Source organism: Methylocystis sp. MJC1 (assembly GCF_026427715.1).
Classification (GTDB): domain Bacteria; phylum Pseudomonadota; class Alphaproteobacteria; order Rhizobiales; family Beijerinckiaceae; genus Methylocystis.
Map to the genome: position 1 here is coordinate 113,839 of NZ_CP107559.1, position 230,686 is coordinate 344,524.

The 230,686-nt window shown below is 60.1% G+C and carries 179 protein-coding genes and 44 pseudogenes (2 of these 223 running past the window's edge); 118 read left to right on the forward strand and 105 right to left on the reverse strand.

Annotation, left to right across the window (positions count from 1 at the left end; all coding sequences use genetic code 11):
* The 17 genes and pseudogenes from rfbG to OGR47_RS19465 form a co-directional block, all read left to right on the forward strand.
* Positions 1 to 676: the 3' portion of a CDP-glucose 4,6-dehydratase gene (gene rfbG / locus OGR47_RS19385; protein WP_165056094.1), read on the forward strand. 440 nt of this gene lie to the left of the window's left edge; the window shows 676 of its 1,116 coding nt (coding positions 441-1,116); its start codon lies off the left edge, out of view; it ends in the stop codon at positions 674 to 676.
* Positions 673 to 1,932 (forward strand): class I SAM-dependent methyltransferase, encoded by a 1,260-nt coding sequence (locus OGR47_RS19390; protein WP_165056093.1) that lies wholly within the window; start codon positions 673 to 675, stop codon positions 1,930 to 1,932. The genes rfbG and OGR47_RS19390 overlap by 4 nt, the downstream gene beginning before the upstream one ends.
* Before the next feature lie 11 nt (positions 1,933 to 1,943).
* Positions 1,944 to 2,516 (forward strand): dTDP-4-dehydrorhamnose 3,5-epimerase, encoded by a 573-nt coding sequence (rfbC, locus tag OGR47_RS19395; protein ID WP_165056091.1) that lies wholly within the window; start codon positions 1,944 to 1,946, stop codon positions 2,514 to 2,516.
* The gene (locus OGR47_RS19400) at positions 2,513 to 3,424 is read left to right on the forward strand and encodes an NAD-dependent epimerase/dehydratase family protein (RefSeq protein ID WP_165056089.1); all 912 of its coding nucleotides are present in this window, start codon (positions 2,513 to 2,515) and stop codon (positions 3,422 to 3,424) included. Before rfbC ends, OGR47_RS19400 begins: the two co-directional genes overlap by 4 nt.
* A 669-nt stretch (positions 3,425 to 4,093) precedes the next feature.
* Positions 4,094 to 6,877 (forward strand): glycosyltransferase family 2 protein, encoded by a 2,784-nt coding sequence (locus tag OGR47_RS19405; protein ID WP_165056087.1) that lies wholly within the window; start codon positions 4,094 to 4,096, stop codon positions 6,875 to 6,877.
* 62 nt (positions 6,878 to 6,939) lie between these two features.
* Positions 6,940 to 7,062, forward strand: a pseudogene (locus OGR47_RS19410) (IS3 family transposase); the annotation flags it as partial.
* A 114-nt stretch (positions 7,063 to 7,176) separates the two neighbouring features.
* Positions 7,177 to 7,548 carry an IS66-like element accessory protein TnpA gene (tnpA, locus tag OGR47_RS19415; RefSeq protein WP_165056339.1) on the forward strand — a complete coding sequence of 124 codons (372 nt, stop codon included), beginning with the start codon at positions 7,177 to 7,179 and terminating at the stop codon, positions 7,546 to 7,548.
* On the forward strand, positions 7,545 to 7,892 hold the full coding sequence (gene tnpB / locus OGR47_RS19420) for an IS66 family insertion sequence element accessory protein TnpB (RefSeq protein ID WP_165056340.1): 348 nt from the start codon (positions 7,545 to 7,547) through the stop codon (positions 7,890 to 7,892). The genes tnpA (OGR47_RS19415) and tnpB (OGR47_RS19420) overlap by 4 nt, the downstream gene beginning before the upstream one ends.
* A 70-nt stretch (positions 7,893 to 7,962) precedes the next feature.
* On the forward strand, positions 7,963 to 9,573 hold the full coding sequence (gene tnpC / locus OGR47_RS19425; protein ID WP_165056342.1) for an IS66 family transposase: 1,611 nt from the start codon (positions 7,963 to 7,965) through the stop codon (positions 9,571 to 9,573).
* Positions 9,574 to 9,575: 2 nt separating this feature from the next.
* On the forward strand, positions 9,576 to 9,809 hold the full coding sequence (locus OGR47_RS19430; RefSeq protein ID WP_165056343.1) for a hypothetical protein: 234 nt from the start codon (positions 9,576 to 9,578) through the stop codon (positions 9,807 to 9,809).
* Positions 9,810 to 9,853: 44 nt separating this feature from the next.
* Positions 9,854 to 10,069 (forward strand): annotated as a pseudogene (locus OGR47_RS19435) (DDE-type integrase/transposase/recombinase); the annotation flags it as partial.
* Positions 10,070 to 10,180: 111 nt separating this feature from the next.
* Entirely contained in the window at positions 10,181 to 10,552 is a 372-nt protein-coding gene (gene tnpA, locus OGR47_RS19440; protein ID WP_165056339.1) for an IS66-like element accessory protein TnpA, read from the forward strand.
* Complete coding sequence (gene tnpB, locus OGR47_RS19445) at positions 10,549 to 10,896, forward strand: IS66 family insertion sequence element accessory protein TnpB (RefSeq protein WP_165056340.1); 348 nt, start codon at positions 10,549 to 10,551, stop codon at positions 10,894 to 10,896. Before tnpA (OGR47_RS19440) ends, tnpB (OGR47_RS19445) begins: the two co-directional genes overlap by 4 nt.
* Positions 10,897 to 10,966: 70 nt before the next feature.
* Positions 10,967 to 12,577 carry an IS66 family transposase gene (gene tnpC, locus OGR47_RS19450; RefSeq protein WP_165056342.1) on the forward strand — a complete coding sequence of 537 codons (1,611 nt, stop codon included), beginning with the start codon at positions 10,967 to 10,969 and terminating at the stop codon, positions 12,575 to 12,577.
* A 2-nt stretch (positions 12,578 to 12,579) separates the two neighbouring features.
* Entirely contained in the window at positions 12,580 to 12,813 is a 234-nt protein-coding gene (locus OGR47_RS19455) for a hypothetical protein (protein WP_165056343.1), read from the forward strand.
* Between the two features lie 61 nt (positions 12,814 to 12,874).
* A pseudogene (locus OGR47_RS19460) lies at positions 12,875 to 13,018 on the forward strand (integrase core domain-containing protein); the annotation flags it as partial.
* A 263-nt stretch (positions 13,019 to 13,281) separates the two neighbouring features.
* The gene (locus OGR47_RS19465) at positions 13,282 to 14,067 is read left to right on the forward strand and encodes an ABC transporter permease (protein ID WP_165056372.1); all 786 of its coding nucleotides are present in this window, start codon (positions 13,282 to 13,284) and stop codon (positions 14,065 to 14,067) included.
* A gap of 104 nt (positions 14,068 to 14,171) precedes the next feature.
* Here OGR47_RS19465 and OGR47_RS19470 read toward each other — a convergent pair.
* Positions 14,172 to 14,474 (reverse strand): annotated as a pseudogene (locus OGR47_RS19470) (integrase core domain-containing protein); the annotation flags it as partial.
* A 97-nt stretch (positions 14,475 to 14,571) separates the two neighbouring features.
* On the opposite strand from OGR47_RS19470, the gene OGR47_RS19475 reads away from it, so the two are divergent.
* From OGR47_RS19475 to tnpC (OGR47_RS19490), 4 genes are all read left to right on the forward strand, one after another.
* Positions 14,572 to 15,681, forward strand: a complete 1,110-nt coding sequence (locus OGR47_RS19475; RefSeq protein WP_216697971.1) for an IS110 family transposase — start codon at positions 14,572 to 14,574, stop codon at positions 15,679 to 15,681.
* Between the two features lie 359 nt (positions 15,682 to 16,040).
* On the forward strand, positions 16,041 to 16,466 hold the full coding sequence (gene tnpA, locus OGR47_RS19480) for an IS66-like element accessory protein TnpA (RefSeq protein ID WP_371824408.1): 426 nt from the start codon (positions 16,041 to 16,043) through the stop codon (positions 16,464 to 16,466).
* A complete protein-coding gene (gene tnpB / locus OGR47_RS19485; RefSeq protein ID WP_165056354.1) occupies positions 16,463 to 16,819 on the forward strand; it encodes an IS66 family insertion sequence element accessory protein TnpB in 357 nt (118 codons plus the stop codon). Before tnpA (OGR47_RS19480) ends, tnpB (OGR47_RS19485) begins: the two co-directional genes overlap by 4 nt.
* 69 nt (positions 16,820 to 16,888) lie before the next feature.
* Positions 16,889 to 18,424, forward strand: a complete 1,536-nt coding sequence (gene tnpC, locus OGR47_RS19490) for an IS66 family transposase (protein ID WP_216697972.1) — start codon at positions 16,889 to 16,891, stop codon at positions 18,422 to 18,424.
* Between the two features lie 319 nt (positions 18,425 to 18,743).
* Here the strand turns inward: tnpC (OGR47_RS19490) and OGR47_RS19495 are convergent, their stop codons facing one another.
* Together OGR47_RS19495 and OGR47_RS19500 are read right to left on the reverse strand one after the other, a co-directional pair.
* Entirely contained in the window at positions 18,744 to 19,772 is a 1,029-nt protein-coding gene (locus tag OGR47_RS19495; RefSeq protein ID WP_165056368.1) for an IS110 family transposase, read from the reverse strand.
* A 79-nt stretch (positions 19,773 to 19,851) separates the two neighbouring features.
* Positions 19,852 to 20,457 (reverse strand): annotated as a pseudogene (locus tag OGR47_RS19500) (DDE-type integrase/transposase/recombinase); the annotation flags it as partial.
* 66 nt (positions 20,458 to 20,523) lie between these two features.
* Here OGR47_RS19500 and OGR47_RS19505 point away from each other — a divergent pair.
* Positions 20,524 to 21,576 carry an IS110 family transposase gene (locus OGR47_RS19505; RefSeq protein WP_165055838.1) on the forward strand — a complete coding sequence of 351 codons (1,053 nt, stop codon included), beginning with the start codon at positions 20,524 to 20,526 and terminating at the stop codon, positions 21,574 to 21,576.
* A gap of 236 nt (positions 21,577 to 21,812) precedes the next feature.
* Here the strand turns inward: OGR47_RS19505 and OGR47_RS19510 are convergent.
* Positions 21,813 to 22,076, reverse strand: a pseudogene (locus tag OGR47_RS19510) (transposase); the annotation flags it as partial.
* Between the two features lie 250 nt (positions 22,077 to 22,326).
* Between OGR47_RS19510 and OGR47_RS19515 the strand changes: the two are divergent.
* The 9 genes and pseudogenes from OGR47_RS19515 to OGR47_RS19550 all read left to right on the forward strand — a co-directional run.
* Positions 22,327 to 23,151 (forward strand): annotated as a pseudogene (locus OGR47_RS19515) (ISAzo13 family transposase); the annotation flags it as partial.
* A 290-nt stretch (positions 23,152 to 23,441) separates the two neighbouring features.
* A pseudogene (locus OGR47_RS19520) lies at positions 23,442 to 23,645 on the forward strand (transposase domain-containing protein); the annotation flags it as partial.
* A 323-nt stretch (positions 23,646 to 23,968) separates the two neighbouring features.
* Positions 23,969 to 25,552, forward strand: coding sequence for a cytochrome B6 (locus tag OGR47_RS19525; protein ID WP_371824449.1), 1,584 nt, complete (start codon positions 23,969 to 23,971; stop codon positions 25,550 to 25,552).
* Between the two features lie 555 nt (positions 25,553 to 26,107).
* Entirely contained in the window at positions 26,108 to 26,194 is an 87-nt protein-coding gene (gene kdpF, locus OGR47_RS21970) for a K(+)-transporting ATPase subunit F (RefSeq protein ID WP_202072455.1), read from the forward strand.
* 33 nt (positions 26,195 to 26,227) lie between these two features.
* The gene (gene kdpA, locus OGR47_RS19530; RefSeq protein ID WP_165055835.1) at positions 26,228 to 27,937 is read left to right on the forward strand and encodes a potassium-transporting ATPase subunit KdpA; all 1,710 of its coding nucleotides are present in this window, start codon (positions 26,228 to 26,230) and stop codon (positions 27,935 to 27,937) included.
* A 13-nt stretch (positions 27,938 to 27,950) separates the two neighbouring features.
* Positions 27,951 to 30,059: a potassium-transporting ATPase subunit KdpB gene (gene kdpB, locus OGR47_RS19535; protein WP_165055834.1), complete on the forward strand. Its 2,109-nt coding sequence runs from the start codon at positions 27,951 to 27,953 to the stop codon at positions 30,057 to 30,059.
* 10 nt (positions 30,060 to 30,069) lie between these two features.
* Positions 30,070 to 30,669: a potassium-transporting ATPase subunit KdpC gene (gene kdpC, locus OGR47_RS19540; RefSeq protein ID WP_165055833.1), complete on the forward strand. Its 600-nt coding sequence runs from the start codon at positions 30,070 to 30,072 to the stop codon at positions 30,667 to 30,669.
* Positions 30,670 to 30,696: 27 nt separating this feature from the next.
* Positions 30,697 to 33,396: a sensor histidine kinase gene (locus OGR47_RS19545; RefSeq protein WP_165055831.1), complete on the forward strand. Its 2,700-nt coding sequence runs from the start codon at positions 30,697 to 30,699 to the stop codon at positions 33,394 to 33,396.
* Entirely contained in the window at positions 33,393 to 34,082 is a 690-nt protein-coding gene (locus tag OGR47_RS19550) for a response regulator (RefSeq protein ID WP_165055830.1), read from the forward strand. The genes OGR47_RS19545 and OGR47_RS19550 overlap by 4 nt, the downstream gene beginning before the upstream one ends.
* 70 nt (positions 34,083 to 34,152) lie before the next feature.
* On the opposite strand, the gene OGR47_RS19555 is transcribed toward OGR47_RS19550, so the two are convergent.
* From OGR47_RS19555 to OGR47_RS19600, 10 genes are all read right to left on the reverse strand, one after another.
* Positions 34,153 to 36,831 (reverse strand): nitrate reductase, encoded by a 2,679-nt coding sequence (locus tag OGR47_RS19555; RefSeq protein WP_246729870.1) that lies wholly within the window; start codon positions 36,829 to 36,831, stop codon positions 34,153 to 34,155.
* A 17-nt stretch (positions 36,832 to 36,848) separates the two neighbouring features.
* Positions 36,849 to 38,438, reverse strand: coding sequence for a sulfite reductase subunit alpha (locus OGR47_RS19560; RefSeq protein ID WP_165055826.1), 1,590 nt, complete (start codon positions 38,436 to 38,438; stop codon positions 36,849 to 36,851).
* Positions 38,435 to 40,186 carry a NirA family protein gene (locus OGR47_RS19565; protein ID WP_165055824.1) on the reverse strand — a complete coding sequence of 584 codons (1,752 nt, stop codon included), beginning with the start codon at positions 40,184 to 40,186 and terminating at the stop codon, positions 38,435 to 38,437. Before OGR47_RS19565 ends, OGR47_RS19560 begins: the two co-directional genes overlap by 4 nt.
* Before the next feature lies 1 nt (position 40,187).
* A complete protein-coding gene (locus OGR47_RS19570) occupies positions 40,188 to 41,402 on the reverse strand; it encodes an NAD(P)/FAD-dependent oxidoreductase (RefSeq protein WP_165055822.1) in 1,215 nt (404 codons plus the stop codon).
* 12 nt (positions 41,403 to 41,414) lie between these two features.
* Positions 41,415 to 42,209 (reverse strand): ABC transporter ATP-binding protein, encoded by a 795-nt coding sequence (locus OGR47_RS19575; protein ID WP_165055820.1) that lies wholly within the window; start codon positions 42,207 to 42,209, stop codon positions 41,415 to 41,417.
* 11 nt (positions 42,210 to 42,220) lie between these two features.
* Complete coding sequence (ntrB, locus tag OGR47_RS19580; protein ID WP_371824450.1) at positions 42,221 to 43,111, reverse strand: nitrate ABC transporter permease; 891 nt, start codon at positions 43,109 to 43,111, stop codon at positions 42,221 to 42,223.
* A gap of 15 nt (positions 43,112 to 43,126) precedes the next feature.
* The gene (locus tag OGR47_RS19585) at positions 43,127 to 44,440 is read right to left on the reverse strand and encodes a CmpA/NrtA family ABC transporter substrate-binding protein (protein ID WP_165055818.1); all 1,314 of its coding nucleotides are present in this window, start codon (positions 44,438 to 44,440) and stop codon (positions 43,127 to 43,129) included.
* Positions 44,441 to 44,742: 302 nt separating this feature from the next.
* Entirely contained in the window at positions 44,743 to 45,888 is a 1,146-nt protein-coding gene (locus OGR47_RS19590) for a CmpA/NrtA family ABC transporter substrate-binding protein (RefSeq protein ID WP_165055816.1), read from the reverse strand.
* Positions 45,885 to 46,457, reverse strand: a complete 573-nt coding sequence (locus OGR47_RS19595) for an ANTAR domain-containing response regulator (RefSeq protein ID WP_206527504.1) — start codon at positions 46,455 to 46,457, stop codon at positions 45,885 to 45,887. The genes OGR47_RS19590 and OGR47_RS19595 overlap by 4 nt, the downstream gene beginning before the upstream one ends.
* Positions 46,458 to 46,785: 328 nt before the next feature.
* Complete coding sequence (locus OGR47_RS19600) at positions 46,786 to 47,727, reverse strand: alpha-amylase (protein WP_246729867.1); 942 nt, start codon at positions 47,725 to 47,727, stop codon at positions 46,786 to 46,788.
* A gap of 536 nt (positions 47,728 to 48,263) precedes the next feature.
* On the opposite strand from OGR47_RS19600, the pseudogene OGR47_RS21975 reads away from it, so the two are divergent.
* Positions 48,264 to 48,383: pseudogene (locus OGR47_RS21975) on the forward strand (carbonic anhydrase); the annotation flags it as partial.
* A 23-nt stretch (positions 48,384 to 48,406) separates the two neighbouring features.
* Here OGR47_RS21975 and OGR47_RS19605 read toward each other — a convergent pair.
* The 3 genes from OGR47_RS19605 to OGR47_RS19615 form a co-directional block, all read right to left on the reverse strand.
* Entirely contained in the window at positions 48,407 to 49,255 is an 849-nt protein-coding gene (locus tag OGR47_RS19605; RefSeq protein ID WP_165055812.1) for a hypothetical protein, read from the reverse strand.
* Between the two features lie 248 nt (positions 49,256 to 49,503).
* Positions 49,504 to 51,021 (reverse strand): aldehyde dehydrogenase family protein, encoded by a 1,518-nt coding sequence (locus OGR47_RS19610; RefSeq protein WP_165055810.1) that lies wholly within the window; start codon positions 51,019 to 51,021, stop codon positions 49,504 to 49,506.
* A 209-nt stretch (positions 51,022 to 51,230) separates the two neighbouring features.
* On the reverse strand, positions 51,231 to 52,199 hold the full coding sequence (locus OGR47_RS19615) for a helix-turn-helix domain-containing protein (RefSeq protein WP_165055808.1): 969 nt from the start codon (positions 52,197 to 52,199) through the stop codon (positions 51,231 to 51,233).
* Between the two features lie 341 nt (positions 52,200 to 52,540).
* On the opposite strand from OGR47_RS19615, the gene OGR47_RS19620 reads away from it, so the two are divergent.
* Complete coding sequence (locus tag OGR47_RS19620; RefSeq protein WP_165055806.1) at positions 52,541 to 54,436, forward strand: methanol/ethanol family PQQ-dependent dehydrogenase; 1,896 nt, start codon at positions 52,541 to 52,543, stop codon at positions 54,434 to 54,436.
* Between the two features lie 231 nt (positions 54,437 to 54,667).
* Here the strand turns inward: OGR47_RS19620 and OGR47_RS19625 are convergent, their stop codons facing one another.
* Positions 54,668 to 54,949, reverse strand: a complete 282-nt coding sequence (locus tag OGR47_RS19625) for a TonB-dependent receptor (RefSeq protein WP_306792347.1) — start codon at positions 54,947 to 54,949, stop codon at positions 54,668 to 54,670.
* Positions 54,950 to 55,258: 309 nt separating this feature from the next.
* Here OGR47_RS19625 and OGR47_RS19630 point away from each other — a divergent pair, with 309 nt between their 5' ends.
* A complete protein-coding gene (locus tag OGR47_RS19630; protein ID WP_165055804.1) occupies positions 55,259 to 56,311 on the forward strand; it encodes an LLM class flavin-dependent oxidoreductase in 1,053 nt (350 codons plus the stop codon).
* Here OGR47_RS19630 and OGR47_RS19635 read toward each other — a convergent pair.
* The 4 genes from OGR47_RS19635 to OGR47_RS19650 all read right to left on the reverse strand — a co-directional run bounded on the left by OGR47_RS19635 (position 56,283) and on the right by OGR47_RS19650 (position 61,220).
* Positions 56,283 to 57,059, reverse strand: a complete 777-nt coding sequence (locus tag OGR47_RS19635) for an ABC transporter ATP-binding protein (RefSeq protein WP_165055802.1) — start codon at positions 57,057 to 57,059, stop codon at positions 56,283 to 56,285. The two genes, OGR47_RS19630 and OGR47_RS19635, sit on opposite strands and share 29 nt — an antisense overlap.
* Entirely contained in the window at positions 57,056 to 58,030 is a 975-nt protein-coding gene (locus tag OGR47_RS19640; RefSeq protein ID WP_267270102.1) for a FecCD family ABC transporter permease, read from the reverse strand. Before OGR47_RS19640 ends, OGR47_RS19635 begins: the two co-directional genes overlap by 4 nt.
* 34 nt (positions 58,031 to 58,064) lie before the next feature.
* The gene (locus tag OGR47_RS19645) at positions 58,065 to 58,940 is read right to left on the reverse strand and encodes an ABC transporter substrate-binding protein (RefSeq protein ID WP_267270103.1); all 876 of its coding nucleotides are present in this window, start codon (positions 58,938 to 58,940) and stop codon (positions 58,065 to 58,067) included.
* 150 nt (positions 58,941 to 59,090) lie between these two features.
* Positions 59,091 to 61,220: a TonB-dependent receptor gene (locus tag OGR47_RS19650; protein ID WP_165055796.1), complete on the reverse strand. Its 2,130-nt coding sequence runs from the start codon at positions 61,218 to 61,220 to the stop codon at positions 59,091 to 59,093.
* A 493-nt stretch (positions 61,221 to 61,713) separates the two neighbouring features.
* Here OGR47_RS19650 and OGR47_RS19655 point away from each other — a divergent pair, with 493 nt between their 5' ends.
* The gene (locus tag OGR47_RS19655; RefSeq protein WP_165056370.1) at positions 61,714 to 62,823 is read left to right on the forward strand and encodes an IS110 family transposase; all 1,110 of its coding nucleotides are present in this window, start codon (positions 61,714 to 61,716) and stop codon (positions 62,821 to 62,823) included.
* A 564-nt stretch (positions 62,824 to 63,387) separates the two neighbouring features.
* On the opposite strand, the gene OGR47_RS19660 is transcribed toward OGR47_RS19655, so the two are convergent.
* The 4 genes from OGR47_RS19660 to OGR47_RS19675 all read right to left on the reverse strand — a co-directional run bounded on the left by OGR47_RS19660 (position 63,388) and on the right by OGR47_RS19675 (position 66,691).
* A complete protein-coding gene (locus OGR47_RS19660; RefSeq protein ID WP_165050749.1) occupies positions 63,388 to 64,089 on the reverse strand; it encodes a spermidine synthase in 702 nt (233 codons plus the stop codon).
* A 10-nt stretch (positions 64,090 to 64,099) separates the two neighbouring features.
* Positions 64,100 to 64,750: a DUF938 domain-containing protein gene (locus tag OGR47_RS19665; protein ID WP_165050747.1), complete on the reverse strand. Its 651-nt coding sequence runs from the start codon at positions 64,748 to 64,750 to the stop codon at positions 64,100 to 64,102.
* 4 nt (positions 64,751 to 64,754) lie between these two features.
* Positions 64,755 to 65,228: a YaiI/YqxD family protein gene (locus OGR47_RS19670; RefSeq protein ID WP_165050796.1), complete on the reverse strand. Its 474-nt coding sequence runs from the start codon at positions 65,226 to 65,228 to the stop codon at positions 64,755 to 64,757.
* Between the two features lie 365 nt (positions 65,229 to 65,593).
* Entirely contained in the window at positions 65,594 to 66,691 is a 1,098-nt protein-coding gene (locus OGR47_RS19675) for a tellurite resistance/C4-dicarboxylate transporter family protein (RefSeq protein ID WP_165050745.1), read from the reverse strand.
* Positions 66,692 to 67,040: 349 nt separating this feature from the next.
* Between OGR47_RS19675 and OGR47_RS19680 the strand changes: the two genes are divergently transcribed.
* From OGR47_RS19680 to OGR47_RS19690, 3 genes are all read left to right on the forward strand, one after another.
* Positions 67,041 to 67,472: an Rrf2 family transcriptional regulator gene (locus OGR47_RS19680; protein ID WP_165050743.1), complete on the forward strand. Its 432-nt coding sequence runs from the start codon at positions 67,041 to 67,043 to the stop codon at positions 67,470 to 67,472.
* Positions 67,473 to 67,582: 110 nt separating this feature from the next.
* Positions 67,583 to 69,247, forward strand: coding sequence for a hydroxylamine reductase (gene hcp / locus OGR47_RS19685; protein WP_165050741.1), 1,665 nt, complete (start codon positions 67,583 to 67,585; stop codon positions 69,245 to 69,247).
* A gap of 55 nt (positions 69,248 to 69,302) precedes the next feature.
* Positions 69,303 to 70,331 carry a 2Fe-2S iron-sulfur cluster-binding protein gene (locus OGR47_RS19690; protein ID WP_165050739.1) on the forward strand — a complete coding sequence of 343 codons (1,029 nt, stop codon included), beginning with the start codon at positions 69,303 to 69,305 and terminating at the stop codon, positions 70,329 to 70,331.
* 45 nt (positions 70,332 to 70,376) lie between these two features.
* Here the strand turns inward: OGR47_RS19690 and OGR47_RS19695 are convergent, their stop codons facing one another.
* From OGR47_RS19695 to OGR47_RS19705, 3 genes are all read right to left on the reverse strand, one after another.
* The gene (locus tag OGR47_RS19695; RefSeq protein ID WP_165050737.1) at positions 70,377 to 72,092 is read right to left on the reverse strand and encodes an MEDS domain-containing protein; all 1,716 of its coding nucleotides are present in this window, start codon (positions 72,090 to 72,092) and stop codon (positions 70,377 to 70,379) included.
* Between the two features lie 310 nt (positions 72,093 to 72,402).
* Positions 72,403 to 73,689, reverse strand: coding sequence for a cystathionine gamma-synthase family protein (locus OGR47_RS19700; RefSeq protein WP_165050735.1), 1,287 nt, complete (start codon positions 73,687 to 73,689; stop codon positions 72,403 to 72,405).
* Between the two features lie 228 nt (positions 73,690 to 73,917).
* Complete coding sequence (locus OGR47_RS19705) at positions 73,918 to 74,169, reverse strand: NfeD family protein (RefSeq protein ID WP_165050733.1); 252 nt, start codon at positions 74,167 to 74,169, stop codon at positions 73,918 to 73,920.
* Between the two features lie 424 nt (positions 74,170 to 74,593).
* Between OGR47_RS19705 and OGR47_RS19710 the strand changes: the two genes are divergently transcribed.
* The 8 genes from OGR47_RS19710 (at position 74,594) to OGR47_RS19745 (ending at position 85,987) form a co-directional block, all read left to right on the forward strand.
* A complete protein-coding gene (locus OGR47_RS19710) occupies positions 74,594 to 77,746 on the forward strand; it encodes an efflux RND transporter permease subunit (protein WP_165050731.1) in 3,153 nt (1,050 codons plus the stop codon).
* On the forward strand, positions 77,733 to 78,719 hold the full coding sequence (locus OGR47_RS19715; protein WP_165050728.1) for an efflux RND transporter periplasmic adaptor subunit: 987 nt from the start codon (positions 77,733 to 77,735) through the stop codon (positions 78,717 to 78,719). The genes OGR47_RS19710 and OGR47_RS19715 overlap by 14 nt, the downstream gene beginning before the upstream one ends.
* Positions 78,720 to 78,722: 3 nt before the next feature.
* Positions 78,723 to 80,243 (forward strand): TolC family protein, encoded by a 1,521-nt coding sequence (locus OGR47_RS19720; protein WP_267270099.1) that lies wholly within the window; start codon positions 78,723 to 78,725, stop codon positions 80,241 to 80,243.
* Positions 80,244 to 80,418: 175 nt separating this feature from the next.
* The gene (locus OGR47_RS19725) at positions 80,419 to 81,246 is read left to right on the forward strand and encodes a chromate resistance protein ChrB domain-containing protein (RefSeq protein ID WP_165050793.1); all 828 of its coding nucleotides are present in this window, start codon (positions 80,419 to 80,421) and stop codon (positions 81,244 to 81,246) included.
* The gene (gene chrA, locus OGR47_RS19730; RefSeq protein ID WP_165050724.1) at positions 81,243 to 82,616 is read left to right on the forward strand and encodes a chromate efflux transporter; all 1,374 of its coding nucleotides are present in this window, start codon (positions 81,243 to 81,245) and stop codon (positions 82,614 to 82,616) included. The genes OGR47_RS19725 and chrA overlap by 4 nt, the downstream gene beginning before the upstream one ends.
* A 24-nt stretch (positions 82,617 to 82,640) precedes the next feature.
* Complete coding sequence (locus OGR47_RS19735; RefSeq protein ID WP_165050722.1) at positions 82,641 to 83,528, forward strand: DUF1259 domain-containing protein; 888 nt, start codon at positions 82,641 to 82,643, stop codon at positions 83,526 to 83,528.
* Positions 83,529 to 83,551: 23 nt separating this feature from the next.
* Complete coding sequence (locus tag OGR47_RS19740) at positions 83,552 to 84,778, forward strand: IucA/IucC family protein (protein WP_165050719.1); 1,227 nt, start codon at positions 83,552 to 83,554, stop codon at positions 84,776 to 84,778.
* 15 nt (positions 84,779 to 84,793) lie between these two features.
* Positions 84,794 to 85,987, forward strand: a complete 1,194-nt coding sequence (locus OGR47_RS19745; RefSeq protein ID WP_165050717.1) for an MFS transporter — start codon at positions 84,794 to 84,796, stop codon at positions 85,985 to 85,987.
* A gap of 554 nt (positions 85,988 to 86,541) precedes the next feature.
* Here the strand turns inward: OGR47_RS19745 and OGR47_RS19750 are convergent.
* The 3 genes from OGR47_RS19750 to OGR47_RS21825 form a co-directional block, all read right to left on the reverse strand.
* Entirely contained in the window at positions 86,542 to 87,552 is a 1,011-nt protein-coding gene (locus OGR47_RS19750) for a sensor histidine kinase (RefSeq protein WP_306792328.1), read from the reverse strand.
* Positions 87,553 to 87,901: 349 nt separating this feature from the next.
* The gene (locus tag OGR47_RS19755) at positions 87,902 to 88,594 is read right to left on the reverse strand and encodes a response regulator transcription factor (RefSeq protein ID WP_165050713.1); all 693 of its coding nucleotides are present in this window, start codon (positions 88,592 to 88,594) and stop codon (positions 87,902 to 87,904) included.
* A 187-nt stretch (positions 88,595 to 88,781) separates the two neighbouring features.
* Positions 88,782 to 88,988 (reverse strand): hypothetical protein, encoded by a 207-nt coding sequence (locus tag OGR47_RS21825; protein ID WP_306792327.1) that lies wholly within the window; start codon positions 88,986 to 88,988, stop codon positions 88,782 to 88,784.
* Positions 88,989 to 89,075: 87 nt separating this feature from the next.
* Between OGR47_RS21825 and OGR47_RS21830 the strand changes: the two genes are divergently transcribed.
* Together OGR47_RS21830 and OGR47_RS19765 are read left to right on the forward strand one after the other, a co-directional pair.
* Positions 89,076 to 89,366 (forward strand): hypothetical protein, encoded by a 291-nt coding sequence (locus OGR47_RS21830; RefSeq protein ID WP_306792326.1) that lies wholly within the window; start codon positions 89,076 to 89,078, stop codon positions 89,364 to 89,366.
* A gap of 135 nt (positions 89,367 to 89,501) precedes the next feature.
* Complete coding sequence (locus OGR47_RS19765; protein WP_165050708.1) at positions 89,502 to 90,035, forward strand: c-type cytochrome; 534 nt, start codon at positions 89,502 to 89,504, stop codon at positions 90,033 to 90,035.
* A 35-nt stretch (positions 90,036 to 90,070) separates the two neighbouring features.
* Here the strand turns inward: OGR47_RS19765 and OGR47_RS19770 are convergent, their stop codons facing one another.
* Together OGR47_RS19770 and OGR47_RS19775 are read right to left on the reverse strand one after the other, a co-directional pair.
* Positions 90,071 to 90,529: a hypothetical protein gene (locus OGR47_RS19770; RefSeq protein WP_246729633.1), complete on the reverse strand. Its 459-nt coding sequence runs from the start codon at positions 90,527 to 90,529 to the stop codon at positions 90,071 to 90,073.
* A 58-nt stretch (positions 90,530 to 90,587) separates the two neighbouring features.
* Entirely contained in the window at positions 90,588 to 92,390 is a 1,803-nt protein-coding gene (locus OGR47_RS19775) for a family 1 glycosylhydrolase (protein WP_246729632.1), read from the reverse strand.
* 338 nt (positions 92,391 to 92,728) lie between these two features.
* Between OGR47_RS19775 and OGR47_RS19780 the strand changes: the two genes are divergently transcribed.
* Positions 92,729 to 93,247: a CAP domain-containing protein gene (locus OGR47_RS19780; RefSeq protein WP_165050704.1), complete on the forward strand. Its 519-nt coding sequence runs from the start codon at positions 92,729 to 92,731 to the stop codon at positions 93,245 to 93,247.
* A gap of 207 nt (positions 93,248 to 93,454) precedes the next feature.
* Positions 93,455 to 95,650: an ethanolamine ammonia-lyase gene (eutB, locus tag OGR47_RS19785; RefSeq protein WP_165050702.1), complete on the forward strand. Its 2,196-nt coding sequence runs from the start codon at positions 93,455 to 93,457 to the stop codon at positions 95,648 to 95,650.
* 13 nt (positions 95,651 to 95,663) lie between these two features.
* On the opposite strand, the gene OGR47_RS19790 is transcribed toward eutB, so the two are convergent.
* Both OGR47_RS19790 and OGR47_RS19795 read right to left on the reverse strand, forming a co-directional pair.
* Positions 95,664 to 97,940: a tetratricopeptide repeat protein gene (locus OGR47_RS19790; RefSeq protein WP_165050700.1), complete on the reverse strand. Its 2,277-nt coding sequence runs from the start codon at positions 97,938 to 97,940 to the stop codon at positions 95,664 to 95,666.
* Positions 97,941 to 98,045: 105 nt separating this feature from the next.
* Positions 98,046 to 100,538: an arylsulfatase gene (locus OGR47_RS19795; protein WP_165050788.1), complete on the reverse strand. Its 2,493-nt coding sequence runs from the start codon at positions 100,536 to 100,538 to the stop codon at positions 98,046 to 98,048.
* 609 nt (positions 100,539 to 101,147) lie between these two features.
* Between OGR47_RS19795 and OGR47_RS19800 the strand changes: the two genes are divergently transcribed.
* A complete protein-coding gene (locus OGR47_RS19800; protein WP_165050698.1) occupies positions 101,148 to 101,507 on the forward strand; it encodes a (2Fe-2S) ferredoxin domain-containing protein in 360 nt (119 codons plus the stop codon).
* 53 nt (positions 101,508 to 101,560) lie between these two features.
* Here the strand turns inward: OGR47_RS19800 and OGR47_RS19805 are convergent, their stop codons facing one another.
* Together OGR47_RS19805 and OGR47_RS19810 are read right to left on the reverse strand one after the other, a co-directional pair.
* The gene (locus OGR47_RS19805; protein ID WP_165050696.1) at positions 101,561 to 102,766 is read right to left on the reverse strand and encodes an aminotransferase class V-fold PLP-dependent enzyme; all 1,206 of its coding nucleotides are present in this window, start codon (positions 102,764 to 102,766) and stop codon (positions 101,561 to 101,563) included.
* The gene (locus OGR47_RS19810; protein ID WP_165050694.1) at positions 102,766 to 103,617 is read right to left on the reverse strand and encodes a tryptophan 2,3-dioxygenase; all 852 of its coding nucleotides are present in this window, start codon (positions 103,615 to 103,617) and stop codon (positions 102,766 to 102,768) included. Before OGR47_RS19810 ends, OGR47_RS19805 begins: the two co-directional genes overlap by 1 nt.
* A 248-nt stretch (positions 103,618 to 103,865) precedes the next feature.
* On the opposite strand from OGR47_RS19810, the gene OGR47_RS19815 reads away from it, so the two are divergent.
* Positions 103,866 to 104,684 (forward strand): FkbM family methyltransferase, encoded by an 819-nt coding sequence (locus tag OGR47_RS19815; protein ID WP_165050692.1) that lies wholly within the window; start codon positions 103,866 to 103,868, stop codon positions 104,682 to 104,684.
* Positions 104,685 to 104,777: 93 nt separating this feature from the next.
* Here the strand turns inward: OGR47_RS19815 and OGR47_RS19820 are convergent, their stop codons facing one another.
* Both OGR47_RS19820 and OGR47_RS19825 read right to left on the reverse strand, forming a co-directional pair.
* Complete coding sequence (locus tag OGR47_RS19820) at positions 104,778 to 105,599, reverse strand: phosphosulfolactate synthase (protein WP_165050690.1); 822 nt, start codon at positions 105,597 to 105,599, stop codon at positions 104,778 to 104,780.
* Positions 105,600 to 105,622: 23 nt separating this feature from the next.
* Positions 105,623 to 106,987: an MmgE/PrpD family protein gene (locus tag OGR47_RS19825; protein ID WP_165050687.1), complete on the reverse strand. Its 1,365-nt coding sequence runs from the start codon at positions 106,985 to 106,987 to the stop codon at positions 105,623 to 105,625.
* 237 nt (positions 106,988 to 107,224) lie between these two features.
* Here OGR47_RS19825 and OGR47_RS19830 point away from each other — a divergent pair, with 237 nt between their 5' ends.
* Positions 107,225 to 109,063, forward strand: coding sequence for an alpha/beta fold hydrolase (locus OGR47_RS19830; RefSeq protein WP_165050786.1), 1,839 nt, complete (start codon positions 107,225 to 107,227; stop codon positions 109,061 to 109,063).
* Between the two features lie 81 nt (positions 109,064 to 109,144).
* On the opposite strand, the gene OGR47_RS19835 is transcribed toward OGR47_RS19830, so the two are convergent.
* Positions 109,145 to 110,521: an NAD-dependent succinate-semialdehyde dehydrogenase gene (locus OGR47_RS19835; RefSeq protein WP_165050685.1), complete on the reverse strand. Its 1,377-nt coding sequence runs from the start codon at positions 110,519 to 110,521 to the stop codon at positions 109,145 to 109,147.
* A gap of 86 nt (positions 110,522 to 110,607) precedes the next feature.
* Positions 110,608 to 112,035, reverse strand: a complete 1,428-nt coding sequence (locus OGR47_RS19840) for an alpha-L-arabinofuranosidase (RefSeq protein ID WP_165050683.1) — start codon at positions 112,033 to 112,035, stop codon at positions 110,608 to 110,610.
* 308 nt (positions 112,036 to 112,343) lie between these two features.
* On the opposite strand from OGR47_RS19840, the gene OGR47_RS19845 reads away from it, so the two are divergent.
* Together OGR47_RS19845 and OGR47_RS19850 are read left to right on the forward strand one after the other, a co-directional pair.
* On the forward strand, positions 112,344 to 113,306 hold the full coding sequence (locus tag OGR47_RS19845; RefSeq protein WP_165050681.1) for a slipin family protein: 963 nt from the start codon (positions 112,344 to 112,346) through the stop codon (positions 113,304 to 113,306).
* An 8-nt stretch (positions 113,307 to 113,314) separates the two neighbouring features.
* Positions 113,315 to 113,698, forward strand: coding sequence for a hypothetical protein (locus OGR47_RS19850; protein WP_165050679.1), 384 nt, complete (start codon positions 113,315 to 113,317; stop codon positions 113,696 to 113,698).
* A gap of 612 nt (positions 113,699 to 114,310) precedes the next feature.
* Here OGR47_RS19850 and OGR47_RS19855 read toward each other — a convergent pair.
* From OGR47_RS19855 to OGR47_RS19865, 3 genes are all read right to left on the reverse strand, one after another.
* Positions 114,311 to 115,792, reverse strand: coding sequence for a methyl-accepting chemotaxis protein (locus OGR47_RS19855; RefSeq protein ID WP_246729630.1), 1,482 nt, complete (start codon positions 115,790 to 115,792; stop codon positions 114,311 to 114,313).
* Between the two features lie 49 nt (positions 115,793 to 115,841).
* Positions 115,842 to 116,363 (reverse strand): PAS domain-containing protein, encoded by a 522-nt coding sequence (locus OGR47_RS19860; RefSeq protein ID WP_165050674.1) that lies wholly within the window; start codon positions 116,361 to 116,363, stop codon positions 115,842 to 115,844.
* A gap of 598 nt (positions 116,364 to 116,961) precedes the next feature.
* On the reverse strand, positions 116,962 to 117,444 hold the full coding sequence (locus OGR47_RS19865; RefSeq protein WP_165050672.1) for a hypothetical protein: 483 nt from the start codon (positions 117,442 to 117,444) through the stop codon (positions 116,962 to 116,964).
* 14 nt (positions 117,445 to 117,458) lie between these two features.
* Here OGR47_RS19865 and OGR47_RS19870 point away from each other — a divergent pair, with 14 nt between their 5' ends.
* Both OGR47_RS19870 and OGR47_RS19875 read left to right on the forward strand, forming a co-directional pair.
* The gene (locus tag OGR47_RS19870) at positions 117,459 to 119,063 is read left to right on the forward strand and encodes a hypothetical protein (RefSeq protein WP_165050670.1); all 1,605 of its coding nucleotides are present in this window, start codon (positions 117,459 to 117,461) and stop codon (positions 119,061 to 119,063) included.
* A 79-nt stretch (positions 119,064 to 119,142) separates the two neighbouring features.
* Positions 119,143 to 122,685, forward strand: a complete 3,543-nt coding sequence (locus tag OGR47_RS19875; RefSeq protein ID WP_165050668.1) for a hypothetical protein — start codon at positions 119,143 to 119,145, stop codon at positions 122,683 to 122,685.
* A 31-nt stretch (positions 122,686 to 122,716) separates the two neighbouring features.
* Here the strand turns inward: OGR47_RS19875 and OGR47_RS19880 are convergent, their stop codons facing one another.
* Both OGR47_RS19880 and OGR47_RS19885 read right to left on the reverse strand, forming a co-directional pair.
* Positions 122,717 to 123,508 carry a S8 family serine peptidase gene (locus OGR47_RS19880; protein ID WP_165050666.1) on the reverse strand — a complete coding sequence of 264 codons (792 nt, stop codon included), beginning with the start codon at positions 123,506 to 123,508 and terminating at the stop codon, positions 122,717 to 122,719.
* Positions 123,509 to 123,541: 33 nt separating this feature from the next.
* Positions 123,542 to 125,275 carry an adenylate/guanylate cyclase domain-containing protein gene (locus OGR47_RS19885; protein WP_165050663.1) on the reverse strand — a complete coding sequence of 578 codons (1,734 nt, stop codon included), beginning with the start codon at positions 125,273 to 125,275 and terminating at the stop codon, positions 123,542 to 123,544.
* A 110-nt stretch (positions 125,276 to 125,385) separates the two neighbouring features.
* On the opposite strand from OGR47_RS19885, the gene OGR47_RS19890 reads away from it, so the two are divergent.
* Together OGR47_RS19890 and OGR47_RS19895 are read left to right on the forward strand one after the other, a co-directional pair.
* Entirely contained in the window at positions 125,386 to 126,012 is a 627-nt protein-coding gene (locus OGR47_RS19890) for a Crp/Fnr family transcriptional regulator (RefSeq protein ID WP_246729629.1), read from the forward strand.
* Between the two features lie 623 nt (positions 126,013 to 126,635).
* Positions 126,636 to 128,222: a B12-binding domain-containing radical SAM protein gene (locus OGR47_RS19895; RefSeq protein WP_165050658.1), complete on the forward strand. Its 1,587-nt coding sequence runs from the start codon at positions 126,636 to 126,638 to the stop codon at positions 128,220 to 128,222.
* A gap of 279 nt (positions 128,223 to 128,501) precedes the next feature.
* Here the strand turns inward: OGR47_RS19895 and OGR47_RS19900 are convergent, their stop codons facing one another.
* The 4 genes from OGR47_RS19900 to OGR47_RS19915 all read right to left on the reverse strand — a co-directional run bounded on the left by OGR47_RS19900 (position 128,502) and on the right by OGR47_RS19915 (position 132,272).
* On the reverse strand, positions 128,502 to 129,155 hold the full coding sequence (locus OGR47_RS19900; protein ID WP_246729628.1) for a c-type cytochrome: 654 nt from the start codon (positions 129,153 to 129,155) through the stop codon (positions 128,502 to 128,504).
* Positions 129,156 to 129,198: 43 nt separating this feature from the next.
* Positions 129,199 to 129,813 (reverse strand): c-type cytochrome, encoded by a 615-nt coding sequence (locus OGR47_RS19905; RefSeq protein WP_246729627.1) that lies wholly within the window; start codon positions 129,811 to 129,813, stop codon positions 129,199 to 129,201.
* A gap of 32 nt (positions 129,814 to 129,845) precedes the next feature.
* Positions 129,846 to 130,481, reverse strand: coding sequence for a c-type cytochrome (locus OGR47_RS19910; protein ID WP_165050656.1), 636 nt, complete (start codon positions 130,479 to 130,481; stop codon positions 129,846 to 129,848).
* A 132-nt stretch (positions 130,482 to 130,613) separates the two neighbouring features.
* A complete protein-coding gene (locus OGR47_RS19915) occupies positions 130,614 to 132,272 on the reverse strand; it encodes a hypothetical protein (RefSeq protein ID WP_165050654.1) in 1,659 nt (552 codons plus the stop codon).
* Positions 132,273 to 132,566: 294 nt separating this feature from the next.
* On the opposite strand from OGR47_RS19915, the pseudogene OGR47_RS19920 reads away from it, so the two are divergent.
* The 3 genes and pseudogenes from OGR47_RS19920 to OGR47_RS19930 all read left to right on the forward strand — a co-directional run.
* Positions 132,567 to 132,665: pseudogene (locus OGR47_RS19920) on the forward strand (transposase family protein); the annotation flags it as partial.
* Between the two features lie 192 nt (positions 132,666 to 132,857).
* On the forward strand, positions 132,858 to 133,016 hold the full coding sequence (locus OGR47_RS19925; protein ID WP_246729636.1) for a hypothetical protein: 159 nt from the start codon (positions 132,858 to 132,860) through the stop codon (positions 133,014 to 133,016).
* Between the two features lie 124 nt (positions 133,017 to 133,140).
* The gene (locus OGR47_RS19930) at positions 133,141 to 135,507 is read left to right on the forward strand and encodes an autotransporter outer membrane beta-barrel domain-containing protein (protein ID WP_165050652.1); all 2,367 of its coding nucleotides are present in this window, start codon (positions 133,141 to 133,143) and stop codon (positions 135,505 to 135,507) included.
* A gap of 314 nt (positions 135,508 to 135,821) precedes the next feature.
* On the opposite strand, the gene tnpC (OGR47_RS19935) is transcribed toward OGR47_RS19930, so the two are convergent.
* The 4 genes from tnpC (OGR47_RS19935) to OGR47_RS19950 all read right to left on the reverse strand — a co-directional run bounded on the left by tnpC (OGR47_RS19935) (position 135,822) and on the right by OGR47_RS19950 (position 139,835).
* Positions 135,822 to 137,441: an IS66 family transposase gene (tnpC, locus tag OGR47_RS19935; RefSeq protein ID WP_165050649.1), complete on the reverse strand. Its 1,620-nt coding sequence runs from the start codon at positions 137,439 to 137,441 to the stop codon at positions 135,822 to 135,824.
* Between the two features lie 81 nt (positions 137,442 to 137,522).
* Positions 137,523 to 137,867: an IS66 family insertion sequence element accessory protein TnpB gene (gene tnpB / locus OGR47_RS19940; protein WP_165050647.1), complete on the reverse strand. Its 345-nt coding sequence runs from the start codon at positions 137,865 to 137,867 to the stop codon at positions 137,523 to 137,525.
* Between the two features lie 193 nt (positions 137,868 to 138,060).
* Positions 138,061 to 138,669 carry an extensin family protein gene (locus tag OGR47_RS19945; RefSeq protein WP_165050645.1) on the reverse strand — a complete coding sequence of 203 codons (609 nt, stop codon included), beginning with the start codon at positions 138,667 to 138,669 and terminating at the stop codon, positions 138,061 to 138,063.
* Between the two features lie 329 nt (positions 138,670 to 138,998).
* Positions 138,999 to 139,835 carry a L,D-transpeptidase gene (locus OGR47_RS19950; RefSeq protein ID WP_165050643.1) on the reverse strand — a complete coding sequence of 279 codons (837 nt, stop codon included), beginning with the start codon at positions 139,833 to 139,835 and terminating at the stop codon, positions 138,999 to 139,001.
* 727 nt (positions 139,836 to 140,562) lie between these two features.
* Here OGR47_RS19950 and OGR47_RS19955 point away from each other — a divergent pair.
* Together OGR47_RS19955 and OGR47_RS19960 are read left to right on the forward strand one after the other, a co-directional pair.
* Complete coding sequence (locus OGR47_RS19955) at positions 140,563 to 141,693, forward strand: CapA family protein (protein ID WP_165050639.1); 1,131 nt, start codon at positions 140,563 to 140,565, stop codon at positions 141,691 to 141,693.
* A 177-nt stretch (positions 141,694 to 141,870) separates the two neighbouring features.
* Positions 141,871 to 142,107, forward strand: coding sequence for an addiction module toxin, HicA family (locus OGR47_RS19960; protein WP_165050636.1), 237 nt, complete (start codon positions 141,871 to 141,873; stop codon positions 142,105 to 142,107).
* 483 nt (positions 142,108 to 142,590) lie between these two features.
* On the opposite strand, the gene OGR47_RS19965 is transcribed toward OGR47_RS19960, so the two are convergent.
* Positions 142,591 to 143,235 (reverse strand): nitroreductase family protein, encoded by a 645-nt coding sequence (locus tag OGR47_RS19965; protein WP_165050634.1) that lies wholly within the window; start codon positions 143,233 to 143,235, stop codon positions 142,591 to 142,593.
* A gap of 276 nt (positions 143,236 to 143,511) precedes the next feature.
* On the opposite strand from OGR47_RS19965, the gene OGR47_RS19970 reads away from it, so the two are divergent.
* Positions 143,512 to 144,096 carry an alpha/beta fold hydrolase gene (locus tag OGR47_RS19970; protein ID WP_253948133.1) on the forward strand — a complete coding sequence of 195 codons (585 nt, stop codon included), beginning with the start codon at positions 143,512 to 143,514 and terminating at the stop codon, positions 144,094 to 144,096.
* 510 nt (positions 144,097 to 144,606) lie between these two features.
* Here the strand turns inward: OGR47_RS19970 and OGR47_RS19975 are convergent.
* Positions 144,607 to 145,590, reverse strand: a complete 984-nt coding sequence (locus tag OGR47_RS19975; protein ID WP_206527417.1) for a histidine decarboxylase, pyruvoyl type — start codon at positions 145,588 to 145,590, stop codon at positions 144,607 to 144,609.
* Positions 145,591 to 146,556: 966 nt separating this feature from the next.
* On the opposite strand from OGR47_RS19975, the gene polX reads away from it, so the two are divergent.
* Positions 146,557 to 148,281 carry a DNA polymerase/3'-5' exonuclease PolX gene (polX, locus tag OGR47_RS19980; RefSeq protein WP_165050628.1) on the forward strand — a complete coding sequence of 575 codons (1,725 nt, stop codon included), beginning with the start codon at positions 146,557 to 146,559 and terminating at the stop codon, positions 148,279 to 148,281.
* Positions 148,282 to 148,379: 98 nt separating this feature from the next.
* Here the strand turns inward: polX and OGR47_RS19985 are convergent.
* Positions 148,380 to 148,604, reverse strand: a pseudogene (locus OGR47_RS19985) (transposase domain-containing protein); the annotation flags it as partial.
* A 196-nt stretch (positions 148,605 to 148,800) separates the two neighbouring features.
* Here OGR47_RS19985 and OGR47_RS19990 point away from each other — a divergent pair.
* Complete coding sequence (locus OGR47_RS19990; protein WP_165050626.1) at positions 148,801 to 150,426, forward strand: ISL3 family transposase; 1,626 nt, start codon at positions 148,801 to 148,803, stop codon at positions 150,424 to 150,426.
* An 850-nt stretch (positions 150,427 to 151,276) separates the two neighbouring features.
* Here OGR47_RS19990 and lysM read toward each other — a convergent pair.
* On the reverse strand, positions 151,277 to 151,717 hold the full coding sequence (gene lysM, locus OGR47_RS19995; RefSeq protein ID WP_216697942.1) for a peptidoglycan-binding protein LysM: 441 nt from the start codon (positions 151,715 to 151,717) through the stop codon (positions 151,277 to 151,279).
* Between the two features lie 198 nt (positions 151,718 to 151,915).
* On the opposite strand from lysM, the gene OGR47_RS20000 reads away from it, so the two are divergent.
* On the forward strand, positions 151,916 to 152,956 hold the full coding sequence (locus tag OGR47_RS20000; RefSeq protein ID WP_165056376.1) for an IS110 family transposase: 1,041 nt from the start codon (positions 151,916 to 151,918) through the stop codon (positions 152,954 to 152,956).
* Positions 152,957 to 153,218: 262 nt separating this feature from the next.
* On the opposite strand, the gene OGR47_RS20005 is transcribed toward OGR47_RS20000, so the two are convergent.
* On the reverse strand, positions 153,219 to 154,031 hold the full coding sequence (locus OGR47_RS20005) for an IS5 family transposase (protein ID WP_216697943.1): 813 nt from the start codon (positions 154,029 to 154,031) through the stop codon (positions 153,219 to 153,221).
* Between the two features lie 498 nt (positions 154,032 to 154,529).
* On the opposite strand from OGR47_RS20005, the gene OGR47_RS20010 reads away from it, so the two are divergent.
* Positions 154,530 to 156,323 (forward strand): ABC transporter ATP-binding protein/permease, encoded by a 1,794-nt coding sequence (locus tag OGR47_RS20010; protein WP_256445934.1) that lies wholly within the window; start codon positions 154,530 to 154,532, stop codon positions 156,321 to 156,323.
* A 226-nt stretch (positions 156,324 to 156,549) separates the two neighbouring features.
* Here OGR47_RS20010 and OGR47_RS20015 read toward each other — a convergent pair whose 3' ends face one another.
* Complete coding sequence (locus tag OGR47_RS20015) at positions 156,550 to 156,741, reverse strand: CsbD family protein (protein WP_165056307.1); 192 nt, start codon at positions 156,739 to 156,741, stop codon at positions 156,550 to 156,552.
* A 219-nt stretch (positions 156,742 to 156,960) separates the two neighbouring features.
* On the opposite strand from OGR47_RS20015, the gene OGR47_RS20020 reads away from it, so the two are divergent.
* On the forward strand, positions 156,961 to 158,028 hold the full coding sequence (locus OGR47_RS20020; RefSeq protein ID WP_165056308.1) for an AI-2E family transporter: 1,068 nt from the start codon (positions 156,961 to 156,963) through the stop codon (positions 158,026 to 158,028).
* 328 nt (positions 158,029 to 158,356) lie between these two features.
* On the opposite strand, the gene OGR47_RS20025 is transcribed toward OGR47_RS20020, so the two are convergent.
* The gene (locus OGR47_RS20025; RefSeq protein ID WP_216697944.1) at positions 158,357 to 159,595 is read right to left on the reverse strand and encodes an IS701 family transposase; all 1,239 of its coding nucleotides are present in this window, start codon (positions 159,593 to 159,595) and stop codon (positions 158,357 to 158,359) included.
* A gap of 143 nt (positions 159,596 to 159,738) precedes the next feature.
* On the opposite strand from OGR47_RS20025, the pseudogene OGR47_RS20030 reads away from it, so the two are divergent.
* The 6 genes and pseudogenes from OGR47_RS20030 to OGR47_RS20055 all read left to right on the forward strand — a co-directional run.
* Positions 159,739 to 160,097 (forward strand): annotated as a pseudogene (locus tag OGR47_RS20030) (IS5 family transposase); the annotation flags it as partial.
* Positions 160,098 to 160,202: 105 nt separating this feature from the next.
* Positions 160,203 to 161,312, forward strand: a complete 1,110-nt coding sequence (locus OGR47_RS20035; RefSeq protein ID WP_216697945.1) for an IS110 family transposase — start codon at positions 160,203 to 160,205, stop codon at positions 161,310 to 161,312.
* A 359-nt stretch (positions 161,313 to 161,671) separates the two neighbouring features.
* Positions 161,672 to 162,097: an IS66-like element accessory protein TnpA gene (gene tnpA / locus OGR47_RS20040; RefSeq protein ID WP_371824408.1), complete on the forward strand. Its 426-nt coding sequence runs from the start codon at positions 161,672 to 161,674 to the stop codon at positions 162,095 to 162,097.
* The gene (gene tnpB / locus OGR47_RS20045) at positions 162,094 to 162,450 is read left to right on the forward strand and encodes an IS66 family insertion sequence element accessory protein TnpB (protein WP_165056354.1); all 357 of its coding nucleotides are present in this window, start codon (positions 162,094 to 162,096) and stop codon (positions 162,448 to 162,450) included. Before tnpA (OGR47_RS20040) ends, tnpB (OGR47_RS20045) begins: the two co-directional genes overlap by 4 nt.
* 69 nt (positions 162,451 to 162,519) lie before the next feature.
* Positions 162,520 to 164,055 (forward strand): IS66 family transposase, encoded by a 1,536-nt coding sequence (gene tnpC / locus OGR47_RS20050; RefSeq protein WP_216697946.1) that lies wholly within the window; start codon positions 162,520 to 162,522, stop codon positions 164,053 to 164,055.
* Positions 164,056 to 164,058: 3 nt separating this feature from the next.
* A pseudogene (locus tag OGR47_RS20055) lies at positions 164,059 to 164,316 on the forward strand (transposase); the annotation flags it as partial.
* Here the strand turns inward: OGR47_RS20055 and OGR47_RS20060 are convergent.
* From OGR47_RS20060 to OGR47_RS20080, 5 genes and pseudogenes are all read right to left on the reverse strand, one after another.
* A pseudogene (locus OGR47_RS20060) lies at positions 164,307 to 164,542 on the reverse strand (IS6 family transposase); the annotation flags it as partial. The pseudogenes OGR47_RS20055 and OGR47_RS20060 overlap by 10 nt on opposite strands.
* A 204-nt stretch (positions 164,543 to 164,746) precedes the next feature.
* Positions 164,747 to 165,079, reverse strand: coding sequence for a hypothetical protein (locus OGR47_RS20065; protein WP_165056323.1), 333 nt, complete (start codon positions 165,077 to 165,079; stop codon positions 164,747 to 164,749).
* Positions 165,080 to 165,295: 216 nt separating this feature from the next.
* A complete protein-coding gene (locus tag OGR47_RS20070; protein ID WP_165056321.1) occupies positions 165,296 to 165,490 on the reverse strand; it encodes a CsbD family protein in 195 nt (64 codons plus the stop codon).
* Positions 165,491 to 165,705: 215 nt separating this feature from the next.
* Positions 165,706 to 165,855: a lmo0937 family membrane protein gene (locus tag OGR47_RS20075; protein ID WP_165056320.1), complete on the reverse strand. Its 150-nt coding sequence runs from the start codon at positions 165,853 to 165,855 to the stop codon at positions 165,706 to 165,708.
* Between the two features lie 169 nt (positions 165,856 to 166,024).
* A complete protein-coding gene (locus tag OGR47_RS20080) occupies positions 166,025 to 166,174 on the reverse strand; it encodes a CsbD family protein (RefSeq protein ID WP_165056314.1) in 150 nt (49 codons plus the stop codon).
* Positions 166,175 to 166,374: 200 nt separating this feature from the next.
* Between OGR47_RS20080 and OGR47_RS20085 the strand changes: the two are divergent.
* Positions 166,375 to 166,662: pseudogene (locus tag OGR47_RS20085) on the forward strand (transposase); the annotation flags it as partial.
* Positions 166,663 to 166,698: 36 nt separating this feature from the next.
* Here OGR47_RS20085 and OGR47_RS21980 read toward each other — a convergent pair.
* Positions 166,699 to 166,947 (reverse strand): annotated as a pseudogene (locus tag OGR47_RS21980) (transposase); the annotation flags it as partial.
* Positions 166,948 to 167,089: 142 nt separating this feature from the next.
* Between OGR47_RS21980 and OGR47_RS20095 the strand changes: the two are divergent.
* The 3 genes and pseudogenes from OGR47_RS20095 (at position 167,090) to OGR47_RS20105 (ending at position 168,784) form a co-directional block, all read left to right on the forward strand.
* Positions 167,090 to 167,254 (forward strand): DUF3309 family protein, encoded by a 165-nt coding sequence (locus OGR47_RS20095; RefSeq protein ID WP_165056316.1) that lies wholly within the window; start codon positions 167,090 to 167,092, stop codon positions 167,252 to 167,254.
* 81 nt (positions 167,255 to 167,335) lie between these two features.
* Positions 167,336 to 167,599 (forward strand): annotated as a pseudogene (locus OGR47_RS20100) (VIT1/CCC1 transporter family protein); the annotation flags it as partial.
* 144 nt (positions 167,600 to 167,743) lie between these two features.
* Positions 167,744 to 168,784 carry an IS110 family transposase gene (locus tag OGR47_RS20105; protein WP_165056376.1) on the forward strand — a complete coding sequence of 347 codons (1,041 nt, stop codon included), beginning with the start codon at positions 167,744 to 167,746 and terminating at the stop codon, positions 168,782 to 168,784.
* Between the two features lie 262 nt (positions 168,785 to 169,046).
* Here OGR47_RS20105 and OGR47_RS20110 read toward each other — a convergent pair.
* Positions 169,047 to 169,857: pseudogene (locus OGR47_RS20110) on the reverse strand (IS5 family transposase).
* A 245-nt stretch (positions 169,858 to 170,102) separates the two neighbouring features.
* Positions 170,103 to 170,483, reverse strand: a complete 381-nt coding sequence (locus OGR47_RS20115; protein ID WP_216697949.1) for a hypothetical protein — start codon at positions 170,481 to 170,483, stop codon at positions 170,103 to 170,105.
* Positions 170,484 to 170,644: 161 nt separating this feature from the next.
* Between OGR47_RS20115 and OGR47_RS20120 the strand changes: the two are divergent.
* The 5 genes and pseudogenes from OGR47_RS20120 to OGR47_RS20140 form a co-directional block, all read left to right on the forward strand.
* Positions 170,645 to 171,091, forward strand: a pseudogene (locus OGR47_RS20120) (IS6 family transposase); the annotation flags it as partial.
* Positions 171,092 to 171,164: 73 nt separating this feature from the next.
* The gene (gene tnpA, locus OGR47_RS20125) at positions 171,165 to 171,590 is read left to right on the forward strand and encodes an IS66-like element accessory protein TnpA (RefSeq protein ID WP_371824408.1); all 426 of its coding nucleotides are present in this window, start codon (positions 171,165 to 171,167) and stop codon (positions 171,588 to 171,590) included.
* The gene (gene tnpB, locus OGR47_RS20130) at positions 171,587 to 171,943 is read left to right on the forward strand and encodes an IS66 family insertion sequence element accessory protein TnpB (RefSeq protein ID WP_165056354.1); all 357 of its coding nucleotides are present in this window, start codon (positions 171,587 to 171,589) and stop codon (positions 171,941 to 171,943) included. Before tnpA (OGR47_RS20125) ends, tnpB (OGR47_RS20130) begins: the two co-directional genes overlap by 4 nt.
* Positions 171,944 to 172,012: 69 nt before the next feature.
* The gene (tnpC, locus tag OGR47_RS20135; protein WP_216697946.1) at positions 172,013 to 173,548 is read left to right on the forward strand and encodes an IS66 family transposase; all 1,536 of its coding nucleotides are present in this window, start codon (positions 172,013 to 172,015) and stop codon (positions 173,546 to 173,548) included.
* A gap of 14 nt (positions 173,549 to 173,562) precedes the next feature.
* Positions 173,563 to 173,814: pseudogene (locus OGR47_RS20140) on the forward strand (DDE-type integrase/transposase/recombinase); the annotation flags it as partial.
* A 127-nt stretch (positions 173,815 to 173,941) separates the two neighbouring features.
* On the opposite strand, the gene OGR47_RS20145 reads toward OGR47_RS20140, so the two are convergent.
* The 4 genes and pseudogenes from OGR47_RS20145 to OGR47_RS20160 all read right to left on the reverse strand — a co-directional run bounded on the left by OGR47_RS20145 (position 173,942) and on the right by OGR47_RS20160 (position 177,590).
* On the reverse strand, positions 173,942 to 174,412 hold the full coding sequence (locus tag OGR47_RS20145) for a sensor histidine kinase (protein ID WP_165056243.1): 471 nt from the start codon (positions 174,410 to 174,412) through the stop codon (positions 173,942 to 173,944).
* 677 nt (positions 174,413 to 175,089) lie between these two features.
* Positions 175,090 to 175,291 (reverse strand): annotated as a pseudogene (locus OGR47_RS20150) (transposase); the annotation flags it as partial.
* 188 nt (positions 175,292 to 175,479) lie between these two features.
* Positions 175,480 to 176,082, reverse strand: a pseudogene (locus OGR47_RS20155) (IS6 family transposase).
* A gap of 800 nt (positions 176,083 to 176,882) precedes the next feature.
* Positions 176,883 to 177,590: an IS6 family transposase gene (locus OGR47_RS20160; RefSeq protein WP_165056241.1), complete on the reverse strand. Its 708-nt coding sequence runs from the start codon at positions 177,588 to 177,590 to the stop codon at positions 176,883 to 176,885.
* 234 nt (positions 177,591 to 177,824) lie between these two features.
* Between OGR47_RS20160 and rpoH the strand changes: the two genes are divergently transcribed.
* Positions 177,825 to 178,787, forward strand: a complete 963-nt coding sequence (gene rpoH, locus OGR47_RS20165; RefSeq protein WP_165056247.1) for an RNA polymerase sigma factor RpoH — start codon at positions 177,825 to 177,827, stop codon at positions 178,785 to 178,787.
* Between the two features lie 86 nt (positions 178,788 to 178,873).
* Positions 178,874 to 179,633 (forward strand): annotated as a pseudogene (locus tag OGR47_RS20170) (IS6 family transposase).
* A gap of 46 nt (positions 179,634 to 179,679) precedes the next feature.
* On the opposite strand, the pseudogene OGR47_RS20175 reads toward OGR47_RS20170, so the two are convergent.
* Positions 179,680 to 179,978, reverse strand: a pseudogene (locus OGR47_RS20175) (transposase); the annotation flags it as partial.
* Positions 179,979 to 180,054: 76 nt separating this feature from the next.
* On the opposite strand from OGR47_RS20175, the pseudogene OGR47_RS20180 reads away from it, so the two are divergent.
* Positions 180,055 to 181,092, forward strand: a pseudogene (locus OGR47_RS20180) (IS110 family transposase).
* 210 nt (positions 181,093 to 181,302) lie between these two features.
* Here OGR47_RS20180 and OGR47_RS20185 read toward each other — a convergent pair.
* A pseudogene (locus tag OGR47_RS20185) lies at positions 181,303 to 181,465 on the reverse strand (IS200/IS605 family transposase); the annotation flags it as partial.
* 166 nt (positions 181,466 to 181,631) lie between these two features.
* On the opposite strand from OGR47_RS20185, the gene OGR47_RS20190 reads away from it, so the two are divergent.
* Positions 181,632 to 181,823: a CsbD family protein gene (locus tag OGR47_RS20190; RefSeq protein ID WP_165056237.1), complete on the forward strand. Its 192-nt coding sequence runs from the start codon at positions 181,632 to 181,634 to the stop codon at positions 181,821 to 181,823.
* A gap of 60 nt (positions 181,824 to 181,883) precedes the next feature.
* Here OGR47_RS20190 and OGR47_RS20195 read toward each other — a convergent pair whose 3' ends face one another.
* Positions 181,884 to 182,015, reverse strand: coding sequence for a DUF3096 domain-containing protein (locus tag OGR47_RS20195; RefSeq protein ID WP_165056245.1), 132 nt, complete (start codon positions 182,013 to 182,015; stop codon positions 181,884 to 181,886).
* Between the two features lie 466 nt (positions 182,016 to 182,481).
* On the opposite strand from OGR47_RS20195, the pseudogene OGR47_RS20200 reads away from it, so the two are divergent.
* Both OGR47_RS20200 and istB (OGR47_RS20205) read left to right on the forward strand, forming a co-directional pair.
* Positions 182,482 to 183,661 (forward strand): annotated as a pseudogene (locus OGR47_RS20200) (Mu transposase domain-containing protein).
* Positions 183,662 to 183,672: 11 nt separating this feature from the next.
* Entirely contained in the window at positions 183,673 to 184,419 is a 747-nt protein-coding gene (gene istB / locus OGR47_RS20205; RefSeq protein WP_216697951.1) for an IS21-like element helper ATPase IstB, read from the forward strand.
* Positions 184,420 to 185,348: 929 nt separating this feature from the next.
* Here istB (OGR47_RS20205) and OGR47_RS20210 read toward each other — a convergent pair.
* The 3 pseudogenes from OGR47_RS20210 to OGR47_RS20220 all read right to left on the reverse strand — a co-directional run.
* Positions 185,349 to 185,486: pseudogene (locus OGR47_RS20210) on the reverse strand (VIT1/CCC1 transporter family protein); the annotation flags it as partial.
* 41 nt (positions 185,487 to 185,527) lie between these two features.
* Positions 185,528 to 185,953, reverse strand: a pseudogene (locus OGR47_RS20215) (transposase); the annotation flags it as partial.
* Positions 185,936 to 186,088: pseudogene (locus OGR47_RS20220) on the reverse strand (transposase); the annotation flags it as partial. The pseudogenes OGR47_RS20220 and OGR47_RS20215, both read right to left, overlap by 18 nt.
* Positions 186,089 to 186,541: 453 nt before the next feature.
* Between OGR47_RS20220 and OGR47_RS20225 the strand changes: the two are divergent.
* From OGR47_RS20225 to OGR47_RS20240, 4 genes and pseudogenes are all read left to right on the forward strand, one after another.
* Positions 186,542 to 187,222, forward strand: a complete 681-nt coding sequence (locus tag OGR47_RS20225; RefSeq protein ID WP_246729908.1) for an ATP-binding cassette domain-containing protein — start codon at positions 186,542 to 186,544, stop codon at positions 187,220 to 187,222.
* A 17-nt stretch (positions 187,223 to 187,239) separates the two neighbouring features.
* The gene (locus OGR47_RS20230; RefSeq protein WP_165056275.1) at positions 187,240 to 187,971 is read left to right on the forward strand and encodes a S1 family peptidase; all 732 of its coding nucleotides are present in this window, start codon (positions 187,240 to 187,242) and stop codon (positions 187,969 to 187,971) included.
* Between the two features lie 191 nt (positions 187,972 to 188,162).
* Positions 188,163 to 188,264, forward strand: a pseudogene (locus OGR47_RS20235) (IS6 family transposase); the annotation flags it as partial.
* 71 nt (positions 188,265 to 188,335) lie between these two features.
* A pseudogene (locus OGR47_RS20240) lies at positions 188,336 to 188,434 on the forward strand (IS5/IS1182 family transposase); the annotation flags it as partial.
* Between the two features lie 341 nt (positions 188,435 to 188,775).
* Here OGR47_RS20240 and OGR47_RS20245 read toward each other — a convergent pair.
* Both OGR47_RS20245 and OGR47_RS20250 read right to left on the reverse strand, forming a co-directional pair.
* Positions 188,776 to 188,988, reverse strand: coding sequence for a hypothetical protein (locus OGR47_RS20245; RefSeq protein ID WP_206527526.1), 213 nt, complete (start codon positions 188,986 to 188,988; stop codon positions 188,776 to 188,778).
* A gap of 128 nt (positions 188,989 to 189,116) precedes the next feature.
* Positions 189,117 to 189,456: pseudogene (locus tag OGR47_RS20250) on the reverse strand (transposase); the annotation flags it as partial.
* 513 nt (positions 189,457 to 189,969) lie between these two features.
* On the opposite strand from OGR47_RS20250, the gene OGR47_RS20260 reads away from it, so the two are divergent.
* Positions 189,970 to 190,449 carry a cupin domain-containing protein gene (locus OGR47_RS20260; protein WP_165056273.1) on the forward strand — a complete coding sequence of 160 codons (480 nt, stop codon included), beginning with the start codon at positions 189,970 to 189,972 and terminating at the stop codon, positions 190,447 to 190,449.
* A gap of 29 nt (positions 190,450 to 190,478) precedes the next feature.
* Here OGR47_RS20260 and OGR47_RS20265 read toward each other — a convergent pair.
* A pseudogene (locus tag OGR47_RS20265) lies at positions 190,479 to 191,447 on the reverse strand (IS5 family transposase).
* 628 nt (positions 191,448 to 192,075) lie between these two features.
* Positions 192,076 to 192,222, reverse strand: a pseudogene (locus OGR47_RS20270) (DDE-type integrase/transposase/recombinase); the annotation flags it as partial.
* A gap of 235 nt (positions 192,223 to 192,457) precedes the next feature.
* On the opposite strand from OGR47_RS20270, the gene OGR47_RS20275 reads away from it, so the two are divergent.
* The 3 genes and pseudogenes from OGR47_RS20275 (at position 192,458) to OGR47_RS20290 (ending at position 195,085) form a co-directional block, all read left to right on the forward strand.
* Positions 192,458 to 193,135, forward strand: coding sequence for an IS6 family transposase (locus OGR47_RS20275; RefSeq protein ID WP_216697952.1), 678 nt, complete (start codon positions 192,458 to 192,460; stop codon positions 193,133 to 193,135).
* Positions 193,136 to 193,197: 62 nt separating this feature from the next.
* Positions 193,198 to 194,502 (forward strand): annotated as a pseudogene (gene tnpC / locus OGR47_RS20280) (IS66 family transposase); the annotation flags it as partial.
* Positions 194,503 to 194,905: 403 nt separating this feature from the next.
* Entirely contained in the window at positions 194,906 to 195,085 is a 180-nt protein-coding gene (locus tag OGR47_RS20290; RefSeq protein ID WP_246729886.1) for a hypothetical protein, read from the forward strand.
* Positions 195,086 to 195,235: 150 nt separating this feature from the next.
* Here OGR47_RS20290 and OGR47_RS20295 read toward each other — a convergent pair whose 3' ends face one another.
* Both OGR47_RS20295 and OGR47_RS20300 read right to left on the reverse strand, forming a co-directional pair.
* Complete coding sequence (locus OGR47_RS20295) at positions 195,236 to 195,532, reverse strand: hypothetical protein (protein ID WP_267270100.1); 297 nt, start codon at positions 195,530 to 195,532, stop codon at positions 195,236 to 195,238.
* Positions 195,533 to 195,764: 232 nt separating this feature from the next.
* Positions 195,765 to 196,391: a class I SAM-dependent DNA methyltransferase gene (locus OGR47_RS20300; protein ID WP_165055972.1), complete on the reverse strand. Its 627-nt coding sequence runs from the start codon at positions 196,389 to 196,391 to the stop codon at positions 195,765 to 195,767.
* A gap of 193 nt (positions 196,392 to 196,584) precedes the next feature.
* Between OGR47_RS20300 and OGR47_RS20305 the strand changes: the two genes are divergently transcribed.
* Positions 196,585 to 197,283 (forward strand): recombinase family protein, encoded by a 699-nt coding sequence (locus OGR47_RS20305; protein ID WP_165055971.1) that lies wholly within the window; start codon positions 196,585 to 196,587, stop codon positions 197,281 to 197,283.
* Positions 197,284 to 197,436: 153 nt separating this feature from the next.
* Here OGR47_RS20305 and OGR47_RS20310 read toward each other — a convergent pair whose 3' ends face one another.
* Positions 197,437 to 198,486, reverse strand: a complete 1,050-nt coding sequence (locus OGR47_RS20310; protein ID WP_253948136.1) for a sensor histidine kinase — start codon at positions 198,484 to 198,486, stop codon at positions 197,437 to 197,439.
* A gap of 203 nt (positions 198,487 to 198,689) precedes the next feature.
* Between OGR47_RS20310 and OGR47_RS20315 the strand changes: the two genes are divergently transcribed.
* From OGR47_RS20315 to OGR47_RS20335, 5 genes and pseudogenes are all read left to right on the forward strand, one after another.
* The gene (locus tag OGR47_RS20315; protein ID WP_165055970.1) at positions 198,690 to 199,061 is read left to right on the forward strand and encodes a hypothetical protein; all 372 of its coding nucleotides are present in this window, start codon (positions 198,690 to 198,692) and stop codon (positions 199,059 to 199,061) included.
* A gap of 227 nt (positions 199,062 to 199,288) precedes the next feature.
* Entirely contained in the window at positions 199,289 to 199,960 is a 672-nt protein-coding gene (locus OGR47_RS20320; protein ID WP_165055969.1) for an IS6 family transposase, read from the forward strand.
* A 340-nt stretch (positions 199,961 to 200,300) separates the two neighbouring features.
* Positions 200,301 to 201,506 (forward strand): NAD-dependent formate dehydrogenase, encoded by a 1,206-nt coding sequence (locus OGR47_RS20325; protein WP_165055968.1) that lies wholly within the window; start codon positions 200,301 to 200,303, stop codon positions 201,504 to 201,506.
* A 281-nt stretch (positions 201,507 to 201,787) separates the two neighbouring features.
* Positions 201,788 to 202,894 carry a Rieske 2Fe-2S domain-containing protein gene (locus tag OGR47_RS20330; protein WP_165055967.1) on the forward strand — a complete coding sequence of 369 codons (1,107 nt, stop codon included), beginning with the start codon at positions 201,788 to 201,790 and terminating at the stop codon, positions 202,892 to 202,894.
* Between the two features lie 564 nt (positions 202,895 to 203,458).
* Positions 203,459 to 204,130: pseudogene (locus tag OGR47_RS20335) on the forward strand (IS6 family transposase).
* 303 nt (positions 204,131 to 204,433) lie between these two features.
* Here the strand turns inward: OGR47_RS20335 and OGR47_RS20340 are convergent.
* The 3 genes from OGR47_RS20340 to OGR47_RS20350 form a co-directional block, all read right to left on the reverse strand.
* Entirely contained in the window at positions 204,434 to 204,979 is a 546-nt protein-coding gene (locus OGR47_RS20340) for a c-type cytochrome (protein ID WP_206527513.1), read from the reverse strand.
* 217 nt (positions 204,980 to 205,196) lie between these two features.
* A complete protein-coding gene (locus OGR47_RS20345) occupies positions 205,197 to 206,324 on the reverse strand; it encodes a metallophosphoesterase family protein (protein WP_165055966.1) in 1,128 nt (375 codons plus the stop codon).
* Between the two features lie 11 nt (positions 206,325 to 206,335).
* Positions 206,336 to 207,508, reverse strand: coding sequence for a cytochrome-c peroxidase (locus tag OGR47_RS20350; protein ID WP_206527512.1), 1,173 nt, complete (start codon positions 207,506 to 207,508; stop codon positions 206,336 to 206,338).
* A gap of 369 nt (positions 207,509 to 207,877) precedes the next feature.
* On the opposite strand from OGR47_RS20350, the gene OGR47_RS20355 reads away from it, so the two are divergent.
* Together OGR47_RS20355 and OGR47_RS20360 are read left to right on the forward strand one after the other, a co-directional pair.
* Positions 207,878 to 208,150 carry a cupin domain-containing protein gene (locus tag OGR47_RS20355; RefSeq protein ID WP_371824451.1) on the forward strand — a complete coding sequence of 91 codons (273 nt, stop codon included), beginning with the start codon at positions 207,878 to 207,880 and terminating at the stop codon, positions 208,148 to 208,150.
* Between the two features lie 478 nt (positions 208,151 to 208,628).
* A pseudogene (locus OGR47_RS20360) lies at positions 208,629 to 208,776 on the forward strand (IS6 family transposase); the annotation flags it as partial.
* A gap of 41 nt (positions 208,777 to 208,817) precedes the next feature.
* Here OGR47_RS20360 and OGR47_RS20365 read toward each other — a convergent pair.
* The 5 genes and pseudogenes from OGR47_RS20365 to OGR47_RS20385 form a co-directional block, all read right to left on the reverse strand.
* Complete coding sequence (locus OGR47_RS20365; RefSeq protein ID WP_256367653.1) at positions 208,818 to 210,278, reverse strand: Tn3 family transposase; 1,461 nt, start codon at positions 210,276 to 210,278, stop codon at positions 208,818 to 208,820.
* Positions 210,279 to 210,281: 3 nt separating this feature from the next.
* Positions 210,282 to 211,793, reverse strand: a complete 1,512-nt coding sequence (locus OGR47_RS20370; protein ID WP_253948138.1) for a DUF4158 domain-containing protein — start codon at positions 211,791 to 211,793, stop codon at positions 210,282 to 210,284.
* 168 nt (positions 211,794 to 211,961) lie between these two features.
* Positions 211,962 to 212,105 (reverse strand): annotated as a pseudogene (locus OGR47_RS20375) (IS6 family transposase); the annotation flags it as partial.
* A 312-nt stretch (positions 212,106 to 212,417) separates the two neighbouring features.
* A complete protein-coding gene (locus tag OGR47_RS20380; protein WP_165055963.1) occupies positions 212,418 to 212,870 on the reverse strand; it encodes a type II toxin-antitoxin system MqsA family antitoxin in 453 nt (150 codons plus the stop codon).
* A complete protein-coding gene (locus tag OGR47_RS20385) occupies positions 212,863 to 213,072 on the reverse strand; it encodes a type II toxin-antitoxin system MqsR family toxin (protein WP_246729882.1) in 210 nt (69 codons plus the stop codon). The genes OGR47_RS20380 and OGR47_RS20385 overlap by 8 nt, the downstream gene beginning before the upstream one ends.
* 399 nt (positions 213,073 to 213,471) lie before the next feature.
* Here OGR47_RS20385 and OGR47_RS20390 point away from each other — a divergent pair.
* Positions 213,472 to 213,555, forward strand: a pseudogene (locus OGR47_RS20390) (IS6 family transposase); the annotation flags it as partial.
* A gap of 288 nt (positions 213,556 to 213,843) precedes the next feature.
* Here the strand turns inward: OGR47_RS20390 and OGR47_RS20395 are convergent.
* On the reverse strand, positions 213,844 to 214,893 hold the full coding sequence (locus OGR47_RS20395; protein WP_165055962.1) for an IS110 family transposase: 1,050 nt from the start codon (positions 214,891 to 214,893) through the stop codon (positions 213,844 to 213,846).
* 105 nt (positions 214,894 to 214,998) lie between these two features.
* On the opposite strand from OGR47_RS20395, the pseudogene OGR47_RS20400 reads away from it, so the two are divergent.
* Positions 214,999 to 215,662 (forward strand): annotated as a pseudogene (locus OGR47_RS20400) (IS6 family transposase); the annotation flags it as partial.
* A gap of 68 nt (positions 215,663 to 215,730) precedes the next feature.
* Here the strand turns inward: OGR47_RS20400 and OGR47_RS20405 are convergent.
* Entirely contained in the window at positions 215,731 to 216,627 is an 897-nt protein-coding gene (locus OGR47_RS20405; RefSeq protein ID WP_165055961.1) for a LysR family transcriptional regulator, read from the reverse strand.
* Between the two features lie 123 nt (positions 216,628 to 216,750).
* Between OGR47_RS20405 and OGR47_RS20410 the strand changes: the two genes are divergently transcribed.
* The 5 genes from OGR47_RS20410 to OGR47_RS20430 all read left to right on the forward strand — a co-directional run bounded on the left by OGR47_RS20410 (position 216,751) and on the right by OGR47_RS20430 (position 219,892).
* Positions 216,751 to 217,383 carry a glutathione S-transferase family protein gene (locus tag OGR47_RS20410; RefSeq protein WP_165055960.1) on the forward strand — a complete coding sequence of 211 codons (633 nt, stop codon included), beginning with the start codon at positions 216,751 to 216,753 and terminating at the stop codon, positions 217,381 to 217,383.
* A gap of 6 nt (positions 217,384 to 217,389) precedes the next feature.
* Positions 217,390 to 217,578, forward strand: coding sequence for a hypothetical protein (locus OGR47_RS20415; RefSeq protein WP_165055959.1), 189 nt, complete (start codon positions 217,390 to 217,392; stop codon positions 217,576 to 217,578).
* Positions 217,579 to 217,657: 79 nt separating this feature from the next.
* Positions 217,658 to 218,020 (forward strand): pyridoxamine 5'-phosphate oxidase family protein, encoded by a 363-nt coding sequence (locus tag OGR47_RS20420; RefSeq protein ID WP_165055958.1) that lies wholly within the window; start codon positions 217,658 to 217,660, stop codon positions 218,018 to 218,020.
* A gap of 111 nt (positions 218,021 to 218,131) precedes the next feature.
* Positions 218,132 to 218,935 carry a haloacid dehalogenase type II gene (locus OGR47_RS20425; RefSeq protein ID WP_206527509.1) on the forward strand — a complete coding sequence of 268 codons (804 nt, stop codon included), beginning with the start codon at positions 218,132 to 218,134 and terminating at the stop codon, positions 218,933 to 218,935.
* A gap of 333 nt (positions 218,936 to 219,268) precedes the next feature.
* Entirely contained in the window at positions 219,269 to 219,892 is a 624-nt protein-coding gene (locus tag OGR47_RS20430) for an IS6 family transposase (protein WP_216697953.1), read from the forward strand.
* 104 nt (positions 219,893 to 219,996) lie between these two features.
* Here OGR47_RS20430 and OGR47_RS20435 read toward each other — a convergent pair.
* The 4 genes and pseudogenes from OGR47_RS20435 to OGR47_RS20450 form a co-directional block, all read right to left on the reverse strand.
* Positions 219,997 to 220,236 (reverse strand): annotated as a pseudogene (locus OGR47_RS20435) (DUF1348 family protein); the annotation flags it as partial.
* Between the two features lie 149 nt (positions 220,237 to 220,385).
* Positions 220,386 to 221,132: an IS21-like element helper ATPase IstB gene (gene istB, locus OGR47_RS20440; protein WP_216697954.1), complete on the reverse strand. Its 747-nt coding sequence runs from the start codon at positions 221,130 to 221,132 to the stop codon at positions 220,386 to 220,388.
* Positions 221,133 to 221,143: 11 nt separating this feature from the next.
* Entirely contained in the window at positions 221,144 to 222,670 is a 1,527-nt protein-coding gene (istA, locus tag OGR47_RS20445; protein ID WP_371824446.1) for an IS21 family transposase, read from the reverse strand.
* Between the two features lie 212 nt (positions 222,671 to 222,882).
* Positions 222,883 to 223,167 (reverse strand): annotated as a pseudogene (locus OGR47_RS20450) (DUF1348 family protein); the annotation flags it as partial.
* Between the two features lie 26 nt (positions 223,168 to 223,193).
* Between OGR47_RS20450 and OGR47_RS20455 the strand changes: the two are divergent.
* On the forward strand, positions 223,194 to 223,934 hold the full coding sequence (locus OGR47_RS20455; RefSeq protein ID WP_165056324.1) for an IS6 family transposase: 741 nt from the start codon (positions 223,194 to 223,196) through the stop codon (positions 223,932 to 223,934).
* A gap of 540 nt (positions 223,935 to 224,474) precedes the next feature.
* Here the strand turns inward: OGR47_RS20455 and OGR47_RS20460 are convergent.
* Positions 224,475 to 225,182, reverse strand: coding sequence for an IS6 family transposase (locus OGR47_RS20460; RefSeq protein ID WP_165056326.1), 708 nt, complete (start codon positions 225,180 to 225,182; stop codon positions 224,475 to 224,477).
* 72 nt (positions 225,183 to 225,254) lie between these two features.
* Here OGR47_RS20460 and OGR47_RS20465 point away from each other — a divergent pair.
* Positions 225,255 to 225,827, forward strand: a pseudogene (locus OGR47_RS20465) (transposase); the annotation flags it as partial.
* A gap of 67 nt (positions 225,828 to 225,894) precedes the next feature.
* Here the strand turns inward: OGR47_RS20465 and OGR47_RS20470 are convergent.
* Positions 225,895 to 226,098, reverse strand: coding sequence for a hypothetical protein (locus tag OGR47_RS20470; protein WP_165056327.1), 204 nt, complete (start codon positions 226,096 to 226,098; stop codon positions 225,895 to 225,897).
* 190 nt (positions 226,099 to 226,288) lie between these two features.
* On the opposite strand from OGR47_RS20470, the gene OGR47_RS20475 reads away from it, so the two are divergent.
* Positions 226,289 to 227,329, forward strand: a complete 1,041-nt coding sequence (locus OGR47_RS20475) for an IS110 family transposase (RefSeq protein WP_216697957.1) — start codon at positions 226,289 to 226,291, stop codon at positions 227,327 to 227,329.
* A 262-nt stretch (positions 227,330 to 227,591) separates the two neighbouring features.
* On the opposite strand, the gene OGR47_RS20480 is transcribed toward OGR47_RS20475, so the two are convergent.
* Positions 227,592 to 228,404: an IS5 family transposase gene (locus OGR47_RS20480; protein ID WP_216697958.1), complete on the reverse strand. Its 813-nt coding sequence runs from the start codon at positions 228,402 to 228,404 to the stop codon at positions 227,592 to 227,594.
* Positions 228,405 to 228,574: 170 nt separating this feature from the next.
* On the opposite strand from OGR47_RS20480, the gene OGR47_RS20485 reads away from it, so the two are divergent.
* A complete protein-coding gene (locus OGR47_RS20485; protein ID WP_165056227.1) occupies positions 228,575 to 229,921 on the forward strand; it encodes an IS1380 family transposase in 1,347 nt (448 codons plus the stop codon).
* Between the two features lie 157 nt (positions 229,922 to 230,078).
* On the opposite strand, the gene OGR47_RS20490 is transcribed toward OGR47_RS20485, so the two are convergent.
* Positions 230,079 to 230,686: the 3' portion of a complex I NDUFA9 subunit family protein gene (locus OGR47_RS20490; protein WP_165056229.1), read on the reverse strand. The gene runs 394 nt beyond the window's last position; the window shows 608 of its 1,002 coding nt (coding positions 395-1,002); its start codon lies beyond the right edge, outside the window; it ends in the stop codon at positions 230,079 to 230,081.

A 230,686-nucleotide genomic window follows, 5' to 3' on the forward strand; every position in this document is an offset into this window, starting at 1 on the left:
GTGGGCCTATCGCGAGAACGATCGTCTCGGCGGCCTCGATCCCTATAGCGCGAGCAAGGGCGCGGCGGAGATCGTCGCACGCTCCTTCATGGAGGTGCTGCGCGGGCCGGGCGGCGGCTACCGCCTGGCGACGGCGCGCGGCGGCAATGTCGTCGGCGGCGGCGACTGGTCCGAAAACCGCATCGTTCCGGATATTGTCCGCGCCCTGCGCGCCGGCGAGCCGCTCGTGCTACGCCATCCAGAGGCGACCCGCCCCTGGCAGCATGTGCTCGAACTTTGTGCAGGCTATTTGACCCTCGGCGCGCATCTACTGGTCGGAAACGCCGCGCGCGGCCTGCCGCCGGCTCATTTCAAGGGCTCTTTCAACTTCGGGCCCGACCGGACCAATGAAATGCCTGTGCGCCGCCTCGTCGACGCGGCGCTTTCGGTCTGGGGAAGGCCGGATCACCCGGTTCAACTCGGCGAGTCGAAACTGCATGAATCAACCTATCTGCGGGTAGATTCCTCGAAATCCCAGGCCGAATTGGAGTGGAGGCCGGCGCTCGGCTTCGACGACACAATGACCTGGACCATGAAGTGGTATCGGCGCTATGTGGAAAATCCTTCCTGCGCGTCGGGCCTCGTCGACGAACAAATCGACGCCTATGCAGATCTTTATGGAAGGAAGCACATTTGACCTCCAATACGCATCGTCACACGGCGACTAAGAAATGCCGTCATTGCGGCGCGGCTTTGACGACCATTTTCGCCGATCTCGGGGCGACACCCGTTTCGAACGATTATCTGAGGGAGGCGGACCGCGATGGCCCTGAAAGCTATTATCCGCTTCGCGCATTCGTCTGCGATTCCTGCCGCCTCGTGCAGCTTGAGGATTTTCGGCGCGCCAATGAGCTGTTCCGCGAGGATTACGCTTATTTTTCCTCCGTTTCGACCAGCTGGTTGGCGCACGCCAGCCGCTACGCTGACGCAATGTCGGAGCGCTTCGGCCTTTCCAGCGCCAGCACGGTCGTCGAAGTCGCGAGCAATGACGGATACCTGCTGCAATATTTCCACGCGAAGAAGATCAATGTCCTCGGCATCGAGCCCTGCCGCTCCGTCGCGGAATTCGCCATCCGCGATAAATCGATCCCGACCCGCATCGAGTTTTTCGGCGAAAAGACCGGCAAACGCCTCGCCGCTGAAGGCTTTGCCGCGGATCTGACGGCCGCCAATAATGTCTTGGCGCATGTGCCCGACATTAATGACTTCGTTTCCGGCTTTCGGGAAATTTTGAAACCCGAGGGCGTTTCCACCTTCGAGTTTCCGCATCTACTTAATCTCATCGAGCTCAATCAGTTCGACACGATCTACCACGAGCATTTCTCGTACCTCTCTCTGCTCGCGGCGGATAGGTTCTTTGCTGCGAACGGCCTGCGCGTTTTCGACGTCGAGGCAATCCCGACCCACGGCGGCTCGCTGCGCCTGTTCGTCTGCCGGAAGGACGCATCGTGGAAGCGGACGGAGCGCGTTGAAGAACTTCTGCACCTTGAGCGCACGGCGGGCCTTGACGGCGACGCCGCTTATCTCGCCTTCGCCGAGAAAGTGCGCGAGACGAAGCGCGCGTTGCTGGAGCTCCTGATCGGCCTGAAGCGCCAGGGCAAGACCATCGCCGCCTATGGCGCGCCGGCGAAGGGCAATACCCTGCTCAATTATTGCGGGGTTGGGTCGGATTTCCTCGAGTTCACCGTCGACCGCTCGCCGCAAAAGCAGGGCATGTATCTTCCCGGCACGCGCTTGCCGATCAAGGCGCCGGAGGCCATCGACGCTCTCAAGCCCGATTACATTCTGATCTTGCCTTGGAACATTAAGGACGAGATCGTGAAGCAGATGGCGCATGCGCGCGAATGGGGCTGCAAGTTCATCGTCCCCATTCCGCGCGCGCAAATCTTCTGAAGGTTTGCCTCATGGAGTTCATCGACAGCGCTTTGCCCGGCTGCCGCCTGATCCGGATGACGCCGGCGGGCGACGCGCGCGGCTATTTCGTGCGCACCTTTTGCGCCAGGGAATTTTCCGAGCAAGGGCTAAATCCCGAGCTCGCCCAGGCGAGCTATTCCTTCAACGCCCGGCGCGGCACCGTGCGTGGCCTGCATTTTCAGGCGGCACCGCAGATGGAGGACAAGCTCGTGCGCTGCGTGCGCGGCGCGATTTTTGACGTCATGGTCGATATTCGACCCGGCTCTTCCACTTTCGGGCGCTGGGTTGGTTATGAGCTTACTGAGTACAATCATATGCAGCTTCATTCCGTACGCGGCTTCGCGCATGGATTTCAGACGCTCACGGATGATTGCGTGGTCGCCTATCACATTGCGCAATTCTACGATCCGCAAAAGGCCGCAGGCGTGCGCTGGGACGATCCCGACATTGGCATCGACTGGCCCTTGCCGCCGACCGATCAATCGCCGCGCGATCTGCAGCTGCCGAGACTGGCCGACGTCGACCGCGGCGCGCTGTCGCCTTTCGCCCCCGCCGCGTCATGACGGCGCGACTGCTCGTCACCGGTGGCGGCGGCTTCATCGGACGCCATTGTCTCGCCCCCGCACTCGCTGCCGGCTTTGAGGTTTGGGCGACAACGTCAACGCACAGCGCTCCCGCGTCGCGACCCGAAGCCGCAAATTTGCATTGGCGCTCCCTCGATCTGCTGTGTCCTGGCGCCCTTGAGGCTTTGATTTGCGAGATTAAGCCGACCCATGTGCTACACATGGCCTGGGAGACCACCCATGGAAGCTATTGGACGAGCCCCGCCAATCTCGATTGGCTCGCCCTCGGCACGCGGCTCTTTAAAAGCTTTGCAGAAGAGGGTGGAAAACGGCTCGTCTGCGCCGGCACTTGCGCCGAATATGACTGGAGCTCGGGCTATATGGTCGAGGGGGTGACGCCGGAGCGTCCCGCAACCTTTTACGGCCGCATCAAGCTGGCACATCATCAGGCGATGACCGCGACCGCGGATCTCCTCGGTTTCAGCGCCGCGACGGGACGAATTTTTTTCGCCTATGGCCCTTATGAGAACCCGAGCCGAATAATTCCTTACGCCTGCGCCCAGCTCGCGCGGGGCGAGCCGGCGGAGTTCGGGACCGGCCGATTCTACCGCGACTTCATGCATGTCGAAGACGTCGCCGCGGGCTTTGTCGCGCTGCTAAAAAGCGACGTTATGGGTGCCTGCAACATCGGGTCGGCGACGCCGGAAACCCTCGCCAACATTGTGACGACAATCGGCACCATCGCAGGACTTCCGGAGTTCATCCGACTCGGCGCGCGACCGGACCGCCCCGGTGATCCGCCAATGCTGGTCGGCGACAACGCAAAGCTTCGTTCAACGGGTTGGGCCCCGCGATGGAACCTGGGCGATGGACTGGCGCAGTCGTTTGAATGGTTCCGATCGCAATAGGAATTTTACTGTTTGCTTCGCCTCAATGTGTATGGGATTTCTCATTCGGGAGCGTCTTTCGAAGCGTAAATACCACCCCCTTGCCAGCAGCCTTGATCTCTGGTCCATAAGGGAGATGTATCGTCGCTCTGATTTGGAGCGGCTTTCGAAAGAGGAGCTGGACAGAACGACGAATGGCAGAGGGCGTGCGGAGGTCGCGCAGTGAGTCCCGCGTTCCAGGTTTCGGGCACCACCTTAACCGGGTCTGATAGGTTTCGGTTTCAAATTGAAATCGAAACCGAGAGCGGCGCGCGCGATCGCTCAGAGCGTCTTGTTAAACGCGCCGCATCGAGGATTCTTGCACCCGTCTGGCCCCCGATGACCGTGATTGACGGCTTCGTTGAGGCATCGCTATGAAAAAATTGCATCGCTACGTAGCGACCCGCGCGTGGGTGCGGGAGGTGTATGCAGGTGCGTTAAAAATGCGGGGTCGAGATCAGGAAGCTCCAAACCTTTATCGCGATTTCCAATGCGATAGGATCGCCGGTCCCTGTTCGGTCGTGTCGATAAGAGGTTTCATGGCCGCACGGACGCATTAATGTCTCTCTAAATCAGGCGGCCCGTGAAAAAAAATGGAGCTGTGCGCGAGAATCTGAGTCAGCAGCGATTTCGCGAAGCGAGGATGCAAGATTGGAATTGATTTTCCAGGTTAAAATCAATCGGTTCGATCAAGAGTTCTACGGTGCCTACTACGAGGACCTTAGTGGTTTTTCGTCTGGTCAGTTGCGGGAGCATTACCGTAGACATGGGGCCGCCGAAGGGCGCTTCAAGAATTTCGACGAAGCGCTGCAAGCCCTCGAGCGCCAGCATGGGCCTCTTCCAAAAGATTTCTCGGCGGCAGAATATCGGCGCCTCAACCCGGAATTGCCTCACATAGAATGGTGGCTGAAGCTCCATTACCTGCGACTCGGCCGTGGCGAGGGACGGCGATATCGATCCACAGATAAGAACACCTCAATCGAAGATCTTTTTAGCTCTTTCGCCAAGGTCACGAAAACAGTAAATATTCGCGAGTCAGGCGGAGTTTTGCAATTTACCACCGATGACCCCCAGATACATTTCCAGTTCCTCCCCGAGGTAGCCAGGAACTTCGTCATTTTAGATCTTTCGATCAAAATCTGCCCGATCGATTCCGAGCCAGGCGACCCCCGGGTTTATTTCGACTATGGAGATGGGTTTACGGAGCAAAATTCAGTCAACCTCGCTCAGGCTCGGAAAGATGTCTGGTTGGTGCACATTCCGCTCCCCGCACTCGCGGTCGGCCTTAGGCTTGATCCCGCATCGGCGCGCCGATCGATTCGGCTTGTCGAAGCGTCGATATCGTCGACGCCCATACAAAAGGCGCTTATATCCTTATATCAGACCGGCGACTCTTATCTCTCAAAGGAAGTTCAGCGAATTGTAGAGCAGGTTGGCTTCAGGTTGCATTCTGAGCGAGTCGCCCAGCGAGAACGTGCAAATTCGCATTCGCCTGACTTGCAGCGCCGCGCCTATGCTATGGCTGCGGAGAGGGCAATGCACGCGTTGAACAGGAACCTCACCGCGAGGCAAATGCAGTATCGACGGTGGATCGAGCAATATGACACGCTTTCAGAGAAAGACTTTGCCGACATGCGGGAGCAGGCTGATAGCTTTCCGATCAAGCCCCTCTTTTCGATCATTTTGCCAACCTATAACTCGAATATTAAGTTGCTGGAGGAGGCGATTAACAGTCTGCTAACGCAGACCTACCAAAACTTCGAAGTTTGCATCGCTGATGATTGCTCGACCAAGGATGAGGTTCGCGACTTCATTACAAAGACCGGGGATAAGCACGAGCGAATTCGCTATGTTTTTCGCGACGAGAACGGCCACATCTCCGAATGCTCGAACTCAGCAATCCGAATTGCCCGCGGTGACTATCTAGTTCTCGTTGATCACGACGACGTGATCCCCGCTCATGCGCTGTGGATGGTTGCTTACTACATAAATCTTTATCCAAATGCTAAAATTCTATACTCAGACGAGGACAAGCTTGAGGAAGATGGCAGCAGGTGCGATCCCTACTTCAAGGGCAATTTCGACTACTTCCTCATGTACGTTCACAACCTGGTTAACCATCTTGGCGTTTACGCAGCACATTTGGTGCGTCAGGTCGGGGGTTTTCGGAAGGGTTACGAAGGAAGCCAGGATTATGACCTCGTCCTACGCTGTGCGGAAGCATGCGAACCCGAGGACATCATTCATATTCCCTATGTGCTGTATCACTGGCGCAAAGCCCTCGGCTCCACTGCCACCTCGGCGGATCATAAGGAATATGCAATCCTCACTGCGCGTAAGGCGGTTAACGATCACTTCGCGCGGAAGGGTCTCCCTTACTTGTCTGTTGAGGGGAAGTTTCCATGGCATTCATCAATCCAAATCTCGCCCAATCTGTCGGAGCGATCGCGAAAGGTCGCCGTCATTATACCCGCTCGAGATTGCGTTAGTAATCTAGTAGCTTGCTTAAAATCAGTTGATCTAGCGAGATCCAAGCCTCACGAAATTCTTATCGTCAACAACTCCCGGGAACCAGGGGATCTCAGCTTTCTTCGGAGTTATGTCTCGCGTAACAACCGTGCCAGACTCATTGATTGCCCGGGCGAGTTTAATTTCTCAGCTATCAACAATTGTGCGGCGGAAATGGTCGAGAGCGACATTATTTGCTTCTTAAACAACGACACAGAGGTTCTTGCGGAGGATTGGCTAGAACGGGCAACAGCACATTTCGAAATTCCTGACGTCGGCGCGGTCGGGGCAAAGCTTCTGTACCCCGACCAGACAATCCAGCATTTCGGATTTTATCTCGGGAGCGACCTGCCCGAGATCGCCTGGCATCCACATAGGGGGCTAGCCGGAGACTCGCCCGGACTTTTCGGAAAGGCGTCGCTCATTCAACAGTTTTCAGCCACAACTGCAGCATGTCTTTTCGTACGTCGAAATGTGCTCGAAGAGATCGGCGGCTTCGATGAAACACTTAGGGAGTCATACAACGACGTTGATCTATGTATAAGGATCAGAGAGGCAGGTTATCGAATTATCGTGGACCCCGCGGTGCTGCTCCTTCGCAAAGAAGCGGTGATGTGTGGGCACGACGTTTCTCCCGAGAAAGCGGAGCGGCTTGAGCGCGAGGCGGCCATGATGAGAGAGAAATGGGGTGCGCAGCTCGACTGCGATCCATTTTACAACCCAAATCTCTCGCTGAGCGCCGATTTCACGCCAGCGTTCCCGCCAAGAATTACCTATCCGTGGAAGCTTCCCTCAAAATGGGGCAGGGAAAGGCAAGAATCGGGTTTGAAAAGTTTGAGATCATTCCTTAACGTGGATCGCTTGGCGAAAATCTTGAACCGCCTTTCTTTTTCGGTAACTGCTTCCCGCTGGTTACGCTGGAAATAGCGGCACCTCGTCGCCGCAAGATGGTCGTCCACCGGCAGGAGCGCTTCAAGCCGAAGCAGCCGAACGAAGTCTGGAGCCTGGACTTCATCCACGATCAGCTCAGCAATGGCGACAAGTTCCGGGCGCTGACGGTGGTCGACGTGTTCAGCCGCGAGGCTTTGGCGATCGAAGTCGGGCAGCGCCTTCGCGGTATCCCTCCGGCGGCGGCCGCCTGGCGTTGATTGCGGTTTTTGAGATAGCTGCCTGACGGGTGGCGCGATGATCGTGTCCACTTCTATTACAAGCGGACACTATCGCCGATGTCGCGCAACGATGACGATCCGCCGGCTCTCCGGCGCCGACGCCGATCCTGGTCTCTCGAAGAGAAGCGCCGGATCGTCGAGGAGAGCCTTGAGGACGGAGCTTCGATCGCCGAGGTTGCGCGACGGCACGACCTCAACACCAACCAGCTCTTCACCTGGCGCCGGCAGTTCGGCGTCGATCTGGCTGCGCCGCAGGACCTCGCGCCGATCCTGCCCGTGACGATCACGCCGGACACAGTGGGGGAGCATTCCGCTCCGGGGCCGACCGGCCAGATGGAGATCGTCCTCGCCGAGGGTGACCGGATCCTCGTGTGGTCCGATGTCGAGGCAGCCGCGCTGTCGCGGGTCGTGAAGGCGCTGCGGCGATGATCCCGTTGCCGGCGGGCTGCCGCGTCTGGATCGCCACCGGCCACACCGACATGCGACGCGGCATGCAGGGCCTCGCCCTTCAGGTGCAGGAGCAGTTGAAGCGCGACCCGCACGCCGGCGATCTCTACATTTTCCGCGGGCGCAGGGGCGACCTCGCAAAAATTCTCTGGCATGATGGCGTCGGACTGTCGCTGTATGCAAAACGCCTCGATCGCGGAAAGTTCATATGGCCCTCGGCGACGGCGGGCGCGGTGTCGATCTCGGCGGCGCAGATGGCCTATATGCTCGAAGGGATAGATTGGCGAAATCCGCAAATGACCTTTCGGCCGCAAAGCGCGGGGTGAATCGCAAAAAATCCAGGGCGGAGGCATTTTGGGGCGCCACAAATCGCAAGATATGTGATTCACTTCGCCTATGGACGCTGCTGCCCAGGCCCTTCTCGACGAAAATGCTGCGCTGAAAGCAGAGTTGGCCGTCGCACGGGCGAAGGCGTCGGAAGACACGGCGCTGATCGCCGCGCAAAAGCTTCAGATCGCCAAGTTGCAGCGGCAGATCTACGGGCAAAAGTCGGAGCGCGCTGCGCGGCTGATCGATCAGTTGTCGCTCGAGCTCGAAGAGCTGGAAGCGAGCGCGACGGAAGATGAGCTCGCGGCGGAGCAGGCGGTCACGAAAACCACGCTGGTCGCGGGCTTCACGCGCAAACGGTCCGAGCGCCACACATTCCCGGAACATCTACCGCGCGAGCGCGTCGTAATCGAGGCGCCGACGAGCTGCGCTTGCTGCGGCGGATCGCGGCTGCGGAAGCTCGGCGAAGACGTGACGCAGACGCTGGAGACGACGCCGCGTCAGTGGAAAGTGATCGAGACCGTGCGAGAGAAATTCTCCTGTCGGGACTGCGAGAAGATCACACAGGCGCCGGCGCCGTTCCATGCCGTTCCGCGCGGCTGGGCGGGGCCAAGCCTTCTGGCGATGATCGCCTTCGAGAAGTTCGGCCAACATCAGCCGCTGAACCGTCAGGCGGAGCGCTATGCGTTGGAAGGCGCGCCGATCTCCTTGTCGACCATGGCCGACGCCGTCGGCTCCATCTGTGCGGCGCTGGATCCGCTGCGGCGTCTCATCGAGGCGCATGTCCTGGCCGCCGAGCGCCTACACGGCGACGACACCACGGTTCCCGTGCTGGCGAAGGGCAAAACCGACACGGGTCGGTGCTGGGTTTATGTCCGCGACGACGCGCCCTTCGGCGGCGCCGGGCCGCCGGCGGCCATCTTTTATTACTCACGCGACCGCAAAGGCGAACATCCGCAGGCGCATCTGGCGGGATATGCTGGCATCCTGCAGGCCGACGCCTATGACGGCTACAACAGGCTCTACCTAGCGGACCGCAAGCCGGGCCCGATCCGCGAGGCGGCGTGCTGGGTCCATGCGCGACGCCCCTTCTTCGCCATGGCTGATCTGGATGAGAACGCGCGACGCAAGGCTGCTGGCAAGAAGGAAATCCCTTTGTCGCCCATCGCGATCGAGGTGGTGCGTCGCATCGACGCGCTGTTCGAAATCGAGCGGTCCATCAATGGAAAGAGCGCGGAAGAACGCCTGTCGGTCCGCCAGATGCTGAGCCGTCCATTGGTCGATGATCTGCGGATCTATATGCGCGAGCAGGCGGCCAGGCTCTCGCGCGGGCACGACCTGGTCAAGGCTATCAGTTACATGCTCAAGCGCTGGGCCGCGTTCACGCTTTTCCTTGAAGACGGACGCGTGTGCTTGTCCAACAACGCTGCAGAACGAGGGCTAAGAGGCATCGCGCTGGGAAGAAAATCGTGGCTGTTCTGCGGGTCCGATCGCGGAGGGCAGCGCGCTGCGGCCATGTATAGTCTCATTGTCACGGCCAAAATGAATGGCGTCGATCCGCAGGCATGGCTCGCAGACGTTTTGTCCTGTATCGCCGCCCATCCCGCACATCGGCTTGAAGAGTTGCTGCCCTGGAACTGGGCGATACAAGGTCCGGTAATCTCCGCTCGTGCAGCTTGATCATGCACGTCAACAAAGTCTCTCACGTCACGACAATCAATCGGGTCGCCTCGGACCTCGGCGAAAACGAGGATTGGCTGTTCGACGTCGCCGCCGAGATGGAGCCCGAGGACGGGCTCATATGGGTGTCGGGGATCGGCGACGACGCCGTGATGGCCTTCACCGACTTCGGCGTCGAGAATTTAATCGAACTAATCAAAATGCATAAAAACGATCCGACGCTCCTCAGGCGCTGAAACAGCCCGACTGCATCGCCTGCGGCCTACGCCGGATGGCTACCCTTCGCGGCGAACACGTCGTCGATGTCCTGAACCGCCTCGTCCGGCGACGCGGCGCGCCGAAATATCTTTTTGCCGACAACGGCGCGGAGTTCACCGGGCATCTCGTAGATCTATGGGCCTATCACCATGGAACCCGGATCGACTTTTCTCGACCCGGGAAACCGACCGACAACGCGTTCATCGAGACACTCAACGGATCGCTGCGTGACGAATGTCGTATCCCTCCGGCGGCGGCCGCCTGGCGTTGATTGCGGTTTTTGAGATAGCTGCCTGACGGGTGGCGCGATGATCGTGTCCACTTCTATTACAAGCGGACACTATCGCCGATGTCGCGCAACGATGACGATCCGCCGGCTCTCCGGCGCCGACGCCGATCCTGGTCTCTCGAAGAGAAGCGCCGGATCGTCGAGGAGAGCCTTGAGGACGGAGCTTCGATCGCCGAGGTTGCGCGACGGCACGACCTCAACACCAACCAGCTCTTCACCTGGCGCCGGCAGTTCGGCGTCGATCTGGCTGCGCCGCAGGACCTCGCGCCGATCCTGCCCGTGACGATCACGCCGGACACAGTGGGGGAGCATTCCGCTCCGGGGCCGACCGGCCAGATGGAGATCGTCCTCGCCGAGGGTGACCGGATCCTCGTGTGGTCCGATGTCGAGGCAGCCGCGCTGTCGCGGGTCGTGAAGGCGCTGCGGCGATGATCCCGTTGCCGGCGGGCTGCCGCGTCTGGATCGCCACCGGCCACACCGACATGCGACGCGGCATGCAGGGCCTCGCCCTTCAGGTGCAGGAGCAGTTGAAGCGCGACCCGCACGCCGGCGATCTCTACATTTTCCGCGGGCGCAGGGGCGACCTCGCAAAAATTCTCTGGCATGATGGCGTCGGACTGTCGCTGTATGCAAAACGCCTCGATCGCGGAAAGTTCATATGGCCCTCGGCGACGGCGGGCGCGGTGTCGATCTCGGCGGCGCAGATGGCCTATATGCTCGAAGGGATAGATTGGCGAAATCCGCAAATGACCTTTCGGCCGCAAAGCGCGGGGTGAATCGCAAAAAATCCAGGGCGGAGGCATTTTGGGGCGCCACAAATCGCAAGATATGTGATTCACTTCGCCTATGGACGCTGCTGCCCAGGCCCTTCTCGACGAAAATGCTGCGCTGAAAGCAGAGTTGGCCGTCGCACGGGCGAAGGCGTCGGAAGACACGGCGCTGATCGCCGCGCAAAAGCTTCAGATCGCCAAGTTGCAGCGGCAGATCTACGGGCAAAAGTCGGAGCGCGCTGCGCGGCTGATCGATCAGTTGTCGCTCGAGCTCGAAGAGCTGGAAGCGAGCGCGACGGAAGATGAGCTCGCGGCGGAGCAGGCGGTCACGAAAACCACGCTGGTCGCGGGCTTCACGCGCAAACGGTCCGAGCGCCACACATTCCCGGAACATCTACCGCGCGAGCGCGTCGTAATCGAGGCGCCGACGAGCTGCGCTTGCTGCGGCGGATCGCGGCTGCGGAAGCTCGGCGAAGACGTGACGCAGACGCTGGAGACGACGCCGCGTCAGTGGAAAGTGATCGAGACCGTGCGAGAGAAATTCTCCTGTCGGGACTGCGAGAAGATCACACAGGCGCCGGCGCCGTTCCATGCCGTTCCGCGCGGCTGGGCGGGGCCAAGCCTTCTGGCGATGATCGCCTTCGAGAAGTTCGGCCAACATCAGCCGCTGAACCGTCAGGCGGAGCGCTATGCGTTGGAAGGCGCGCCGATCTCCTTGTCGACCATGGCCGACGCCGTCGGCTCCATCTGTGCGGCGCTGGATCCGCTGCGGCGTCTCATCGAGGCGCATGTCCTGGCCGCCGAGCGCCTACACGGCGACGACACCACGGTTCCCGTGCTGGCGAAGGGCAAAACCGACACGGGTCGGTGCTGGGTTTATGTCCGCGACGACGCGCCCTTCGGCGGCGCCGGGCCGCCGGCGGCCATCTTTTATTACTCACGCGACCGCAAAGGCGAACATCCGCAGGCGCATCTGGCGGGATATGCTGGCATCCTGCAGGCCGACGCCTATGACGGCTACAACAGGCTCTACCTAGCGGACCGCAAGCCGGGCCCGATCCGCGAGGCGGCGTGCTGGGTCCATGCGCGACGCCCCTTCTTCGCCATGGCTGATCTGGATGAGAACGCGCGACGCAAGGCTGCTGGCAAGAAGGAAATCCCTTTGTCGCCCATCGCGATCGAGGTGGTGCGTCGCATCGACGCGCTGTTCGAAATCGAGCGGTCCATCAATGGAAAGAGCGCGGAAGAACGCCTGTCGGTCCGCCAGATGCTGAGCCGTCCATTGGTCGATGATCTGCGGATCTATATGCGCGAGCAGGCGGCCAGGCTCTCGCGCGGGCACGACCTGGTCAAGGCTATCAGTTACATGCTCAAGCGCTGGGCCGCGTTCACGCTTTTCCTTGAAGACGGACGCGTGTGCTTGTCCAACAACGCTGCAGAACGAGGGCTAAGAGGCATCGCGCTGGGAAGAAAATCGTGGCTGTTCTGCGGGTCCGATCGCGGAGGGCAGCGCGCTGCGGCCATGTATAGTCTCATTGTCACGGCCAAAATGAATGGCGTCGATCCGCAGGCATGGCTCGCAGACGTTTTGTCCTGTATCGCCGCCCATCCCGCACATCGGCTTGAAGAGTTGCTGCCCTGGAACTGGGCGATACAAGGTCCGGTAATCTCCGCTCGTGCAGCTTGATCATGCACGTCAACAAAGTCTCTCACGTCACGACAATCAATCGGGTCGCCTCGGACCTCGGCGAAAACGAGGATTGGCTGTTCGACGTCGCCGCCGAGATGGAGCCCGAGGACGGGCTCATATGGGTGTCGGGGATCGGCGACGACGCCGTGATGGCCTTCACCGACTTCGGCGTCGAGAATTTAATCGAACTAATCAAAATGCATAAAAACGATCCGACGCTCCTCAGGCGCTGAAACAGCCCGACTGCATCGCCTGCGGCCTACGCCGGATGGCTACCGAATGTCTGAACATTACATTCATTGGTTCCAGACGCTAGCCGAGGCGCGATGTCTCATCGAAGCATGGAGGATCGACTACAACGAGAGCCGGCGTCACATGGCCCTTGGTAATATCCCGCCGAGCGAATACGCTTTGCGGGCAGTCAGTTCGACAGCATGATAGGTTCAAACGCCGTCGGAAGCTAACTCTGGTCCTGGACCACCGTTCACAAGCGCTTCAGCAATGGGCCGGACTCTAATCCAAGCTGGAGGAGTTTTTCAGGGGCAGGTCAGTTAGACTAAAGAACAGAGACATTGAATAGCCCTGAAAATCAGGCCATAGGTACTCGCGCGACAGGGGCGCCTGGTCCCAGCGCATGTTCTCTGTTCCGCCACTATTCAGCTATAGTGCAACCCTTATCAGACGTTCTGCAAGAGGGGCTCGTGTCAGCGCATCTTCTACCCAAGTTAAGTGAATTTGGCCGAATTATCTCGGTGATCCTACTGATGGATATGAGAACGCGTTTCGGCGCCAGCTTTTTTGGCTATCTTATTGCTATCGGTTGGCCGCTGAGCCATCTCGTCATCATCTCGGGCGCTTATCTCCTGAGGAACTATGTCGCGCCTGTCGGCGAGAGCCCGGCTGTTTTCGTCGCAACGGGAGTCGTGCCATACATCCTCTGTCTTTATCCTGGCAGAATGCTTGGTATGGCCGTAATTCAGGGTCGCTCGCTGCTGAACATGCCGATCCTCAAGCCTGGGCATCTGATCGCCGCGAGATGGATATTGGAGGTACTCAACGCTTTCATTGTCTTGGGTTTGTATTTGTTGCTTATGTATTCGCTCGATATCGATTTTCTCCCGGCAGACTACTTTGTCGCCGCCCAAGCAGTTCTTGCTGCTGTTTATCTTGGCGTAGGAATTGGAGCGCTTAATACTGTCGCTTGCGCGGTATTCGGACACTTTTTCCTTCTAGCCTTTACTATGGTGACAGTTCTTCTATATATTGCTTCCGGTGTGTACGTGCCGTCTTACACATTTAGTGAAGAGATGCGTGAGTATTACTCCTATAATCCGCTTTTCCAGATCGTGGAATGGCTACGCTCGGCGTATTACACGAGCTATGATCCCGCTATGGTCGATAAATTCTACGTAATCGAAGTCGCTTCAATCTCTCTTGCTCTTGGCCTACTAGGGGAGCGTTTTTTTCGCGGAAAATTTCTCTCCTGATGTCGCTCTTGAGGAGGGAGGCTTGTTCGAGCTCCGGGGTCAAAGGGATGCCAGCTTCGATGCTCGCTGCAGCGTTCGATAGCCCGTGACCTGCCCCTGAACTTTCATCCAGCAATAATTAGAGTCGGAGCGTTTGATACGCCCGAGGGCGCGGATGTAGCAACAGGCGATCGGCGGAGCTGGTCGGGGTTGCGCAGCCGATCGCCTGTTGCGGTGAGATTGGCCGCATAGTCCGCTGGCGTCGCGTAGCCGAGCGAAGAATGCGGGCGTCGATGATTATAGTCGCTTACCCATTCGCCGATCTTCGCCCGCGCGTGGTCGAGGCCGAAAAACAGCGTCTCATTCAGAAGCTCATCGCGCATGCGCCCGTTGAAGCTCTCGCAAAAGCCGTTCTGCATCGTAAGACCGTATGTCCGCTTTTGCGACTGAGGTGGCTCGCCCTACGCTGTGCGAGCGAGGGTTGCTCGGCGATCCGAGCCGATCCTCAGCGCAGGAGGGCGAGCCATGGAGCAGTCTACAGAGATTTTCGTCGGGATCGACGTTTCGAAGGCGCGTAACGCGGTTGCAGTCGCTTCCGGCGGGCGAAGCGGCGAGGTGCGTTTTGTCGGGGAAGTGGATTCGTCTGTCGAAAGCATGCGCCGCCTCATCAAGCGCATTACGGCCAAACATGCGGATGCGCATTTTTGCTATGAAGCCGGGCCGACCGGTTATGGCCTGAACCGGCTCATCGTTTCGATGGGGTTCCCTTGTTCCGTGGTCGCGCCTTCTCTCATTCCGCGCAAGGCGGGCGATCGGGTCAAGACCAACCGTCGCGATGCGGTTGCGCTCGCCAGGTTGCTTCGGGCTGGTGAACTGACAGCCGTGTGGGTTCCGGACGAAAGTCATGAAGCGATGCGCGATCTCGTGCGCGCAAGAGCCGCGGCGGTCGAAACGCTGTGTGTGCATCGTCAGCAGGTGAGCGCATTTATGCTCCGGCACAGTCGGATTTTTCCGCGCAAGACCGCTTGGGGCGCTCGTCATCTTCGCTGGCTTCAAGAACAGAAATTTGATCATCCGGCCCATCAGATCGCGTTGCAGGAGATGGTCGAAGCCGTGAGAATCTCTAAGGAGCGCGTGGAGCGTCTCGAGGCGGCGATCGAAGAGTTCCTACCCGAATGGTCGCTGGCGCCTGTGGTCCAGGCGCTCCAGACCCTACGAGGGATCGATCTGATCGTAGCCGTTACCTGCGCCACGGAGCTTGGCGATCTGAGTCGCTTCGAAAATCCGCGTCAGCTCATGGGCTATCTCGGTCTGACGCCGAGTGAGCGCTCGACGGGCGACACAGTTCGGCGTGGCGGCATCACCAAGGCCGGCAATGGTCGCGTGCGGCATCTGCTGATCGAAAGCGCCTGGACCTACCGCCATCCACCACGGATCGGAAAATTGAAGCTCTACAAACTCGAAGCCGCGCCGCCGCGCGTAAGAGAGATAGCGTGGAAAGCGCAGACCCGCCTAACAGCACGATATCGCGCGCTCAGTGCACGCGGCAAAAGAACGACCGTCGTCTGCGCCGCAATTGCGCGGGAGCTTGTTGGTTTCATGTGGTGCGTTGCAAAGGAGGCGCAAACCGCCTGAGACGCAACACAGGCAATTGATTATCCGCTCGCGCATGGGCGGGGACTGGATCTCGGCGAGGGGAATACCCGTCACACGCTTTGTGGCCGGCAACAGCCGACGCCCGCTGTAAGATAGGGACAGCCCCAGACGCATTTTCGGGAATGCGGTAACCAACCCGCGCATAAGAGCTTGATCACCGACGTCTTTCAGATCCAGTCCCTACCCCTGCGCGACAACCGTCCTTCCACGCCGCTTCCCGTGGCGTGAAGTCGCTCGTCAAATTTGTTGACAGCGGACATAAGAGCGCTGTTGCGGTCCCACCTTCCAACCGATGCTGAAAGCAGCGAGTCTGATCTCCTGATTTGGAGATAAGGCTTGTGTCCAGACTTGACCCTACGCTTGAGCCTAATGGCGGAGCGGTGCGCCGGATCGAAGTGATCACGGGCGGCGGCGAACGTCGTCGACGATGGTCGGTTGCGGAGAAGGCGCAAGCCGTCGAAGAGTCGCTTGCGCCTGGCGCGGTGGTTTCAGTTGTCGCGCGACGGCATGGGCTGGCGCCGCAGCAATTGTTTTCGTGGCGACGAAAGGCGCGACGGCAAGCGGAACTCGATGCTGTTTCATTTGCGCCGGTTGTTGTCGAGCGACGAGAGGAAGCGCCCGTCGCTCTGGGGTCGGAGAGCAGACCGGTTGCTCGCCCGCACGTGATTGAGCTCGCAATTGACGGTGCAAGCGTCTGGATCTGGCGTGACGCGCCCATGGGCATGGTCACGGCGATTATCGACGCCTTGAAGGCGAGTTCATGATCGGGCCGACAGGCGCGATCCGCGTCATGGTGGCGACGAAGCCCGTCGACTTCCGAAAGGGCGCCGAGGGCTTGGCTGCGCTGGTCCGAGAGACGATGCAGGCAGATCCTTTTGACGGCGCTGTTTATGTGTTCCGCGCGAAAAGGGCTGATCGCATCAAACTGGTGTTCTGGGACGGCACGGGCGTCTGTCTCTTTGCCAAGCGGCTGGAAGATGGCGAGTTCCGCTGGCCGAAGATCGAAGACGGGGTGATGCGGTTGTCCGCGGCGCAGTTTTCGGCGCTGCTGGAGGGGCTCGACTTTCGCCGCGTGCGCGCGGCGAAAGAGACGGCGGCGCCGACCTTGCCGGGATAAGCCGCGACACAGTGAATCAGGGCATCGAAGAACGTCGAAAGGCGGCGGAAAATATGGTCTTCTGCGACTATGGCGCAGGCGATCGAGACGCTTCCCGACGATCCAAACGAACTGAAGGCGATGCTGCTTGCCGAGCGGGCGCGCAACGAGCGTCTCGTTCAGATCATCAAGGAGATGCAGCGCCATCGCTTTGGACGGCGCGCCGAGACCCTTCCCGAAGACCAGATGCTGCTCGCGCTCGAAGAGGTCGAGCAGACGGAAGCGGGCGCCGCGGCGGAGGGGGAAGCCAAGTCCGCCGCCGAACGTGAAAAGGCGGCCAGAAAGCGCCGCACGAACCGTGGCGCGCTACCTGCCCATCTCCCGCGCATCGAAACCATCATCGACATCGAGGATAAAGCCTGTCCTTGCTGCAAGGGCGCGCTCCACCAGATCGGCGAAGATGTCTCTGAGCGGCTCGACGTCGTGCCAGCGCAGTTCCGCGTGCTGGTGACGCGTCGACCCAAATACGCTTGTCGCGCCTGCGAGGGCGCGGTCGTGCAGGCGCCGGCCCCGGCGCGGCTGATCGAAGGCGGCTTGCCGACGGAGGTGACAGTCGCACATGTGCTCGTTTCCAAATACGCCGATCATCTTCCGCTTTATCGCCAAGCACAGATCTACGCCCGGCAGGGGATCGCCCTCGACCGTTCGACGCTCGCCGACTGGGTTGGTCGCGCCGCCTGGCATTTGCGGCCCGTGCACGAGCGGCTTCTGGAACACATCAGATCGTCGACGAAAATCTTCGCTGACGAGACAAGGGCGCCGGTGCTCGACCCCGGGCGCGGGCGTACCAAGACTGGCCAACTTTGGGCTTATGCGCGTGACGACCGGCCATGGGGCGGCGCCGATCCGCCAATCGCAGTCTATGTCTATGCGCAAAACCGAAAGTCCGAGCAGCCGCTCACGCATCTTGCTGGCTTCACGGGCGTCGTGCAGGTCGACGGTTACGCCGGCTATCGCGCGCTGACGCAGAAGAACAGCGTGTCGCTCGCCTTCTGCTGGTCTCACGTCCGCCGGCGCTTCTACGAACTCGCCGCAGCAGGTCCCGCGCCGATCGCCAGCGAGGCTCTGGCGCGCATCGGCGAACTCTACGCCATCGAGAGCGACATCCGCGGCCAAAGCGCCGGCAAACGTCGGGACGCGCGGCAGGAGAAATCCCGCCCCATCCTCGACGCGCTCGAGCCATGGCTGCGTGAAAAACTCGCGCTGATCAGCCAGAAGACCAAGCTCGCCGAGGCGATCCGCTACGCGCTCTCGCGCTGGGACGGCCTGACACGCTTCATCGACGACGGGCGCATCGAGATCGACTCCAATGTCGTCGAACGTGCAATCCGTCCCATCGCCCTCAATCGGAAAAACGCTCTCTTCGCGGGTTCGGACGGAGGCGGCGAAAACTGGGCGATCGTCGCCTCGCTCATCGAGACCTCCAAGCTCAATGGCGTCGATCCGCTGGCCTACATCGCTGACGCTCTTTCTAAGATCGTCAACGGCCATCTCGCAAGTAAGCTCGACGAACTGATGCCTTGGGCCTATGCACAATCCGCCGTGGCCTTCAAAGAGGTGGCCTGAAAACAGCGGTTACTCTGCATCGGCTTGCCCGGCGCGATGTAACGCCATGTATGGATGCCCCCGTTCGTGCAAGAAGTTTTTGAGCGGTTCGACCACGTGATCGGGTGCGGTCATGTATCAGGCCTTCATATGCGGCCCAATACGTGACCGCTAGCCGGTATGGAGATATGTGGGCCTGGCGCAAATCATTCGAACGAGTCTTGAGCTCTATGGCGTTAATTGCGTTTCCGGGCCCGGATCTGACCGATCATTTGACCTTACCGTTCGTCGACCTCCTCACACGCCCGACGTTTCCCAAGTCACGGAGTCTGATTGTCGATCAGGACACCGCAACCGCAGGAACTCGGAAATCTTCTCCCTTCGCCAGCATGGCCCAGACCGAGCGCGCCATATTGTTGGCGAGCGCAATCGCCACCAGCATCTTTGGTTTGCGCGACAGCATGCGCTGCAGCCAGCTTCCCTCCGGCGCACCCTTCCGCAAGGCGGAGCGAACGACGGCCATCGCGCCGATGATCAGCAGGCGGCGAATATCGCGCTGGTCCATCTTTGAGATTTTCCCGAGAACCTGTTTGCCCCCGGTCGAATGTTGCCGGGGGACAAGCCCAAGCCAGGCGGCGAAATCGCGCCCTCGGTTGAAGACATCCATTGGCGGCGCGAAAGTCTCTATCGCTAGGGCCGTGATTGGGCCGACGCCAGGCATAGTTTGCAGACGCCGTGTCGTTTCTCCGTATGCGGCTTCGTGAACCGTCACCTTCTCAAGGTCGGAGATCTTTTTCGACAGCCCTTCGATCTGATCAAGGAAGGCACGCGCCAGTTCCACGACGAGCAATGGAAACGGTGTTGTTTGATCCTCGACCGCCGCTTCAAGAACTTTAACGTTCGCCGTCCCCTGAGCGGCGACGACGCCGTGCTCCGACAAATGACCGCGGAGCGCGTTAATCAGCTGCGTACGCTGCCGGATCAAAAGATCCCGCGTCCGAAAAAGCATGGCGCGGGCCTGCTGTTCCTCGGTCTTGATCGCGACAAAACGCATCGTCGGTCGACTTGCAGCCTCAGCGATAGCTTCCGCGTCGGCCGCATCGTTCTTTTGGCGCTTGACGAAAGGTTTGACGTAGGCGGGTGGGATCAATCGAACCTCGTGCCCGAGGTCGCGGATGGCTCGCCCCCAATGGTGGGCGCTTCCGCAGGCCTCCATGGCGACGATGCAGCGTGGCTGCTCGGCAAAGAAGGCGAGAACTTTTTCTCGGGAAAGCTTCTTGCGGAAACCCACGCCACCATCGGCGAGGGCGCCATGCGCCTGGAAGGACCGTTTTGCAAGATCAAGACCGATGATGCTAACCTTTTCCATAGATGCTCTCTCCGTTCGTTGCGAAAACATCACCACCTTGGCACATCGATGCCGTCAGGAGGGGGCATCCACTCCATCATTCGATCCCGCCTTCGCTTGCCCAGGACAGGATGGCGTTCGAGGTGAACTCCGTCCCGTCGTCGGAAACGATCATGCCCGGCTTGTCGCGTCGCCGGATCAGCGCGGACAGCTCACGGGCGACGCGCTTTCCCGAGATCGACGTATCGGGGATCGCCGCCAGACATTCGCGCGTGACGTCGTCGACGATGTTGAGGATGCGAAAGCGCCGGCCACAGGCGAACTGGTCATGCACGAAGTCCAGAGACCAACGCGCATTCGGCTTCGCCTCGACGAGGATCGGCGCCCGCGTCCCAACGGCGCGGCGTCGGGAGCGGCGCTTGCGCACCGTGAGCCCTTCCTCACGATAGAGCCGGTAGATGCGGTTCTTGCCGGACCGCTCGCCTTGCTGACGCAGCAGGACGAACAGCCGCCGGTAGCCGAAGCGGCGGCGAGAGTTGGCGAGTTCTCGAAGCCTTTCGCGCAGAGCCGTATCGGCCTGACGCTTCGGGGCATAGCGGACCGTCGTGCGGTCGACGGCGACGATGCAGCAGGCCCGACGCTCCGACAGGCCCATCACGGCCCGAAGATGCGCGACGGCTTCGCGCCTGACGGCGGGCCCTACCATTAATGGGATGGTCCGTCCCGTCCTCCCGCCTCATACTGAGGCATTCGGGACGGAGAAGGTTTCCCCATGACATTGCGCAACAAACCCCGCGATGCTGAGGTCTACGGCGTCGACATCGGCAAAACCGTTTTCCACGTTGTCGGCCTCGATGCGGCCGGCAAGCCGATCCAGAAGGCAAGCTTTCGGCGCGACACGCTGCTGAAGTTCTTTGAGGCAGCCAAGCCTGCGCTCGTCGACATGGAGGCCTGTGCCGGCTCGCAATGGCTTGCTCGAAAAATCCTGGCCTTGGGCCACAAGGTTCGGATTGTTCCGGCGCAGTTCGTGAAGCCCTATGTCAAATCAAATAAAAGCGACATCATCGACGCAGCCGCCATCGCAGAAGCCGTCACACGACCAACGATGCGGTTTGTGGAGGTGAAGTCCGTTGCGCAGGCCGATTTGCAAGCGCTTCATCGCATTCGCGATCAGATGATGACCGCACGAACCCGACTGATCAATCAGATGCGCGCCTTCTGTCTCGAATGCGGCGTCGCGATGCATCAGGGCGCCGGCAAGTTCAAAGCAGACTTTCCGCGCATCATCGCTGACGAGGGCAATGATATCAGTGCGGCGATGCGACGCCTCCTTCTGGATCTTTTCGAGGATTTGAAACGCCTGGAGTTGCGAATCGGCCAAGTGACTAAGGAAATCGAAGCGATCGCCGCAGTCGACGACCGAGCTCGGCGTCTGATGACCGTGCCCGGCATCGGCGCGCTCGCTGCAACCGCCATTGTCGCTACAGCGGGTGACGGACAACAGTTCAAAAAAGCACGCGACATGGCCGCTTGGCTCGGCCTTGTGCCGCGGCAATTTTCGACGGGCGGCAAGACCACGCTGCTCGGTATCAGCAAGCGTGGCAACCAGTACGTGCGCGGGTTACTCGTCCACGGGTCGCGATCATGTCTATTGCATCTCGACCGCTCACGTGATCGTCTCGGCGCGTGGCTCGATGCCCTGCAACGACGGATGCACAACAACAAGGTCGTCGTCGCCCTCGCGGCGAAAATCGCCCGCATTGTCTGGGTCATCCTGACCCGTCCAGGCGCGTTGTACGAACGCCATCAACCCATTCCGGCTTAAATCGCCGGAGTTCAGACTGCGAGGTTCGGGATAGTGATGACGAAACAGTTGATCGGCGTGTCGTAAACCCTGTGCAAAAAAAACGGGCTTCTTGCCCGAACCATTATTTGGGAACGATACGTGCGGATCTCATCATGGCCTGGCCGCAACAGCGATCCACTCGCGAGAGGCCGGATACATTTAAGCAGACTGCATCGTCAGAACGAACGCGACCCTTGCACGGACGGGGCGGACCATACATTTTTTCCCAGAAGCTCCCGGAGCGCCGCCGCTTCCAGCATCTGATCCGCCAGCAGCTTCTTCAGCTTTGCATTCTCCTCCTCCAGCGCCTTCAGACGCTTCGCTTCCGAAACGTCCATGCCGCCGAATTTGGCCTTCCAATTGTAGAGCGTCGCTTCCGAAACCGCGTATTTGCGCGCCAGATCCGCGACCTTCGCGCCCGCTTCCTGCTCCCGCAAAATCCCGATGATCTGCTCTTCCGTGAACCGCTTCTTCTTCATCTCGTCCGTCCTGCAATGGGCCGGACTCTAATCCAAGCTGGAGGAGTTTTTCAGGGGCAGGTCACCCGCCCAGCGAAGCGGTGCGCTACCTCGCGGGAAACGTAACGGTGGCGGACGTCTGGAAATTTAATGCGCCGATACGGGCGGAGCCGGAGGTAGTAAGGGCTCGTCCGAGAATAACTGAACCGAGGGCGCTTCTGGATGCGGTCTGGCGATTCCTCGGCGAATCGGAATCGTTTAGCCTTCTGGCGTGATCGACGAATCGGCCATTCGCTCGCGCTTCGAGGCGCTCGCTCCACTCCTGGACGAGCGGGCGCTTCGGCGCTTTGCTGCGGCCGAGGCGCAAGCGGCGGGACGTGGCGGAATCGCCGCGGTGTCGCGGATCACCGGGGTCGCGCGCAGCACGATCGGGCGCGGGGTCAACGAGCTGCGCGCCGGCGAGCCGTGCGACGCGTCTCGCGTTCGGCGTCCGGGCGGCGGACGCAAGCCGCTGGTCGAGACGGATCCCACTCTGCGTGACGATCTGCGTTCCCTCGTCGAGCCGGACGCACGCGGTGATCCGCAATCGCCGCTGCTTTGGACCTGCAAGAGCCTGCGCACGCTCAGCGAGGCCTTGCGCGATATGGGGCACAGGATCGGCCGCACGCGGGTCGGCGAGCTGCTGCACGAGCTCGGCTTCAGCCTGCAGGCCAATCGCAAGACGCGCGAAGGCTCGGATCATCCGGATCGGGACGCGCAGTTCCGCTACATCAATGATCGCGTCAAGGAAGCGCTGGCCGCAAACGAGCCGGCGATCTCGGTCGACACCAAGAAGAAGGAGCTCGTCGGCGACTTCAAGAATCAAGGGCGCGAATGGCGCAAGAAGGGCGCGCCCGAAGAGGTGCGCGTGCACGACTTCGTCATTCCCGAACTCGGACGCGCGGTTCCTTATGGCGTCTACGACATCGCCGACGACGCCGGATGGGTGAGCCTCGGCGTCGATCACGACACCGGCGCCTTCGCGGTCAATGCCATCAGAAGCTGGTGGCTGGAAATGGGCCGCGCGCGCTATCCAAACGCCAGGCGCCTTCTGATCATCACTCCGGCAGTTTGCGGGCTTGACCGCACCTAATAACAGCCGCCTCAACTCGACAAGAGCGGCCATGTCGACGCGCGGCGCGCCGACGGTCATCCCGGCACAGATCGCGGGATCAAGCATCCAACTGGCCATCGAGATAACGACGCCGGCTGGCCCCAAGACTTTAAGAAACTGGCCGGTCGCTCTCTGCTCCACTCGGCGGACAGAGACTTTGCAGCCAAAATATGGATGCCATTTGTAATAAAGTTCCGCCTCCTGCCCGACATGGGCAGAATGAACTGGGGATGGCCATTACGCGCAAGAACTCACTATTCGCCGGGCCCGCTAGCGGCGGGCGGACGTCGGCGACGATCGCCTCGCTGCTCGCAACCGCCCGCCTCAATGACGTTGATCCAAACGCTTGGCTCACTCAGACTCTCGAGCGCATTGCCGCCGGCTGGCCAAACAAACAAATCGACGCACTGCTGCCCTGGAACTTCTCACAAAACTGACGGGGCGCGGAGGACGCTTACGGAAAGCCCCGCACGCTCGGCCAGCTCTGTCGTCGCTTCGGTCCAATGCGAGCGCGTCGAATGAGCTGCCAAGCATCACAACCGCGTCGTGGCTGTAGCGGGAATTGGAACGGTCGCCGGCTTGGCCACAGTTGTTTCGCTTCGACGATTTACGGGGCGCTCCCTGCGCATTTTCGACAAAGTCGTTAACGTGACAACGCTCTCGAAGGGTCGCGCACCCCATTGCAGCTGAAATCCGGAACCATGCGTACAGGTGGAGCGTTCCCCTGGAGAATCGCGAGTTTTCGTCACGGGAGCCTTCGATGTCACTCGATTGGAGAAGGAAATACGGGAAAACCGTGGCGGGGATCATTCCTGCTGTCGCGCTCAGCGCTCTGGCCGGAAGCGTGGCGCTACTTACCTCCGCTGAGGACGCGAGATCGCAATCGCCCGCTGACGCGGCGCGCGCAGATGCTATCGCAGTGGCGCAGACTCCCAAGGAAGCTCCAATGGAGCGGCCGGAACAGAAGAAAACGGCCCACGACCTTTCCGATGTCTTCAACCCGAGCAATGCGTCGCCCTCGTCGGAGGCTTTGGTCAATCAACAAGATCGCGGACAGATGCTTGGTTTCGATTTCTACCGCGACCCGCTTGGAGCGATGAAGCCGGGAACGACATTCGAGGACGTTTACAAGGCCGGCGTCGCCAATAAGCCGAAGGCCATGGCGACCCAACGCAAGCTCCTCGAAAGCCGGTACAACCTCGAACCGAACCTCGATCCGGTTGTCAAAATGTCGCGCGGCAAGCCACTAGCCGTCGGCCCTGCCGCGAAATTGCCAGCGGGAATGAAATGGGAATCTCTGGCCGAGTTGGGCCCGGCCGAGATTCGCGAGCGGGACATCTTCCCTTACAAAGCGCTGCCCCATGTCGCGCAAGGGGGTGGGTTAGGCGGCCAGGTTTTCCCCGAGATGCAGATCAAAATGTTTCCGCGGTTAGAGAGGTATGACGTCGAATTCGACCTCCCTGAGGCCTTTCTGCCCGAGTTTCCGCCGGCGATGTTTCTGCAGAACCGGCCCGAACTGGGCGACGTCTCCCGAGGCGAAGTCGTCTCGATCAACAACTATTACCGCTTATTCAAAGACATCTTGACGCCCGTGCAGCTCGATGGCTTGCGTTTGCTGTTAACGCCATTCCCTCAAGAAGAATTCAACCCGACCGACGATCGCAAGACGGCCCAACCCAGCTTGGGGGTGACGTGCCTCGATTGCCATGTGAATGGTCACACGAGCGGTCAATTCCACATCAATCCAGACACTAGGCCGGAGCCGCGGCGTCTGCGGCTGGACACTGTCAGTTTGCGCGGCTTGTTCAATCAGCAAATTCACGGATCGAAACGGAGCTTACGTTCGGTCGAGGACTTCACCGAGTTTGAGCAGCGAACCGCTTACTTCAATGGCGATGAGATACACGCCATCAAGAAGGGCATGAATATTTTGGACCGAATTCACGTTTCGCATATGGCCCAGATGCAGAACATGTTTGATTTTCCGCCGGCGCCGAAACTAACCGTCGCGGGCAGGCTCGACCCGGCTAAGGCGACGGCCAGCGAAATCGCCGGCGAGAAATTGTTCTTTGGCAAAGCGCAATGTTCTACCTGCCATCCCGCGCCGTCTTATCTGGATAACCAGATGCACGACCTCCATCTCGAGCGATTCCTGAAGAACGAGGCAGGAGATGGACCGATTAAAGCGTTCACGTTGCGAGGCATCAAAGACAGCCCGCCTTATTTCCACGATGGCCGGCTTTTGACGCTGGAAGACACTGTGGAGTTCTTCAACCTCGTCCTCGAACTCCGACTCACTTCCGAGGAGAAGCGCAATTTGGTTGACTTCATGCGGCAATTGTAGGCTCGACGCAGCAACCATGCTCACGTGCTCCCGTTGACTTCCTCCTGACGGCCAAGCTCCCCCGATGGCGCGGGGGCGGGGATTGCTGCGGAGCAACCCAACGCATCGTGTCTCGAAGCAGATCGAAAGCGACTGCCATCTGAAAAAGAACAGGCCAAAAGTCAGCGGATTCACTGATCTTTGGCGGTAGCGCCTTGCTTCTCTGTCGTTGAGACCTTCTCCCGAAAAATCCTAATGGCTTCCTTATGTCTTTTGCCGCCACCCTCCATCGTGTCTGATCGGTCCCCTCGGCGACAAGCTCGAACGGACCGATGATGCAGGCCATGGAGTTGTGTCATGCCGGAGCCAATCTTCGCGTTAGGCCTCTTCGCCTTTGTATTCACCGTAGGAAACAATCTCGTCCACGAGATCAAATCGCGGCGGAATAGAAAGACCCCGCGCGGTTGAGGAGGCGACGAATGCTCGACTTTGTCTATGTCGCCCTGGGCGTCGTTCTTTTTGTTGTCGCCGCCGCCTATGCGCGCGCGTGCGGCCGTCTTTAGAAGGAGCGGCGGCATGTCGGAACCAGCCATCGGCTTGATCGTGGCCGTTCTTCTCGGTGTCTATCTCGCCTACACGCTTCTGCGTCCCGAAAAATTTTGATGAGGGAGGCCCGGCTCCGTCCGGGTGTTCGCCATGACCGCAATTGGACTGGCGCAGATCGCCATCGTCCTTGTCGCCGTGATTGCCGCGGCCTTGCCGCTCGGCGCCTATATCGCCCGCGTCATGGGCGGGGAGCACACGGCGCTCACGCTCGCGCTCGCGCCGATCGAGCGCGGCTTCTATAAATTATCCGGCGTCGATCCTGCGCGCGAGCAAAATTGGCTTGCCTATGCGATGGCGATGCTCGCCTTCAGCATCGTCGGTTTGCTGTCGCTCTATGCATTGCAGCGGCTGCAAGGCATTTTGCCCCTTAATCCGCAAGGCTTCGCCGGCGTGCCCGCCGACCTCGCCTTCAATACCTCGGTCAGCTTCGTCACCAATACGAACTGGCAGAATTACGCCGGCGAGACGACCATGAGCCATCTGACTCAGATGCTCGGCCTCACCGTTCATAATTTCGTCTCCGCCGCGACAGGACTTGCGATGGCCTTTGCGCTGGTGCGCGGCTTCGCGCGCAGCGAATCTTCGACGCTCGGCAATTTCTGGGTCGATCTGACGCGCGCGACGCTTTACGTGCTGCTGCCCATGTCGATCGTCCTGGCGCTCGCTTTTGTCGCGCTCGGCGTTCCGCAGACGATTGCGGCCTCCACCCAAGCGACGACGCTCGAAGGCATTGATCAGGTGATCGCGCTCGGGCCTGTCGCCAGCCAGGAGGCGATCAAGGAGCTCGGCACGAATGGCGGCGGCTTCTTCAACGCCAACTCCGCGCATCCCTTCGAAAACCCCAACGCGCTTTCCAATATGCTGGAGATATGGGCGCTTCTCGTTATTCCCTTCGCGTCGGTCGTCGCCTTTGGGCGCGCGGTTCTCGACGCCCGCCAGGGGCGCGCCGTCGCGACGGCGATGGGGATCGTGCTGCTCTTTGGCGCGCTTTTCGTGTATTGGGCGGAAGCGGCGGGCAATCCGCTTCTGACGGACATCGGCGTCGATCCTTCGCCCGGCAATATGGAAGGCAAGGAAGTCCGCCTCGGCGTCGCAACCACCGCCCTTTTCGCCGCCGCGACGACCGGAACAAGCTGCGGCGCGGTCAACGCCATGCACGACTCTTTTACCCCTCTCGGCGGTCTGCTGCCCATGTTCAACATGCTGATGGGCAGCATTGCGCCGGGCGGGGTCGGGGCGGGGCTTTACGGTTTCCTCATGCTGGCGGTCATCGCCGTCTTCGTGGCCGGTCTGATGGTCGGGCGCACGCCGGAATATCTCGGCAAGAAGATCGAAACGCGCGAGATGAAGCTCGCCATGCTTGCGGTGCTGATCTACCCGCTGACCGTTCTGGGCTTCACCGCCGCGTCCGTCATGCTCCAGGCAGGCCTCGCCAGCATGAACAACGCCGGGCCGCACGGATTGTCCGAGGTTCTCTACGCCTTCGCCTCGGCGAACGACAACAATGGCTCCGCCTTCGCGGGTCTCTCAGGCAACACGCTTTGGTATAACACCACGCTCGGCGTGGCGATGTTCGTCGGCCGCTTCCTCTTCGTCATTCCGCTGCTCGCGATGGCGGGCTCCTTTGCGGCGAAGAAGAAGGCTGCGGCCTCGGTCGGCACATTCCCGACACACGGCCCGCTGTTCATCGGCCTGCTGCTCGGCGTGATCGTCATCCTCTACCTGCTGCAATATTTCCCGGCGCTGGCGCTCGGCCCGATCGTCGAGCACTTGCTCATGACCGCCGGCAAAACCTTCTGATTGGAGCACGCTCATGTCCTCGAAAGTCGCCGCTCCCGGCTTGTTCGACGCCGCGATCATCAAACGCGCCAGCATCGACGCCTTCAAGAAGCTCGATCCACGCCTGCTGGCGCGCAATCCGGTTATCTTCGTCACGGAAATGGTTTCCGCGCTGGTCACGGGCTTTTTTGTGCGAGACCTCATCGCCCAAAATGGCCAGGCCTTCTTCTCGGGCCAGATCGCAGCCTGGCTCTGGTTTACCGTGCTGTTCGCCAATTTTGCCGAGGCGGTGGCGGAAGGGCGCGGCAAGGCGCAGGCCGACGCGCTGCGCAAGACCCGTAGCGACACGCAGGCCAAGCGACTCATAGACCCCTACGGCGAAGCCGGCATGAAAGAGGTCTATCAGGGCGTCTCGGCGCTCGAGCTGCGCGTCGGCGATGTCGTGCTCGTCGAGCCGGGCGATCTCATTCCCGGCGACGGCGAGGTGATCGAAGGCGTCGCCTCTGTCAACGAGTCCGCCATCACCGGCGAGTCTGCTCCGGTCATCCGCGAGGCCGGCGGCGACCGTTCCGCCGTCACGGGCGGCACGACTGTCTTGTCCGATTGGATCAAGGTCAAAATCACCGCCGCGCCCGGCTCGACTTTCATCGACCGCATGATCGCGCTCGTCGAGGGCGCGCAGCGACAGAAGACGCCCAACGAGCTGGCCCTCTCCATTCTGCTGTCCGGCCTGACGATCGTCTTTCTCATCGTCTGCGTGACGCTGTGGCCGCTTGCAGTCTATTCGGGCGCTTATCTCTCCATCACCGTGCTCATTGCGCTGCTCGTCTGCCTGATTCCGACGACGATCGGCGGGCTGCTGTCGGCGATCGGCATCGCCGGCATGGACCGGCTCATCCGTTTCAATGTCGTCGCCACCTCGGGACGCGCGGTGGAAGCGGCGGGCGACGTCGATACGCTGTTGCTCGACAAGACCGGCACGATCACTTTCGGCAACCGCATGGCCGACGAATTCGTGCCGGTTGGCGGCGTCTCGGAGCATAGGCTTGCCGAAGCGGTGCTGCTGGCGTCGCTCGCCGACGAGACGCCGGAGGGCCGTTCGATCGTCGCGCTGGCGACGAGCCGTTACGGTCTCGAGGCCCCGACGCTCGGCGCCGAGGCGACGATCGTTCCCTTTTCGGCGCATACGCGCATTTCGGGCGTCGATCTTCCTGGCCGGTCGCTGCGCAAGGGCGCCGTCGACGCGGTGCTCGCCCAGGCGACGCCTGCGGTCTCCGAGTGGAACGGGGTCGGGACGACAACGCTTTCTCCCGGCGTGGTTGATCGCTCGCGTGTCGAATTCGATCAGGCGGTCGAGCGCATTTCGCGCGCTGGCGGAACGCCGCTGGCGGTGTCGGAGAACGGCCGGCTGCTCGGCGTCGTGCATCTGAAAGACATCATCAAGCCCGACATAAAAGCGCGTTTTGCAGCCCTGCGCGCCATGGGGATCAAGACGGTCATGGTGACCGGCGACAATCCCATCACCGCGGCGGCGATCGCGGGGGAGGCGGGCGTTGACGACTTCATCGCCCAGGCGAAACCCGAGGACAAGCTTGCCTATATCCGAAGGGAGCAGCAGGGCGGGCGCCTCATCGCCATGTGCGGCGACGGCACGAATGACGCGCCGGCGCTGGCGCAGGCGGATGTCGGCGTCGCCATGCAGACCGGCACGCAGGCCGCGCGCGAGGCCGGCAATATGGTGGACCTCGACAGCGATCCGACGAAGCTTATCGAGATCGTGCAGATCGGCAAGCAGCTTCTGATGACGCGCGGCTCGCTGACGACCTTCTCCATCGCCAATGACGTCGCGAAATATTTCGCGATCATTCCGGCGCTTTTCGTCGCCGCCTATCCCCAGCTCGAGACGCTCAATGTCATGAAGCTGGCGTCACCCCAATCCGCGATCCTTTCGGCAGTCATCTTCAACGCGCTCATCATCATCGCGCTCATCCCGCTCGCTTTGACGGGCGTCGAATATCGCCCTGTCGGCGCCGCCGCGCTGCTGCGTCGCAATCTGCTGATTTACGGACTTGGCGGGATCATCGTCCCCTTCGTGGGGATCAAGGCGATCGACCTCGTCGTCTCTCTTCTTCATCTCGCTTGAGGAGGCAAGAATGCTTTCCCAACTTCGCCCCGCAATTGTCATGATGGCGCTGTTTACCGCCCTCACAGGCGTCCTCTATCCGCTCGCCATCACTGGCGTCTCTCAGCTCGTCCTCGCCGAGCGGGCCAATGGCAGCATGATTGAGCGCGACGGCGTGATCGTGGGATCGTCGCTCATCGGCCAGAACTTCACGTCCGAGCGCTATTTCCACGGGCGCCCCTCGGCGACCGTCGGCTATGATCCCTCCGACGCCAGCAAGACCGTGGACGCGCCTTACAATGCCGCGAACTCTTCCGGCTCCAATCTCGGGCCGACATCGAAGAAGCTCGTCGACCGCGTCAATGCGGCAATCGAGTCTGAATTTGGGGCGGGACGTATCGATGTCGTCGCAGCGGACACTGTGACGACCTCGGGGTCGGGCCTCGATCCCCATATCTCGCCGCAATTCGCGCTGGCTCAGATACCCGCCCTCGCCAAGGCGCGTGGGCTCGGCGAAGATCGGATGCGCCTCCTCGTGGAAGAGCATACCGAAGGGCGGCTCATGGGCGTGATCGGCGAACCGCGCGTTAACGTCCTCCTGCTCAACATTGCCCTCGACGCGCTAAAATAGACGGAGAGCAGGCGGAGCTAAGAAGCCTTGTCGCGGGACGAGTTCGATCGCCGCCCTGACCCCGACGCTCTCCTCGCCTTGAGCGAGAAGGAGGGGCAGGGCAAGCTGCGCGTCTTCCTTGGCGCGGCGCCGGGCGTTGGCAAAACCTACGCCATGCTCTTGCGCGCCCGCGCGGCAAAGGCCGACGGTCTGGATATTGTGGTCGGCCTTGTCGAAACGCATGGCCGCGCCGAGACGCAAGCGCTGCTGGAGGGGCTCGACGTCCTGCCGCGTCGGCGCAGCGAGTATAAAGGGCGCGCGATCGATGAATTCGACATCGACGCCGCCCTCGCGCGCAAGCCCCAGCTCATCGTCGTCGACGAGCTCGCCCATACCAACGCCCCCAGTAGCCGGCATCCGAAACGATGGCAGGACGTCGAGGAGTTGCTTCAGGCGGGAATCGACGTCTGGACAGCGATGAATGTCCAGCACCTCGAGAGTCTTGCCGATGTTGTCACACGCATCACAAGCGTGGCCGTTCGGGAGACGGTGCCCGACCGTCTGTTGCAGGACGCCAACGACGTCATTCTGGTCGACATCACGCCGGACGAGCTTCTCCAACGCCTGAAAGAGGGGAAGGTCTATGTTCCCGAGACAGCCAGGCGGGCGACGCAGAACTTCTTTACGCCGCGAAATCTGACCGCTCTGCGCGAGCTTGCCCTTAGGCGAACGGCCGAGCGCGTCGACGATCAGATGGTCGATTTTCTGCGCCAGGGCGCGATCGAAGGGCCCTGGGCGACGTCGGAGCGCCTTCTGGTTTGCGTCGGACACGACAGGACGTCGCTCGCCGTCGTGCGCGCCGGCGCACGCCTCGCCACTGGCCTCAACGCCCCGTGGATCGCGCTTTATGTCCAAGTTGCAGGCCAGGAGGAGCGGTCCGCTGAGACCGTGCGGAATATCGACGCCGCTCTACGGTTGGCCGAGCGGCTCGGAGCGCAGGTCGAACGCCTATCCGGCGACGATCTCGCGGCGGAAGTTCTCAAATACGCGCGCCGCGAGAACATCACTCAGATTGTTCTCGGCCGCTCGCGCGCCGGGCGCCTGACGCGACTCCTGGGACGATCTTTCACCGAGGAAATTGTCCGGCGATCGAAAGACATTGCTGTCCATGTGGTGGTGGACGATATCGGAACGACCGCGCCTCGGCCCCGTCGATGGCGATTGGCGACTATTTCTGAGGCAGGGGTTTCGGTGCTGGGGGCTATTGGCGCAGTCTCGCTCACCGTCGCTTTTGGCTATTTGCTCGATTACTGGCTACATCCGCCCAATCTGTCCGTCGTCTTCCTTCTGCCTGTCGTCCTGTGCGCCGCCCAATTCGGGCTCATTTCCGCGATCGCGGCCGCCATCCTATCGTTTCTCGCCTGCGACTTCTTTTTCATCGAACCGCGATATGTGTTCACCATTTCCGAGCCTCAGGAATTTTTGGCTTTGGTCGTCTCCCTGGTCGTTGCGGTGATCACCGGCACGCTGGCGAGCAAGATGCGCGACCAGGCCCAGAAGATGAGGCGACGGGCTCAGGGGGCGCAGGCGCTCTTCGAATATTCCCGCAAACTCTCCGCCGCCAAGGACCTCGACGAAGTCCTCTGGGCCGCCACGATGCAAATCCAGAAGGCCCTGAACGCGCCATGCGTCGTCATGATGATGCCCAACGACGGCGCACTGCGGCTCGGCGCCGCCTGGCCGCCTTTGGACCAGCTCGACGCCGGCGAAGCCGCCGCGGCGCGCTGGGCGCTCGAAAAGGGAGAAGCCGCCGGGTGGCGGACAGGAACGCTCCCAAGCGTCCGGTTCCAATTCCGCCCGCTTGCGACGGCGCGCGGCGTGCTGGCCGTTTGCGGCGTCGAGCCCCGACATCCGAGCGAACCCTTTTCCGCCGAGGAGGAAAGCGCCCTGACATCGTTGATCGAGCAGTCATGCGTCGCGATCGACCGGTCGATGCTGGTCGGCGAGTCGATCCGGGCGGCGGCGCTGGAGGAGAATGAAAAGCTGCGCACGACGCTGCTCGCCTCTCTCTCTCACGATTTGCGCACGCCCCTCACCTCCATCACCGGGGCGGTGACTAGCCTGCGACAGTTGGGCGAAAAACTGCCGGAGGCCGATCGCGACGATCTCTTGTTGTCGATCGAAGAAGAAGCAGGGCGGCTCAACCGCTTCATCGCCAATCTGCTGGATATGTCCCGCATCGAATCGGGCGCGCTCTCGCCGCGTCGCGATCTTGTCGACGCCGCGGATGTCATCCGGCGAGTGGTCGAAAGATGCAAAAAATCGTTTCCAACCCAGAAAATCGGGATCAGCGTCGCCTCCGATCTCCCGCCGATCCGCGGCGACGCCAATCTGCTCGAACAGGTTCTGTTCAACCTCGTCGACAACGCGCATAAATATGGCGGAGAGACCGGCGCGATCATTCATGCGCGTCGTGAAAACGAAGATGTCGTCGTCACGGTGACGGACGAGGGGCCTGGCGTGAAGCCCGCCGATTTGGAGCGCATTTTCGAGAAATTCTATCGAAGCGGCCGCGTCGATGGGCGCAAAGCGGGCACGGGTCTCGGCCTGTCGATATGTCGCGGTTTGGTGAGCGCAATGGGAGGGACCATTGTCGCTCAGAGCCCTGCGATCCGGCGAAAAGGAACGCGGATCGTTATGCGTTTCCCGGCGGCGTTACAGCCCGAACGGCAGGAAATCGTCGCATGAACAAGCTGCGCGTCCTCATTGTGGATGACGAGCCGCAGATCAGGCGGGTCTTGAGACCCTCCCTGATCGCGAGCGGCTACGAGGTGCGGGAAGCGGCGAACGGCGATGAAGCGCTGTCGCAAGTTTCCGAAAGCATGCCGGACCTTGTGATTCTGGACCTCGGCCTTCCGGACATGGACGGCAAGGAGGCGCTACGCAAGCTGCGGCTCATGACGACGAAAACGCCTGTCATTATTCTTTCGGCCCGCGAGCGGGAATCCGAAAAGATCGCGGCGCTCGATCTCGGCGCGAATGATTATGTCGAAAAGCCTTTCGCCATGGGCGAGCTCCTTGCGCGCATGCGCGCGGCGCTCCGCCTTGCGCGTGGCGTGGACGCGGAACCAGCGATCGTTACCGCTGGCGCCTTATGGGTGGATATTCCCAAGCGGCTCGTGGCCAAGAACGGGCAAACCTTGCGTCTAACACCAAAGGAATTCGACCTTTTGACGATTCTCGCACGTAACGCCGGGCGGCCGCTCACGCATCGGGAGATACTCCGCGCCGTGTGGGGGGCGTCGCATCAGGACGATGTGCAATATCTCCGCGTCTTCGTCGGCCAACTACGGGCCAAAATAGAGGACGATCCCGCGACGCCTCGGATTGTTCTTACCGAGACGGGGATAGGCTATCGCTTCATCGCTGATTAGCGAGGGTGGTCCGAATGTTCCAGTTCGGTGGCGCTACTGCACGAGCCGGCTCTGGGGCGCTCCGAGTTCTTCATTTCCGCGCCGAGGCGATCAACCGCGCGATTTCTGGCAAGCAGGAGCCGCAATTCGTGCCAGCGCCGAGCTTTGAGCCGATCTCGCCTGTGGTCCGGCATCCGTCCTTGGCCGCGGAGTCGATGCGCGCTGCGCCGACTCCAAAGCACGCACAAACGATCGGACCTTCCAAATCCTCGCCGACACGCGACGAGAGAAGTGCGAGTCGTTGGCGTCCCTCAACTCTTTCGTGAGCGAATATATCGATCGCCGCATCCCAGCAAGGCGATTCCGTTCCCGCATGAAGCACAAAAATTGGCTTGTTTTCCACAAAGGCGGCCGCACGAAAAAGCCCGCGCGCGGGATCGGCGCATTCGACAACGTCATGCGTAGCTTCGCGATGCAGGAGCGGAAGCCATTCATGCGCCCGTAGATCGCTAGCCAAACGATAGGCAAAACCGCCGTCGATCGTAATCCGGCTCCACCAGAAATCTTCTGGCAACGCAATTGTCCGTCGGACGAGGAGGAAGCCTTCGGCGGCGAAATTATGAGGGGTGACGTCGGCGGGCGTCGCCTTCATTTCGGGCTGGCCGGAAACGGGATCGGCGAAGGGCGCGACGAGGGCCCCGATGCGCGCCCGCGCGGCGGTCTCGTTGGTCCAGTGAATGGGCGCGAAGATGCTCCCCTCCGGCTGGCGATCCGTCACGACGACGCGAAGCGCGCAGGCGCCATACGCAGTTGAGACGCGCGCGAATCCTCCATCCGCGAGGCCACAGATCGCCGCGTCTTGCGGGTTGATCTCGACGAAGGGCTCCGATAGATGGCGGGCAAGACGCGGGCTTGCGCCCGTGCGGGTCATCGTATGCCACTGGTCGCGAATGCGGCCCGTATTCAGACGCAACGGATAATCTCGTGAAATCGCGGTCGCGAGTGCCGGCGGCGCCGGCGCGACGAAGGCGGCGCGCCCATTTTCTCGAAAGAACCCGCCCTCCGCGAAGAGGCGCTTGGTTCCTACCGCTGCGCCAGCGCGAAAAGGCCAATGTGTGGGCTCCAGCGCGTCATAGGCTTCATCGCTCAGCGTCGCCAGCCCGCCGATATCGAAATCGCGCTTTCCGTCATTCTCGAAGGCTGAAAGCGCCGCATGTTCTCGGAAAACCTCGGCGGCGGACCGGAAGTCGAAACCCGAAAAACCCATTGTTTTGGCGAAATCGCAGAACACGCGCCAATCCGCCCGCGCTTCTCCCGGCGCCGGGAGAAAGGCGCGTTGGCGGGAAATGCGGCGTTCGGAGTTGGTAACTGTGCCGTTCTTTTCGCCCCAGGCCTGCGCAGGCAGAAGAATATGCGCGCCGCTATTGATGGTGTCGTTGGACAGCACATTGTCGGAGACGACGAAAAGTTCGAGCCTCTCCATCGCGGCGCGCGCCGCATCCGCATCCGGCATGGAGGCGGCTGGATTGGTGCCCACCACCCAAAGCGCTTTGATCTCTCCCTTGGCGATGGCGTCGAACATGTCGACCGCCTTGAGCCCCTCATGCTCCGCCATGCGCGGCGCGTTCCAGAAGCGGCGCACACGGTCGATGTTTTTGGGCTCGAAACCCATATGCGCCGCGAGGCTGTTTGCGAGGCCGCCGACCTCGCGCCCGCCCATGGCGTTTGGCTGACCGGTGAGCGAAAAAGGCCCGGCCCCGATTTTTCCGATGCGACCGGTTGCAAGATGGCAATTGAGGATCGCATTGACCTTGTCCGAGCCCTGCGCGGATTGGTTTACGCCTTGTGAAAAGAGGGTGACGGTCCGCTCCATGCACGCGAACATGTCGAAAAAACAAGTGACATCGCTTTCGCCGAGGCCGGTGATCGCCGCCGTTTCCGCCGCGGTCGCCGTGAGGCGGAAGGCGTTGGCGAGAGCCGTGTCAAAACCCTCGGTGTATTTTTCGATGTAATCGCAGTCGATCGCGCCAGCGCGGGCGAGATGTGCGAGCAAGCCGGAAAAGAGAGCCTGATCCGACCCTGGCGATATTTGCAGGAAGAGATCGGCGTTCTCCGCGGTCGCCGTGCGACGCGTGTCGATGACGACCAGTCGCGCGCCGCGCTCCTCTTTGTTGCGCATGATGCGCCGGAAGACGATGGGGTGGCACCAGGCGGCGTTGGAGCCGACAAGAACAATGAGATCTGCTTCGTCCAGATCCTCGTAACAACCCGGCACTGTATCGGTTCCGAAGGCGCGCTTGTGACCTGCGACGGTCGAGGCCATACAGAGACGCGAATTGGTGTCCACGTTGGCCGAGCCAAGGAAGCCCTTCATCAGCTTGTTGGCGACGTAATAATCTTCGGTCAGCAATTGCCCCGAGAGATAGAACGCGACCGCGTCCGGGCCGTGACGCTCGATAACGCGCGTAAAACCCCGAGCGGCTTCTGTCAGCGCGTCGTCCCACGAGATGCGCGCGAAACCACGTTCCCTGCGACGCATCGGATAAAGCAATCGTCCGTCGAGGGCCAATGTCTCGCCCAAAGCCGACCCTTTGGAGCAGAGCCTTCCGAAATTCGCCGGATGCGCCGGGTCGCCCGAAATAGTCGCACCTGCGCCATCTTGCGCGGCCAGCACGCCGCAGCCGACGCCGCAATACGGACAGGTCGTGCGCGTCGCAGTGGGCGCGGCGCGACTGGTTTCCAACGCACAGCAGGCGGTGGACGACGGCATCGTCTCGGCGTCGAGCATCAATAAACGTCCTGCTGGTAGCGCCCGGATTTCTTCAGCCCGTTCACGAAGGCGATGGCTTCGTCGACGCTGCGCGCGCCGAACTCCGACACGACGTCGACGAGCGCGCGCTCCACATCCTTCGCCATGCGCTGGGCGTCCCCACAGACGTAAAAATGCGCGCCCTCGGCGAGCCAGGCCCACAATTCGCGGCCCGACTGGCGCATGCGATCCTGCACGTAGAATTTTTCCTGCCCGTCTCGCGACCATGCGAGCGAGAGGCGCGTGAGGAGGCCGGCCGCTTTCATGGTTTCGAATTCGTCGGCGTAGAAGAAATCACAGGCCGCGCGCTGGTGACCGAAGAAGAGCCAGTTCTTCCCCTTCGCGCCTTTGGCCGCGCGCTCCTGCAGGAAGGCGCGGAAGGGCGCAACGCCTGTGCCCGGGCCCACCATGACGATGGGCGTTTCCGGATCATCGGGCAGGCTGAAGCCATGCGCCGGTTGCACATAGGCCATCAAGGTCTCACCCGGCGCGATCCGTTCTGCGAGGAAAGTCGACGCGACGCCGAGACGCTTGCGCTTGCCGACGACATAGCGAACCGCGTCGACGGTCAGCGACAGCCGACGCGGCGTCGCGTTGGGAGAGGACGAGATGGAATAGAGCCGGGGTTGCAGAGGCTCGAGCGCTTCGACGAAAGCTTCCGGATGCGGGCGTGCGCTCGGGAATTTTTGAAGGACGGCGAGCGCGTCGAGCGTGGCGGCGTCGCCATCCGGGTCGTCGCCATGCGCCAGAAGCCGCGCCTTCTCGCGTTGCGCGCCGCCGGTGACGAAGGAAATGAGCTCGAAAAGCGTATCTGGCGCCGGCGAGAGCGAGACGTCGCACTGCAGGACTTCTCGCAAGGTCTTGCCGCGCACAGGCGTAAGATGGGAGGCTCCGAGCATGGCGATGATCTGATCGACGAGGCCAAGTTCGTTCTTCGCGAAGACGCCAAAACTGTCGCCGGCCTTGTAATCGAGCGCGCTTTCGCGGAGATCGAATTCGACGTGCCAGGTTTCTTTTGCGGATCCCTCCCCGTTGAGGCGACGGCGCGAAAGAAATGTCGCTGGCGCCGGATTATCGCGGGAGCGGCCCGCCGCCAATGACGTTATCGCAGGCTCGCTCGGGCGCGGAGTTGTGCGCTTGGACGGCTCCTCCAGCTCGGCCGCAAGCGATTTCAGCATGCGCGCCGTCTCCTTGCCGCCTGGCGCGCAAAGATTGAGCCTTGCTTCCTTGCGAGCGACGAGCGCGTCGGCGTAACTCGCGCAATTATACCCGCATTGTCCGCAATCCTGCTGCGCCATGGCGGCCATCATGCGCCGGCGCAGCGGACGTCCTTCGGCGAGCGCCATGCGGTCGTCGAGGGCGAGGGTCTGGTCATGCCAGGGAGCTTCGCCGTCATCCTCGACCGGGGCCGGCATGACGGCGGCGTTGGCCTGCGGCGAGAGCGGCGTCACAAGCGCATTGTCTGGCGCAACGAGGGCCACAAAGAAGCCGTTCAGCCAGGCGCGCTGTTCGGGCGAGAAGGGCGCGCTTTCGGGGATGAGACTCTGTGGCGGAGCGATGTGGTTCATTTTGAAATCTCCGCATCGGACAGACGGCGGATTGTCTCCGTGTCCAGGCGCCGCGCGAAAGCGACGAATGTCTCCGCGTCATTCAGGCGAGCGCCGCGATAGGCGCGCAAAATTGCGGCGACCGTCTTCGGCGCGTCCTCGGCCTTCACGTTGAGGAAAAGCTCGCGCGCTATGCCCGCCGCTTCTCCAAAGCCGCCGCCCGCAAGAATGTGATACCCAGCGACCGCGTCGCCTTCGTCATTGACCGGAACGCGCGCGCCGATAAGGCCGATGTCGCCGATGTAATGCTGCGCGCAGGAATGATGACAGCCGGTGAGATGGATGTTGATCGGCGTGTCGATCGGCGCAGTCGCGTCACAATGATCCGCGATCGCCGCCGCGTCCTGTTTGGTGTCCGCGGCGGCGAAACGACAGCCGAAACTTCCGGTGCAGGCGACAAGGCCCGCGCGAATGGGCGAGGCCTGCGTAGATAATCCCAAGGCCTCTATCGCTTCGACGGCGCGCGCCACATCGTCATTCTTGACGCCGGTGACGAGCACGTTCTGCCAGACGGTAAGCCGCAAGCAGCCGTCGCCGAAAGAGCGAGCGATATCGGCGAGGCCGCGGGTCTGCGCGGGCGTCAAGCGGCCGAGCGGCAAGGCGACGCCGATCCAGTTAAGTCCCGTCTGTTTCTGCTTATGCACGCCGATATGCGCCTGACGATCCTGGCGCGGCCGCGCAGCTATCGCGTCTATCGGCGCGCGCGTAAGGGAGCGGCCCAATTTCTCCTCGACCACTGCCAGAAACTTATCGACACCCCAGGCGTCGAGCACATATTTGAGTCGTGCTTTGGCGCGGTTCGTGCGGTCGCCATGCTCGATGAAGACACGCAGGATTTTATCCGCGACTCCGACAGCCTCCTCAGGCCGGACAATCACGCCAGTGTCGCGTGCAAAGTCCTTGTGGCCGGTAATGCCGCCGAGCGTCAGGCGAAAGTAGACGCCCGGCGCGATCCCATGCCCGTCGAGGATTTCTACCGCCTGAAAGCCGATATCGTTCGTGTCCTCCAGCGCGCCGATGAGTCCCGCGCCGTCAAAGGCGATGTTGAATTTACGCGGCAAACCGTAAAGCGAACGGTCATTCAGGATATGATGATGCATGGCGCGCGCATAGGGGCGCGTATCGATCAGCTCCTGAGGGTCGACTCCCGCCGTTGGCGTGCCGGTTATGTTGCGAACATTATCCGCGCCAGAGCCCTTGCTCCAGAGCCCGAGATCCTGAACGGCTTCCACGATCGTGGCGGCGTTCCGAGGTTCGATTTGTCGAATCTGGAGATTGGCGCGAGTCGTTACATGCAGATAGCCCCCGCCCATCGCTTCCGCGAGGTCGGCGAGGCCGGCGAACTGCCAATGGGTCAGCGCGCCATTCGGAATGCGAAGGCGCAGCATGTATGCGGACTGCGCCGGCGCGACATAGAAGAGGCCATAGTAGCGCCAGCGAAAATTCTCCGCGGGCTTGGGCGGCGCGTTCTCGTTCGCCTGTTCGACCAGACGCGGATAGGCGTCGAAAGGATGCTCCTCTCGCTTCCATTTTTCCTGATCGGTCAGCTTGCCGCCGACCGCGACGGCGTGGTCCTGCGCTTCTAAATGCGCCGCGTCCGGCCCCATGGGTTTCGGCGTTGCCGTCGCGGCGCGGCCCCCGTGCGCAAAAAGGCCGGCGGCGAAGCCTTCGAGATAGCGTTTCTGATCGAGTGTGAAATCAGCCGACATCTCAGGCCGCCTCTCTCAATTGCGGCGCCTCGAACACGAGCTCGTCGCGTATTGTGGCGATGTTGTTCCCGGTGCGGATGAGGTCGAGATAGGCGCTCGCGCTGCTCGTGTCGCCGATGAGAACCGCCCCCTTGAGGCAATCGCCCTCGATCACGAGCTTGCGATAGACGCCGAGGCGCGGATCCTTGCAGACGATCTCGCAAAGGCCCTCGCCGGCGATGAAATCGCCGGCCGAGAAAACACGCACGCCAGAGACTTTCAGATTGGTCGCGACGAGGCTGCCGTGATAAACGGCGTCCGCTCCCGCAAGGCGGGCGGCAAGAACCCGCGCGTGCTCATAAGCCGGCTCGACGAGCCCGTAGCACTGGCCACGATGCTCTACGCATTCGCCGATGGCAAAAACATTTGCATCGCTGGTCGCAAGACCGTCGTCAACAACGACGCCGCGATTGACCGCAAGGCCGCCTGCTTTCGCAAGCTCGACATTGGGGCGGACGCCGACCGCGAAAACGACGGCGTCGGCGGGGAGGGAGCGGCCGTCCTCGAACTCCACGCGTTCAACGCAGCCATCGCCTCGGATATGCGAGGCGTTGGCCCGCAACATGACCCGGACACCCTTCTCTTCGACCATGCGATGCAGGATGGCCGCGCCGGCCTGATCGAGCTGACGTTCCATCAGCCGGTCCATCACATGGGCGAGCGTCACGCGCGCGCCGCGCTTCACGAGGCCATAGGCCGCCTCGAGACCGAGCAGGCCGCCGCCGATCACCAGAACGCTGGCTCCCTTGGCGCCGAGTCGCGCCAGCGCCTCCACATCCTGCATGTCTCTGAAGGTATGGACGCCTGGCAGGTCCGCGCCCTCGATCGGAAGGCGCATGGCGCGCGATCCCGTCGCGAGGACGAGCTTGGAATAGGCGATGCGCTCTCCATCTTCGAGGACAAGAACGCGCGAGGCCGTGTCTAGCCGCACCGCTTTTTGTCCGGTCGTAATTTCGACGCCATTTGCGCGCCACCACTCACGCGGCTTCAGCACGATGTCGTCAAGTCTAACTTCGCCGGTCAGCGCCGAGGAAAGAAGCACGCGATTATAAGCCAGGCGCGGCTCTTCGCCTATGACGTGGATTGCATAGCGACCGGGAGCCGCCGCGATCAGTTCGTCGACGAGGCGGGTCGCCGCCATGCCGGCGCCGACAATGACGAGCGTTTCCTTTTCCATCGGCGCCGCTCCTTACGCTGCTTCGACATAGCGATGACGCTCGTATAGGAATTGCAGAACCCGCTGACGGCATTCCAGATAGATTGGATCCGTCGCCAGCGTGATGCGGTCGCGCGGGCGTCGCAGGGGGACGTCGAGAATCTCACCAATCGTCGCCTGGGGACCATTCGTCATCATCACGATGCGATCGGAAAGCAGCACGGCCTCGTCGACATCATGGGTGATCATCATGACCGTATTGCCGAAGCGCTCCTGCAGCTTCATGACCTGATCCTGAAGATGCGCGCGCGTGAGCGCGTCGAGCGCGCCGAAGGGCTCGTCGAGCAGAAGAACCTTCGGCTGCATGGCGAGCGCCCGCGCAATGCCGATGCGCTGCTTCATGCCGCCAGAAATTTCGCTGGGACGCTTGTCTTTCGCATGGGTCATCTGGACGAGCTCCAGATTATGCATCGTCCATTCGTGACGCTTTGCGCGTGTCGCCGTTTTGCCGAATACCTTGTCGACGGCGAGGCGAACATTTTCGTATGCCGAGAGCCAGGGCAGCAGGGAATGGTTCTGGAAAACGACCGCGCGGTCGGGACCGGGCGAATTTACCTCTCGGTCTTCCAGCAATACGCCCCCGCTCGTCGAGCTGGTGAGGCCGGAGACGATATTGAGAAGCGTGGACTTGCCGCAGCCCGAATGGCCGATGATCGAGACGAATTGCCCTTTCTCTACTTTCAGGCAAACATTGTCGAGCACCTTGGTCACGTTCGCGCCCCGCGTAAAAACCTTGACGACGTTTTCGATGCTGAGATAGCTGCTCATTTCTTCTCTCCTCAATTTGCCTGCGCGCCACGGGTCGCGAGATTTCCGATGAAGGCGACAAAGCGGTCGAGGATGAAGCCGGTGAGGCCGATATAAATCAGCGCGACGAAAATGTCGGGAAGGCGCGACGAGTTCCACGCGTCCCAGATGAAGAAGCCGACGCCGACGCCGCCCGTGAGCATTTCAGCCGCGACGATTGCGAGCCAGGATAGGCCGACGCCGATACGAAGACCCGTGAAAATGTAAGGCGCAGCGGAGGGGATCATGATTTTCCAGAAGAACTCGATGTGATTAAGCTGCAGGACGGCCGCGACGTTTCGATAATCCTGCGGGATGTTACGGATGCCAACCGCTGTGTTGATGATGATCGGCCATATCGACGTGATGAAGATCACGAATATTGCGGAGGGTTGGGAGTCGCGGAAAGCTGCGAGCGAAATAGGCAGCCAGGCGAGCGGCGGCACGGTGCGCAGCACCTGGAAGATCGGATCAAGGCCACGGGTCGCCCATTGCGACTGTCCGACAAAGGCCCCGAGCAGAATGCCGGCGACGCTCGCGAGACCAAAGCCGACGCCGACGCGTTTCAATGAGATGAGCACGCGCCAGCCGAGGCCTATATCCTGAGAGCCGGCTTCGTAGAACGGATGCATGATCAGCTCTTTCGCCTCGCTCCAGATGCGTAGGGGCGAAGGGAGGGCTGACATCGGGCTCATGCAGAGGAGTTGCCAGACGAATAGTAGGAGCGCGAGAGTGACGAGCGGCGGAATCGTGGCGGCGAAGAAGGTCTGGATGTTCGCCTTGTATTTGATCAGCAGCGGGATGGGCCGACGGCGATATGCCTCTTCGATCTCTTCGTCGTAGAAGGCAGCCGAGCGGTCGTTGTTGGCGAGCGGCATGGTCATGTCTTTATCGCTCCCTTAAACTGCGGCGCGCTTGATGGACTGGCTCTTGAGATAGTCGAGCGGCTTGTCTGGGTCGAAGACCTTGCCGTCGAAGAAGGTCTCCTTGCCGCGCGAGGTCGAGGTCGGGATGTCTTTCGCAGAAACGCCCGCAATTTTTGCGGCCTCGCGCCAGAGATCCTCGCGGTTCACCTTGTCGACGACGGCCTTAATGTCCGTCTTGGCGTCGAGCTTGTTCCAGCGGATGTCTTCGGTGACGAACCAGGCGTCGTGGCTCTTGAATGGGTAAGAGGCGTTGTCACGCCAGAACTTCATACCGAACTTCGTACCCTTTGCGCTGCGCCCATTGCCGTAATTAATATCGCCCTTCAATCGGCCGATAATGTCGGTCGCTGGGACGTTGAACCACTGACGGCGTCCAACGATTTCCGCCAGCTCCGCCTTGTTTTCGGGTTTATCACACCATTGCTGCGCTTCGATCACAGCGGCGACGAGCGCCTTCGCCGCCTTCGGATTTTTGTCGACCCATTCGGCGCGCATGCCGAGGGATTTTTCAGGATGCTTGAACCAAAGTTCGCCGGTCGTGCAGGCTGTGTAGCCGACGCCTTGATTAACGAGCTGCTCGTTCCATGGCTCGCCGACACAGAAGGCGTCCATATTCCCGACTTTCATATTCGCGACCATTTGCGGCGGGGGGACCACGATGGTCGAAACATCCTTGTCGGGGTCGATGCCTGATGCGGCGAGCCAGTAGCGCATCCACAGATCATGCGTTCCACCGGGAAAGGTGACGGCGACTTTGATCTCCTTGCCTTCGGCCTTCTTCTTGGCGAAGACGGCCTTCAGCGCATCGGCTTTCACCCCGGCCTTGAAATCCTTGTATTCGTTGGAAACGGAAATTCCTTGACAATCAAGATTGAGGCGGGCGAGGATGTACATTGGCGTCGGCGCATTGTTTTGCGTCACCTTGCCGGTTGAGATCAGATAAGGCATCGGCGTGAGAATGTGTGCGCCGTCTATGCCGTTGTTGGCGCCGCCCAGCACCGTATTGTCCCGCGAGGCGCCCCAGGAAGCCTGCTTGACGACCTCGACGTCGGGCATGCCGTATTTGGCGAAAAGCCCCTTTTCTTTTGCGATAATCAGCGGCGCTGAATCGGTCAGCGCAATATAGCCGAGGATTGCCTTCGTCGTTTCGGGCCCCGCACCCTCCGCAAAGACGCCACTCGGCAAGTCGACGGCGGAGGCGACAAGCGAGGCGGCGGCGCCTTTCAAAATGCTCCGGCGATCGAGACGCATCGGTGCGGGATTGGAATTGCCGGGCGTGTTCGACATCGCGTTCCTCTTTCATCCATCTTGCGGCTTGCGCCGAAGACAAAAAAAAGCCGCTGTCCGAGACGGTCCGTTAGCGGACGGTTCGGAACAGCGGCGTTGCTGCATGGGTCCTGCGCTGGACCCCGCGCCGGGAGTGGCGCTTCGGCTTATCTTTGCAAGCGGGGCGCCATCTCCTGTTGCGCATTGAAAGCCCAGGAAAACAGGCGTTCTGAGAGGCTTGGCGGCTTTTCTCCCTCTCTGGCGCGCAGCGCGCTTAGGCGGCGGGGCGCCTAGTCTTTAGGCCGCACGCTCGAAAATTGACGTCAAGGCGCCGAGCGGATCGCGAAAGAATTGAGATAACCTTCGATGTTTCCCGCATCGCAGACAGGTCCCGAAAAGGCGACGATGGGCGCTGCTTCGACAGGGGCCAGCCTTGTTGCAGCGTTGAAGAAAGCGGGAGTGAAGACGCCTTGCGCGGTACGTAGCGCTTCTTCGGATCTATCCGCTTGTCCCCATCGCCGCATTTGTGCGTAAAGCCAAGCGGCCTGAGAGGCGTCCGGGCGCCCCGACTCATAATCACCGAAGATAAGGTAATTGGTGGTCTCGGCGTTTCCGAGCAAACGCCCATCGAGCGCCCGGCGCAAGGAGTCGATGTCGGAGCCGACGCGGTCGGGTCGCGCAAGGAGCGCGGCGACTTCCTCGCGGTTCGCTCGCGCGCGAATGTAGTCGCCTGCTTTCAGACACGCGCGGATGAGCGCCTCGACGAGTTGCGGCTCGCTGTCTGCAACCTGTCGACGAAACGCCAATGTTTTTTCCGGCGCCGGATGAAAGATCGCGGGGCCCGGATGCAGGATGACGCCGATGCCCATTCCTTCCGCGACCGCGTTCCAAGGCGCGCCGACGCAGAACCCATCGACATGCCCCTTGGCCAAATTCTCGACCATGTAAGGCGGCGGCAGAACGACGAGTTGCACGTCGCTGTCGGGATCGACGCCGCCTTCCGCCATCCAGTAGCGTAGCTGGTAATTATGCGTCGAGAAGGGAAAGGTCATGCCGAAAGTGAGCGGCTCGGCGTTGCGCTTTTGCCGGGATGCTACGACCGCCTTCAAAGCACGCGCGCTGATCAATGGATCGCCAAGATCGCCGTCCGCCGCGGCGACAAGGCTTGCATGAAGGTCTGGCGAGATAGTGATGGCGTTGCCGTTCATGGCGAGATTCATTGCCGCTATGACAGGCGCGCGCACATGGCTCAAGCCCAAGGTTGATGCGATGGCCATTGGCGCCAAGAGATGCGCGGCGTCGTAATGGCCGATCGCGAGCCTGTCACGAACATTCGACCAAGAAACCTCGCGCACAAGTTCGATATCGAGCCCTTCAGCCGCGGCGAAGCCCTTGTCGACGGCGACGAAGAGACTGGCGGCGTCGGCGAGCGGAATGAAGCCGACCTTGATTTTGCGATCCGCGTTCATTTCAGTAGCTCCGAAGCCGTAATGATGGACTGCGCGATTTCGGAAATTTTTTTGCTCTCGCGCATAGCCGCGCCACGCAATAACTTGTAGGCCTCGTCTTCCGAGAGTTTCTTCGCCTTCATCAGAATGCCTTTCGCGCGATCGATCGTCTTGCGTTCTTCAAGATCCGAGCGCGCGCGCTCCAACTCGTTCTGTAACTTGGCGAAGGCGTTGAAGCGCGACACGCAAAGGTCGAGGATCGATTTGATCCGCTCTTTCTTCAGCCCGTCGACGATATAAGCGGAAACGCCGGCGTCGACAGACGCTTGAATGGAGGCCGCGTCGGATTGATCCACAAACATGGCGACGGGCCGACGGACGGCGCGGCTCACCTGAAACATCTGTTCAAGTTCGTCGCGAGAGGGATTCTCGAGGTCGATGAGAATGACGTCGGGGTCGATCGCATAGACCCGCTTCAGCAGGTGGTGGCGCTCGGCGATGTGTTCGACCTCGATGAAGCCGGCTTCGCGTAATCCTTCCTTGAGGATGGCGGCGCGGATGGGACTCTCGTCGATGATGACAATTTTCACGGGCGGGGCGGGGGTAGTGACGGCGGCTCTAAGCTTCGGCTTCACTGACGCTATAGAGATGTCCATCGGTTGCTCAATTGTGCAATGCATCCAACAGCGCGTCAACGATTTTGACAACTGCTACATTGCCTAGCGTAACCCCGACGAGGATGCATGGAGTCTCCTGATAGCGTCGCACTCGGGCGAGCCTTGCTGAAAGCCAGGGGCGTTGATCATCAGCCGACCTACACAGCGATAGGCGTTGCGCCAAAGCGGCGCCGAGCACTGTTGATCGACACCGCGAACGTCCCTGGTTGAAAATCTTGGATTGCGGCGCGCTGGAAGGGCGCTAGATTTTCACTTTGAGCTGCATGCTTGCCTGCCAGTTCTTCATGATCTGCGGCCCATTGAGGTTTTGATAAACGGGCAAACCCGCTTCCACGCCGAGCGACCAGTTTTCATAGCCAACGAATCTCCCGCTAACGGTCGCTCCGCCGAAAAGCTCGACACGCTGTCCGCCATAAAAGAGCGGATTGCTCGGCACAGCCGCTCCGCGAATCTCCGGATCCCAGCCGCGGATCGGCCCTTGCAGCGAAGCGCTGGCGCGGAAAGTCGTGGTGAGTCCTGGTATCCAAGTGTACCCGCCCCAGCCGCTCAACTCATGGAGATCGCCCCAAAGATAGCCTTGCGGATTGGGACCGAGGGGAAAACGCCCACGATAAGACGCCCCCCAAGACCATGGGCCGAGATACCCCGCATAGACCACGCCCGGCATGATGTCGAATGTGCCTGTCCCGAGCTGCATGCCATAGAAGCCGCGAATGTTCTGCACCGTCCGGTTCGGCAGAATAAAGTCGTTGAAGGTGGCGGTGTTGCTGCCGGTCGGAAAGGAGAAGCCGAGAGAGATTTGGACGCGATTGATGTCGTCCTGATAGACGCGATAGACGCCGGATAAGGCGAAGTCGGAGAGGCTCGCTGTCGTCGGGTAGTTTCTCGCAAGCGGGAGGATCCCACTTGCCCCCTTGAATACGATGGTATCGAGGCTCTTTTCGGCCATGCCGGCGTTGAGCACGACGTTGAAGTCCCTTGTCACACCGTAACTAAGGCCGAGGATTTGCGTCCGGAAAGCGATGTTCTGCGGAACGATGCGTACGGTCTGAGTCGGGTTGAGGAAGAATGGCACCGTTGAGACGATGTATTCATTCGAAACCGTTCGGGTCCCCATTTTAATGCCCGAGAGGTTTCCAATGGTGGGGGTGATCGAGACGACCAGCTTGCCGGCAGCCGGCATGTCGACGCCGAAAACGCCTATCGGCCCGGGTGGCGGCGCTGGAGGGGCCGCCGGCGCCGCGGGCGCTGGGGCGGGAGTGGCGAGCTTTTTCTCAAGGTCCGAAGCTTGCGCGCCGAGCGCAACAAGAGAGAGCGTTGCGCCTGCTATAGAGCGTCGCGCGCAAAGGCGTACATGGGAGAAATGGCGTCCCTTCTTCATCGTCAGCCTGCCGGTTCGTCGTGCGCCCAAGCATTCTGCGAAGGCGTCGAGCACAAAAAAAAGCCGCTGGCCGATAAGCCGTCGCCAATTGGCGACCGTGCTATCGGAACAGCGGCGTTGCTGATTGTGACCCGCCTTTGGGTCCATCCACGTGTGTGGCTGGGACGAAGCTGGCAAATATTAAGCCAAGCAGCTGCTTGTATTTAATTACGCAAATAAATCAGCGAGGTACAAAGTTTGACCCTGGCAGCTTACGCGCTGCCTCGCTGGGCGCGGTATCGTCGTTGTGGCGAAAAAGCGTGCAGCCTGCCGCCAATTTGCCTGCTGGTATGTTTCCCAAGCGGCGTGATTTCGTCGCCGAAGGCCAGGCGCACGTAAGCGGGCAAAATCCTTACGCTGAAATTCTAAGCTGCGCGGATTCGCGCATCGCTCCAGAATACGCCTTCGACGCGTTGCGACCCCTTCGACAATCTCGCGAGTCTCACGGTCGCACCCCTCGCCGCTCTTTCCAGCGTGACGCGAGCTGTTGCCAGCGCGGGGACTCGATCTTGGCGCGGCGAGAAAGTGGCTTGCGGGCGTCGCTGGCGCGCGTCGAGGGCTCCGGCGCAGGAAGAGGCGCGTGCGTTTCTGTGTTACTCTCCGGCTCGTCGACAAGGCTCGCGATTATCTCTTCGATGGTGCGCTTGCGAGGTTTCGTCGTTTTCTTCGCCTCGACGACGCGAGAATCTTCGAAAGGCGGCTTTTCTGGCTTTCGGAGCGCAATTTTCTTAGCTTTCCGAGGTTTCTCCGGATTATCTCGCGTGATCGGCGCTTTGGGCTTCCTGGGCGCCGGCTCGAGATGCGCCTCAATCTGCGGCGTCTCCTCAACGACGGATTCCAAGATACGCCCGCCCTCCCATGGGCGCTTGCCGGGGATTTCGAGGTGCGGTTCTGACGGGTCAGGATAGGGGGTCTCAATCGGAACGCGAGGCAGTTCTGGCGATCTGGCCGGGCTGGCGATCGGCGCGCGCGGATGGTGCTGCGGAGGCTGCGAACCACCTTTCCGAACGATCTCAACGGTGAAGCTACGCGAGCGCCCCTTGAAGCCCTGGATGTCTTTCAAAATGCGTTTCAACGGTGTTTCCTGTGGGAGAGCAGCAAGTCGAGGGGGAGGGTCGGCGCCCGTCGCAGGGTTGAACTGCCGGGGAGCGCCCTCATACTTCAGACTCTGAGTATCATGACATGGTTCTACTCTGTTGCCTGCTGTGGTTCCATCGCTGAGCGCAGCAGCAGAGGCAAGAGCAAGCGCGGAGAAACGTTCTGGCAGACCAATCGGCAAGCCGTCGCCCATTTCGGATAGGTGACGCCTGACGCACTGTCTATAAGTATTTATGGACGCTGTCACGTTAAAGACTAAGTGGCAATTCCCGCCGGACAAGGCACGACCCGATCGCCCGTGGAGCTAATAAACGCAACCGCTTCCGCCTCAGATCGGAGGGCTCCCGATCGTCGCCGATCGGGAGCCCTGCCCGTAAACGACAGAATACATTCGGGCTCGAATGCTGCCTCTGTTGAAGCTTCGACAAGAATTCAGTTGAATTAAAAAAAGCCAACCTTGTTCGGATTGTAGGAGACCAGCAGGTTCTTCGTCTGTTGGTAGTGACCGAGCATCATGTGATGGTTCTCGCGGCCTACGCCCGATTGCTTGTATCCCCCGAAGGCCGCATGCGCAGGATAGGCGTGGTAGCAATTGGTCCAGACGCGCCCGGCCTGAATGGCGCGGCCCATGTGATAAGCGCGGTTGACGTTGCGTGTCCAGACGCCAGCGCCGAGGCCAAAGATCGTGTCATTGGCGATCTCCACTGCTTCTTCGTCGGTGTCGAACACCGTGACGGAAAGGACCGGACCGAAAATCTCCTCCTGGAAAATGCGCATTTTGTTATGGCCGCGGAGCACGGTCGGCTGCACGTAATTTCCGCCGGCGAGATCGCCTGGCAGCTCCGCCTTGCCGCCGCCGATCAGCAGTTCGGCGCCTTCCTTGCTGCCGATGTCGATATAGGAGAGGATCTTGTCCATCTGTTCGCGAGACGCCTGCGCGCCGACCATTGTCTTCTCGTCGAGCGGATCGCCCTGCACGATCGCGCCCACGCGCTTCAGGGCCTTTTCCATAAAGGCGTCGTAGATCTTTCGCTGCACGAGGGCGCGGCTAGGACAGGTGCATATCTCGCCCTGGTTCAAGGCGAACATGACGAAACCCTCCAATGCCTTGTCGAGGAAGGCGTCGTCCTCGGCCATCACATCAGCAAAGAAGATATTGGGCGACTTGCCGCCGAGCTCCAGGGTCGCGGGGATCAGACTATCGGCCGCATAGCCGGCGATCAGCCGGCCCGTCGACGTCTCGCCAGTGAAGGCGATCTTGGCGATCCGTTTGGAAGATGCAAGCGGCTTACCGGCCTCGAGGCCAAAGCCATTGACGATATTCACGACGCCCGGCGGCAACAGGTCGGCGACCAGCTCCGCCCAGATCAGAATTGAAAGTGGCGTTACCTCAGCCGGCTTGAGGACGACGCAATTGCCGGCCGCGAGCGCAGGGGCGATTTTCCAAGCCGCCATCAATAGCGGGAAGTTCCAAGGGATAATCTGGCCGACAACGCCAAGCGGCTCGTGAAAGTGATAGGCAATGGTATCCTGATCGATCTCCGAAACGCCCCCTTCCTGAGCGCGTATTGCCGACGCGAAATAGCGGAAGTGATCAATCGCCAGCGGTACGTCGGCTTTGGTGGTTTCTCGGATCGGCTTACCGTTGTCCCAGCTCTCGGCTTCGGCGAGGATGGTGAGATTCTGCTCCATGCGGTCGGCGATACGGTTTAGAACGCGCGCGCGTTCGGCGACGCTGGCTCTGCCCCACGAGTCTTTCGCCGTATGGGCGGCGTCGAGCGCCAGCTCTATATCCGCTGCGTCCGACCGCGCAATCTCGCAGAGGATCTGCCCGTTAACTGGAGACGGATTCTGGAAATGTCGGCCATTCGCCGACTCCATCCATCGGCCTCCTATAAAGTTCCCGTAACGCTCTTTGAATTTGGGTTGAATCGAACGGATGAAGGCTGGTTTGTTCATGGGGGTTTCCTCGGATTGTCACGCGCCGTTCTCCGGCGTCGCCCGAGGAAATTCTACCCATAGAGCTTCGTCCGCTAGCGTCGGACGAAAAGCCTCAGCGCCGCCTGTCGCAATTTTGCGACACTCGAGCGCGTTCAATTTTCGAACCCGAACGCGCGCAGAAAAATGGTCGCCCAAGAGCGACCATGTTCTCAGTTTTCAGGCGCTTCTCAGTGCGTATTCGAAATGCTGAGCTTGTTCATCTTACGGTGCAGCGTCGCTCGGCTGACGCCGAGCAGCTTGGCCGCGGCCGACACATTACCTTCGGCGCGGGCGAGCGCCCTGCGGACCGCGCCGCGTTCGGCTTCGATAAGCTCTGCCTCCCCACCGACGCCCTTCGGCAGGAGGAGATCGACGGCCGGTAGTTGCGCGGCGATGCGGGCGTCGGAAATATCGAGCTCTAGCCTTGCTGATCGGGTCGCGCCGATAATGAGGTCGTGACGATCCACCGCGAGCAGCGAGGCGCCATTCCGGCCGGCGCTGGGCGACAAAAAAATGCGCGCCTCGGCGAAGAATTGGCGGAAATTCAAAGCTTCGATCGCTCGCGCGGCATCGGCCAGGGCCACTGCGACGAGGCCGATAAGCCCCTCGGATTTGATTTCGCGACCGCAGGAAACGTCAAGAGCAGCGGCGAGCCTGCCTTGATGGTTGTAAATGGGGGCAACGGTACAGCTCAAGCCCGTATGACGGGCGCGGAAGTGCTGGTCGCGATGGATCGTGAGCGCACGGGCTTCCGCGAGGCAAGTGCCGATGCCATTCGTGCCCTCGCGCGCCTCGCTCCACATCGCGCCGAGCCGCAGACCCCAGCCTTGAAAGATAGCCTCGTCGGCGCCGCGTCCTTCGATCGGCACGCCGTCCTTGTTGGTCAGCAGCACGCAGCAACCGAGCTCGGCGACGGCGCCGAACAGCCGATCGATTGGCGCTTGCGCGACCCGCGCCAGGGGCTCGAGCTCTTCACGCGCCTGGCGCAGCTCGGCTTCAGTGAGGACGTCTGGCGCGCGGCTCTGACCAGGATCGAGCCCGTATACCGTCATCGAGCGGCGCCAGCTCGCAGCGATTGCCGATGTCGCAGGCGCGATCTCGTTCTGGACGACCGAGCGCACCAGATCCGTGTGCGTATGTGGGATCCGTCCCTCCATCGAAGGTCTCCGGGAAAAAAGAAGGAGCGAGTATAAGCGCTTTCTAATCGAGATGCACGCTGCTCCAGCGCAGCCGCCCGGGGCCCAGGAAACCGCCTTGCATTCGGGGTCGCGCGGATCGATGCGAAAAATCGTCGCAGAATTGCGACACGCGGCGTCGCATTGCTCCGCGCCCCACTAGCGGCCGAGGCCGTCCTGTTTGAAGTTCCCTTGGCACGAGCCGGCAATACGGTCCTCTGCTCCTCCCCGCGATAGACAGCGCACGTTCTCCCAGGCGTGCGCTGTCGATCCATCATGGGAGACGACCGCTTTCAAAAGATGCCGGGCCACGGAGGAAAGCCATGAACAAGTTCTTGGTGTCGTCGTCTCTTACAATGCTGGCGCTCGCATTAGGCTATGGCGCACGCGCCGACGAGTTGCTTGAATTGCAAAAGGACCCGACACAGTGGGTGTCGCCCACGGGGGATTACGCCAATCTCCGCCATTCGGCTCTCAAGCAAATTACGACCGAGAATGTCGGCAAGCTCGTCGTCGACTGGCAGTTCTCAACCGGCGTATTGCGGGGCCACGAAGGCGCCCCTCTGGTGATCCATAACATCAAGATACCTGCCGAGGAAAAGGACGGCGCGGTCGTCAAGCAAGCTTACACGACCGACGTGATGTATCTGCATACGCCTTTCCCCAATGTCGTCTACGCCCTCGACCTCAAGGACCGCGACCACAAGATCATTTGGAAATATGCGCCGCAGCAGGACGCTTCGGTCATTCCGGTGATGTGCTGCGACACCGTGAACCGCGGCCTCGCCTATGGCGACGGTAAAATCTTCCTGGCGCAGGCCGATACGACGCTCGTCGCTCTCGACGCCGCGACAGGCGCTTCGGCGGGCGCAAGCAAAGACAAGCCGATCTGGTCGGTTAAATTCGGCGATCCTTCGAAAGGCGAGACGTCAACCGCTGCGCCGCATATTTTCAAGGACAAGGTCGTCGTCGGCAATGCCGGCGGCGAATATGGCGTGCGGGGCCAGATCAGCGCCTATGAGGTCAAGACCGGCAGACTGATATGGCGCGGCTATTCGACGGGTCCGGACAGCGACACGCTGATCGACCCTGAAAAGACGACGCATCTCGGTAAGCCCGTGGGTAAGGACTCCGGGATCAATACCTGGCAGGTCGATCAATGGAAGTTGGGTGGCGGGACGACCTGGGGGTGGTACAGCTATGATCCGGAGCTGAACCTCATCTACTATGGAACGGGCAATCCATCGACCTGGAATCCGGTGCAGCGGCCCGGCGACAATCGCTGGTCCATGACGCTCTGGGCGCGTGATCTCGACACCGGCAAGGCGCGTTGGCTCTACCAGACGACGCCCCACGACCAGTGGGATTATGACGCCGTCAACGAACTTCTGTTGGTCGATCAGGAGATCGGCGGCAAGAAAGTGAAGACGGCTGTCCACTTCGACCGCAATGGGTTCGGTTACACCCTCGACCGCGTCAACGGCGATCTGCTCGTCGCGGAAAAATTCGATCCGGCGGTCAATTGGGCGACCAAGATCGACATGGACAAAGCGTCAAAGACCTACGGCCGCCCGATTCTCGACGAAAGATTTTCGCCGGAAAAGAACGGCGAAGACGTCACGACGCAAGGCGCCTGCCCGACGCTTGGCTCCAAAGACGAGCAGCCCGCGAGCTACGACCCGAATACGGGGCTTTTCCTCGTTCCGACAAACCATGTCTGCATGGATTTCGAACCGTTTCGCGTGAGCTACTCGGCTGGTCAACCCTATGTCGGCGCCTCGGTGGAAATGTTCCCTGCGGACCGCGACAAGGGCGAAACCCACACGGGCAATTTCATTGCCTGGGACGCCAGGAAGGGAAAGATCGTGTGGTCGAACAAGGAGCAGTTCTCCGCGTGGTCGGGGGCGGTCTCCACCGACGGCGGCGTGACGTTCTACGGCACTCTCGAAGGCTATCTCAAGGCGGTCGACACCAAGACCGGCAAGGAGCTCTATAAACACAAGACGCCTTCCGGCATCATTGGCAACGTCATCACCTATGAGGTCGAGGGGAAACAGTATGTCGCGGTGCTATCGGGCGTCGGCGGCTGGGCCGGCATCGGCCTTGCGGCCGGCCTTACCAAGAGCAACGACGGTCTTGGTGCGGTCGGCAACTATCGCAGCCTTTCCAATTACACGGCGCTGGGCGGCGTGCTGACCGTCTTCTCGCTGAGGGAATAAAATCCGGATTAATTGCGACGGAGTTCTCGCTCGGCGCCTCGGTCACACCGTAGCGCCGAGCGCAGCTCTTTTGATTGGTGTTGAACTGTTTCGATTCCTCAACTGTACTGCGTTGGGCGCGTCCACCCACCCCCTCCCGTAAGGGAAGGGCGGACTGCGAAGCGGTCCGGGTGGGATAGCCTGGACCTGCAGGAGCCCTGCTTCACCCGATCGCCTCTCCCGGCGCTTCGATCAGAACTCCACCCGCAGCGAGCCGAGGAACGTGCGCGGCGCCCCGGTCGTGATCGTGGAGCGGCTGCTCGCAGACGGATAATAGACCGTGTCGGTGATGTTCTTAACATTCAGCTGCGCGGTGACGGTGAAGTTTTCAATCTTTGTCGTATAGGCCACCATGCCGTTGAGCAGCGTATAACCCGGCAAGACGAAACTGTTCGCCGTGTCGCCGAGCTGATCCGAGCTCGCGGAAACGCTGCCGGCGAGGCCCAGCCCCCCCGAATGCGCCGTCGGCGTCATATTTCACCCAGAGGTTCCCATAATTGCGCGGGCTGCCCGGCAATATGCTGCCTGCGACAGCGAGTTGCCTTTTACAGGCGGTGAGCGGATCAATCGCCGCGATGCGCTTCTTCTGTTCGTTCCGCCTCGTTGCCGTCGCTGTCGTTAACTTGGCTCGGCCCAAAAGGCGCGGTGGCAAAAGCGAGAAAAAACGGAACAAGCGCCGAAATTCACGCCTTGCTCGGCGCCTCCGCACCGGTTATTTACAACACGTATATAACGGTGTGCCGCCGTTAAGTCGAATTGCCGGTGGTTGGAAGGACTGTGACAATGAACGCTACTTATAGAGTTGCCGTCCCTCCCCGCTTCAAACTCGGGCTTTCCGGATGCGGAGGCGGACTGGAATCCGTTTCCACCTCGCAACTCCTAGACTTGGCCGAAAAGGCGGAGGCGCTTGGCTACGACGCGCTCTGGATAAACGAGGAGCACTTCCAAGGTAGCGTCGTCGAAGTCGAGGGCCGTCGTTGCCACTCTCCCATCGTTCTTGCCTCGGCCATACTGTCGCGCACGAAGACTTTGCGCGTCGGGTTCTCGGTCCTTTTGCTCGCCTTGCACCATCCGGTCCGGCTCGCGGAGGAAATTGCGACATTGGACGTGCTATCCAATGGCCGGGTCGATTTCGGCATTTCTCGCGGAGGCAACGGGCGCTATCTCGAAGTGTATGGCGTAGAGCCCGAGAGCGTGGCGCAGCGCTTTCAGCATACGCTGGAGTTCGTTCTGCGCGCTTGGGGAGACGATAAGGTCTCGTTCGGCGGAAACGCTTATTCCATTGAGCCCAAGCCGATACAAAAGCCGCATCCGCCCGTCTTTATCGGCACCTATACGGACGAGACGGCTGGATGGACCGCGCAACAAGGACATGGCCTCATCTGTCACGGCATTACCAGTATGGAAAATCAACGCAGATTGATGAAAGCCTTTGTTGAAGCGGGCGGAGATCCTGCCACGGCTCCTTTTGGACGCTTTGTCTATGTCGCGGAAAGCGATGAGCTCGCGCGAAAGGAATTGTGGCCCACAGTCGAAAAGCTCACGGAGCGCCTGCGCGGATTCAGACTATTCGACCGCAGCGGCGTTCTTCAGGAACGGGACCTCGAACCCGAGACGTTTTACAACGAAATGGTTATCGCTGGCGGACCGGCGACATGCGCTGAAAAAATACTCGATCTGAACAGGGAGCTCGGCGTGTGTTACCTCAACGCGCTCAGCGCATTTTTTGGCTTCCTGCCGCTACCGCTGCTGGAAAAATCATTGGAGCTGCTTGCAAGGGAGGTAAGACCGCTGGTGGAGAAGCGCCTCATGGCAGGCGTGGAGCGAAGCTCTTGATCGACGCGTGCGTCAGCTCTAGCAGATCAGCCTCGTAAGCAGCGCCCATTGCGTCGAGCGAGCAAACGTCTTTAGCTGCCCCGACGCCGAGTAAGCGTCCATTCTTGAGCAAGGCGACCTTTGCGCCGAGGAGGAAGGGATGATCAGGCGCGTGAGTTGTCATGAGCACCGTCTTGCCTGACTGCGCCAGTTCGCGCGTCAGAGCGAGCACGCGGCCCTGATTGGCCAAATCAAGGCTCGATGTCGGTTCGTCCATCACAAGTATCGGCGCATCCTGCGCCAGCGCCCGCGCAATAAGAACCAATTGCCGCTCGCCGCCAGAGAGGTGATTGATGGATCGGCGGGCCAGGTGCGAGACGCCAACCCGGCTCAGCATGGTGTCGGCAATTTCCCAGTCTGCCCGTGTTGGGCCGCCCAAGCCAGAAACATGCGGTATCCGGCCCAAGAGAACCATGTGTCGCGCCTCGAAGGGAAACATTACGTCACTGGACTGCGGAACATAGGATATGAGCTTTGCTCGAGCGGTATGAGAAAGCTGCGTGGCGTCGTCGCCCAATACGCGAATGCGCCCGCGAGTTGGAGAAATATCGCCCAGCAGACATTTGATCAGCGTCGTTTTTCCCGCGCCGTTTGGGCCGAGCACGCACAAAATCTCTCCCCTCCCGACGCTAAAGGACACGTCCGCCAGCGCCTCGCGTTCGACTGCAGGCCTACGGAAGGAAATATGTTCGAAAACGACGGCGTTCATTGCCAGTTCCGTTGGCCAAAGCGTATGAACAGGAAGAGAAAGAACGGCGCGCCGATCAAGGCGGTCAGAACGCCGAGCGGAATTTCGGCTTCAAACCCGCTGCGCGCCAGATCGTCAACCCCGAGCACAAACAGACCTCCCATCAGGAAGGTGGACATCAGAAGCTTGCCCGGCTTCAACCCGAAAACCGACCGGGCCATATGCGGCACGAGCAGACCGACCCACCCCACAATGCCCGCGACGCAGACCGTGGCGCCACTCATGATAGTTGCACAGACAATGACGGTGAAGCGCAGCTTCTTTACATCGACGCCGAGACTCGCGGCTTCCGCGTCGCCGAGTGAAAGAAGGCTGAGCCGCCAACGAAGTGCGAAAAGGATTACCGATCCCGCGAGAACAGGAATTGAAACCGCAATAGCCTCTTGGACGCCAATCTTTGACAGGCCGCCCATGAGCCAGAAGGTGATTGAGGCAAGAATCTCCACTGGGTCAGCGACATATTTGACGATCGAGATGAGCGCCTGGAAAAGCGCGGACGTCACCATGCCGCAGAGGACCAGCGTCACGATCGAAGCGCCCCTGATCGCTCTGTGCGCGGCGTAAGCGATCAGCACTGCAATGAAGCCTCCCACAAAGGCTGAAGCTTCGACAATGATGAGGGGTTGTCGAAGCAACATCGCGAGCGAAGCCCCAAATCCCGCGCCTGCAGAAACCCCGAGCAGCGCAGGGGACGCCATGGGATTACGAAAGATTGTTTGATACGCGGATCCTGCCACCGACAGGCCTGCGCCGACCATTACCGCTGCAATCACGCGAGGAAAGCGCACTTGCAGCACAATTGTCTCCGCGATAGCCGGGGGCTGGCTATTCCAGGGAACGAGTTTTCGGCCAAGCACTTCGATGACGGTCGCGACTGGCAGGGGGTACCGTCCCAACGCGAGAGAACCGACGGCCAGCGCCAAAAGCAGCATCGATAGGAAAAGGACGGCGCCATAATCTGCGCGATTATCGGCCGCTTGAACCTGCAAGGATTTCATCGATCCGCTCGTCGTTGAGATGGATATGGAAGAAGCGGTCGTAGAATCTCGCCATCTCCGCACGTAATTCGCGCTGTCCGAAAATCGCGGGGTGAAATATCGTTGCAGCCCACAGCACCGTCAAAGGCTGCTCCACAGTCCGGTTCGCCCATAGATGCGCACCTGCCGGCGCGACATAAACCCTCCGGTCTCGAACAGCCGCAACCTCTTTGAGCCGCGGGTCATCGAAGGCCATCTGCCTTTCGCTCATATCCGCGACGATGATGATCTGCGGGTTCCAGGCAAGTATCTGTTCGATGGAAAACGTAAAGCTTTCTTGGGCGCGGCCATTGTCGGTCACGCTGAGGCCCCCGGCGCGGGGGATCCACCATTCGGCGATTTTGTGAGGTTGGGTAAGGCGTTTCAGGTTCAGGTAAAGAACCCGCGGCGGGGAGGCCGTTTGAGAGTCTATTCGACGCGTGACGTCGCCGATCATCTTGTCGAACCAGTCCTGATAAGCGAGCGCTTCCTGCTCCCTGTAAAAAACTTGGCCCAAAAACTTCATTACCGCCTTTACGTCGGCGGGCGCCGTCCACTGGAGAAAGGCCACCGGAAGCCCCAGGCTCCGCAGCGACTCGGCCGTGGCGCGGTCCATCGTCAGAACCAGATCCGGCTGCAACGATATGATCGTCTCTACAGCCAGCCCTTTTTCAGCGCCTTGCACGATCGGCTTCGCCGCCAAACCGGGAGCGAAGACAAAATGTATCTTGCGACTGAGTTCGGGCGGAACGCCGTTGGCGACAACCGATTGCTCTCCCAGCGCGAAAAGAAACGAGTTGATGACAGGCACGGCGCCGAGGGTCACGACACGCTCGACATGGTCGGGAACCTCGACTGTCTGCCTCGACATGTCGATGATCGTCCGCGCTTGAACGTCCGACGCGTCAGCGAAAAACGCGATCGCGGAGACAACCGCCCCCGCGATCGCGTTACGAAATGGAAGAGCTTGGAGCATTCAGAATTTGGCCGTCAGGCCCGCGAAGATCGTTCTCGGGGGGCCCGCAAAATAAGAGGTGCTGTTGAGGTTTGTTTCATTGACTGAGATCGCGCCTATATAGCGCGTGTCGAAAAGATTGCGGATACCGGCGTCGAGAGTGAGCGAGACGGGGAGACTGATCTTTCTGTTGATCTCATAGGACGCGTTGAGGTCGACCACGCAATAGGGGGAAACGGACTGGCTATTGTCGGCCAGGCCATAACGGGTGCTGACGTAACGGATCACAGGCGTGAACTGGAAGCCGTCGCGATAATAGGTCACTGCGAATTTCGCTTGATACTTTGGCGCATAGGGGGCTTGTTTTCCCCCGATAAGCGCCACGGAATTGGAGCCTGTCGCAATGTTGGCCTTGTAAGTCTCCGAGGCTGCGGTCAGGCTGCCTGTCAGCGTCAGCCAATCGGTCGGTCGCCAAGCGGTTTCGATTTCGACCCCATAGCCCGTGGTCGCGGCGTTGCTTTGATAATAGCTCTGCCCGACGGCCGCATCAAAGACCAGAACTTCCTTCTTGTGCGTCCAGAAGCCGAAAAACGTCGGCACGACGGTGAGGTTTCCGGATTGATACCTTGCGCCAAAGTCGACCGCGTCGACCATCTCGGGCCGGATCATATTCATCAGGCTCTGGAGCGTCATGCCTTTTTTCAAGAAAGACGCTTCGGCGCTGTTGAATGAACTTGCCTGCGGCCCCCAGTCGGGGCGGCCGGTCTTGCGGCTGTAGCTGGCGTTGACGCTCCATTCGTCTGACAGCTGATGGCGGATCCCGAGGTTCGGCAGCCAGTCATGAAAATAGCGGGCTTTCGCGGTCGCCGCTGGGTCGGCTGCCGGACCATAGGCCCAAACGTCCCCATAAGAGACGTCTGGAAGGCCCGCTGTCTTGAAATATTGCATTTCCGGCGTGCCTTGGATGAGCAGACGAACGCCGCCGCTGATTGTCGTGGGTCCCCAATCCTGCGTGTATTGCAAGAAAGGACTATAGAATTCGTGATTGCCCAACCGGGCGAGCGTCGAATAGTTCGCGAACTGCATCGCGCCGAACGGCGTAACGTTGTATAGGCGCTGACCGAGCGGCGGGGGTTCCGGCTTTGTGCTTTGACCCCAATATCCGAGCAAAAAATGACCGTCCCAGGGGAACTTCTTATGATATTCGGCAACGCCTCCGATATTGTAGTTGTTGATTGGCCAGAGCTGCACTCTGGCTCCAGCCGTCGTTAGTTGATATCCTTGATTTCGCCAATAGTAAGGCTTCAATATTAACGTATCTGTCGGCGTGATGTTGTAGGAAATTTCTGAAAAAATGACATTGTCGACGTGGCGCACGCGATTGAATTGATAGTTATTGACGTCGGTGGCCGGCTTGCCTGTAAACGCGGTTGTGTAGTCATACCACGCCCATTTCGCCAGATTTTGTGTTTGCGCGAAAGACAGCGGCGAATAGCTGTAGGCCCTTTGATCGTTATGGATCAAATATAGATTAACGTTGAGCTTGTCGCCGATCGGCTGTGAGACGCCCAGCATGACGTTCTCGCGCCGCGCGTCGCCCTCGCCCTTCCATTTGTTGGCGTCCGCGAGAGAGCCGGACACGAAGATAGCGCCGCCGCTCGCCAGACGTCCTGTGTCAATGCGCCCATAAGTCCGCCAAAATCCGTTCGAACCAGCGGCCTGAGTCAGCGTGCCTCCGGATTTTTCTTGCGGTGCGAGAACCCTGAGATCAAGAGAACCTGCCGCGCTGGAGAATCCTAAGCCCTGGTTGGCCTGCAGGCTTCCTCGGTAGAGGTTGATTTCAGCGACATTGTTTAAGTCGACGAGGTCCGCGCCTCCAACGATGCCCGCGATCGGCAGACCATTTATATTTCGGGACAGGAAGAAATCAGAAACGCCCCTGACAGTGATGCTCCTGTTGAACGACAGCCCGAAAGGATCGCCCGAGTCCTCGATAACGCTGGGGAGCAGATCCAACGGCTTATAGGAGCTGGCCTGAGCGGGCCCCCCAAGCAGTCTGATGCCTTCTCTCCCGACGGAGCTCATGGGATTAGGGGCGCGGCTGCGGACAGCCGTAAACAGCGGATCGCCCGGCCGATCGGTCCGGGTCATGCTGATTTGATCTCCCGACGGACTTCCGACCGCTTGGCCAGATTGGGAGGCAGCAGCAGCCTCTGACGCGCCGCGAGCCGCTGGCTTCGGTTTTGCTCCTTGCGGCTTGTTTATCTCGATGGGCGGAAGAGTTTGCTGCGCGAGCGCCGCCCCGCCGAGCGGGAGGAAAGGTAGCAAGGAGACGCCGCGTAAGACAAACGAAGCTTTCCAGAGTTTACCGAGCGCCATAATACCCCCAAGCACACGAAATTCGCTATATATATCTGACATATAATTAAGCTGAGTCCAAGCTCAAAAATGCCACAGTCGCAAAGATCATCTGCTCAGCCGCGCGGCAGAGCTGCTTTCTGACAAGGCGCCGACTAGACCGTTTGCCTATTCAACAGACGAAAGACCGTATGTCCGCTTTTGCGACTGAGGTGGCTCGCCCTACGCTGTGCGAGCGAGGGTTGCTCGGCGATCCGAGCCGATCCTCAGCGCAGGAGGGCGAGCCATGGAGCAGTCTACAGAGATTTTCGTCGGGATCGACGTTTCGAAGGCGCGTAACGCGGTTGCAGTCGCTTCCGGCGGGCGAAGCGGCGAGGTGCGTTTTGTCGGGGAAGTGGATTCGTCTGTCGAAAGCATGCGCCGCCTCATCAAGCGCATTACGGCCAAACATGCGGATGCGCATTTTTGCTATGAAGCCGGGCCGACCGGTTATGGCCTGAACCGGCTCATCGTTTCGATGGGGTTCCCTTGTTCCGTGGTCGCGCCTTCTCTCATTCCGCGCAAGGCGGGCGATCGGGTCAAGACCAACCGTCGCGATGCGGTTGCGCTCGCCAGGTTGCTTCGGGCTGGTGAACTGACAGCCGTGTGGGTTCCGGACGAAAGTCATGAAGCGATGCGCGATCTCGTGCGCGCAAGAGCCGCGGCGGTCGAAACGCTGTGTGTGCATCGTCAGCAGGTGAGCGCATTTATGCTCCGGCACAGTCGGATTTTTCCGCGCAAGACCGCTTGGGGCGCTCGTCATCTTCGCTGGCTTCAAGAACAGAAATTTGATCATCCGGCCCATCAGATCGCGTTGCAGGAGATGGTCGAAGCCGTGAGAATCTCTAAGGAGCGCGTGGAGCGTCTCGAGGCGGCGATCGAAGAGTTCCTACCCGAATGGTCGCTGGCGCCTGTGGTCCAGGCGCTCCAGACCCTACGAGGGATCGATCTGATCGTAGCCGTTACCTGCGCCACGGAGCTTGGCGATCTGAGTCGCTTCGAAAATCCGCGTCAGCTCATGGGCTATCTCGGTCTGACGCCGAGTGAGCGCTCGACGGGCGACACAGTTCGGCGTGGCGGCATCACCAAGGCCGGCAATGGTCGCGTGCGGCATCTGCTGATCGAAAGCGCCTGGACCTACCGCCATCCACCACGGATCGGAAAATTGAAGCTCTACAAACTCGAAGCCGCGCCGCCGCGCGTAAGAGAGATAGCGTGGAAAGCGCAGACCCGCCTAACAGCACGATATCGCGCGCTCAGTGCACGCGGCAAAAAAACGACCGTCGTCTGCGCCGCAATTGCGCGGGAGCTTGTTGGTTTCATGTGGTGCGTTGCAAAGGAGGCGCAAACCGCCTGAGACGCAACACAGGCAATTGATTATCCGCTCGCGCATGGGCGGGGACTGGATCTCGGCGAGGGGAATACCCGTCACACGCTTTGTGGCCGGCAACAGCCGACGCCCGTTGTAAGATAGGGACAGCCCCAGACGCATTTTCGGGAATGCGGTAACCAACCCGCGCATAAGAGCTTGATCACCGACGTCTTTCAGATCCAGTCCCTACCCCTGCGCGACAACCGTCCTTCCACGCCGCTTCCCGTGGCGTGAAGTCGCTCGTCAAATTTGTTGACAGCGGACATAAGAGCGTGATCGAATGACCGCCTACAGCGCAGCGCGCAGAGTTGGTTAGGCGCCCACCAGCGAAAGGTGGACACCAAATGGCTGCGGTGAAGGATGGTTTTGGCGCGCAGCGGCGGCCGTGGAGCCTTGCTGAGCGCCCGCGGCTTGTCGATGAAACTTTGGCGCTAACGACGCGCCGGCGTTTGGCTCGTGCGTAGCGCGACGATTGTTTTTCGCAGTCTGGACAGACCCTAGCCCCAAGGGCACAACCGAAAAACTACACCCGAGGATTGAGAGAAAAGACTATCGGGCGCGTGGGCCCTCGCCGCGATCGACGCGCGTCGCGATCCAGACGACATGCCGGGCTCCGCCTTGTCCCCCGTTGGCGCGCACCTTGATCTCCTCGACGCCGAACCCGGCGTTGTGGAGTCGCTGTGTGAAGCTGCGGTCCGGGGCGCACGACCAAACGGCCAGGACGCCGCCGGGACGCAAGGCTTTACGCGCGGCCGCCAATCCCGCCTTGTGATAAAGCCCGTCATTGGCTTCGCGCGTCAGACCCTCGGGGCCGTTATCGACGTCGAGGAGGATTGCGTCATAGGACCCGCGCCCCGAATGGATGAGGCGGCCAACATCCGTTTCCTGGATCGAGACGCGCGGATCCGTCAGACTCGTCCCGTGTAATTCAGCCATTGGACCGCGCGCCCACGCCACCACGGCAGGAACGAGCTCCGCGACGACGACTCGCGCCTTTGGATCGAGGACTCCAAGCACGGCGCGCAAAGTAAAACCCATCCCAAGCCCGCCGATGAGGATGCTCGGCCCTGGGCAGGAACGAATTCTCTCACATGAGAGCGTGGCGAGCGCTTGTTCGGATCCGCTCAAACGGCTGTTCATGAGTTCATTGTTGCCGAGCATGATCGAAAATTCGGCTCCCCGGCGCATCAGTCGCAGCGCGCCCTCGCCGCCAGGTATTTGCGCCGTGTCGATCAAAGACCAGGGAATCACGTTCGCCTCTTCAGCTCGTCAGACATGTATTCAACGCCCTCGTCGGCTGCCCCGACGCGGCGCTGCGGCGAAAGATCAGACTTAGATTATTCGCCGGCATTTCCACAATCTCGGGTCTTTCGAAGCCTGCCTGGCGGCCAAGGTCGGCCACCGTTTCGAGATCACGAACGCCCCATGAGGGATTTTGAGCGCAAAGGCCCGCGTCGAATTCAGCATTGCTCGACGCGGTATGCGCGCCGCCCCGCTTATAGGGGCCATAAAGATAGAGCGGCGCCCCTACCGGCAGAATCGCTCCTGCGTTGTCGAACAAGCCCTCGGTCGCCGCCCATGGCGAAATATGGACCATGTTGATGCAGATGACGGCGTCGGCCCGCTCGATTGGCCAGGGCGCGCTCGCCGCATCCAGAGCGAGCGGCGCCCGCACATTCTTGACGCCGGAGGATGCGATCCACACCGCGACGCTCGCGCGGGCCTCTGGGCTGGGGTCCGATGGCGCGAATGTCAGGTTTGTCAGCCGGGCCGCGAAATGAACGACATGTTCGCCGGAACCGCTCGCGACCTCCAACACGAGGCCCTGTTTTGGTAGTACCGCGGACAAGACATCCAGGATGGGCTTTCGGTTGCGGGCCGCCGCGGCCGAGAAGAGGCGATTGTCGCTCATGCGCTTATCCAGATTCCATTGACGAACGTTTCCTTCTTTCGCGGGCGATCGTTTGATCCAGGGCTTGAAGGAACCGGGAACGGTTTGTCGAGGAAAATGGGGGCGGACCGCTGGTCCTCTCGCCCGTCGAGCGGATGTGCTCCATGAGAGAGCGCTGTGCGAGAGCCAAGCCGATCGAATCCTCTGTAAAGGCGCGCCCATAGGGCGCAATCGCGTGCGCCTCTTTAGCCAGCACCCTCGCGGCCAGGGGGATATCACTCGTGACGACCACATCGCCGGCAACGACATGTTCCGTGATCCAGTTATCGACGACGTCCGCGCCGGCGTCCACGATTGCCCTCACAATCAGAGGCGATGTGGGGATTTGCATGAAGCTGTTAGAAACCACGAAAGTCTGCAGTCCGTAGCGGACGGCGATCTTGTAGGTCTCCTCCTTCACAGGGCAGGCGTCGGCGTCGATGTAAATCTTAATGGTCATCAAGCATGATAGCACCTCGACGACGACTTTCGCCAACGCAAGCGCGTTGTTCCGGTTTCCGCCGATATCGGCGGTCTTTGGGTTGCGAGGGAATAAGAAACGCCGCTTTCAATGCTTTTAGCTTCGGCGTGCTCTGTGCTCCCCCTTGGTGACGCGAGATAATCTTCCACAGCTCCGGTCGGGCTACGCACTCCCTCCGTCACGCCGATAACGGCACAAAATGCATGCCCAAAGAGGGGGCCCTCTTCGGCGCCGATCTGGGGTCCCGTCCAATGCTGATTGACATCCTATCTCCGGCTTGGTGCCCATAAAACCTATTGCGAGGATGGGCAGCAAGAAGCCAAGCACAAAATTCTGACCAGCCTTTACGCGTTCAGGCGGCTTTGCGGATCGTTTGGCGAGGCCCGCAGGCGCGTCGCAAACCAAGCGGTCGCCGTCACAGCCCAAGCCGTAAGCGCGATCCACGCGAAACCTGCCGCCGCGCTTTTCAGGAGAGGCAGCCCCGTCACCAGCCCGAGACGAAAAGTGGCCACCGAATACATCCCCAGGGGGAACACCAGACTCCAGAGCGCTTGAGTATAAAAGAATGGCGCAATGGCAATCGCGTACTTCCAAAAGCTTAAAAGCATCAAGAGCGGGATCAGCCAGGTCGCCCACGCCCAAGTGAAGAAAGTCGCAGCCTCGATGAGGGGCCGTAGCGAATGCAAGAGCGGCAGCGCAGGGCTTCCACACAGAAGCAGCGTCGAGCCAGCATTGGCGCAGATCGCCGCCGCTCCCATGGTCACCCAAATGGCTGGGGTCACATCGTCTCGATCAACGGGAAAAAAGAAAAAGCGGTAAGAGAAAAGCGTGATGAAGATTGCGTACAGCGCGAGGCCGATCCCCCACAGCGCATGAAGCGGCAGGAAAACAAGCGCGCTCAATTCCTCGTTTGCTGACGTGGCCAACGCTCCAAGGATTACAACTGACTCAGTCGCGACGATGGCGAGTAGCCAGCCGCCCCGAATAATATCGGCGGCTTCGGCCTCGGCGGGTAGACTAAGCACGCAAAAGCTGAGGTAAATGAGCGTTAGCCAAAGGCCCGAGTCGGCGACCCAGAACCAAAGAGCCGCTTCGCCAAAACCCCGCAAAGCGCCGCCCGCGCCGATGACGTTGGCGCCGGCAATAAGTGCGAAAAAGCCAAAGACGCGGCGCCGGTCGGTCAAATTGGCCCATACGACGCGTGGGAAACAGAAAATCCGAAGAAGGAAGATGGCGAGCAAGCACAGAAAGGTAGTGACATTCGTCGCAAAGAGCCCGCTCGCTAATAGCTTCTGATCAGATAAGGCCAGGGCGTCCGAGACAATTCCTGTCGCCATCACAAAGGTAAAGCAGCTCGGTTCAAGCCTCTCTATCCAGGCGAGGGGTCCACGGCGCGGTGGAAACGACTTCCCATCCTTAAATTCCGGCATCAGCGTATCCATGACCCGCGCACAAACCGGCGTTTCGCAGCCGGCGATGAATAGATCGGAATGAACCTGCGCCCGGGAGCGGCTGGACCGGTCACCGGAACGTCGCATGCCACGTCAGGAGGCTTTCTGCTTGGCTGCTTGGCGACGACCTGCCGTGGGCAGGCGCCCTGCGGTAGGAGGCGTTGATGATTTTCCCGTCACCTAGGGCGTTCGTACAGCGTCAGCATTCCCCTCCCCTAAAGAGGCATCCATGATACTTCTTTTAGAGACCAATCGTTTCTATTTCAATCGGGGGATTTCTGACATTACAGCGGGCTATCCCCGGATTTCAGAATTTCAAATACCGTGTTAATCTTTGGCTATGCGCCTAACCACATTCACTGATTATGGGCTACGCGCCCTCATCCTGCTCGCCGACCGCAGGCCCGACGTCCTGAGCGCGGCTACGATTGCCGACCATTTCGAGGTCTCGCGACACCACATGGCGAAGGTGCTCCAGGAGCTTGCCGCCGCCGGATTTGTCGAGGGCATCCGCGGCGCGCAGGGTGGCGTTCGATTGGCTCGGGACCCACGGGACATTCGTATCGGCGACGTTATCCGCACGCTCGACAATCAGCCGCTGGTCGAATGTTTTAGCACGCAAGGCAGCAACTGCGCGCTTTTGCCGCGATGCCGGCTCAAAGGAATGTTGGCGCGCGCCGAGCAGGGCTTTTTGAGGGAACTCGACCGATTCACATTGCATGACTGCCTCGATAAAGCGCCCTCCGTTACCGCCCTCGATCTGTCGCTTTGAAGAAAAGCTTGCCCTGCGACGGCGCGGCAGCTTGACTCCTTCCCTATTAATTACGCATTCTAGATACCTATTTAGACGCCAAAACCGGCGTCGGGAGGCAGGAGAGGCGCATGTTCTGTTATCAATGCGAGCAGACGTACCGGTCGGATGAAGGCGCTGGCTGCGCGGGTGCAAAAGGCATGTGCGGAAAGGACGCGGCGACCGCGGATCTGCAGGACATCTTGCTTTATGTCTGCGAGGGGATCGGCCAATATCTGCATCGGGCGCGCGGATTGGGGGCAAGGGACATCGAGGCTGATCGCTTCATCCTCTTCGCCTTTTTCACCACGCTGACGAACGTCAATTTCAATTCCATGAAATTCGTCGAACTGATCCAACAGGCCTCCCTCACACGCGATCGGGCGAAGGCCCTCTACGAAAAGGCGTCATTCGCTGCCTGCAAATATCCTGAGACGCTCTCTGGGGCGGCCGCTTTTGTGCCGGCCAAGGACATGAGCAGTCTTCTCGCCCAGGCTTCGGAGGCGGCCGTGAGGAAGGGCGCGGAGGTCTTCGGCGAAGACATCGTCGGCCTGCGCTCGCTCATCCTTTATGGTCTCAAGGGCATCTGCGCCTATGCCTATCATGCGCGAGTCCTTGGGCAAGAGCGCGACGCCATCTATGAGGCGATCGAACACGCCCTCGATGTCCTCGCCAGACGGGAGAGCGATATTTCGGCCCTCCTTGACGAAGCTCTTTCGATCGGCCGCGCCAATTTCATCGCCATGGAGGCGCTCGACGCCGCCAACACAGGGACATTTGGCGCGCCTGCGCCCACAAGTGTCCGCGTGACGCCGATCAAGGGCAAGGCCATTCTCGTCTCTGGTCACGACCTGAAGGACTTGCACGCGATCCTCGAGGCGACGAAGGACAAGGGGATCAATGTCTACACCCATGGCGAGCTGCTGCCGGCCCACTCCTATCCGAAGCTGAAGGCATATCTGCATCTCGTCGGCAATTACGGCGGAGCCTGGCAGGATCAGCAGAAGGAATTCGCCGAATTCCCAGGTCCGGTCGTCATGACTTCCAATTGCTTAATCGAGCCGCAGCCCCGTTATCGCGGACGCATCTTCACAGCGGGGCCAGTGGGCTGGGCGGGCGTCCGCCACATCGCCAACGAAGACTTTTCGATTGTCGTGCAGGCCGCCCAGGCCCTGCCTGGCTTTGCCGAGGACGCGCCCGTGAAGACGATTACCATTGGATTTGGCCGCGATACCGTGCTCGGGGTCGCGGATAAGGTGATCGACGCGGTGAAGGCCGGCGCCATCCGTCACTTCTTCCTCATCGGCGGCTGTGACGGCGCGGCTCCAGGGCGCAACTACTACAGTGAATTCGCCGACGAGGCCCCGAAGGACACGGTAATTCTGACGATAGGCTGCGGCAAATACCGTTTCAATAAACACGACTTGGGGACCATCGGTGGGCTGCCGCGCCTTCTCGACATGGGCCAATGCAACGACGCCTATTCGGCTCTTATCGTCGCGACAAAATTGGCGGAGGCCTTTGGCGTAGGCGTCAACGAACTGCCCTTATCCTTGATCGTCTCTTGGTTCGAGCAGAAAGCAGCCGCGGTGTTGCTGACTCTGCTGGCGCTCGGCGTGCGCAATGTGCGGCTGGGTCCGACGCTGCCGGCATTCCTCACCCCCGCGCTTGTCGATGTGCTGGTGGAGAAATTCGGCATTCAGCCGGTCGGCGAGGCCAAGGCCGATATTGAAGCGTCTTTGAGCCGCGCCGCTTAATGCTCCTCATCACGGACGCCCGCGATCGGGCGTCCGTCTCGCGACGGAAACCCGCATGTTCAAAGTCAGCCTAATTACGCGCGATGGCGCGGCGATCACCTTCGACGCCGAGCCTTCGGAAACCTTGCTCGACGCCGCAGAGCGCTCCAGCATCTACCTCCCATCTTCTTGTCGGGAGGGCGGTTGCGGCGCCTGCCGTGTTGGCCGAGATCACGGCGACGTCGAACTCCTGCCTTACAGCGGTTCGGCGCTGAGCGATGTGGAGCGGGATTCCGGCGATATTCTCCTCTGCCGCGCCCAGGCGCGAAGCGACCTCGCCTTGCACGCGCCTTTTGACCAAGCGGCAGTGGGATACGCGCCGATTCCAGAGAGACGAGCGGTCATTTCCGAGATCGCGCCCGCCGGATCGGGCGCAGTGCGCCTTGTTCTGCAATATGAGGACAATGCAGCTTTCGGCCGCGCCGCCCAGTTTACCGCCGGACAGTTTGTCGAGCTTTCGTTACCCGACGGTGCTGCGAAGCGCTCCTATTCTCTCGCCAATACGCCCAACTGGGACGGGACGCTCGAGTTTTATATCCGACTTCAGCCAAACGGCGCCTTCTCAAGCTATTTGAAGGACAGAGCTGCGCTTGGCGATACTCTGCTTGTCCGCGGGCCGCAGGGCCAGTTTACCGCTGATGAAGCGAGCGCAGCGGAACGCTGGTTTGTCGCGGGCGGCACCGGCCTTGCTCCGGCGCTCTCCATGCTCCGTCAAATGGCGGAGTTCGGTGATGGACGCGGCTGCCGTCTGTTCTTTGGCGTTAACCGGGTCGACGAGCTTTTCGCTTTGGATGTCATCGAAGACCTCAAAAAAGCGCTGCCCCAGCTAATCGTCACCACATGCGTCTGGAAACCTGAGGCGCAGTGGGAGGGTTTTGTGGGCACGCCCGCCCAGGCGCTCACCCACGCGCTTACGGGAGTAGCAGAACTGCCGGATATCTATGTTTGCGGTCCGCCGCCGCTTATCGCGGCGACTGAGAGCGCTGCCTTGGCGGCTAACGTCGCTCACACGCGTATCTTCAGCGAGAGGTTCACCCCCGCCTGAACGAAGCGCTAGCCAAACTCTCGGCTCAACCAAGAGCCCAGCAGCTCAAGCCGCGCCTTTGGCGTCTGCCAGAGGCAGAGTGAAGCTAAAGACCGCTCCGCCTTCCGGATTCGCCTCCGCCCATAAGCGGCCGTGGTGCGCTTCGATGATCGATCGGGAAATCGACAGTCCAACGCCCATTCCGGTTGCCTTTGTCGTTTTGAAGGGTTCGAACAACGTTTCTTGGATTTGCGCCGGCAACCCGGGTCCTGTGTCGCACACGTCTGTTCGGACCATGCCTGCATCCGTCGTTGATATCGACAGAGTGAGCTTGCGCTCCGGGGCTTCCCGCATCGCCTCGATCGCATTGCGAACCAGATTGACGAGAACCTGTTGGATCTGAATCTTGTCGGCAAGCACGCGGTCGTCGAGGGCGTCCACACGGAAGCTGGCTTCGACGCCGGTAAGCCCCCCTGCCGAAACCGCATCATAAGCGTCTCTAACCAGTTCGTGCATGCTTTGAAGGCTTACGTCCGGTTCGCCACGAATTGCGAAAGCCCTCATGCCGCTGACAACCGCTCCCGCGCGCGCCACTTGCTCGGAGGCCTTATTCAAGGCGTCCGCGACGTTGAGGGGCTTGAAAAGCGATCGTCCAAGAAGCCTCTGAGCAGCGCTGAGATAAGCTGCGATTGCGGTCAGCGGCTGGTTGATCTCATGCGACAGAGCCGCCGCCATCCCTCCCATCGCATCCAACCGATCGGCCCGCAGCTTCCGCATTCGGGCCTCGGTTTCCACCCTCTCGGTCAAGTCGCGCACGACGATCACGAAGAGGCGCTGATCGCGGTCAACAGTTTCCGTGACGGCGCACTCGAGCGGGAACACGAGGCCGTCCTTCCGGCGCCCCTGAGTCTCGTGGACCACCGCGCCGGCGCCTTGACCCGCGTCCTGCGGACAATCGCCCAGGGGGACGAAACGGCTTTGTTGGGGAGACAGAACGCCGACGTTCTCGCCAATGAGATCGTAGGGCGCGTAACCAAACATTCGCGTCACAGCTGGATTTACGGAGAGGATGTTTCCCGAAGCATCCGTCGTGATGATGCCGTCGCAGACGCCTCCGATCGTGGCGCGCAGCCGCGCCTCGCTCTCTCGCAGCCCCTGCTCGATCCGCTGCCGAGAAAAGCTTTTCGACGCCTTCCAGCCGTCGCCCTCCTTGGTGAGAGCGAAGTCATGGGTGGCGATGACGTCGAAAATCTCGCTCATGCTCCACTTCTCGAGCGGGTAGGTGCAAAGGGCGAGGATGCGTTTCGAGCCGACGATGCGGTCTATGGCGGCCTCGTAGCGGACGAAGTCCGCCCAATCGTCGCGCGCAAGCGAGAAGGTGCTCGCAGTGACGCGCATGCCGTCAAACCCGCGATCGAGCGCTGTAACCAACTTGCCCGCCACTTTTTCCAAGGCGCGGTCAGGGTCAAATCGTTCGCCGTACCAATCGTCAAAGTCGACGATCTCAATCTGGCCGCTGGCCAAATATCCATCAAGTTCTGGCACAAGCTCGCGCAAGGCGGCCTCCGCCTCGACCGCTCTCAACGATTCTGACGTGATCCACACGCAAAATTCATTTGCCGCCAGCCCGTGCGCGAGATAAGGCGCGACTGTCTCCAGAAGCTCGGGGGCGGTGTCGTATAGCAGGCAGAAATGCGTGCCCCATGGCGCATCGCCTACTGCGCTGAGCCCGGTCTTCCGCGGCAGTTCTTGAACTGCATCCTGAGTCGAAAGGTCATTCATCCGCATAGCTACGCTTACTCTGAAGCAACGCTCGTTTCTCGCCATCCCCTTCGATCCCATAGCGAAGAAGACTTATGGAAATTAAAATCACTATACCAGATACCCATATCAATGCGACAGCCTGACGCGGAGATAGACCTCGAGCGTGAAGGCAAGTGGTATCAAGGGCGCCCCTGAGTCGTCTTGCCAATTCGCCTCGCCTGAGCAGAAGCTTAGCGTGTGGCCTCTGACTCGACATCCGCGGCACGTGGGGGGTAACGGCCCCACAAGGGCCAGCTCTGGCGTCGCCGCGGTCGCATCGTCGCTTGCCCTACGCGCTCATAGAAAAGGCTTGGTCAAGGTCCGCGATTAGATCGTCAACGTGCTCAATTCCGATCGACACGCGGATCAATGAAGGCGTTATGCCGATTTCTTTGCGCCCCTCCGCTGTGAGCCCAGAATGAACGGTCGTCGCAGGGTGACAGATTAAGGATTCAGTTCCCCCGAGGCTGACAGCCAGCTTGAAGAGCTCGAGTCGATTCAGGAAGGCGAAAGCCTCAGCCTGTCCGCCCGCGATTTCGAACGAGAAGGTCGAACCGCCCGAAACTGATTGGCGCTCCATCAGAAGCCGAGTCGGGTGATCGGCTGGCAGCAACGCAGGAAAATGGACGCGCTCGACTTTTGGGTGTTTGGAAAGAAACTTAGCGACAACGACGGCATTGCTTGCCGCCCGCTCCATTCGCAGGGACAGAGTTTCCAGCGAGCGCGTCAGCATCCAGCAGGAATGTGGATCGAGTTGCGTGCCGATCGCGCTGCGCATAGCCCGAATTGGCTTCAGCTCCATCGACGAGCCGACAATTGCTCCGCCAATGAGGTCGCTATGGCCCCCGACATATTTCGTGAGCGAATAAAGTGACATATCTGCGCCATGTCGAAGGGGTGACTGAAAAACAGGGCCCAGCAGAGTGTTGTCGCAGCAGACCAGGGGGCGGGATCCCTGGCGACGCGCGATGTCCTCCGAAATGGCGCGCACAAGAGATATATCCACAAGGCTGTTCATCGGGTTCGACGGCGTCTCGATGAAGATCATAGCGATCCGCGCATTGCGGCCGGCTTGTTCGGCGGCGGCCCGAATGTTTTGCTCGTTCATTCCGTCTGTAAATCCAACTCCCTTGATTCCGAAAGGAGCGAGGGTTCTGCTGATGAGAACCTCGGTTCCGCCATAGAGTGGACGGCTATGCAGAATGACCTCTCCGGGCTGTGCGTAAGCAAGGATCGCAGTGGTGATTGCCGCCATGCCTGAGGCGAAGACGAGAGCGCTCTCGGCGTTTTCATGAATTGCCAGCCGATCCTCAACGATTTCTAAGTTCGGATGGTTGAAGCGAGAGTAGACGAGGCCGGGTTGCCTCTCGGGCGGAGCCGTTTGTCGCCCGGCCATATAGTCAAAAAAGTCGCGCCCCTGCTCCGCTGTTTGGAAAACGAAGGTGGACGTTAGAAATACGGGTGGCTTGACAGATCCCTCCGAGAGAGCAGGATCATAGCCGTAGCCGAGCATCAACGTCTCTGGTTCCAGCGCGCGCTGGCCAATTTTCGTCTTGTGGTAGCGAACCGGATCCATAGCGAAAGCCTTTCGGCCATCTGTCTAGGCGTTAAACTTTCATATAGCGAGCAGTACAGGGGTGGGAGTTTGGTCGGGTGACCGAGTTACTCGGATACCAGATGCTCATGTTGCCGTGGCTCAGGCGCTGTTGCTGACGACGCGCCCGCGCCATTGAACGCCGCCCTATCGGCGATGCGACCGGCGCCCCGACCGCGAAGGTGGCGGCGGGGCGTTTTGCTGTTTATGTCACCGAGGCTTATACCAAGGGACAAAGAAGCCAAAAATGCCCGAGAGCACCGCGAAGACGACGACTGACGCTGCAATTATTGGGATTTCGCCGGTTCCCCACCAGGCGAGGATGAATCCGAGAACTGCGCCCGCCGCAGCACAGATGAACACGCTGGGGGTCAGGTCAATGTCAAAATCGACCACGCCGCCATATTTGTCTCGCTCTTTTTGAGGTGTGCGGGACTCTCCCTTTGGGTCGTCGTGCGTCATATCGAACCCCTCCGCTTCGCGCCGCAAAGGGGACATAGGGCGGTTGATCGGAATGGGCGACTCCGACGCAAACACAGCGCCCTATCTACTGTTTCTTCGAAACCGCCCGTACACGCACAAGCGACGTTTCAAGCATGTTCCGCGAGCTGTTTTGCGTCAAAAGCGATCTACGGCGCAGGTACCTTGACTTCTGTCGTTAAGGCAGCAAACTGCTACCCCATGGGGAAGCGATCTCCCCACGAGGCGACACGCCCAAGAATCGCGTCCGGTTTGTTCACCAAGGACGCACCATGTCGTCAGTCGACGAAGTCTCTCCCAACAAGCTCATTCGCCGCTGTGGCAGCCTCCCTCATTCTGCGCTCGCTGACATATGGGGCGAGGCGATCCGATCCGCGCTAACGACATTCCTGTAAAGGGTAGGCGGATGAACTTGGTCTCCTTCGCGCTTCGTCGACCGATCACCGTTGTGGTTTTGGTTGTCGCCACGGTTTTGATGGGCGTCTTCGCGACGCTGCGGATGCCGCGCGATATTTTTCCAAACCTCGGAATCCCCGTTCTCTACGTCGCCCAGCCTTATGGCGGGATGGATCCGGCGCAGATGGAAGGGTATCTGGTCAATTATTACGAATATCATTTTCTTTACATTACCGGCATAGAACACGTTGAGTCGAAGTCGATACAGGGCGTCGGGCTTATCAAGCTTCAATTTCAGCCCGGCACGGACATGGCCGGCGCGATGGCCGAGACGGTGGCCTATGTCAATCGAGCCCGCGCCTTCATGCCGCGCGGCACGGTTCCGCCATTCGTCATGCGCTTCGACGCCGGCAGCGTCCCGGTCGGCGATCTCGTCTTTTCGGACGAAAGCGGCAAGCTGAGTCTCAAGGAGCTACAAGACGCCGCCCTTTTTAGGGTCCGTCCATTGTTCGCGACCTTGCCCGGCGTTTCGGCGCCACCGCCATTTGGCGGCAGCCCCCGCGCCATCGTCATCAGCGTCGATCCAGAACGGCTGACGGGCTACAATATGAGCCCCGACGAGATCGTCCAAGCAATCGTTAAGGGCAACGCTATCAGCCCTTCCGGCAACGTTCGCTTTGGCTCCCAAATGCCAATGGTCCCGGTCGACACTGTCGCGACGGACGCCTCCCGGTTTGGAGATATCGCCATTCGCTCCGACGGGACCCGGACCATCTACGTTCGCGATATTGGAACCGTGGCCGACTCTTCGGATATCGAATTTGGGTACGCCCTTGTTAACGGCCGGCACACGGTCTTCATCCCCGTTACGAAGCGCGCGGACGCCTCGACGCTAAGCGTCGTGAGCCTCGTAAAAGAAAATATCCCGAAGTTTCAGGCGGTGCTGCCGCCTGGCGCGAAGGTCAGCTATGAGTTCGACCAGTCGCCTTTTGTCAATCGCGCGATAAGCGGCCTCACGCAAGAAGGCGGCGTCGGCGCCGTGCTTACCGGGTTCATGGTCTTGCTTTTCCTGCGCGACTGGCGAAGCGCGCTCGTCGTCGTGGTGAACATCCCTTTGTCAATCTTGGCGGCGACGGTTGCGCTTTGGGCGTCCGGGCAAACGATCAATTTGATGACGCTTGGCGGGCTGGCGTTGGCGGTCGGCATATTGGTGGACGAAGCGACCGTCGCCATTGAAAATATTCATGCGCACATGGCCCGCGGCTCGCCGCTTGCCAATGCCGCTTACGATGGCACGACCGAAACGATTACTCCTCGCTTTCTTGCCATGCTTTCAATCCTTGCGGTGTTTATCTCGGCCTTCTTCATGAAAGGCGCCGCGCGCAGTCTCTTCGTGCCGCTGGCGCTCGCGGTCGGCTTTGCGATGGTTGCGTCTTTCATACTCTCTTCCACGCTCGTCCCGGTGCTTACCATTTGGTTGCTGAGAGGCCATGGCAGCGCTCATGACGGCGGTCCCTCGCGCTTTGGTCGGTTCCGAGACCGCTACCGCGAATTTCTCGTTAGGGTCGTGCGGCGACGAGGCGTGGTGCTCGCTTCCTATCTGATTATCGCCGGCTTGGTTACCGCCGTTGCCGGCGGCGCGCTCAGCCGGGCGATTTTCCCGGTCGTAGACGCCGGTCAACTGGCGTTTCGGATGAGCGCCCCCGCAGGCACGCGCATCGAGGAGACGGAGAAGCTCGCCGGCAAGACAATCGAGATTATCCGCAGCGAGGTCGGGTCTGAAAATGTGGGTCTTACGCTCGGCTTCGTGGGCGTGCAAAATGCAGCCTATCCAATCAACACGATCTATCTCTGGACAAGCGGACCGCAGGAAGCCGTCTTGCAATTGCAGCTCAGTCGAGAATCCCGGATCAATGTCGCGGAGCTGGTCGAACGGCTTAGAGCGAGGCTCTCTCAAGAGCTTCCCGATGTGCGCTTCAGCTTCGAGCCAAGCGACATCGTCAGCAGGGTCATGAGCTTCGGGGCGCCGACGCCGATCGAAGTGGCCATCAACAGCCCCGACTTCTCGAAGACCCGGGAATTCGCGCAGAAAATCGAGAAGGAGCTGAGACAAGTTCAGAGCCTTCGTGATTTGCAATTCGGACAGCAGCTCGACTACCCGGCCGTAAAGGTTGAGATTGACCGCCGCGTCGCGGGAACCCTCGGCGTTACAGCCGATCAGATCGGCAGGTCGCTTACCGAAGCCACCTCGTCGAGCCGTTTCACGGTTCCCAATTTCTGGGCGGATCCCAAGAGCGGCGTTGGCTACCAAGTGCAAGTGCAAGTACCGCCACGACGCATGGATTCGTTGGAGCAAATCAAGAACATACCTGTCGCTCGAAACAATGAGATGCAGATTGACCTGCGCGCCGTCGCTGATGTGACCAAAGGGACGGTGCTTGGTGAATATGACCGCTACAACATGCAGCGCATGCTGACGCTCCAGGCGAACATCATCGGCGAGGACCTTGGCGGCATCGCCCGTCAAGTCTCCGCGGCTATCGCCAAAGCTGGCGACCCTCCCAAAGGCGTAACGGTGACAGTTCGAGGACAGGTTACGCCAATGGAAGAGATGTTCGGCGGCTTGGCGCTTGGCTTTGGCGTTTCGGTAGTGGCCATCTTTCTACTCTTGGCGGCGAATTTCGAATCCTTCCGCTTGGCGCTTGCGGTGGTGCTCATGATTCCCGCGGTCATGGCGGGCGTGGCCGTTGCTTTGTGGCTTACAAGAACCTCGCTAAACATCGAATCGCTGATCGGTTCGATCATGGCGATCGGCGTCGCGGTGGCGAATGCTATTCTCCTCGTCAGTTTCGCGGAGCGTGATCGCGTTGGCGGCGCTCAGGCACACCAAGCTGCTGTCTCGGGGGCGACTGGCCGGCTGCGTCCGATCCTGATGACCAGTTGCGCCATGATTGCCGGCATGCTTCCGATGGCGATCGGGATCGGCGAAGGCGGGTCGCAGACTGCACCTCTAGGCCGCGCGGTGATAGGAGGCCTGATGGGGGCGACGGTTGCGACGCTGATCATCCTGCCAGCGATTTTTGCGCTTCTTCAGGGGAAAAGCACACGAAAAAGCCCGTCGCTATTGCGTGCCAGTCTGGATCACGCGGATGCTCGCGGCTAATCCTTTTCAAGCGCCATGGCTGCGGAATGTTAAGGTTATGCTTGTTTCAAGGGTCGATTGGTGGCGAGCGGCCAGGCGACTGGGGCTAAAGGCGATCGGCCTTGCGGTTGTTTCGGCGCCTCTGGCTGCGTACGGCGCCGATCCATTCGCAACGGTTGTGTTGCCGGCCACCATTCAAGCGTACTTCGTCACCGATCTCTATGCCAAGGATTCAGGCTTTGTATCGCAGGTGAACAATGACCTCGGCGACCACGTCAAAAAGGGAGCGGTGCTGGCCGTCATCAGCGACCCGGAGCTTCAGGCGCAATTTCAAAAGGCGCAAGCGGCGGTTCAGCAAACCGAGTCCGCCCTCGAGGTCGCGAAACGACAACTGGTTGGCTTGCAGGCTGATCTCGCCTTGCAGCAGGTGACGCTCAAGCGACAGCGTGAATTGTTTGCGGGGCGAGCCGCGACCGCGCAATCGCTCGATGAGGCGCGGGCAAAAGAGGGCGTCGCGAGCGCAGCCGCGGAAACCGGAAAGGCCAAAGTCAAACTGGCTGAGGCCGATGTGACCGCCGCCGAGGCAGAGCTTGAAAGACTCAGCGCCTTGTTACAGTACGACAATATTACAGCACCGTTCGATTGTGTGGTGACTCGCCGCCTCGTAAACCCTGGCGACCTCGTGCAGGCGGCAACGGCGACCCGGACGTCGCCGCTTTTCACCTGCCAAGAGATCGACGTTGTTCGCATCTTTGCCGACGCCCCGGAGTCGGCCGCTGCGGTTATTCGACCAGGACTGCCGGTCGAGATCAGGCTGTCCGGTCCTTCCGCGCAACCCGTTCGCAGCCGCGTCACGCGCATCGCCAACGCGCTCGATGCTGCAACCCGCACCATGCGGATTGAGATAGACGTGCCCAACCCTGATGGGAAATTGTTGCCAGGCATGTACGGCCAAGTAACGCTGACTCCCCAACCCCAGCAGGCGGAGCCATAACGCATGTCGCCTGAGAAGGGGCGAAGCCCACGAAATGGCTTCGTTTGGAGCCCGCCAACAGCGTTTCTGGTGCTTGGTCTGGGTGGTTGTTTGGGTATGTCGCAAGGCGACAAAGCCGAGTTGCTCCGCCCTTCCGTTAGCCCCGCCGCCCAACCCTCAGCCTCTCTAAAGGTCGACGCCTCTCATATCCAACCGATGTATGAGCGCCGGCTGCTGGCGATTGATCTTCCGACAGTCATCCGGATCACCCTCGCTCGCAATATCGATATCCAGGAAGCGCAGCAGCGCGTCGAGGCGTCACGCGGTGAGTTAGACGCCAGCATCGGCATGATTTTTCCTTCGATTTCGCCGCAAATTACGACGCTGGGCATCCAAGGCGCTCTATCGAACGTGACAAACCTGGCGCTGGCGAGCTTTTCTCATACGTTTCCGGCGGTCGTCGTTCAGTGGGTCATAAACCCCGGGCAGGTCGCGTATAATGTCATCGCGTCAAATCGGCGGCTTGAAGCCTCAGAGCAGCAAGACCAAGCGGTCGTGCTGGAAACAACCCGTTTGGCTGCAATTCAATACTACGAGCTCGTATTGGCCCAAGCGCGCGTCGCCGTGGCTCAGCGGGCCATGCGCGAGGCCGAAGAGCTGCTCCGCATTCAGCGCCTGAGAGTCAAAGCTGGCGCTGGATTGCCCGCTGACCAATTGCGCGCCGAGGCGACACTTGCCGGGCGAAAGCAGGACCTGCTGATTGCATTGAATGGCTTCTACAATGCGTCCGTCGCCCTGACAGCAACGCTCCAACTCGACCCCACAATCATGTTGGCGCCGAAAGCGGGCGCTATGGTGCAAACGGCGTTGGTCCGGGAAGACCTGCCGATCGACGACATGCTCGCCATCGCCGTCCAATACCGACCAGATCTAGAAGCGGTTCGCTCTCTCCTCGCAGCCGCCGATGCGGATAAAGGCGCGACCGTTTGGGGTGGATTAGGACCCCAGATCACAGCCTCGCGCACCTTCGCACCACCCCCGCCGGCGGTCGGTTATCCCCCTGCGGGAGCCATCCTGACCAAGGATACGATGTACCGGCAGCAGAAATATCAGGCGACCGCAGGGTTCAATTGGAGCCTCGCGACTTTCGGCAGAATTCGAACGGCGGCTGCTCACGTTAATATGGCCTCTCTCGATCTGGATCGACAACTGGAGCAGGTGCAGACATCCGTAGTTGCGGCCCATCAGGCGAGCATCCTCGCCAAGAAGGCCGTGCCGATCGCCCAGCAGCAGGTAAAGGCGGCAGAAGAGGCGCTGCGACTGACGCAGCAAAATATCTTGGCCGGCACAGGCCTTCTGATCGACGTGCTTCAGGCCCAAGACGCCGCCGACCAAGCGCGCCTGAGAAACGCAACGGCGGTGGTCCAGTACAATCAGGCGCAGATCAATTTGCTCGGCGCCATGGGGCTCCTTGGCGTGGAGAACATACAGCCTCGGGCCCCTGAGCCCGCGGGCAATCATCTTGCCAGCAAAAGTCGACGCTGAACGATCACGGAACGCGTTGCCGGAGCCGTCGCGGCGCAGCGCCGAAGACATTGAATTACGAGAGGGACTTGACTTCTACTACCGGGACGGCAAATTGTCGCCGCATGGGGAAGCGATCTCCCCACGAGGCGACATGCCCAAGAATCGCGTCCGGTTTTTCCACCAAGGGCGCACCATGTCGTCAATCAACTCGATCTCCCCCGACAAGCTTGCGCGTCTCATCGGCGTCCCGCATTGTCCTGCCCTCATCGACGTGCGGGCGGATCAGGACTACAAGGCCGATCCTCGCTTCCTCCCGGGCGCATTACGTCGCCATGCCGAATCCGTCGCAGACTGGGCCCCGGAATTCGTGGGGCAAGCAGTCATTGTCATTGATCGGACGGGCGGGCACGCCAGCGAAGGCGTCGCCGCCTGGTTGCGCCATGCCGGCGCCGCCTCCGCTGACATCCTGACTGGCGGGCATGAGGCCTGGGCCAAGGCCAACGGCCCGCTCATCCAAGCGGCAAAGCTGCCTCAGCGGGACGCTCTTGGGCGAACGGTCTGGGTTACGCGCTCCCGTCCGAAAGTCGATCGCATTGCCTGCCCCTGGCTCATCCGCCGTTTCGTCGACCCAACCGCCGTCTTTCTATTCGTGGCGCCGGCGGAGGTGACAGCCGTCGCCGAGCGTTTCGGCGGCGCCCCCTTCGATATGGAGGGCGTGTTTTGGAGCCATAGGGGCGAGCGTTGCACGTTCGACACCATGCTCGAGGAATGGGGGTTGGCGATAGAGCCTCTGCAGCGATTGGCTGTCATCGTGCGCGGCGCGGATACGGCCCGTCTTAATCTCGCCCCAGAGGCGGCAGGGCTGCTGGCGGCGTCGCTCGGCCTCTCCCGCATGTATGCGGACGATCTTGAGCAGCTCGAAGCCGGGATGGCCCTTTACGACGCCTTTTATCGTTGGTGCAGAGACGCAACGGACGAACCCCACACTTGGCCTGTAACCAAGTCAGGGAGAGCCCCGTGAATCTGCATATCCAAACCAATGTGAGCCAACACGGCGTTTCGCTTGGTGAAGCGTTCCGCGTTTGGGCGCGCATCGCTTTGCTGAGCTTCGGCGGGCCTGCGGGTCAAATTGCGGTGATGCACCGGATCATCGTCGATGAAAAGAAATGGGTGCCGGAGAGCCGCTTCCTGCACGCGCTCAACTACTGCATGCTGTTGCCTGGCCCCGAGGGCCAGCAGCTCGCCACCTACATCGGTTGGCTCATGCACCGAACCCTCGGCGGGCTGATCGCCGGCGGGCTGTTCATCCTCCCCGGCGTCGTCTCGATCATGGCGCTCAGCATCATCTACGCGCTCTGGGGGAATGTCGGGATCGTTGCCGGGCTGTTCTTTGGGTTGAAGGCTGCCGTGCTGGCCGTCGTCGCCGAGGCGGTTATCCGGATTGGCAGGCGCGGCCTCAAAACCTTACCGATGCGCATTCTGGCCGCCGCTTCATTTGCCGGCATTTTCTTCTTCGCTGTGCCGTTCCCGCTGATCATCCTCGCAGCGGCGCTGATCGGCTACATCGAAGCGGCGCGTGGAAATCCCACTTTCGCGGCTGCTGGGCATGGCTCGACGCATGAGGATGGCGAAAGCCTTTTGGGCGACGCCGTGCCCCCTCATTCGCTGCCATCCAAGAAGCGTGCGCTGCGCGTAATCGCGATTTGGCTGGCGCTTTGGCTTGTTCCTGTCACGGCGATTGTATTCACCAACGGCGCCGAGAACGTCTTTTCACAAATCGCGATGTTCTTCAGCAAAATGGCGGTGGTGACTTTTGGCGGCGCCTACGCGGTCCTCGCCTATGTCGCCCAGCAGGCCGTCGAAAACTATCGCTGGCTGACGCCTGCGGAGATGCTCAACGGGCTTGGCATGGCGGAAACGACCCCCGGCCCGCTCATTATGGTGTTGCAATTCGTGGGCTTCACGGCGGCGTTTCGCGCGCCGGGCGATTTGCCGCCATTGCTTGCGGGCGCTCTCGGCGGCTTGCTCGCCACTTGGGTGACGTTTGCTCCTTGTTTCCTCTGGATATTCCTCGGCGCGCCCTACATCGAAAGAGTTCGCGCCAACAAGGCGCTTTCGGGCGCTTTGGCCGCGATCACAGCGGCCGTGGTGGGTGTTATCCTCAACCTCGCCATCTGGTTCGCAATCCACACGGTCTTTCGCAAGACCGTCGCCCTGAACGGCTTTGGGCTGTCGTTTGACGCTCCCGTGCTGGGGAGCGTGGATTCGTGGAGCTTCGCTCTCTCGGTTGGCGCCGCGATAGCGATCTTCCGGTTTCGAATCGGAATGCTCCAAACCCTCGTGTCCTGCTGCCTGGGCGGGATGGGGCTATCTCTCGCGGGGGCGATCTAGACAATCACCGAAAAGGAGAAACCCATGAAAAAGACGCTCACGACAGTCGCGGCGCTCGGCCTTCTCATCCCCGCGTCGGCTTCTGCGGCGGAAGTGGACTGGTCCCAGGTCGACTCCGCAATCGGCAAAAAGGCTATGGTCGTCGGGACGGTGCATAAATACGGCCTGCCGCGCAGCGATCTCCACGTCACGCTCGACGGCGTGGCCGTCAAGCCCGGCCTCGCGCTCGGCGGATGGATCGCATTCGAACCCAAGGGCCACACGGCCATGATGATGGGCGACGTCGTGCTCACTGAAACCGAGGTGACGCCAGTCATGCGCGCCTTGCTGGCAAATGGCGTCAAAGTGACGGGCGTGCACAACCACCTGCTGCGCGCGAGCCCCGCCACCTACTACATGCACATCGACGCGCAGGGAGATCCCGCCAAACTTGCCGGGATTGTTCGCGAGGCGCTCGCGGCGACCAAGACCCCCTTCGAGCCGTCGGCCAGCCCGGCAGGCGAATCTCCAAAGCTCGATTTCGATACCGCGCAAGTGGATGAGGCGCTCGGCGCTCAGGGTAAGAACAACGGCGGCGTCTATCAGTTCAGCATCCCAAGGGCCGACAACATCAAGGCAGGCGGAATGGCCGTCGCCCCAGCTATGGGGACGGCGATCGCCATCAACTTCGAACCGACCGGAAATGGCAAAGCCGCGATCGGCGGGGATTTCGTCGCGGCAGGAAACGAAGTTGAACCGCTCTTGAAGGCGCTGCAATCCAACGGGATCGAGGTGACCGCGCTGCATAACCATATGCTCGATGACGAGCCCAGGCTCTTCTTCGTCCATTTCTGGGCCAACGACGATGCTGTGAAATTGGCTCACGGCTTGAGAGCGGGGCTCGACACCTTGCATGTGGCGCCGAGGAGCTGACGCGCGCAGAATAGAGGCTTGCCGTGAAGCTCGATGACGTCAAGCGCGAGCGATCTCTCCTTTACATGGAGAGATATGTCGATGAAGGGGCGAAGACCTACAGCGTCCTCGCCTCGCGGACCGAAGCCGCGCCCTGCTACCGCCCCGAAAGTGACCAGCCCTCATTCGACCTTATCGCCGTGTTCGTTCCGCCCGAACGCGTTTCGGTCTATGAGGCTGGTTGTCCTTTGGGCCTTTCAAGTCGCTATCTCACAGAGGAAGGCGTCCTTTTCCCCATCCACCCGGAGGCTTGGGCGAGCGATGAGGTTCCTGGACTCGCTGACATTCGCACCCTGCCGCGGGCTCCCGAGATTCCCGTCGCTCCCACCGCTTCGACTCGGACGGTGCTGGTTCTGGAATCGGACGGGAATGTTCCAGCTCACTTCATCAAGCTGCATTATCCCTTCTACATCTCCCGCTTCAAACGAAAGCTCCGGCGCAAGGACATCCACAACGCGGTCGCCGCGACGCGCGAGCTTGCCTTCATCAACTCCCCGAAGTTCGCCTATCTGCCTGAGGTCCTGGGCGTCATTTTCGGCGCCGGAGAGGAAGCTTGGGGCTACCTCCTACGGGAAGCGACGGCTTATCCGCCGATCATCGGCGGCCGTTTCCTCATACCCTGCTTCGCTCTCTATGCGGGGGATCGGCGCGACCCCGGACGGGCGCCTTTGCTGGTGCAACTGATCGACCATCATCAAGCCGACCCCGCGTCTTTTGTCGTCCATGCGATTATCGCGCCGATCATCGAATGCTGGTCGAAGGTTGCGCACGAGCTCGGGCTTCTCCTGCAATCCCACGCCCAAAATCTTCTGCTCGAAGTCGACGAGAAGCTCACGCCGCGCCGGATCGTCCACCGTGACTTCGACGTATGGGTGGACCTTGGCGCCCGCGAAAAAGCGGGTTTGCCGAATCCCTTCCTCGACATAGATCGGCGGCCAGACAAGGTGCACCCGGTGGGTCAGTTTTACAGCTTGATCTACGACCGCTTCATGGGGCGCGGGTTCTTCGATTACCTTCTACGCCTCTTGTCGCTCCACTACGGGGCGAACGAGGAAGCGATACGCCAGGCGGTGCGAGATATCTTCCACCGGGCGTTCCCAGACGCTGACCGTGTCTTCCCGGCGCACACGACCTATTATTTCTCCGACGTCCCGCCTCCCGGACGAGATTTCGATCTCGAGGACACGGGGCAAGCGCCAATATGGCGATAGATTTGCGAGGCGACGATGAAGGCTCCGCTCCGGTCACTCGTCGCGGCGCGGGGCCTCCGCGATTTCGGCGACGGTTTCTTCGCAGTGTTGCTGCCCGTCTACCTGACGGCGCTCGGCTATTCCTCATCCCGGATCGGCCTGCTGGCAGGGACGGCCCTCTTCGGCTCCGCGCTGCTTACTCTCGCAATCGGCGTCCTGGGCGCCCGTTACGAGCATCGGAGCCTGCTGATATTCACCGCCGGTCTGATGACTCTCACCGGCGTCGCCTTTTCATTAACACACTCCTATCTTGTTCTGCTCCTTGTCGCCTTCTTAGGTTCGGTGAACCCATCGGCCAGCACGGCGAGTTTCTTCGTGCCTGTCGAGCACGCCGTTCTCGCACGCGAAGCAGGGGATGCCGACCGAACGCAAGCTTTTGCGCGCTACAGTCTGGTTGGCGGATTGGCCGGCGCCACGGGGGCTCTGGCGGCTGCAATGCCTCATCTGCTGATGCGAATGGGATGGTCGCAGTTGGAGGGGCTTCGGGCGATGTTCGCCCTCTATGCCGTGCTCGGTCTGGCCGGCGGCTTGCTTTACAGCCGGCTTCCGTTATCTCCGCTGTCGCACCGAGATGGGCACGCCCCCGTTCTCGGCCCTTCGCGCAAGATCGTCTATAAGCTGGCGGCGCTTTTCAGCCTCGACGCCTTTGCCGGAGGCTTCTTGGTCCAGTCCCTGTTTGCGCTTTGGCTTTTTCACAAGGGGCTTTCACTCTCGGCGACGAGCGCCTTCTTCTTCGTGTCGGGGATATTGTCTTCGCTTTCCTATCCCGTCGCGTCACGACTTGCGAAGCGCTTCGGCTTGGTAAACACAATGGTCTATACGCATATCCCGGCCAGCCTATGCCTTATCGCCGCCGCCCTCTCCCAATCCCTCGGGGTCACGATCGGTTTTTTGCTCTTGCAGGCGGCGCTATCGCAAATGGACGTGCCGGCGCGCTCGTCATATGTGATGGCGGTCGTCTGCGAAGACGAGCGAACGGCCGCCGCAAGCTTCACGTCGGTGCCTCGCAGCCTCGCGGCGTCGCTTAGCCCCGCTCTCGCGGGAGGGCTTTTTTCGTCGCCCTCGGCCGGCGCTCCTCTCATCATATGCGGCGGCCTCAAGATAATTTACGACCTGCTGTTGCTGTGGCAATTCAGTTCTTTGAAGCCCCCCGAAGAGGGTAAGGCGTAGCCCGGCATGATGATGCCTCGCGGCCATGCAGGCCCCTGGACGCGCTTGTCTCACGACCTAACTGACGGGTCTCAAGCAGTCTGCAGGAGGGCCGGATGACCAGTTTAGGAACCCTGAGCACAGCGGGCGCGCTTTGCGCCGCAGTTGCCGCTTCCCTCCTGCCAAATTCGTCATCCGCAGGCGTCATGAGTGTCGCTGACAAGGGCGGTATCAGCCTGCCGTCGCCTGCCAACCAGGTTGACTGGCGGCCTTACCCACATCGCCACCATCGCTGGCATATGGGCTGGCATTACGGTCATCCACGCTTCCGCTATGGGCTTTACGCAGGGAGGAGTCCAGCCATTTACGGGTCTGGGGCCCCTACAGCTGCCTATGGCGCCGCTAATCCAGCATTTAGTGGTTGCGGCGTTTGTGGCGCCGCCTATCCAATGGGGCAAAGCAGCGACTACGACTATGGAGGCGGCGGATTGTTCACTACGGGGCCCGGAATGTTTTGAGGCATGTGAGCTAAATCGCCGGTTGCGCCGCGACAGAAGAAGGCCATGAATTCGAGCCTAACTTTCTCCTTCCGTCCGCAGCGGCGGGAAGGACAGCTGAACCGTTAAACCAGGAAAGTTGTCTGACAGCGAAATCACGGCGCCATGCAGGCGGGCGACTGCTGATACGAGGCTGAGCCCCAATCCGTTGCCCTGTGAGGCCCTGCTCCTTTCCAGGCGGTAGAAGCGTTTGAAAACATTCTGTCGCTCGCCTTCCGGAATGCCTGGCCCGTTATCCACGACGCAAATCATGCCGCCGCTCATCGCCTCTCTTGTTTCGACGCCGACGCGCCCTCCGTCGGGCCCATACTTCAACGCGTTATCGACGACATTCGCGATTGCGTCGAAGAGCAGATCACGGTCGCCATTGACCATCACTTGGCTGTCGCCGCTTCGCTGCAAAAGGATGTTCCTCTTCTCCGCCGCAGCATCGAACAGCTCGACAATCTCATCCGCGATCTGCGCCAAGTTTACGCGCCGAAACGATTTAGAAATATCGTAGGCCTCTATCTGCGAAATCCTCACCAAGGACATGAACATCCTCAGCACGTCCTCGAGGTCGGCGATGGTGTCCTCTATCAGCAGTTGATCTCGGCCGCTGTCCCGTTCTCGCAATCGCGCCTTTTCAAGGCGTCCCCGCATTCTAGCCAAAGGCGTTCGCAGATCGTGGGCGACATTATCCGTCGCCTGCTTGACCTCGGACATCAGAAGTTGAATGCGCTCGAGCATAATGTTGAGATTTGCCGCAAGCTCATCCCACTCGTCATGCGAGCCACGAAGCGGTATGCGCTTGTCCAAGCCGCTTTGCATGATGGCTCGGCTGGTGGCGTTGATGGCCTCGATCCGGCTGACCGTCCTCTGTGTCACAGAAACGCTCGCGGCTGCGGCAAGGACGAAAACAAGAACGACGCTTAAGCCAAGGGCCGTGTCGATCTCGCCGATAAAACTATCCAGCCCGTCGACTTTTCGCCCGACCAGCAAACGGTCCCCATTTGGGAGCGAAGTGAATGTCACCCGGATCAGGCCCATCCCTCCCGAGGGAGCGATCTCTGCGGGGCCGCTCGCGTCCTTCCGCAGCGCAGGCCATCGATCCAGATTCCCTGCGATCGGCGTCAGAGACGGATCGACCAACAGATAGGCGGCGTCTTTGAAATGCGGATCCGCGCGCTGTCGCCCGATGCGGGCAACAAGAGCCGCCCGTCCTCCGACAACATAGGCGTCTGTTAGGGTGGAAAGGTCGATCCCGATCTCACGATCGACGTTGTGCTGAACATAACCCACAGTGGACCAGCGAACATAAGCGAAGAGCGCAATGACGAACGCGCCGAAGACGCCTATGGCGACGAGCGCCAACTTGTAAGTCGACGAGCGTAAGGTCTTAGCTAGCAACACGGATGCAGAACCCCACGCCACGGATTGTATGGAAAAGCGGGTAATCGTCCCCAAAATCGACCTTGCGCCGAATCCGGCTGACGTAAACATCTATGATGTTCGTCATGGGATCGAAATGCAGGTCCCAGACATGCTGAAGCAGCATTGCCCGAGTAACGACATGTCCTGCATTGCGAACCATGAATTCAAGCAAACGGAACTCGCGAGGCAGCAAGGCGATATCGCGGCAGCCGCGACGCGCGCTCCTTGCGAGAAGATCGAGCTCCAGGTCTCCGACGCGGAGCACGGTCTCTTTGATGACGCTTTCGCTCCGGCGCGCGAGCGCCTCCACGCGCGCTAGTAATTCAGCAAAGGCGAAGGGCTTGACAAGATAGTCATCGCCGCCCGCCCGCAGGCCGCGAACGCGATCGTCAATTTCGCCAAGCGCGCTGACGATCAAGACCGGCGTATTCCGCTCTTCCTCTCTCAGACTCCGTATGATTTCGATCCCGTCGCCGTCCGGAAGCAGGCGATCGATAATGATCACGCCATACGGCGTGGCTCTGGCCTTGCTTAAGCCGGTGGCGAGGCATCCGGCGACATCGACGTCGTAGCCATGCATTTTCAGCGAGTCCGCGAGCTGCTCAACCATCTCGACGTCGTCTTCAACGATGAGGATGGGGCACGGTCGCTCAGACATAATCGCACATCCTGACAACCCCGATGGCGCGCAGCGACAAATCTGCCATGACGCGGCAGGCTCGCAAACTTACTTCTTTGTCAGGAAATAACTTATTTGTCATTGGAATTACGAAGCTTTTTCGCCTTCCATCTGCGCCTCCGCGAAGGGTTTCAATCCTCCCTTCGCCCCACCTGCATCTGGAGGGTTAGCCATGAACAGCAAGCTTCTCGGTGGTCTTGCGGTCCTGACGATTTGCGTAGCGACAGCCGCGACAGGCCCAGCCGTAGCCCGTGGCTTTGGGGGCTTTGGCGGCGGCGGCATGCATTTCGGGGGCGGAGGGATGCACTTCGGCGGCATGGGTTTCGGCGCGCCTCATTTCGGCGGCTTTGGCGGAGGTCTTGGGGCTCCTCATTTCGGAGGCTTCGGCGGGGGCTTCGGCGCACCTCATTTCGGAGGTTTCGGCGGGGGCTTTGGGGCTCCTCATTTCGGAGGCGGCCTCATGGGACCGCGTCCTGGCTTCGGCGGCGGCTTTGGCGCGCCTCACGTCGGAGGCGCCTTTATGGGACCGCGTTTTGGATTCCGAGGCTTCCATAACCAAATGTTTGCCCGACCTTTCTTCGGGCATCCGGGGTTTCATCATTTCGCATTTCGGCGCCACCATCGCTTCTTCGCATTCGCGCCGTTTCTCGGATATGGGCTTTACGGCTCTGGCTACGATTCATGCTGGCAACGCACCTGGACGGCCTATGGCTGGCAATGGGTCAACGTCTGCTACAACTACCTTTATTGAGGCGCAGTCGCGCCGAGCAATCGAACAAACCGGCGCAACGGCGCCGGTTTGGATCAAGCGGCTCCGACGAGTCTGAGGAGAGCCTAACGCCATAGCGACGGCCGCGACCTGCGTCGCATTTAGGGACGATCGACCATGAAATATTTGCTAGGCTTTATCGCCGCAGTGGTTCTCATGGTGATCGGCGCCATCATATTTGCAGCCACTTATAACGTGGCGGCCTCGGCGCGAGGCTCGACATTAGAGTTCGGAATCCTGCACTCAGTCATGCGAAACTCCGTGCGCGCGCGTGCGGGAGAGGATGGGCGCGAAACATGGACTGAGGAGGAACTGCGCAAGGGATTCGAGCAATATGATGAGATGTGCATCATCTGTCATTCAGCGCCCGGCAAAGAACGCAGGCCCATTAGCAAGGGCATGGACCCCGAGCCGCCGAACCTCGCCGAGACGTCGAAGCAATGGACCACGGCGCAGCTATTCTGGATAATCAAGAATGGGATCAAGATGACCGGAATGCCTGCTTTCGGCCCAACACACAGCGACGCGGAAATCTGGAATCTAGTGGGGTTCGTCCATCGTCTTCCGGAAATCACCGCAGACAAGTTCCTTGCTATGGAACGGGAGTTTGGCGGCTCCGGTGACCATGGAGAGCATGCCCACAGCCATTGACGGCCGATACAAGGCCGGCGGCGTCTCCCCTACTCTCACGACCGGCGCATCAAGTGAGGATCGCAGGCGGCTTTTGGCCCCGTGCTCGCCATAGGCGCGACCAACCGCCCATCCAAGCTTACGCGCAGCGCACGATGTGCGAAGGGAAAAGCTATCCCCAAAACTAAGCCCCAGAGCAACTCGCCAAGTAGAAGCCCGACTGCCGGATAACCGATCAGGATTGGCTGCTTGGGGAGCCATTGCAGTAGCGGGATCGGCCCAAGCATCCACAACACGAACCCGAAAGCCATACCAAAGAGCCAGCCGCCCCACGGGTCGTTTGCCGCCCGCTGAAACAGCCAACCATACAGCAGGCCGCCGAGCAGCATCATTCCGATATAGGCTAGGGCTGCGATTATGACTGAGAAATGCGCCGCCTGACCGAGGGCGTCGAGCGAGCCAAAGGCTTTCAGCAACCCCAAGGCTGGCATGTCAGCAATAATGCTCGCCGTCATGCCCGCCAGCAGCGGCCGCTGCGTTGGACCTGCGTCCAATCCATGGGCTTGCAAGATCTTAAGCATGACGTCTTCTCTTCGGTGGGATCGTCAGCTGCAGGGCGTCATCCAGCACCGCGCCTATGGAAGGAGCCTGGCGAAGGTCCGGCTCGAAAAGAGTCATCAAGTGTTTGTAGGCTAGTCCAACGAGGCGAGGATCGCGATTAAGGTCGAAAAGACCAACCGGATTCACGTTTCCGAGCGGCTCCCTCAGCGCAATGTCCCAATCCACCTGATCGGTAAGCGAATACCAGGTGAAGCCGACGATGGGGACGCCGCTATTGCGCATGTATTGCACGTTGTGCCATTGGCGCCACAACCAACGCGGAGCCTCGCGAGCGTCCAGGCAGTTTGTCTCCGTATGCATCATGGCCCTTTGGTACCGCTCGTAATACTGGCGGGCGATGACATACCAGCCAAACAGCTCGCCGAGCGCCTGCGCATTACCCTGGGTGTCTATAAGCTTTTCGTTCCATTCGTAATAATCGACGCCCAGGATGGCGCGCTGGCTAACGTCCTGTTGCATGAACCACGCATACTCCTCGGGCGGCATTCCATTTTGAATTAGATAATCGCGGATATCTTCACGCACGCCGCGGGCATAGAGCAAATCGAGGGCGAGGAAGCGCCGCTGGTTTTCAAAATCGGCTATTCGCCGGATCTTCGGATCGGGGCAACAAGGCTGAAAAAACTCGCCGCTCTCGCTGTTGATGAACACGACATCCGGCTTTGCGACAGCGATGGCCTGCATCATCAACACGCTGGCTTTGGCGAGATGTCGAATTGCGGTGACGAAGGCGCGCTCTTCCCGGCGCTGCTCGTTCCACAAGCCTTCCAGCGCGCTGAGCTTGGCGCACACATACATCTCGTTAACAGGCGTGTAGAGGCGCACCCAACCGTAACGTTGAGCGAACGCCCGCGCATAGTCTGCGAGCGCATGCGGCGTCTCGGGATTCTGGAAGTTCTCCAGCCAATCGGGCAAGCCGAAGTGGCAAAGGTCCATGATTGGCGTGATGCCGAGCCGCTGCATTTCGGCGGCGACGTCATCGAGAAAGGCCCAGTCGTATTGGCCCCTGCGGTAGCTGATGAGGTGCAGCGGCGGGCCGTAACGCAGGTAGCGCAGGCCCAGGTCGCGCACGAGCCGGAGATCGGTGCGCCAATGACGATAGTGGCCGCAAGCGGCCATCTCATCGATACGCCAACGCCCGCCTTTGAGAGTTGGATAACTGCACTCGATGCCGGTGGCGAACATGAACCTATCGTCGGCCGGCTCGCGAGCCGTGACGATTGGACGAGCCAATCTTGACGCTTTCGCAATCTGGCCAGGCTGGCGCTTTGCCGCATAGCCGACAGGTTTGACATAGACGAGGCCAAGAATCGTGCCCCAAATAAGATGTCCGGCGACGATCGACGCTGGCTCGTGTAAGCCGTCCGAAATGCCAAACAAGCCGGAATAAGGTAGTTCGCCGTGTTGGACGAGCGGGTGCATGAGCTCGAACTGCGGATGCATGATGAAGAGCGCCAAAGGCATGGGCACAAAGGCAAACAAGAAGCCTTGAAGCGCTGGCGGAACCGGCAGGACCGACCAGAAGAAATAGGCGTAAAAAACGCCCCATATAGCTCCAACCAACAAATGCAGCGCCATTCCGGCCGTCCACCACGCCCAGGGGCTCGCATGGGGAAGCGCCAACGTACCAAGCGTGCCGACAATGTCAAAGTAAGGCACGCCGGACAGGATCAGTGGACGCGCCACGGCCTCCCAAGCAATGGCCCCGGCCATGCCAGCGAGGACTGCCTTGCGATAAGCGATATGCCGGATCATGCCGCGCCTGTCGGTGGCTCGTTACAGGCAATTCATCCAATCGGTGCTGAACCCCATCTGACGCAGCAAGTTCCTACTCCTTTGACGAAATTGCTGGGCTACTCTCTTCCAGCCAGAGTTGCGAGCGGGCGATAGCATCTTTAGGAGCGCGCTCTCGAAATTGGCGGCTTCGGATTATTTTGCGCTCTCGGAGCGAGCAGGCTGACCGTGGCGGTTTACGACGACACGTCGTTTTTGCGAGTTGCAGAGGAGCAGAGATGGTCGCCCTATTTTTGCCGTCGGTCAGGCTTTAGACGGGAGCCCGCCGGTCGCCTTTCTCACAGGCCCTTTAAAGCCTCATGCACAGCAGTATCGTCAAAAAGCGCCTCCTCGTAGGCTTGGCCCTAACCCTCGGTGGGTGCAACCTCGGTGACCCAGGGGCAGCGATCCTCTCTCCGGAGCTGCCCCCTCACCATTCGCTGGCGCCGGGCGGCGCCGTCCTTGACCAGCGCGCAGCCCGTGACGCGATCTCGCTATACCGTCAGAACAATGGGCTTTCTCTGGTGGCGAATGATCCGGTGCTGCAGAAAGCGGCGCAAATTCAGGCTAACGCAATGGCGCAAGCCGGTCAGCTGGATCATCATGTTGACGGCTCTTTCGCAAAGAGAATTGCAGCGATTGGCCGCGGCTCGTCTTATGCCGTTGAGAATGTTTCTGGCGGTTACAACACGTTTGCCGCGGTCTTCTCGGGCTGGCGGCGATCCGATTCCCATAATCGGAATTTGCTCGAACCACACGTCACCCGGATGGGGGTCGCGGCCGCATATGCTCCCGACGCGAGATATAAAATCTACTGGGCTCTCATAATGACTGATTGAGCGGCTTACCCGAATGGCAAAAAGGGGTTAGGGCCGGGTTGAGAATATCCAAGAGTACCCTCGCGCTTCTTCCTTAAGTTAAGGTCGCGAATAAGCCCTCGAGCGGCGCCCACTCGACGCCCGCCGTGCAGGCCAGAGTTCCAAAGCCACACGACCGCACTAATTGGCCTGTGTTCAGCAAGGGCTCGGCGAAACGAGGGAATGGATATGCCCGCGCTCAGGTCGCTTTCAGACATTCGCGTTCCGGCGCCGAAGCCCGGCACAAATTACGAGATTTCGCTTTTAGATCGGCGTTTCGTCTTCCCGGGGCTCAAACGCCTCCTCGGCGCGGCGGATTTCGACAAGGCGGGCGACCGATTGGCGGGCCTGGCGGCGAAAAGCGAAATCGAGCGTGAGGCGGCGCGCGCCATTCTTTCCGATTTGACGCTCCAAGAGATCTACGACGCGCCGCTCACCGACGACGACGGCCGCGTCGACGACGTCATGGGGGTCAGCTACGACATCAACCCAGAGGTCTTCAGGAGTGCGGCCCCTCTGACTGTCGGAGCGGCAAAGGATTTCATCCTCAGTGGAGCCGACGCCGACGTTACGCGTTTTGGGCGCGGACTCACTGCAGTGATGGCGGCGGCGATCACCAAGCTCATGGATGTGCATGAACTCATTTACGCGAGCCGTAAAATCACGACCTCGACGACCGCCCGAACCACGATCGGCCTACCCAACAGGCTGTCTTCCCGCCTTCAGCCCAACCATGCGACGGATGACCTCGCCGCCATAACCCTGCTCGTCTACACCGGGTTGAGCCTCGGGGCCGGGGACGCTTTGATCGGGATAAACCCGGCCCTCGACACGATCGAGAATACGACGTCGCTTCTGCGTCACATCGACCGGCTGCGGCGCGAAACGGGGGCGCCCACGCAAATCTGCGTTCTATCTCACATCCGCACGCAACTTGCCTGTCTCGAAAATGATGCGCCGGTCGAAATTATGTTTCAAAGCCTCGCCGGCACACAGCGCACGCTCGTCGAAGAGTTCGATTGCGACATAGAGCTTCTGGATCGTTGCTACCGCGCCATGGCGGAACGCGGTCCCTTGCGGGGCGCTGCTCGGCAGTTCATGTATTTCGAGACCGGCCAGGGCAGCGAATTGAGCTACGGCAAGCACAACGGAGTCGACATGACGACCGCCGAGGCGCTTTGCTATACGCTGGCCCGTCGCTACGACCCTTTCATGGTCAATAATGTCACTGGTTTTATCGGGCCCGAGACCCATCGCAGCAACATGGAGATGATCCTATCGAATCTGCAGGATCATTTCATGGGCAAGCTGCTCGGACTGCCGATGGGTATGGCCCCATGCTATACGCTGCACTCCGAAATCACACCCGAAGGACAGCAGATTGCAACGGAGCTCCTGACAGCGGCAGGCGCCAATTATTTTATGGACGTCTATCTCAGTGTCGATCGAATGCTGGCCTACTTCGACACCTCGTCACACGACGATCAGACGTTGCGTGAGATCTTCGCGCGGGAACCAGCGCCCGAGTTCACAGCCTGGGCGACCGAGCGCGGCATATTCAACCGAGATGAGACCGGAGGTCTGCGACGGGGACCGAACTGGGGCAATCCAGGCATATTTTGCGGCTCTGATTTGGAACTCGAGAAACTGCAGCGCAAACTGCCGATCGCCTATGGCTGGGAAAACGCCGGCCCCAGACCTTCCAATGCCGTCTCTAGAAGGACGCGGGCCAATCTGGCTCTGGCGCGGGAAGCGATCTATGCGGAGCTCTCACCGCAAAGGCTAGGGCCGACGCCGATGCGGCCGATTCAGACCCGGGCGGCGACAAAGTTCGAGCATCTTAGCAATCCGGAACTTGGATCATTGCTGGACCTCGAGTCCTTGGAGATGCTGGAGCCCGACGGTTCGGACGTGCAGATCGTCGTTTCGGACGGGTTGAGCGCCGAGGCGATTCACCACAATGTCCCGGCTCTCTTGCCGGCCTTGCTCGACTCGCTGTCGCGCCTCGGCATTCGCGTGGGAACGCCGCTGATTGCGCCCTATGGACGCGTCAAGCTTGCCGAGGCAATCGGCGAAGCCCTGAAACCAAAGATCATCGTCACGCTGATCGGCGAGCGGCCCGGCGGCGACGGTATTTCATCGCGCAGCATGTCAGCTTATCTTGCCTATAGGGTTTCAGGCGAGGAGACGATGGTGGGTAACGCTGCGAGCCGCTATGAATATACGGTCGTCTCCAATATCTATGAAATGGGGACTCCACCGGCTCAAGCTGCGGCCATGATTGCCGAGCGCGTCGAACAGATGATGACCCATAGAGCCGGAGGAAACCGTTTGGGGAATCTTTTGCAGAAAGCCGAAACCGCTGGCGAGAAGCCTTTGCTCTGACAGAGAGCGAACGCTAGTGTCTTCGCGCCGCCCTCGCCTCGATCGCCGACGCCATGGCTCTGGCGGATCGGTCTTCCGGGTCGAGCTCGACCAGGAGCTGGACATGCGCCAGCGCCGCTTTCGAGTCCCCCGCCTTCGCCTCATAGGACGCCAGCGCCGATAAGATATCCCGATCGAAAGGATGACGCCCAAGCGCACGGTTCAACTCTGCGAGAGCTTTCTCAGGCGCGCCTGCATCGTGCAGGGCGACGCCGTAAACAAAAGCGAACCGCGGGTCGTCCGGCGAAAATTTCACCGCCTGCTCAAGCTTCTCCAGCGCCTCGGCCATGCGCTTTTGGCGGATGAGGCTCAGGCCCAAGACATGAGCGAGTGAGCCGGAATCTGGATTTTGCTCAAGCGATTTGCGCAATGTGATTTCGGCCGCGAGCTCGTCGCCGCTCATGCGCTCGATTTCGGCTAGCGAGATTGCGGCTGGTGCGAAGGTTTTGTCGAGCGCGAGCGCTTTTTCATATTCGGCGCGCGCTGCCTCAGACAGGCCGCGCGCAAGGTGTAGCGCGCCGAGATTGGCGTGGCTTTCCGGCCGCTCGGCGTTGAACGCCTGCGCTGCGATATATTCCTCGAGCGCCTTTTCGAAGGCGAGGCGATCGGCCGGCGACAAATCAACCTCGGCATCCCCCGCGAGTGCCCGCGCCGCATCCATGCGCACGACACGCGCCTGATCGCCAAGCAAGGGCGCCAGCGTCCGCAGCTTTTTCGCCGCATCGGCGTTGGCGAGGACGGCGATCGCGGATGTGCGCACCATTGGCTCCCTCCCCGCCAGCGCGTGCATCGCAATGTCGAGCGCTGCTTGCGTCGGGGCCTGGCTCAGGCGCTGGAGCGCGCTCGCTCGCGCAATGGCGGACTGACTGTCATCCTCGATGATGTGCGCCAGCGCTGGCACGGCGCCGGGCGCGCCGCGATCCGCGCGACGGAAGCCTTCGGCGAAGGTCTGCGCGCCCGGTTTTGCGCCCGCGCCCCAGGACTTCAACGCTTCGACCGCCCAAGCAGCACTTTTGTTGGCATGGCAATTGTTGCAGGCGTTGGGCGTCGCGAGTGAGGCCGTGCGGTCGGGCCGCGGATTGCGCATCGAGTGGTCGCGCCGCGCGTCGACTCCCATGTAAATCGCCGCCGGCACATGGCAGTTCGCGCATTGCGCGCCGGCGGAGCCCTGTGCGTGATGGTGATGGGGCGGCGCGTCGAACACCGCCGCTGTGTGACATTGGCTGCAGACGGCGTTGCCCGCGAGGCGCAACTTCCCCGAGTGCGGATTATGGCAATCCGAACAGGTGACGCCGGCCGCATGCATACGGCTCTGGATGAACGAACCAAAAATATAGACCTCGTCTCGCTGCTGGCCGTCGACATGATAGAGCCCTTCGTCCAGCCCCACCGGACGGAAGGCGTCGTAGAAGCGCGCCACAGCGAGCGCGTCGTCAGAGAATTGCTGGCGTCGCGCATGGCAGCTAGCGCAGACGAGCGCCTCTTTATCGCTCACGGGCGGACCGATGCGCGTCGCCATCCCGGAGGCGCTAGGAGACCAGCTGACACCTTTGCGTTGATCGAGGCCGAGCGCGAAGCCGCGATGCGGCGTTTGATTCGGCTTCGCCGCCCATGCCAGATGCTCCGACGCCGGCCCGTGGCAGGCCTCGCAGCCGACGCCGATTTCTGAAAAAGTCGTCGAGAAGGAGCCAGTCGCCGGATCGTAATTCTTGCGCAGATTAGTGGAATGACACCAAGCGCATTGGTAGTTCCAGTTCTGGTCGATCCCGGTCCAATGAAGCGGGTTTCCCGGCGAGACCTTTCGACCGGGGTAGAGATCATACCAACGCTGGCCCCCCCGCTCGGCCGGGCGCGCATCCCAGGCGATTCCGAAAGCCTGCAACCGCCCGCCCGGCAGTTCGAGGAGATATTGCTGGAGCGGGTAAAGACCGAAGACATATTGGACCGGAAAATCCGCTGGCTTTTCGTCCGGGCCATCAGTGCGGATGATGAATTTGCCGTCCCCGTCTTTCGAGAAGAGCGTCTTGACGCCGTCCTTGATGAAGGCCGCGCCGTCGAAGCGGCCAAGCACCGTCGCGTCGGCCGGTTCCTGCATGGCGGCCTTATGCTGTGATTGCAGCCAGTCGTCACTCTCCATCTTGTGACAGGAAGCGCAGGCGGCGGAGCCGACATAGCGCGCTTCCTGCGGTTTCGCGACGTCGGCGGCCAAGGCGAACAAAAACGCAAGCGCCAATCGGAAAACTTGCGACATGGAGCGTCCTTCGGAAAAGAGGAACTGCGCGACTCGGTATTACAGCCACGCGCGCCACCTCTGCGCCTGCGACGCCACCTCACGCTTTGTGAGTAAGAGGGACGATCACTCGCTCGTCTTCTTGGCCTTCTCTGCTTCGATCAACTGCTTCTCGTCCTCCGGAGTGAGCTTCGGACGATCGATCGTCAGCGTGATTTTGTTGATCTTGCCGTTGAAGGCAAATGGCGGTTGGTAATCGCGGTCATCGACTCCCGTGAGCGTATCGGAGCCGATGTCCAAGCTTTCGTCGAACTGGAGGATGATAGGGATCGTCCGTTCCATCGTCTGACGTGCGACCTCCTTGCCATCGACTTTAAGTATGCCGGTTCCGCTCCGCCCGATGCCGCTGATGCTGCCAAAGGCGAGCGTGCCCATGCCAATACCGTCGTATCTGAAGTCGAATTCCAGCTCGTGACGCCCCGGCGCGAGCGCCTGCCCTTCCCACCGCACACGCTTGAGGCCCACCAGGTTCCAAGTGAAGATCGGCTTGCCTTTGAGCAAATAAAAGCCGTAGCCTCCGAACCGGCCTCCTTGGGTGATGAGCATGCCATCGCCGCCGTCCTTCGGAAGGTCTATGTCGGCCTTGAAGGCATAGGAAGCGTTCAGGATCGACGGGGCGTCGCCATTCGGCGTGCCGGTCATCGCCTCCGTCCAGACGAATTCATTGCGCCCCGCGGTGATGCTCGGCTTGGGAGTAATGGCGCGAGCAACCAAGGAGTTGTCGAGCGGAAAGACCTGGTATTTTCTGGCTTCCTGCGTGAAAAGCGTCTGCAGCTCCTTCAGCTTCTTCGGGTTCTTTTCAGCGAGATCTTCGGCCTGCGTCCAATCGTTGTGCAGGTCATAAAGCTCCCATGGGAGCGTCAGGAGGTCCGTCGGGGGCGCGAAATTGTCCCAAGGGTAGCGCGCGACCTTCGTGCTGGCGATCCAGCCGTCGTGGTAGATCGCGCGGTCGCCCATCATCTCAAAATACTGAGTCTTGTGAGGCGACGGCGCTTCCGCGTTTTTGGCGTCGAAGCTGTACATCAGGCTGACGCCCTCGATTGGCGCCTGCTTGATGCCGTCAACGGACTCGGGCGCACGGACATGCGTCGCTTCGAGAATGGTCGGCGCAATGTCGATCATATGATGGAACTGGTTACGGACGCCGCCCTTGTCTTTGATGACGGCGGGCCAAGAGATCGCCATGCCTTGGCGCACGCCGCCGAAATGCGATGCGATTTGCTTCGTCCATGAGAAGGGCGTGTCGAAGGCCCAAGCCCATGGCACGGCCATGTGATTATATGTCTGATCCGTGCCCCAGATGCTGTAGAAAAACTTGAGCTGCTCCTCGACTGTCGGATTGACGCCATTGAACATGGCGATTTCATTTGGCGTGCCAATCATCGTGCCTTCGGCGCTCGTGCCATTGTCACCTTCGATGTAAATGACCAGCGTATTGTCCAGCTTGCCGATGTCCTCGACGGCCTGAATGACGCGGCCGATTTCATGGTCGGTGTAGGCGACATAGGCGGCGAAAATATCGACCTGCCTCAGAAACAGCTTCTTCTCCTCGTCCGAGAGGGCCTCCCAGCGCTTCAGCAGCTTGTCCGGCCACTCGGTGAGCTTGGCGTTCTGTGGGATGACGCCGAGTTTCTTCTGGTTTTCGAAGATCTGATCGCGCAGCGCATTCCAGCCGCGGTCGAAGAGATGCATTTCGCTGATCTTATTTATCCATTCCGGAGTCGGATGGTGCGGCGCATGTGTCCCGCCCGGCACGTAATAGACGAAGAACGGCTGGTCGGGGGTCAACGCGTTCATGCGATTGATGTAGTCGATGGCGTCGTCCGCCATGGCCGTGGTCAGGTTCCAGCCCCGCTTGCCCATGAAGGGGTATATCTGCGTCGTGTCGCGGAAGAGATTCGGCTGCCATTGGTTGGTGTCGCCGCCGATGAAACCGTAGAAATATTCGAAGCCCATGCCGGTGGGCCATTGATCGAACGGGCCAGCTTGGCTGGCTTGGAATTCCGGCGTGTTGTGATCCTTGCCGAACCAGGAGGTGTGGTAGCCGTTGTCCTTCAGGATTCGACCGATGGTCGCCTTATCTGGGGGGATTACCGAGTCGTAGCCTGGGAAGCCGGTCGCCTGCTCTGAGACGACGCCAAAGCCAGCAGAATGGTGGTTGCGTCCGGTGATGAGTGCTGCGCGCGTCGGCGAACAGAGCGCGGTAGAATTGAAGTTGGTGTAGCGTAGCCCGTTATTGGCGATGCGATCCAATGACGGCGTCGGGATCACGCCGCCGAAGGTGCCGGGAACGCCATAGCCCGCGTCATCTGTCATGATCAGGAGAATATTCGGAGCGCCCTTGGGCGGTACGACGCGGGGCGGCCAAAAAGGCTTCGAATCCTTCGCGGTCTCGCCGATTTTGCCGCCGAATTTGAAAGGCGGCGGCGGCAATTGTTTTCCGTCGAGCGTGACCGTGGCGTCGGGCGCGCCCGGTATTCCATGGATTTGCTGAGCCGGGGCGGGCGTCCATCCGATGTTGATAGACATCAATAGAACGAAGGCAAATATCCGCATCATCGCCTCCAAATTCTGCAATGATCGCATCATTGATCCCCGCGCAGTCCGCGTCAATTGGACCGAATAGGCATTTGAAGGTGAATGGAGTCGCCCTTGGCAAAGTCTGGCAAAGGGAGTGGTGATCGGCCTGCGCTTCGCCTAAAGCGCGACCGAGTCGAAAACAGCGTAGTTTCCACAACTTCAAATGAACGTGACCTCATGTATTTTGACCGCGAGCCTATGCTCAAGGCGGGTGCAATGGCGACGAGGGGAAGATCGCCAACAGCTTGCGCAGCGAGAAAATAGAAAAGCAAAAACACGCGCGCACGGAGCGGTGTGTTGGCGGTCCATACCATGACGGACTGCCAACACACCGTGACGCAGTCGGGCAAAAACCATTTGCCCGGGCAACGCGCCGGGCTTGGTTTGGAGCAAGCCCACCACGACAACCGCCCCGTTCGCCCGATACGGCGCCCAGTCCGGCCGGACCTCGAACGAGGGCGCCGCGACGGCCTATCTATTGTGCTCCGATGAGGGTTGATGTGATATGGCTACATTTAGGAGTGGTCGATTGCGTGCTGTGCTAAACCAAGAAGGCGTCTTCGATCGCATCCCAGCCGAAAGCCAAGCATGCTCTCTGAAGCTAGCAAAAAAGCCGCTAAGTTAGGTCTCGACGCAACGCGCCGTCACATTTTCCTCTGCGTGAGATGCAGCCAGCAGGCCTGTTGCAGCGACGAACTGGCCGCCCGGTCCTGGGACCATCTGAAGAAAAGGCTGAAGGAGCTCGGCCTGAGCGAGGCTGGCGGCATCCAGCGCACTAAGGCGGATTGCCTGCGGATCTGTACCAGCGGGCCCGTTGCGGTCGTCTATCCAGAGGGCGTCTGGTACGGCCGATGCACACCACAGAACCTCGACAAGATTATCTCGCAACACCTTGTCGGTGGCATGATCGTGGACGAACTGCGCATCGCGGGGCCAATGGCCGCGTAACGCGGTGGCGAGGCCGAGGGCGCAAGCGGTTACTGATAAGGTGGCGGCGCCCCCTAACCAGCTGAAAGGGCGCTGCCGATGAGCCGCGCCGCGTCTTCCATTTCTTCAGGCTTGGTCAGAATATCGGGACAGAAACGCAATATGTCGCCGCGCGCGTCGCAAACGACGCCGGCCTCCTTGAGCCTGCGCGCGCAGTCACCGGCTTGTGGCGCGCGGATTGCGACGAAGGCGCCGCGCGGCGCGCCGGGATGTAGAGTCTCGACGCCGTTTGCGGCAAGCAGGTCCTGGAGCCGCGCGCATTGCGCGAGCGAATGGGCGCGCAGCCGCTCAACGCCCATCGCGAGTGTGAATTCGAGACCGGCGCGCGCCTGATAGAAGGGCGCGATGGCCGGCGTCGACTCGAGCCAGCCGTCGCCACCGGCCGCAACGCGCGCTTCCTCCGCCCGGGTGAAGTTGAAAGGCTGGGGGCGCGCGAACCAGCCCGTGTCCAAGGTGCGCATCGTCGCGAGCCGCCGGGGATTGCCATAGAGCCAAGCCGCGCCCGGCCCGCCACGCAGATATTTGTAGGAACCGCCAATCGCAAAATCAACATCGAGGCTTTGGACGTCGACCGGCAGAGCGCCGGCGGCATGGTAGAGATCGATGAGAACGCAAGCCCCCTGCTCTCGCGCCGCATGCACGATCGCCGCCGCATCCTGCAACCACTGCCCGGTGTCGTAAAAAACGAGAGAAAAAACGACGAGATCGGGCCTTTGCCCCAGCCCATCGATGAAATCCTCTTCCCGGTACAGCCCGTCCGAGCGCGGCGCGATCCATTGTAGCTCCACGCGCCCGCGACCAGCGAAGCTTTTCAACAGATAATCCATCGAATCGAATTCGCTGCGCGTCGTCAGCACGCGGATCGGCCTGTCGAAACAGTTCAGCACCGCCCTCAGCCCCTGGCCGGCGCTACTTTTCGGGACGATGCATCCCGGCTCCGGCGCGTTGATCAAGGCGCCCACATCGGTCCGAAAGGCGCCCACCGCTGCGAGCCATTCATCCCAGGCGCCGCCGAGATCGTCGTACCAGGCGGCCGCAAAGCGCATGAGGTCTGCCTGCATGCTGTCGGGCGGACGCCCGAGAGAATGGTTTGCAAGATAAATTTTGCCCGGATTCGTGCCGAGCACATTGGAAAATAGCGGATCGACGCAGCAGCGCAGCGACGCGTCCTGCAGAGGTCCCGGCCCTAGAGCAGCCACGGCAGTCGTGATGTCATCCATCACATCGATCCGATCCGTGTGCGAACGTCGAGCAATTCGGGGAAGAAGACATAGTCGACGATCCGCCGCAGGAAGGCCACGCCCGACGAGCCTCCGGTTCCTTTCTTGAAGCCGATGATACGTTCCACAGTCTTGACGTGCCGGAAGCGCCAGAGCTGGAACAGCTCGTCTATGTCGATGAGCTTTTCGCACAAGGCGTAGACCGGCCAATGGGCGGAAGGCTCCGCATAGATGCGCTCGAACACCGGCACGAGGGCGGGATTCCGCACATAGGGCGCGCTCCAGTCCCGGCTAAGGCAGGACTGGGGCACCGCGTGGCCATGCCGCGCCAGATAGCGCTGGAATTCGTCGTAGAGGCTCGGACTTTCGAGCTCGCGGCGTAGCTCCTCGCCAATTTTTGCATCATGCGCGAAAAGCTGGAGAACGTCCTTCTGCTTGTTGCCAAGGATGAATTCGACCGCGCGATACTGGTAGGATTGCAGGCCCGACGCCGGCCCGAGCATAGGTCGGAATTTGGCGTAATCGCTTGGCGTCAGCGTCTCGAGCACCGACCATTGGTCGAAAAGCTGCCGCTCTATGCATTTCACGCGAGAGAGAATTTTCTCGCAGGTGTCGAGCGTGTCGCGCATAATGGCGCTGCGGGCGGCGCGCAATTCATGCAGGATCAGCTTGAACCATAACTCGGCCACCTGATGCTGGATGATGAACAGCATCTCGTCGTGCTCGGTGCTGAGCGGGCGCTGCGCGCTCAATAAGGCGTCGAGCTTCAGATAATCCGCGTAGGTCATGCGCCCCGCAAGATTACGGTCGATTTGGTCTTCAAGCGGGCGGATCGGCTGCGGCTCAGTCATTGTCATGCGGCTCAGCAGCGAAGGGGCTCGCTGCGTGGATCAAAGAGGGCGCAAAAAATACACGCGCGCCCTGACCAGTTCTCTGGTGACGTCGAGCTTGTCGTCCCCTTACATAATCCTGATTCAGCCCCTCGGCGCTACGGATATAACCGTAGCTGGCCGAGCGTTAATATAGGTCGTGCGGAAACCGTCGCTGCCGCCTCAATGTTATCGTGGTGTCGAAGGTTCTTTTGTGACGGAGGGGGGCCTTGTTGGAAACCAGACTTCCGAATGACCGTGCCGTATTCTGCCCAAATCCATTGGAGGTTCCAATCATATTTGAGCAGATCACCTCCTATTCTCGTCACGGTTTCGACGTCAAGGAAGGCGATACGATATTCGATGTAGGCGCAAACATCGGGCTGTTCTCGCTGACCGCATGTGATTGGGGTCGCCGGTCCGTGAAGATATTCGCCTTCGAGCCAATCCCCGCGACTTTCCGCGCTTTGAAGGCGAACGCCGAACGCCATCAGTTGCGGGAATTCGTGCCTTTGCAATACGCGGTTTCGCGGCAACGTGGCGAGGAGACGTTCACCTACTATCCGTTGGCCATGGCGATGTCGACCGCTCATCCCTATGATGTTGACTCCGACAACGTGCTGAAGCGCGGCTTCCGCAATATCCTGCCACAATTACCACGATTCCTGCGATGGATTGAGCGCCTGCCGCCAAGACCCCAAGCTGTCACGCTAAGGCTGCTCCTGAAAATCATTTTGCATGGGCGGCGCGTCGCCTGCCGGACCATCTCGCTCTCCGACGCGATACGGGAGCACGGCATAGATCAGGTTGACCTTATCAAGATCGATGTTGAAAAGGCGGAATTTGAAGTCTTGCAGGGCATTGATCCACCAGACTGGAAAAAGGTGCAAAAGATCGTGATCGAAGTTCACGACATAGAAGGGCGATTGAACGCGGTGGTGGATGTGCTGCGCTCGCACGGCCTGCAAGACGTGGTCTGCCAGCAGGAGCCAGAAATGAAGGAATTTGGGGTTTTTACAGTCTTTGCGAGACGCCGCACGGGATCGTAACTCGACACGGCGGAGAAAGTCGCGACGCTTCGTCGGTCCTGATCAGAGCGCCCCTCATAACTGGCGCTCCAGAAGCGCTCGGCTCAAATTCGGCTACTCCCCCAAGTTCTGGATTCGCCCCCACGTGCTTTTCGTGCCCCAAATGCCGGACCGGAGCGCCTCCAGCTGCACGATCTGGCTGTGGTCGACAAAGAGATTGACTTCATTGCCGTAGTTCTTCACGTACCACTCGAATACGGGCGGGTCCGCAGCTTCGAACATCACCTTATCGATCCCGATTTTGTCGATGATCTGGGCAGCGACGCCAGTGCGCCACTTGGTGACGCTCTCGGTGATGCCTTCACTTTCGATCATGATGATGTCGGCGCCAGCGCCTATCAGGGCCTTTGCTTGCGCGATCAGCCAGCCGACATCTTTCGAGCCTTCCGCCTCGAGCTCGCCGGCAGATGTTGCGCCGCCGGCTCCAAATTGAATCCCGAGCTCCGGTTTCGCCTTCAGTCCGGCTTTTTTGACCATCTCGACGAGCCGTAGCATGCTGTCCGTGGGGAGGCTGATGAACCCTGCCGAGATTTCGACCATGTCAAATTCGAGGGTCTTTGCCTCTTCCAGGTAATGAGTGACCGCCTCTCGCCCAAAGCGCAGGACATTCTCGATCCATCCACCCGTCGAAACGTAGACATCATGATCGTGAGCAATCCCGTTGATCGCCTTCACGGCCTCCGGCGGCATGAGAGCGAAAGAGCCTCCGGCGTATTTGAAACCATCCACCCAGGCGCCCATGGTCTCCAGCACATCGGAGAGATGACGAGGGCCGTAAGCGCCGTAGTAAGGCCCGCGAATCTCGGTCAGGCCGGTCTTGCGGGGCTTGAGAGAGCGCGCGGCCCGAGGAATAAACGAAAAAGTCGTCTCGCTCATCGCGTCCTCACCCACGTTGAAGATCATGCTGCCCGTCGGAACAAAAGCGTCGTCAGATCGGTAAGGGGGCGTTCATCCAGGTTTTCGACGACTCTGGCGACAGCGCTTCCCCACTGTTGTGATGCAAAGGGGTTTATCACCGAGTTGAACTTCGTCCGCGTCGCGGCCCAGTCGAAAGGCGCGGTATGGAAGCCGGGATAATCCTCGCGAAAAGCCTGCAAGATGACGCCATTGGCGAGCTCGACCTCTAGGCGCGCCGGAAGTCTCCTAGGAAACATTGCCGAGAGAAGCGGGTCGGGCGCGATCGTCACCTTGCACAGCAGGTCCTGGACATCTCGCGAGACGATCCGTTCTTGCGTGAATTGCTCCGGCTGTACCTTGCCATCGATCAAGGCGACCGCGAGCATATAAGGAAGACTATGATCCGCTTGCTCCTTCGAGCGAACGTTATGCTTTTCACCCTCTTCTCCGCCGCCGATGATCTGATAGGCGACCGCAAACGTCTCTAACCTTATCGCCGACACGGCCTCCACGTTGAAAGCCGGCGACGCCCGAATCTCGAGGGCGGCTTCGATCGCGGTTTGCGCGTGAATCTCAGCATTATGCTTCTTCAAAATGGTTCGCCTGACGCTTTCCAGATCTTCCTTGAGCCAGTCGATCTCGAACGGCCCGCTGATCGTCTCCTTAAAGCCCTTATTGCCCTCGAACACCGCTTCCGGCCCGGTGATGCCATAGGCGGCGAGAAGCGCCTCATGCGTCGCGGCCATGGCCATATTCGCATAGGCTAGTCCTTTCCAATGCGACAAGGCCCCGGTTCGCGTGACGCGAAGCGCATTATTGGCCGTTCCGCTGATCGCGATGGCGTTGGCGATCTGCTCGCGCCTCAAGCCCAACGCCTTGGCGGAGCCCGCCGCCGCCGCATAGGCGCCTTGGGTCGTATGATCGAACCCCCTATGGCGGACAGGCGCAACATCGCAAAGACGCGTTTGAACTTGATAGGCCACTGCAAGAGCGGCCAGGAACTCGGCGCCGCTTGCTTGCCGCATTTCGGCGACCGCAAGCACAGGCGCGAAATTATCCGAAGGGTGGCAGGTTTCCCCTTCCGCGATGTAGCTGTCCATGAAATCCAGATAGCGGCTGAGCCCCCCATTATAGAAGGCGGCGCGGTCGGGGGCTGTCTGGCCGCCTCCGATCAACGTCGAAAGCGGCTGGCCGCCAAGTTTATTGGTCAACTCCCGGATCGCTCGCATGGGCGCGGCGTCGATAGCTCCGACCGCGACCCCAATGGTATCGAGAACACGGATCTTTAGCTGCTCGAGCGCCTGCGCGCTCATATCCTCTAGTCGGGCGCGCTCCACGAAGGCCGCAAGCTCGCGGGCTTCGGTCACGACCAGCCTCCCTTTATTGTCCGCCTGCACGATCCCTTACCCTCGGTGGCGCTCTTGATCTCGCGAGCAACGGCGACGCCCGAAATCTAGGACGGGCGCTGAAGAGTTCCATATTAGGCAGGGGTCGCCGCACGGGCGTGGCTGCACAATGTCCGAAGCGACGCAGCCCACGAAAGGCGCGCCAGCGCTATCGAGAGCGGAGGACGAACATTGGAAAACCCGCGGGGCGAAGTCAGCGTGAGCGGGGGGCCGGCAAGAGCGCTTCCCGTGCCGACGCGCGCCATATCCCGTGCATCGCCGCTAGAGCCGAGAACCGAAAAGCGGCATCTCCCATCAAGCAGGGTCCCGTCGCGCCCTGAGCCCCAAGGTCCTTTTTCTTTTGATCGACCCTTTCACGCGGCCATGGCTCAGGCGACGATGGGCCTATCGCCCGCGGCCCTCGTGCAGGCTTATGGCGACTGGGCATTACATCTGTTTCTTTCTCCCGATAAGCAAATCGCGCTGAACGAACGTGCCAGACGCCAATGTATCCGTTATCTGGAATATTGCTTACGGGCGCTGCTGAACCAGACCGATTTCTGTATCGATCCGCTGCCGCAGGACAAGCGGTTTATAAACGAGGATTGGCGTCAATGGCCGTTCAACGTGTTTCAACAGGGTTTTCTGCTTTCCCAGCAGTGGTGGCACAAGGCGACGACCGACATCTACGGCTTTTCCAAACATCACGAGGACGTCGTCTCTTTCATTGTGCGTCAGCTGCTTGACACCGTTTCGCCGACGAATTTCCCCGCGTCTAATCCCGAGATCATCAGAGCGACGGCGCAGCAGGGCGGATTCAATTTCCTTCGCGGCGCGGTGAATTTCTGGGAGGACGCCCGCCGCGCTGCGATGGGCTCGAGCCCCGTCGGGTCCGAGGCGTTCGAAGTCGGCAAGAACCTCGCAACGGCGCGGGGCAAGGTCATCTATCGCAACCGTCTCATAGAGCTCATCCAATATGAGCCTGTTTCGGCGGCCGTCTATCCCGAGCCGATTCTCATCGTGCCCGCATGGATTATGAAATATTATATTCTCGATCTTTCGCCAGAGAATTCCTTGGTCCAATATCTAGTCGCCCACGGGCATACAGTTTTCATGATCTCCTGGAAAAATCCTAGAGCGCAGGACCGCGACCTCGGACTCGACGATTACCGGAAGCTCGGATTGACGGCCGCGCTGGACGCGATCTCCGAGATCATCTCAAATCAGTCCGTCCATTGCGTCGGCTATTGTCTCGGCGGAACATTGCTCGCATTGGGCGCCGCGGCCATGGCCAGGATGGGCGCCCAACGAATCCGAAGTATAACGCTCTTTGCGGCTCAGACAGATTTTACAGAGGCCGGCGAGTTGATGCTCTTCATCGATGAAGCGCAGGTGGCCTTCCTAGAGGATATGATGGCCGAAAAGGGCTACCTGGACACAAAGCAGCTGGCCAGCGCCTTCCAGTTCCTTCGCTCGAACGACCTGATCTGGTCCGCCGTTGTGCAAACCTACATGCTCGGCGAGCGGCCTCCCATGTTCGACTTGATGGCTTGGAATGCTGATCCGACGCGCTTGCCATATCGGATGCACTCGGAATATCTACGGCGCCTTTTCCTCGACAACGACCTGGCTGAAGGCCGCTACGTTATCGAGGATCATCCTATTTCGTTGCGGGATATCCGCGCGCCGATCTTTTGCGTGAGCACGGTTTCGGACCACATTGCGCCTTGGCGCTCAGTATACAAAATCCAGATGCTGACCGACGCCAACGTAACCTTTGTTCTATCCAACGGCGGCCATAACGCAGGGATCGTAAGCCGCCCCGGCCACCCCGGCCGGCATTATCAGATCGCCACCCACAACTGGGACGAAATTTATGTTGACCCCGATGCCTGGCGGCAGATTGCAACACTGAGACAAGGCTCTTGGTGGCCAGCATGGGTGAGCTGGCTTGCGCGGCTCTCCGGCCGAAGGATCGCTCCGCCTCCTATGGGAGCGCCCGAAAAAGGTCTTGTGCCGCTGTGCGACGCTCCAGGAGGTTATGTCCTGGAAAAGTGATCGGCCCAATGCCGGTCCTCGAAAAACAGTGACATACGTGGTTGGTTTGGAGCCGAGCTGTGTCTCGGCTGAGCAAATGCATCAGGGGTGGCGATAGACACAAACGGTTTTTGCGTTGACGAATTCCTTGAGGCCATAGGCGGAAAGCTCTCGCCCATAGCCGCTCTGCTTAATGCCGCCGAATGGCAAACGAGGATCCGAATGGACCATGCCATTCACGAACGCTGTGCCGCTTTCCATCAGCTCGGCGGCGATGTGTTCGCCTCGCGCAGCATCGCTGGTAATGACACAGCTCCCTAGCCCGAAGATGGAATCGTTTGCAAGTTTGATCGCTTCGGCTTCGTCGGTAACCGGGATAACGGCCGCGACCGGACCAAAAAGCTCCTCGTCGAAAGCCGGCATGCCTTTGTTTACCTCAGTGAGGACAGTAGGCGGGTAATAGGCTCCCGGGCCGTCAGGCAGCGCCCCTCCGAGCAGGCAGCGAGCTCCTTTGGCGACGCTCGCCTCAATTTGGAGATGTAACGCGTCGCGCAGATCGTAACGCGCCAGCGGGCCAATTTCCGTTTGCTGATCGAGCGGATCGCCAACCTTTGCCGCGCCCATCCGAGCGACCAGGAGACGCTCGAACTCGGCGCATAAATCCACGGGAACCAAGAAGCGCTTGGCTGCGATGCAGCTTTGTCCCGAATTCACCAAGCGCGCATTCGCGCAGAGTTGCGCGGCGAATTCGAGATTTGCGTCTTCCAATACAATATACGCGTCGCTCCCGCCTAACTCTAAGACGGTTTTCTTAAGCGCTGCTCCCGCTTTCGTGGCGACGGCGCGGCCCGTGGCAACGCTGCCGGTGACGGTGACGGCCCGAACAAGCAGATGGTCGATGAGCGCTTCCACTTTGCTGCTTCCGATTACCAGCGTGCGAAAAAGATGCTTCGGGAAGCCAGCGCGACAAAACACATCTTCGATCGCCAGGGCGCAACCGGTGACATTGGACGCATGCTTAAGTATGGCGGCGTTTCCCGCCATCAGGTTGGGCGCGACAAATCGAAACACCTGCCAGAATGGGAAATTCCACGGCATGATCGCGAGCACAATCCCCAGCGGATTGAAGGTCACATAGCTTTTCAGGGCGTCCGAAGCGGCTGGCTCAGGCGCAAGAAATCTCTCGGCGTTCCGGGCAAAATATTCGCAGGTCACTGCGCATTTTTCTATCTCGGCGGCTCCGTCGCGAATTGGCTTGCCCATTTCTTGCGCCATCATGCGGGCGTATTCGCCTGCATTCGCGCGCAAGACCTCAGCGGCTCGAATCATCAAGGCGGCGCGCTCCGAAAACAGAGTTAGACGCCAGTCAAGGAAGGCTTCGTGAGTATCGCTGACAACCTCCGCTGCTTCCGAGGCCGTCATCTCTTCATAGACGCGAAGCGCTCCGCCCGTGGCCGGGTTGATCGTGGTTATCGCCATGCTTCCGACCTGATTGCTTGATCCGCAGAAACGAGACCTAGCGTCGGCGGGAATGATTTGGAGCCCGCGGCTGCGTACTCAGGGACTCACTTCACAGGGCGCAGAGCTAAGCAAACCTCGCCCGCCACCGGTAATTCCAATTCGACTGCCGAAACCGAGCCTGCGGGGAATCGCCAAGACGCCGCCTTCAGCTGCTTTTCCCGCGGGCGGAACACGTCCGGCTGGTCCTGATTGACATAGCTCCTGAGGTTCTCAGGCGCGATCTCGATCACGCGGCCGCTCTTCATTCCCGGGAAGCTCGCCTTCACCGCCCGGTTGTATTGGAGGTTGGCGACGTGCAGGAACAGCTTGTTGCCGGCACGGCTGGCCGCAATATCGAGCCCCGTCGGCGCGGACGTCACCGCCACTCCATGCGTGCCGTTGTGCTTGCGGAACAGCCGCGCGATTGACCCGGCCGGCATCAGGAAGCTCCTGCCGCGCGGCGTCGGCGTCATCACTGCCGTGGTCGTCCAGCGATTGCCCTGGAGGTCGGCCGCAGTGGCTATGCGGATGCGCTCGCCGTGCCGCTGGTAGATGTTCATCGAGCGCGCGTGGTACGCCGCCGAGAGCCACTCATACAGGATCGGGTTGGCGTTGTACGGGCTCAGGCTGAGGTGCCCCTCGGTGATCGCGATCGGCTTCTTTGTCGCCTGCACGATCTCCACAACGCGCCGCTCCACCGCGTCGGATAGGTCCACCAACTCCTCCCAAGCGCGCGCAGGGTCCTGCTCATAGCGGAGGCCCTTGAGCACTGTGTCCGGCCGCGTCGGGCTCTGGCCCATCATGTGGATGGCGAGGAAATCGATGAGCTCGCCCGCCTGCTTCTCCATATCCGTCGCCCAAAGCTTTCCATCGGGCCCGCGGTCGCCCCACCCGATGAGCTTGACCGAAGAATCGACCTGCCGCATCGCCTTGGCGAACTCGATTGTGCGTTCGATCGCCTTCTCCTTGGTGAAACACTCCGTCCCGTACGAAGTCTCGTTGCCGATCTGCCAGAGCTTCAGTTTCGAATACTGAACCCACTCTGCGGCCTCCTTGGCGCCGCCGGTGCGCGCGGCGTAGCGCCTCTCCCCGTCGCTGAGGAAGTTCACGCAGAAGAACGGCTCGGCGTTGACGCGGCGGCAGAGATCGATGAACTCGTCCGTGCCGATGCGATTGCTCTCCCACCCGCCCCAGATATAGTTGCGCATCGGCGGTCGCTTGGCCGCCGGGCCAATCCCTTCGCGCCACTTATAGTAACGGCTGAAGAGCCCCCCGAAGCGGATGGCGCCGGGCGCAAGGTCGCGCAGGGCGTCGACGAAATCCTTGCGCCAGTCATCGGCGTCGTAGTCCCAACAGGCTTCGACCGAGCTGTCAGTGGCGCCGAGCGGCTCCATGAATTGCATGTAGAGCCACGGCGAGATCTCGAACAGCGGCGTCGGATCGACGACGATTGCGTTGGTCTCGGCGGCGGTGAACGCACGGCGGCAAGGCATCTATTCATGATAGTGCTCAATTAGGGACGTGGTCCACCGCCGAAGGCTCGCGTACAATTCGAGCGCCAGAGGCGCGCACACGAGGCCTACGCTTGGCGCTCGCGCCGCTTGCAGACTGGCTGGCGGTTATTCCACATCGGTCAAGACACTGTTTGCGCCGCTATAAATGGGCTTGGATGCAAGTACATTTCGGTCAGCGCCACTATGGAGCACTGCCAAGGATAAAACCAACGATAAATATCGGCCGACGCCTCTATTCGGAATCCCTCTTTGGCGCAGATGCACAACTAATGAGCGGGGAGGATCAGATGAAGAACTCCAATGCGCTGCCCATTTTGATTTTCTTGTTGCTGCTTGGCGTCGGCCTTGGCTTTGCCTATACGAGTCTCGCGCTTGGCGATCCGCACAGAAGCGCAGTGATCGCCTTCAGCTCGGCTGCCGCAGCCTTGATCGTCTCCTACTCGATCAAGATTGCAAATCAGTGGGAACGGGTTGTCGTTTTGCGGCTGGGACGCTTTCACGCTCTCAAGGGCCCGGGGCTGTTTCTCATCATCCCCATCGTCGACGTCATTGCCTATTGGATCGACATTCGCGTGATTACCACTGCGTTCAAGGCGGAGAAGACTCTTACCAAGGATACGGTGCCGGTCGATGTCGATGCGGTGTTGTTCTGGAAGGTCATCGACCCCAAAAAGGCGGCGCTCGACGTCGCCGACTATGCAAGCGCCATAAATTGGGCGGCTCAGACGGCGTTGCGCGACGTGATTGGCAAGACCCTGCTGTCGGACATGCTAGAGGGGCGCGAAAAGATCAGCGGCGAGCTCCGGCGGATTATCGACATAAGGACAGAGCCATGGGGCATAAATGTTATCTCTGTCGAGGTGAAAGACGTCCTGATCCCGGCGGGTTTGGAGGACGCGATGTCGATGCAGGCTCAAGCCGAACGCGAACGCCAAGCGCGCGTTATTCTCGGCGACTCGGAGCGCCAAATCGCCGAGAAATTCGGCGAGGCGGCGAAGACTTACGCCGACAATCCAACCGCCTTTCATTTGCGTGCGATGAACATGCTTTACGAGGGACTGAAGAAAGAAAGCACCACGATCGTCATTGTGCCGAGCACAGCCGTCGAAACGATGCAGCTTGGCGGGCTTGCTGGGGCAACGGCGTTATCGGCATGCCTGGGTCAAAAGGCGGCGCCTGAATCTGCGGTCGACCCTTGGTCCGGGCCGCCATCCTCCAAGCTGTCGTCTACGCCGCAAAGCAAGCCATAGGAGCGGCCATGGATGAGCTTGCAATCGTCAGGGCGCTTCATGTGCTCGCTGTTGTTCTTTGGACCGGCGGCGTCGCCTTTGTGACCTTGGTGCTCTTGCCTGCCGTTCGCCGTTTCAAGGCGCCTGCCGAACGCGTCGCCTTCTTCGACGCGATCGAGCGGCGAAATCCAACCGGCCTCGGGCCGGTCACAGATTGGCGCGCAAACGGCCGATCCGTCGAACTGGTTTGCTCCCGAAAAACAAGATCGAGGTGCTGCGCGCAATCATGGAACGCCGGGCGCCAATCGCCGATCTCGCGATCATGCCGCCCAGCCTCGATCAACTCTATGCGCATCTTTTGCGCCAGCGAGGCGAAGCGGCTTCTCCTCGTCCCACGCGGCCGAGGACCGTAAAGGAGGCGGAACGGCGTGCTCCCTTTAACCTCAAATTGACGCCTCAATCTTACTCGTCGACCTTTTGGTTTGGATCGCGGCGCCCATGCTCATCGCCAACGCCTTGTTCGAAAGGAAGGAGCTATGATCGCGCCGCGCCTCATCTAAGTGGCGCGAAGCGAATCGACGGCCAGGTTGAGCGAGTGATTGCCGAGCAGATGACCAATTCTGTTTGAAAAAGGAAAAGCCTATTATACACGCCTTAATCGAGTGCGTGACGCGTGCCGCGTTCGACGGGCTCCGCCTACCCCATTGGTCTACCATCGAACGCCGCGTTGTTGAACTCGATGCGCTCGTAAGAAGGCGGTCAGAAAACCTTGCAGAACGCGCTTACACCAAGCGCCGGCAATTACCAGTCGGACACGCCGAATGAAGAGCAAGAACTAATCAGATTCTCACCGCTCGCATCCAGAGAATCTCGATAAGGTTATCGCGGACCACCTCGTTGGCGGTACGGTCGTCGACGAGCTGCGCATTGCCGGGCCAGTGGCCGCGTATTCTTGACGCTCGTGCAAAGCTCGCCGAGACAAAGTACGTCTCTTCCGGCCTACCTGCGTTGACCTGACAGCGCCCTCAAAACTCCTCCCAGCCGCTCTCCCTCGCGTTGGCGGCGAGCTTTCGGACCGCGGCACCGTCAGTCGATGCAACGTGCTTCAACGCGACGACGGGCGCCGACTTCCGCGCAGCGGAAGGGATCGAGTCCCGCCCGGCAAGGTCTTGCGCAACCTTGAAATCTTGCACGGAACGAACAAGACCTTCCGTCTCCTGCAGAAGATTGTGGGTCGCCGCAGTGGTTTCCTCGACCATCGCGGCGTTCTTCTGGGTGTCCTGATCCATCTGCCCGATTGCGATATTGATCTGCTGGATCGCCGCGGACTGCTCGGAGGCGCCTGACGCCATCTCGGCGATGATCTGATTGACTCGCACCACTTCACCGACGATGCGCTCAAGCGCCTTCCCGGTTTGCGTTACCCTTTCGACTCCCACGCGGACATCATCCGACGAGACGGAAATAAGACCCCTTATCTCTTTCGCCGCTTCCGCCGATCTCTGCGCGAGCGCACGAACCTCGGCGGCGACGACGGCAAACCCTCTGCCGGCGTCACCCGCGCGCGCCGCCTCCACGCCCGCATTGAGCGCCAGAAGATTGGTCTGGAAGGCGATCTCGTCGATCACGCCGATGATTTGGCCGATGTCTTGTGAGGACTTCTCGATGCGGCTCATCGTATCGATCGCGCCGCGGACAATCTCATTGCTCTTTTCGGCCTCGGATTTGGCGTGCGACACGGTCTCTCGGGCTTGGCGTGCGCCCTCTGTGGTTTTCACGACGGTGTTCGAGATCTCGTGGATCGCCGCAGCGGTCTCTTCAAGGCCAGCGGCGGCTTGTTCGGTGCGGCGCGCCAGATCGTTCGCCGCGCTCGTAATTTCGCGCGTTGTGGAGCAAATCATATTGGCGCCGCCGATGATGCCCGTCAACGTGCCTTCGAGCTGGCCAGCCGCTGCGTTAAAATCCTGCTCCAGACGGCTGTATGTCTCCGGGAAGTTTTCGAGGCGGAACGTCAGATCACCCTCGGCCAAGCTCTTCAATCCCTGTCCCAGCTCGTCGACGATTTGCGTCTGCTCCGCTGTGGCCTTGGCTCGCGCCGCCTCGACGGCCGACTGCGCCTTCACGGAGTCATTAATCACGTCGGCGGCGTTGCGGAACGCGCCGTCCATTCCCTCCAAAAAGATGCGCCGGTAATAAATATTGCGACATACGGCCGCGAGACTTGCCGTCGCTTCGCGCACGAAAGCATCGGAGCGGTCGATCATGTCGTTGACTTTGTGCTGCGCGTCCGCTTCGGCACCGATCTCTTGGATGTCCGTGATTCGCGCTTCGAAGTTCCCTTTGGCTGCCTCTCCGCAGACCGCCGCGATCTTGTTTATCACGCGCGCGTGCGCCCTGTCGTTCTTCGCAAGCGCAATGAGCGAGACGACGCCAAACGCCGCCGATGCGACGGCCCCGAGATGTTCGAGCGCATATGCGCCTGAAAAGCCGGACAGCGCCGCGAACACCGATGCGCTCGCCGCAGCGATAACGGCGGTTTTTCCTAGGGAGGAAGATTCAAAGCGAGAAAATGAGCGCGTCATAGGTCGTGTTCTTCGATTGGAGGAAGTTGACGACGAAGTCGAAGCCGGCGGCGAGCTGCTTCTGCCCGTTTTGGTGCTGCTGCTCTTCTCTCAGGATCGCGGCGTAGAGCGGGGCTATGACGTTCTCGACGACGTTGCGGTTTGGAACCCGCCGGGTTGAGTGGAATCCTACAAGGTTTCGATTTTTGTCAAAGGAAGGCGTTGCGTGCGCGAATACCCAATAGTAATCGCCATGCTTGGTCATGTTCTTGACGTAAGCGAATATCTCGCGGCCGTCGAAAAGCGTGTCCCACAGGAGTTTGAAGACCGCGCGTGGCATCTCGGGGTGGCGGACGATGCTGTGGGGCTGCCCCATAAGCTCGGCCTCGCTATAGCCCGCGATCTTGCAGAACGTTTCATTGGCGTAGGTGATACGCCCCTTGGTGTCGGTTTTGGAGACGATAATCTCGTCCGCCGGAAAAAAGACTTCCCTGTGAGTCGGTGTGATTCTCTTCATGGGCTTACACTGTCGAAGCTGCGAAAACGCGGGGGCCAGCCCGAGCCCTCATGCTGGCGCGCACGGCGGCCTCAAAGCTGCGACGAGAGGGATAATGCCGGAGTGGAGCCGGCCGGGGGGTCGTCGGCGTCATGCCTCAAATCTCGAAAGCGAACGAGAAGAGCGAACCTCCCGAAGACTATGTAACGGTATTGGTTAAAGTTCTGGTCATTACCCAGGGTGGGTGGATCAGCGGCGCCCTGCGTCAAATTGACCTCGGCGTCGGGCTACGTCGAGGTCGAGGCTTCTGGCGAGGACGCAGCGGCTCCGAGTCCTGAGGCGCCGGCCTTATTTGGCGCTTCGTTTCGATTTCCCGTAGGTCAGACATCCACGTTCGCCCGCTGGAGCCTTCACCTCGACCGTCCGCTAAGTTGGCGTAAAGGGGCATTCTATGAGATTGCCCTCGCTGTCTGCACAGGTGCAACCGCCAAGAGACAGCGAGGCCGCGCCCAGGGCGAGCGCAAGGAGAAGCATTAAGCCTATCGAGCGCTTGCGCGCGGGAGATTGTGAGGCCGGAAAACGGAGCTTCATTTCTTGTTCCTTTCTTTGATGGCTTTTTTCACTGCGAGCACGGCCCGCATTCGCTTTCTTGCGCAAGGAGCGGCTCGAAGCTGTGTGAAAACTCACAGCCCGCGCCATAGCAGACCGTCGATGGAGCTTTCTCCGCGCGGTATTCTTGCTCGTTCTTCATGCAAGACAAATTACGACGCGGGATTCTGTTGAGCTGTGAATCTGCGCGCACTCGGGGCGACTTCTTGACCGACCATATTTTCTGGTCGACTTCGTCACGCCGACGATTTCCGAGGTGTGCAGGGGCGACGTCATTGTCTTCGACATGCGTGCGATAGGCCTCGATCACGACCTCGCCGCCTCTCTTAGCGCTCGGGTGGGTTCGAAACAGCGTGCGTGTACGCCGCAGCCTCACCGATTGAGCAGTTAATAGGCGTCGGCTTGTGGGAAACGCCACAGTCGAAATCACCAAATTGTTTAATTCGATAATCACTGAGCGCCGGAAGGCCTCAGGCTCAATCAGCTCTAACATTCCGGGGAAGTCCAATGCCGTTACAAAATCTCGATAAAGACGTCGTCGGCGTCGCCGTCGCCAATGAGGCTATGACGCCATACGCCACCAGCAATGCGCTGACCGATTTCGACATGTGCGTCGCGCTCGCACAGAATGCGATCAACAGCCAACTCTACTATGCCTGGACATCATGGAAACGCCGCCAGGGCTTTGCAGAGACGATCACTGTCAAGAAAGTTAAGGAGGACGGAAAACTCGTCGACTCGAAATACGGTCTGAGGGACGTCATTTTGGCGCCTTTGACGGTGAGTCTCAATGTTCCGGGTGGCCGACTTGGCCAAGTCCGCGTAACGCTCAACCTCATCTCGGGCGCCGTCGATTACTATGACGAGGCCTCGGACTCAGCGGCGTCCTTCGCCTTCACGAAGCAGGACGGATGGAGCGTCTCGTTCATCGTCGATCTCGACAAAGCCCCAATCGATCTGAACACGCTCGCCGCAATCGATCCCGACGCCCACAAGGCGGCGCAGAACGTTATCGCCTCGAGCGGTCTGTCCGACACGGTGTTCTCCATCGAATATCTATTCATGGACCTCACCAAGGTCGACCTGCTGCTCGAAGGCGACAAAGATGTCCATATTCCTGACGACGTCCCGGATTCGGCACGGACGAAGGCCTTGAGCTGCCTCAACCTGATGCTGGAAGGCGACCTCGGCCGGTTCATGCTCGGCACGGTTGTTCGCCGCAATAATCTGCAGGCTGTCCCGACCTTCGCGCTCACGGACTTCATCTTCGACGTTCACGCCAATCCCGAGACGCCAAACGCCAGCACGCTGTCCTATCTCGGCATGCTCGCGCATCGCCCGCTGCCAAACAACATCGACGCGGCGCGGCTCAAACTGCAGGACAGCTGGATCGATCCGGCGATGGTGGACGGCCGCCATGGCCTCGTGAGCGGAGTCATGGCCATCAGTAAGAGCGTGCTGTTGGACAAATATCTCATTGGCTGGTTTTCCAGGCTGATCGGGAGGGAGCCGAGCGCGCAGGGGCTCGCCTGGGCCTACAGCGGCGGCGGAGTCAATAGGTGGAATTCGAGCGACATCATCGACCGTGAATGGGAAAGGAGTGTTAGCTGGACGATTTCTCTCGTCGTGCAGCCAGGCTCCAATAAGATCGCCCTTGGCGGTCGCATTTCGAGCCACGCCTACATGGATGGCTACACGAAGGGCGCCCATTGGCACACCGAAGACATCCACATTGAGGGCTACCAGGATTTCTCCGGCAGCGTCGAGCTGCAGGCCAAGGGGATCGGCGTCAACTTCGAGGTCGTGCCGAAGATGGCCTACAGCTTCGGCGATTTACAGGTCACGAAAGACGAAATCGAAGGCGGAGCCAAGGTACTCACCGTCTTCGAGACTGCATTCACGGGAAATAGCACCGCGGAAAGGCTGCGCAACCTGCAGGCAGAGACGGTCCGGAACATCTCCGGCTGGATCGAGCAGGTGTTCGACAACTTCTCTGTGACGATGGCGCAGCACGCCTTCATCCCCCCCGGCGGCGGCGTCTTCACCTTTCAAAACCCGAGGTTCTCGCCCGCCGGCGATCTGACCTTCGACGTCATCTACCAAGCCCCGTGATCCTGGGCGCGCCGGCGCTTACGCCTGCGCACTCGTCCCCCCATCCCATGAGCAGTCCATCAACATCTAGGAGAGTCACATGAACACGCCGCATGTCGTCGGATTCGACGCTACAGACAATCAGGGCCAAGCCATTCATCTCACCGTCTCGACTGACATTGTCGACTATTTTGAGGCGACCCGCGTCTTCGGACGCGAAGATCTGGCCGACCCCGGCGCCCACGGGCGTTTTCAGCCGCGGCTGATCGCCATCCCGGATCGGGGATCGCCGGTATCCAGCCCGATGGTTTTCTCTATCGGCAACCAGAACGACCTGTTCCTGGTGCGCCGCGACGACCGCCACGAAGGCGGCTGGACCGTCATTGGTCTCAGCGACGAAATTGCCGCCCGCATCGGCGGGACAGCGAAAGTGCGCGCTCTCGGCGCGGCGGCGACCGACGACGATCGCATTACCGTGGCCTTCGCGGTGGACGACGGCCTGAACAGCCGGGTGTTCGTCGCCTACGACCTTAGCAGCAAGACCACCGAATGGGACAAGGTTCCGTGGATCGACTGCGGCGTTCGCAATGGCGTGCAAATTGAAGGCGTCCGCGTCCTCGATAACGGCGACAAGAGCTGGACGATCGTGCTCGCCGGCCAGAATGGCCCGAATGAGGCGGTCTATCTGCTGCAGAGCGGCAGCGCCCACAGCTTCGCCGAAGCGCTCGTGTTCAACCCGGCCGTCACACTTGAAGAGATTCTCGACTTCGCGGCCGGCGTCCATCCCATCTACGGATCTGGACTGCATGTCCTCGGCGTCAGCGGCGGCGAGCGCGTGCTCGCGTTTCGTCCATTCCCAGTTTATGACTCATCAGGAAATCCGACCACAATTCCTCCGATCGTGGCGCTGCCCTGCCCGGCGGGCGCCAATGTGCTCGACACCGGACCGACCGGCTCCGATGGCGCCGATCTCTATATCGGCGGCCGGGGCGCCGCTGTAATAACCGCCGCCGAGCTCGACAATGCCGCAACCGCAAAGGTGACGCAGGCGATCAGCCCCGCCATCGCCGCCAATGTGCAGAAGCTCGTCGCGGCAGTCGCGCCGGATGGCGGCGTCGCATTGTGGGCGCTGGAACTCGACGGGAATCTCACAGTCGCCCGCAAGCCGTCGTCCGGCGCTTTCGGAGAGCCGCTGAAAATTCGCAGCAATGTGCAAGAGATCGCGGCCGTGTCGGGCGACCGCCACGTCACGACCTCGCTTCTCGTCGTCTATGGCGACTCCCAAGCGGCGTTCCTCTGGCAGGACGCGGCCCACAAGACCTGGCAGGAGAGCCCGCTCACAGTCGCCGATCCGACTCGAGCGGCGAAGGTGACATGCTACGGCACCTCCGTTCAGACGCTCGATGGCGGCAGCGTCGGACGACCGGGCCTGAAGGTGAAGATTTCGGCGTCCGCCCTCGCTAGCGTCGTGCTCAACGGCTCCGCCGCGTTCATCGGTCCCAACATCATGGTCGAGACCCAAACCGACGCGCACGGCAGAATCAGCCTTTACGACCGCGTCCGCTCGCTGACGCCGGCGACTTATCGCGTGGAGATCGACGGGGTCGGAGTTTATGACGTGAATCCGGCGGGCGGCGCTCATCAGCGTTTCCAATCGATCACCGCGGACGAACTGCGCGCCGCCACCGTCCCGACCGCCGGCGGTTCGGAGCCGCTGCTGCCGCCCGAGTTCCAAACTGGCGACAAGCGTGGTCAGGTCGACGTGGTCGCGGGCTCGCTCAATCATGCGGCCGCGCTTGCGTCGGGAACAAACGGCGTTGGGGCGGGCGTGCGTCAGACGACGCATGACGCCGCGTTCAGCTCGGCGCTTCACATCGCCGCCCTTCCAAACGGCTATCAGTGGGGCGTGCATGCCGACGCTAACGGCGTGACCGCCGCGAGCGGCGACGTGATCAGCAAACTCATCGGCGCAGCGGAGAAGGTGGAGACGTTCTTCGTCGGGCTCGGCGAATCAATCGCAGACTTCTTCGAAGGCGTCGGTCGCGCGATCGAGCAAGGTTGGACTTTCGTCATCCATAAAGCTGAGGATGCGGTACGCTTCATCTGCGCGGTCGGCGACGAGGTCAAGCACTTCGTGCTTAACACGCTGGAGGAGGTCGGCAGCTTCTTCACTTGGCTGTGGAGCCAAGTGAAGACCGGGCTCGAGAGGCTGTGGGAGTTCCTCAAATTCCTGTTCGATTGGGAAGATATTTTACGCGTCCGCGACGTGATGCTAGACATCGTCGACGAGACCTTCGATCATGCCGAACGGTCGATCGGCGATATGAAGGCCCCCGTCGCGAAGGCCTTCGACGACGCCATTGCGACGATCGACGGTTGGCGCAAGGCCGCCGGAGCGCCGCCCGCCGTCATTGCGAAGCCTCCCCAGGGTTCGAGCTTCCTCGATGAGATCGAGAGCGCGACAAAGCCGATCCAGGAACTCATGGACTTGGCGACGGGCAACAGCGTCGTTGCTTGGGCGTCAAAACGCTTCGAGAGCGTTCTCGGCGAAATTATCAGCTTTGACGGACCCAACCCCTTTGCGGAAGCCTCGGACGCCGCCGAGAAATTTTTCGAAGGGCTCTTGAGCGACGAGGTCTCTGACCTCGAGCAGACTCTCAACGCCATCGGGGCCGATCTGAGAAGGCTATTCGACGGCAATCTGCCCTCGCCACGCGATCTGAGCATCGACACGCTGCGCGCCGCTCTCATCGCGGTGGGCGCCGACGCGGTCGATGGACTTCTGCGCGGCGTGCGCGATCTCGTCTTGCGATTGCTCGATCTCGCGCAAGGCCTGGTCAAGGCGGCTCGCGACGTGCTCATGACCAAGGTCAGACTGCCGTTCATCGAGGATTTGGTAAAGCTCGTGACGGGTGGACGAGAGTCGATCGATACATCGTTCAGCTTCGCCGGCGCGTTGCTTCTGCTCGGCGCGATCCCCGCGACCATCACCTACAAGCTCGCGACCCATAGGCCGCTATACGCGAAGGGCGAGATCGTCAGCCTGCCCTTCGGTCAGGTTACGGTCCAATCCGGCGCCGACGCGGCGGCGATCAGCTCCGCGACCCTCGACATGATCGTGGCCGACATCAAAGGCGCTCTCAACGGCTTCCAGGCTCCGGGGATTTTGGCGAACGCGGAGCCGAACGTCGGCAGTTTTGTCGCGTTTGGCGTCATTCCCCAATGGCTCGGGGCGGTCAATGAGATCATCTCGGTGTCGCTGCGCTCGAAGCATACGGAAGTGACCAACGGGCTCGACTCGACGTGCTGCATCTTGTCGACGCTCGCCGCGGTCAAGACCAGCGTCGTCGCCGGGATCGTTTTCAAAGACCCGAGCAAAGCCGAAAAGGCGGACAATGCGAACCGCGTGGTGGACGCCGCCCTGTTCGTCTCGCATCTCGCCTTGAAGCTCGCCGACGCCGGCATCCTGCAAGACGCTGCCGGGGGATGCGAGGAGGCTGGGGACAAGCTCGCCATGGTCGGCTTTGCGATCTCCAAATGGGTGAAAGGTGAGTTCAAAGCCGGGGTTGTGGTCGTCTCTGGCGCACTCCGCAGCGTTGCCGCCATCACGTCGTGGGCGCGTTTCGGCATAGCCGCTTCGTGAGGCTGTTCGAGAGGCCCTCAGCCGGCGCCGCCTAGCCGACGGACAGGTCCTCGAGTAGAACCGCGGGCCAGGCTCTTCCCTCCTCGTCCAGCGCGTCACGGCGGAGGCGAAGCAAGGCGGCCAGCGCCCCCTCGGCTCCGCCGGGGTGGCCGGCCGCTGCGAGCCTCGCCAACATTCCCGCAAACGCCGCCGCGGCGCCGCTCGTCTCCCCGGGCGGCGCCGCTTCCGTGAAGATCGTTGTCGCGCAAGGGCCATCGGGTGCGGCCCTTAGGCGCTGGCTAGCGGGGTTCAGGCGGAGGCCTTCCGGTCCCTGGCGAGCCTCGCCGACGCTGATCGCCTCGCGAAGGATCCCCGGCCAGACCATCCCGTCCCCGCGCCCCCGGTGAAGGCGGCGCCAATTTCCGGCGGGCGCGGCTGTCAGAACGCCGACCTCTCGCAAGGCGGCGATCCGCAGCTGCAGCTCGGACCCCCTGAATTCCACATCGCTGACAAGGTTTCTCTGGTCGCCAAGCGCGACCGAGACCACCCCGATAGCGAGCCTAGCATGGTGATTGAGAATCCAATCGAGGGCTGCCGCCAGGGCCGCGCGGTCACGCAAGACGCCGCGCCGGTCAGTCACCTTCACCGGCACGAGCGCGACGGCGGGAGCGATGCTGAGGATCGTTGATGCGACCGCGCTGCCGTGGCCGCAACGGTCAAGGGTATCGTTGATCTCTCCCTCACTGGAAACGTTGATCCCTGCGAGGGACGCAATTTCCCTGCTCAGGCCGGAATCAACCACCGCCACGGAGAACGATGGACCCTCGTCAATTTCTATCGTCATGTAACCATCGTAGGGGCGCGCCATCTTGCCAAGCTAGCAGCGGGAGCGAGCAGGGGCTTCGCCGCAATACTCGAGCCAGTATTCGTAGTCATCCAGCCGCTCGAACAGCAGCGCCGGGGTCGCCGCGTCGCGTCCGCGAATTGGCGCTCCGACAAAAGGCCACGCGGGCGGAGGCGGAAATTGCGCCGCCGAGCAAGTCGCGGCGGAGACAATCGCCACGCAGTTCATTTCTTTCGTGAGGCTCTCCAGCCGCGCGGCGACATTGCCGGTGTCGCCCAAGAATTGCACCGACTGCCGATCCGAGGCGCCGACGACCCCGACGACCGAGAGCCCACTGTGCAGGCCGATGCCGAAACTCAGCGGCGCCTCGAGATCATGTGCGAACTCCTCGCTGAGACGCTCGATCTCGCGCCAGATCGCGCTGGCGGCGCGCAAAGCCGCGCGGGCGCCTTCGGCGGCGTCCCCATCAAGGCGGTAGAGGCTCATGACTCCGTCGCCAGCGACGCTCGTCACGACCCCACCCCGCGCCAAAATGGCGGTCGTCGTCGCTCGAATATACGCGTCGATGATGAAAATCGCGTCATAGGGCAGGCGATTGGCGGCAAGCTTCGTTGAGTCGCGCAGATCAACGAACATCGCGGTCACGAAGATCTCCCGGCCCTGGTCGAGATCGACCCGCAGGCCGTCGAGCGGCCGATCCGCGGGTATCAGCGGATAGACGGCGAGATCGCGCCGCGGACGGGCCTGGCAGCCCAGACGCACGCCTTCCGGCGCGCCGATGCGCGCGAGCGCCGCGTGCTCGGCCGGCTGCGGCGGCGAAAGATTCTCCGCCCCGCGCAGCACGCGGAAGCGGCAAGTCGTGCAGCGCATGCGGCCGCCACATACGGAGGCGTGCGGAATACCCGCAAAGCGGCTGGCTTCGAGCACCGAATAGCCGCGCGGCGCATGGACGCGCCGCCCGTCCCGATAATCGATGCGAACGGCGGCGAGCCTCCGCTCGTAGGCATTTCGGAGCCATCGCAGGAGCAGCACGGCGGCGAGCAGGACAAGATAGCCGATCTGTAAATTGGCTATGATGGCGCCGAGCGCTGCGGGTACCTGCGCATGTGGGGAACTCCGGGCGGGAGGCCCGTGCGCCTCGATAAAGCCGTCGTCGATATAGGCGCGCAAAATGACCTCCCAGCCGGCGTTGATGAGGCCGGCGATCGCGAATGCCGGCACGGCTAGCGCGATGAGCAGGAAGAGCAAGGCGCGCCGGCGGTACCAATCGCGATAGCGCAGCCACATATGAATGCCGATGCAGCCATGCGTCCAGATCAACGCCATCAGCAGAAATTGCCGTGGCAGGCCGATCGTCGGGTCTGTGATCCAGAAGTGATAAAGAATGCGAAAATAGGAATCCTCCAGCCCGAAATAGATCACCGCGACGCGCGTGTCCGTGACATGCGGCGCGAGCAGCAGCGGAATCGTCAGGCCGAGCCCGAGCTGCCAAGCCTCAATCGCTGGCATGCGCAGATGACGCCGGCGGAATAGGGCATAGAGGCCCAGGCATAAATGCAGCGTGAAACAAGTCAGCAGCAGAGCGACGCCACCCGGGGTGCGCCACGGACGGAGGATGAGGCCGTGACCGATTGCCTGGAGATTATCGAGCAGCAGCAGGCCGGTCGCGTGGCTCAAGAAATGGCAGGCCGCATAGGTAAAGAGGGTCAATCCGGTCGCCAGCCGAATTGTCCGCTCCAGATCGAAGTTGACACCCAGAGCCGGCATGTATCATCCTTTAAACGCGATATGGGAAAGAATTTTTCAGGACCGTCATGATAAGAAAAATCGACACACTTGCACGCTTTAGTTTGTTCAGATCGCTTTCGGCGGCGGACGTGGCTCGGCTTGACACCCGGTGCGTGTGGCGGCGCGCCAGGGAAAAGGAATGCCTTCTCGACCATAAGGACGACAGCGCCGACGTTTATTTCGTCGCCTACGGCGACGTACGCGTGTCGATCCAGAGCGCCTCGGGGAAGGAGCTGATCTTGCGCGTTATTCGGGCGGGGGAATATTTCGGCGAACTCGCGGCCTTAGACGGAAAGCCGCGCTCGGCGGCGGTCCATGCTGTCACGGACGCCGTCATTGCGCGAATGAATCCGGCAACGCTTCGCGAGGTCATTCACCACCACCCCGATGTTTGCGACCAGATTCTGGCCGCGTTGGCCGGAGAAGTGCGGCGTCTCGCGGGGCGAGTCAACGAATTTACCAATCTTAGCGTGCGCGAACGTATCCACGCCGAGTTGCTGCGGCTTGCGCGCAAGGAAGCCTCAGGCGAGACGCGCGGGGTCATCTCGCCGCCCCCGACTCACGCCGAGCTTGCGGCGCGCGTCAGCACCCACCGCGAGGCGGTGACGCGCGAGCTGAACAGCCTCGAGCGAGCGGGGTTGCTGGAGCGTCGGCGCGGCTCGATCGTGCTGCTCGATCTCGCCAAGCTCGCCGAATCCGTGGCAGCGGCGCAGTAGCGGCGCCATCGGCGTAGGAGCCTCGCCGATCCTTTTTCCTAGCTAATAGCCAGCGCATCTGCGAGGCGTCGCGTCGCGTGACGAGCTTTCTTTGCGCTATGCAACGGGAACTGAACTTTACTGCAGCTGGCACCCCCCTCGATCAGCGGTAAGGCGATTGAGCATTGGAACTCGCCAGCGTCACAGCTCGTGCGAGCGCTGCCGCCCGCCACAGCCTGCTCGATGATCGAATGGGCGGCGTTTGCTTCGGCGTAGTCAGGCGCGACGCCGCCGTCGCGCTCCGCCCATTTCAGCTCCAGAAGCTGCGCGCCATTTTCCGTCGTTCGCGTTTGCCAGCTGATTTGAACGCGCCCGTCCTTACGCCCCTGGGCGCGATGCCGCCGAACTCCAAAGTTGGCATCAATTTTCTATTGTCAGACGCAAAATCGCGAGCGCCGAAGTGAAAAACATCGTGAACAGCATGACGACGAATGCTAAGATTCGGGCGAATGCAGCTTTCCTCGCGAGAGCTCAAGGCGTGACCGCGCCGACCTCGACGAAAGGCGCTTTTTTTCCTTCAGCTTGACCGGGTCCGCTCGCTGATGTGATCCAACTTTACCAGACCTTTCGTTCAAGGAGCACATATGTCGCCGATGCCAACGAAGGTCCTTTTGGTTTTTCCTCTGTTTACCCAGAACTCTTTCTGGAACCTTGGCCTCGCTTGCCAGATGGCTGGAGCCCGCTGTCCTGCGCCGCCACTCGGTTTGCTGACTGTTGCCGCACTTCTTCCTCAGGTGTGGGAACTTCGACTTATTGACCGGAATGCCCGGTCTCTTGATGACGAGGATATTCGTTGGGCGGACCTGGTGATGACCGGCGGTATGGTACCGCAACAGCTCGACACTTTGACAATTGTTGAACGCTGCAAGAACCTCGGCAAGCTGGTTTGCGTTGGCGGACCTGATGCGACATCGAGCCCATCTGTTTATCACTCGGCAGACTTTCTGGTTCTTGGCGAGGCTGAGACAATTATCAGCGAATTTGTTTCCGCATGGACGAACGGCAGTCAGAGCGGCGTATTCACGGCTGAAAAATTTCAAGTCGACGTCACCAAAAGCCCATTGCCGCGCTATGATCTGATCGATTTCAGTAACTATCTCTACGTCGGCGTACAGTTTTCCCGAGGGTGTCCATTTAACTGCGAATTTTGCGACATTATCGAACTCTTTGGCCAGGCGCCGCGGACAAAAACAAGTACGCAGATGATCGCTGAACTCGACCACCTCTACACGCTTGGTTGGCGCGGTCATGTCGACTTTGTCGATGACAATCTAATCGGTAATAAGAAAGCGTTAAAACAGTTTCTGCCCATTCTGGCAGAGTGGCAACAAAAGAGACGTTACCCATTCAAATTTTCGACTGAAGCGTCAATCAATCTCGCAGATGATGCCCAGCTGTTGAAAATGATGCGCGAGGCAAATTTCTTCGTCGTCTTTATCGGGATCGAAAGTTCAGACGTTGCTACGCTTATTGCCATGCAGAAGAAACAAAACACGCGACGGAGCCTGGAGGAGAGCGTCTCCAAAATCTATGGGGCTGGGATTTTCGTCCTGGCCGGTTTCATTATAGGGTTTGACTCGGAAAGAGAAGGTGTTTCCGGGGGCATGATCGATTGTATCAAGTCGACGAGCATCCCAATCTGTATGGTGGGGCTCCTGACGGCCCTCGCGAACACTCAGATGTCGCGCCGACTTGAACGAGAGGGGCGGCTGTTGGCCGATTATAACGATCCGGTTCCTGAGCGGGGCGACCAGTGCACAGCCGGACTTAATTTCATCCCATTGCGGCCCCGGAGCGATATTCTGGAGGACTATAAGAAGGTATTGGAAGCCATCTATAGTCCCGAAGCCTTCTTTGATCGCCTGACCAGGGTCAGTGCAGCGCTTCGAAACCCGGACCTCGGGCTACCCAATCTCCGCGCTCTCGCCAAAGATATTACGTTCTTTGCGCGTTTGAGTCTTTGGTTGATCATCAACAGGCCCCCAGGAAGTCGCCGCTTCTGGCGTTTATTTTTTTCCTGCGCCTTCAACAATCCGACGGCTTTGGAGTGTGTGGTGATGATGACCAGTTTTTATCTGCATGTTGGCCCCTTTGCCAAGCACGTTATTTGCGACCTTGAACATCAGATTGCGTCGATCGATCGGGGTGAACACGTCGAGAATGTGAATTAGACGGCTTGAAAGAATGGCCCGGCAATTGCGGCCCGATATGCTTGCCGTTCACCCCGGGAAGCGCACGGGTCGTGCTCCTCTGGGCGGCACGGCGGGCTTGTTATTGGAGGGCAAGGCAGAACCGCGCGTCCTGCATCGAGCGTTCGGCTCCCGCTATTCATTGGCTGGCGCTCGCGCAATGACTGCGTCCTCACTCACTCTGACGCGCGCGGCCTGGGCCGACCATGCGATACGCATGGGGAACGAGTATCCATGCTCCTTCGCCACTGAAGCCATTCCTCAATCCAACGAGCCTAGGTAGGCGGCGACGGCCACAGCCTCCTCGTGCGAAAGCCCCTGCGCGATCGGCAGCATGATCGTGGAAGCATCGGGCTTCGCGGGGTCTTGCCCCCGCTCCTTGTTCCAATTCGCGAGCGTCTGGACCGTGTATTCGCGAAGCTGTCCCGCCAGCCTCGGCGTCGCGCCGTCGCCCTTGGCCTCGGAGCCGTGACAAGAGGCGCAGGCGGGGATTTGCTTATCAGGGACGCCCTCGTCGTAAAGCTTCTTGCCCGCGGCTATCAGCCCCTTAGAAGCGGCGGGGCCGACGAGCGGCTTGGGATTGAGCTCCTTGAAATGCGCGGCGATCGCCGAGAGAGTGGCGGGGTTGAGCGCGCGCGCCACGTTTTGCATTAGTGGATGCAGACGTCGGCGCTCCATAAAGGCGTGCAGCTGATCTTCCAGATACTCGGTCTGCTGCCCGGCGAGGCGCGGCATGGCGTAGGCGCCGCGAAAGCCTTGCCCATCGAGGCCGTGGCAAGTCTTGCAATATGCGATCTTCGCGTCCAGCTGTGGCTTTGAAAGCGGCTCCGGCGAGCGCTCCTCGGCGAGGCTCGTCGTCGACGCCACGGCCAGCAGCGCGGGACCGAGCAAAAGAGCGAGGCGAGGATTGTTCACGATCGGGCTCCCGAAGCTGATGGCGGGCGGCGGCGCCCTCGGACTATTTGAGGAAACTGAGGTAGGACGCGAGCGCCGCAATCTCCTTTGCGGTCATGGCGCGCGCGACCAGCGGCATTGGCCGCGCAGAGGCGTGGTAGCCTTCTCTCCATTGTTCGAGCCGGTTCTTGGTATAGGCGTAGGACAGCCCGCCCAGGCGGGGAATCCCCTCGAAGCCCTCGCCTTTCGGACCATGGCAGACGATGCAGGAGACGATGTTTGCGTCGGGAACGCCCTCTTCGTACATGCGCTTGCCCGCGGCAACCAGCGAAGAGTCGCCGTCATCCGCAGGCTCTGCCGGCAGGGAGGCGAAATAGTGGGCGAAGCCCTGCGCCATTGCCGAGCTCAGCCGCGCAGTCGCTCCCCACATATATTGCTTGGAAGCGGGATTGTCCCGGCTGTGGTCGCGGAAGCTTTCGAGCTGTCGTTCGATATATTGCGCGCGCTGCCCGGCGAGACGCGGCGCGCCGTCCAGACCTTGCGCCGAAGAACCATGGCACCACGTGCAATTTCGGATCGGCAGATCTTCCTGCGACTGTGTCGGCGGTGCGGCGAAAGCTGCGATCGCGAGTGTTACGCTCGTGCGTTTTATCCAGCCGCTTGCGATGCGCGCATCCATGCGAATTGCCGCTCCTTCGCGCGAAAAGGCGCTCACTTCAGATATGCGAGATAGGCCGCGATCGCTGAGATTTGTGCGGCGCTGAGATTGTGGGTCGTCACGACCATGATTGCGGCGGTGTCGGTCTTCGCGCCCTGCCCGCGCTCGCGGCCCCATAAGGTGAGCGATCTCACCGTATAGGGATAGAGCTGTCCGGCGAGACGCGGAATCTCCTCATGACCCCTGGCGTCTGGCCCATGGCAAGCGGAGCAGGCGGCGATGTTTGACTCGGGCAGGCCTTGCTCGAAGATCGTGCGCCCGAGGGCGATGTTCTCCTTCGGGGCGCCGCCGAGCGGCGGCGGGTTGAGGTTGTGGAAATGCGTCGCGAGCGCGGAGACGGTCGCCGGCGTCAGCTCATGCGCCACATTGAACATCACCGGATTGACGCGCCTGTGTTCGATGAAGGCGCGTAGCTGCGCTTCGAAGTATTTGGGCTGCTGTCCGGCGAGACGCGGCATCGGATAATAGCCCCGATAGCCTTCGCCGGAGAGGCCGTGGCAGGTCTTGCAATATTCAAGCTTCGCTTCGAGGCTCTGGCGCCCGCCGCGCTCCTGTGCACGGGTCGCGGTGACAGAGACAAACTCGACGGCGGCGACCAGCAACGCCAATCCCAAACTTGTGGCCTTCATGCCCCCTCCGCCCGATGATCGTCTATTCCGCTCACCAAGGATTCGGCTGCTCGCCAAAGAATCCCCGCCTCGCCTCCTCGGTGAACGACGCCTTTCGCGTGGAAAATAGCTTACGCCATTCCGCAATCCTGCTCAGAACGCGATCCATGAGTAAAGGAAAAGCGTATTGTTATCCGTCGCCGTATGCGTCCGCCAGCTGCTGCCATTGAAGTAGGTTCCCTGGCCATCAAAGTTCGTCGTGCCGCCGTAGAGCGACAGGTAATGCGTGTAGGAGAGTCCGATCTTGGCGTTCGCCCAAGGCCAAAACCGAGGTCCGCCCTTGCTGAAGGGCATGTAGGCTGCGTCGAAGATCAAGCCGCTGCCGTTCGGAAGTCCGACAGCCGAGGGGCCGGGGCTGATGAGAGCGTTGCCGTAGAGCGTGTAGTCCGGCGAGCCAGTGACGTGGAAATAGCCGACTGTGCCGCTGACTCGTCGATCCCATACATAGCCCGCCGTCGCCTTGAAGCTCGTCAGATAATTGATCGGATTGGACGAGGCGTTGCCGGCGATGGGCGGCACGCCGAAGGCGTTGAGGATTCCCGTGGCGTTGATCGCCTGCGTGGCGATCCCTTGCGCATAGGTCGCCTGCAGATTTTGCATCTCGCTGATGCGAGTAGCCTTCAGGGTCACCGCGTGTTCGTCGTTGATCCACTGATACTGCACGTCGAAGCCGATGTCGCGATACTGGTCGACGCCATAACCCATGATCCGGCCCGGCAGAACTTGCGGATAAAATCCGAAAGCGCCAATCTCCAGCGAATGCTCGCCCCAGTTCTTCTCCAAAGCGGCGCGCCAATAAGGCGACGCGCCATAGAGTGAGTTGGAGGCGCAGGCGGAGCTGAAAGGATAATTTGGTGGATAGTTGATCACTGCCCAAGCCTGCACATTTTGCACATAGTCCGAGTTATTGGCGCAGGTTTGCCCGAGCGCGTTGAGTTCGCCCTTGGATAAATTGTGATAGGCCGCAGCCTCAAGATAAAGCATGTCATTGAGAAAGACATAGGCGCCCGTTCCGACCGTGCGGCCGCCCCAGCCGCTTTCGATCTGGGTGAGCGGAGATGAGAAAGCGGGCGCGATGGTCGAGGCGGCATAAGGAAAACCCCAGGCCGGCGTTGTGTTCCACACGTCCTGGACCGTCGGATTGTTGTTGACATTCAAACCAAAGAGAGCGTTCACCGGGCCGATGTTCGCCATGTTCGTGTAGCGAATGTCCGTATTGTCGAGATAGGTGTGCTGCGACGCCTTGTCATAAGTGCCTTGAATCAACGCGCCGAGGTTGTCGTAGATTTTGCCGCCGTAAAACAGGCTCACCTGCTGAAGAATAAAATTATCGTTGACGTGCGCGATCGGATAACCGTCGGGATTGGTCGGTGATGAATCCTGTCGGACTTTGGTCTTCGTGAAGGTCGGCAGCAGCATGGCGGCGATCGGCGGCGCTTCGGTTGGCTCCATGCCACCTGTGATCGTGTAGCCGTTAAGCTTGAAACGGCGCCCGTAGGACGTCAACTCCGGAAAGGCCGTATGACAAGTGGCGCAGGGCTGGCCGGTCTGCCGCGCGAAGCTGGGCACCGCGCTCGCCGGCCTGGAAAATCCGGCGACGCTGAGCGTCACCAAGGTCATAAAGCCGACGGCGCCGAAGATCAGCAAACCTTGCGCGTCGAGCGCCCTTTTTTTTTCGCTGATGTGCCGGCTTTCAGGTTCGCGAGTCGCGTCTCGACGCGGCCCACCTGTCCCGCGTACGCCTATTTGCATAGCACACTCCTAACGCCTGAGCAGTGCCAATCTTAACTCTGGCTGGCATGGCTTGCGCCAGCGTGTCGAGAATCTCAGTTATGTTTAAGCGGTCTCGGCAAGCCGAGGCTAGAGGATTTTTTATCATCATCTGCCAGACTATAGCCTGGCTTTAAGCAGTTCTTCCTCACTGTCTATTGCGCCCTTCATCGACTGAGGGAGAGGCCATAGCTTGGCCTCGTGGAATGAGAATCGATTTGGTCCCTCGGGCAGGGCATACGTATTTTGGATGCCAAGCGACTCGGCAGCCAATGGGTGATTTCGGCGGCGGCCGTCGGGTCTGGTGTCTGTCCAGACTGTGGAAGGCGATCAACACGCCGACACGGCTGGCACGAGCGCCATCTACAAGATCTACCCGCGCAAGGCGCCCCTGTCGCTGTGAAGCTTTGCCTCCAGTGCTGGCTGTGTCGAAACGAAGCCTGCGAGCGTAAGACGTTCACCGCGCAACTGTCCGAGGTCGCGGTGCCTCGAGCGCGCCGCACCGAACGGCCTACCGAAATCATTTATCTTCTGGGCCATGGCGTCGGCGGGCGTCCGGGAGAGTGCTTGATCAAGCGAATTGGCATGCCGACCAGCGACGACACGATACTGCGCTGTCTCAAACGACGAGTGAAGGCGCGCGGCTCGGAGGAGACGGCGCGCGTCGTGGGCGTGGAAGATTGGGCGTGGCGCGAGGGCACAAGGCCTGCAGAGGCTCGTGGATGAATGGAGCATCTCAAAAGTATTGATCGTCTTGCGGTCTGGAGACCTGGCTGCAATCTCATCTAGTGCCGGCCCTATTTTGCTTATGGCGTCTTGTTGCACCTCCACCAAGGCATCTTCACCCGAATTGTTCATCGAGTGGCCAGAAAAGGGGCTTCCACTCTCAAGCGCCGGCCTCCGCCGCCACCTTGCGCAATTTCGCAATCCAAATAGTCCTCTGAATCCAAATTATTTTAAGCTTACTGCATCAGTTTCGCTCAATGAAGGCAGCGTGAACGGAGGAGATAGCGGTGGCCCGCTTTGGATTTCCACCAGCTCCGGCCTGGTGCAAATCGGAGTCTTAAAAGGCGGTATAATAGATTTTTCCGATACCTACGGAGGCATTAACCGGTGGACCCCAGTGAACCTCTTCCTCAATTGGATCAGACAAAATGACCCACTGCGTTACGAGACGAATATCGCCGGTAATTTTAACTGGAGCAACGCGGGCGCCTGGAAGGATAGTATCGACGGCATCGCTTCCGCTGTGCCCGACAATTCAGCCCTACGTTACTACGACGTGACGCTTAGCCAAGCCGGTAGGGTGACACTGGACGTGAATGCTACTATCGACCGGCTGTCGATTGCTAACGCCTCCGCGAGCTTATTAATTTCGAAATCATTCGGACTGACTTCTCTCATTAATTCGACGATGACAAATGGATTATTGACGATCAACGGAACGCTGACAACGCCGCGTCTGCTCGCCTATGGCGGCCTCATCAGCGGAACGGGAACAATCGTTGGCGACGTTTTCGTCAACTATGCTGGCCGGATCGACAGCGGGCCCATCGATGGAACAGGAGAGCTGTTCGTCAAAGGCAATACAGCCTTCAACAAGGACCCTGCAACCCTCCAGGTAGATATATCACGAACCGCGAATGATTTGCTGGATATTTCCGGGACGGCAGATCTCGGCGGAGAAGTCGTCGCCTCGGTCGAACACGGCGCCGCGGCCCATCTTCTATCCCGCAGGATGACAATTCTGACCGCGGATGGTGGGGTGACAGGTAAATTCGGTATCGTGTCGACCGAATTACCGTTGTCATTCCTCACGCCTCGCTTGTCTTACGATGGCAATAACGTCTACCTCGATTACAATTTAACTCCGTTCAGCATCGCGGCCAGGAACATTAATCAACGCAATATAGGCAATGCCCTCACACTCGGCGCACTGGGACCGGTCTCGGAAGCAGGCGCGAACATTCTGAACGCGCTTTTCTACGGCAACTATCAGACAGCACAGTCGGTAATGGACACCGCTGGAGGAGCGGGGTTGGCTGGTGCGCAGACCACCGCGATAGAAGTGGGACAGATGGCTAGTTCAGCCGTTGCCGACCAGATCGCTTTCTGGCGATCAGGAGAAGCGAACGATCCGACAGGTTTGACACTTCATGATGATGTTCACGGGACCGGGGCGCACAGCTTTCTAGCTTACGCCCCGATTGAGGCGGGTGTGAAAGCCAGCAGCGCAAAGAGGGCTGCAGCTTCTGCCGGAACTCTACCGCCTGCGACGCTTACCCGCACATTCCGAGCTTGGGGGTCAATGTTTGGCGGCGGTGCGACCTTCGCAGCTGATATAGGCCGCGGCGCGCCGTCTGCGACTGCCGGCTATTACGGAGGGCTGATCGGTGTTGACTACCAATTGCAGCCAAACATGCTGCTTGGCGTCGCGGTAGGCGGCTCAAACGCCAATTTCAGCGCTGGTTCTCTTGCAACATCTGGCAGCCTGACGGGCTTTCATGCGAGTCTCTATGGCGCATATACGCTTGGAACGAACTATTTAGCGCTAAACGAGACTTTCAGCACCTACTCGAATCAGACGAATCGCACCGCGGGCGGATATGGATTTCTGCCGTATGAACAGTTGAATGCGAGATTCGGTTCTACAGAATTCCGAACCCGCCTGGAAGGCGGCCGAACGTTTGGAATCGGGGGCTTCAAGGCCACGCCATTCATAGCGGCGGAAATCGCGGCTTACTCCTCAAACGCATTCACTGAAAGTAGCAGCCTGTGGTATCAGTCATCGCTTGCGCTCACAAACAATGGGCAGTCTTCAATTTCGGTACCGACATTTATTGGACTTCGCCTCACGAATGGAATTGATTTCGCGAACGGATGGCGTCTGACGCCTGTCGGAAGCTTGGCCTATGTTCACGAATTCTCCCCGCGGCGTCAGCTGACGAACACATTGATGTCTCTTCCTGATCAAGGTTTCGCGGTCGCCGGTCCGCGATCGACTTACAATTTGGTGCAAACCAAGATCGGCGCCGAGCTCAGCTTATCCAGGCAGTTGTCAGTCTTTGCCGATTTCCAGGGTGAATTCTCATCCGCATCGCAGAGTTATGGAGGCAAGGGTGGAGTTCGCTACGTCTGGTATAGCTTTGAGCGGCAGCGTAGTGTGAACATCGCGTTCAAGCCTGTCGGCGAAGCGAATACTCATGCCATCATCTGAAGCTAATATCCTGTGTGCACATAGCGCACCCATTAGTTGCCTCCGAGAGATGGCGTAGCTCCAGGACGACGTCGGGGCCATCGTAGTAGAGCTCGTCATTCTCGCTTGACGCCGGCCACTAATGAGCAACGACGCGTTCGAGGGGGGCGTAAGCAAAGGCGACGTTGCGACGTCCTTCTGAGGGAATAGGAGAGCCTATAAACTTTAGTAAATACAGCATAACATCCTCCTCCAAATCTTCTTCTGCTAAGCCATACATTTCAAGAGATCATCACTCGGAGGCGGTGTGAAAGTAAGCGTACACCCGGCACCGTTCACTCGGTGGGCTTGAAATTCCAGGGCATGAGCGCCTCGATGTTCTTGTTGGGCCATCGGTCGGCGATTCGTTCGAGGGTCTGCTGGGCCCAGGCGTAGGGATCTACGCCGTTCATTTTGCAAGTCTGAAGCATGGTGGCGATGGAAGCCCACGTCCGTCCGCCGCCAGCGGACCCGGCGAATAGTGAGTTCTTGCGCGTAATGGCCTGGGGCCTGATCGCCCGCTCGACAATATTGGAGTCGATTTCCACGCGGCCATCGTCGAGGAAGAGGCCGGGGACCGCTCGATGCGAACGAGCATAGCGGATCGCCTCAGCCAATTTCGATTTGCCTGAGATGCGCGGCAGCTCGCGCTCCCAGAGGTCGAACAATGCTTGCACGATGTCGACTGATGTCGCCCTTCGCGCCGCCAGGCGCGCCTGTTGCGGCTGACCGCGCACTTCCTCCTCGACGGCCCACAATTGCTTCATTTGTTCGACCGTCGCCGTCGCGATAACCGACTCGCCGTTGACATGAAGGTCGAAGAACCGGCGGCGCAGATGGGCCCAACATCCGGCCAGACGCAGGCTGTTGTAATGAGGAGCGCCCGCGAGCTTGCGATACCCTGCATAGCCGTCGCATTGTAGAATGCCGCGATAATCGCCCAGGTGGCGCGCCGCGCAATCGCCGGATCGACTCTCCTCGAACCGGTAGGCGACCATCGGCGGTCCCACGTCCCCGAACGGCCGATCATCCCGCGCATAGGCCCACAACCATGACGTCTTGGTCTTCCCGGCGCCAGGGCTCAACGTGGGCAGCGTCGTTTCGTCGGCGAAGATCCGTTCGCCCTCGCGGATGCGCGCGAGCACATGCGCCGCCAGCGGCTCGAAGTGGAAACCCACCGCGCCCATCCATTGCGCCATCAGCGAGCGTCCCAGCTCAACGCCGTCGCGAAGGTAGATGGCCTCCTGGCGGTAGAGCGGCAGCCCATCGGCGTATTTCGACACCGCGACTTGCGCGAGCAGCGCTTCCGTCGGCAAGCCGGCTTCCACGATGTGCTCGGGCGCAGGCGCTTGCAGGATTACGGCGGGGTTCTTGTAGGCGTATTTCGGCCGGATCGTCACGATCAGCCGGAAACGCGCGCGCACGACATCGAGCCTGACGCTCTCCTCCCGCCCGATCTCGACTCGCTCCTTGCCTTGGAGCTCCTCGGGAATCTCAGGCTCCATGACTTCCTCGACCCGCTCCAGATGCGAGGGAAACCGTGGCTTGTCGCGAGGCGTCTTGCGCGGCTTGGAGTCCGCCTTCGCGGCCAACCGCGCGTCGATTGCCGCGAGTCCGGTTTCGACTTCCTCGAACACGAAGCTTTGTTGCTCGGCGTCGTCGGCGCCGAGCTTTTCGGAGCGCTTCCCGAAGCGGTCGCGATGAAGCGTCTTGATGATCGAAGTCAGCCGATCGATCTCGGCTTTCGCCGCCGCATTCGTTTGCGTGAGATCCTCGACCTTCGCCGTCAGGCTCAATGTTTGCGAACGGAATGCCTGCGCGTCGGTCTCTGAACGATCGACGCGCGCCAAGGCATCGCGTGCCAGCGCCTTCAGTTCGTCAACGTCGTCAGGAAGCTCGCCGAAGCGCTCGATCATGTCGCGTAAGGTACCGCTTTCGTCACTGAAAGTCCCGCATTTTCTGGGTTTTTCAACACTTCCGGCACGTCTTTTCTAAGATTAGCCTGCGCTCAGTGGCGCTCGTACGTCCACAGCCCGAACCCGTCGCCAATCGAGTCCTTCGACCAGCGCCATGACTTGCGCGTAGTTCAGACGAACCTCGTGGCTCCCCGCTGTCGGCCAGCAGAAATGCGAGTGCTCGAGGCGCTTGGCGAAAAGACAAAGGCCTGAACCGTCCCACCACACGATCTTGATCCGGTCGGCTCTTTTCGCTCGGAAAACATAGAGGGAGCCATCGAACGGATCGGCCCCGGCATCCCGAACCAGTGAAACCAATCCTTCTGGACCTTTACGGAAATCCACGGCCGCCGCCCGCAACAGCACCCGTGCGCCCGGCGGGATCATGCTTCGCGCACCGCGCGCAGCAGACGGCGAAGGTCGGCTTGCGAAATGTCCGCGCTCACCCGCACAACCGCCCCGCCAATCTCGATCTGCTCAAGGCCACTCGGCACGCTTCGTGGATGGCGCCGATCCGTGCGTGCGCGTCCGTTGCAACCGCAGCCTCCGGGGCTTGACTATGCGGGTAAATGGCGCGCAGCTATTGGCAAATCCGGTAATTCTGATCGGTTCCATGCCGCTGGATGTCGACGTGGAGATGATCTTCATGGGCCGCGTCCGAACCGGGGCCGAGCACCGTCGTAAACCAGCCGCAAGCGGCGGTACGCACGGTCTGGAGAGCCGTCTGCGCCTCCGGATCGCCGTTCGACCCGAATGACAGCACTCGCCCGTTCGCCAACTCGAAGCCCGAGATGTCGAGCGCGAACCCGGTCGCATGCGTGCTGATCTTGCCGCCGGGTTCGTGGTTGCGGTTGCGGCATTCGAAGCCCGGCCCGGTTGTGACCGCCTTCAAAGCCGAGGAGAAGGTTCCGGCAAGGACGGGGGCGATCACTCTGCCGACCCACAGCGCCAAGGGTTCTGCCAAGCGACAATCGATCAGAGGCCGCGCGGGGAACTGGATTGAGACTCCGGCGCCATGGCGGACGACCAGACCTCCGAGCCGGATCGGCATGGCGACGGCGCAAGCCTCGCCGTTGATAGGTCCCGCCTCGGTCCGGAATTCGACGCCCAGCTCGGCCAGCCGAGCCAAGCATGCCCCGACGTCGGGCTGGTCGACTTCGGCGCCTTCGCCAGGGCGGGACGGCTTCACTGGCCCAATCTCCGGCGGTCTCGGGGGCGGCAGAGGCTGCGAATGGGTCTCGCTTGCGCCCAAAACCAAAAGCAAGCCGATCGCCGAGCGGACCCTTTTAGCACATCGGCGCCGGGGCGCGGGCATCAGTGCGCTCTCCTTGCTCTCTACATCCCGCCGGCGTCCCGGCCTCGCCGAGGCTCCAGAGGGCCAAAATGGCTAGCGGGAGCGCATTGTCCGGAAAATCGCTTTCTCTAGCGGCTCAATGAGTCAATTGACGCGAAGCGGGGTGGGTTCCGTAAAGCTCTGGCCAATGCAAAATCGCTCACCAGCCCTCGCCCATCACCCCCTCACCTCTGCGACAGCTTTTCCACCGGCTGCGCGCCGCGCGACCCAAGCACCAAGACCCGCGCGCCGGGCTCAATCTTATTGTAAAGGTCGATTGCATCCTGGTTGATCATGCGAATACAGCCCGAGGATTCGCTATGGCCGATCGTCCAGGGCTCGTTGGTGCCGTGGATGCGGAATAGCGTGTCCTTGTCGCCCTGCCAGAGATACATCGCCCGGGCGCCGAGCGGGTTTGAGGGACCGCCATGCATGCCCTCGCCGCTCTGCAGCTTCACCATCTTGGCCTTGAGGTCCGACCGCCGCTCGATCATTTCCTTGGGCGGATACCAATCTGGCCATTCCTGCTTGTTCTTGATGCTGGCCTCGCCCGCCCAGACGAAGCCCTCGCGACCGACGCCCACGCCGTAGCGGGTCGCCCGCCCATTGTCCTCGACAAAATAGAGAAAGTGGTTCGCTGGATCGACGACCACGGCGCCCGGCGGTTCTTTTGTGGAATAAGCCACGTTTTTGCGCAGGAATTGCGGGCTGATCTCGGTGAGCTTCACCGCTGGGACGACATGTTCGCCGTCGCGCATCTCGCCATAGATTGCGCTGTATTTTGGCGCGACCGAGTCCGAGCCGGCCGAAGCGCTCCGAGACGGGGGCTCGAGGGGGAGCGTCTCGACTGGCGCGCGCTCGATGACCGGGTCCGGCGGCATGGCTGGCGCGGCTGGCGCGGGCTCGGGGGGCGCGGCAAAAGCCACGACGTTCTGGATGGAGCTCTGGGTGGTGCCGCATCCAGTGAGCCCAACTGCAACGATGGCCACAACCAGCAGCTTGCTTTGAGTGCGAGAATTCATGTTTGACCGTCTTCGCAAGAGGAGCGGCTTTTCCAATTTACGGAGAAACCGGGCGCTTGGATACAGGCTAGCGGGGCATGAACCCACGCCACGTATTGGGATGCCCTGTATAAGGTCACCGAACAACTGGCGTGCGCGGGTCGAGTCCCGAGCGCCTGCCGGCGTCGGCTGGCTGTCGGCGCTCTCTAAATCGGTCGAAGTCCCGTCGATAAAGCGCCTGCGCGCCACAGAGCTTTACCATTCGCTCAGCTTTCCGATGATCGCGCCGGCGATTGCGCCGCACAGTGCGCCAACAGGGGCTCCGGAGAAACTGGAGCCCGCGCCAGCGAGCAGCGCGCCTAACGCCGCACCGACCGCGAATCTACCGTATGGAAATCCATGGGATTGAGCGCCCGGGATTGGCGGGTGTCAACTAAGAAGCGTCAAATGCCGTATTAATATGACATCCACCGTCGCTCGTCTGTTTCGGCGTGACTGACGCCAGCGACGCGATCGCTGGTGCCCCCCAACTTGCACGACGCCTGGATCGAATAGTGCTGCCGAGATGGAAGGCTGATGAAGAGTTTCAGGAACTCGTTACAGCAATCCTGCGTAGTCTGCCTCTCGATCGGTTGTTGCTCATTCGTCGGCAAGGGACATCCTAACTATTGTCGCCGATGGCGCCCGGCGACCAAGCTCACGCAAGCACGCCCTTGCCGCCTGCCGCAAACACTCAGGACCGGGATCAATGCACGCCCCGACGATCAAGCTGTTCCTTTGCGGGGATGTGATGGCGGGCCGTGGCGTCGACCAGATTTTGCCGCATCCCTGCAACCCGCGCATATATGAGGAATGCATGGCTTCGGCGGAGGGATATGTGCGACTCGCCGAAGACGCGCACGGCGCCATCCCGAGATCGGCGCCGCTTTCCCATATCTGGGGCGATGCGCTTTTCGAATTCGAGCGCGCCGACCCCGATTTGCGTATCATCAACCTTGAAACAAGCATCACCCGAAGCGAAAGCTATTTTCCCAAGGGCATAAATTACCGGATGAGCCCGGAGAACGCCGCCTGCCTGAGTTCCGCCGGCGTAGATTGCTGTGCACTCGCCAACAACCATGTCCTCGATTGGGGCCCTGTGGGCCTCTTGGACACGCTCGACGCGCTCAAACGCCTGAAAATAAAGGCGGTTGGGGCCGGCCGCTCTCTGGCGGAGGCCTGGGCGCCAGCTGCTTTTGAAATTCCCGGCAAGGGACGCGTCCTCGTCTTTTCCTGCGCCTGCGTTTCCAGCGGCGCGCCGATGAGTTGGGCGCCGGCGTCTGATGGCGACGGCATTGCGCTGTTGCCTAATTTGTCCAGGCGTAATGTCGCGCCACTTGCCGATGAGATTTCGCGGATCGTCCGACCCGGCGACCTCGTCGTGGTTTCTATTCATTGCGGTCCGAACTGGGGCGACGAGATTTCAGATGAAGTTAGAAGCTTTGCCCACCACTTGATCGACCTTGCGCCGATTTCCGTGTTGCATTGTCATTCCTCGCATCACCCGAAAGGAATCGAGGTCTATCGCAGTCGCCTCGTCCTTTACGGCTGCGGCGATTTTATCAACGATTACGAAGGCATTCCTGGCTATGAGGAGTATAGGGACGATCTGACGCTGATGTATTTCGCTGAGATTGAGGCGGAAAGCGGCCTCCTTCTTGCGCTCGAGATGACGCCCCTGCAGCTCAAGCGATTCAGGCTAAGTCGGCCATCCGCGGCGGACGTTGACTGGCTGCAAGACAGGCTCGACCGTGAAAGCCGTAAGCTTGGGGCGCGCGTCTCGTCGATCTCCGGCGGGCGGCTCACGCTTTCGTGGTTCAACCAAACAGCCGGAACGTAATCCCATTTGATTTCGCTTTTCGATCTACAATTTACTGGCCGTGAGCGAATTGCGCCGCTTCAAATCGCCTTCACAATGGCCATATTGGCTTTGAGCTGACGATCCTCGACCTGGAGACAGTCTATGAAGCCGACGGCGCCTCGCGCCTCGCCAACGGACTTCCAAGGAGGACTACTCATGCAAAGCGAAACGTTCCGTCGGTGGTTAACCGAGCGTGGATGCGCCTTCGAAGCCGGCAGCGACACCGTCCATAAGGGAGGTCACGCTTATGTGACGGTGCGTCTTGGCGATCGTCGGGCCGTGCTTCCAGACGTCGGGAGTCATAAGCCGCTCGATCCCAGAGTGGTGCGCCAAATCGTCGACGATCTGGGGTTGAAGTGGGAGGAATTGCCTGGCCCGTCCTCCCGCGTGTGAGCACGGAAGATGGGAGGAAAAGCCAGCATACTGCGGCTCGGTCGACAGGTCACACCGATAAGTCTGCTTCATGAGCGCTTGCATATAATTCACTTCGCTGGATGAGCAGACATTTTCGGCCTTGGAAAATTGATCACTAGCATTCATGGCCGAATTGAACTTTGCGGACCTCGCAGCTCATCTTGCCGGCTCCCTAAACCTTGTTTGGCCCCCTTCCAAAGCGAACGTCCGAGTACATATTCCGAGCCTTGAAGATTGCTTGCCAAGCAGCGCGATTGTTTCCAACGAGCGACCTGCCCCCCGAATGTTGCGGCGCCGCTGGAACAGCGGTCCCTGCAAAGAGAGTGGCGTAGGCTCCCTGCCAGTCGAACTTTTCGCCCGACCGTTTGGATTCCAAGGGGTCCAATTGCGCAAGCCGGCCGCTTCAGGTCGACTTGCGCACAGGGATGACGCAGGATTTCAAAAATCGTCCCCCATTGCGGCTTAGCTCTTTGGATATCCCACAGTCTGCGACAGCAGCACTTGCTGATCATGGCTCAGTCCCAGAGCATCAGCGATCGCCTCACGATTGATCCATGCGCGGATCACGGTCGCAAGACCGCTGCTCGCGCAGAGCAGATAGACATTCTGGGAAATCGCGCCCGCCGCGGCCGAAGCGTAGCTTTCGCGCTGTCCTGCGGGGATGAGCGACATGCGCCCGTGGTCTGCGATGAACACGAGATCCAGCGGAGCCTCGTCGACGAAATCCTGATAACCGGTGACGCCCCGCAGGTCGCTCCCGGCCACGAGCTGGAGCTCGTTGGCAGCGGCGTCGTAGAGATAGGCGCCCGAAGGTAGCGCAACGTAAATGTCGATTTCCTGAGCATTCAGCGCAGAGGGCGCCGTTCGGCCGCCATCGGGCCGGTTCACGCCATAGGCGGCCCAAAGGAGGTCGGAGAGCGTTTGCGATGACAGCTCACGCGGCGAAAATTCCCGCGCCGAACGTCGCCGCGACAGCGCGTCCATCAAGGGCGCGCCCCCTTCCTTCCTCGGCGCCGGCAATTCGATCGTCGGCGCGCCTTTGCCTCTGGCAGGCTTCGGGCGTAACCGTCCCATCATCCCCAACACAAGCTTCGTCAGAGTGCTCATTGCTGCGATCTCCACCGCACCGATGATACAATATCGCCCGAGCCTCAAATTCAAAGCGGCACACCCAAACCTCGCTGCGGCTAGCCGTGCCCTAAATTCTCCCTCGGCCCATCATTCGCGGCGAGAGGCTCTGCATTGACGGATCTGTCGGGGATAGCTCCGATTCCGCCATTCCAGGAACGGGCCCCTTGGATTGGGGCGGATCTGCAAACGATCCGCAACTTTCTATGCGGCGGCCAGGCGGATCTTCCTGGCGGGAAAAGACTTCTGCTGGCTATGCCCGACGGCGACCGGCTAGCGGCCCGACTTTATCTTCCAGCGCGACCAGAAATACGGCCGCTCATCGTGCTCATCCATGGCCTCACCGGTTCGGAGCAGAGCTTCGCCATCGTTGCGACCATGCGTTATCTCGTGCGCGAGGGGTGGCCCGTTCTTCGCCTGAACCTGCGTGGAACATTGCTCTCGCAAGCGACGTCGACCGGACGCTACCACGCGGGCAAGACCGAAGATCTCGCAGCGGCTCTGCATCAATTACCGGCCGAACTCCGCCATCACGGGGTCGTCCTGCTTGGCCATTCCCTGGGCGGCAATCTCGTTTTGAAATTTATGGGCGAAGGCTGCCATGGCTTGCCGGTGCTCGCCGCTACCGCGGTGTCCGCTCCGCTCGATCTCGCAGGAAGTTGCGCGCGCATGTTGAGCCGGCGCAACCTCGCGTATCACGCATATCTGCTTTGTCAGGCGAAACGCGAGGCGCTGGCGCAGCGCGCGGCACTCACAACCCGAGAATGCAGCGCCGTCGCCGGCGCGCGCAACTTCTATGAGTTTGACGACCGCTTCATCGCGCCGCGCTTCGGGTATTGAGACGCGCCAGAGTATTACGAAAATAATTCCTCGAAAAATTTCCTGCCTACAATCGCACGGCCGACGCTCATTCTACATGCGCTGGACGATCCGTGGATACCGTCTGAATCATACACCGGTATTGAGTGGCCGAGCTTGCCGGCAATCGAGACTATGCTGAGCCCTCGCGGTGGACATCTGGGCTTTCACGCCAGTGGTAGCCGAATTCCTTGGCACGACCGGGTGATTGTGTGGTGGCTTGAGCAAAGGTGTGGCGCAAACCCGAAGAGCGAAAGGTCGGCCAGATCAATCTCGTCGTCGCTGAAGGGCTCCACAAAAGCCCCGGATGCCTAATCCTCCCTATTCGTGAGGCGGCTGCTTTCGGCGCAGGGTAGATCGTGAGTGCGGCGCGTGGTCGCGCTTTTAAGAATCCGATGTCTGCAGCGTAGCTGCTGTACGGTCCAAATAATTTTCGTGAACCGTCTTTTTTCAGGCTTGTCCCCGACGGCATGCAAATCCGCGGCACGACTTTTACCGCTTAGATCCACGATCAGCACCCATCCTGCTTCGAACGACTTTCTCCCACTCCGATATGTTCATTTCCAGGAGCTTTTCAGGCCCACCATCTGGGATGGCGTCCCTTGCGAGCACGACATACGGGACGGTGGCCATGGCATAGCCCACAGAGCCTTCGCGCACTTCTTCATCTATTACCCCCACAAACATCTTGGCGAAGGTTACATTTTGATTTTCTCCAACGCGTACTACGCTCTTGGCGAGATTCTGACGCACTAAACGAAAGTAAGGTTCTTTCGACTCCCCGCTGCCTTGAGGCTTAAATTCACCGCACAGTTCCATAATCAAATTTGCATTTCGCGCGCGCTCCTCAGCAATGCCTATAGCAAGACCGCACCAAACATTTGTTGGGCCCACGGCGCTAATTCCCTTGTGGGCTGCCATCACATGGGCTCCCGGGAGTATCGGAAATCTCGGCGCGTCGCGCATTCCGAAGAGACGCGAACCCGCGTCGAGCAGCGGATCGAGAGCATAAACAGGGATTCTTTTGTTACTTGACGTCGTCACTTCAAATAGCGTTTCGGTCCCGATCGTGTCGAACGCTCTTGCTATATTATATCCCCAAATCGCGCCGCTAGGGCCACTGAACGAGGAGGATACTACGAGGTTGATTTGTCCTATATAGGCCCCAGATGCTTCCGCACGGTCGAAGGCGAGAGTTCCATCCAGGCCTTCCCCGGCCTGCCCAGGTACGGACAACTCTTTCGTTGTTTCTCCTGCATGCAGCGTGATCACGGAAATATAACCTAGGCCGCTCGCGCCAGGGTTACCGTATCCGTCACAACGGGAGAAATACGGGCCGATCGCGCCCCTGACGATTTCTATCAAGGACAATGAGGGCTGGGGCGCCGCAGGAGCGTCCGCGACGTCTGCCGCAGCATTTTGCGGTCCACCTAGCGAGAACAAGGTCGTCGCGGCCCAAAGAATGCGTAGTCCCACGCCAAGACCGCCTCCGCGGTGGAGTGTCGGATGTCGGTCCCCACACAATTCCGCGGGCCAGAGCATGCGTTCCTCTCCATTTAAAAGAGGAATATAGAGATCAGTCGGTTCTCGCCGAGGTGGTCGGCCTTGAACCCCCAAATTCGCCAGGACCCCGGACAGAGCGTCGGCCACAAATCACCCCTGGGCATATCCGACAACGTCGAAGCCTTGCATGATACAATGTATATAATACCCTCTAAAGACAAGCTCCCGCGTGATCTATTAATGATAAGCGCGCCTACCCGAGGAAAGGCAAATGAAAGCTATTCTTTTCTTGGCTAGCATATTTCAGATGCTCGTGACTCCTCTCGCAGCGGCAGAAATTACGGGGAATCGGTTTGACGAGCTTAAGATGGACTGTGACACTTGCCACGGCGTCAATGGGGTTTCGCCGACGCCCGACCAAGTCCCATCAATTGCAGGTAAAAGCGGAACGCTTCCTGGTAAACCAACTTCTAGCCTTTCGGGCTGGAAAGCGGCGCCATGATACGATGTTTTTGATGGGAACGAACTGACGGACGACGAGGTAAAGGCAATGGCGCGCTATTACTCTCGATTCCGGCAAAGGTAACGACACGGCGGCCCCCGAAGCCGAGACAGCGAACGAGGAAGCGTTCAGCTTTGGGGGCCTTCCAGTCAACTCGCTATCGCGGACCCGAATTTTTGCTACTCTGGGCGTCAGCGAAACCCGAGCCCGCTCGCGTGCGCGGTCTTTTTCCCCAAGCGATAGAACTGATGCTGAAGTTGCGTAAGCCACATCCGCCAGCATGCAGATAGACCCCAAAGCGGTTTTTCTGAATCTCCACGATGGGGTGAACAAACCTCCCCGCCACTCCTAACCACGGACAAGCCTCGCAAAGCTCTGGCGCCAACTTATACTATCACTACCTGTGCTAGAAGCTCTCGCCCCAAAAGCGGAAAACGATGCCAGTCCAAAACGCGGAAATCGCCTCAATGTTCGACCAGGCGGCCGAGCTTTTGGAGATCAAAGGCGCGAATCCGTTTCGGATAAGGGCTTATCGCCGCGCCGCCCGCACGATTGAAAACCTCCCAACCAGCGTTGCGGCCATGTTAGCGGCTGAACAAGACCTCTCGGACTTGCCGGGCGTCGGCGAGGATTTGGCCGAGAAAATCGGGTCGATTGTGAAAGCGGGCAGGTTCGATCTTCTGGAGGAACTGAAGCAGGAACTCCCCGGAAAGCTGGTTGAGTTCCTGACTATTCCCGGCATTGGGCCTAAGCGGGTTAAGCTGCTGTTCGAAAAGCTGGGCGTCCGTTCACCCGAGGATCTTCGGCGCGCCGCCAAGAGACGGCGGCTGCAAGAGCTTCGAGGGTTTGGGGCCAAGCTGGAGCAGAGCATCATAGCCGCGCTCGACCGGCCCGCCCCCGAAAAGCGGCGCTTCAAGCTTTTTTCCGCAGAGGCTGAAGCTCGGTCGCTCATCGAGTCGCTCGAACGCGGCAAGACATTCGATCGGATCATTGCGGCGGGTAGCTATCGCCGCCGGCAGGAAACTGTCGGCGATCTCGACATATTGGCTACTGCGCGTGACGGAGGAGCGGTGGGCGATCGGCTTGTCGCATATGAGAACACCGAGAAAGTTCTCGTGCATGGCCCAAGCCGAACAACCGTCATCTTGCGATCCGGTCTCCAAGTCGATCTCAGGGTTGTCGCTGAAGAAAGCTACGGAGCGGCGCTCATGTATTTCACGGGCTCGAAGGCTCACAACATCGCCTTGCGAAATCTCGCCAACGAACGCGGCTGGAAGCTCAACGAATATGGGCTGTTCGATGGCCAGCGGCGTATCGCGGGCGGCAGCGAAGAAGAAACTTACAAAAAACTTGGGCTTGCGTTCATTCCACCAGAGCTGCGCGAGGATCGCGGAGAAGTCGCGCTAGCGATGGATAACGCTCTCCCAACGCTCGTATCCGTATCCGATATCCGAGGCGATCTCCACGTGCATTCGGATTGGAGCGACGGCACGGCTTCAATTGCAGATATGGCCGATGCAGCGAAAACGCGCGGCTATACCTACATGGCCCTCACTGATCACAGTCAAAGGGTTACAGTTGCGCATGGGCTGACGGCCGAGCGGATCATGCGCCAGATCGACGAAATAGACCGGCTAAACGCGCAATATCGTGAATTCACGATATTGAAAGGCATCGAGGTAGACATCTTAGCCGACGGCCGCCTCGACTTGCCGAACAGGGTGCTCTCCCGCCTCGACATTGTCGTGGCGTCGATCCATTATAAATTCGATTTGCCCCGAGAGAAGCAGACCGAGCGGCTCATCCGGGCCATGGACAATCTCTGCGTCTCGATTATCGCCCATCCGACCGGCCGTCTCATCGGGGAACGGGAACCATATGCGGTCGACGTGGAGCGCGTGCTCCTCGCAGCTCGCGACCGGAATTGCTTTCTGGAGATCAATGCGGAGCCGGATCGGTTGGATCTGAACGACGCCCACGCTCACGCTGCGAAATCATTCGGGGTAAAATTGGCGATATCGACGGATGCGCATTCGCTCCATGGCTTCGACTGCATGCGTTTCGGCGTGGATCAAGCGCGTCGCGGATGGCTTGGACCGGATGACGTCATCAACACGCGGCCACTACGTCAATTGACGAAAATGTTGAAACGGGGCGCGTGACACGAGCCGAGGCCAAGCGCCATGCGCTTGAACGGATTGAGAGGGACGGCCTGTGTCTCTTGCATGGTGGCAGACCGGTAAGCGTCCTCCGCGTCCCGTCAGTTTTGTGAGAAGTTCCAGGGCAGCAGTGCGTCGATTTGTTTGTTTGGCCAGCCGGCGGCAATGCGCTCGAGAGTCTGAGTGAGCCAAGCGTTTGGATCAACGTCATTGAGGCGGGCGGTCGCGAGCAGCGAGGCGATCGTCGCCCATGTCTGGCCCCCTGCTTCGGACCCCGCGAAGAGGGCGTTCTTGCGGGTAATCGTTTGCGGCCGAATGGCGCGCTCTGTCGGGAGCCATTTTGGCGTGACAATACGCGTTTAGGAAAATCAAGTACTTAGTCATAGCCATCATGCTTAGGAATATCCATTTAATTGGGTCTGCCTCACTTTTCGTGCTTTTTACCAGTTGGTGACTTTGTGGCCGGTATTGAGCCGCATGCAAGCAAAATCAGCGTGGACGCTCGGGCCAGGCGTCAGAATTATGGCCGTGGAACGCGATGGCGATCGCTGGGTAATTTCGGCTGCCGCGCGGGAGATCGGCTTATGTCCCGGATGCGGGGCGCGATCACGACGGCGGCACAGTCGATATCCACGCAGTTTACAGGACCTGCCGGTGCAAGGCGCGATCGTCGCATTGAGAGTCTTGATGACGCGTTGGCGTTGTCTGGAAGGGTCGTGCGCGCGAAAGACATTTTCTGATCAGCTTCCCGCGCTCGCCGTCCGACATGCGCGTCGGACATTACGCGTTGGCCGCCTTCTTCAACTATTTGCCCATGGCGCCGGAGGTAAGCCGAGCGAGCGGCTGATAAACCGTCTCGGCATGCCGGCGAGCGACGACACCCTTCTGCGGCAGTTGAAGCGCGGCGCGACCCGCAAGACCAACGATGTTCGTGTGTTGGGCATCGACGATTGGAGCTGGCGGAAGGGAGAGAGCTACGGAACCGTGATGGTAGATCTGGAGCGACGTGAGGTTGTCGACGTCCTGCCCGGACGCTCGGCGGAAGAAACGGCGGACTGGCTGCGCCGGCATCCGAATGTAGAGGTCGTCAGCCGGGATCGCTGCGGACTTTATGCGCAGGGAACACGCCAAGGCGCGCCAGAAGCGCGCCAGGTCGCAGATCGGTTTCATCTACTGCAGAATTTGCGCGAGCGGATTGAGCACCAATTGAGCCGCTCTGACAAGGGCTTGGCGTGTCCCTCCTTGCCCAGAGCTGAGGGCGAAGACGCTGGCTTGATTTCCTGCACCACGCCGGGGCGTCAAGTGATCGCGGAGGACCGCCATCTCAGGCGGCGTGCGCATGAACGTTCGCGACAGGCGATGTTTGAAAAGGCGCAGATTCTGAAGGCTGAGGGAAGGAACATTCGTGGTATCGCCCTGGAGATAGGCGTAAATTGGCGCACCGTCAGGAAGTGGGTGCACGCGAGCAAAATGCCTGAACGCCGCGAGCGCGCGCCAACGCCAACATCGCCGCGATATTTTCGGGATTATCTCGCGGACCGTTGGGCGAAAGGAGTCAGGGGCGGCAGGCAACTCTTCGAGGAAATTCAGCAGCGAGGCTATCAGGGCAGCCGCTCCAATATGGAGCGCCTGTTAGGAAAATGGAGAGGCGCGAAGCACGCGGCGCTCGCGCCAATCGCGAATCCCGCGCCGACAGTTTCACCTGTGATTACGACAGCGCTTCCACTCCGCGCGATTGATCCCGCGACGGGTTGGGCGATTTCGCCGATCGTTGGCGCGGCGCTTTGCATAAAGCCGCGCGGAATGCTGACGGCGCGACAAGCTGTTAAGGTCGCCGCCCTGAAGAACGCCTCACCAGATTTTGTCGCCATGCGCGCGCTGGCGATGCGATTTCGGGGCGTTCTTCGTAGCAAAGATGTAAAGCGACTCGACAATTGGCTCGACGACGCTCAGCGATCAGGAATTTACGCAATGCAACGCTTTGCGCGTACATTACGGAGCGACATCCAAGCGGTCCGCAATGCGGTGGCGGAGCCTTGGAGCAATGGTCAAACCGAGGGACAAATCAATAGATTGAAAACGCTCAAGCGCGCCATGTATGGTCGCGCAAGCGCCGAACTGCTGCGAGCGCGTATGATACCGCTGTAGCGTTTGGCGAGCACGAAAAGTGAGGCAGACCCCGTTTAATGGCTTTTTCGATTTGGAATCGGATATTCTCAAGCCAAGATGGCTCCTGACACAGGAAATGTGAGCCGCACAGTCGTTCCCATGGAGCTGCGGCAAGGAAAACAACGCGAGAACGGCGTTCGCCCTCTCGCTTACATACTATGGAAACTCAATATCAGATGCCCATATATAGGAAGACCGCGCATCTGCGATCGCGAGCGCGCGCAGAAAATCATGGGGTTCTCTAATGAATGTCAAAAACGCAATGCTCGCTGTTGCTTTCAGCGGAGCCTGTCTTATCACCAGCGCCTCGGCATTGCCGATTTTTAGTGTGCCGGGCGTTACGACTGCAACACAACAGGTGCGCGACGACGACGCAGGTGACATCGCCGGTAGGGTTATTCGAGGTCTTGGGGGCTCTAACAGGCACCGAGACAGCGACTATGATGGGCGTCGCTACCGGGACCGTGATTATGATGGACGTCGCGACCGAGACCGCGATTATTATGGACGTCGCGATCGCGGCTATGAGCGCCCTCGCTATTAGACCTTTGAAATCGCGAACGAGTGTGTCGCCGGGCTTCGGCGAGAATGGCTTGCGCTGATCGTATAAATCACTCTCGGGCGCGGGGGGCTTACTTTAGCCCGGGTTAGCGGATCTCTGGCTGCGCCGCCGGATCGGCGGGCGGAGTGATACGTGCAGGCTTCCTGGGCCACCTGCCAGAACCCTGCGCGCCAATTCGTCCGAACTCCCGTGGAAAGGCGAAGCTTCGCAACTCCCTTCCTCCGTTTCCGTTCGGATGGACCGCCTATTGCAAGCTCACACCTTGGCTCAGGGGATGCGGAGCCTTTGCCCCGGATAAATTTTATCGGGGTCCCTTAGCAGTTCTTTATTCGCCTCGAAGATCTCTTTATATCTCCCGCCCTTGCCGTGGCCATAATGCGATTCAGCGATCTTCCAGAGCGTATCGCCTCGTTGCACGGTATAGAATTTGGATTCGGCGTTGGCGTTCACAGCGACAATGTTGTTCTCGACCCTAGCCACCCCCTTGGCGGTGTCGACGGCGCGAACAATCTTATCCACATCTGCCGCCGTGGGTGCGCTGCCGCTGAGCGTCACCCTGTCGCCATCGATCTTAATGTCGATCTTGGATGCATCGACACCCTGCTTGGCGATTTCTCTCTTCAGGTCTTCGGCAGCAACCGGAGTGATGGCGCCTGTTGCGGTGGGCGCGGCTTTACCCTTGCCTGTTATAAAATCCAAAAGGCCCATTTTACCCTCCTCTGACTCGCACAGGCGACTGACCTCGCGCAGCGCCGATATCACTGGCTTTTCGCCACGGGAACAACTCTAGATGGCGTAACGGGCCGCCGGAGGCTGAGGCTTCGCGGAGGAGTGGTCATCCCCCAGAATGGTGGTGTGAGACGGAGTCCGGCTTTCGTCGGCTCCAAGCATCATTGGAGGATGACCATGGACCATTATGCGGGGATCGACGTGTCTTTGGAAGCATCGAGCGTTTGCGTCGTCGATGGCGCCGGGCGAATCGTGCGGGAGGCGAAGATCTCCAGCGAGCCGGCGGCGCTCATCGGCTGGTTGGCGTCGCTCGGGCTGGATTTGGCGCGCATCGGCCTCGAGGCAGGGCCATTGTCGCAATGGCTTTACGCGGCGATGCACGAGGCGGGCCTGGCGGTGGAGTTGCTGGAGACGCGGCATGTGCGCACGGCTCTGCAGACGATGCCAGTCAAGACCGACCGCAATGACGCGCGCGGCATCGCGCAATTAATGCGGCTTGGTTGGTTTCGTCCGGTCCACTGCAAATCCTCGGCAGCGCAGGAGACGCGAGCGCTGCTGACGGCGCGCAAACTGGTTCAATCGAAACTCTATGACATTGAGATGAGCCTGCGCGGGATCTTGCGCGGCTTCGGGCTAAAGGTCGGGCCGACGACGCCGAAGCGTTTCGCACGGCGCATCCAGGAGCTCGTCGGCGGGTATAGGACGCTCGAGATCGTCGCAAAGGCGCTGCTTTCAGCGCATGCGGTCTTGCTGCGCGAGTTCGACATGTTCGAGAAGCTTGTGCGGGCGATGGCGCGCAAGGACAAGCGCGCGAGACTGATGATGTCGGCGCCGGGGGTCGGCGCGATCGTGGCGCTGACTTACGTTTCGGCGATCGATGATCCGTTGCGATTTTCCTCGTCGAAGCGGGTCGGGCCGCATTTCGGCCTGACGCCGAGGAAATATCAGTCTGGCGAAACGGACGTTAGCGGGCGGATTACCAAGATCGGCGACGCTGGCGTGCGCACGGCGCTTTACGAAGCCGCCAACGTCATACTAACGCGGCCGGTGAAGGGCTCCGGCCTCAAAAGCTGGGCGATGAAGCTCGCCCGGCGCGCCGGCATGAAGAAGGCGAAGGTGGCGCTGGCGCGCAAGCTCGCCGTGGTCTTGCATCGGATGTGGATCGACGGGACGCCGTTCGACGCCCGCAAGGCGACCTCGACTGTCGTGGCGGCGTAGGAGAGGAAAAGCAGGGTTTCGGGCGGGGCCAAACACCAGCCTTTCCCGAAGCGTTCGTCCCTCGCCGGGACGATGGATGGGTCAGACCGCAACACGCTCCGTGGGCTCAAGACCACGCGCAACTAGATTGGCCGGCCTCATCCTCATCTTATCCCATCAAGTGGCGGCCATCATTCTTGGCGCCGACCACGGACAGAAGAGTGAACCGGCGAAGGAAGAGCGTTGGGGATTGACAACGAAGCGCCCGTTACAGAAGAGGGTGTTATGCACTCTGTATTATGAAGTCGGCTGCGCGTTTGAGCATGAGGCAGGCGAAAGCGACGACGTGGAGGCCAGCGAGTGTGTCGGCGTAGCGTTCGTAGTCTTTGACCAGCCGCCTGCATCGGGTCGCCCAAGCGAAGGATCGTTCGACAACCCAGCGTTTGGGCAACAGCACGAAGCCTTTTTTCGCTTCGGAGAGTTTGACCACGCAGAGTTCGACGCCCTGCGCTTTGGCCGCCTCGGCGGCTTTCTCGCCGGTATAACCTTGATCGACATAAATAAGCTCGACGCTCTCGCCGGTGGCGTGCTGCACAGCGGCGGCGAGCTTGCCGACCTCGGCGCGGGCGTCGACATTCGCCGGCGTAACGTGCAGCGCCAGCAAGTGCCCCAGCGTGTCGACCGCCATGTGCAGCTTGGAGCCGCGCTTGCGCTTGGCGCCGTCATAGCCGGCCCGTGGACCGCTTTCCGGCGTCGAACGCAGCGTGCGGCTGTCGATGATCGCCGCGGTTGGCTCCTCGGCGCGACCGGAGGCGATGCGCAACAAGGCGCGCAGGTCCTGCGCAAGCTCTTCAAACACGCCCGCCGCCAGCCAGCGCTGCGATTGCTGATACACTGCGGACCAGGGCGGCAGATCGTTGGGCATGGCGCGCCATGCTATGCCGTAACGGAGAACGTAGCGCAGGCCGTTGAAAAGCTCACGAAGCAAATGCTGACGTTGCGGAGCGCCCTCGTCCATCAGCGTCAGATACGGCGCAACCAGCGACCATTCCTCGTCGCTGACATCAGACGGATACGGTTTGCGAATCGGAGACATCCGATTCCATTAAGACAATCAATCACCAAAGTACATAACACCCTCTAGAGACCGTAAAGTCGTTCCTGGACATTCAGGTCAGAGGCCCTTCTGAACGCTAAGGCACAGCGTAGCGGCCGTAGGTAGATTCCGAGGCTGAATCGTCTCCTCGTGTCGTCTATGGTGAACCCAATCCCTCCTATGTCCGAACCGATGGCGAAGGCCGTCATCCTTGCACTGGAGGATGTCGATTCCTCACTGCCAGGCTAACCCTATGAGAAGTCTTCTAACATCATGATCATTACTGACGTTAGGGCGTAACCATTGCCGCTCTCAGACCATCAGAGGGATGCGCTGTCAGCCATATCAATTGGCCTCCGCTGTTTCGCATTTTCAACGAACGACAGGAGCGCAAGCGAGAAAATCGGAATTGAACCTGCTTCGAGGCGCCATCGCAAGCGCCGCATGACAACTGCTGTTGAGTTTATGATATGATCACGCGTGCGTTTGAGGTTCTCTATGGCTGAAGCTCTTCGTTCAACCGCTGACGCATGGCTCCTACGTCACTTCGTATATCTCTCGTCCGGCTTCTGGACGGGACCAACACGCAGCAAGGCTGCCCTGCTTGTGCTTGGCCTCTTTGGATGCCTGGTCTTGAACCTCCTCCCTGCTATCGCCGTGAACCGATGGAACAAGTTTTTCTTTGACGCGCTGCAGAGCAAGGACCAGCGCCTGCTCCTTCTCGGCATAAGCCTTTTCCTGGCGCTAGCCTTGACCTCGTCAATGACGAGCGTTGCGCTGCTGCAAATGCGCATGCGCTTCCAGTTGCGCTGGCGAGAATGGCTGACGCGAACGCTTGTGAGGCGCTGGATGGAGCGCCGTCGCTTTTATCAGCTCAGCGTCCTTCGGCTTGTCGATAATCCGGAAGCGCGCATCGCCGAGGACGGGCGGATTGCCATTGAGCTCTTCGTCGATTTTGCGACCGGCGTCACGAATGCTCTGCTCATGGCGGCCTCCTTCGTCAGCGTTTTGTGGTTCATCGGCGGCTCTTTAACCCTCTGGGGCGTAACGGTCCCCGGTTATCTTGTGATTGCCGTCGTGTTCTATTCCGCATGCACGTCCTACGGCATGTTGCTTTTGGGGGGACCGCTCGTCTCGCGCGTCGAGGCGAAGGCTGTTGCTGAGGCAGATTTTCGCTTTGAGCTCTCGCACACGCGCGAGAACGCCGAAACGATCGCGCTTATAGGCGGCGACGATGCGGAGCGGGAGCGCCTCTGCACGCGATTTGATCAAGTCGCACTGCGCTGGGTAGCGGTGATTGGACGGCAGGCGCGCATGTTATTCTTGTCGAGTGGCAATAATGTTCTCGCGCCCGTCATCCCGCTCATGCTGGGGGCGCCCAAATATCTCGCCGGCGACATCTCGCTCGGCGACCTCATGCAAGCGGCGGCGGCCTTTATACAGGTTCAACTAGCGCTCAATTGGCTGGCCGACAACTCGATGCGCCTCGCCGACTGGTTCGCCTCGGCGCGACGCGTCGCGGCCCTCGACCTCTTCTTCGACAACCTCGACAAGCTCGCTATCGGAGCCGAGGCCAAGATGATCGATCTCGCTTTCAGCGACGATGGCGCATTGCATCTCTGCGGACTATCCATCGCCCAGCATGATGGCACGCAGATGCTCGCTGACACCGATGCCGTGATCAGACGCGGCGAGAAAATACTCGTGAAGGGAGAATCCGGCGCCGGCAAGAGCACGCTGATTCGCGCAATTGCCGGATTGTGGCCTTGGGGCAGCGGTAGCATTCTTCGTCCGAGGGACGCGCGCGTCGCATTCATGCCGCAGCAGCCATACATGCCGCGGGGCACTCTGCGGGATGCGCTCAACTATCCCCATGACGCCAACCCGCCGAACCCCGCGCGCATAGAAAAAATCCTCGTCACCTGCGGGCTCGCTCATCTCGTGTCGCGATTGGACGAGGAACAGAACTGGTCCGATGTGCTTTCGGGCGGCGAACAGCAACAGCTTGGTTTCGCGCGTGTGCTGTTGAGGCCACCCGACATCATCATCATGGACGAACCCGCCTCGGCCCTCGACGATCTCAGTCAGACTCGGCTGATGGAACTGCTTAGCGAAGAAGCGCCCAACTCGACCATCATCCACGCCGCAAGACGAAACGTCGACAAACGCTTCTACGACCGCGAGATTCAGCTTAAAGCGAAACCCGCCTCGAATGGCCAAGGAGTTGCAGATTTTCGTCGGGCGTTGTCATCCGACGTATTACCGAGTCTGCGCGAAGCGCCGACCAGCTAGGAAGATGGAAGCCTTCCTGCTTACCGCGAACCACAACATAGCCGGAGTGTATCGGCGACGGCTGATGATAGGGTGAGACAAGCGAGGCCAATGGCTGAGCCAAAGGCAGTCATTAAGACTTGGCCGCTGAGGTAGGGATCGCTCCGGAAAAAATTGCTGCGCCCTTCAAAGCCGGCCTGCTCGGTCCGCTCTGAAAGGCGCTTTCGTAATTGAATCGAAGGGCAAATCACGCCTTGTCAACGATTTTCTTAACGGCTTCCTTGGCGTTACCGACGGCCCCTTGAGCCTCGCCCTTGAGCTTCTGCGCGGCGCCCTCTATCTCGAGGCTCGGATTGCCGACGGCCTTGCCGACAGCCCCTTTGACGGCGCCAGCCGCTTCATTCGCCGCGCCCTTGATCTTGTCTGTTGTACCGCTCATAGGTCGTCTCCTAATGGATAAGATGACAATGCATTGATCGGCATTGCCCCGGTCGATTTCTTGTTCGACGACGAAATTGTATCTGGGAAGGAGAGGTATCGGATAGCTTCGGAAAACACCTACGAAGAAATCAGGCGCAATCTAAAATAGCGAACTTTCACAGCCAACTTTCGATAAAGTGTCCGCTATACAAGGTCGCACAAGTGACGGACCATGCGAATGCGCGCCATTGAAGACACAGCGTTTCTCGCCTTGACGTTGGCGGTATCCGCCGCCTTCGCCTGGATACTTTGGCCCTTCTACGGAGCGATACTCTGGGGAACCGTGATCGCAATCGTGTTTGCGCCAATGTATCGACGCCTTTCGAATACATTGCAGCAAAGACGAAATCTTGCCGCCGTCGCGACGGTAATGATCATTGTCTTGGTGGTGATCCTTCCATTGAGTCTGCTCGCAGCGTCAATGACGCAAGAGGCATCCGGTGTATACGATCGACTCCAATCAGGCGATCTAGACCTTGTAAGCGTCTTTCGGCAACTCTTCGACGCCTTGCCTTCATGGGCGGCCGATCTCCTGCGGCGCTTCGGTCTGACCAGCCTAGGAGAAGCGCAAGAAAGGGTGTCCGCCGCCCTTATCAAGGGAAGCCAGTTTTTTGCGGCGGAGGCGCTCGTCATTGGACAAAGCGCGTTGAGCTTCATCGTGAATCTTTGCGTGATGCTCTACCTCTTGTTCTTCCTGCTACGCGACGAAGAGGTGTTGGCTCGCCAAATCAGGGACGCGATTCCGCTTCGCCTTGAGGAGAAAGACGCTCTCTTCCGCAAATTCGCGGTCGTCATTCGGGCCACGGTCAAGGGGGATCTACTTGTGGCGCTCCTGCAAGGAGCGCTCGGCGGCCTCATTTTCTGGATTCTCGGAGTCAGCGCCCCGCTGTTATGGGCCGCATCGATGGCTCTTCTATCTCTGGTCCCGGCAGTAGGCGCTGCCTTGGTTTGGGGTCCGGTCGCCATCTATTTCCTGACGACGGGCGCAATTTGGCAGGGTATCGTTCTGATTGCTTATGGCGCATTCGTAATGGGTCTTGCGGATAATGTTCTTCGTCCGATTCTGGTGGGCAAAGACACCAAGATGCCTAACTATGTTGTGTTGATTTCCACACTGGGCGGCATCGAAATGTTTGGACTCAACGGCTTTGTCATCGGGCCAGTGATCGCAGCGATGTTCATCGCGGCTTGGGATATTTATTTCGCAACGCGGCAGGGAGCGCACACAGCGTCTGCCAACCGATGATTTCCGGCGTCCACAATATGGTTAACGATTGTCGTTAGGCGGTTGAAGGTGCGCTAAGCCTACTGTCATAATCTCTCTCCGCAGATTTGGAAGAATCGCGATTTACAGACGAAAACATTGCGTGGCTTTGACGCGATAACCTTTCAAGCGAGCCGACGCTCCTAGCATTACAGTTGCGATTTTAGGTGGGCGCGCCTTGCCTGGGCTTGATGGGCTCTTCGCCAAAGCGACCAAGCGATGACACACTCTGGTCGGATGCGCTTTCGACCCAGCCGCGTTGCGATGCGGCGGATTTCCTGCATGGACCAGCGGATAAGCGACGGGCTCGTCAGCTCTGAGGCGGACTGGACGACGTCGTCGGCTTGCGCCGCATTGTTTTTGGGGGCGACGCGACCGTATTTGCGTGAACGCGGATCGCCGCCATCATGGCGAAGGCGAGCATGACAAGCGATATGTGACGACGCCAACCATGCCAGGAGCGCGTCTCGTTGTGATCGAGGCCGAGTTCGTTCTTCGTCGTTTCGAAACTGTCTTCGATCGCCCAACGACGCCCTTCGATTTTCGCCAGTCTTTCGATCGATGTTCCGGCCGGCGCCCATGTCGTGAAGAAGGCGAGATCGCCGTCGGCGATTTTGCGCCGGATCAGAAGGCCGCGCGTCCATGCCTGCCCGGCGAGAGCCTTGTTGTATTCGCCAGCGTCGAGATCGGCGAGTTCGAGATAGGCCCAGTCGTGAAAGCGCTCGCCTTTCGTTCCCGCGCCCGCCGAAAGACGCCGCCACTCGGAGGCTGGCAAGCCCTCAGCGATCTCCTTCGCCGTTCCGGCGACGGTCCGAGGTTTGCCCCAAGAGCGAAACGGGTCATTGGACTTCACGCCGAGCACATAGCCCTTGCCGGCGCGCCGCAACGCCATTTCGATGTCGCCGACGCCATAGACAGTGTCGGCGGCGACGAAGGAGAAGGGAACTTTCGCCGCGATCGCGCGCTCGATCATGACGCGCGCCAACGCTGGCTTGGTCGCAAAGCCGCCAGACGCGCTGTCGATGATCTCCTGTGGAACATGCGCCTTGGCCATCCGCGCCGGATCGTCCGTCCAGCTTTTGGGTAGATACAATTCGCGGTCGATGAAGGCATGGCCGCGCGGCGCGACATAGCAGGCGAAGACGCCGATCTGGCAGTTCGTGATCTTGCCCGCCGAGCCGGTGTATTGCCGCGCGACGCCACAGGACGCCTTGCCCTGCTTCAGGAAGCCCGTCTCGTCGACGACGAGAACCGCGTCGTCATCGGCCAGGGTTTCGAGCGCGTAATCGCGTACGATGTCGCGCAACGCATCTGCGTCCCAACGCCCGCGGCCAAGGATCGCTTGTTGTCGCCACGGCCCTGGATCACCGGCCGCCTCGGGGCGCATCCAACCTGTCTTGCGGCGCTCCTCGCCGAGCAAGCCCTCGAGAAAATTCTCCGCCGAGTGGGCCACGCGCACCTGCGCGAAAAGCGGCCGCATCCGACGCTTCACATCCCGCAACGAAGACGCCCACAGCTCCAGAGTCGTCTCGATCGAAGCTCCCGACATCCCCAATACCCCCATGACGAATCATGGTGATCCAAGGAGTCAGAAAGCAGCCCTAAACGCAACTGTAATGCTAGGGCTCGGACCCATAAAGTGATTGGCTTGAACGTGGGGTCGTGATTCACAGCTTCCGAAAGAAAGCGCCCATGTTTCCCGATCGCTTTTGGCTGACGGACGCCCAGTTCGCGAAGATCGCGCCGCATCTTCCCAACGATACGCGGGGCAAGGCGCGGGTCGACGACAGGCGCGTCATCAGCGGTATCGTACATGTGCTGAAATCCGGCGGGCGCTGGATCGACGCGCCGCCGGAATACGGGCCGAGGAAGACGCTCTATAATCGCTATGTCCGCTGGGCGACGAAGGGTGTCTGGGTCGATCTCTTCCACGCGCTTGCGCAAGCCGGCGGGCCGCCGGCGCAGATCCTCATCGACTCTTCAGCGGTCAAGGCGCACCGCTCGGCCAGCGGCGGGAAAGGGGGGAGCGCGCCCAGGCGATCGGTCGATCCGTAAGACCGTATGTCCGCTTTTGCGACTGAGGTGGCTCGCCCTACGCTGTGCGAGCGAGGGTTGCTCGGCGATCCGAACCGATCCTCAGCGCAGGAGGGCGAGCCATGGAGCAGTCTACAGAGATTTTCGTCGGGATCGACGTTTCGAAGGCGCGTAACGCGGTTGCAGTCGCTTCCGGCGGGCGAAGCGGCGAGGTGCGTTTTGTCGGGGAAGTGGATTCGTCTGTCGAAAGCATGCGCCGCCTCATCAAGCGCATTACGGCCAAACATGCGGATGCGCATTTTTGCTATGAAGCCGGACCGACCGGTTATGGCCTGCACCGGCTCATCGTTTCGATGGGGTTCCCTTGTTCCGTGGTCGCGCCTTCTCTCATTCCGCGCAAGGCGGGCGATCGGGTCAAGACCAACCGTCGCGACGCGGTTGCGCTCGCCAGGTTGCTTCGGGCTGGTGAACTGACAGCCGTGTGGGTTCCGGACGAAAGTCATGAAGCGATGCGCGATCTCGTGCGCGCAAGAGCCGCGGCGGTCGAAACGCTGTGTGTGCATCGTCAGCAGGTGAGCGCATTTATGCTCCGGCACGGTCGGATTTTTCCGCGCAAGACCGCTTGGGGCGCTCGTCATCTTCGCTGGCTTCAAGAACAGAAATTTGATCATCCGGCCCATCAGATCGCGTTGCAGGAGATGGTCGAAGCCGTGAGAATCTCCAAGGAGCGCGTGGAGCGTCTCGAGGCGGCGATCGAAGAGTTCCTACCCGAATGGTCGCTGGCGCCTGTGGTCCAGGCGCTCCAGACCCTACGAGGGATCGATCTGATCGTAGCCGTTACCTGCGCCACGGAGCTTGGCGATCTGAGTCGCTTCGAAAATCCGCGTCAGCTCATGGGCTATCTCGGTCTGACGCCGAGTGAGCGCTCGACGGGCGACACAGTTCGGCGTGGCGGCATCACCAAGGCCGGCAATGGTCGCGTGCGGCATCTGCTGATCGAAAGCGCCTGGACCTACCGCCATCCACCACGGATCGGAAAATTGAAGCTCTACAAACTCGAAGCCGCGCCGCCGCGCGTAAGAGAGATAGCGTGGAAAGCGCAGACCCGCCTAACAGCACGATATCGCGCGCTCAGTGCACGCGGCAAAAAAACGACCGTCGTCTGCGCCGCAATTGCGCGGGAGCTTGTTGGTTTCATGTGGTGCGTTGCAAAGGAGGCGCAAACCGCCTGAGACGCAACACAGGCAATTGATTATCCGCTCGCGCATGGGCGGGGACTGGATCTCGGCGAGGGGAATACCCGTCACACGCTTTGTGGCCGGCAACAGCCGACGCCCGTTGTAAGATAGGGACAGCCCCAGACCCATTTTCGGGAATGCGGTAACCAACCCGCGCATAAGAGCTTGATCACCGACGTCTTTCAGATCCAGTCCCTACCCCTGCGCGACAACCGTCCTTCCACGCCGCTTCCCGTGGCGTGAAGTCGCTCGTCAAATTTGTTGACAGCGGACATAAGAGCGCTGTTGCGGTCCCACCTTCCAACCGATGCTGAAAGCAGCGAGTCTGATCTCCTGATTTGGAGATAAGGCTTGTGTCCAGACTTGACCCTACGCTTGAGCCTAATGGCGGAGCGGTGCGCCGGATCGAAGTGATCACGGGCGGCGGCGAACGTCGTCGACGATGGTCGGTTGCGGAGAAGGCGCAAGCCGTCGAAGAGTCGCTTGCGCCTGGCGCGGTGGTTTCAGTTGTCGCGCGACGGCATGGGCTGGCGCCGCAGCAATTGTTTTCGTGGCGACGAAAGGCGCGACGGCAAGCGGAACTCGATGCTGTTTCATTTGCGCCGGTTGTTGTCGAGCGACGAGAGGAAGCGCCCGTCGCTCTGGGGTCGGAGAGCAGACCGGTTGCTCGCCCGCACGTGATTGAGCTCGCAATTGACGGTGCAAGCGTCTGGATCTGGCGTGACGCGCCCATGGGCATGGTCACGGCGATTATCGACGCCTTGAAGGCGAGTTCATGATCGGGCCGACAGGCGCGATCCGCGTCATGGTGGCGACGAAGCCCGTCGACTTCCGAAAGGGCGCCGAGGGCTTGGCTGCGCTGGTCCGAGAGACGATGCAGGCAGATCCTTTTGACGGCGCTGTTTATGTGTTCCGCGCGAAAAGGGCTGATCGCATCAAACTGGTGTTCTGGGACGGCACGGGCGTCTGTCTCTTTGCCAAGCGGCTGGAAGATGGCGAGTTCCGCTGGCCGAAGATCGAAGACGGGGTGATGCGGTTGTCCGCGGCGCAGTTTTCGGCGCTGCTGGAGGGGCTCGACTTTCGCCGCGTGCGCGCGGCGAAAGAGACGGCGGCGCCGACCTTGCCGGGATAAGCCGCGACACAGTGAATCAGGGCATCGAAGAACGTCGAAAGGCGGCGGAAAATATGGTCTTCTGCGACTATGGCGCAGGCGATCGAGACGCTTCCCGACGATCCAAACGAACTGAAGGCGATGCTGCTTGCCGAGCGGGCGCGCAACGAGCGTCTCGTTCAGATCATCAAGGAGATGCAGCGCCATCGCTTTGGACGGCGCGCCGAGACCCTTCCCGAAGACCAGATGCTGCTCGCGCTCGAAGAGGTCGAGCAGACGGAAGCGGGCGCCGCGGCGGAGGGGGAAGCCAAGTCCGCCGCCGAACGTGAAAAGGCGGCCAGAAAGCGCCGCACGAACCGTGGCGCGCTACCTGCCCATCTCCCGCGCATCGAAACCATCATCGACATCGAGGATAAAGCCTGTCCTTGCTGCAAGGGCGCGCTCCACCAGATCGGCGAAGATGTCTCTGAGCGGCTCGACGTCGTGCCAGCGCAGTTCCGCGTGCTGGTGACGCGTCGACCCAAATACGCTTGTCGCGCCTGCGAGGGCGCGGTCGTGCAGGCGCCGGCCCCGGCGCGGCTGATCGAAGGCGGCTTGCCGACGGAGGTGACAGTCGCACATGTGCTCGTTTCCAAATACGCCGATCATCTTCCGCTTTATCGCCAAGCACAGATCTACGCCCGGCAGGGGATCGCCCTCGACCGTTCGACGCTCGCCGACTGGGTTGGTCGCGCCGCCTGGCATTTGCGGCCCGTGCACGAGCGGCTTCTGGAACACATCAGATCGTCGACGAAAATCTTCGCTGACGAGACAAGGGCGCCGGTGCTCGACCCCGGGCGCGGGCGTACCAAGACTGGCCAACTTTGGGCTTATGCGCGTGACGACCGGCCATGGGGCGGCGCCGATCCGCCAATCGCAGTCTATGTCTATGCGCAAAACCGAAAGTCCGAGCAGCCGCTCACGCATCTTGCTGGCTTCACGGGCGTCGTGCAGGTCGACGGTTACGCCGGCTATCGCGCGCTGACGCAGAAGAACAGCGTGTCGCTCGCCTTCTGCTGGTCTCACGTCCGCCGGCGCTTCTACGAACTCGCCGCAGCAGGTCCCGCGCCGATCGCCAGCGAGGCTCTGGCGCGCATCGGCGAACTCTACGCCATCGAGAGCGACATCCGCGGCCAAAGCGCCGGCAAACGTCGGGACGCGCGGCAGGAGAAATCCCGCCCCATCCTCGACGCGCTCGAGCCATGGCTGCGTGAAAAACTCGCGCTGATCAGCCAGAAGACCAAGCTCGCCGAGGCGATCCGCTACGCGCTCTCGCGCTGGGACGGCCTGACACGCTTCATCGACGACGGGCGCATCGAGATCGACTCCAATGTCGTCGAACGTGCAATCCGTCCCATCGCCCTCAATCGGAAAAACGCTCTCTTCGCGGGTTCGGACGGAGGCGGCGAAAACTGGGCGATCGTCGCCTCGCTCATCGAGACCTGCAAGCTCAATGGCGTCGATCCGCTGGCCTACATCGCTGACGCTCTTTCTAAGATCGTCAACGGCCATCTCGCAAGTAAGCTCGACGAACTGATGCCTTGGGCCTATGCACAATCCGCCGTGGCCTTCAAAGAGGTGGCCTGAAAACAGCGGTTACGTCGATCCCGCGGCGGGCGCACGACCAAAATCCATGCGCTGACGGACGCTCAATGCCGGCCTGTCGCCTTCATGCTCACGGGCGGCAATGTCGCCAATTGCACGGCCGGCGCAGAGCTTCTGTCGAAGATGCCCGCCTGTAGCATCCTGCATGGCGACAAGGGCTACGACAGCGACGCTGTCCGCCGGCAGGTCGAGCCGGCGGGGCTATGCCCAACATCCCGCTCGACAGCGCGTCAGAGCCAATGCATATTCTCGGCAATGCTGACGACAACCTCGTCCAGAAGCCATTTGTCGCCGCGTTGTGGCGCGCGACGGCGTATCCTCGCAGCGAAGTTCTGGCCAAATTTCTTAGCTCATTGGCGGGTTCGTAGGTTAACGTCGACGCCGCGCATGGCGAGCATTTCCTGGACCATGCGCAGGCTCAAGGGGGAACGGAAATAGTCTCGGGCGGGAAACGATCGCGACGATATAGGCCAGGCGGATGTCGGCATAACTATGCCTTTACCACAAAATCCCACAGCCATCCGTTGACCTGACGGTGCCATCCGCGTTCGGCCATCATTTCCATGAGATCTCGGTAGCTGAGTTTGTATCGCACACCCGCGCATGCAGAGAATGACGATCTCCCGGTCGAATTGACGGGCTTTGAAAAGATCATCGACGCTCAGCATCGCGGTCACTCTTTTACCCGCAAGTATGCCTCGCTCATGCGGTTCGCACCTGAGCCATCCAAATCACTTAGACGTTCGTAGAGCGCGCGCGCCAAATGTTGCGCGTCGTGCTCGTAGGTCTCCGCCAGTTCCAGCAGGCTCCTTTCCGCCTCCAGCGATTGCGCGGTCCCGGCATGGTCTTCCGACAACATCCAATACATCTCCATCGCCTGCCACACGTTGCCTTCACTCCGATAACGGTGCGCCATGGCCAAGAGATGGTCGAGGCTCTGGTGGATCACGTCCGACCGACATTCTTGCCAATGGACGCTGCGCGATGCCGATTGTTCAAATTGCATAGCATACTCCTTTTGTCAGGACTTTGGTCGAGCCGCCAAGTCTTACGGTCCTACAATGCAACCGCCTTTGGTTGCGGCGGCTGTCCCAGAGCGCTGGTTTGCGCCGTCAACGCATCAACGACAAAACTGGTATCATACGCGCCTCAAGTTATCCGCCGGCCGAAGAAACGTATATGTTAAACGCCATATCGCTGCACGGCGACGCCGGATCCCGGTTTAGATTTTCTTCGCTTCCTTGACCGCGTCCTTTATCGCATCTTTCGTGGTTCCGACCGCGTCCCGAACGATGCCTACGACCTGATCGGCTCTCCCTTGGATCTCAAGATCCTTGTCGCCGAGAATCTTTCCCGCGACCTCTTCAATCTGGCCCTTCACCTTCTGCGCTGCACCTTTGATGTTCTCTTTGTCCATGATCGTTCTCCTTTTAGAATAAATCGTTCTACTTTTAGCACTTGCTATCTGGAGAGTCGCGTCACCATTTGGTTGGACGCGACGCGCAACACCGCCAGCGACTTTCCGGTTACGACGTTTGATAGCAGCGACGGTACTTCGCGGGTCAACGAGAATCAGTTCGGTTTCGTGCGTCCCCCGTCGATGCCGCGTGGCTTAATCACGTTCCCGTACCGCTAGATCGGGCTTCGCCCTTGAATCACACGCAGCACAATCACCACGACCGCGATAACCAGGAGAATGTGAATGAATCCGCCGATTGTGTAAGAAGACACCACGCCCAGCAACCAGAGAACAATCAGAATGATTGCGACAGTCTCAAACATTTGCGCTTCTCCATAGCAGGTCGTCAATTGACAGCAACGATATAAACTAATGGCAGGAAATCTCCCGACGTCATAACTCCTTCTCGCTGCACAATGCCAAGCAGAAAGTGTGTTGTTGTGCAGATAGCCAACTCGCGGCGCCGAGAGGAAATTGATTGATGCACGCCGGTCAGATTTTCTTGATATCCTCGACTGCGTCGTTAATCGCGTCCTTCGCCGTCCCAATGGCGATACCTCTGAGTAGACCGAGCTTTCCCTTGAGCTCAAGCCACTTGTCGTTGAGAACCTTTCCCATCATTTCTTCGATTTCGCCCTTCAACCGCGCCCTCGATGTTTTCTTTGTCCATGACACAATCCTTCCATTCTTATATTGAAGACTTAGGCATCGCTTGAACAGTTTCAACGTGGGATGGCAATGCATGTGTGATAACTGCGACGATGCGTCGCGCCTCCGCTTTCGCAGGATTGAACAGCTCGTGCTTTTCTATATGCCGTAGCGCCGACGAGCCCTCATTCGCGATGAGGGCGAAAACCGCTCCATGCGATACGGCTTGCCCCTATGGGCTCATCACGGCTGCATCTCTCGAAGCCAAAACGACGGCGTTGTTCGAAGCCGCGCCGAACGCGGGAAACATCCGGCGCTACAGGGAGTTCTTCGACGCCGCGCAAAGCTGGAGCAGAATCGAGCGCATCATCGCCAGAACCGAAGTCGGCGAGGGCGGCGTCGACCTGCTCTGCGTCGCCACCAATCTCGACAACGGCAACGCGCGCAGGATTTATGAAGACCTCTACTGCCGACGCGGCCAAGCGGAGGAAGCCTATCAAGGCGTGGAAGCGAGAACTTGCGTCGTTGCCGTCTTCGTAGCCGGCGTCGATCATCAGAAGGCGAAAGCGAAGAATGGTCGGTCAACGGATGCGTGACGAAAGCCGCATTGCGGATCGTGCAGACAGCCAGCTCGGCAACGCGCAGCCGTCGTTCGACTTCGCGCAACAGCAGAACGCCGCTATCAGAGGACAAAAGTCGAATTTGGCGACGACCACTATGCCGGAGACGGGTGACAAACCAAAGAGTGGAAGCGTAGGATCGTTCATGGCGGGCGTGGCGGAATGCGAAATGGCGCGATAACCGAACTCTACGCCAAATCAAAAGCCTGTACCATGCCCGCCAACTGACCGTGAATTTTCCGGGCTAAGTCGCCTCCGGGACTGAGGTCCTGAACTTGGAGATACTTTCATGTCAATCTCGACGCTTCTCGTTATCCTCCTCCTCATCTTTTTGCTAGGCGGCTTCAGTGGACGCTTTGGCGGCTACGGTTACGGTTACGGACACGGCGGCGTCGGCGTGATTGGCCTCATTCTGATTATCCTTGTCGTTCTTATGCTGCTAGGGCGGATCTGATCAGACGAAGGGGACGTTAGTCGTCGTCGATTGCACCCGGAAAGCCACCTGGTCGAGCGTATCGGGTGGTTGCGAGCAGCAGTGCTCGGAGCCGACGACGGCATCGGTTCGACCGCAAGCTTGCTCGTCGGAGTCGCGGCGGCTGCCGTGACCCGGAACGACGTCGTGCTTGCGGGGGTCGCCGGACTGGTGGCTGGCGCCATATCGATGGCCGCTGGCGAGTATGTTTCCGTTAGCTCGCAATCCAACACAGACACAGAACAGGCGGATCTTTTACGCGAGCGCAAGGAACTGCGCGAGAATGGCGAATTTCAGCTTGCGGAGCTTGCCGACGTCTACGTCAAGCGTGACGTTGCCGTCGGAAATGCTCTAGATGGCGTAACGGGCCGCCGGAGGCTGAGGCTTCGCGGAGGAGTGGTCATCCCCCAGAATGGTGGTGTGAGACGGAGTCCGGCTTTCGTCGGCTCCAAGCATCATTGGAGGATGACCATGGACCATTATGCGGGGATCGACGTGTCTTTGGAAGCATCGAGCGTTTGCGTCGTCGATGGCGCCGGGCGAATCGTGCGGGAGGCGAAGATCTCCAGCGAGCCGGCGGCGCTCATCGGCTGGTTGGCGTCGCTCGGGCTGGATTTGGCGCGCATCGGCCTCGAGGCAGGGCCATTGTCGCAATGGCTTTACGCGGCGATGCACGAGGCGGGCCTGGCGGTGGAGTTGCTGGAGACGCGGCATGTGCGCACGGCTCTGCAGACGATGCCAGTCAAGACCGACCGCAATGACGCGCGCGGCATCGCGCAATTAATGCGGCTTGGTTGGTTTCGTCCGGTCCACTGCAAATCCTCGGCAGCGCAGGAGACGCGAGCGCTGCTGACGGCGCGCAAACTGGTTCAATCGAAACTCTATGACATTGAGATGAGCCTGCGCGGGATCTTGCGCGGCTTCGGGCTAAAGGTCGGGCCGACGACGCCGAAGCGTTTCGCACGGCGCATCCAGGAGCTCGTCGGCGGGTATAGGACGCTCGAGATCGTCGCAAAGGCGCTGCTTTCAGCGCATGCGGTCTTGCTGCGCGAGTTCGACATGTTCGAGAAGCTTGTGCGGGCGATGGCGCGCAAGGACAAGCGCGCGAGACTGATGATGTCGGCGCCGGGGGTCGGCGCGATCGTGGCGCTGACTTACGTTTCGGCGATCGATGATCCGTTGCGATTTTCCTCGTCGAAGCGGGTCGGGCCGCATTTCGGCCTGACGCCGAGGAAATATCAGTCTGGCGAAACGGACGTTAGCGGGCGGATTACCAAGATCGGCGACGCTGGCGTGCGCACGGCGCTTTACGAAGCCGCCAACGTCATACTAACGCGGCCGGTGAAGGGCTCCGGCCTCAAAAGCTGGGCGATGAAGCTCGCCCGGCGCGCCGGCATGAAGAAGGCGAAGGTGGCGCTGGCGCGCAAGCTCGCCGTGGTCTTGCATCGGATGTGGATCGACGGGACGCCGTTCGACGCCCGCAAGGCGACCTCGACTGTCGTGGCGGCGTAGGAGAGGAAAAGCAGGGTTTCGGGCGGGGCCAAACACCAGCCTTTCCCGAAGCGTTCGTCCCTCGCCGGGACGATGGATGGGTCAGACCGCAACACGCTCCGTGGGCTCAAGACCACGCGCAACTAGATTGGCCGGCCTCATCCTCATCTTATCCCATCAAGTGGCGGCCATCATTCTTGGCGCCGACCACGGACAGAAGAGTGAACCGGCGAAGGAAGAGCGTTGGGGATTGACAACGAAGCGCCCGTTACAGAAGAGGGTGTTATGCACTCTGTATTATGAAGTCGGCTGCGCGTTTGAGCATGAGGCAGGCGAAAGCGACGACGTGGAGGCCAGCGAGTGTGTCGACGTAGCGTTCGTAGTCTTTGACCAGCCGCCTGCATCGGGTCGCCCAAGCGAAAGGCCGATCGACAACCCAGCGTTTGGGCAACAGCACGAAGCCTTTTTTCGCTTCGGAGAGTTTGACCACGCAGAGTTCGGCGCCCTGCGCTTTGGCCGCCTCGGCGGCTTTCTCGCCGTTATAACCTTGATCGACATAAATAAGCTCGACGCTCTCGCCGGTGGCGTGCTGCACAGCGGCGGCGAGCTTGCCGACCTCGGCGCGGTCGTCGACATTCGCCGGCGTAACGTGCAGCGCCAGCAAGTGCCCCAGCGCGTCGACCGCGATGTAGCTTGGAGCCGCGCTTGCGCTTGGCGCCGTCATAGCCGGCCCGTGGACCGCTTTCCGGCGTAGAGCGCAGCGTGCGGCTGTCGATGATCGCCGCGGTTGGCTCCTCGGCGCGACCGGAGGCGACGCGCAACAAGGCGCGCAGGTCCTGCGCAAGCTCTTCGAACACGCCCGCCGCTAGCCAGCGCTGCGATTGCTGATACACTGCGGACCAGGGCGGCAGATCGTTGGGCATGGCGCGCCATGCTATGCCGTAACGCAGAACGTAGCGCAGGCCGTTAAAAAGCTCACGAAGCAAATGCTAACGTTGCGGAGCTCCCTCGTCCATCAGCGTCAGATACGGCGCAACCAGCGACCATTCTTCGTCGCTGACATCAGACGGATACGGTTTGCGAATCGGAGACATCTGAATCCATTAAGACAATCAACCACCAAAGTACATAACACCCTCTAGTCGATTGACCGGTCGGTCAATCCCATATTGAGCGTCCAAAAGTGCTTGCACGTGTCTCAATTGAAGTGACCCAGCAGGCATTTCAGTCTAATCTACGCCATTGAAATATCTTTTGAAAAGATGACCTGATATTTGAAAGAGCTACCGACCCGCGCCGCTCACAATGGGGCGACAATTGCGGGTCGGATGTCGCTTTATTAGCAGCCCCAGACCCAACCAGCACCGGGGTCCCACTGCCAGCAAGAACTGCCGCCATACCCACCGCCGTAGCCGGGGTAGCCGTAGCCCGTGGCCCCTGCGATTCCCGCGCCCAGAACTCCAGCTGCGGCACCCGCAACGCCAGCCGCGGCACCAACCGCCGCGCCCGGGAGGCCGTAGCCGCGGCGATAATAACCACCGTAACGTGGATAATAGCCCCGGCGATAGCCCCTATAGTAAGCTTTTTCGAGCGACGCATTTAGGCCGACGCTCGTTGGACTCGCGGCGCTCATGGGGCCGCCAAAAACTTCGGCCGGTAGAGCCGCGAGCGCGGTCGCTCCGAACAACGCGGCAGCGACAATTTTCACACTCTTACGCATTTTCAACCTCCGTTTTTCGGGCGCGCGCTGGGTCGATCCCCTCCCACCTGCGCAAGCCGAGCGCTGCTTCGGTGTCCGAAACCAGATAACTAAGCCCAAACCTGAAGCTGTCGAGGCCCAAGCCGACACAAGTCCCTTTAGTTTTCCGGGATCCGTCGCAAATTTTTTCCTGGTCGAGGCTTAGCATACAATCGCCAAAAGCAATTTGGCGAGGCTTTCCTCTCAGCTTGCGCATAGTCGAGAAAATGCTCGCAATGCGTGGCATTGACGTAACTCACGAAACGATACGGCGATGGGCCGAGAAATTGGGCTGCGATATTGCCGGTGAGATTCGTCTCTGTGCACCGCAGCGGGGCGGCAATTGGCATCTGGATGAAGTCGTCGTCTCCATCGCCGGAAAAAAGCATTGGCTTTGGCGTGCCGTCGACGCAGAAGGCTTTGTTCTCGATGTTCTCGTCCAAAGCAAGCGCGACCGGACAGCCGCACGACGCCTTATGCGCGAGCTGTTGAAGAAGACGCGGAGAGCGCCGCGCGTGATGGTCACGGACAAGCTGCCCTCCTATGGAGCCGCCCGCAAGGACATGGGCTTGAAGATCGAGCATCGTAAGCGCTGTTGCGGTCCCACCTTCCAACCGATGCTGAAAGCAGCGAGTCTGATCTCCTGATTTGGAGATAAGGCTTGTGTCCAGACTTGACCCTACGCTTGAGCCTAATGGCGGAGCGGTGCGCCGGATCGAAGTGATCACGGGCGGCGGCGAACGTCGTCGACGATGGTCGGTTGCGGAGAAGGCGCAAGCCGTCGAAGAGTCGCTTGCGCCTGGCGCGGTGGTTTCAGTTGTCGCGCGACGGCATGGGCTGGCGCCGCAGCAATTGTTTTCGTGGCGACGAAAGGCGCGACGGCAAGCGGAACTCGATGCTGTTTCATTTGCGCCGGTTGTTGTCGAGCGACGAGAGGAAGCGCCCGTCGCTCTGGGGTCGGAGAGCAGACCGGTTGCTCGCCCGCACGTGATTGAGCTCGCAATTGACGGTGCAAGCGTCTGGATCTGGCGTGACGCGCCCATGGGCATGGTCACGGCGATTATCGACGCCTTGAAGGCGAGTTCATGATCGGGCCGACAGGCGCGATCCGCGTCATGGTGGCGACGAAGCCCGTCGACTTCCGAAAGGGCGCCGAGGGCTTGGCTGCGCTGGTCCGAGAGACGATGCAGGCAGATCCTTTTGACGGCGCTGTTTATGTGTTCCGCGCGAAAAGGGCTGATCGCATCAAACTGGTGTTCTGGGACGGCACGGGCGTCTGTCTCTTTGCCAAGCGGCTGGAAGATGGCGAGTTCCGCTGGCCGAAGATCGAAGACGGGGTGATGCGGTTGTCCGCGGCGCAGTTTTCGGCGCTGCTGGAGGGGCTCGACTTTCGCCGCGTGCGCGCGGCGAAAGAGACGGCGGCGCCGACCTTGCCGGGATAAGCCGCGACACAGTGAATCAGGGCATCGAAGAACGTCGAAAGGCGGCGGAAAATATGGTCTTCTGCGACTATGGCGCAGGCGATCGAGACGCTTCCCGACGATCCAAACGAACTGAAGGCGATGCTGCTTGCCGAGCGGGCGCGCAACGAGCGTCTCGTTCAGATCATCAAGGAGATGCAGCGCCATCGCTTTGGACGGCGCGCCGAGACCCTTCCCGAAGACCAGATGCTGCTCGCGCTCGAAGAGGTCGAGCAGACGGAAGCGGGCGCCGCGGCGGAGGGGGAAGCCAAGTCCGCCGCCGAACGTGAAAAGGCGGCCAGAAAGCGCCGCACGAACCGTGGCGCGCTACCTGCCCATCTCCCGCGCATCGAAACCATCATCGACATCGAGGATAAAGCCTGTCCTTGCTGCAAGGGCGCGCTCCACCAGATCGGCGAAGATGTCTCTGAGCGGCTCGACGTCGTGCCAGCGCAGTTCCGCGTGCTGGTGACGCGTCGACCCAAATACGCTTGTCGCGCCTGCGAGGGCGCGGTCGTGCAGGCGCCGGCCCCGGCGCGGCTGATCGAAGGCGGCTTGCCGACGGAGGTGACAGTCGCACATGTGCTCGTTTCCAAATACGCCGATCATCTTCCGCTTTATCGCCAAGCACAGATCTACGCCCGGCAGGGGATCGCCCTCGACCGTTCGACGCTCGCCGACTGGGTTGGTCGCGCCGCCTGGCATTTGCGGCCCGTGCACGAGCGGCTTCTGGAACACATCAGATCGTCGACGAAAATCTTCGCTGACGAGACAAGGGCGCCGGTGCTCGACCCCGGGCGCGGGCGTACCAAGACTGGCCAACTTTGGGCTTATGCGCGTGACGACCGGCCATGGGGCGGCGCCGATCCGCCAATCGCAGTCTATGTCTATGCGCAAAACCGAAAGTCCGAGCAGCCGCTCACGCATCTTGCTGGCTTCACGGGCGTCGTGCAGGTCGACGGTTACGCCGGCTATCGCGCGCTGACGCAGAAGAACAGCGTGTCGCTCGCCTTCTGCTGGTCTCACGTCCGCCGGCGCTTCTACGAACTCGCCGCAGCAGGTCCCGCGCCGATCGCCAGCGAGGCTCTGGCGCGCATCGGCGAACTCTACGCCATCGAGAGCGACATCCGCGGCCAAAGCGCCGGCAAACGTCGGGACGCGCGGCAGGAGAAATCCCGCCCCATCCTCGACGCGCTCGAGCCATGGCTGCGTGAAAAACTCGCGCTGATCAGCCAGAAGACCAAGCTCGCCGAGGCGATCCGCTACGCGCTCTCGCGCTGGGACGGCCTGACACGCTTCATCGACGACGGGCGCATCGAGATCGACTCCAATGTCGTCGAACGTGCAATCCGTCCCATCGCCCTCAATCGGAAAAACGCTCTCTTCGCGGGTTCGGACGGAGGCGGCGAAAACTGGGCGATCGTCGCCTCGCTCATCGAGACCTGCAAGCTCAATGGCGTCGATCCGCTGGCCTACATCGCTGACGCTCTTTCTAAGATCGTCAACGGCCATCTCGCAAGTAAGCTCGACGAACTGATGCCTTGGGCCTATGCACAATCCGCCGTGGCCTTCAAAGAGGTGGCCTGAAAACAGCGGTTACCGAGCATCGGCAGCACAAAGGGTTAAACAACCGAGCGGAGAATCCTCATTAGCCGACAAGGCGACGAAAGCGGATCATGAAGAAGTTCAAATCGGCGCGACAGGCTCAACGATTTCTGTCCACCCACGATCAGCTCGCCAACCTTTTTCATCTCCCTCGCCCTGAACGTCAGCCAGCCCGCATCCGCCGCGCCCATCGTGCGGGGGCGATCACCGCGTGGCGTGAGATTTCAGAAGTGCGATCAGGCGCATGAGAGCCACCACGACGGATCGCCATTCTTCGGTCTTCAGGTCGTTAACTTGACGGTACCATCGGGCGCACAGTTTACCGAAACTGCGCCGCCTCTGCTAACTCAACAGAACCCTCAAGAACTCGCTTAATCAAGCTACGACTTCGTCACCGCGCTGGTAAGCAGTAAACCGAAATCGGACTTGCATGCCTTTTGGCATCGGTTCTATGTGCAGCTCGCCGTTTATTTGACGAGCGAGGTCTTTCAAAGCGCGGAACCCGCTCGGCGGCACGGTTTTTAGGTCGAGCGCCGCGCCGTCGTTTGCTACAGTCAATTCGAAACGTTTATCGCCCACGCGTCGAAGGGTCGTTACGATATGGCCCCTCGAACCGTCGGGAAAACCGTGCTTAATCGCATTCATTGCGATTTCGCAGAAAATTTGTCCGACATAGCTCGCACAGCGAGCGTCAAGATACAGGCCTGGTGAGATCGACATAATGAATTGAACGGGATCCCCGAATGCCGTTTCAAAGGCCTTTATTATGCATTGTAAATAATGGGTCATTTCAACCGATGCAGGTGAATTGTCGAGCGCTTTGTGCAAAGCCACCACGTTCCACATCCGGGAAATGCACCGGCTGCATGATGGAGGTGTTGGGGCTTTCCTTTCTTGAACTCTAAACTAACACAGAAGCACTTGAAATTCGTTATTCACGCGATGCCGTAACTCGTCGTAGCGGGATTTGATGGCGCACAGTTCCTGCCGAAGCGCATCTCGCTCGGCTTCCAACTCCGCGACGTGGGCTTTTGGGTCCAAGGGGAAACTCGCTCGTTCAACCGTAGACCAAAATATGCTCTCAGATAGAATAAAATAAGGCAAATGTTAATTTGTGATGACGAAATGAGCGATAACGGCGGTAGCTGTGCAAAGGACTCCTTACACTGACAATTTGTACGAAACTCAAAAAAATTACAACAGCGAAACGCCTTGCGATGTAAGGCAAATTCGCTTCTTTAACGTAAAACGAGGCCACGGTGGCGTCGCCCCTTGACCGATTTTTACTCACGCCTTCACGCAAGTATTCGGAAACGGCAAACTTCGAGGCGAAAGCTTACGCCGCGCGCGCGGCAAAAAGGCTAAATCGGCTTGACCCAAAACCAGTACAAGTGAGACAAACCTCGTAGGTCAACGAACGCGGCGCCCGGGCCGGATCATTCCGTTACAGGGGGGGCGCCATTATCCCGGAATCCCCGGGCGGCATTATCCCGTTACAGACGGGCACCTTCGTCGGAATCCGCGATGAGCAGACGTCGTAGCGTGCGGTCTCCCATTTTCGACGTCGCGCCGAGCCTCTGCTTTCCTCCGGTGGAGTGTTGCAATGGCGTGAGCCCGAGCCAAGCCGCAAAGTCGCGACCTCGTTTGAATGTTTCGGCCGGCGGCCGCCAGCGCCGCCACTGCGGGCGCGATCACCGGACCGACTCCTGGGATGCTCATGAGGCGACGCACCGCTTCGCCTTCTTTGGCCCGCCGAGCAATTGCGATGTCCAGGAGCTTTATGCGTTGATCCAACAAGCTCAGCGTATCGACCAAAACGCAAAGGATAGGACGCGCCGCTTCCGGCAGAGGCTGCCCCGGATCCTGCACCACCGAAATGAGCTTGTCGACGTGCGTCGGGCCTCGAGCGACAACTAAACCGAACGCTGCCAGGTTGTGGTGCAAATTTTCCGTGACGGCACAACGAATGGCCAGAGGGCATGAGCGGAGGTCATGCAGCGAGCACCGCGTTCCAGATTTCGGGCGCACGGGTCTCTTTTGCGAAGCGTTCCGAGTTTGAATTGACCTTTCCTGATCCGGTGCGCGAGCTCGATACCAGCGATGGTGATCGAGGCAGTAGTTCGGAACCGCTTCAGCCCAAGCATTGGGCCCAAGCGAAGCTTGATCGATCGATGATCCTGTTCAATGAGGTTGTTCAAGTATTTTCAAGAACGAATTTGAGTCCACGCGCCGCCTTGATGCTCGGCGAGGAATTCGCGCGCCGCTCGATGCGAAGCCTGGTAGCCATCGAGCGTGATGGCGCGGGGCAGTCGGCCTTGGCCTTTGAGCGCCCGATGGAAAAAAGCCTTCGCGGCGGCGACATCCCGCTTGACTCGCAATAGGAAGTCGACGGTTTTGCCGTCGCTGTCGACGGCGCGATAGAGACAGGTCCAGCTGACCTCGATTCTCACATAGGTTTCGTCGACGGGCCACGAACTGCCTGAGAACCCTTTCGCCGACGTGCGCCGGTGTCTCACGAATTCCTGTTGCCAAAACTCATCGCAAATGTGAAATTTGGAAACAGGTTTGAGGTAAGCTCTTCATTAGTCGAGAGCCGCCGGCTGACCCAAGCGCCCGTCACCAAAAATCGATGAAAGCGCAAAGAGTTTTAAACATTGCCGCAAATTTACCGGGAGACCGCCGTGCTAACGCTCATAATTGGGATCCTTATTATCGTTGTCCTTGGGGCGATCTTGTTTTGGGTAATCGATAAATTCTGTCCCGACGCGCGGCTAGCACAGCTACTCAAGCTGCTAGTGGTGCTAGTCTGTTTGGGAGCGATCGTAGCCCGGGTGCTTCCGCTGCTTGGGTCTCCTTCATTTTTATAGCAGCTCCAAAGTGAGCGAAAATCCCGAAGGGCCAAGCAACATCCAAAATGAAAATCCCTTTGAAGGCCCCGTTCAGCGGGAGGATTATCAGGCGGTCATCGATCGCTACAAAATGGCGTTCCCTCGTGAGAATGGCTAGGGCACTGACACTGACATAGGATTCACAGGTGCTGGCGAATGTGCGAGTCATTGAACCGGGCGGCGAATTCGTCGGGGGTCGACTCGCCAAGGCTCGTATGAAGGCCTGTGGCCTGTCCAGTATGTCAGCAATATCTATAATATTACATAGGCTATCAGCTCTCCACAGATCGGATCGAACTGAAGGGCGCTTGAGGCACTTGAGGAAACGATCAAGGCGACTGCGGCCGCAGCCCTCAAGGTAAAAAAAGTGGCTCTGGCGCAAATTCCGTGAAGAGACGCGAAGTGGGATTTGAACGTTCAATTTAAAATCAGGCGGCGCGCACGGCGCTCCAAATCTCAGACGCAGTCTTGCCCGCTACGCGAAGCTTACCCAATGCGAACTGACGTTTCCGGATCCGTTGCATGAGCTCGACGCTAGCGATCGTGATCGACGCACTACGAAATCTCTTGAAGCCGAGCGTCGGGCCCAACCGGAGCTTGATGGATCGGTGATCCTGCTCAATTAAGTTGTTGAGGTACTTGGAAGACCGCAGTTTCGTCCGCGCGCCGCCCCGATGTTCGGCGAGGAACTCCCGGGCCGCGCGGTGCGAGGCTTGGTAGCCATCGAGCGTGATGGCGCGAGGCAGTCGGCCCTGGCGTTGGAACGCCCGCCGGAAAAACGCCTTCGCAGCAGCGATATCCCGTCTGGCTCGCAATAGGAAGTCGACGGTTTTGCCGTCGCTGTCGACGGCGCGATAGAGACAGGTCCCGCTGACCTTGATTCTCACATAGGTTTCGTCGACCCGCCACGACCTGCCTGCTCGGCAGGGGAAGCGGTTCCACCGCTTTTCGAACTCGGGAGCGTAGCGTTGGATCCACCGCATTATCGTCGTATGCGCCAAATCAATTCCGCGCTCGGCCATTATCTCGACGAGGTCTCGAAAACTCAGCTTGAACCGCAGATACCACCGCACGCAGAGGATGCTGATCTCCCGGTCGAAATGCCGGCCTCTGAAGAACTCGTCAATACTCAGCATATGGATACAGGTCCTCTGCTCAGCGCGGTCGCCGGCAAATATGCCCCGCTTCCGCTGTTTGCACCAGTGCCTTGTCGAGGACATTGAGGCGAATGGGTAGTTTCCGGGACTAGCGCACGATCGTACCGGAACTAAGATGCTCGTTCTCCTTTGGAACGGGTTGGAATTTCCATGACGGCACAAATCCACATTGCTTCGGTTTCGCTGCGCGAGAATCTCTTAGGAGGAACAGATATGCCGACTACCCTGACCATGCTCTCCCCCGAAAGCAGACTTATCCGTTATCTATCTCGAATCCGCCAGTTTCCCATGCTGGAGTTGCTGGAGGAACAGATGTTAGCGCGACGGTGGCGTGAGCACGGGGATTCACAGGCCGCGTGCGAGCTCATAACCTCGCATCTACGCCTCGTCGTCAAAATCGCCATGGGTTATCGTGGCTATGGTCTCCCCGTCGGCGACCTTATCTCAGAGGGCAATCTCGGACTCATGCAAGCCGTCAAGCGTTTCGAACCAGATCGTGGCTTCCGCCTCTCAACTTACGCGAGGTGGTGGATTCGGGCGTCGATTCAAGAATACGTTCTAAGGTCCTGGTCTCTGGTGAGGATGGGCTCAAGCGCGAACATGAAGAAGCTATTCTTCAACCTCCGTCACGCCAAGAACCGCCTTTCGGCTTATGAGGAAGGCGACCTCAAGCCAGAAAATGTCGCAATGATGGCCCTCCTCCTTGGCGTTCGCCAGAAGGACGTCATAGCGATGAACCGTCGTATGGGTAGCGACGCCTCGCTCAATACGCCGATTGGCGAAAAAGGCGAGACAGGTGGCGAATGGCTAGATTGGTTCGTCGACGACAGTGACGATCAGGAGCAGGTTCTTGTCGGCGACGAAGAATACGACAATCGACAGATGTCATTGCGGAACGCGCTTGACGTGCTGAATCCGCGGGAGCGTCGAATTCTGGAGGCCCGCCGCCTCACAGATACTCCCGTGACGCTCACGACTCTAGCCGCCGAATTTGGCGTGTCGCGCGAGCGTGTGCGCCAGATCGAGGTGCGCGCCTTCGGAAAGGTTCAGCGGGAGGTTCGCGCTGGCGGCGCGCACATCGAGGAGCGGGCCGCCGATCTGCATGCAATGGGATTGCTTATCATCCAAGATGCACAGGCGGAGCACAAGGGGACCCAAAGTCGGCTTCGCCATTAGAGCGCTATCCGATCAAACCGCATCATAGTCGGATGAGGCACCGTCAAGTTAACGGCGGATAAGGGTTCGGGAGCATAGTGAGCGGTATGCCGAGCTCGTCCGACCCTCGCCATCATCGTCATCGCTTCACCAAGGAGATCATCGGCTACGTCGTCTGGTTTTCGCTTCCCGCTCAGCCTGCGCATGGTCGAATAATTGCTCGCGGCCCGCGGCGTCGAGATCACCCATGAAACGATCCGGCAATGGGCGAAAAATTCGGCTGGAATCTCGCTGCCGACAGTCGTCGACGTTCGCCTCATAGAGCCGACAAATGGCATCTCGATGAAGTTGTCGTGTCGATCGTTGGCAAGAAACACTGGCTTTGGCGCGCCGTAGACGCGGATGGCTTCGTGCTCGCCATTCTCGCCCAAAGCCGTCGTGACAAGAAAGCTGCAAAGCGGCTTATGCGCAAGCTGTTGAAGAACGCGGGACGGGCTCCCCGCGTCATGGTCACGGACAAACTGAAATCATACGGCAGCGCCCGTGCGGCCATGGGGTTGCGCATCAAACATCGCCAGCACAATGGTCTCAACAGCCGGGCGGAAAATTCGCATCAACCGACGAGGCGACGAGAAGGGATTATGAAGCGGTCCAAATCGGCGCGACAGGCGCAGAAATTTCTGTCCATTCACCACGAGATCGCCAACCTCTTCCACCATCCCTATCCCGAATGCAAACCCGCCGCCACTCGCCGCTCGCATCGCGCCGACGCCCTTCGCCGCTTGGCGCGAGATCTCCAGAGCCGACCTCGCTGCAAAGGCCGTGCAAATTCGCGTCGACAATCGTAACCTGAACGCGTTAACTTGACGGTGCCCCGCCACGGCCCCTCGTAGCTGTCGCCGACCGCCGCCGCAAAATAAGCGGACGCCTTGCGCAGGATCTCATTGGCCTGTCGCAGCTCGCGGTTCTTCCGCTCCAGCGCTCTCAACTGAGCACGCTCGTCGCTCGTCAGGCCAGCCCGCTGCCGGACTCGCGTTCTGCCTGCCGAACCCAACTTCGCAACGTCTCGCCCGTGCAACCGATCTTCGCCGCAATCGAGGCAATCGCCGCCCATTGCGAGGCATGGTCGCCCTGGTGCTCCAGCACCATCCGAACCCCACGTTCCCGAACTTCAGGTGAAAATCTGTTCGATGTCTTCTTCTTCGTATCCATTGCACCATTATGGGATGGCCGCCCCTCCTTCCGGCGTTGTAGCCTCGCCGGATATTTTTTGCGAAAGGGACGGGTCATGAAGAATGTTCACGCGCTCGGCATCGATATCGGCAAGAATATTTGCAGTCTGGTCGGTCTGGATGACAAAGGCCTCGTTGTTTTGCGGCGGCGAGCGAAAAGAGAAACGTTGATCGCTCTCGCAGCGAAGCTCCCTCGCTGCATTATCGCGATGGAGGCCTGTTGCGGCGCTCACTGGCCAGGACGCTTATTCGCCGGACATGGTCACGACATCCGGATGATGCCGCCCGAATATGTCAGGCCCTACATCAAGGCGCAGAAAAAGCGATGATCGCGACGCGGAGGGCATTGCAGAAGCCGCGACACGGCCGACTATGCGGTTTGTCGAGCTGAAAACGCAGGAGCAGCTCGATCTGCAAACTCTGCATCGCGCTCGGGAACGGCTCGTCGGCGAACGGACGGCTCTGGTAAATCAGTTGCGCGGGATTCTGATCGAACGCGAATCGTTGTCCCACAAGGCCGGCTAAAATTCGAACAGCGGCTCGTCGAAATTATGGAAGGAGAAGAAGGCGCGTCGATGAGCGAGCGGATGCGTTCACTCATCGACGACATGCCGAAGCAGTGGCGGGAATTGGATCAAAAGATAGGGGCTTTCGATGCGGAGTTCGTCGCTTTCGCCAAGGACAGCGATGAAGCCCGCCGATTGACGACGATCCCCGGCGTCGGCCCGATCATCGCATCCGCGCTCGTAGCCGCCGTCGGCAACGCCGAAGCCTTCGAGCATGGCCGAGATCTCGCTGCTTGGCTCGGACTCGTTCCCCGACAGTCGACGACCGGCGGCAAGCCGAGGCTCCTCGGCATCAGCAAGCGCGGTAACGTCTATTTGCGGAAGCAGCTGATCCACGGGGCCCGCGCGGCGGTGCAGCACTTCGTCAGACAGGATACTGCGCTCGGTCGCTGGGTGAAGGGACTGCTCGCTCGGTCTCACTTCAATGTCGTCGTCACGGCTTTGGCGAACAAGCTCGCGCGGATCGCCTGGGTGGTGCTTCGGAGCCGCGAGAACTTCTCGTTGCAGGAGGCGAAAGCGGCCGTGTGAGGGTTGGCTGGCCACGATGTCACCCGCGAAATCGGCGAGTCGTCGGGCCTGTGGATCGGAGGTTTTTCCGGACTATTCGCGAGCGTAGCGATGCTGGGGCTGATGTTCACCTATTTTTACCGCAACCCTGAGTTCGGGCCGGTCGCGGCTACGACTACGGAAGACGAGTGAGTATCCCCGGCAAAACCGGGGCTTTAGGATGTGAGCCGGCCAAAGTTTCAACTGCTCCAGGCGTTTGTCTTCCTAGTTCTGGTTGCCGATATTCCCGGATCAATTCCTCATCTGGACCTACCGTCGAGACGAAGTGCTGCCCAAAGAAGCCGCGTTTCCGCTCCGCGTAAACGAGCGCCAGATGGATCGCGCTCTTGCCCTTTTGTCCAGTGTCAGTGCCTTTGAGACCGAACAAGCGGATTGAAGAAAGGAGGATGTCTGGCTCATCATTAACCCGCGATGAGTGGAGATGAGCTCGAAATCCGATAGCCAGAAGCCGTCGTCCGAGAGAGACATCCGCCGCGCGACAATCATTCAGGAGACCAATCATGGGCAGCACCACCGACAAGATCAAGGGCGCGGCCAATCAGGCGGCAGGGGCAGTCAAGCAGGGCGTCGGCAAGGCGGTAGGGAACCCGAACCTTGAGGTCGAAGGCGCTGGGCAGAAACTCAAAGGCGAAGTGCAGGAAACCGTCGGCAAGGCCAAGGATGCGGTCAAGAAGCTCGTCGACAAAGCCTAACTTAACCTGATCCTGCGTGAGAAAAAAGCGGCCCGAAAGGGCGCTTTTTTCATATTTATATCATTTGAACAGACCGAGGCCCAAGATCCCTAAGACGATCAAAAAGATCGCCACGATGTAATTGAGCAACTGCGGCGTGATCAAGATGAGGCCGCCGGCAATCGTCAGCGTCGGTACGCCTGTGCTGATGATTCCCTGAAGGCCGCATCATTCCATTTCTCATGCGATAGGCTCTCGCGCCTGGTGCGCGGCAAGAATTGCCCGCGCGGCTCGCATTATATTCGCTGGCCATCTTGACAATCTCCTTTGTCGTAATGATCGTCAGCCAGGACTTGCCGCTCCTCTGGGTCACCGAGATCGCGGAAACCGGCACGGCGACATGCTCTTGTCCGACGCCGAGGAAGCCGCCGACATTCAACATTACGGCCTTGATCGAACCGAGGTGGTGATTCCGATTGATGGCGCCCCCCTAAAACGAGATGAAGGCGTCCCCGATAACGGAATGATGGCGCCCCCCGATTCCGAGATGATCCCGCCCCCCTGTAGCGGAATGATCCCGCCCGGGTAATTTCGTGCAGTGGCGAGCTCCGCTGTTGGCCTGATCAGGTCGCTTCTTTGGCAATCCAAAGGGGTGATCATGCCAGCGGAGCGGATTACGATGCGCCAGGCGCGTGAGATTATTCGACTGAAGTCCTCGTCGATTTCGGCGCACGAGATTTCCCGGCGGCTCGGCATGCCGCGCTCGACGGTGCGGGAGGCGCTCAAGCGCGCGGAGAGCGCCGGGCTCTCCTGGCCGTTGCCCGAGGGAATGACCGACGATGCGCTCGAGGCGGCGCTCTACGCCAATCGGCGCAGCAAGCGCGGTCATCGGCGCATTGAGGAGCCGGACTGGGCTGGCGTGCATCGCGAGTTGAAGCGCAAGCACGTTACCTTGATGATTTTGTGGGACGAATACACCGCCGCAAATCCGGGCGGCTATAGCTACTCGCGGTTCTGCGAACTTTATCGCGCCTTCGAAAGGACCCTGTCGGTGACGATGCGGCAGACGCATGCCGAAGGCGAAGGTCGAATCCGCGGTGCTGATCGTCGAGCGCTGGCTACTCGGCAGACTGCGCCGCCGAACCTTTTGCAGCCTGGCGGAGGTCAACGCGGCGATCGCCGAGATGCTGAAAAATCTCAACGAGGAGCGGCCCCTCCGCCGACTCGGCGCCACTCGCCGCCAATTGTTCGAAGAGATCGACCGCCCGGCGCTGAAGCCTCTGCCGATCGCGCCCTATGAATATAGCGAATGGCGTCTGCGCCGCGTCGGCGTCGATTATCATGTCGAGATCGACGCGCACTATTACTCCGTGCCCTATCGCTTCGCCCGGGCGGAGGTCGAGGCGCGGCTGACCGTCCGCGGCGTCGAGATTTTTTGCAAGGGCGAGCGCATCGCCGTCCATTTGCGGATGAGCGGCAAACGCAAGCACACGACAATTCCCGAGCACATGCCCTCCAGCCATCGACGCTATGCGGGCTGGACGATCGAGCGCATTCGCGAGGACGCCCGAAAGATCGGCCCGGCGACAGCCGCGCTCTGCGAGCAGATTTTGGAGGCGAGGCCCCATCCCGAGCAGGGCTATCGGGCCTGTCTCGGCGTCGTCCGTCTCGCCGGCTCGTATGGGATCGAGCGCGTCGAGGCCGCAGCCGAACGCGCCATCGCGATCGGCGCCAAGACCTATGGCTCGATCAAATCCATCCTCGACAACAAGTTCGATCGGAAGCCCGCGCCAAAGCGCGCCGCGGACGCGGCCCCGATCCTCCATCAAAACATCCGTGGCCCGCGCTATTATCATTAGGAGACGCCGACTTGCTCAAACATCCGACGCTCGACCAGCTCCACGCTCTCGGCCTTTACGGAATGGCCAAGGCCTTCGCCGAACTCGCCGATGCAGATGACGCGAAGGGGCTCGATCGCAACGACTGGCTCGCCTTGCTGCTCGATCGGGAAGCTTCTCTTCGGCGCGACAAACGGCTGGCGGCGCGGCTGCGCGCCGCCAGGCTCCGTCAACAGGCCAGCGTCGAAGACGTCGACTATCGCACCGCGCGCGGGCTCGACCGAACTCTGTTCCAAAAGCTCGCCGAAGGCCAGTGGATCGACGCCCACGACAATTTGGCCCTGGTCGGTCCGAGCGGGACCGGGAAGAGTTGGCTCGCCTGCGCCATTGGCCAGAAGGCCTGCCGCGACAATCGCTCCGTCGTCTATCACCGCTGGCCGAAGCTCTGCGAGGAACTGGCCCTCGCGCGCGGCGATGGGCGCCATCCGCGCTTGCTCAAATCCCTTGGTCGCGCCGATCTCTTGATCCTCGACGACTTCGGCCTCGAGCCGCTCGACGCTGGCGCCCGCCACGATCTCCTGGAAATCCTCGAGGAACGCTACGGGCGTCGATCGACGATCGTCACCTCCCAGCTTCCTGTGACAGCCTGGCACGACGTCATTGGAGACCCAACTTACGCCGACGCCGTTCTGGACCGCCTCGTTCACAACGCGCATCGTATCGAACTCGCCGGCGAAAGCTTACGCCGCGCGCGCGGCAAACAGGCCAAATCGGCTTGACCCAAAACCAGAACAGGTGACACAAATCTCGTAGGTCAACGAACGCGGCGCCCGGGGCGGGATCATTCCGTTACAGGGGGGCGCCATTATCCCGGAATCCCCGGGCGGCATTATCCCGTTACAGACGGGCGCCTTCGTCGGAATCCGCAAACCGAGGGAGAGAACGCCATGTCCGCAACAGTGCCGCGGACCTTCTTTCCCGAGCGTAGACGCGCTGCTTATGCCAGGCCGAAACCTGCGAGCCGTAACTCGGCAAAAAGTCGAGCGGCACGACCATGAGGCTGTCGGATGATTGCGTTTCTGCCCGAGTGGGCCGGGCGGACGAGGCGGCGACGAGTCCGATAAGGCGCAGATCGCAGACTGCGCCAAGGGTGAATGCGTGGATCGCGGGCTTCTCCCACTGCGAGATGGAACCCAGGATCGCATCGTTGATAACGCAACCAAGGAAGCATGCGGCATTCGGTTTTTTGCTAAACGTTGAGGATCTTGGAAATTTCCGAGATCGTCGCTTTTTCGGCGTCGCTTTCGTGGCGCAAGCAGTCGAGCAGCGACGGGCGCTCATTTTATGGGGTGTTATCCGAGCATTCCATTTTGATCAAATCGACAGCGACCGTAACGACTACACCCCGTTTGCAGCGACCTTACCCTACAGCTAGGGCTCTGGTGCATACCCGCAGACCGCGCGTCGATCCATCATGGAAATTCCTGAATTGTCCCTTGGCCGTCAATCGCCCGTTGAAGAAGGTTGCCAGATCGCGAGACCTCTCTTCTGCGAATGCCGGCAATGAGATGATAACGGCTGCGACCGCGAAGCTGACGTGACGGAGAATACGCGACGTGGCCGACCGCGATTCGGAGCCGGTCGTCAGGACGCCCGAGTTACCGACGACGTTCATGATGCACCTCGACTCCTTCGATCGCCTCTATGTTCAGACAACCGCGACGAAACATTTCCCGACGCCGGCGGTAATGGCCATCGCCAAGGCGCCCCAGAATGTCATTCTCACTGTCGCGCGTAAAATATTGGCGCCGCCTACTCTTGCCCCCATCGCGCCGGCGTCGGCCAGCAAGACCCCGGGCGCGACGCCAGCCGCAAGACCAGCCTTGTGGGCAGGCTGGCCACATGATTGGCGATCGAAAGCGTCACCGCGATCTGGCAATTGTCGGTTTTGCCCAGCCGCCCGCAATATTGCCGCGCGACGCCCACCGAATGAACGCCCTTCTTGGCGAAACCCGTGTCGTCGACGATTCACGCCTCGATCTCACCCTGTGTTGTGATCGCCGGAAGGACGAGTTCTCGCACCTTGTCGAGAACCGCTTCGTCCGACCAAGCCGCCTGACCGACGAGGTGCAACAAGGATTGGTGTTTCGCCGAGACGCGCGAGGGCGCCACCGTCGCGGCCATCGGCTCGACGCTCTTGCGCTCGCCGGGCATCAGCAGGCCAATGCAATAATCCTTTAGCGGCTGCACGCGGTCATCCCGCCACAGGACCGCCGAGAGGGAATCGACATACTTGATCTGATCGAGCGCGATCTCCGGCTTGGTCTTGAAGACGACGTCGTCTGGAATATGGGCCTTCTTGCGCCGCGCCGTGTCCCTCGCCCATTCTTCCGGCAAATACAGGCGATAGGCGATAGGCGATGGAGCGCGCTTTACTAAATGCGTCAATGCCTGCCGCGATGTTGGCGGCCACGCTGCGACGTGGATGTTCCGAAAGGCGTTGTTCCTTTTTTTGGCGCGCTTGCGTTCGCCTTCGGCATAAAGGCGAAGGTAAAGGCGGCGGTCGACCAAGCTCTGAATTGGATAAGCGACCCAGATCGCCGTCGTTCGAAAAGCGAGGAGAATTGAGCCTTCAGCGGCGCCGAGCCGCCTGGGGTGTCCACCCAGGCTTGTCGGTCATCCCAAGTTGGGCTTAAGAAAAGATATGGTTGAGCGCATTATCCCAACCGAGGCCGACGCACAGCTCCTGCGCCGTTTCGCGAGTCTCTCCTTCGGTTTCTGGACCGGCCAGAAGCGCCGCAAGGTGTCGCCGCCCTTGACCTCTTCTTCGATAACCTCGACGCGTTCGCGATCGGGGCCGAGGAGAAGACGATCGACCTCGGCTTCAGCGACGATGGCGGCTTGCATCTCTGCGGGCTCTCGATCGCCCAGAATGATGGCACGCTGATGCTCACAGAAACTGATGCAGTGATTGGCCGTGGCGAGAAGGTCCTCGTGAAGGGAGAGTCCGGCGCCGGCAAGAGCACGCTGATCCGCGCCATTGCCGGTTTGTGGCCTTGGGGCAGCGACCGCATTCTCCGTCCAAGGGATGCGCGCATCGCCTTCATGCCACAGCGGCCATACATGCCGCGTGGCACGCTCCGCGATGCGCTCGACTATTCCCACGACGACACACCGCCCAACCCCGCGCGCATCGAGAAAATCCTTACCGCTTGTGGGCTGGCTCATCTCTTGTCGCGGCTGGACGAGGATCAGAGCTGGTCCGACGTGCACTCCGGCGGCGAACAGCAACAGCTCGGCTTCGCGCGCGTGCTGCTGAAACGGCCTGACATCATCATCATGGACGAGCCCGCCTCGGCGCTCGACGACCTCAGCCAGACCCGGCTGATGGAACTGCTCACCGAGGAAGCGCTGGGCTCGACCATCATCCATGCCGCGCGCCGCAATGTAGACGAGCCCTTTTACGACAAAGAGATTCAGCTGAAGGCGGGATCCGCATCGAGAGCCCAAGGGATTGCTGTCTTCCCACGGGCGTTGTCATCCAACGCACTGCCGAGCCTACGCGAATCGCCGAGCCACTAGAAGGAGGCTGAAGAGGAATGATCGAATCCCTTCTGCTTACCACAGCACGCGTCTACACATTCGAACAGCAACGGATATTGACGAATGCGAGCAGCTTTTTCTTCGAGCGCGACGAACGCTTGTTCCTCGTGACGAGCCGACACGTGTTGTTCGACGCGCCGAGCAAGCACTACCCCGACCGTATTGAGATCGAATTGCACACCGACCCGAAAAATATGGTCAGATCCACCGGATTTTCGCTACCGCTTTACCGCAATGGCGCGAGCGTCTGGCGGCAGGGGCTCGACATCGCCGGAGACATCGACGTCGCCGTGATCGAGATTGAACGCGCCGCGCTGCCAGTCCCGACCGTTTACCGGGCCTTCACGCCCAAGCACCTGCTCGGCGCGATGGATCAGGTCGAAATCGGCTCCTCACTCCTTGTCGTTGGCTTTCCACTCGGTTTTCACGATACGCTGCACCACATGCCGGTGGTGCGTCATGCTGTGATCGCGTCATCCTTCGGCCTGCGCTTTCAGGGCAAGGGCTATTTCCTGACGGATGCGCGCACGCACAGGGGCACCAGCGGCGCCCCCGTAGTGATGCGCACCTTTGACCGGGCGCCGATCCAGGGTGATTTGCCGTGGATTCTACTCGGCATCCATTCGGCGCGCCTCGATGTCGGGACCCGCGATCTGATACTGGATGAGGCCCTAGGGTTGAACTGCGCTTGGTATGCCGACATATTATTGACACTGACCGAACATTGAGCGTGGATTACGACCCAAGCGCCCCCTGACCGATGGTCAAAGTGACGATCACGCAGGCGATGGCCTTTGAAAGGTAAAGCCCCGATTTGGAAAGGTCACGCTGCGCCAGCTCCATGGGGTGGCTCTGGTGCAAACAGCGGAAGCGGGGCATATTTGCCGGCGAACGCGCTGAGCAGAGGACCTGTATCCATATGCTGAGTATTGAAGAACTCTTCAGAGGCCGGCATTTCGACCGGGAGATCATCATCCTCTGCGTGCGGTCGCATCTGCGGTTCAAGCTGAGTTTTCGAGACTTCGGTTCGCAACACATAACCAGGTCAACGAAGCGAAACTTTCGGCCGAAATTACATTTATGCAACAACGCCTACACCACGTGCTTTATGTTATGTGCCGGGTAGCGGAAGGGCGCGAGGCCAGTCCGATTGCCGCCGTCATCGCTTCGCAAGTGAGGAAACGGGCTCAATGTGCGCCGCTATTGGACCAACGTCTGCGGCGCATGCGCGATTAAGCATCAGTGCACGCCGATCGAGCAGCGGCGCGTCACCCGCTGGATGCATAGCGCAGCTGCGCCAATCTCGCGGGGGACTCCGTATAATCGCCCGCTCAATTCCGGCGGCCCCAAGGTGTGGGGCGCGCCACACGTGATGGGCCGGGAGGCGGGGGTAGGAACCATCCAGGCCCTTCCCGTTTCGCGGACCCACGGCCTTCCCTGTGGGGCGCGCGGCCCTGATGAGGTCACGAGAGAATGGGGCCAACGCGGGCAGAGGCGCGGCCAAGTCGAGGTCGCGCCCCGCAACGGCAACTCTATTTTGCGCCGTTGTCCTTAGTCTCGGTTTCCGTGCTCTCGGCTTTCGCCTTTTTGGCCTTGTGCTTGTGCTTTTTATGCTTCGCAGGCTTAACCGGCGCGCCCTTCTCCGCTTCGGCGGCGGGCGCATTGACATCTGGAGCCTGCGCGAAGGCGGGCGTCAAGGAGGCAAAGGCTCCTACGATTGAAACAACGAGCAGTTTTTTCAGCATATGCGTCTCCAAAGTGAAGCTTTCAAAAATCCGCTAAAGCCGCAGTTGCGTTCGTTGCCGTCCTTCCTTGGCTTCCAATGCGTATTTCGAAAGCAGTGGAAATATTCCATGGTTCCTAGGGCCTGTCATCAATTGAGACGATGGCTGCGGAGAGGGTGGATCGCGGCGAGAAAATTTCGAGCTGTTTTGTCGAGTAGCGATACCCCGAGACTGCTTGAGCTTACAACGGAAATTCTCGATCAGGCTGCGAGCTTTATAGAGGTCTTTGTCGTGAGGGCGCGGCTCTTTGCGGTTGGCTTTTGTGGGAATGACTGGCTCTATTTCGGCGTGGCGCGAGGGCTCGATCACTCGCTCGTCGGCGTCGTAGGCCTTGTCGGCAAGCAGCGCGTCAGCCCCAAGCCCCGGCAAAAGCGCGTCGGCACCCTCGAGATCATGCGCCTGTCCGGGCGTGAGATGGAAGCCGGTCGGAGGGGGATAAGCCTGGGAAACTATCTGACTCCCGCGCCGATCTGGGTCGCGAATGGCGGCGTCGAGGTTGGTGAGACCAAAGGTCGGTTTAGTCGGCTGAGCTATCGTTATTTCGGAGCCCGGCCTCTCACAGAAGACGGAATCATGAAGTCGCCCGCGGTGGGAACCGTCAATGCGCGTGTTGGCTACCGGTTCGACCATGGCTGGAAGTTCAATGTCGACGCCTTCAATATTCTGAACTCTGCCATCGACTATCACGTACGCTGATCTTAGATCTGGATCGACGCGAGCAGTGAACCGAAGTTAGAGCCAGACCGCATGCCGGATGGCCTCGGGGCGAGAAGCGATGACGGCGCATTCCGAAGCAATCACGCCCCTGAATGCAGCATTGCCTGGGGTATTTTCCGAACCTTCCCGCTTGTCAATGGATGGTGTGATATTGTCATCGCGGAGAACAACAAATTGCGCAAGCCAATGAGAGATGAATCGCCCGCAATCTTGAGGAGATCAGTCATGGGCAGCACTGCTGACAGGATCAAAGACATTGGGCCACAGCCGCAAGCATTCGACATTGAACGCGCGACGAAGGAAAACGCAAATTACCGTTCAGTCGCCTGGAGCGGGCGCTACCTGCAAGTGACGCTGATGTCGATCCCCGTTGGCGGCGACATTGGCCTTGAAATGCATCCGGAGACCGATCAGTTTCTCCGCCTCGACGCTGGCAGCGGCCGAGTGCAGATGGGAGCCGCGAAGGACAAGCTGACTTTCGAAAAGGAAGTTTCAGACGGCTGGTGCGTCCTCGTTCCGGCGAGGACCTGGCACAACATCACCAATATCGGCGCGACGCCAATGCAGGTCTATGCGATCTACGCGCCCGCCCATCACACGCCCGGGAAGGTGCAGGCGACGGCGGCGGCGGCCGAATCCGACAAAGACGACGAGCCAGCGGCTTGGTCAGTGCAGCCAAGACATGCGCCCGACAAACACGGGTGACCCAATTGTTCTTCAAGAACGGGAGCATGTCAGTTTATGGCGACCTTGTTGCATGGAGACTTGTGCGTGGCGTTTGAACGTTGAGGCGCACGCCCGCGTTTGTTCATCCGATTGAGGGCCTCAACGGCGATCGCAACTTCAGTCGCACGCCGGGCGTCGCGGCGTGACTTCAATGCGTCGCCGATGACGCTCTTATAACGGCGCATGGCAGCCTCGACTTTTGAGCGCTTGTTGTAGCCGGATTCCTTCTGCCAATTCATCCGCCCATGTGTGGCAACCGCAAGGACATACAAATCCCACTGGGTTGGCAAGATGGTCGCTGTCGCTCCGGGCACCGCCCCCTTGCAGGGTGGAACGATGAAGTGGGCGGACGGATTTCGGGCGAGGATGGCGTCGTATGTCGCAGCCCTGTCGTATGCGCCATCGGCCGTGAAAGAAGCGGGAGTTTTCGTCAGTTGATCCAATAGCGCAGGGACATGGGAGGCGTCGTCAGCATCCTTGTCCGTGAGATCAAAGGCGACAATCTCGCCGCTCCCGGCGTCAATGCCAATGTGTAACTTGCGCCAGGCACGGCGTTTTGTTGCTCCGTGCTTTTCAAACAACCATTCGTCGGCGCCACGCAATTTCAATCCCGTGCTATCAACAATCAGGTGGAGCTCGTCCGTTCCAATCTGCGCGGGTTTGCCGACAGGCAATCCACACGCCCGCCGGCTCAGCGTCGTATGATCGGGAACCGGCAGATCAATCTCCAGCATTTTCATGATAGATCCGATCAGACCTTCGCTCTAGCGAAGAGCCAATCGAAACACCGTTAGCAAATTCAACGCGGTTTCGATGGCAAGATCGGAATAATGGCGCTGTCCGCCCGGCGTTGTTCGAGGCTGGGCCTTCCAACCCGCAATCGCCTCGGGCGTAAACCAAATAGTCAGGCTGCCGCGATTGCGCAGGGATGCGTCATACTCGCGCCAGTTCGTGACCCGATGCCGCTGGCGGGGAATGTGGCGTCTGCCCTTCGAACGAAGCTTGAAAGGCCTGAGCGGCCCCCGACAGGAAAATAGGAAGCCTTTTGCGCCGCCATTCCTTAAGATCCTGATTCGCAACCCTCCAAGCAACAAGGTTGCTCATCGGCGGGGACGAGGCCGCGCGAGAGTGGCGCGGTGCGAGACAGGTCGCTTTCAATTGGCCGCTCATGCAGCCTTGAATTCTGCTTAAATTATGCACATTCATCAGCATGGACGCGGACGCTACCGTCAGATTGAGTTTTGCCCTTATCATACTTATCGCTGGCGACCTCTTGCACCCGAGACAGTCCATAATCTTGGATTGCCTTATGCGACGACTTAACAACGACAGGCTTTCCTGTTGCCGTGTCCTTTGCTTGGATTGAAATGCCGGTGAGGTCAGGACTTTCCACCGTTGTGCCCGTGAAATTTAAAGGCATTGGCGAACTCCTAGCTCGATTTGTTTGGTGAGGAGACTGTCTACTCGATGCGGGCTGTAGAGGCCAGATTGAGGGCTGTGGTGCAAAATCTCCGTGACGAAACTACGAATGGCCAGAGGTTCATGCAGCGAGCGCTGCGTTCCAGATTTCGGGCGCAGGGTGTCTTTGATGCGAAGCGCTCCGAGTTTGAACTGACCTTTCCTGATCCGGTGCGCGAGCTCGATACCAGCGATGGTGATCGAGGCAGTTCGGAACCGCTTCAACCCAAGCATTGGGCCCAAGCGAAGCTTGATCGATCGATGATCCTGTTCAGTGAGCTTGTTCAAGTATTTTGAAGAACGAATTTGAGTCCACGCGCCGCCTTGATGAGAGCCGGCCTCGCAAATTCGGACGGTAGCTTGAGTGGATTTTCTGCCTGACAGCGGCGAGGATTCTCGCCGCGAATCAGGAGCATTCGATGACGAAGAGGAGCCGCCGGACGCATTCTCCGGCGTTCTGTTGCGTTAGCGGAGGCGGCGCGGTTTGGGTAAGCTGTGGGCCCGCCCAACACCGTTTAGATCGGCCCCCATGATCGACTTCAAAGGACACCGCTTTGAAAAGACCGTCATCCTGCTTTGTGTCCGTTGGTACCTCGCCTATCCCCTAAGCTACCGAGACCTGAAGGACATGATGCTCGAGCGGGGCGTTGAGGTTGACCATTCCAACATTTACCGCTGGGTCCAGAAGTTCACGCCGCAGTTAGAGGCCGCCTTCCGGAAAGGCGAGAAGCGTGCGGTCGGCAACAGTTGGCGGATGGACGAGACCTACCTCAAGGTCAACGGTCAGTGGAAATACCTCTACCGAGCCGTCGACAAACACGGGCACACCATCGACTTCTTGTTGGCAGCCCATCGCGACAAAAGAGCCGCTCTGCGCTTTTTCAAGAAAGCGGTGGGGCAACACGGTCTGCCGGAAAAGATCACGATCGACAAGAGCGGGGCCAATGCCGCAGCCATCGAGGCGCTCAAGGAGGAAACGAGCCAAGAGATTGAGATGCGGCAGAACAAATACCTAAATAACATCGTCGAACAGGACCGAGCCGTCAAGCGAGTGGTGCGGCCGATGCTCGGTTTCAAATCATTTCGCTCGGCCCGAACCACCTTGCAAGGTATCGAACTCATGCACCTGATCAACAAACGCCAGATGATTTCCAATGCGGGCGAAAATCTTTCCGTCGCAGAACAGTTCTATTCGCTAGCCGCCTGAAACACCCCCGAGGAGCAACCTGACTACACTCTAAGGAAATTAACGCAACAGAACCCAACACCTTTCCTGACCATCTGCCGTGCGAGCGCGTGGTGATCGAGGCGCCGAAGGCCTGCGCCTGCTGCGGCGGTTCGCGCCTGCGCAAGCTCGGCGAGGATGTGACACGGACGCTGGAGACGACGCCGCGCCAGTGGAAGGTCATCGAGACCGTGCGGGAGAAGTTCACCTGCCGGGACTGCGAGAAGATCTCCCAGGCGCCGGCGCCGTTCCATGTCGTCGCGCGCGGCTGGGCGGGGCCGAGCCTGCTGGCGATGATCGCCTTCGAGAAGTTCGGCCAGCATCAGCCGCTGAACCGTCAGGCCGAGCGTTATGCGCTGGAAGGCGCGCCGATCGCCTTGTCGACCATGGCCGACGCCGTCGGTTCCATCTGCGCCGCGCTCGATCCGCTGCGGCGCCTCGTCGAGGCGCATGTGCTGGCGGCGGAGCGGCTGCACGGGGACGACACCACGGTTCCCGTGCTGGCCAAGGGCAAGACCGACACAGGCCGCTGCTGGGTCTATGTGCGCGACGACGCGCCCTTCGGCGGCGCCGGGCCGCCGGCGGCGATGTTCTATTACTCGCGCGATCGGCGCGGCGAACATCCGCAGGGCCATCTGGCGAACTGGTCCGGCATCCTGCAAGCGGACGCCTATGACGGCTACGGCAAGCTGTATCTGCCGGGGCGCGAGCCCGGCCCGATCCGCGAGGCCGCGTGCTGGGTCCATGCGCGGCGCCCGTTCTTCGCAATGGCGGACATTGACGAGAATGCGCGGCGCAAGGCGGCGGGGAAGAAAGAGATCCCGCTCTCGCCGATCGCCATCGAAATCGTGCGCCGGATCGACGCGCTGTTTGCGATCGAGCGGTCGATCCTCGGCAAGAGTGCGGAGGAACGTCTCGTTGTTCGACAGGTGTCGAGCCGCCCGCTCGTCGACGCGCTGGAAAACTATCTGCGCGAACAGCTCGCCAAACTCTCGCGTGGGCACGATCTCGCCAAGGCGATCCAGTACATGCTGAAGAGGTGGCCGGCCTTCACGCTGTTCCTCGATGACGGGCGCGTGTGCCTGTCGAACAATGCCGCCGAGCGCGGACTGCGCGGCATCGCCCTTGGCAGGAAAAGCTGGTTGTTCTGCGGCTCTGACCGCGGCGGCCAGCGTGCCGCAGCGATGTACAGCCTGATCGTGAGCGCGAAGATGAACGGCGTCGATCCGCAGGCCTGGCTCGCCGACGTTCTCGCCCGCATCGCCGCCCACCCCGCGCATCGGCTCGAAGAACTGCTGCCGTGGAACTGGCGCAAGAAGGATCAGCCCACCTCGGCGCTGGCAGCATAACCGCGGCGGACCTCTCCTGCGGCCTACGGCGTAGGCTTACGTGGATCACACGCGCTAGATTCGCGATTAGGAACGAACGTCGCGTCGACGAGTTGTAACGGCAGCAGCTGTAATCAGAATGGGCCGTCCCAGTGAAAATCCTTTATGTTTCTGCCGTTTTAGTCCTTTCCATGATCGCCATGCCTACCCGCAGATTCCAGAGGCTGTCTTAAGGGAGCTATTGTCGGCGGAGTCGCCGGCCACTACGCAGGTCATCATGGCATTATAGGTGCGGCCATGGGGTGCACTATTGGACGACATGAGGCGCGAAAACATGACCGTGAACGCTATCGAGACGAACGATCGCGGGAACACTGAACGTGCAGACCTGCATCTAATCGTCGGGGAGCAGGATGCGCGCTAATTGTTTATTGCGAGCAACGAGGGAATATCCGGCGAAGCCGGATATTATGGAGAAGCCCAAGCCGAAGCCATCGCCCTGAAAGGATTGGACACCATGGATACCCAGACGCTTCTCATCATTATTATTCTTGTTCTCCTCCTGGGCGGAGGCGGCTGGTACGGCCGGGGACGCTGGTTTTAGGCGCGGCTCCGGTAGAGCCTGCGCCGATCCGGGAGGAGAAGGGCGGCCCTAAGCGGACTTCCGCCCTGCGGGGCCGACTAGTTCGCCTTCCTGCTTCCTTCCAGCCACGGGGTCGCCGCTGTGATTCATCAAATGGAGGGCTAAAAAATGTCAGTGTCCATTGCGTATTGGGTCTTGATGCTCATTTGGCTTGTATTCGGGCTCGCCACGAATTGGCCGGGCCGCGGATTTTTTGGGCCTTATGGCGGCGTCGTGAATAGCCTGCTGCTGTTCGTCCTGTTCGTCCTGCTCGGATGGCATGTTTTCGGCGCGCCGATTCACGGGTAGGTCAGAAGCCTCGAACGACCGTCTCAGCAGCTCATTGAGCTTGAGACGGTCGGCGACGGCGGGGGCCTTGAATCTCTGCACGAAGTCATCCGGCATTCTGAAATTGATTGGAACGGTCACAGGTTTTGGTTCCCGCGCCACGAAAGCGGGACTACGCGCGGGCATATCGGGAGCCGGGGTCGCCGTTCCTTTGACGGCGAGGGTCGGTTTTACTTTTACATTGCAACGGTCGAGGCTGGAAGCTCGCGGTGTGAGTTCGTGATGCGCCGTGCATTAATTAACAATTTCGCAACGCGGGTTCCGCCCGAAAAATTGCGCCCTTTTGAGAGATACGCGGCGGCGACGGAAAATGTCACCGCATCGCCGCGCTATCACGCGCAAGCCAAACTGTACGACCGCCCCCGGTCTGCCAATCCTCAATGGCGTGAGCGAGAACCCTGAAGCCGATGCCGTCGAGTAGTGCGGTGTATTCGTCCGGGTTCAAGCTGGCGTGGTAAAGCGGGTCGCCTCGATATGACCCGACGCGTTCACCGTATGCTGGACCGCTGTTGAACATGAGCACGGCCGCGGGCGCGGCATGTTGGGCGAATACGTCGAACATACGGCGTTGGTCGTCCGGAGTGAGGTGAAAGAAACTGTCCCACGCAAGTATGCCGTCAAACTTACGGGAAAGTTCAAGCTGCCGCATGTCGCTCACGAGCCATTCATGCTCAGGGAGGCGTTTCCGACACAACGAAACAAGCGTTGGAGACGCATCAATTCCCATCACATGAAGTCCGCACTCAGCCAGGTATTTTGCAACCGGCGACCCCGACCCGCACCCTAAATCGAGGACCGCTGCGCCCCCCGGCAGCGCAGCGACAAATCGGTCGTGCCATGGCTTATCGTTCCAGGTTTCGACGTAGCGATTGCGGTCAGCATCCCAATCACGGGCATGACGCTCGTAATGCTGGATGATGCGACCCGCCATGTCCTTCATAGCTAGAGATTAGCCAAGCGCAGCTCCGTACGAAACGGAGAAAAATCGTCTCTCTCAAAAACGGTCGTTTTTGAGAGAGGCGCGCGGGCGGGCGCTTCGCCCCCCGAAATCGTCGAAATTACCTCTCAAAACTCATTCTTGATTCCTGTCTCTCAAAAGCTCATCGTACGGGTGAGATTGGAGAGAGCAAATCATGGCATCGAAGCCGAGCACGACGACAAAGAAGGCCGCGCCCCGAAAGAAGCGTCCGCCTCCGAGCAGCAAGCCGACGCGCCATCCTTGGACGAGGAAGGACGGTGAGATTCACCGAGCAGGATACCGTATCGGCTACGCTCGAGTTACAACGCTCGACCAGAACCTCGCCTTGCAGCAGGACGCCCTCAAGGAGGCGGGGTGCGAGAAGATTTTCATCGAGCAGATGTCGGGAGCAGTCGGCGACCGCCCTGCCCTGCGCGATGCCCTCGAATACGCTCGCAGCGGCGACACCATCATCGTCTGGAAGCTCGATCGCTTAGCGCGGTCGATGAAGCAGCTCATCGAGACAATCGAGGGCTTGCGGGTGCGCGGCATCGGGTTTCGGAGCCTGACGGAGGCGCTCGATACGACGACGCCGCAAGGCGTCTTGGTGTTTCACCTTTTCAGCGCTCTGGCGGAATTCGAGCGCGCGCTCATTCGAGAACGCACCCGCGCGGGGCTTAGAGCGGCGAAGCGTATGGGGCGCACAGGCGGCCGACCGGCCAAATTGCTCGAAGACGATCTCGACGTTGCTAGGACGCTTCTCGCCAATCCCGACATCACAGTCGCTGAAGTTGCCGACCGCCTTGGCGTGTCTCCCGCAACGCTCTACCGCTACTTGCCCGCTGCGCGAACTGCGAATAGCCTTGCCAAATGAGCCGCAGCCAGAAGGGAACTGTCGCGGACTTCTGAGACCTGTTTTGAGACGCGGAAACGAGGCCTTACGCGCTGCGCCAAGGCCTCGGCTGAAGTGTCTCAGAAACCTTCATTTTTCGGACAGTCGCTCGCGCCAAAGCTGCACCGCAGAGGATCAGTCGTCCCGCGGCGTGAAAGTCACATGGGTAAGCGACACGGTGAGGCCGTGAGCGTCGCTCTTCGTCTCAATCTGCGCCTTAACCTGTTGGGCTAGAGCCTTTACGAGCGTGCTGCCAAGGCCATCAGACGACGCCGGCGTTTCGCCTGGCCGTCCCACGCCATTGTCCGCCACGGTCAGCCGCCAATTGTCGCCAGATGTTTCATATTTGACCACAATTTCCGCGTCGGGCCGATTGGTTGGAAATGCGTATTTCAAGGAGTTGATGACTAACTCGGTCACTATGAGGCCGAGACTGACAGCGACGGTCGAAGCAGCACAGGCATCGTCGAACTCGTAACGAAGCGACACGCGTCTATTGTCGTCGACCATGGAGCAAACGAGGCTATCGCAAATCGTCTTGAAATAAGGAGGCAGGCTAACAGTCTTGGCTCGGGCAGCGCCGTCGATATGCCGCTGCATCTCAGCGACGGACATGACACGCGTGTAAGCGTCTTGAAGATGCTTCCGCGCCTCCTCGGAGGTAGTCGCGCGCGTCTTGATCATCAGGATGTTGGCGATGATTTGCAGGCTGTTGGATATGCGGTGCTGCATTTCCAGCAGCAACACGTGCTTCTCCTTAAGCAAATTCTGGGTCTCAATAAGAAGTTCCTGCTTCTCCCTTTCGATCGAGCGGCGCTCAGTGACGTCGTGAAACAAGACCAAAATGGCTTTGTGGACGTTGTGAGCAAAGAAGACCTCGCTCACCTCGACGACCAGACACCGTTTTCCGATGCGCGGAAAATCCTTCTCGATTTCAACGGCTTTGCTGGCTGTGTGATCGGCCAGGGCCTTTTCGAGCAAGGCCACGAGACCGACAACATTCAAGCTGCCGTCTAGAATGTCATAAACCGGATGGCCGTCGACCGCTTCCGGCTCAACCTGGAATTCCCGAAGAAAGGATCGGCTGGCTGTTTTGACGTTGAGCTGGCAATCGAGCACCAGAAGCGGGTCGCGCACTGTGTCGACGATCGCGTGCGCCAGCAGCGCCGCGTATTGAGGGTCCAACGGTTCCGTAGTGATTTCGAAAAATCCCTTGGAGTTTTAGCGCGCAACCCTTTGCATCGCACCATGGCGCGCTTTTGAGGCGCATAGCAAGCGAAGCTATCAGGCCGTCAGGCTTGTTATGTGTGCAGTGCACCATAGCTAACCCCGGACGTACGCAACGGCCGCCAAACAATCCCAACTGGCCGAGCAAGGGGAATCCCGACATGCAAGGCAAAAAACTCTTCCTGTGCGCCTTGGCGCTGACGTCCTTTTTCGCGAACTCTCCCGGGATGGGCGACGAAGCGAAGGTGACGATGAAGCCCCTCATGGCCGCCAGCCATGCGTCGGGTTCGAAGCACATCCTCAGTTTTTTCGTGAGTAGGGACGGCGTTTGTAACCTGACCCTGATGGTGTCGGAACTGGAAAACAGCCATCCCGAGGAGACGGGTTCGCGAGTGTTGGTAGCGCTCGACCCGTTTAAATCGACCCGCCTAGACATCGCCGACGGTAAATCTCTGGAATTCGTCTGCGAGCAATCGGCCGCGATGATGACCGTGTGGCGCGTCGATCGGATTTCCTATCTGGAAAAAATGTAGATCGCCAATGCGCCGGAGCCGCGTGGTGGAGAAAAGATGATAATCCACCAAACCCAAAATCTCACCAAATAGATTGGTCAACGACTGATAGTAAATGCAAATAGCTTTGCTTTAAGGCTGAATCAGCCCTCAACTTGTCGTGGATAGGATATTTAAGGTTCTGTCGCAAATTTTTGTCTGAAGTCGGCCTGGGTTACGCTAGTTGGCGGGGCAGGCGGAACAGCGCGATGATCGAGTTCAAAGGGAGCCATTTCGAACGTGACGTGATCCTCTGGGGCGTGCGCTGGTATGTCGCCTACCCGATCAGTTACCGGCAGCTCGAGGAGATGATGGAAGAGCGCGGGGTCGAAGTCGACCATTCGACGCTCAATCGCTGGGTCATGAAATACGCGCCCGAGCTGGAGCGTCAGTTCCGTTCCCGCAAGCGGCCGGTCGGCGCCAGCTGGCGGCTGGATGAGACCTATGTGAAGATCAAAGGTTCCTGGAGATATCTCTATCGGGCTGTCGACAAAGCCGGCGCCACGGTGGACTTCCTGCTGACGGCAAAGCGGGATCGCAAAGATGCGTTGCGGTTCCTGCGCCGAGCGATCGGTCAGAACGGCGCGCCGAAGAAGATCACGATCGATAAGAGCGGCGCCAACACCGCTGCAATCGAGAGCTACAACGCCGAGAACGAGGCGAACATCGAAATCCGACGAAGGAAATATCTCAATAACATCGTCGAGCAGGACCACCGAGCGATCAAGCGGGTGGTGCGGCCGGCGCTGGGGTTCAAATCCTTTCGCTCGGCCGCAGCAACGCTCGCCGGCGTCGAGCTCATGCACATGATCCGAAAAGGGCAGTTGCAAACGACGGGCAAATTGCGCCCAGCGAAGCAGTTCTACGCTCTCGCCGCATAAGCCTCGAGAGGCCCGCTGTCGCGCGTCTCGCCCTCACGCAAAATTTGCGACAGAACCGTGACGCCCGCCTGCGCGCACGCTAGACCGGGCCGAAGGCGCTGGGACCGCGCGGTGAATAGATTGATCGGTCTCTTGATGACCCTGAGCGGGCGGTGAGCCCAGCCAACTTGAATGACGCGAAAGCAGTGTCGCGACCTCCAAATCCACCTGGAAACGGGAACCATCGGCGCCAGTTCGGCGTTCACGCGGGCGTTCACGCGGGAATGTCGGTGGAATTTGCTCGAATATCACGAAATGGCCGAATGCTCCTCTATTTCCATACAGGAAAGGAGTGTTCAAAATGGCTAAGGTTGTCCTCGTGCTGTATGACGATCCCGTCGACGGCTATCCTAAAACCTACCCGCGCGACGATCTGCCGAAAATCCTGAAGTATCCAGACGGTCAGACTGTGCCCAACCCGAAGGCGATCGACTTTACGCCGGGCGCATTGCTTGGCAGCGTCTCGGGGGAGTTGGGACTGCGCGAATATCTCGAAAGCCAAGGCTACACGGTCGTCGTCACCTCGGACAAGGACGGGCCGAATTCTAGGCTTGAGCAGGAGCTGCATGATGCGGAAATCGTCATCTCGCAGCCGTTCTGGCCGGCTTATCTGACGGAGGAACGCATCGCCAAGGCCCCGAAGCTCAAACTCGCGGTGACCGCGGGCATCGGCTCCGATCATGTGGATCTGCAGGCGGCGATCGATCGCAAAATCACGGTCACGGAAGTCACCTTCTGCAATTCGATCAGCGTCGCCGAGCACGTCGTGATGATGATCCTCGGCCTCGTGCGCAACTATATTCCCTCCTATAACTGGGTCATCAAGGGCGGTTGGAACATCGCCGACTGCGTCTCGCGCTCTTACGACGTGGAGGGCATGCATATCGGCACCGTGGCCGCCGGTCGCATCGGTCTTGCGGTGTTGCGACGCCTGAAACCCTTCGACGTGCAGCTGCATTACTTCGACCGCCATCGTCTCCCGGAGGCGGTGGAGAAGGAGCTCGATCTGCATTGGCATGCGAACGTCGAGGATATGGTGTCGGTTTGCGATGTGGTGACGATCAACTGCCCGCTCCATCCTGAAACAGAGCATATGTTCGACGCCAAGATGCTCTCGAAGATGAAGCGCGGCGCCTATCTCGTGAACACGGCCCGCGGAAAGATCTGCGATCGCGACGCGATCGTGTGCGCGCTCGAGAGCGGCCAACTCGCAGGCTACGCGGGCGATGTGTGGTTCCCCCAACCAGCGCCGAAGGATCATCCCTGGCGCGCCATGCCCCATCATGGCATGACGCCTCATATCTCGGGGACCTCGCTTTCCGCGCAGGCGCGCTACGCCGCCGGCGTGCGCGAGATCTTGGAGTGCTGGTTCGAGGGAAGGCCGATCCGCGACGAATATCTCATCGTAGACGGCGGCAAGCTCGCTGGAGTCGGCGCCCATTCCTACAGCGCCGGCGACGCCACAAAGGGTTCGGAAGAGGCCGCGCGGTTCCAGAGAGCCTCGTAGCCTAGCCGAGCGCCGTAGAAAGGGGGAGGCGGCCGGTCGCCCCCCTTTTATTGGACGCCTTCACTCGTTCAGCCGGGCGCGAGATGGGCGCTGAATGTAATTCGTGGCGGGGGTCCGACGCCGATCGGCGCGGAGTCACGAGCGCTAAACTTTGATTTAGCTGTCGCGGAAATCGCTGAGCGGGATCAAAGTGGGTATCTGCAGAACGCAGGCTTAGATATTTCCTTCGCGCCCAGCCGCCGATCAATGCGGATCAATGCGAAGAGGAGCGTCGGAACGCGATGGCCGAAGACGAGAATTGGTTCGATCTCTGCTCTCTGGAGGAGGCATCACGGGCGCCGCTCCGCCGCGTCAGAGCTGGCAACATGGAATTTGCGGTTTCCTTTAAAGACTCAAGAGTCGGGGTAATTTCCAATGCCTGCAATCATTTCGGCGGCCCCCTTGGCGAAGGGCGGTTGGACGGGGAGTATATTGTCTGTCCATGGCACAATTGGAAATTCCAACGTTGCTCTGGGGTCGGCGAACCTGGCTTCGAAGGAGATTGCGTCCCGGCCTATCCGGTGAAAGTCGAAAATGGGCGCGTGCTCGTGGATCTGAACGCCGCCACGAAACGCGAGCGGACGCCGCACGCACAGCATCCGCTTGCAAGACGGATCCAACGCGCCCCCGGCCCGCTGCGTCTCGCGGGCATCGCAACCTCAGTGATGGATGCGTCGAACCCAAGGTTTTCCGGCTCGGAACACGTACTCGCTCAAGCTTTGAAAGCCGCTAACGAACTTGGCGCTGAGACGCGGCTGATCAGCTTGAACGAGCTAAAATTCCGCGCCTGCGAAGGATACTATTCAAAATCCGCGCATGCGTGCACTTGGCCGTGTTCGATAACGCAGATGGATGAAAATGATCAGATGGATCGCATATATGAGGCTCTGGTGCATTGGGCTGACGCAATTCTCGTAGCGTCGCCTATCCGTTGGGGCGCTGCCTCCTCGCTCTATTTCAAGATGGCCGAACGGCTCAATTGCGTTCAAAACCAGATCACAATCGCCAATCGCGTGCTTATTCGCAACAAGGTTGCGGGTTTCATCATTGTGGGCGGGCAGGACAATATTCAGGCAGTGGCCGGGCAAATGCTCGGATTTTTCGCCGAGCTCGGCTTCATCTTCCCCCAATTTCCCTTTATTGCCCACTCGCGAGGTTGGTCGCACGAAGATATGGAACGAAACGTCGAAATCGTACGCCATTCCAAGGAGTTGGCAGAGGGCGCGGCCATGCTTGCAAAACGCTGCTTCGATCTCGCGAAGGATCTGATTGCGCGTGAGGCCCCTGCTTCAATTCACCGCGGAGGTCGCAAAGCGCATTCGCTTCGCACCGAGCGACCCGAACCGTGACCTCGGCCATAGTGCTGAACGTGGCGTCGAGGGAGACGGAGAAGAGTGCCCTCCTACAAGCCCATTTGCAATTTTGCGGCACGTCCTTAGGGTGCACTGGCGCAAATTCCGTGAAGAGACGCGAAGTGGGATATGAACGTTCAATGGATGGCGCGGCTCTGCAAGGGAAAAACCTGACGAGCAATGCGCATCGTCGGTCTGCGCCGAAGCCGCCTGCGTTCACCCGCCTATCTGCGCCAATGCGCGGCGGACCGGCGTCGGAGATCTGCATATCTCCCGGTAGGGCGGGGCCTGTCGCAAACCCGTAGCGAGGCCGCAAAATCCCGGAGAAAGACCAAATTTCAGGGATCGAAACTATTTGAAGTCCGAAGCAGATCGCGAGCAATTCGTTCGGCTCTGTTGCATTAGCGAAAAATCGTCCAGAGCGAGGTGAAAAATCCGTGCAAAATCAGAGGGCGATTTTTCGAATTTTCGGCCAAAACGGCTTAATGGGTTTTGTCGCAAATTTTGCTGAGCTATGTGCAGCGCTTATGATTTTCGGGAGGACGTCCGGCGGAAAATACGATGATCGAGTTCAAGGGCAGCCATTTTGAGCGTGACGTGATCTTGTGGGGCGTGCGGTGGTATGTGGCGTATCCCATCAGCTACCGGCAACTCGAGGAAATGATGGAAGAGCGCGGCGTCGATGTCGACCATTCCACCCTCAATCGGTGGGTCGTCAAATATGCGCCATTGCTGGAGCGTCAGTTCCGCGCCCGCAAGCGCCCGGTCGGCGGGAGCTGGCGACTGGACGAGACCTACGTGAAGGTCAAAGGCTGTTGGAAATATTTGTATCGGGCCGTCGACAAGGCTGGCGCAACGGTGGACTTTCTGCTGACAGCCAAGCGGGACCGCAAAGCCGCGTTGCGGTTTCAGCGCAAGGCGATCGGTCAGCATGGCGCGCCGGCAAAAATCACGATCGACAAGAGCGGCGCGAACACGGCGGCGATCGAAAGCTACAAGGACGAGGAAAAAGCGGATATCGAAATCCGCTAAGTCAAATATTTGAATAACATCGTTGAACAGGATCACCGAGCCGTCAAGCGCGTGACACGGCCGATGCTGGGTTTCAAATCCTTTCGATCAGCCGCGGCGACGCTCACCGGGATCGAACTCATGCACATGCTCCGCAAGGGACAGCTGGGAACGACGGACGAATTGTGCCCAGCGCAGCAGTTCTATGCCCTGGCGGGGTAAACCAAATCATCCTCACTGCGCGCATCGCGTCTTCGGTGAAAATTTGCGACAAAGCCGATTTGTCCGCCTCCAGGATTGCCTCGATCACCGGGACGAGCGGACCCAGCTTTCGCCGCTCCACAGGTTTCGTGCGGACGTAGCCCGGCGGAGCTGTAGCGGCACATCTTCGCCACTCCGAATAATGCGTCGGTCAATTGGAAAATCGCCCGTTATCGCTCTCAAAAGCGGAGCGCCTGCGCTGCCGTGGCTAAAAAAGAGCCTATGGACGCAATGCGTTTTTGGTGGGATGTGCAAACGGAAATATCAATGCTTGCCGTAATCGAGAGGTACGCCTTTCCGCTGCGCCAGAATATAGGCCTCGAGCGCCTTCAGCCGGGGATCGTCGTCGGCGAAGGGCTTGCCACGAACAGGGTTCTCGACGCACCAGTTGATCATGTCGCGAAGCAGTGCAACGCGGCCTAACTGAACTTGGTATTTAGGATAGGTTTCGGGATGGGTATTGGCGCCGTCAGGATGGCACATATCGCAGGAGATGGCGTGGGTCCCGCCCAACGCCTTGGCGTCGTGGAAAATCCGTTTGCCCTCCGCAACCAGCTTGTCCGTCGACTCTTGCCAGATTTTCCTGTCACGATCAGTGAAGGCACCGTAGGTTTGGAACTGGCTTTTCGGCGGAGTGGTCGGAGGAGTCGCGCTGCCCTCGGATTGCGGGGAGGGCAGCGTCATCCTCTGTGCGTCAATCCATTCTGCATTCGGATGCTTGTCTCGCCATTTTTGCATAAGCGCGTCTGCAACCCGTTGCGCCTCTTCGCGCGTTATTGGATCGCCCGGTTTAATGCCCGGGACTTCCATCGAAGTTTCGCCGTCGCAGAGGCCCACAATGAGATTTCCGGCTTGCGAGACTGGAAGATTATGGCGAGGCATTTCATCCCCAGCGAGCGCAGGGCAAGCCGAAAGAATTGAAAGGGCGAGAGGGGCGAGTAGACGCACGCTTATTCTCCTTGGAAAATTTTCTGCGTCCTCCACGGCGCGGAAAGGAGCGGGTTAATAGGCGAAGCGCCGCTCCCTGCTAATAGCTCGACAGCGTCGTAGCTGGCGGACGATCTCGCGCGCCGTTCGAAACGAGATACGTCGAACGAATGCTCACCGGATCGCGGTTCCATAAGTTGTAGACCTTGTCGATCATCCCCGAGGTGAGCACGTCGATCTGGCCGTCGCCGCAACCATCAAAAGCGTTGAAAGGATCGGCGCGGTTCATCTGGACCGTCAGCTTGGGAAGGCCTTCCGGGGCGTAAGGCCACGGCCAGGCCGTCGAAAGAAGCCCGTAGAAATTGATTTTATCGATGCGATTGAGAAGGAGCTGGTGCGTATGGCCGTGAATGACGGTCACCTTGTCGAATCTCGCCAGGATCGCCTGAACTTCGTCGGCGTCTTCGGTCCAGAAATTCCAGTTCCGATAATACTTGTAGAGCGGCGAATGTGAAAAGACGATGATCGGGGTTTTCTTGTCGACCGCGGCGAGGTCTTGCTTCAGCCATTCGCGTCCTGCGGCGCCAACCTCGAAGCGCGACTGAACGCCATTATCGAGCCCGGCGACAGTCTGCATCCGTTCCATCGGCGTCATCCCGCGCGCTGTCCAGAAATCTTTCTCCTCGACGCTCATCAGCGTCACGAAATGCACGCCCTTGTGATCAAAGGAATATTGAGGCGCCCCGAAGAGCGCCCGCCACTGTTCGCCCATGTCGAGGAACCAATCATGTTCGCCAACCATCATCTTCACGGGCGCCCGCAACTCTTTGAGGATCTGGGCGCCGAGGGCGAGTTCTTGCTTCTGCCCGAGCTGGGCCAAATCTCCGCCAAAGAGAACGAAATCGGGTTGCGGATCGAGGGCGTTGACGTCGGCGACGGCTTTCAGGGCGGATCGGACAAAGCGGTCATTGACGTCCCGCGTGTAGAGATGCGTATCCGAGATATAGGCAAATGTGAAAGCTGGCCCGCCAGCTTCAGCGGCAGCCACTTCGACAAGCTGGAAGCTATGGGGAGCCACAAGCCCTTTTGCCGCAGCGAAGCCCGCCGAAGCGGCGGTAACCCGGAGGAAGCCGCGCCGCGACACCGCGCCAAGCCGTGTGAGACCCCTGAAAAAGGATTCCCGTTCCTCATAGTGCTTGGTCTCAACGCTCTTGTGCCGGCTTGACATGGGCTCGTCTCCTAGAACGCGCCGATTGTTGCGGGGTTGCGCAGGTCCGGAACGGGCGCGGCGTCGCCGAGATCGCCCTTCTTGCCCAGCGCCACGTCAGCGTCGCGCTGTGGCCGAGTGTTCCGGAGCGCTGTCTGCCTAGCCATCTCCGTCTTATTGAAGTCCGCGAATCGGTCATCGGTGAGCGTAAATAGAAAAGCGACAAGATCGTCGATTTCGGCCTCGCTGAGCGCCAGACGTTCCATTCCCCCGTCGAGGAACGGATTGGGGACGCCACCTTTGTTGTAATGGTCCATTACGTCCCACAGGGTCGTCAGCGAACCATCGTGCATATAGGGTCCGGTGATGCCGATATTGCGCAAGGTCTCGCTCTTGAAAGCGCCGATATCGGCTTGGTTTTTCGTTACCAGGAAGCGGCCGAGTTCCGAATATTCGGTCTGTAATGCGAGTTCGTCGATCTGCTTGACGTCGCCGCCCTTGATGATGGCGAGCGCCTTTCGAGCCAGCTCAACAAAATTTTGCTTGTGAGCGGCGACCCCGATGTTATGGAACTTTTGATCGGAAAAGAGCGGCGAAACCGAGTTGAACGCGTGACATGCGCTACACCGCGCTTTTCCCTGGAACAAGGCCCAACCGCGCTTGGCCGACTCGCTCATCGCGTTCTGGTCGCCGGCCATGAAGTGATCAAAGGGAGAATTGCCGGAATATTGAGTGCGTTCGAAGGCGGCGATTGCTACAGCGATGTCGTCATAGGTCGCCTCGCCTCCGAAGACGGATTTGAAGGCGGCGTTATATTCCGAAATGTTACGCACCTTGGCGACGACGTTATCGGGGCTTTTTTGAGCCATCTCGATTGGATTGATGATCGGAAGCTTGGCTTGGTCCTCAAGGGTCGGCGCTCGTCCATCCCAGAACTGAGTAGCCTGAAACATGGCGTTTAGAACGGTCGGCGCATTTCGCTGCCCAAGCTTTCCCTGAACGCCCGCCGAGGTTGCGGCGCCGCGATGATCTGTGAACCCCTTTGCCGGATCATGGCAGGTCTCGCAGGCGACAGAGTCGTCCAATGAAAGACGTTTATCTTTGAATAGCTTTTCGCCGAGAGAAATGAGCGCCTGTGTCGGCTCCCGGCTGCGGGCGATGGCCGTCGCATATAATTCAGAGGAGACGCCAAGCGGTAGCGTCAACGCCCCTGATGTAGACTGACTTTCGGCAGCCTTAACCGTTTGATCCCATCCATTAGCGCCGCCGGTTAACAGTCCCGCAACAATGGCGGCGGCGATGATCGTGAGCGGTGGCTTTGTCCTTGGCTTTCGCATCGTCGTTTACCCCCAAACGCATATTGCGAGGCTCTGCGAGACGAAGGGGTTTCTGTGGGCTGTCTGTGCCCTACCGCCTAAACGCTAACGCTATGGTTGGCGTTCCTAAAGCGCGCGATAATATATTCGAGGCTCGACTTACCAAAAAGACGGTCAGCAGGACCGTCAGACTGCTAGCTGTTGATCAGCGTGGGGTCCCGACGCCGATCGGCGTGCCAAGCTGTTGACTTTACGCAAATCGGCGGGGTCACCTCACCGTGCCGTTTCACACGGATCGAACGCATCGTCTCCACCGGCCAAGCGAGTCCGCTTGGCTTCTGGTACGACCAGGAGCAGACCGAATGGGTCGTTCTGCTGAGCGGCTCAGCGGGATTGATGTTCGAGGGGGAGGATGCTCTGCACATTTTGCGTTCAGGGAGCTATGTCGAAATCCCTGCCCACCTTCGGCATCGCGTCGAATGGACCGACGCAGCCGAGCCAACTGTTTGGCTGGCGGTGCACGCCAAATAGGAATAATCGGATGGGATCACTGGCCCCCTCAACCGCGCCTATCGAGGAAAGCCAGAAGCTCGCTTCAGCGATCAAGCGACGCTAATTTAGCGTGTCTCCGCGAAGACCGCTCTCCGTCGGGAACGGCGGCAACTGCCCGTAGGTCGCCGCATCTATGAGCGCTCCCGCAGCGATTTCGCCCATTCGATCGAGAAGATCATGCGACAGAGCGACTGAAGTCGGTCGAACTGTCGTGAGATCGACAATCTCCGTCAACGGTCGGTAAGGATTGCGAGTTGAGCAGCGGTGTCGTTCGTCATGGGCGACCTCTCAGAACTCTCACTCATTTAAGAATGGGGCAAAACGATCCTCCCCAAGAACGCTCGCAGCCCATGAAAGTGGTCACCAAGACGCACTGAGAACGGTTCTGTCGCAAACTTTTGTGCCAGAACGGCCTGAGTTATGATGGCTGGAATCCAGGGGCGGACAGAATAGCACGATGATCGAGTTCAAGGGCAGCCATTTTGAACGTGATCCTATGGGGCGTCCGCGGGTATGTCGCCTACCCGATCAGTTATCGGCAGCTCGAGGAGATGATGGAAGAGCGCGGGGTCGAGGTCGACCATTCGACGCTCAATCGCTGGGTCGTCAAATAGGGGTCAGCGCAGAATCTTCCCAAAATTGTACTCTAAGCTGCATCGAGTAGCTCGGATCGCGGGTTTCTGAGGGGCCGGAAGGCGTTCTGGAGAGGCTCGGTCGGCCAAACATAGTCGCCGTTGAAGGTGATGTGCTCCCAGCGGAGTGGCGCGATATGAGCGAGCAAATCGTCAGGGACCCGTTCGCCGCTGGAGCGCAGTTCGGCAACGGCGTGGCTGAGATAGACCGTATTCCAAAGGATGACGGCCGAGACGACGAGATTGAGGCCTGAGGCCCGGTAGCGCTGATTTTCGAAGGTCCGGTCGCGGATCTCGCCAAGCCGATGAAAGAACACCGCCCTGGCGAGCGCGTTGCGCGCCTCGCCCTTGTTGAGGCCTGCATTTGTTCGCCGCCGTAGAACGGGGTCGCTGATCCAGTCGAGGGTGAAGAGCGTGCGTTCGAGCCGGCCTATCTCTCGGAGGGTCTTCGCCAGCGCATTCTGTTTGGGGTAAGCCGCGAGCCGACGCATCAGGGTGGACGGTGCGACGGTCCCAGCTTTGATTGACGCCGCGAGGCGCAACGTCTCATCCCAGTTTTCGCCAATGATGCGAAAGTCGATAGCGCCGCCGATCATCGGGTCGAGAGATGCGTAGGTCGCACGAGCGTCCGCGACATAGAGGCGGCGATCGGCAAGATCGCGAATGCGCGGCGCGAATCTAAACCCCGTGAGATGGCAGAGACCGAACACGTGATCGACGGCGCCCGCCGTGTCCGTATAGTGCTCACGGATATCCAGCGAGCATTCGTGATGAAGCAGGCCGTCCAGAATATGCGCGGCCTCACTGGCGTTGGCCGCGATGACCTTGGTGTGAAACGGCGCGTAGCGAGCGGAGATATGCGTATAGAACTTGACGCCCGGCTCGGACCCGTATTTGGCGTTATAGTCGGCACGCGCTTCCCCATGCCCGCCCGCCTTGAAAAATTGTCCATCCGACGATGACGCGCCACCGTCACCCCATACTCTTGTGAATGGTTGCGCATGTATCGCCTCGGTCAGGCATGCCAGCGCCGCCTGATAGGTTTCGTCGCGAATGTGCCATTCCGCGATCCAGAGCAATTTCGAATGGCTGAATATCTTGGAGCTGCGCGCCATTCTGGCGAGGCCGAGATTGGTGGCGTCCGCGAGCAACGCCGTCATCAGCCCGATATTTTCCTCGGGCGGCGCTCCGGTCCGCAGATGACCGAAATGCTCGGCGAATCCTTTCCAACCGTTGACTTCGGCGAGAAGCTCGGTGATGCGCAGGCGCGGCAGCATGCCGTAAAGCCGCCGGGCGACATCGTCTACTTCGTCATTCTCCTCCCTGCGAATGGGGCTGATCGACAACCCCTCCGCAGTGATTGCCGCCTCGACAAGCTTGCCAGCCGACGCGAGAGCGTCGATTTCTTCGAGACGTGCTTTGAGCAAGACCATTCGCTCAGTGCGCCAGTCATCGAAGCGATCCGGGACGGCCAGTCCCTACTCGCCTTCTTGTCGCCGTGCGACAAAGGTCTCGGGCGGCAAAAGAAAATCGCCGAAGGCGCGGAATGCACGGCTGCCTTCGACCCAAATGTCTCCGGACCGCAAACTGTCGCGTAGCGTCATCATGACCGCGACCTCATATGCCCGACGGTCAAATGTAGAGCCTCGTCCAACGAGCTTGCGCCACGTCGCTTTCAGAAACGCTGTGGGCGGGCGCTGCGGGAGGTGTCTCGGCCGCGCCGCATGAAGTCCACGCAACAGTTCAAGCGCGTCGAGTAATAAGTCGTTTGGTTTCCATGAGCGGAATACAAATACATTGAGCAGGACCGGTATCATCCGGCGCACCGTCGGATATCTTTCGACGATTTCGATCAGATTGTCTTCGCGCGTGTTGGTGACGACAATGTCTGTTTCAGCGACAAGCGCTTTTAAGCGCTCCCAACCAAGCGAGCGTTCAACAGCCGCATCTTGGTCCTCTCCAGACTCCTTCGCCGCCAACATGGCTTTCGCCATGTGGAGCAGCGCACGCGCGGACGCATCGAGCGCTTTCGCTCGATGGAAAAGATTTTCTCTGTAGGTGCGATCGGCGCGGCGGTATACGCCGCCGAGCATCTTGTCGAACATGACAAGCGCCGCGTCCGTTAGGATAGCTTCCATCTCGCGGGCGAACACGACCAGAGCCGCCAGTCGGCGGGGCGTATCGAACCGCGAAAGATGCTGCGCGCTGAGAATAGCTGTTTCCTTGGCTATCGCCCTGTAACGCGCGCGAAGAATCCGTTGCTCGCGATCTGGCCCGACTCCCAAGCTACGAACGAATTGCAGGCGTTCGACGACGCCAACCAGGTTCTTCTGCGTCGGCGCCTCTCGCCAATCACGTAACCAGGCAAGCCGTGTGCGATCTCTGTCGTCGCTGACCGCGATCAACGCCTGCAATTCATTGATCGCCCGCTGCTCCAATCCCTCGATGAGATTCTTGTGGGCCTGCTTTCGGGCGCGAGCGCGAGCCGCCAGACCGATGCGCTCCAAAATTGTCGGCGCGGGCAACAAAATGCTGCGGGATCTCAAAGTCTCGATCATGGCTGCTACGATCGCGTGGCCACGATCCGTCCCAATTGCCTCGTCCGTCGCAATCTCCGCGACAGACCGATAATCGCCGCGACTGAAAGGACGAACGCGCAAATGCGATTGTATCTCACCGAGATGCTCACGACGGGTTTCGTCGCGCTGTGCGTATTCAAGATAAGCACCAGACTCAATTCCGAGCTGACGGGCCAAAAAGGCGAGCATTTCGGGAGCGGGAGTTTCTTCACTGCCAAGAACTCTGCCCGGAAATTTCAAATACGCAAGATGCACGGCGAATCCCAATCGATTGGCGTCGCGCCGTCGTTGACGGATCAACGTCAAATCATCGGGCGAGAGCGTGTAATGCCGGACGATTGCGGCCGGATCTCTCGGTGGGTCGAACAACTCAGCCCGAGATTGCGGAGAAAGAATTTCGTGCTTTTTCATTGTTGGCCCCCTGGAGCGCACCAAAATGGTGACGCTGCAGTTTGGCCGGAAATTCAAAAATCAGCATTCTGGACGCGAAATCAGTGGTCTAAATCCGGATGAGCCGCTGTTTTCAGCCTGGCCTACCCCCTTAAAGTACGATTTTGGGAAGATTCTGTGCTGACCCCTATGAGCGAGCGACAAGCTGCGTTCGGCCATCATTTCCACGAGATCTCGGAAACTGAGCTTGTATCGCAAATACCAGCGCACGCAGAGAATGATGATCTCCCGCTCGAAATGGCGGCCCTTGAAAAGCTCGTCGACGCTCAGCATCAAAATCACCCGGCCCAGCTAACCCTGCCGACTATGCCCCGTTCACCCCCTTTGCACCAGAGCCGTTCGCCTCGCTTGAAAACCAGCCCGCAACCAGAAAATTGCGCCAGCCTACCTCCATGCAACAAGGATTTTGAACCCGATACGCGCTGGCTTCCGGCCCTCCGGTTTCTATTCCCCGAAATCGGCGCACGCGTCCACGCCCACATCGAACAAAGAAAGCAGGCTCCTTTGAGAACGATCGAATAAGCAAGGGCCGCGTCGGTTTTCCGAGGCGGTCCTTGGGCTTGCAGCACGCTGCAAGCGAGTGAATCAGTCGCCTGCGCGCAGTTCGCTGAACGAAGTTGAAGAGGCCGCCGGATGTGGCCGCGCGCTTAACACGGCAAGACCCGAAGGGTCATGATCGAGCAGCGCGAGCGCGCTGCCGATTGCGCGGCTCGGTAAAAGATCGCCAGCTTCGTATTTTTGGAAGGCACGCGGCCCGCCGCCAATCAGTTCGCCTGCTTGCTCTTGGGTCAAGCCCAGCTTCGTGCGAATGCGCCTGACCTCCTCCGGTGAAGGCAAGCCCTCCCTCTCGGCTTTGAGCCGATTAAGGGCGCGGTCGGACACCTTCATGTCCTCGCCCGTGTGGATGCTTTCGCCGGACTCCTCGCAATACCAGCCGGGCATGTCGAAGGTGATGCTCGCGCCCTTGTAGTCGAGGGTCATCGGACGCACCCCGCGCTGCATAGGTGCTCCCGTTGTCGGACAGACTGGATTAGTCATTGTCTTTCTCCTTGAACGACAGCAACAAAAACTCGGTCACGGCATCGGCCGTGAACTTGACGTAAAGCGCGCCGACCGGCGAGGGCACGTGATAGACATCCTGCCAAATCCGATGATCTGCGTAAGAGGTCATGGATTTGTAGAAATGCTCGCGCCGCATGGTCTGAATCGTTGCGGCGATGTCCTCTCGGCCGAAACCCAAGGCCGCAGCGCTTCGCACCGCCGTGCCCGTAACATTTGAGCTTATCGGCGTCCCCGCAAGCCGCCATAAAAGCTGTCAAATCGTAGGTCGGCTTCCGCTTTTCAGTCATGGGCCATGATACACCTTAATGGTGTATAGTCAAGGAATTTAATGTTTAGTCTAAGCTAGAGGCGGAGCCGGCTCGCGGCAACACGTGCGCGCTGGCCGCAACCAGGAGGTTAGAGGTTCGCGTAGCCGCGCCGTTTAGAGGCGAATTCCTGCAGCGCTGGTCGCCAGCATAGCACACAATGACAATGGAGACGGCAAGCCGTCTCCCAAAGGGCCTGTCGCAAATTTTGCGGGTTAAGCGAGTTTTGAGGCAGGGCTGGGCAAAAGGCTCTCCGACAGGAGGGACCGCCAATGCTCTTGACCGCCTTTGCCGAGAAGCTGAAGCGCCGAGCGAAAGACGACTTCAAGGGGCGTCACTTTGAGCCCTCTCTGATTGGGGTCGCTGGCGTCAAGCCGTCCTGTCCTGTCCGTCCTGATCGTAACTTCTCTTTTTGCTCGTCTCATTCCCGTGGGTCACACGCTTCTCTTCGCGGTCGGCGCGAGGCCGCCGCATGATGGGGTCAGAAAGGCGAGGCGTCTCAATCTGTTTCACGACTTTGTGGGCTTTCGCCCACAGGTTCGAGGTTCTTAACGAGATCGCACTGCCCATCGTCCCCAAGGGAACGATCCGGATCGCTCTTTCGAGCGAATGCCTTGTGTTCTCCTCTCCCGCTTTGGCTTGGCTTAGGCGACCGGAGCGACCGCCGCGGCGGCGGGCTCCTTGCCGAAGCGGAATTCGGCGCCATCGGTCCACATGCGATGCAGAATGACGGCGAGTTTGCGCGCCACCGCCACACGGGCGCGCGCCATGCCACGATGTTTGGCGATCTTCACGCCCCAGGCGCGCAGAGACGACCATTTGCGGCTGCGCGTGAGCAGCGTGTGCGCCGCCTCGTAAAGCGCCGTGCGGGCGAGTTCGTCGCCGCATCGGCTGATCCTACCCTGGATGTCCGTCTCGCCGGACTGGTAGCGAGCCGGCGTCAGGCCGAGATGCGCGCCTACGTCCCTCGAATGCTGAAAGCGATCCGGGCGGTCGATCGTGGCGCGGAAAGCGAGCGCCGTGATCGGACCGACGCCCGGAGCGCTCAACAAGCGGCGACAAACCGCCTCCTTGCGGACGACCTCGAGCACCCGCTTCGTTAAACGAGTGAATTCGCGCAGCATCGTGACGAGGATCGTGAGAAGAGGCTCGACGAGCGGCGTCACCTCGGAATCGCCGCCGACCAATTCGCGGACGCGTTTGACAAAATCTGCCCGGCTTGGAGTGCCGAGCTTGACGCCGGCTTCCCGTAGGATCGCCCGCACCACATTTTCGATCGACCGCATTTCGTTGAGGATTGTGCGGCGCGCGACAAGAAGCGAGCGCCATAGCCGGCATTGCCGGCTCTTGACATGAACCTGCCGGAACCAGCCCGTCCGCATGATCTGGGCAAGGGCGCGGGCGTCGTTGCGGTCGGTCTTGTTCGGCATCGTCTTCATCGCCGCATTGGCCTGCCGGGTCTCGATGCAGATCGCGGGCAAGCCGGCTTGCGTCAGTCCGTCATGCAGCCACGCCGTCAGCGAGCAGGCTTCCAGTCCGACGCGCTCCAGCGTCAGACCCGTGTCTCGCAGAGACACGATGAGAATTTCCGGCTCACTTGCGGCGCGAAGCTCTTTCACGATCCGGCCCGTCTCGTCGACGATACAAATCGAAGTCTCTTCCAATGACACGTCGAGTCCCGCAAAATGTCTCATGGCTGCTCCTTCCCCGTGCTTGTGGCGATCCGCCACCGACCACGTTCTCACATCTCGACAGGAGCAGCCGCCCATCCGGGACTAGACCCCAATCACCCCATCTGACTCATTATCCAGGCAGTCTCCTGGTATCTGCGCTATCCCCTGAGCTGCCGCGACGTCGAGAGCTTGTTCGCTGAGCGCGGTTTCGATGTCGACCACCGCACGATCAACCGCTGGGTTCTCGCTTATGCGCCCGAGATCGAGAAGCGCCTGCGCCAGCTTCGGCGTCCGCATTGCGGCTCGATCCGTGTCGGTAAAAATCCGCGGGGAGTGGCGCTATCTGTACCGCGCCATCGACAAGCGCGGTGTTCCTGTCGATTTTTTGCTGACCGCCAAACGCGATCTCGCCGCCGCCAAACGGTTCTTTCGTAAGGCCCTGAAGGACCAGCCCCTGCTGGCTCCGGGTAAGATCGGGACGGACGGCGCGAGCGTCTATCCCAAAGCCATCGACGACGCGGCCAAGGACGGCCTGACGCCGTCCGGCGTGCTGCACCGCGTCTCCAAGCATTTGCACCAAGGGATTGAAAGCGATCACTTTCACTTGAAGAAGAACATGCCGAAGATCGGTGGCTTCCAGTCATTCGCCACGGCGAAGCGCACGATCGCGGGCGTCGAGGCCATGCTTTGGCTCAAAAAGGGTTTTGGCTTCGCTGGAGAAGGGACCGTTCGCCGCCAGAATGAATTGCTCGCCTTCTGCTTCGGACTTCAAACGGTTAATAATTCCTGAAAGTTGGCCGCTCCCAGGGGGGCTACCTCGCCACTGATTTGCGACATGCCCGATGCGCCGGGCGCGCATTATGCGGGCTCATCGCCAAAGCGCTTACGCAATTCCCCGGCCGCTTTCTCGATGAAGAGCATTGTTTTCAGCGAGGACTGACGGCCGGCCGGACGCACAATGTGAATCGGAACCGGCGCGGAGATGTTCTCCAGAAGAATGCGCTTCAACCGCCCTTGCTTCTCGGCTGTCTCTATTTGATAGGACAGGAGTCGCGTCACTCCCACTCCCGCGCAAGCCGCGGCGATCGCCGCGTCGACGGAATTGACGCTCAGCTTCGGCGGTCTTCGCACCCCGCCGTCTTCTGTGAGCCATTCCGTTGGCTGGACCGAAGATCCGGTTGCGATAATGATCGCATGCTGGGTGAGATCGACGAGGCTCTTCGGCTCGCCATTACGCGCCAGATAGTCGGGAGAGGCGCAAACGACGCGGCGCACAGCGCCGACACGCGTCGCCTTCAGCGAAGAATCGGGAAGCTCCCCGATCCGCACGCCCAGATCCACGCCCTCGTCGACATAGGACACTACGCGATCGAGAAGCATGAGCTCAACTTCGACGAGCGGATGTTCTGCGAGAAAAGACGTCACGATCGGCAGCACATGCAGCCGACCGAACACGACCGGCGCCGCAATGGTCAACAGACCCCTCGCAACGGCGCGCTCGCCTTGGATCGCCCTTTCCAATTCGTCATGTTCGGCGAGAAACCGCCGCGCCTGCTGAAGATAGCGCTCGCCGGCGTCCGTCAGCGCCACGGCGCGCGTCGTGCGGTTGAGCAGTTGCAAGCCATAACGTTCCTCAAGCGTGGCGACGGCGCGCGAAATCGCCGCCGGTGAGCGCGCCAGCTTGCGCGCCGCGCCGACAAAGCTGCCCAGTTCCGCGACCGCGACGAAGGTGGTGATGAGATCGAGCCGGTCCATTTAGATCATTCCGCAAAATGCAATAGTGTATTGCAATCTAGCATGATTATTTCGACTTTGACCCGCCATATGGTCCGCCCAACACCGCGAGAATTTTCGCCGGCGCAAAGGAGGAGCACGGCCATGGCGCCCAAGAATCCGATTATTCTCTATGGCTTCAAAAAGTCGGGACATTCTCACCGCGCGGAGCTGATGCTCCGTCTTCTCGATGTGCCGTTCGAATTTCGTGAGGTCGATCTGGCGCGAGGAGAGCAGAAAACCGAGGCTTTCCTGAAACTCAACGCATTCGGGCAGGTCCCCGTCATCGACGACGGCGGCGTGATCATCCCTGATTCCTCGGCGATTCTCGTCTATCTGGCCAAGAAGTATGATCCGGCGGGCCTGTGGCTCCCCGAGGACGTGGAAGCGGCCGCCAAGATTCAGCGGTGGCTGTCAGTCGCCCAGGGGCCACTCATCAATGGCCCGGCGCGGGCTCGACTCTTCAACGTCTTCAAAGTGCCGGTCGACCATGCGCAGGCCAAGGACATAGCCGAGAAGCTTTTTGCGACATTGGAGCAGGCGCTTCGCGGCGCGTCGTTCCTGATCGGCTCGCGCGCGACCATAGCCGATGTGGCGCTCTACACTTATACGGCCCATGGGCCAGAGGGCGGCGTGAGCCTCGACCCCAATCCGAACATCCGTGCCTGGCTAAGCCGGGTCGAAGCTCTGCCGAAGTTCGCGCCGATGCCCGCGACGAAAATCGGTCTCGCAGCGTGACGAAACTTGGAGATCGACGCGGGGCTCCTCGACGGCGATCCATTGACGACCGCTTTGCACCGAGACGCCGAAGTCGGTCTTCTGGGCGTGGATTTCCGATCGAGACGCCGCAATCGCGTCAACGGGCGCATCGCATCCCTGGAGGCGGACCGCATCGCGGTCGCGGTCACGGAGGGGTTCGGCAACTGCCCCTGATACATTCGTCAGCGCGCGACGATTGGCGCTCTCACATCCGCCGCGCCGTGCTTTTGGGAACCCCTCAGCAGCGTCGACGATGCGGCGAAAAGGCGCCATCGCAAACGCCGAAACCTTCTTTATCGCCTCGAGTGCGAGCTGCGACCTGGGCAGCGGAGTCGACATATCCCATCGTGGGGGATCGCCAGGCTTCCTCGAGATCGAAAACGACGGGACCATTACGGTTCCCGACTTCAATGGCAACGGCTACTTCAACACACTCGGCAATCTGCTCTTCCAACCGAGAGCGGGCCTTTTGTTCCCGTGCTTCGAAACCGGCGAGGCATTACGGCTTGCCGGCATCGTCGAGATCCTTTGGGAAGGTGCGGAAGTCGCATCGCGCTCCGGCGCTGAACGGCTGTGGAAATTCAAGCCATGCCGAGCGTGGCGATTGCGACGCTAGGATCGGTTCGTATTGCCTCCGTTTATCGCTTCGGAAGCGACACCGACCGGCCCCTCCTCGTCGAGATCAGATAGTCCGATGCAAGACTCAACATAGACAGGAAGACTTTACATGACCAATAATTTAATCGGCATGCCCACGATCAGTCGCCGTCGGTTGTTCGCGCAGGCGGGAACGGCCGTCGCCGCCGCCGGAATGCTGGAGGGCATTGCGCCAGCGCGCGCACGCGCCGACGGGATTGAAGCCATCGGCTTCGACGCTTTCACCATTTTCGATCCGCGCTCGGTCGCCGCACCTGTGGAGGAATGTTTTCCAGGCAAAGGCAAGGAGATTTTCTCGACTTGGCGCTTGCGTCAGTTCGAATATTGCTGGCTCAGGACGCTCAACGGGAATTACGCGGACTTCCGACAGATCACGGAGGAGGCGCTGGTCTTCGCATGCAAATCGGCAAAGGTCGATCTGAAGGCCTCGGCGCGTGCCAAGCTGATGAGTGCGGCGTTCGAGTTTCAACCTTGGCCCGACTCGGTCGCCGCGCTGAGGTCCATGCGAAATGCGGGAATCCGCCTCGCATACGTATCCAATCTCACCCCGGAATTACTCGCCAGGCTGAGCGCCGCAGCAGAAGTCACAGACCTATTCGAGCATCGCTTGAGCACCGATTTTGTCAAGGCCTTCAAGCCCGATCCGCGCGCCTACCAGATGGCGGAGACGGCCTTCCGCTTGCCTCGCGACAAGATCGTCTTCGCTGCGTTTGGCGGATGGGATGCGGCTGGAGCAAAATCTTTCGGCCTTTCCACTTTCTGGGTCAACCGTCTCGATGCGCCAGTGGAGGAATTGGGCGTGCGGCCGGACGCGATCGGGAGCAACCTCGTCGAACTGGCTAGATTCGTTGGCGCGCGCCGCTCCGGAGACTAGGCAGGGTCGTCCCAGGGTCAAGCGCCGCGCCTCGCGACATCCTGCTCGCGAAGCAGTTCGCTATAGCCCCTTCTCGCGGCTAGAATGACGGCATGCCCTGCCGCACTGCCACGGGGACGAAGCCCTAAAGCCCTTTCAGCGCCCTATCACGCTGGATCATCCCGGGGGCCGTGTTACTCCGCGTTTCGGCATGTTTCCGGGTCAGTCAAAAGCTTGGTCAAGGCGACCTCCTTTCTCAAGCTGGGGGTGCGCGTGAGATGGCTCTGTCGCGAATTTTTCTCTCGGGTCGGCTGGGGCTATGATCGCCGGGCGTGGGGCAAGCGGAATTGTGCGATGATCGATTTCAAGGGCAGTCATTTTGAACGCGACGTGATCCTGTGGGGCGTCCGCTGGTATGTGGCCTATCCGATGAGCTATCGTCAACTCGAGGAAATGATGGAAGAACGCGGCGTCGACGTCGACCATTCCACGCTCAGCCGCTGGGTCGTCAAATATGCGCCTTTTCTGGAGAGACAGTTCCGCGTTCATAAGCGCGCGGTCGGATCCAGCTGGCGTCTCGATGAGACTTACGTGAAAGTCAAAGGCCACTGGAAATATCTGTATCGGGCGGTCGACAAGGCGGGCGCGACGGTGGATTTCTTGCTGACCGCGAAGAGGGATCGCAAAGCCGCGTTGCGTTTCCTGCGCAAGGCGATCGCGCAGCATGGCGCGCCGGATAAGATCACGATCAACAAAAGCGGCGCCAACACGGCGGCGATCGAAAGCTACAATGCGGAGCATGAAGCGGACATCGAAATCCGGCGTATCAAATATCTGAATAATATTGTCGAACAGGACCATCGAGCGGTGAAGCGAGTGACGCGGCCAATGTTAGGTTTCAAATCATTTCACTCGGCTGCCGCGACGCTCTCGGGGATAGAGCTCATGCATATGATCCGGAAGGACCAATCGCAATAGTTTGCGCCGATAGCGGAATCGCTCGCCGTTTCAGCTAAGGACAAGCCCTTAATTTGCACGCGAAGGACGCGTCGCGAGCGCTCCGCTTACCGCCGTGAGCGCGCTTAAAGTCCAAGTTCGCTTAGACCGGGATGATCATCGGGACGTCGGCCCAGCGGCCAGTGAAACAGGCGCTGTTCCTGCGCGATCGGCAGATCGTTGATGCTGGCGTAACGCCGACGCATCAGACCATTGTCGTCGAACTCCCAATTTTCGTTGCCATATGAGCGATACCAATCCCCGGAATCGTCATGCCATTCATATGCAAAGCGCACGGCGAGACGGTTTCCGGCAAAAGCCCAAAGTGCGGATTCCGACGAAGGCGCCCGTCTGTAACGGGATAATGCCGCCCGGGGATTCCGGGATAATGGCGCCCCCCCGGTAACGGAATGATCCCGCCCGGGCGCCGCGTTCGTTGACCTACGAGATTTGTCTCACCTGTTCTGGTTTTGGGTCAAGCCGATTTGGCCTGTTTGCCGCGCGTGCGGCGTAAGCTTTCGCCGGCGAGTTCGATACGATGCGCGTTGTGAACGAGGCGGTCCAGAACGGCGTCGGCGTAAGTTGGGTCTCCAATGACGTCGTGCCAGGCTGTCACAGGAAGCTGGGAGGTGACGATCGTCGATCGACGCCCGTAGCGTTCCTCGAGGATTTCCAGGAGATCGTGGCGGGCGCCAGCGTCGAGCGGCTCGAGGCCGAAGTCGTCGAGGATCAAGAGATCGGCGCGACCAAGGGATTTGAGCAAGCGCGGATGGCGCCCATCGCCGCGCGCGAGGGCCAGTTCCTCGCAGAGCTTCGGCCAGCGGTGATAGACGACGGAGCGATTGTCGCGGCAGGCCTTCTGGCCAATGGCGCAGGCGAGCCAACTCTTCCCGGTCCCGCTCGGACCGACCAGGGCCAAATTGTCGTGGGCGTCGATCCACTGGCCTTCGGCGAGCTTTTGGAACAGAGTTCGGTCGAGCCCGCGCGCGGTGCGATAGTCGACGTCTTCGACGCTGGCCTGTTGACGGAGCCTGGCGGCGCGCAGCCGCGCCGTCAGCCGTTTGTCGCGCCGAAGGGAGGCTTCCCGATCCAGCAGTAGGGCGAGCCAGTCGTTGCGGTCGAGTCCATTCGCTTCAGGCGCCTCAGCGAGTTCGGCGAAGGCTTTGGCCATTCCGTAAAGGCCGAGGCCGTGGAGCTGGTCGAGCGTCGGATGTTTGAGCAAGTCGGCGTCTCCTAATGATAATAGCGCGGGCCACGGATGTTTTGATGGAGGATCGGGGCCGCGTCCGCGGCGCGCTTTGGCGCGGGCTTCCGATCGAGCTTGTTGTCGAGGATGGATTTGATCGAGCCATAGGTCTTGGCGCCGATCGCGATGGCGCGTTCGGCTGCGGCCTCGACGCGCTCGATCCCATACGAGCCGACGAGACGGACGACGCCGAGACAGGCCCGATAGCCCTGCTCGGGATGGGGCCTCGCCTCCAAAATCTGCTCGCAGAGCGCGGCTGTCGCCGGGCCGATCTTTCGGGCATCCTCGCGAATGCGCTCGATCGTCCAGCCCGCATAGCGTCTATGGCTGGAGGGCATGTGCTCGGGAATGGTCGTGTGCTTGCGGTTGCCGCTCATCCGTAAATGGACGGCGATGCGCTCGCCTTTGTGGAAAATCTCGACGCCGTGGACGGTCAGCCGCGCTTCCACCTCCACCCGGGCGAAGCGATAGGGCACGGAGTAATAGTGCGCGTCGATCTCGACGTGATAATCGATGCCGACGCGGCGCAGACGCCATTCGCTATATTCATAGGGCTCGATTGGCAGAGGCTTCAGCGCCGGGCGGTCGATCTCTTCGAACAATTGGCGGCGGGTGACGCCAAGCCGGCGGAGGGGCCGCTCCTCGTTGAGATTTTTGAGCATCTCGGCGATCGCCGCGTTGACCTCCGCCAGACTGTAAAAGGTCCGGCGGCGCACTCTGCCGAGTAGCCAGCGTTCGACAATCAGCACCGCGGATTCGACCTTCGCCTTGTCGCGCGGCTTTCTGGGTCGCGCCGGCAAAAGCGCCGTCTCGTAATGCATCGCCATGTCGGCGTAGGTGCGATTGACCTGCGGGTCGTAGAAGCAGGCTTTGACGATGGCGGTTTTGGCGTTGTCCGGCACGATGAGCTGCGGGACGCCGCCGATCGCCTCGAGCGCGCCGACGTGGGCGTCGATCCAGTCGGGAAGCGTCTGCGTCCAGCTCGCCTTGGCGAATGTGAAGCTCGACGCCCCCAGCACCGCGACGAAAATCTGCGCCATGCGGATCTCGCCGGTAAGCCGATCAATGACGACAGGAACGCCGTCGCCAGCGTAATCGACGAACAGCCGTTCGCCGGCGGCATGCGTCTGCCGCATCGTCACCGACAGGGTCTTTTCGAAGGCGCGATAAAGTTCGCAGAACCGCGAGTAGCTATAGCCGCCCGGATTTGCGGCGGTGTATTCGTCCCACAAAATCATCAAGGTAACGTGCTTGCGCTTCAACTCGCGATGCACGCCAGCCCAGTCCGGCTCCTCAATGCGCCGATGACCGCGCTTGCTGCGCCGATTGGCGTAGAGCGCCGCCTCGAGCGCATCGTCGGTCATTCCCTCGGGCAACGGCCAGGAGAGCCCGGCGCTCTCCGCGCGCTTGAGCGCCTCCCGCACCGTCGAGCGCGGCATGCCGAGCCGCCGGGAAATCTCGTGCGCCGAAATCGACGAGGACTTCAGTCGAATAATCTCACGCGCCTGGCGCATCGTAATCCGCTCCGCTGGCATGATCACCCCTTTGGATTGCCAAAAGCGACCTGATCAGGCCAACAGCGGAGCTCGCCACTGCACGAAATTACCCGGGCGGGATCATTCCGCTACAGGGGGGCGGGATCATCTCGGAATCGGGGGGCGCCATCATTCCGTTATCGGGGGCGCCTTCATCTCGTTTTAGGGGGGCGCCATCAATCGGAATCACCAGCCCAAAGCTCTTTGATCAAGCGGTAATCGAGTTCGCGCGCCCATTTGCGTGCGAGGAAGGCTTTGACGGCGTCGCGCCCTTGCGGAAACTCGGCGCGGTTACGCCAAAGCGTGTCGGGCGTGTAGACTTGGACGACGCGTGCAGGTTCGCGCGAGTTCCATGCGTCTTCCGCCATGTGCACCTTCTGGCGGGCAGTCTCTTCGGAAAATGGCGGCAGCGGCGGCTTCGATGGGCCTGTCGCAAAATTTTTCAGCTTAACCTGGCCTTGATGAGGGCGCGTCATGAAGGGCTCTCAAGAGGAACCCGAATATGATCCTGAACGCGGTGGCCGAGAAACTGAAGCGCCGTTCGAAAGACGATTTCAAAGGGCGGCATTTCGAGGCATGGCTGATCATTCAGGCGGTGACGTGGTATCTGCGCTATCCATTGAGCTACCGTGACCTCGAAAGCATGTTCCTCGAGCGCGGCTTCGAGGTCGACCACAGCACATTGAACCGTTGGGTTCTGGCCTATGCGCCGCAAATCGAAAAGCGATTGCGGCAGTTTGGGCGTCCGCATTGCGGCTCGATCCGCGTCGATGAGACCTATGTGAAAATCCGCGGCGAGTGGCGCTATCTCTACCGCGCCATCGACAAACACGGCGTTCCCGTCGATTTCCTCCTGACGGCCAAGCGCGATCTTGCCGCCGCCAAGCGGTTTTTCCGCAAGGCTTTGAAGGATGAGCCGTTGCTGGCGCCTGGGAAGATCGGCACGGATGGCGCAAGCGTTTATCCGACGGCGATTTCCGATAGCGTGGAGGCGGGGTTGCTGCCGAGCAGGCCAGCGCATCGTGTCTCGAAGTATTTGCAGCAAGGCATTGAAAGCGACCACTTTCATCTGAAAAAGAATATGCCGAAAATCGCCGGGTTCCGCTCCTTCGCCACGGCGCGGCGAACGATCGCCGGGTTCGAAGCGATGCTGTGGCTCAAAAAGGGCTTCGGCTTTGCCGGGGAGTGGACTGTCCGCGAACAGAACGAAATGCTCGCCTGCTGTTTCGGACTTAATGGTTAACAATCCATAAAAATCAGGGCTCCTGAAGCCCTTCTGCGGCCAATCCCAGAGTTTGCGACAGGCCCGTTGAAAGGCAGCGCGACGCAGACGGGTCGATGCCCACGAGACGGCCGCGCTTTTAATCAATCAAACAGTTTACGGAGGTTCCTCATTCATTACAGGTCCACTACCAGCCTTCGAGGATGTCCCAATCCCAGCAGACGCCGGGCTCGTGCTTAGTGGGAGTGCTCCAGTCGCGGTGCTGATACCGAAAATGGCCGCCATAATCCGGCCGGGTGGTCCCATGGAAGGGATGGCCCGCAGCATCATGGGCTAGAGCCAACGGCGTAGCTGTAAGAAACGCTGCTACTGTCAGAAGCGTGAGTTCTTTATACATGTGGCACCTCCCGGCCGGCGCAACGCCGCTGATGAGAATGGATACTTAGCGCAACGCGGCCGACGCGAATGCCGAGACGCCAATTTTTTTCTCGACTCGTTTTGGGGGTTCTGGTGCAAAATTTTCCGGACGGCATGACAAATGGCAGAGGACATAAGGGGAGGTCATGCAGCGAGCACGGCATTCCAGATTTCGGGCGCACGGGTGTCTTTGATGCGAAGCGCTCCGACTTTGAACTGACCTTTCCTGATCCGGTGCATGAGCTCGATACCAGCGACGGTGGTCGAGGCAGTTTGGAACCGTTTCAATCCGAGCATTGGACCCAAGCGAAGCTTGATCGATCGATGGTCCTGTTCAATGAGGTTATTCAAGTATTTTGAAGATCGAACTTGAGTCTGCGCGCCGCCTTGATGCTCGGCGAGGAATTCGCGCGCCGCGCGGTGCAAAGCCTGGTAGCCATCGAGCGTGATGGCGCGGGGCAGTCGGCCCTGACCCTTGAACGCCCGCCGGAAAAAAGCCTTCGCGGCAGCGACATCCCGCCTGGCTCGCATTAGGAAGTCGACGGTTTTGCCCTCGCTATCGACGGCGCGATAGAGATAGGTCGAGCGGCCCTTGATCTTCACGTAGGTTTCGTCGACCCGCCACGACCTTCCTACTTGGCAGGCGAAGCGGTTCCAGCGCTTTTCGAATTCGGGCGCGAAGCGTTGGATCCACCGCATTATCGTCGTATGCGCCAAATCAATTCCGCGCTCGGCCATGATCTCGACGAGGTCTCGAAAACTTAGCTTGAACCGCAGATACCGCCGCACGCAGAGGATGATGATCTCTCGGTCGAAATGGCGGCCTCTGAAGAGATCATCAATACTCAGCATATGGATTAGGTCCTCTGCTCAGCGCCTTCTCCTGAAAATATGCCCCGCTTCCGCTGTTTGCACCAGAGCCGCGGGCGCAACAAGGAGGCGGATTTCCACGGCGAGAAGCGCTCGAACGAGACGCACGCCTCGACGACCGACCCCGAGGCGCGTCTCTATCGCAAAGGCCCCGGCAAGGAGGCGAAGCTTTGCTTCATCGGCCACGCGCTGATGGAGAACCGGCATGCGCTCTTTGTCGACGCCTGCCTCACGCCGGCGGATGGTCACGCCGAGCGCATCGCGGCGCTGCACATGATCGAGCCGCGCGTCGATCGGCCAACGGCCATCACGATCGGCGCCGACAAGGCTTATGACGCCGAGGATTTCGTCAATGAGCTGCGCGCGATGAAGGTGACGCCGCATGTCGCGCAAAACACCAGCGGCCGCGCTTCGACGATCGACGGACGCACGACGCAGCATGCGGGCTACGCCATCAGCCAGCGCATCCGCAAGAAGATCGAAGAAAGCTTCGGCTGGATCAAGATCGTCGCTGGTCAGGAGCAGACAAAGTTCCGAGGTCGCGCGCGGGTAGGCTGGGCGTTCACTTTTGCGGCCGCCGCCTACAATTTGGTGCGGCTGCCGAAACTGATGGCGGCGCCGACATGAGCGCGCCCGCCGGGTGCAAGCTCGTTGGTCGCTGGCGGATCGTCGAGGCCGACATTTGGGATCGAGACTATCTCACCTGTGCGGGCCAGCGACGATCGTCATCGGCGCCGACGGCCGCGGGGAAATCGCCTTCGGCGCGATGCAGGCGACTCTCGATGTCGAATACGCCCCGACCTCGATCGCTTTTGCCTGGATCGGCTTCGACGAAATGGATGAAGTCTCCGGCGAGAGGAACGTCGAATTGCGCGATGACGCGCCTATCGACATCCAATTCGAATACAGCGGCGACGAAGCCCTCTCAAAGCGAAGCGGGAGGATTCTTCAACTGCCTGCTAGACAAACTAGATGGCGTAACGGGCCGCCGGAGGCTGAGGCTTCGCGGAGGAGTGGTCATCCCCCAGAATGGTGGTGTGAGACGGAGTCCGGCTTTCGTCGGCTCCAAGCATCATTGGAGGATGACCATGGACCATTATGCGGGGATCGACGTGTCTTTGGAAGCATCAAGCGTTTGCGTCGTCGATGGCGCCGGGCGAATCGTGCGGGAGGCGAAGATCTCCAGCGAGCCGGCGGCGCTCATCGGCTGGTTGGCGTCGCTCGGGCTGGATTTGGCGCGCATCGGCCTCGAGGCAGGGCCATTGTCGCAATGGCTTTACGCGGCGATGCACGAGGCGGGCCTGGCGGTGGAGTTGCTGGAGACGCGGCATGTGCGCACGGCTCTGCAGACGATGCCAGTCAAGACCGACCGCAATGACGCGCGCGGCATCGCGCAATTAATGCGGCTTGGTTGGTTTCGTCCGGTCCACTGCAAATCCTCGGCAGCGCAGGAGACGCGAGCGCTGCTGACGGCGCGCAAACTGGTTCAATCGAAACTCTATGACATTGAGATGAGCCTGCGCGGGATCTTGCGCGGCTTCGGGCTAAAGGTCGGGCCGACGACGCCGAAGCGTTTCGCACGGCGCATCCAGGAGCTCGTCGGCGGGTATAGGACGCTCGAGATCGTCGCAAAGGCGCTGCTTTCAGCGCATGCGGTCTTGCTGCGCGAGTTCGACATGTTCGAGAAGCTTGTGCGGGCGATGGCGCGCAAGGACAAGCGCGCGAGACTGATGATGTCGGCGCCGGGGGTCGGCGCGATCGTGGCGCTGACTTACGTTTCGGCGATCGATGATCCGTTGCGATTTTCCTCGTCGAAGCGGGTCGGGCCGCATTTCGGCCTGACGCCGAGGAAATATCAGTCTGGGGAGACGGACGTCAGCGGGCGGATTACCAAGATCGGCGACGCTGGCGTGCGCACGGCGCTTTACGAAGCCGCCAACGTTATACTGACACGGCCGGTGAAGGGCTCCGGCCTCAAAAGCTGGGCGATGAAGCTCGCCCGGCGCGCCGGCATGAAGAAGGCAAAGGTGGCGCTGGCGCGCAAGCTCGCCGTGGTCTTGCATCGGATGTGGGCCGACGGGACGCCGTTCGACGCCCGCAAGGCGACCTCGACTGTCGTGGCGGCGTAGGAGAGGAAAAGCAGGGTTTCGGGCGAGGCCAAACACCAGCCTTTCCCGAAGCGTTCGTCCCTCGCCGGGACGATGGATGGGTCAGACCGCAACACGCTCTGTGGGATCAAGACCACGCGCAACTAGATTGGCCGGCCTCCTCCTCATCTTATCCCATCAAGTGGCGGCCATCCTTCTTGGCGCCGACCACGGACAGAAGAGTGAACCGGCGAAGGAAGAGCGTTGGGGATTGACAACGAAGGGCCCGTTACAGAAGAGGGTGTTATGCACTCTGTATTATGAAGTCGGCTGCGCGTTTGAGCATGAGGCAGGCGAAAGCGACGACGTGGAGGCCAGCGAGTGTGTCGGCGTAGCGTTCGTAGTCTTTGACCAGCCGCCTGCATCGGGTCGCCCAAGCGAAGGATCGTTCGACGACCCAGCGTTTGGGCAACAGCACGAAGCCTTTTTTCGCTTCGGAGAGTTTGACCACGCAGAGTTCGACGCCCTGCGCTTTGGCCGCCTCGGCGGCTTTCTCGCCGGTATAACCTTGATCGACATAAATAAGCTCGACGCTCTCGCCGGTGGCGTCCTGCACAGCGGCGGCGAGCTTGCCGACCTCGGCGCGGTCGTCGACATTCGCCGGCGTAACGTGCAGCGCCAGCAAGTGCCCCAGCGTGTCGACCGCCATGTGCAGCTTGGAGCCGCGCTTGCGCTTGGCGCCGTCATAGCCGGCCCGTGGACCGCTTTCCGGCGTAGAGCGCAGCGTGCGGCTGTCGATGATCGCCGTGGTTGGCTCCTCGGCGCGACCGGAGGCGACGCGCAACAAGGCGCGCAGGTCCTGCGCAAGCTCTTCGAACACGCCCGCCGCCAGCCAGCGCTGCGATTGCTGATACACTGCGGACCAGGGCGGCAGATCGTTGGGCATGGCGCGCCATGCTATGCCGTAACGCAGAACGTAGCGCAGGCCGTTGAAAAGCTCACGAAGCAAATGCTGACGTTGCGGAGCGCCCTCGTCCATCAGCGTCAGATACGGCGCAACCAGCGACCATTCCTCGTCGCTGACATCAGACGGATACGGTTTGCGAATCGGAGACATCCGATTCCATTAAGACAATCAACCACCAAAGTACATAACACCCTCTAGCCCATCTTATTCGCGATGGGGCTGTTCGAAGGGTGGCGAGCGTAGCATAGAGTGTTGAAACGGCGTAGGATTCGGTTGCTTACACCAGCCCCTTCCGCTTCCACCGGTCTGCCACGCCCGCCATGACAGAGGATACGTTTCCCGCCTTCTCCTTTCCAGCCGTCGAGGGCAAGAAAGTCACAGCCGCTTTCGACGGCGGACGCATCTCCTCGGACGGCGGCGTCATGCTGCTCGCCATGGCGGAGCGCCGCCTCGGCGTCGCGGAACGGCTGGCGCGCTGCTTTCCGGATCGGCGAGACCCTTCGCGCATCACTCATACGCTCGCCGATATGATCCGCGCCCGCATCTTCGCGATCGGCTGCGGCTATGAGGACGCCGACGATCTCGACTTTCTGCGCTCCGATCCGGCCTTCAAGATCGCCTGCGGGCGATTGCCCGACACGGGCCGCGATCTCGCCTCCCAGCCGACGCTGTCGCGGCTCGAGAACGCGCCGGCTCTGCGCGACGTGATCCGCCTGACCTATGCGCTCGTCGACCAATGGATGGCCTCCTACGACGAGCCGCCGTCCTCGGTCACACTCGACATCGACGACACTTGCGATATCGCGCATGGCCATCAGCAATTGTCGCTGTTCAATGCCCATTACGACGAGCGCTGCTTTCTGCCGATCCATGTCTACGATACCGAGAGGAGCCGCCCCGTCGCCATGATCCTGCGCCCCGGCAAGACGCCGTCCGGCGTCGAGGTGAGAGCACACCTGCGCCGGTTGATGCGGCATATCCGCAAGTCTTGGCCGGCGACCCGCATCCTGTTTCGCGGCGACGGACATTATGCGCGGCCCGAGGCGATGGCCTGGTGCGAAGATCACGGCGTCGATTACGTCTTCGGCCTTCCGGGAACCAGGCCGCTGTCCAAGAAAGTCGACGAGACGGCGGAAGCTGTCCGCGTTGAGCGCGCCCTCGACGACAAGGACGTCGTGCGCGGCTATGCCGAGACGCGCCACCGCGCCAAATCCTGGGACAGAGAGCGCCGCGCGATCGCCCGCATCGAGGCGACGCGGCTCGGTCTCGACATCCGCTTCGTCGTCACCAATCTCTCGTATGGCGCACCGCAATGGCTCTATGACAGTCTCTACTGCGCGCGCGGACAGGCGGAGAACCTCATCAAGCTTCACAAGACGCAGCTTTGCTCCGACCGGACCTCGTGTCGTTCGGCGCTCGCCAATCAGGTTCGCCTCGTTTTGCACACCGCGGCCTATTGGCTGATGCTCGGCGTCCGCGACGCCATTCCGGCTCCGCGCGATCTGGCGAAAGCCGAGTTCTCGACGCTGCGCCTGCGGCTGCTGAAAATCGCCGGCCGCGTGATCGAGACCGCGAGCCGCGTGCGCCTCGCCTTTTCCGCCGCCTGCCCGGAGGCCGATCTCTTCTGCTCCCTCCCGGCGGCGCTGCTCATGGCTGGCGGACCGTGAACGATGGGGCCGCGCGCCCCTCTCGTCTCTTCCATCCCTCCAACGCGTTCCAAAAAGTGCAGTCCTTCAAGCGGTGAGAAAGCCGAACGCCCACGTGCGCCCCGCCAGCAAAACGGCGCGTCGACGCAAAAAATTGCGCCGTCACGAATAAGAGGGGCTAGCTCCGCTGTCCCTGATACTGCCCCGTCTTGCGGTATCGGAAAAGATAGGAAGGCACGATTGCCTCTATCGCCTCTGGCTGAATGCCGAGACCTGCGAACGTTCGGCCTTCAGCCTTGGCTGATTCCGATACGACATTGTCGTGGCGTAGCAGTTCGACCTGGTCTGTGGTCATTCGCAGAAGTTTGGGGAAAAGACCCTGCGACAGGGTCGTTAAAAGTTGCATGATAGACGCGACGGCCTTGCCGAATCCGAAAGAAAGGCTGATTAACCTTCGATCACGCTCGGTTACCTCCAAAACATATTCGACAAGCTCGATGAAAGTCTTTTGTTCCGGTCCGCCAAGCTCATAGATCTCTCCTGGTTTAGCGCCGCCGCCAAGCGCGAGCGCCACAGCATCGGCGACATCTTCGACGTAGACGGGCTGAAATTTCGTTTCGCCGCCAACAATCGGTATTATTGGGAAATAGCGCGCCAATGTAGCGAAGCGATTGAAGAAGTCGTCTTCGGGCCCGAAAATCACTGAGGGACGAATGATGACGGCGGACGGAATGTTTTCCAGAACGGCCACCTCCCCCTCAGCCTTAGTGCGGCCGTAGACGGAAG

Coding starts and splice junctions, on each gene's coding strand:
- OGR47_RS20460 (WP_165056326.1), bottom strand. CDS start 225,182: ATGCTGAGTATTGATGATCTCTTCAGAGGCCGCCATTTCGACCGAGAG.
- tnpB (WP_165050647.1), bottom strand. CDS start 137,867: ATGATCCCGCCGGGCGCACGGGTGCTGTTGCGGGCGGCGGCCGTGGAT.
- OGR47_RS19915 (WP_165050654.1), bottom strand. CDS start 132,272: ATGCAAATAGGCGTACGCGGGACAGGTGGGCCGCGTCGAGACGCGACT.
- OGR47_RS20475 (WP_216697957.1), top strand. CDS start 226,289: ATGGACCATTATGCGGGGATCGACGTGTCTTTGGAAGCATCAAGCGTT.
- OGR47_RS19870 (WP_165050670.1), top strand. CDS start 117,459: ATGCCGTTACAAAATCTCGATAAAGACGTCGTCGGCGTCGCCGTCGCC.
- OGR47_RS20395 (WP_165055962.1), bottom strand. CDS start 214,893: ATGAGACATTTTGCGGGACTCGACGTGTCATTGGAAGAGACTTCGATT.
- OGR47_RS19750 (WP_306792328.1), bottom strand. CDS start 87,552: ATGGGCCTGATCCGGGTGACATTCACTTCGCTCCCAAATGGGGACCGT.
- OGR47_RS20070 (WP_165056321.1), bottom strand. CDS start 165,490: ATGGACAAAGAGAACATCAAAGGTGCAGCGCAGAAGGTGAAGGGCCAG.
- OGR47_RS19570 (WP_165055822.1), bottom strand. CDS start 41,402: ATGGAAAAGGAAACGCTCGTCATTGTCGGCGCCGGCATGGCGGCGACC.
- rpoH (WP_165056247.1), top strand. CDS start 177,825: ATGCCGACTACCCTGACCATGCTCTCCCCCGAAAGCAGACTTATCCGT.
- OGR47_RS20010 (WP_256445934.1), top strand. CDS start 154,530: ATGGCTGAAGCTCTTCGTTCAACCGCTGACGCATGGCTCCTACGTCAC.
- OGR47_RS19565 (WP_165055824.1), bottom strand. CDS start 40,186: ATGTCGGCTGATTTCACACTCGATCAGAAACGCTATCTCGAAGGCTTC.
- OGR47_RS19695 (WP_165050737.1), bottom strand. CDS start 72,092: ATGAATGACCTTTCGACTCAGGATGCAGTTCAAGAACTGCCGCGGAAG.
- OGR47_RS20230 (WP_165056275.1), top strand. CDS start 187,240: ATGATCGAATCCCTTCTGCTTACCACAGCACGCGTCTACACATTCGAA.
- kdpC (WP_165055833.1), top strand. CDS start 30,070: ATGCTTTCCCAACTTCGCCCCGCAATTGTCATGATGGCGCTGTTTACC.
- rfbC (WP_165056091.1), top strand. CDS start 1,944: ATGGAGTTCATCGACAGCGCTTTGCCCGGCTGCCGCCTGATCCGGATG.
- OGR47_RS19610 (WP_165055810.1), bottom strand. CDS start 51,021: ATGAACAAACCAGCCTTCATCCGTTCGATTCAACCCAAATTCAAAGAG.
- OGR47_RS20455 (WP_165056324.1), top strand. CDS start 223,194: ATGATCCTGAACGCGGTGGCCGAGAAACTGAAGCGCCGTTCGAAAGAC.
- OGR47_RS20160 (WP_165056241.1), bottom strand. CDS start 177,590: ATGCTGAGTATTGACGAGTTCTTCAGAGGCCGGCATTTCGACCGGGAG.
- OGR47_RS19640 (WP_267270102.1), bottom strand. CDS start 58,030: ATGCTGCTTTTGGCGCTGGCCGTCGGTTCTCTCGCGTTGGGACGGTAC.
- OGR47_RS20320 (WP_165055969.1), top strand. CDS start 199,289: ATGATCGAGTTCAAAGGGAGCCATTTCGAACGTGACGTGATCCTCTGG.
- OGR47_RS19765 (WP_165050708.1), top strand. CDS start 89,502: ATGAAATATTTGCTAGGCTTTATCGCCGCAGTGGTTCTCATGGTGATC.
- OGR47_RS19845 (WP_165050681.1), top strand. CDS start 112,344: ATGAAGAACTCCAATGCGCTGCCCATTTTGATTTTCTTGTTGCTGCTT.
- OGR47_RS20105 (WP_165056376.1), top strand. CDS start 167,744: ATGGACCATTATGCGGGGATCGACGTGTCTTTGGAAGCATCGAGCGTT.
- OGR47_RS19585 (WP_165055818.1), bottom strand. CDS start 44,440: ATGTCGAACACGCCCGGCAATTCCAATCCCGCACCGATGCGTCTCGAT.
- OGR47_RS20075 (WP_165056320.1), bottom strand. CDS start 165,855: ATGTTTGAGACTGTCGCAATCATTCTGATTGTTCTCTGGTTGCTGGGC.
- OGR47_RS20485 (WP_165056227.1), top strand. CDS start 228,575: ATGACAGAGGATACGTTTCCCGCCTTCTCCTTTCCAGCCGTCGAGGGC.
- OGR47_RS20000 (WP_165056376.1), top strand. CDS start 151,916: ATGGACCATTATGCGGGGATCGACGTGTCTTTGGAAGCATCGAGCGTT.
- istA (WP_371824446.1), bottom strand. CDS start 222,670: ATGCGCCAGGCGCGTGAGATTATTCGACTGAAGTCCTCGTCGATTTCG.
- OGR47_RS19990 (WP_165050626.1), top strand. CDS start 148,801: ATGGCCGTGGAACGCGATGGCGATCGCTGGGTAATTTCGGCTGCCGCG.
- OGR47_RS20065 (WP_165056323.1), bottom strand. CDS start 165,079: ATGCAATTTGAACAATCGGCATCGCGCAGCGTCCATTGGCAAGAATGT.
- OGR47_RS19770 (WP_246729633.1), bottom strand. CDS start 90,529: ATGACGGCGAGCATTATTGCTGACATGCCAGCCTTGGGGTTGCTGAAA.
- OGR47_RS19505 (WP_165055838.1), top strand. CDS start 20,524: ATGACATTGCGCAACAAACCCCGCGATGCTGAGGTCTACGGCGTCGAC.
- OGR47_RS19885 (WP_165050663.1), bottom strand. CDS start 125,275: ATGCCGGCTCTGGGTGTCAACTTCGATCTGGAGCGGACAATTCGGCTG.
- OGR47_RS19790 (WP_165050700.1), bottom strand. CDS start 97,940: ATGTCGCAAGTTTTCCGATTGGCGCTTGCGTTTTTGTTCGCCTTGGCC.
- tnpC (WP_165050649.1), bottom strand. CDS start 137,441: ATGATCGAGCGCTTCGGCGAGCTTCCTGACGACGTTGACGAACTGAAG.
- OGR47_RS19905 (WP_246729627.1), bottom strand. CDS start 129,813: ATGGATGCGCGCATCGCAAGCGGCTGGATAAAACGCACGAGCGTAACA.
- OGR47_RS19690 (WP_165050739.1), top strand. CDS start 69,303: ATGTTCAAAGTCAGCCTAATTACGCGCGATGGCGCGGCGATCACCTTC.
- OGR47_RS19575 (WP_165055820.1), bottom strand. CDS start 42,209: ATGAGCAGCTATCTCAGCATCGAAAACGTCGTCAAGGTTTTTACGCGG.
- kdpB (WP_165055834.1), top strand. CDS start 27,951: ATGTCCTCGAAAGTCGCCGCTCCCGGCTTGTTCGACGCCGCGATCATC.
- OGR47_RS20115 (WP_216697949.1), bottom strand. CDS start 170,483: ATGCGTAAGAGTGTGAAAATTGTCGCTGCCGCGTTGTTCGGAGCGACC.
- tnpB (WP_165056340.1), top strand. CDS start 10,549: ATGATCCCGTTGCCGGCGGGCTGCCGCGTCTGGATCGCCACCGGCCAC.
- OGR47_RS19780 (WP_165050704.1), top strand. CDS start 92,729: ATGCACAGCAGTATCGTCAAAAAGCGCCTCCTCGTAGGCTTGGCCCTA.
- OGR47_RS19960 (WP_165050636.1), top strand. CDS start 141,871: ATGCAAAGCGAAACGTTCCGTCGGTGGTTAACCGAGCGTGGATGCGCC.
- OGR47_RS20380 (WP_165055963.1), bottom strand. CDS start 212,870: ATGACTAATCCAGTCTGTCCGACAACGGGAGCACCTATGCAGCGCGGG.
- tnpB (WP_165056354.1), top strand. CDS start 16,463: ATGATCGGGCCGACAGGCGCGATCCGCGTCATGGTGGCGACGAAGCCC.
- OGR47_RS19705 (WP_165050733.1), bottom strand. CDS start 74,169: ATGACGCACGACGACCCAAAGGGAGAGTCCCGCACACCTCAAAAAGAG.
- OGR47_RS20315 (WP_165055970.1), top strand. CDS start 198,690: ATGCAAGGCAAAAAACTCTTCCTGTGCGCCTTGGCGCTGACGTCCTTT.
- OGR47_RS19965 (WP_165050634.1), bottom strand. CDS start 143,235: ATGAGCACTCTGACGAAGCTTGTGTTGGGGATGATGGGACGGTTACGC.
- OGR47_RS20325 (WP_165055968.1), top strand. CDS start 200,301: ATGGCTAAGGTTGTCCTCGTGCTGTATGACGATCCCGTCGACGGCTAT.
- OGR47_RS19720 (WP_267270099.1), top strand. CDS start 78,723: ATGTCGCCTGAGAAGGGGCGAAGCCCACGAAATGGCTTCGTTTGGAGC.
- OGR47_RS19620 (WP_165055806.1), top strand. CDS start 52,541: ATGAACAAGTTCTTGGTGTCGTCGTCTCTTACAATGCTGGCGCTCGCA.
- OGR47_RS19635 (WP_165055802.1), bottom strand. CDS start 57,059: ATGAACGCCGTCGTTTTCGAACATATTTCCTTCCGTAGGCCTGCAGTC.
- OGR47_RS20025 (WP_216697944.1), bottom strand. CDS start 159,595: ATGTCGGGAGCTTCGATCGAGACGACTCTGGAGCTGTGGGCGTCTTCG.
- OGR47_RS19655 (WP_165056370.1), top strand. CDS start 61,714: ATGGAGCAGTCTACAGAGATTTTCGTCGGGATCGACGTTTCGAAGGCG.
- lysM (WP_216697942.1), bottom strand. CDS start 151,717: ATGGGCCTTTTGGATTTTATAACAGGCAAGGGTAAAGCCGCGCCCACC.
- tnpB (WP_165056354.1), top strand. CDS start 171,587: ATGATCGGGCCGACAGGCGCGATCCGCGTCATGGTGGCGACGAAGCCC.
- OGR47_RS19550 (WP_165055830.1), top strand. CDS start 33,393: ATGAACAAGCTGCGCGTCCTCATTGTGGATGACGAGCCGCAGATCAGG.
- OGR47_RS19875 (WP_165050668.1), top strand. CDS start 119,143: ATGAACACGCCGCATGTCGTCGGATTCGACGCTACAGACAATCAGGGC.
- OGR47_RS19805 (WP_165050696.1), bottom strand. CDS start 102,766: ATGGATGACATCACGACTGCCGTGGCTGCTCTAGGGCCGGGACCTCTG.
- OGR47_RS19630 (WP_165055804.1), top strand. CDS start 55,259: ATGAACGCTACTTATAGAGTTGCCGTCCCTCCCCGCTTCAAACTCGGG.
- OGR47_RS19710 (WP_165050731.1), top strand. CDS start 74,594: ATGAACTTGGTCTCCTTCGCGCTTCGTCGACCGATCACCGTTGTGGTT.
- OGR47_RS19950 (WP_165050643.1), bottom strand. CDS start 139,835: ATGAATTCTCGCACTCAAAGCAAGCTGCTGGTTGTGGCCATCGTTGCA.
- OGR47_RS19955 (WP_165050639.1), top strand. CDS start 140,563: ATGCACGCCCCGACGATCAAGCTGTTCCTTTGCGGGGATGTGATGGCG.
- OGR47_RS20275 (WP_216697952.1), top strand. CDS start 192,458: ATGATCGACTTCAAAGGACACCGCTTTGAAAAGACCGTCATCCTGCTT.
- OGR47_RS19865 (WP_165050672.1), bottom strand. CDS start 117,444: ATGTTAGAGCTGATTGAGCCTGAGGCCTTCCGGCGCTCAGTGATTATC.
- OGR47_RS19555 (WP_246729870.1), bottom strand. CDS start 36,831: ATGCCGTCGTCCACCGCCTGCTGTGCGTTGGAAACCAGTCGCGCCGCG.
- OGR47_RS19860 (WP_165050674.1), bottom strand. CDS start 116,363: ATGAAGAGAATCACACCGACTCACAGGGAAGTCTTTTTTCCGGCGGAC.
- tnpC (WP_216697946.1), top strand. CDS start 172,013: ATGGCGCAGGCGATCGAGACGCTTCCCGACGATCCAAACGAACTGAAG.
- kdpF (WP_202072455.1), top strand. CDS start 26,108: ATGTCGGAACCAGCCATCGGCTTGATCGTGGCCGTTCTTCTCGGTGTC.
- OGR47_RS20190 (WP_165056237.1), top strand. CDS start 181,632: ATGGGCAGCACCACCGACAAGATCAAGGGCGCGGCCAATCAGGCGGCA.
- OGR47_RS20345 (WP_165055966.1), bottom strand. CDS start 206,324: ATGTCAAGCCGGCACAAGAGCGTTGAGACCAAGCACTATGAGGAACGG.
- tnpB (WP_165056354.1), top strand. CDS start 162,094: ATGATCGGGCCGACAGGCGCGATCCGCGTCATGGTGGCGACGAAGCCC.
- ntrB (WP_371824450.1), bottom strand. CDS start 43,111: ATGACCATGCCGCTCGCCAACAACGACCGCTCGGCTGCCTTCTACGAC.
- OGR47_RS19560 (WP_165055826.1), bottom strand. CDS start 38,438: ATGAACCACATCGCTCCGCCACAGAGTCTCATCCCCGAAAGCGCGCCC.
- OGR47_RS20305 (WP_165055971.1), top strand. CDS start 196,585: ATGGCATCGAAGCCGAGCACGACGACAAAGAAGGCCGCGCCCCGAAAG.
- OGR47_RS19910 (WP_165050656.1), bottom strand. CDS start 130,481: ATGAAGGCCACAAGTTTGGGATTGGCGTTGCTGGTCGCCGCCGTCGAG.
- OGR47_RS21830 (WP_306792326.1), top strand. CDS start 89,076: ATGGGACCGCGTCCTGGCTTCGGCGGCGGCTTTGGCGCGCCTCACGTC.
- OGR47_RS20340 (WP_206527513.1), bottom strand. CDS start 204,979: ATGGAAGTCCCGGGCATTAAACCGGGCGATCCAATAACGCGCGAAGAG.
- hcp (WP_165050741.1), top strand. CDS start 67,583: ATGTTCTGTTATCAATGCGAGCAGACGTACCGGTCGGATGAAGGCGCT.
- OGR47_RS20405 (WP_165055961.1), bottom strand. CDS start 216,627: ATGGACCGGCTCGATCTCATCACCACCTTCGTCGCGGTCGCGGAACTG.
- OGR47_RS19475 (WP_216697971.1), top strand. CDS start 14,572: ATGGAGCAGTCTACAGAGATTTTCGTCGGGATCGACGTTTCGAAGGCG.
- OGR47_RS19615 (WP_165055808.1), bottom strand. CDS start 52,199: ATGGAGGGACGGATCCCACATACGCACACGGATCTGGTGCGCTCGGTC.
- tnpC (WP_165056342.1), top strand. CDS start 10,967: ATGGACGCTGCTGCCCAGGCCCTTCTCGACGAAAATGCTGCGCTGAAA.
- OGR47_RS19590 (WP_165055816.1), bottom strand. CDS start 45,888: ATGAACGCGGATCGCAAAATCAAGGTCGGCTTCATTCCGCTCGCCGAC.
- OGR47_RS19525 (WP_371824449.1), top strand. CDS start 23,969: ATGTCACTCGATTGGAGAAGGAAATACGGGAAAACCGTGGCGGGGATC.
- OGR47_RS19755 (WP_165050713.1), bottom strand. CDS start 88,594: ATGTCTGAGCGACCGTGCCCCATCCTCATCGTTGAAGACGACGTCGAG.
- OGR47_RS19895 (WP_165050658.1), top strand. CDS start 126,636: ATGTCGCCGATGCCAACGAAGGTCCTTTTGGTTTTTCCTCTGTTTACC.
- OGR47_RS20410 (WP_165055960.1), top strand. CDS start 216,751: ATGGCGCCCAAGAATCCGATTATTCTCTATGGCTTCAAAAAGTCGGGA.
- OGR47_RS20425 (WP_206527509.1), top strand. CDS start 218,132: ATGACCAATAATTTAATCGGCATGCCCACGATCAGTCGCCGTCGGTTG.
- tnpA (WP_165056339.1), top strand. CDS start 7,177: ATGTCGCGCAACGATGACGATCCGCCGGCTCTCCGGCGCCGACGCCGA.
- OGR47_RS19430 (WP_165056343.1), top strand. CDS start 9,576: ATGCACGTCAACAAAGTCTCTCACGTCACGACAATCAATCGGGTCGCC.
- OGR47_RS20430 (WP_216697953.1), top strand. CDS start 219,269: ATGATCGATTTCAAGGGCAGTCATTTTGAACGCGACGTGATCCTGTGG.
- OGR47_RS20035 (WP_216697945.1), top strand. CDS start 160,203: ATGGAGCAGTCTACAGAGATTTTCGTCGGGATCGACGTTTCGAAGGCG.
- OGR47_RS19400 (WP_165056089.1), top strand. CDS start 2,513: ATGACGGCGCGACTGCTCGTCACCGGTGGCGGCGGCTTCATCGGACGC.
- OGR47_RS19840 (WP_165050683.1), bottom strand. CDS start 112,035: ATGCCTTGCCGCCGTGCGTTCACCGCCGCCGAGACCAACGCAATCGTC.
- OGR47_RS19970 (WP_253948133.1), top strand. CDS start 143,512: ATGCCCGACGGCGACCGGCTAGCGGCCCGACTTTATCTTCCAGCGCGA.
- OGR47_RS19625 (WP_306792347.1), bottom strand. CDS start 54,949: ATGACGCCGACGGCGCATTCGGGGGGGCTGGGCCTCGCCGGCAGCGTT.
- OGR47_RS19650 (WP_165055796.1), bottom strand. CDS start 61,220: ATGACCCGGACCGATCGGCCGGGCGATCCGCTGTTTACGGCTGTCCGC.
- OGR47_RS19775 (WP_246729632.1), bottom strand. CDS start 92,390: ATGATCCGGCATATCGCTTATCGCAAGGCAGTCCTCGCTGGCATGGCC.
- OGR47_RS19820 (WP_165050690.1), bottom strand. CDS start 105,599: ATGAGCGAGACGACTTTTTCGTTTATTCCTCGGGCCGCGCGCTCTCTC.
- OGR47_RS19800 (WP_165050698.1), top strand. CDS start 101,148: ATGCTCTCTGAAGCTAGCAAAAAAGCCGCTAAGTTAGGTCTCGACGCA.
- tnpC (WP_216697946.1), top strand. CDS start 162,520: ATGGCGCAGGCGATCGAGACGCTTCCCGACGATCCAAACGAACTGAAG.
- OGR47_RS19725 (WP_165050793.1), top strand. CDS start 80,419: ATGTCGTCAATCAACTCGATCTCCCCCGACAAGCTTGCGCGTCTCATC.
- OGR47_RS19810 (WP_165050694.1), bottom strand. CDS start 103,617: ATGACTGAGCCGCAGCCGATCCGCCCGCTTGAAGACCAAATCGACCGT.
- OGR47_RS20370 (WP_253948138.1), bottom strand. CDS start 211,793: ATGAAAAAGCACGAAATTCTTTCTCCGCAATCTCGGGCTGAGTTGTTC.
- tnpB (WP_165056340.1), top strand. CDS start 7,545: ATGATCCCGTTGCCGGCGGGCTGCCGCGTCTGGATCGCCACCGGCCAC.
- polX (WP_165050628.1), top strand. CDS start 146,557: ATGCCAGTCCAAAACGCGGAAATCGCCTCAATGTTCGACCAGGCGGCC.
- tnpC (WP_165056342.1), top strand. CDS start 7,963: ATGGACGCTGCTGCCCAGGCCCTTCTCGACGAAAATGCTGCGCTGAAA.
- OGR47_RS19715 (WP_165050728.1), top strand. CDS start 77,733: ATGCTCGCGGCTAATCCTTTTCAAGCGCCATGGCTGCGGAATGTTAAG.
- OGR47_RS19675 (WP_165050745.1), bottom strand. CDS start 66,691: ATGGATACGCTGATGCCGGAATTTAAGGATGGGAAGTCGTTTCCACCG.
- OGR47_RS20020 (WP_165056308.1), top strand. CDS start 156,961: ATGCGCGCCATTGAAGACACAGCGTTTCTCGCCTTGACGTTGGCGGTA.
- OGR47_RS20480 (WP_216697958.1), bottom strand. CDS start 228,404: ATGTCTCCGATTCGCAAACCGTATCCGTCTGATGTCAGCGACGAGGAA.
- OGR47_RS20300 (WP_165055972.1), bottom strand. CDS start 196,391: ATGAAGGACATGGCGGGTCGCATCATCCAGCATTACGAGCGTCATGCC.
- OGR47_RS20145 (WP_165056243.1), bottom strand. CDS start 174,412: ATGTGGAACGTGGTGGCTTTGCACAAAGCGCTCGACAATTCACCTGCA.
- OGR47_RS19795 (WP_165050788.1), bottom strand. CDS start 100,538: ATGATGCGGATATTTGCCTTCGTTCTATTGATGTCTATCAACATCGGA.
- tnpA (WP_165056339.1), top strand. CDS start 10,181: ATGTCGCGCAACGATGACGATCCGCCGGCTCTCCGGCGCCGACGCCGA.
- OGR47_RS19850 (WP_165050679.1), top strand. CDS start 113,315: ATGGATGAGCTTGCAATCGTCAGGGCGCTTCATGTGCTCGCTGTTGTT.
- OGR47_RS19600 (WP_246729867.1), bottom strand. CDS start 47,727: ATGCCGGCTGCCGGCAAGCTGGTCGTCTCGATCACCCCCACCATTGGA.
- OGR47_RS19605 (WP_165055812.1), bottom strand. CDS start 49,255: ATGGGCGACGGCTTGCCGATTGGTCTGCCAGAACGTTTCTCCGCGCTT.
- OGR47_RS20330 (WP_165055967.1), top strand. CDS start 201,788: ATGGCCGAAGACGAGAATTGGTTCGATCTCTGCTCTCTGGAGGAGGCA.
- OGR47_RS19670 (WP_165050796.1), bottom strand. CDS start 65,228: ATGACCATTAAGATTTACATCGACGCCGACGCCTGCCCTGTGAAGGAG.
- OGR47_RS19455 (WP_165056343.1), top strand. CDS start 12,580: ATGCACGTCAACAAAGTCTCTCACGTCACGACAATCAATCGGGTCGCC.
- OGR47_RS21825 (WP_306792327.1), bottom strand. CDS start 88,988: ATGAGGAGCCCCAAGACCTCCGCCAAAGCCGCCGAAATGAGGCGCGCC.
- OGR47_RS19745 (WP_165050717.1), top strand. CDS start 84,794: ATGAAGGCTCCGCTCCGGTCACTCGTCGCGGCGCGGGGCCTCCGCGAT.
- OGR47_RS19880 (WP_165050666.1), bottom strand. CDS start 123,508: ATGACGATAGAAATTGACGAGGGTCCATCGTTCTCCGTGGCGGTGGTT.
- OGR47_RS20420 (WP_165055958.1), top strand. CDS start 217,658: ATGCGGCGAAAAGGCGCCATCGCAAACGCCGAAACCTTCTTTATCGCC.
- OGR47_RS20260 (WP_165056273.1), top strand. CDS start 189,970: ATGGGCAGCACTGCTGACAGGATCAAAGACATTGGGCCACAGCCGCAA.
- kdpA (WP_165055835.1), top strand. CDS start 26,228: ATGACCGCAATTGGACTGGCGCAGATCGCCATCGTCCTTGTCGCCGTG.
- OGR47_RS19700 (WP_165050735.1), bottom strand. CDS start 73,689: ATGGATCCGGTTCGCTACCACAAGACGAAAATTGGCCAGCGCGCGCTG.
- OGR47_RS20095 (WP_165056316.1), top strand. CDS start 167,090: ATGTCAATCTCGACGCTTCTCGTTATCCTCCTCCTCATCTTTTTGCTA.
- OGR47_RS19495 (WP_165056368.1), bottom strand. CDS start 19,772: ATGGAAAAGGTTAGCATCATCGGTCTTGATCTTGCAAAACGGTCCTTC.
- OGR47_RS20005 (WP_216697943.1), bottom strand. CDS start 154,031: ATGTCTCCGATTCGCAAACCGTATCCGTCTGATGTCAGCGACGAGGAA.
- OGR47_RS20245 (WP_206527526.1), bottom strand. CDS start 188,988: ATGCTGAAAAAACTGCTCGTTGTTTCAATCGTAGGAGCCTTTGCCTCC.
- OGR47_RS20015 (WP_165056307.1), bottom strand. CDS start 156,741: ATGAGCGGTACAACAGACAAGATCAAGGGCGCGGCGAATGAAGCGGCT.
- OGR47_RS19835 (WP_165050685.1), bottom strand. CDS start 110,521: ATGGCGATAACCACGATCAACCCGGCCACGGGCGGAGCGCTTCGCGTC.
- OGR47_RS19735 (WP_165050722.1), top strand. CDS start 82,641: ATGAAAAAGACGCTCACGACAGTCGCGGCGCTCGGCCTTCTCATCCCC.
- eutB (WP_165050702.1), top strand. CDS start 93,455: ATGCCCGCGCTCAGGTCGCTTTCAGACATTCGCGTTCCGGCGCCGAAG.
- OGR47_RS19680 (WP_165050743.1), top strand. CDS start 67,041: ATGCGCCTAACCACATTCACTGATTATGGGCTACGCGCCCTCATCCTG.
- tnpC (WP_216697972.1), top strand. CDS start 16,889: ATGGCGCAGGCGATCGAGACGCTTCCCGACGATCCAAACGAACTGAAG.
- OGR47_RS19665 (WP_165050747.1), bottom strand. CDS start 64,750: ATGAGCGACAATCGCCTCTTCTCGGCCGCGGCGGCCCGCAACCGAAAG.